The organism is Pseudarthrobacter sp. CCNWLW217 (genome assembly GCF_037203985.1).
Classification (GTDB): Bacteria; Actinomycetota; Actinomycetes; order Actinomycetales; family Micrococcaceae; genus Arthrobacter.
This window is the reverse complement of record NZ_JBBCBT010000002.1, coordinates 57,672-288,357: the sequence shown is the minus strand read 5'-3', so window position 1 is coordinate 288,357 and position 230,686 is coordinate 57,672. Positions and strand designations below refer to the sequence as shown.

Annotated in this window: 204 protein-coding genes, 3 tRNA genes, 1 other RNA gene and 2 riboswitches (2 of these 210 only partly in view); of the genes, 88 read left to right on the top strand and 120 right to left on the bottom strand. The window is 64.0% G+C overall.

From position 1 onward, the window contains the following. The 10 genes from V9L18_RS03880 to argS all read right to left on the bottom strand — a co-directional run. A protein-coding gene (locus V9L18_RS03880; RefSeq protein ID WP_337345848.1) for a WecB/TagA/CpsF family glycosyltransferase crosses the window boundary here: on the bottom strand, positions 1–398 show its 5' portion. Its footprint begins 361 nt before the window's first position; the window shows 398 of its 759 coding nt (coding positions 1–398); its start codon is at positions 396–398; its stop codon lies off the left edge, out of view. Further along, positions 398–1,222 carry an L-threonylcarbamoyladenylate synthase gene (locus V9L18_RS03875; protein WP_337345847.1) on the bottom strand — a complete coding sequence of 275 codons (825 nt, stop codon included), beginning with the start codon at positions 1,220–1,222 and terminating at the stop codon, positions 398–400. Before V9L18_RS03875 ends, V9L18_RS03880 begins: the two co-directional genes overlap by 1 nt. A gap of 15 nt (positions 1,223–1,237) precedes the next feature. Next, positions 1,238–2,104, bottom strand: coding sequence for a peptide chain release factor N(5)-glutamine methyltransferase (gene prmC / locus V9L18_RS03870; protein ID WP_337345846.1), 867 nt, complete (start codon positions 2,102–2,104; stop codon positions 1,238–1,240). A gap of 12 nt (positions 2,105–2,116) precedes the next feature. Next, a complete protein-coding gene (prfA, locus tag V9L18_RS03865; protein WP_337345845.1) occupies positions 2,117–3,190 on the bottom strand; it encodes a peptide chain release factor 1 in 1,074 nt (357 codons plus the stop codon). Between the two features lie 238 nt (positions 3,191–3,428). Then, positions 3,429–5,627, bottom strand: a complete 2,199-nt coding sequence (gene rho / locus V9L18_RS03860; RefSeq protein WP_337345844.1) for a transcription termination factor Rho — start codon at positions 5,625–5,627, stop codon at positions 3,429–3,431. Between the two features lie 297 nt (positions 5,628–5,924). Continuing rightward, complete coding sequence (gene thrB, locus V9L18_RS03855) at positions 5,925–6,899, bottom strand: homoserine kinase (RefSeq protein WP_337345843.1); 975 nt, start codon at positions 6,897–6,899, stop codon at positions 5,925–5,927. 2 nt (positions 6,900–6,901) lie between these two features. Continuing rightward, complete coding sequence (gene thrC, locus V9L18_RS03850) at positions 6,902–8,008, bottom strand: threonine synthase (RefSeq protein WP_337345842.1); 1,107 nt, start codon at positions 8,006–8,008, stop codon at positions 6,902–6,904. After that, complete coding sequence (locus V9L18_RS03845; protein WP_337345841.1) at positions 8,009–9,325, bottom strand: homoserine dehydrogenase; 1,317 nt, start codon at positions 9,323–9,325, stop codon at positions 8,009–8,011. Further along, on the bottom strand, positions 9,318–10,781 hold the full coding sequence (gene lysA, locus V9L18_RS03840; protein ID WP_337345840.1) for a diaminopimelate decarboxylase: 1,464 nt from the start codon (positions 10,779–10,781) through the stop codon (positions 9,318–9,320). Before lysA ends, V9L18_RS03845 begins: the two co-directional genes overlap by 8 nt. 5 nt (positions 10,782–10,786) lie before the next feature. Further along, positions 10,787–12,436: an arginine--tRNA ligase gene (gene argS / locus V9L18_RS03835; RefSeq protein WP_337345839.1), complete on the bottom strand. Its 1,650-nt coding sequence runs from the start codon at positions 12,434–12,436 to the stop codon at positions 10,787–10,789. A gap of 186 nt (positions 12,437–12,622) precedes the next feature. On the opposite strand from argS, the gene V9L18_RS03830 reads away from it, so the two are divergent. The 4 genes from V9L18_RS03830 to V9L18_RS03815 all read left to right on the top strand — a co-directional run bounded on the left by V9L18_RS03830 (position 12,623) and on the right by V9L18_RS03815 (position 15,686). Further along, entirely contained in the window at positions 12,623–13,111 is a 489-nt protein-coding gene (locus tag V9L18_RS03830; protein WP_337345838.1) for an FMN-binding protein, read from the top strand. Between the two features lie 3 nt (positions 13,112–13,114). Next, the gene (locus V9L18_RS03825) at positions 13,115–13,987 is read left to right on the top strand and encodes an FAD:protein FMN transferase (RefSeq protein ID WP_337345837.1); all 873 of its coding nucleotides are present in this window, start codon (positions 13,115–13,117) and stop codon (positions 13,985–13,987) included. Continuing rightward, a complete protein-coding gene (locus tag V9L18_RS03820; protein WP_337345836.1) occupies positions 13,984–15,534 on the top strand; it encodes a ferredoxin--NADP reductase in 1,551 nt (516 codons plus the stop codon). Before V9L18_RS03825 ends, V9L18_RS03820 begins: the two co-directional genes overlap by 4 nt. 79 nt (positions 15,535–15,613) lie before the next feature. Further along, a tRNA-Arg gene (locus V9L18_RS03815) sits at positions 15,614–15,686 on the top strand. Between the two features lie 118 nt (positions 15,687–15,804). Here V9L18_RS03815 and V9L18_RS03810 read toward each other — a convergent pair. The 3 genes from V9L18_RS03810 to V9L18_RS03800 all read right to left on the bottom strand — a co-directional run bounded on the left by V9L18_RS03810 (position 15,805) and on the right by V9L18_RS03800 (position 19,127). Continuing rightward, the gene (locus tag V9L18_RS03810; protein WP_337345835.1) at positions 15,805–16,599 is read right to left on the bottom strand and encodes a hypothetical protein; all 795 of its coding nucleotides are present in this window, start codon (positions 16,597–16,599) and stop codon (positions 15,805–15,807) included. Between the two features lie 134 nt (positions 16,600–16,733). Beyond that, complete coding sequence (locus tag V9L18_RS03805) at positions 16,734–17,387, bottom strand: DUF6318 family protein (protein ID WP_337345834.1); 654 nt, start codon at positions 17,385–17,387, stop codon at positions 16,734–16,736. Between the two features lie 252 nt (positions 17,388–17,639). After that, complete coding sequence (locus V9L18_RS03800) at positions 17,640–19,127, bottom strand: HNH endonuclease signature motif containing protein (protein WP_337345833.1); 1,488 nt, start codon at positions 19,125–19,127, stop codon at positions 17,640–17,642. A gap of 224 nt (positions 19,128–19,351) precedes the next feature. Here V9L18_RS03800 and V9L18_RS03795 point away from each other — a divergent pair, with 224 nt between their 5' ends. Both V9L18_RS03795 and V9L18_RS03790 read left to right on the top strand, forming a co-directional pair. Beyond that, positions 19,352–20,410 carry a M4 family metallopeptidase gene (locus tag V9L18_RS03795; protein WP_337345832.1) on the top strand — a complete coding sequence of 353 codons (1,059 nt, stop codon included), beginning with the start codon at positions 19,352–19,354 and terminating at the stop codon, positions 20,408–20,410. Positions 20,411–20,469: 59 nt separating this feature from the next. Next, a complete protein-coding gene (locus V9L18_RS03790; RefSeq protein ID WP_337345831.1) occupies positions 20,470–20,772 on the top strand; it encodes a protealysin inhibitor emfourin in 303 nt (100 codons plus the stop codon). A gap of 36 nt (positions 20,773–20,808) precedes the next feature. Here the strand turns inward: V9L18_RS03790 and V9L18_RS03785 are convergent, their stop codons facing one another. After that, the gene (locus tag V9L18_RS03785; RefSeq protein ID WP_337345830.1) at positions 20,809–21,777 is read right to left on the bottom strand and encodes a GlxA family transcriptional regulator; all 969 of its coding nucleotides are present in this window, start codon (positions 21,775–21,777) and stop codon (positions 20,809–20,811) included. Positions 21,778–21,858: 81 nt separating this feature from the next. On the opposite strand from V9L18_RS03785, the gene V9L18_RS03780 reads away from it, so the two are divergent. Both V9L18_RS03780 and hrpA read left to right on the top strand, forming a co-directional pair. Further along, a complete protein-coding gene (locus V9L18_RS03780; protein ID WP_337345829.1) occupies positions 21,859–22,026 on the top strand; it encodes a hypothetical protein in 168 nt (55 codons plus the stop codon). A gap of 243 nt (positions 22,027–22,269) precedes the next feature. Next, complete coding sequence (gene hrpA / locus V9L18_RS03775; RefSeq protein ID WP_443197926.1) at positions 22,270–26,217, top strand: ATP-dependent RNA helicase HrpA; 3,948 nt, start codon at positions 22,270–22,272, stop codon at positions 26,215–26,217. Between the two features lie 51 nt (positions 26,218–26,268). On the opposite strand, the gene V9L18_RS03770 is transcribed toward hrpA, so the two are convergent. The 3 genes from V9L18_RS03770 to V9L18_RS03760 all read right to left on the bottom strand — a co-directional run bounded on the left by V9L18_RS03770 (position 26,269) and on the right by V9L18_RS03760 (position 28,760). Then, entirely contained in the window at positions 26,269–26,700 is a 432-nt protein-coding gene (locus tag V9L18_RS03770) for an HIT family protein (RefSeq protein WP_337345828.1), read from the bottom strand. Further along, positions 26,697–27,857 (bottom strand): NAD(P)-dependent alcohol dehydrogenase, encoded by a 1,161-nt coding sequence (locus V9L18_RS03765; protein WP_337345827.1) that lies wholly within the window; start codon positions 27,855–27,857, stop codon positions 26,697–26,699. The genes V9L18_RS03770 and V9L18_RS03765 overlap by 4 nt, the downstream gene beginning before the upstream one ends. 63 nt (positions 27,858–27,920) lie before the next feature. Then, on the bottom strand, positions 27,921–28,760 hold the full coding sequence (locus V9L18_RS03760) for a sulfurtransferase (protein ID WP_337345826.1): 840 nt from the start codon (positions 28,758–28,760) through the stop codon (positions 27,921–27,923). An 83-nt stretch (positions 28,761–28,843) separates the two neighbouring features. On the opposite strand from V9L18_RS03760, the gene V9L18_RS03755 reads away from it, so the two are divergent. Next, positions 28,844–29,923: a PLP-dependent cysteine synthase family protein gene (locus tag V9L18_RS03755; protein WP_337345825.1), complete on the top strand. Its 1,080-nt coding sequence runs from the start codon at positions 28,844–28,846 to the stop codon at positions 29,921–29,923. Here the strand turns inward: V9L18_RS03755 and V9L18_RS03750 are convergent. After that, complete coding sequence (locus V9L18_RS03750) at positions 29,920–30,576, bottom strand: MBL fold metallo-hydrolase (protein ID WP_337345824.1); 657 nt, start codon at positions 30,574–30,576, stop codon at positions 29,920–29,922. The genes V9L18_RS03755 and V9L18_RS03750 overlap by 4 nt on opposite strands. A gap of 111 nt (positions 30,577–30,687) precedes the next feature. Here V9L18_RS03750 and V9L18_RS03745 point away from each other — a divergent pair, with 111 nt between their 5' ends. Next, the gene (locus tag V9L18_RS03745; RefSeq protein WP_337345823.1) at positions 30,688–31,167 is read left to right on the top strand and encodes a Fur family transcriptional regulator; all 480 of its coding nucleotides are present in this window, start codon (positions 30,688–30,690) and stop codon (positions 31,165–31,167) included. Positions 31,168–31,210: 43 nt separating this feature from the next. Here the strand turns inward: V9L18_RS03745 and V9L18_RS03740 are convergent, their stop codons facing one another. The 5 genes from V9L18_RS03740 to V9L18_RS03720 form a co-directional block, all read right to left on the bottom strand. Beyond that, entirely contained in the window at positions 31,211–32,086 is an 876-nt protein-coding gene (locus tag V9L18_RS03740; RefSeq protein ID WP_337345822.1) for a metal ABC transporter permease, read from the bottom strand. Then, positions 32,086–32,901 (bottom strand): metal ABC transporter ATP-binding protein, encoded by an 816-nt coding sequence (locus V9L18_RS03735; RefSeq protein WP_337345821.1) that lies wholly within the window; start codon positions 32,899–32,901, stop codon positions 32,086–32,088. The genes V9L18_RS03740 and V9L18_RS03735 overlap by 1 nt, the downstream gene beginning before the upstream one ends. Next, positions 32,902–33,888 carry a metal ABC transporter solute-binding protein, Zn/Mn family gene (locus V9L18_RS03730; RefSeq protein WP_337345820.1) on the bottom strand — a complete coding sequence of 329 codons (987 nt, stop codon included), beginning with the start codon at positions 33,886–33,888 and terminating at the stop codon, positions 32,902–32,904. It abuts the gene before it with no gap. 107 nt (positions 33,889–33,995) lie between these two features. Then, positions 33,996–35,066: a hemolysin family protein gene (locus tag V9L18_RS03725; RefSeq protein WP_337345819.1), complete on the bottom strand. Its 1,071-nt coding sequence runs from the start codon at positions 35,064–35,066 to the stop codon at positions 33,996–33,998. Further along, positions 35,063–36,397, bottom strand: a complete 1,335-nt coding sequence (locus V9L18_RS03720; RefSeq protein WP_337345818.1) for a hemolysin family protein — start codon at positions 36,395–36,397, stop codon at positions 35,063–35,065. Before V9L18_RS03720 ends, V9L18_RS03725 begins: the two co-directional genes overlap by 4 nt. A gap of 526 nt (positions 36,398–36,923) precedes the next feature. Between V9L18_RS03720 and V9L18_RS03715 the strand changes: the two genes are divergently transcribed. The 5 genes from V9L18_RS03715 to V9L18_RS22025 all read left to right on the top strand — a co-directional run bounded on the left by V9L18_RS03715 (position 36,924) and on the right by V9L18_RS22025 (position 43,205). Continuing rightward, positions 36,924–40,742 carry a multifunctional oxoglutarate decarboxylase/oxoglutarate dehydrogenase thiamine pyrophosphate-binding subunit/dihydrolipoyllysine-residue succinyltransferase subunit gene (locus V9L18_RS03715; protein WP_337345817.1) on the top strand — a complete coding sequence of 1,273 codons (3,819 nt, stop codon included), beginning with the start codon at positions 36,924–36,926 and terminating at the stop codon, positions 40,740–40,742. A gap of 154 nt (positions 40,743–40,896) precedes the next feature. Beyond that, positions 40,897–41,496, top strand: coding sequence for a GDSL-type esterase/lipase family protein (locus V9L18_RS03710; RefSeq protein WP_337345816.1), 600 nt, complete (start codon positions 40,897–40,899; stop codon positions 41,494–41,496). A gap of 95 nt (positions 41,497–41,591) precedes the next feature. Further along, a complete protein-coding gene (locus V9L18_RS03705) occupies positions 41,592–42,419 on the top strand; it encodes a DUF4097 family beta strand repeat-containing protein (protein ID WP_337345815.1) in 828 nt (275 codons plus the stop codon). Beyond that, positions 42,419–43,033: a PadR family transcriptional regulator gene (locus V9L18_RS03700; RefSeq protein ID WP_337345814.1), complete on the top strand. Its 615-nt coding sequence runs from the start codon at positions 42,419–42,421 to the stop codon at positions 43,031–43,033. Before V9L18_RS03705 ends, V9L18_RS03700 begins: the two co-directional genes overlap by 1 nt. Before the next feature lie 97 nt (positions 43,034–43,130). Next, positions 43,131–43,205 carry a 50S ribosomal protein bL37 gene (locus V9L18_RS22025; protein WP_369299106.1) on the top strand — a complete coding sequence of 25 codons (75 nt, stop codon included), beginning with the start codon at positions 43,131–43,133 and terminating at the stop codon, positions 43,203–43,205. Positions 43,206–43,302: 97 nt separating this feature from the next. Here the strand turns inward: V9L18_RS22025 and rsrA are convergent, their stop codons facing one another. Continuing rightward, positions 43,303–43,563, bottom strand: a complete 261-nt coding sequence (gene rsrA / locus V9L18_RS03695; RefSeq protein ID WP_131131627.1) for a mycothiol system anti-sigma-R factor — start codon at positions 43,561–43,563, stop codon at positions 43,303–43,305. After that, positions 43,560–44,465 carry a sigma-70 family RNA polymerase sigma factor gene (locus V9L18_RS03690; RefSeq protein ID WP_443197925.1) on the bottom strand — a complete coding sequence of 302 codons (906 nt, stop codon included), beginning with the start codon at positions 44,463–44,465 and terminating at the stop codon, positions 43,560–43,562. The genes rsrA and V9L18_RS03690 overlap by 4 nt, the downstream gene beginning before the upstream one ends. A gap of 209 nt (positions 44,466–44,674) precedes the next feature. Here V9L18_RS03690 and V9L18_RS03685 point away from each other — a divergent pair, with 209 nt between their 5' ends. From V9L18_RS03685 to V9L18_RS03635, 11 genes are all read left to right on the top strand, one after another. Then, on the top strand, positions 44,675–45,223 hold the full coding sequence (locus V9L18_RS03685) for a DoxX family protein (RefSeq protein ID WP_337345813.1): 549 nt from the start codon (positions 44,675–44,677) through the stop codon (positions 45,221–45,223). A gap of 6 nt (positions 45,224–45,229) precedes the next feature. Next, positions 45,230–46,612, top strand: coding sequence for a 3-phosphoshikimate 1-carboxyvinyltransferase (gene aroA, locus V9L18_RS03680; protein WP_337345812.1), 1,383 nt, complete (start codon positions 45,230–45,232; stop codon positions 46,610–46,612). After that, positions 46,612–47,727, top strand: a complete 1,116-nt coding sequence (gene rsgA / locus V9L18_RS03675; protein ID WP_337345811.1) for a ribosome small subunit-dependent GTPase A — start codon at positions 46,612–46,614, stop codon at positions 47,725–47,727. Before aroA ends, rsgA begins: the two co-directional genes overlap by 1 nt. A gap of 97 nt (positions 47,728–47,824) precedes the next feature. After that, positions 47,825–48,637, top strand: coding sequence for a histidinol-phosphatase (gene hisN, locus V9L18_RS03670; RefSeq protein WP_337345810.1), 813 nt, complete (start codon positions 47,825–47,827; stop codon positions 48,635–48,637). 159 nt (positions 48,638–48,796) lie between these two features. Next, positions 48,797–48,910, top strand: a riboswitch (SAM riboswitch). Between the two features lie 35 nt (positions 48,911–48,945). Then, on the top strand, positions 48,946–50,382 hold the full coding sequence (locus V9L18_RS03665) for an aminotransferase class V-fold PLP-dependent enzyme (protein WP_443197924.1): 1,437 nt from the start codon (positions 48,946–48,948) through the stop codon (positions 50,380–50,382). 68 nt (positions 50,383–50,450) lie between these two features. After that, positions 50,451–51,209 carry a class I SAM-dependent methyltransferase gene (locus V9L18_RS03660; RefSeq protein WP_337345809.1) on the top strand — a complete coding sequence of 253 codons (759 nt, stop codon included), beginning with the start codon at positions 50,451–50,453 and terminating at the stop codon, positions 51,207–51,209. A gap of 31 nt (positions 51,210–51,240) precedes the next feature. Beyond that, positions 51,241–51,954 carry a metal-dependent transcriptional regulator gene (locus V9L18_RS03655; protein WP_337345808.1) on the top strand — a complete coding sequence of 238 codons (714 nt, stop codon included), beginning with the start codon at positions 51,241–51,243 and terminating at the stop codon, positions 51,952–51,954. Next, positions 51,955–52,374, top strand: coding sequence for a fluoride efflux transporter FluC (locus V9L18_RS03650; protein WP_337345807.1), 420 nt, complete (start codon positions 51,955–51,957; stop codon positions 52,372–52,374). It begins immediately after the preceding gene. Continuing rightward, positions 52,374–52,784: a fluoride efflux transporter FluC gene (locus tag V9L18_RS03645; RefSeq protein ID WP_337345941.1), complete on the top strand. Its 411-nt coding sequence runs from the start codon at positions 52,374–52,376 to the stop codon at positions 52,782–52,784. Before V9L18_RS03650 ends, V9L18_RS03645 begins: the two co-directional genes overlap by 1 nt. 79 nt (positions 52,785–52,863) lie before the next feature. Then, positions 52,864–53,232 (top strand): hypothetical protein, encoded by a 369-nt coding sequence (locus V9L18_RS03640; protein ID WP_337345806.1) that lies wholly within the window; start codon positions 52,864–52,866, stop codon positions 53,230–53,232. A gap of 82 nt (positions 53,233–53,314) precedes the next feature. Further along, positions 53,315–53,452: a hypothetical protein gene (locus V9L18_RS03635; protein WP_310161748.1), complete on the top strand. Its 138-nt coding sequence runs from the start codon at positions 53,315–53,317 to the stop codon at positions 53,450–53,452. Positions 53,453–53,458: 6 nt separating this feature from the next. Here the strand turns inward: V9L18_RS03635 and V9L18_RS03630 are convergent, their stop codons facing one another. From V9L18_RS03630 to V9L18_RS03565, 14 genes are all read right to left on the bottom strand, one after another. Continuing rightward, positions 53,459–54,439, bottom strand: coding sequence for a S1C family serine protease (locus V9L18_RS03630; protein ID WP_337345805.1), 981 nt, complete (start codon positions 54,437–54,439; stop codon positions 53,459–53,461). 213 nt (positions 54,440–54,652) lie between these two features. Beyond that, positions 54,653–55,021: a transfer-messenger RNA gene (ssrA, locus tag V9L18_RS03625) on the bottom strand. Between the two features lie 104 nt (positions 55,022–55,125). Next, positions 55,126–55,596 carry an SsrA-binding protein SmpB gene (gene smpB, locus V9L18_RS03620; RefSeq protein WP_066292645.1) on the bottom strand — a complete coding sequence of 157 codons (471 nt, stop codon included), beginning with the start codon at positions 55,594–55,596 and terminating at the stop codon, positions 55,126–55,128. Between the two features lie 87 nt (positions 55,597–55,683). Continuing rightward, positions 55,684–57,099, bottom strand: coding sequence for a peptidoglycan DD-metalloendopeptidase family protein (locus V9L18_RS03615; RefSeq protein WP_337345940.1), 1,416 nt, complete (start codon positions 57,097–57,099; stop codon positions 55,684–55,686). Positions 57,100–57,135: 36 nt separating this feature from the next. Further along, entirely contained in the window at positions 57,136–58,050 is a 915-nt protein-coding gene (ftsX, locus tag V9L18_RS03610) for a permease-like cell division protein FtsX (RefSeq protein WP_337345804.1), read from the bottom strand. Next, positions 58,047–58,841, bottom strand: coding sequence for a cell division ATP-binding protein FtsE (gene ftsE / locus V9L18_RS03605; protein ID WP_337345803.1), 795 nt, complete (start codon positions 58,839–58,841; stop codon positions 58,047–58,049). The genes ftsX and ftsE overlap by 4 nt, the downstream gene beginning before the upstream one ends. A gap of 180 nt (positions 58,842–59,021) precedes the next feature. Beyond that, positions 59,022–60,137, bottom strand: a complete 1,116-nt coding sequence (gene prfB / locus V9L18_RS03600; protein WP_337345802.1) for a peptide chain release factor 2 — start codon at positions 60,135–60,137, stop codon at positions 59,022–59,024. Between the two features lie 52 nt (positions 60,138–60,189). After that, positions 60,190–60,603: a pilus assembly protein TadG-related protein gene (locus V9L18_RS03595; protein ID WP_337345939.1), complete on the bottom strand. Its 414-nt coding sequence runs from the start codon at positions 60,601–60,603 to the stop codon at positions 60,190–60,192. A 29-nt stretch (positions 60,604–60,632) separates the two neighbouring features. After that, complete coding sequence (locus V9L18_RS03590) at positions 60,633–61,157, bottom strand: hypothetical protein (RefSeq protein ID WP_337345801.1); 525 nt, start codon at positions 61,155–61,157, stop codon at positions 60,633–60,635. After that, positions 61,138–61,590, bottom strand: coding sequence for a TadE/TadG family type IV pilus assembly protein (locus V9L18_RS03585; RefSeq protein WP_443197929.1), 453 nt, complete (start codon positions 61,588–61,590; stop codon positions 61,138–61,140). Before V9L18_RS03585 ends, V9L18_RS03590 begins: the two co-directional genes overlap by 20 nt. Then, on the bottom strand, positions 61,587–61,853 hold the full coding sequence (locus tag V9L18_RS03580) for a hypothetical protein (RefSeq protein WP_337345799.1): 267 nt from the start codon (positions 61,851–61,853) through the stop codon (positions 61,587–61,589). The genes V9L18_RS03585 and V9L18_RS03580 overlap by 4 nt, the downstream gene beginning before the upstream one ends. A 72-nt stretch (positions 61,854–61,925) precedes the next feature. Beyond that, positions 61,926–62,870 (bottom strand): type II secretion system F family protein, encoded by a 945-nt coding sequence (locus V9L18_RS03575; protein ID WP_337345798.1) that lies wholly within the window; start codon positions 62,868–62,870, stop codon positions 61,926–61,928. After that, positions 62,867–63,721 carry a type II secretion system F family protein gene (locus tag V9L18_RS03570; RefSeq protein ID WP_337345797.1) on the bottom strand — a complete coding sequence of 285 codons (855 nt, stop codon included), beginning with the start codon at positions 63,719–63,721 and terminating at the stop codon, positions 62,867–62,869. The genes V9L18_RS03575 and V9L18_RS03570 overlap by 4 nt, the downstream gene beginning before the upstream one ends. Further along, positions 63,721–64,944 carry a CpaF family protein gene (locus tag V9L18_RS03565; RefSeq protein WP_337345796.1) on the bottom strand — a complete coding sequence of 408 codons (1,224 nt, stop codon included), beginning with the start codon at positions 64,942–64,944 and terminating at the stop codon, positions 63,721–63,723. The genes V9L18_RS03570 and V9L18_RS03565 overlap by 1 nt, the downstream gene beginning before the upstream one ends. 230 nt (positions 64,945–65,174) lie before the next feature. Here V9L18_RS03565 and V9L18_RS03560 point away from each other — a divergent pair, with 230 nt between their 5' ends. Continuing rightward, positions 65,175–66,233 carry a substrate-binding domain-containing protein gene (locus V9L18_RS03560; protein ID WP_337345795.1) on the top strand — a complete coding sequence of 353 codons (1,059 nt, stop codon included), beginning with the start codon at positions 65,175–65,177 and terminating at the stop codon, positions 66,231–66,233. Next, positions 66,230–67,939, top strand: coding sequence for a DUF2142 domain-containing protein (locus tag V9L18_RS03555; RefSeq protein WP_337345794.1), 1,710 nt, complete (start codon positions 66,230–66,232; stop codon positions 67,937–67,939). The genes V9L18_RS03560 and V9L18_RS03555 overlap by 4 nt, the downstream gene beginning before the upstream one ends. A gap of 69 nt (positions 67,940–68,008) precedes the next feature. Here the strand turns inward: V9L18_RS03555 and V9L18_RS03550 are convergent, their stop codons facing one another. Together V9L18_RS03550 and rfbB are read right to left on the bottom strand one after the other, a co-directional pair. After that, a complete protein-coding gene (locus tag V9L18_RS03550) occupies positions 68,009–69,418 on the bottom strand; it encodes a bifunctional dTDP-4-dehydrorhamnose 3,5-epimerase family protein/NAD(P)-dependent oxidoreductase (RefSeq protein ID WP_337345793.1) in 1,410 nt (469 codons plus the stop codon). Positions 69,419–69,421: 3 nt separating this feature from the next. Next, entirely contained in the window at positions 69,422–70,420 is a 999-nt protein-coding gene (gene rfbB / locus V9L18_RS03545) for a dTDP-glucose 4,6-dehydratase (RefSeq protein ID WP_337345792.1), read from the bottom strand. A gap of 116 nt (positions 70,421–70,536) precedes the next feature. On the opposite strand from rfbB, the gene V9L18_RS03540 reads away from it, so the two are divergent. Continuing rightward, positions 70,537–70,827, top strand: a complete 291-nt coding sequence (locus V9L18_RS03540) for a hypothetical protein (RefSeq protein ID WP_337345791.1) — start codon at positions 70,537–70,539, stop codon at positions 70,825–70,827. Between the two features lie 73 nt (positions 70,828–70,900). After that, complete coding sequence (locus V9L18_RS03535; protein WP_337345790.1) at positions 70,901–72,346, top strand: GH25 family lysozyme; 1,446 nt, start codon at positions 70,901–70,903, stop codon at positions 72,344–72,346. Between the two features lie 46 nt (positions 72,347–72,392). Here V9L18_RS03535 and V9L18_RS03530 read toward each other — a convergent pair whose 3' ends face one another. After that, on the bottom strand, positions 72,393–73,112 hold the full coding sequence (locus V9L18_RS03530) for a glycosyltransferase (RefSeq protein ID WP_337345789.1): 720 nt from the start codon (positions 73,110–73,112) through the stop codon (positions 72,393–72,395). A gap of 199 nt (positions 73,113–73,311) precedes the next feature. Here V9L18_RS03530 and V9L18_RS03525 point away from each other — a divergent pair, with 199 nt between their 5' ends. The 7 genes from V9L18_RS03525 (at position 73,312) to V9L18_RS03495 (ending at position 79,644) form a co-directional block, all read left to right on the top strand. Beyond that, entirely contained in the window at positions 73,312–74,544 is a 1,233-nt protein-coding gene (locus V9L18_RS03525) for a polysaccharide biosynthesis protein (protein WP_337345788.1), read from the top strand. A 19-nt stretch (positions 74,545–74,563) separates the two neighbouring features. Then, complete coding sequence (locus tag V9L18_RS03520; protein ID WP_337345787.1) at positions 74,564–75,463, top strand: glycosyltransferase; 900 nt, start codon at positions 74,564–74,566, stop codon at positions 75,461–75,463. Between the two features lie 72 nt (positions 75,464–75,535). Further along, the gene (locus tag V9L18_RS03515; RefSeq protein WP_337345786.1) at positions 75,536–76,285 is read left to right on the top strand and encodes a glycosyltransferase family 2 protein; all 750 of its coding nucleotides are present in this window, start codon (positions 75,536–75,538) and stop codon (positions 76,283–76,285) included. Between the two features lie 3 nt (positions 76,286–76,288). Continuing rightward, a complete protein-coding gene (locus tag V9L18_RS03510) occupies positions 76,289–76,735 on the top strand; it encodes a DUF2304 domain-containing protein (RefSeq protein ID WP_337345785.1) in 447 nt (148 codons plus the stop codon). Continuing rightward, positions 76,736–77,623: a glycosyltransferase gene (locus V9L18_RS03505; protein WP_337345784.1), complete on the top strand. Its 888-nt coding sequence runs from the start codon at positions 76,736–76,738 to the stop codon at positions 77,621–77,623. A 21-nt stretch (positions 77,624–77,644) separates the two neighbouring features. Beyond that, positions 77,645–78,739, top strand: a complete 1,095-nt coding sequence (locus V9L18_RS03500) for an NAD-dependent epimerase/dehydratase family protein (protein ID WP_337345783.1) — start codon at positions 77,645–77,647, stop codon at positions 78,737–78,739. Positions 78,740–78,753: 14 nt separating this feature from the next. Continuing rightward, entirely contained in the window at positions 78,754–79,644 is an 891-nt protein-coding gene (locus V9L18_RS03495; protein WP_337345782.1) for a glycosyltransferase family 2 protein, read from the top strand. Between the two features lie 58 nt (positions 79,645–79,702). Here V9L18_RS03495 and V9L18_RS03490 read toward each other — a convergent pair whose 3' ends face one another. Then, positions 79,703–81,883, bottom strand: coding sequence for an acyltransferase family protein (locus tag V9L18_RS03490; RefSeq protein WP_337345781.1), 2,181 nt, complete (start codon positions 81,881–81,883; stop codon positions 79,703–79,705). Positions 81,884–81,995: 112 nt separating this feature from the next. Here V9L18_RS03490 and rfbA point away from each other — a divergent pair, with 112 nt between their 5' ends. Further along, a complete protein-coding gene (rfbA, locus tag V9L18_RS03485; protein WP_337345780.1) occupies positions 81,996–82,859 on the top strand; it encodes a glucose-1-phosphate thymidylyltransferase RfbA in 864 nt (287 codons plus the stop codon). A gap of 8 nt (positions 82,860–82,867) precedes the next feature. Beyond that, positions 82,868–84,841: a DUF6541 family protein gene (locus tag V9L18_RS03480; RefSeq protein ID WP_337345779.1), complete on the top strand. Its 1,974-nt coding sequence runs from the start codon at positions 82,868–82,870 to the stop codon at positions 84,839–84,841. A 37-nt stretch (positions 84,842–84,878) separates the two neighbouring features. Here V9L18_RS03480 and V9L18_RS03475 read toward each other — a convergent pair whose 3' ends face one another. The 4 genes from V9L18_RS03475 to glf all read right to left on the bottom strand — a co-directional run bounded on the left by V9L18_RS03475 (position 84,879) and on the right by glf (position 89,675). Then, positions 84,879–85,553 carry an ATP-binding cassette domain-containing protein gene (locus V9L18_RS03475; protein ID WP_082979333.1) on the bottom strand — a complete coding sequence of 225 codons (675 nt, stop codon included), beginning with the start codon at positions 85,551–85,553 and terminating at the stop codon, positions 84,879–84,881. A gap of 76 nt (positions 85,554–85,629) precedes the next feature. Continuing rightward, entirely contained in the window at positions 85,630–86,499 is an 870-nt protein-coding gene (locus V9L18_RS03470; RefSeq protein ID WP_337345778.1) for an ABC transporter permease, read from the bottom strand. Beyond that, entirely contained in the window at positions 86,500–88,491 is a 1,992-nt protein-coding gene (locus tag V9L18_RS03465; protein ID WP_337345777.1) for a glycosyltransferase, read from the bottom strand. It abuts the gene before it with no gap. Continuing rightward, positions 88,488–89,675 carry a UDP-galactopyranose mutase gene (gene glf / locus V9L18_RS03460; protein WP_337345776.1) on the bottom strand — a complete coding sequence of 396 codons (1,188 nt, stop codon included), beginning with the start codon at positions 89,673–89,675 and terminating at the stop codon, positions 88,488–88,490. Before glf ends, V9L18_RS03465 begins: the two co-directional genes overlap by 4 nt. Before the next feature lie 255 nt (positions 89,676–89,930). Between glf and V9L18_RS03455 the strand changes: the two genes are divergently transcribed. Further along, on the top strand, positions 89,931–94,037 hold the full coding sequence (locus V9L18_RS03455; protein ID WP_337345775.1) for an FtsK/SpoIIIE domain-containing protein: 4,107 nt from the start codon (positions 89,931–89,933) through the stop codon (positions 94,035–94,037). Here the strand turns inward: V9L18_RS03455 and V9L18_RS03450 are convergent. Then, positions 93,998–94,465, bottom strand: coding sequence for a hypothetical protein (locus V9L18_RS03450; RefSeq protein ID WP_376044295.1), 468 nt, complete (start codon positions 94,463–94,465; stop codon positions 93,998–94,000). The genes V9L18_RS03455 and V9L18_RS03450 overlap by 40 nt on opposite strands. Before the next feature lie 230 nt (positions 94,466–94,695). Between V9L18_RS03450 and V9L18_RS03445 the strand changes: the two genes are divergently transcribed. Further along, a complete protein-coding gene (locus tag V9L18_RS03445; protein WP_003804966.1) occupies positions 94,696–94,944 on the top strand; it encodes a WhiB family transcriptional regulator in 249 nt (82 codons plus the stop codon). Between the two features lie 102 nt (positions 94,945–95,046). Here the strand turns inward: V9L18_RS03445 and V9L18_RS03440 are convergent, their stop codons facing one another. The 4 genes from V9L18_RS03440 to V9L18_RS03425 are packed head-to-tail and all read right to left on the bottom strand — an operon-like array spanning position 95,047 to position 103,398. After that, positions 95,047–96,516, bottom strand: a complete 1,470-nt coding sequence (locus tag V9L18_RS03440; RefSeq protein WP_337345774.1) for a sensor histidine kinase — start codon at positions 96,514–96,516, stop codon at positions 95,047–95,049. Between the two features lie 28 nt (positions 96,517–96,544). Next, positions 96,545–101,398, bottom strand: a complete 4,854-nt coding sequence (locus V9L18_RS03435; RefSeq protein WP_337345773.1) for an NAD-glutamate dehydrogenase — start codon at positions 101,396–101,398, stop codon at positions 96,545–96,547. Between the two features lie 57 nt (positions 101,399–101,455). Next, positions 101,456–102,763, bottom strand: coding sequence for an AAA family ATPase (locus V9L18_RS03430; protein WP_337345772.1), 1,308 nt, complete (start codon positions 102,761–102,763; stop codon positions 101,456–101,458). Further along, a complete protein-coding gene (locus V9L18_RS03425; RefSeq protein ID WP_443197928.1) occupies positions 102,760–103,398 on the bottom strand; it encodes a hypothetical protein in 639 nt (212 codons plus the stop codon). Before V9L18_RS03425 ends, V9L18_RS03430 begins: the two co-directional genes overlap by 4 nt. 164 nt (positions 103,399–103,562) lie before the next feature. On the opposite strand from V9L18_RS03425, the gene V9L18_RS03420 reads away from it, so the two are divergent. Continuing rightward, the gene (locus V9L18_RS03420) at positions 103,563–103,778 is read left to right on the top strand and encodes a helix-turn-helix domain-containing protein (protein ID WP_045729765.1); all 216 of its coding nucleotides are present in this window, start codon (positions 103,563–103,565) and stop codon (positions 103,776–103,778) included. 42 nt (positions 103,779–103,820) lie between these two features. On the opposite strand, the gene V9L18_RS03415 is transcribed toward V9L18_RS03420, so the two are convergent. Beyond that, entirely contained in the window at positions 103,821–104,393 is a 573-nt protein-coding gene (locus V9L18_RS03415) for a hypothetical protein (protein ID WP_337345770.1), read from the bottom strand. Between the two features lie 144 nt (positions 104,394–104,537). Between V9L18_RS03415 and V9L18_RS03410 the strand changes: the two genes are divergently transcribed. Then, entirely contained in the window at positions 104,538–105,329 is a 792-nt protein-coding gene (locus V9L18_RS03410; RefSeq protein ID WP_337345769.1) for a LysM peptidoglycan-binding domain-containing protein, read from the top strand. A 39-nt stretch (positions 105,330–105,368) separates the two neighbouring features. Continuing rightward, the gene (locus tag V9L18_RS03405; protein ID WP_337345768.1) at positions 105,369–105,833 is read left to right on the top strand and encodes an Rv3235 family protein; all 465 of its coding nucleotides are present in this window, start codon (positions 105,369–105,371) and stop codon (positions 105,831–105,833) included. Between the two features lie 105 nt (positions 105,834–105,938). Here the strand turns inward: V9L18_RS03405 and secA are convergent, their stop codons facing one another. From secA to mtrA, 7 genes are all read right to left on the bottom strand, one after another. Next, positions 105,939–108,677 (bottom strand): preprotein translocase subunit SecA, encoded by a 2,739-nt coding sequence (secA, locus tag V9L18_RS03400; protein WP_337345767.1) that lies wholly within the window; start codon positions 108,675–108,677, stop codon positions 105,939–105,941. 46 nt (positions 108,678–108,723) lie between these two features. Further along, positions 108,724–109,992 carry a winged helix-turn-helix domain-containing protein gene (locus V9L18_RS03395; protein ID WP_337345766.1) on the bottom strand — a complete coding sequence of 423 codons (1,269 nt, stop codon included), beginning with the start codon at positions 109,990–109,992 and terminating at the stop codon, positions 108,724–108,726. Between the two features lie 32 nt (positions 109,993–110,024). Then, positions 110,025–110,750, bottom strand: a complete 726-nt coding sequence (gene hpf / locus V9L18_RS03390; protein ID WP_337345765.1) for a ribosome hibernation-promoting factor, HPF/YfiA family — start codon at positions 110,748–110,750, stop codon at positions 110,025–110,027. A gap of 143 nt (positions 110,751–110,893) precedes the next feature. Then, a complete protein-coding gene (locus V9L18_RS03385) occupies positions 110,894–111,841 on the bottom strand; it encodes a ComF family protein (RefSeq protein WP_337345764.1) in 948 nt (315 codons plus the stop codon). A 76-nt stretch (positions 111,842–111,917) separates the two neighbouring features. Beyond that, entirely contained in the window at positions 111,918–113,636 is a 1,719-nt protein-coding gene (locus V9L18_RS03380; RefSeq protein ID WP_337345763.1) for an LpqB family beta-propeller domain-containing protein, read from the bottom strand. Continuing rightward, positions 113,633–115,459, bottom strand: coding sequence for an MtrAB system histidine kinase MtrB (gene mtrB, locus V9L18_RS03375; protein ID WP_337345762.1), 1,827 nt, complete (start codon positions 115,457–115,459; stop codon positions 113,633–113,635). The genes V9L18_RS03380 and mtrB overlap by 4 nt, the downstream gene beginning before the upstream one ends. A gap of 100 nt (positions 115,460–115,559) precedes the next feature. Continuing rightward, the gene (mtrA, locus tag V9L18_RS03370) at positions 115,560–116,234 is read right to left on the bottom strand and encodes an MtrAB system response regulator MtrA (protein ID WP_337345761.1); all 675 of its coding nucleotides are present in this window, start codon (positions 116,232–116,234) and stop codon (positions 115,560–115,562) included. Between the two features lie 212 nt (positions 116,235–116,446). On the opposite strand from mtrA, the gene V9L18_RS03365 reads away from it, so the two are divergent. From V9L18_RS03365 to V9L18_RS03340, 6 genes are read left to right on the top strand one after another with little or no spacing between them, the layout of a single operon-like run. Continuing rightward, positions 116,447–117,691 (top strand): DUF7847 domain-containing protein, encoded by a 1,245-nt coding sequence (locus tag V9L18_RS03365; RefSeq protein WP_337345760.1) that lies wholly within the window; start codon positions 116,447–116,449, stop codon positions 117,689–117,691. Next, positions 117,681–118,322 carry a DUF4129 domain-containing protein gene (locus tag V9L18_RS03360; RefSeq protein ID WP_337345759.1) on the top strand — a complete coding sequence of 214 codons (642 nt, stop codon included), beginning with the start codon at positions 117,681–117,683 and terminating at the stop codon, positions 118,320–118,322. Before V9L18_RS03365 ends, V9L18_RS03360 begins: the two co-directional genes overlap by 11 nt. Continuing rightward, on the top strand, positions 118,319–119,530 hold the full coding sequence (locus tag V9L18_RS03355; RefSeq protein ID WP_337345758.1) for a DUF4350 domain-containing protein: 1,212 nt from the start codon (positions 118,319–118,321) through the stop codon (positions 119,528–119,530). Before V9L18_RS03360 ends, V9L18_RS03355 begins: the two co-directional genes overlap by 4 nt. Beyond that, complete coding sequence (locus V9L18_RS03350) at positions 119,527–120,522, top strand: AAA family ATPase (RefSeq protein WP_337345757.1); 996 nt, start codon at positions 119,527–119,529, stop codon at positions 120,520–120,522. Before V9L18_RS03355 ends, V9L18_RS03350 begins: the two co-directional genes overlap by 4 nt. A 5-nt stretch (positions 120,523–120,527) precedes the next feature. Continuing rightward, positions 120,528–121,820: a DUF58 domain-containing protein gene (locus tag V9L18_RS03345; RefSeq protein WP_337345756.1), complete on the top strand. Its 1,293-nt coding sequence runs from the start codon at positions 120,528–120,530 to the stop codon at positions 121,818–121,820. Positions 121,821–121,866: 46 nt separating this feature from the next. Beyond that, a complete protein-coding gene (locus tag V9L18_RS03340; protein ID WP_337345937.1) occupies positions 121,867–122,580 on the top strand; it encodes a DUF4166 domain-containing protein in 714 nt (237 codons plus the stop codon). A gap of 40 nt (positions 122,581–122,620) precedes the next feature. Here the strand turns inward: V9L18_RS03340 and V9L18_RS03335 are convergent, their stop codons facing one another. The 7 genes from V9L18_RS03335 to mnmA all read right to left on the bottom strand — a co-directional run bounded on the left by V9L18_RS03335 (position 122,621) and on the right by mnmA (position 131,294). Continuing rightward, positions 122,621–123,670 (bottom strand): hypothetical protein, encoded by a 1,050-nt coding sequence (locus V9L18_RS03335; RefSeq protein ID WP_337345936.1) that lies wholly within the window; start codon positions 123,668–123,670, stop codon positions 122,621–122,623. A 50-nt stretch (positions 123,671–123,720) separates the two neighbouring features. Continuing rightward, positions 123,721–124,191 carry a chorismate mutase gene (locus V9L18_RS03330; protein ID WP_337345755.1) on the bottom strand — a complete coding sequence of 157 codons (471 nt, stop codon included), beginning with the start codon at positions 124,189–124,191 and terminating at the stop codon, positions 123,721–123,723. A gap of 139 nt (positions 124,192–124,330) precedes the next feature. After that, on the bottom strand, positions 124,331–126,040 hold the full coding sequence (locus tag V9L18_RS03325) for an ABC transporter ATP-binding protein (RefSeq protein ID WP_337345754.1): 1,710 nt from the start codon (positions 126,038–126,040) through the stop codon (positions 124,331–124,333). After that, positions 126,037–127,059 carry an ABC transporter permease gene (locus tag V9L18_RS03320; RefSeq protein WP_337345753.1) on the bottom strand — a complete coding sequence of 341 codons (1,023 nt, stop codon included), beginning with the start codon at positions 127,057–127,059 and terminating at the stop codon, positions 126,037–126,039. The genes V9L18_RS03325 and V9L18_RS03320 overlap by 4 nt, the downstream gene beginning before the upstream one ends. 1 nt (position 127,060) lies before the next feature. Next, positions 127,061–128,152 carry an ABC transporter permease gene (locus tag V9L18_RS03315; RefSeq protein ID WP_337345752.1) on the bottom strand — a complete coding sequence of 364 codons (1,092 nt, stop codon included), beginning with the start codon at positions 128,150–128,152 and terminating at the stop codon, positions 127,061–127,063. A gap of 127 nt (positions 128,153–128,279) precedes the next feature. After that, complete coding sequence (locus tag V9L18_RS03310) at positions 128,280–129,914, bottom strand: ABC transporter substrate-binding protein (RefSeq protein WP_337345751.1); 1,635 nt, start codon at positions 129,912–129,914, stop codon at positions 128,280–128,282. Between the two features lie 246 nt (positions 129,915–130,160). Then, a complete protein-coding gene (mnmA, locus tag V9L18_RS03305; protein ID WP_337345750.1) occupies positions 130,161–131,294 on the bottom strand; it encodes a tRNA 2-thiouridine(34) synthase MnmA in 1,134 nt (377 codons plus the stop codon). 152 nt (positions 131,295–131,446) lie between these two features. On the opposite strand from mnmA, the gene V9L18_RS03300 reads away from it, so the two are divergent. Next, on the top strand, positions 131,447–132,715 hold the full coding sequence (locus tag V9L18_RS03300) for an NAD(P)/FAD-dependent oxidoreductase (protein WP_337345749.1): 1,269 nt from the start codon (positions 131,447–131,449) through the stop codon (positions 132,713–132,715). On the opposite strand, the gene V9L18_RS03295 is transcribed toward V9L18_RS03300, so the two are convergent. Continuing rightward, complete coding sequence (locus V9L18_RS03295) at positions 132,691–133,923, bottom strand: cysteine desulfurase family protein (RefSeq protein ID WP_337345748.1); 1,233 nt, start codon at positions 133,921–133,923, stop codon at positions 132,691–132,693. The two genes, V9L18_RS03300 and V9L18_RS03295, sit on opposite strands and share 25 nt — an antisense overlap. 40 nt (positions 133,924–133,963) lie before the next feature. On the opposite strand from V9L18_RS03295, the gene V9L18_RS03290 reads away from it, so the two are divergent. Then, positions 133,964–134,893, top strand: coding sequence for a DMT family transporter (locus V9L18_RS03290; protein WP_337345747.1), 930 nt, complete (start codon positions 133,964–133,966; stop codon positions 134,891–134,893). Here the strand turns inward: V9L18_RS03290 and V9L18_RS03285 are convergent. Then, positions 134,871–135,554: a hypothetical protein gene (locus V9L18_RS03285; protein ID WP_337345746.1), complete on the bottom strand. Its 684-nt coding sequence runs from the start codon at positions 135,552–135,554 to the stop codon at positions 134,871–134,873. The genes V9L18_RS03290 and V9L18_RS03285 overlap by 23 nt on opposite strands. A gap of 320 nt (positions 135,555–135,874) precedes the next feature. Between V9L18_RS03285 and V9L18_RS03280 the strand changes: the two genes are divergently transcribed. The 4 genes from V9L18_RS03280 (at position 135,875) to V9L18_RS03265 (ending at position 139,046) form a co-directional block, all read left to right on the top strand. Beyond that, the gene (locus V9L18_RS03280; RefSeq protein WP_337345745.1) at positions 135,875–136,837 is read left to right on the top strand and encodes a J domain-containing protein; all 963 of its coding nucleotides are present in this window, start codon (positions 135,875–135,877) and stop codon (positions 136,835–136,837) included. 22 nt (positions 136,838–136,859) lie between these two features. Continuing rightward, positions 136,860–137,327, top strand: coding sequence for a tRNA (cytidine(34)-2'-O)-methyltransferase (locus V9L18_RS03275; protein ID WP_337345935.1), 468 nt, complete (start codon positions 136,860–136,862; stop codon positions 137,325–137,327). Between the two features lie 242 nt (positions 137,328–137,569). Continuing rightward, the gene (locus V9L18_RS03270) at positions 137,570–138,178 is read left to right on the top strand and encodes a sigma-70 family RNA polymerase sigma factor (RefSeq protein WP_337345934.1); all 609 of its coding nucleotides are present in this window, start codon (positions 137,570–137,572) and stop codon (positions 138,176–138,178) included. Between the two features lies 1 nt (position 138,179). Next, positions 138,180–139,046: an anti-sigma factor gene (locus V9L18_RS03265; protein ID WP_337345744.1), complete on the top strand. Its 867-nt coding sequence runs from the start codon at positions 138,180–138,182 to the stop codon at positions 139,044–139,046. A 76-nt stretch (positions 139,047–139,122) separates the two neighbouring features. Here the strand turns inward: V9L18_RS03265 and V9L18_RS03260 are convergent, their stop codons facing one another. The 4 genes from V9L18_RS03260 to V9L18_RS03245 all read right to left on the bottom strand — a co-directional run bounded on the left by V9L18_RS03260 (position 139,123) and on the right by V9L18_RS03245 (position 143,619). Further along, positions 139,123–139,902, bottom strand: a complete 780-nt coding sequence (locus V9L18_RS03260) for a PIG-L deacetylase family protein (RefSeq protein ID WP_337345743.1) — start codon at positions 139,900–139,902, stop codon at positions 139,123–139,125. A gap of 4 nt (positions 139,903–139,906) precedes the next feature. Beyond that, positions 139,907–140,860: an electron transfer flavoprotein subunit alpha/FixB family protein gene (locus tag V9L18_RS03255; RefSeq protein ID WP_337345742.1), complete on the bottom strand. Its 954-nt coding sequence runs from the start codon at positions 140,858–140,860 to the stop codon at positions 139,907–139,909. Positions 140,861–140,874: 14 nt separating this feature from the next. Then, positions 140,875–141,675: an electron transfer flavoprotein subunit beta/FixA family protein gene (locus tag V9L18_RS03250; protein WP_337345933.1), complete on the bottom strand. Its 801-nt coding sequence runs from the start codon at positions 141,673–141,675 to the stop codon at positions 140,875–140,877. 249 nt (positions 141,676–141,924) lie between these two features. Further along, entirely contained in the window at positions 141,925–143,619 is a 1,695-nt protein-coding gene (locus tag V9L18_RS03245) for a S1C family serine protease (RefSeq protein WP_337345741.1), read from the bottom strand. A gap of 288 nt (positions 143,620–143,907) precedes the next feature. Here V9L18_RS03245 and V9L18_RS03240 point away from each other — a divergent pair, with 288 nt between their 5' ends. The 3 genes from V9L18_RS03240 to V9L18_RS03230 all read left to right on the top strand — a co-directional run bounded on the left by V9L18_RS03240 (position 143,908) and on the right by V9L18_RS03230 (position 148,454). Beyond that, on the top strand, positions 143,908–145,956 hold the full coding sequence (locus V9L18_RS03240; RefSeq protein WP_337345740.1) for a TPM domain-containing protein: 2,049 nt from the start codon (positions 143,908–143,910) through the stop codon (positions 145,954–145,956). A gap of 110 nt (positions 145,957–146,066) precedes the next feature. Then, a complete protein-coding gene (locus V9L18_RS03235) occupies positions 146,067–146,861 on the top strand; it encodes a PspA/IM30 family protein (protein ID WP_337345739.1) in 795 nt (264 codons plus the stop codon). A gap of 153 nt (positions 146,862–147,014) precedes the next feature. Further along, positions 147,015–148,454, top strand: coding sequence for a cryptochrome/photolyase family protein (locus V9L18_RS03230; protein ID WP_337345738.1), 1,440 nt, complete (start codon positions 147,015–147,017; stop codon positions 148,452–148,454). Here V9L18_RS03230 and V9L18_RS03225 read toward each other — a convergent pair. Together V9L18_RS03225 and V9L18_RS03220 are read right to left on the bottom strand one after the other, a co-directional pair. Next, positions 148,451–149,383 (bottom strand): cytochrome b/b6 domain-containing protein, encoded by a 933-nt coding sequence (locus tag V9L18_RS03225; protein ID WP_337345737.1) that lies wholly within the window; start codon positions 149,381–149,383, stop codon positions 148,451–148,453. The two genes, V9L18_RS03230 and V9L18_RS03225, sit on opposite strands and share 4 nt — an antisense overlap. A 137-nt stretch (positions 149,384–149,520) precedes the next feature. After that, positions 149,521–149,597, bottom strand: a tRNA-Met gene (locus tag V9L18_RS03220). Between the two features lie 141 nt (positions 149,598–149,738). Between V9L18_RS03220 and V9L18_RS03215 the strand changes: the two genes are divergently transcribed. Then, positions 149,739–150,833 (top strand): CobW family GTP-binding protein, encoded by a 1,095-nt coding sequence (locus V9L18_RS03215; RefSeq protein ID WP_337345736.1) that lies wholly within the window; start codon positions 149,739–149,741, stop codon positions 150,831–150,833. 88 nt (positions 150,834–150,921) lie between these two features. Here the strand turns inward: V9L18_RS03215 and V9L18_RS03210 are convergent. The 3 genes from V9L18_RS03210 to V9L18_RS03200 form a co-directional block, all read right to left on the bottom strand. Further along, a tRNA-Met gene (locus tag V9L18_RS03210) sits at positions 150,922–150,995 on the bottom strand. 175 nt (positions 150,996–151,170) lie between these two features. Beyond that, positions 151,171–154,155, bottom strand: a complete 2,985-nt coding sequence (locus V9L18_RS03205) for a UPF0182 family membrane protein (protein WP_337345932.1) — start codon at positions 154,153–154,155, stop codon at positions 151,171–151,173. A 157-nt stretch (positions 154,156–154,312) separates the two neighbouring features. Next, entirely contained in the window at positions 154,313–155,521 is a 1,209-nt protein-coding gene (locus V9L18_RS03200) for a YlbL family protein (RefSeq protein WP_443197923.1), read from the bottom strand. Between the two features lie 135 nt (positions 155,522–155,656). Between V9L18_RS03200 and V9L18_RS03195 the strand changes: the two genes are divergently transcribed. Then, on the top strand, positions 155,657–157,123 hold the full coding sequence (locus tag V9L18_RS03195) for a zinc-dependent metalloprotease (protein WP_337345735.1): 1,467 nt from the start codon (positions 155,657–155,659) through the stop codon (positions 157,121–157,123). A 21-nt stretch (positions 157,124–157,144) separates the two neighbouring features. Here the strand turns inward: V9L18_RS03195 and V9L18_RS03190 are convergent, their stop codons facing one another. The 3 genes from V9L18_RS03190 to nudC all read right to left on the bottom strand — a co-directional run bounded on the left by V9L18_RS03190 (position 157,145) and on the right by nudC (position 161,028). Beyond that, positions 157,145–157,798, bottom strand: a complete 654-nt coding sequence (locus V9L18_RS03190; protein WP_337345734.1) for a M48 family metallopeptidase — start codon at positions 157,796–157,798, stop codon at positions 157,145–157,147. Further along, positions 157,795–159,942: an ATP-dependent DNA helicase UvrD2 gene (locus V9L18_RS03185; RefSeq protein ID WP_337345733.1), complete on the bottom strand. Its 2,148-nt coding sequence runs from the start codon at positions 159,940–159,942 to the stop codon at positions 157,795–157,797. The genes V9L18_RS03190 and V9L18_RS03185 overlap by 4 nt, the downstream gene beginning before the upstream one ends. A 63-nt stretch (positions 159,943–160,005) precedes the next feature. Continuing rightward, on the bottom strand, positions 160,006–161,028 hold the full coding sequence (gene nudC, locus V9L18_RS03180) for an NAD(+) diphosphatase (RefSeq protein WP_337345732.1): 1,023 nt from the start codon (positions 161,026–161,028) through the stop codon (positions 160,006–160,008). 148 nt (positions 161,029–161,176) lie between these two features. On the opposite strand from nudC, the gene V9L18_RS03175 reads away from it, so the two are divergent. Further along, a complete protein-coding gene (locus V9L18_RS03175) occupies positions 161,177–162,493 on the top strand; it encodes a macrolide 2'-phosphotransferase (RefSeq protein ID WP_337345731.1) in 1,317 nt (438 codons plus the stop codon). On the opposite strand, the gene V9L18_RS03170 is transcribed toward V9L18_RS03175, so the two are convergent. The 3 genes from V9L18_RS03170 to V9L18_RS03160 all read right to left on the bottom strand — a co-directional run bounded on the left by V9L18_RS03170 (position 162,480) and on the right by V9L18_RS03160 (position 169,824). Next, positions 162,480–166,007, bottom strand: coding sequence for an ATP-dependent helicase (locus V9L18_RS03170; RefSeq protein WP_337345730.1), 3,528 nt, complete (start codon positions 166,005–166,007; stop codon positions 162,480–162,482). The two genes, V9L18_RS03175 and V9L18_RS03170, sit on opposite strands and share 14 nt — an antisense overlap. Then, on the bottom strand, positions 166,004–169,330 hold the full coding sequence (locus V9L18_RS03165; RefSeq protein ID WP_337345930.1) for an ATP-dependent helicase: 3,327 nt from the start codon (positions 169,328–169,330) through the stop codon (positions 166,004–166,006). Before V9L18_RS03165 ends, V9L18_RS03170 begins: the two co-directional genes overlap by 4 nt. Before the next feature lie 77 nt (positions 169,331–169,407). After that, complete coding sequence (locus V9L18_RS03160) at positions 169,408–169,824, bottom strand: MGMT family protein (RefSeq protein WP_337345729.1); 417 nt, start codon at positions 169,822–169,824, stop codon at positions 169,408–169,410. Positions 169,825–169,955: 131 nt separating this feature from the next. On the opposite strand from V9L18_RS03160, the gene V9L18_RS03155 reads away from it, so the two are divergent. The 4 genes from V9L18_RS03155 to V9L18_RS03140 all read left to right on the top strand — a co-directional run bounded on the left by V9L18_RS03155 (position 169,956) and on the right by V9L18_RS03140 (position 173,426). Then, positions 169,956–170,666 carry a 3'-5' exonuclease gene (locus tag V9L18_RS03155; RefSeq protein WP_337345728.1) on the top strand — a complete coding sequence of 237 codons (711 nt, stop codon included), beginning with the start codon at positions 169,956–169,958 and terminating at the stop codon, positions 170,664–170,666. Between the two features lie 308 nt (positions 170,667–170,974). Beyond that, the gene (locus V9L18_RS03150; protein ID WP_337345727.1) at positions 170,975–171,910 is read left to right on the top strand and encodes an ABC transporter substrate-binding protein; all 936 of its coding nucleotides are present in this window, start codon (positions 170,975–170,977) and stop codon (positions 171,908–171,910) included. Positions 171,911–171,927: 17 nt separating this feature from the next. Then, positions 171,928–172,692, top strand: a complete 765-nt coding sequence (locus tag V9L18_RS03145) for an amino acid ABC transporter permease (RefSeq protein ID WP_337345726.1) — start codon at positions 171,928–171,930, stop codon at positions 172,690–172,692. Then, positions 172,689–173,426 carry an amino acid ABC transporter ATP-binding protein gene (locus V9L18_RS03140; protein WP_337345725.1) on the top strand — a complete coding sequence of 246 codons (738 nt, stop codon included), beginning with the start codon at positions 172,689–172,691 and terminating at the stop codon, positions 173,424–173,426. The genes V9L18_RS03145 and V9L18_RS03140 overlap by 4 nt, the downstream gene beginning before the upstream one ends. A gap of 103 nt (positions 173,427–173,529) precedes the next feature. On the opposite strand, the gene hemL is transcribed toward V9L18_RS03140, so the two are convergent. The 10 genes from hemL to hemE all read right to left on the bottom strand — a co-directional run bounded on the left by hemL (position 173,530) and on the right by hemE (position 184,508). Next, positions 173,530–174,861, bottom strand: a complete 1,332-nt coding sequence (gene hemL / locus V9L18_RS03135; protein ID WP_337345724.1) for a glutamate-1-semialdehyde 2,1-aminomutase — start codon at positions 174,859–174,861, stop codon at positions 173,530–173,532. Positions 174,862–174,866: 5 nt separating this feature from the next. Continuing rightward, positions 174,867–175,979: an LLM class flavin-dependent oxidoreductase gene (locus tag V9L18_RS03130; RefSeq protein ID WP_337345723.1), complete on the bottom strand. Its 1,113-nt coding sequence runs from the start codon at positions 175,977–175,979 to the stop codon at positions 174,867–174,869. Next, a complete protein-coding gene (gene hemB, locus V9L18_RS03125) occupies positions 175,976–176,959 on the bottom strand; it encodes a porphobilinogen synthase (protein WP_337345722.1) in 984 nt (327 codons plus the stop codon). The genes V9L18_RS03130 and hemB overlap by 4 nt, the downstream gene beginning before the upstream one ends. After that, on the bottom strand, positions 176,956–177,888 hold the full coding sequence (locus V9L18_RS03120) for a uroporphyrinogen-III synthase (RefSeq protein WP_337345721.1): 933 nt from the start codon (positions 177,886–177,888) through the stop codon (positions 176,956–176,958). The genes hemB and V9L18_RS03120 overlap by 4 nt, the downstream gene beginning before the upstream one ends. A 35-nt stretch (positions 177,889–177,923) precedes the next feature. Then, a complete protein-coding gene (gene hemC / locus V9L18_RS03115; protein ID WP_337345720.1) occupies positions 177,924–178,922 on the bottom strand; it encodes a hydroxymethylbilane synthase in 999 nt (332 codons plus the stop codon). Continuing rightward, positions 178,919–180,184, bottom strand: a complete 1,266-nt coding sequence (locus V9L18_RS03110; RefSeq protein WP_337345719.1) for a ferrochelatase — start codon at positions 180,182–180,184, stop codon at positions 178,919–178,921. The genes hemC and V9L18_RS03110 overlap by 4 nt, the downstream gene beginning before the upstream one ends. Beyond that, positions 180,181–180,882 (bottom strand): hydrogen peroxide-dependent heme synthase, encoded by a 702-nt coding sequence (gene hemQ / locus V9L18_RS03105; protein WP_337345718.1) that lies wholly within the window; start codon positions 180,880–180,882, stop codon positions 180,181–180,183. The genes V9L18_RS03110 and hemQ overlap by 4 nt, the downstream gene beginning before the upstream one ends. A 122-nt stretch (positions 180,883–181,004) precedes the next feature. Beyond that, positions 181,005–181,769 (bottom strand): hypothetical protein, encoded by a 765-nt coding sequence (locus V9L18_RS03100; RefSeq protein ID WP_337345717.1) that lies wholly within the window; start codon positions 181,767–181,769, stop codon positions 181,005–181,007. A gap of 101 nt (positions 181,770–181,870) precedes the next feature. Further along, complete coding sequence (gene hemG / locus V9L18_RS03095) at positions 181,871–183,385, bottom strand: protoporphyrinogen oxidase (protein ID WP_337345716.1); 1,515 nt, start codon at positions 183,383–183,385, stop codon at positions 181,871–181,873. Between the two features lie 4 nt (positions 183,386–183,389). Then, positions 183,390–184,508, bottom strand: a complete 1,119-nt coding sequence (gene hemE / locus V9L18_RS03090) for a uroporphyrinogen decarboxylase (RefSeq protein WP_337345715.1) — start codon at positions 184,506–184,508, stop codon at positions 183,390–183,392. Between the two features lie 159 nt (positions 184,509–184,667). On the opposite strand from hemE, the gene V9L18_RS03085 reads away from it, so the two are divergent. Then, entirely contained in the window at positions 184,668–185,981 is a 1,314-nt protein-coding gene (locus tag V9L18_RS03085; protein WP_337345714.1) for a glutamyl-tRNA reductase, read from the top strand. A 70-nt stretch (positions 185,982–186,051) separates the two neighbouring features. Here V9L18_RS03085 and moeB read toward each other — a convergent pair whose 3' ends face one another. Beyond that, entirely contained in the window at positions 186,052–187,251 is a 1,200-nt protein-coding gene (gene moeB / locus V9L18_RS03080) for a molybdopterin-synthase adenylyltransferase MoeB (protein ID WP_337345713.1), read from the bottom strand. A gap of 84 nt (positions 187,252–187,335) precedes the next feature. Between moeB and V9L18_RS03075 the strand changes: the two genes are divergently transcribed. Genes V9L18_RS03075 through V9L18_RS03065 form a run of 3 tightly spaced genes read left to right on the top strand, consistent with a single transcriptional unit; the run spans position 187,336 to position 188,633 of the window. Beyond that, positions 187,336–188,001 carry a TetR/AcrR family transcriptional regulator gene (locus tag V9L18_RS03075; protein ID WP_337345929.1) on the top strand — a complete coding sequence of 222 codons (666 nt, stop codon included), beginning with the start codon at positions 187,336–187,338 and terminating at the stop codon, positions 187,999–188,001. Between the two features lie 50 nt (positions 188,002–188,051). Then, on the top strand, positions 188,052–188,276 hold the full coding sequence (locus V9L18_RS03070; protein ID WP_056343932.1) for a DUF3107 domain-containing protein: 225 nt from the start codon (positions 188,052–188,054) through the stop codon (positions 188,274–188,276). A 54-nt stretch (positions 188,277–188,330) separates the two neighbouring features. Beyond that, positions 188,331–188,633: a hypothetical protein gene (locus V9L18_RS03065; RefSeq protein WP_337345712.1), complete on the top strand. Its 303-nt coding sequence runs from the start codon at positions 188,331–188,333 to the stop codon at positions 188,631–188,633. A gap of 6 nt (positions 188,634–188,639) precedes the next feature. Here the strand turns inward: V9L18_RS03065 and V9L18_RS03060 are convergent, their stop codons facing one another. The 4 genes from V9L18_RS03060 to V9L18_RS03045 form a co-directional block, all read right to left on the bottom strand. Further along, on the bottom strand, positions 188,640–189,305 hold the full coding sequence (locus tag V9L18_RS03060; protein ID WP_337345711.1) for a 4a-hydroxytetrahydrobiopterin dehydratase: 666 nt from the start codon (positions 189,303–189,305) through the stop codon (positions 188,640–188,642). 61 nt (positions 189,306–189,366) lie between these two features. Continuing rightward, positions 189,367–190,176 (bottom strand): thiazole synthase, encoded by an 810-nt coding sequence (locus V9L18_RS03055; protein WP_337345710.1) that lies wholly within the window; start codon positions 190,174–190,176, stop codon positions 189,367–189,369. A gap of 3 nt (positions 190,177–190,179) precedes the next feature. Then, positions 190,180–190,416: a sulfur carrier protein ThiS gene (thiS, locus tag V9L18_RS03050; RefSeq protein WP_337345709.1), complete on the bottom strand. Its 237-nt coding sequence runs from the start codon at positions 190,414–190,416 to the stop codon at positions 190,180–190,182. Continuing rightward, on the bottom strand, positions 190,413–191,753 hold the full coding sequence (locus V9L18_RS03045; RefSeq protein WP_337345708.1) for an FAD-dependent oxidoreductase: 1,341 nt from the start codon (positions 191,751–191,753) through the stop codon (positions 190,413–190,415). Before V9L18_RS03045 ends, thiS begins: the two co-directional genes overlap by 4 nt. Beyond that, positions 191,746–191,864: riboswitch (TPP riboswitch) on the bottom strand. It overlaps the preceding gene by 8 nt. Positions 191,865–191,891: 27 nt before the next feature. Between V9L18_RS03045 and thiE the strand changes: the two genes are divergently transcribed. The 4 genes from thiE to V9L18_RS03025 all read left to right on the top strand — a co-directional run bounded on the left by thiE (position 191,892) and on the right by V9L18_RS03025 (position 197,087). Continuing rightward, positions 191,892–192,644: a thiamine phosphate synthase gene (gene thiE, locus V9L18_RS03040; protein WP_337345707.1), complete on the top strand. Its 753-nt coding sequence runs from the start codon at positions 191,892–191,894 to the stop codon at positions 192,642–192,644. 63 nt (positions 192,645–192,707) lie between these two features. Further along, on the top strand, positions 192,708–194,204 hold the full coding sequence (locus V9L18_RS03035) for an RNB domain-containing ribonuclease (RefSeq protein ID WP_337345706.1): 1,497 nt from the start codon (positions 192,708–192,710) through the stop codon (positions 194,202–194,204). A gap of 289 nt (positions 194,205–194,493) precedes the next feature. Beyond that, positions 194,494–196,194, top strand: a complete 1,701-nt coding sequence (locus V9L18_RS03030) for a DEAD/DEAH box helicase (protein ID WP_337345705.1) — start codon at positions 194,494–194,496, stop codon at positions 196,192–196,194. 8 nt (positions 196,195–196,202) lie between these two features. Further along, positions 196,203–197,087: a DNA-methyltransferase gene (locus V9L18_RS03025; protein WP_337345704.1), complete on the top strand. Its 885-nt coding sequence runs from the start codon at positions 196,203–196,205 to the stop codon at positions 197,085–197,087. A 58-nt stretch (positions 197,088–197,145) separates the two neighbouring features. On the opposite strand, the gene V9L18_RS03020 is transcribed toward V9L18_RS03025, so the two are convergent. Together V9L18_RS03020 and V9L18_RS03015 are read right to left on the bottom strand one after the other, a co-directional pair. Then, positions 197,146–197,505 carry a hypothetical protein gene (locus V9L18_RS03020; RefSeq protein WP_337345703.1) on the bottom strand — a complete coding sequence of 120 codons (360 nt, stop codon included), beginning with the start codon at positions 197,503–197,505 and terminating at the stop codon, positions 197,146–197,148. A gap of 99 nt (positions 197,506–197,604) precedes the next feature. Beyond that, positions 197,605–198,471, bottom strand: coding sequence for a PHP domain-containing protein (locus tag V9L18_RS03015; protein WP_337345702.1), 867 nt, complete (start codon positions 198,469–198,471; stop codon positions 197,605–197,607). 58 nt (positions 198,472–198,529) lie between these two features. Here V9L18_RS03015 and V9L18_RS03010 point away from each other — a divergent pair, with 58 nt between their 5' ends. Beyond that, positions 198,530–200,128, top strand: coding sequence for an aminopeptidase P family protein (locus tag V9L18_RS03010; RefSeq protein WP_337345701.1), 1,599 nt, complete (start codon positions 198,530–198,532; stop codon positions 200,126–200,128). Positions 200,129–200,211: 83 nt separating this feature from the next. Here the strand turns inward: V9L18_RS03010 and V9L18_RS03005 are convergent, their stop codons facing one another. Continuing rightward, the gene (locus tag V9L18_RS03005; RefSeq protein ID WP_337345700.1) at positions 200,212–201,147 is read right to left on the bottom strand and encodes a general stress protein; all 936 of its coding nucleotides are present in this window, start codon (positions 201,145–201,147) and stop codon (positions 200,212–200,214) included. A 77-nt stretch (positions 201,148–201,224) separates the two neighbouring features. Here V9L18_RS03005 and V9L18_RS03000 point away from each other — a divergent pair, with 77 nt between their 5' ends. The 3 genes from V9L18_RS03000 to V9L18_RS02990 are packed head-to-tail and all read left to right on the top strand — an operon-like array spanning position 201,225 to position 204,380. Continuing rightward, a complete protein-coding gene (locus V9L18_RS03000) occupies positions 201,225–202,508 on the top strand; it encodes a magnesium transporter MgtE N-terminal domain-containing protein (protein WP_131131437.1) in 1,284 nt (427 codons plus the stop codon). Then, on the top strand, positions 202,492–203,244 hold the full coding sequence (locus V9L18_RS02995) for a DUF1003 domain-containing protein (protein ID WP_337345699.1): 753 nt from the start codon (positions 202,492–202,494) through the stop codon (positions 203,242–203,244). Before V9L18_RS03000 ends, V9L18_RS02995 begins: the two co-directional genes overlap by 17 nt. 8 nt (positions 203,245–203,252) lie before the next feature. Beyond that, on the top strand, positions 203,253–204,380 hold the full coding sequence (locus V9L18_RS02990; protein ID WP_337345698.1) for an Mrp/NBP35 family ATP-binding protein: 1,128 nt from the start codon (positions 203,253–203,255) through the stop codon (positions 204,378–204,380). Between the two features lie 55 nt (positions 204,381–204,435). Here the strand turns inward: V9L18_RS02990 and V9L18_RS02985 are convergent, their stop codons facing one another. From V9L18_RS02985 to sigE, 3 genes are all read right to left on the bottom strand, one after another. Next, positions 204,436–204,846, bottom strand: coding sequence for a Sec-independent protein translocase TatB (locus V9L18_RS02985; protein WP_337345697.1), 411 nt, complete (start codon positions 204,844–204,846; stop codon positions 204,436–204,438). 69 nt (positions 204,847–204,915) lie between these two features. Continuing rightward, complete coding sequence (locus V9L18_RS02980) at positions 204,916–205,764, bottom strand: anti-sigma factor (RefSeq protein ID WP_337345696.1); 849 nt, start codon at positions 205,762–205,764, stop codon at positions 204,916–204,918. 8 nt (positions 205,765–205,772) lie between these two features. Further along, positions 205,773–206,390 (bottom strand): RNA polymerase sigma factor SigE, encoded by a 618-nt coding sequence (gene sigE, locus V9L18_RS02975; RefSeq protein ID WP_337345695.1) that lies wholly within the window; start codon positions 206,388–206,390, stop codon positions 205,773–205,775. Between the two features lie 231 nt (positions 206,391–206,621). Between sigE and V9L18_RS02970 the strand changes: the two genes are divergently transcribed. Beyond that, positions 206,622–207,254 (top strand): O-methyltransferase, encoded by a 633-nt coding sequence (locus V9L18_RS02970; protein WP_337345694.1) that lies wholly within the window; start codon positions 206,622–206,624, stop codon positions 207,252–207,254. A gap of 92 nt (positions 207,255–207,346) precedes the next feature. Here V9L18_RS02970 and V9L18_RS02965 read toward each other — a convergent pair whose 3' ends face one another. From V9L18_RS02965 to V9L18_RS02950, 4 genes are all read right to left on the bottom strand, one after another. Then, positions 207,347–207,514, bottom strand: coding sequence for a DUF3117 domain-containing protein (locus tag V9L18_RS02965; RefSeq protein WP_009357720.1), 168 nt, complete (start codon positions 207,512–207,514; stop codon positions 207,347–207,349). Positions 207,515–207,747: 233 nt separating this feature from the next. Then, complete coding sequence (locus V9L18_RS02960) at positions 207,748–208,998, bottom strand: hypothetical protein (RefSeq protein ID WP_443197922.1); 1,251 nt, start codon at positions 208,996–208,998, stop codon at positions 207,748–207,750. Further along, positions 208,995–209,459 carry a DivIVA domain-containing protein gene (locus V9L18_RS02955; protein ID WP_337345693.1) on the bottom strand — a complete coding sequence of 155 codons (465 nt, stop codon included), beginning with the start codon at positions 209,457–209,459 and terminating at the stop codon, positions 208,995–208,997. The genes V9L18_RS02960 and V9L18_RS02955 overlap by 4 nt, the downstream gene beginning before the upstream one ends. Positions 209,460–209,491: 32 nt before the next feature. After that, entirely contained in the window at positions 209,492–210,274 is a 783-nt protein-coding gene (locus tag V9L18_RS02950) for a TIGR00730 family Rossman fold protein (RefSeq protein ID WP_337345692.1), read from the bottom strand. A 116-nt stretch (positions 210,275–210,390) separates the two neighbouring features. On the opposite strand from V9L18_RS02950, the gene V9L18_RS02945 reads away from it, so the two are divergent. From V9L18_RS02945 to V9L18_RS02930, 4 genes are all read left to right on the top strand, one after another. Next, on the top strand, positions 210,391–211,146 hold the full coding sequence (locus V9L18_RS02945; protein ID WP_337345691.1) for an amino acid ABC transporter ATP-binding protein: 756 nt from the start codon (positions 210,391–210,393) through the stop codon (positions 211,144–211,146). A gap of 73 nt (positions 211,147–211,219) precedes the next feature. After that, the gene (locus V9L18_RS02940; protein WP_337345690.1) at positions 211,220–212,107 is read left to right on the top strand and encodes a glutamate ABC transporter substrate-binding protein; all 888 of its coding nucleotides are present in this window, start codon (positions 211,220–211,222) and stop codon (positions 212,105–212,107) included. 98 nt (positions 212,108–212,205) lie between these two features. Beyond that, a complete protein-coding gene (locus V9L18_RS02935; RefSeq protein ID WP_337345689.1) occupies positions 212,206–212,856 on the top strand; it encodes an amino acid ABC transporter permease in 651 nt (216 codons plus the stop codon). Next, positions 212,853–213,710, top strand: coding sequence for an amino acid ABC transporter permease (locus V9L18_RS02930; protein WP_337345688.1), 858 nt, complete (start codon positions 212,853–212,855; stop codon positions 213,708–213,710). The genes V9L18_RS02935 and V9L18_RS02930 overlap by 4 nt, the downstream gene beginning before the upstream one ends. 67 nt (positions 213,711–213,777) lie before the next feature. Here V9L18_RS02930 and dapE read toward each other — a convergent pair whose 3' ends face one another. Next, positions 213,778–214,914 carry a succinyl-diaminopimelate desuccinylase gene (dapE, locus tag V9L18_RS02925; protein ID WP_337345687.1) on the bottom strand — a complete coding sequence of 379 codons (1,137 nt, stop codon included), beginning with the start codon at positions 214,912–214,914 and terminating at the stop codon, positions 213,778–213,780. A 50-nt stretch (positions 214,915–214,964) separates the two neighbouring features. On the opposite strand from dapE, the gene dapD reads away from it, so the two are divergent. Both dapD and V9L18_RS02915 read left to right on the top strand, forming a co-directional pair. After that, on the top strand, positions 214,965–216,017 hold the full coding sequence (gene dapD, locus V9L18_RS02920; protein WP_337345686.1) for a 2,3,4,5-tetrahydropyridine-2,6-dicarboxylate N-succinyltransferase: 1,053 nt from the start codon (positions 214,965–214,967) through the stop codon (positions 216,015–216,017). A 20-nt stretch (positions 216,018–216,037) separates the two neighbouring features. Further along, positions 216,038–216,889, top strand: coding sequence for a hypothetical protein (locus V9L18_RS02915; RefSeq protein WP_337345685.1), 852 nt, complete (start codon positions 216,038–216,040; stop codon positions 216,887–216,889). Between the two features lie 35 nt (positions 216,890–216,924). On the opposite strand, the gene V9L18_RS02910 is transcribed toward V9L18_RS02915, so the two are convergent. Together V9L18_RS02910 and V9L18_RS02905 are read right to left on the bottom strand one after the other, a co-directional pair. Further along, entirely contained in the window at positions 216,925–217,536 is a 612-nt protein-coding gene (locus V9L18_RS02910) for a hypothetical protein (protein WP_337345684.1), read from the bottom strand. 68 nt (positions 217,537–217,604) lie between these two features. Continuing rightward, entirely contained in the window at positions 217,605–218,249 is a 645-nt protein-coding gene (locus V9L18_RS02905; RefSeq protein WP_337345683.1) for a TetR/AcrR family transcriptional regulator, read from the bottom strand. Between the two features lie 122 nt (positions 218,250–218,371). Here V9L18_RS02905 and galE point away from each other — a divergent pair, with 122 nt between their 5' ends. Further along, the gene (gene galE / locus V9L18_RS02900) at positions 218,372–219,385 is read left to right on the top strand and encodes a UDP-glucose 4-epimerase GalE (RefSeq protein ID WP_337345682.1); all 1,014 of its coding nucleotides are present in this window, start codon (positions 218,372–218,374) and stop codon (positions 219,383–219,385) included. Between the two features lie 231 nt (positions 219,386–219,616). Here galE and V9L18_RS02895 read toward each other — a convergent pair whose 3' ends face one another. The 3 genes from V9L18_RS02895 to fdxA form a co-directional block, all read right to left on the bottom strand. Then, positions 219,617–220,900, bottom strand: coding sequence for a citrate synthase (locus tag V9L18_RS02895; RefSeq protein ID WP_337345681.1), 1,284 nt, complete (start codon positions 220,898–220,900; stop codon positions 219,617–219,619). A gap of 228 nt (positions 220,901–221,128) precedes the next feature. Then, entirely contained in the window at positions 221,129–222,277 is a 1,149-nt protein-coding gene (dapC, locus tag V9L18_RS02890; protein WP_337345680.1) for a succinyldiaminopimelate transaminase, read from the bottom strand. 13 nt (positions 222,278–222,290) lie between these two features. Then, complete coding sequence (gene fdxA / locus V9L18_RS02885; RefSeq protein ID WP_009356972.1) at positions 222,291–222,617, bottom strand: ferredoxin; 327 nt, start codon at positions 222,615–222,617, stop codon at positions 222,291–222,293. Positions 222,618–222,751: 134 nt separating this feature from the next. Between fdxA and V9L18_RS02880 the strand changes: the two genes are divergently transcribed. Continuing rightward, on the top strand, positions 222,752–223,000 hold the full coding sequence (locus V9L18_RS02880) for a putative acetyltransferase (protein ID WP_337345679.1): 249 nt from the start codon (positions 222,752–222,754) through the stop codon (positions 222,998–223,000). A gap of 107 nt (positions 223,001–223,107) precedes the next feature. Here the strand turns inward: V9L18_RS02880 and typA are convergent, their stop codons facing one another. After that, a complete protein-coding gene (gene typA / locus V9L18_RS02875; RefSeq protein ID WP_337345678.1) occupies positions 223,108–225,036 on the bottom strand; it encodes a translational GTPase TypA in 1,929 nt (642 codons plus the stop codon). A gap of 268 nt (positions 225,037–225,304) precedes the next feature. On the opposite strand from typA, the gene V9L18_RS02870 reads away from it, so the two are divergent. After that, the gene (locus V9L18_RS02870; protein WP_337345677.1) at positions 225,305–226,153 is read left to right on the top strand and encodes an SGNH/GDSL hydrolase family protein; all 849 of its coding nucleotides are present in this window, start codon (positions 225,305–225,307) and stop codon (positions 226,151–226,153) included. A gap of 81 nt (positions 226,154–226,234) precedes the next feature. Here V9L18_RS02870 and V9L18_RS02865 read toward each other — a convergent pair whose 3' ends face one another. The 4 genes from V9L18_RS02865 to V9L18_RS02850 all read right to left on the bottom strand — a co-directional run. Continuing rightward, complete coding sequence (locus tag V9L18_RS02865; protein ID WP_337345927.1) at positions 226,235–227,938, bottom strand: ABC transporter ATP-binding protein; 1,704 nt, start codon at positions 227,936–227,938, stop codon at positions 226,235–226,237. 11 nt (positions 227,939–227,949) lie between these two features. Then, the gene (locus tag V9L18_RS02860) at positions 227,950–228,894 is read right to left on the bottom strand and encodes an ABC transporter permease (protein ID WP_337345676.1); all 945 of its coding nucleotides are present in this window, start codon (positions 228,892–228,894) and stop codon (positions 227,950–227,952) included. Beyond that, positions 228,884–229,813 carry an ABC transporter permease gene (locus tag V9L18_RS02855; protein ID WP_337345675.1) on the bottom strand — a complete coding sequence of 310 codons (930 nt, stop codon included), beginning with the start codon at positions 229,811–229,813 and terminating at the stop codon, positions 228,884–228,886. The genes V9L18_RS02860 and V9L18_RS02855 overlap by 11 nt, the downstream gene beginning before the upstream one ends. Before the next feature lie 127 nt (positions 229,814–229,940). Then, a protein-coding gene (locus tag V9L18_RS02850; protein ID WP_337345674.1) for a peptide ABC transporter substrate-binding protein crosses the window boundary here: on the bottom strand, positions 229,941–230,686 show its 3' end. It continues 940 nt past the right edge of the window; 746 of the gene's 1,686 nt are visible here — the last part of the coding sequence; the start codon falls outside the window, past its right edge — the gene reads right to left on this strand; it ends in the stop codon at positions 229,941–229,943.

Sequence of the window (230,686 nt, the reverse complement as noted above, 5' to 3'; positions counted from 1 at the left end):
GACGGGACAATGCCCTCCAACCTTGCTACGGCCTTCGCGTTGGCCTCGGCGCCGGCGCCGACCACTGCGATCCGCTCCAGGCCGGCCAGCCGCCCCAGGGCGGGAATCCAGTCCGTTGACCCAAGCCGGTACTCCATGACCGGCCCGGAAGCCTGCCCGGTACGGCCCCAGAGCCACAGCACTGGCGCTCCGTCCAGAAGCACAACGTCGCTGTCCTCGTAGAGGCGGCGGAAGCCGGGATCCGAATGGGTCAGTGTCACGCTATGCAGGTTATGGCCGACGACGGTCCTTGTGCTGCCGTCGTTAACGAACCCCTCAAGGACATCAATCAGTTCGTCCACCCTCAGGGGCGTGGCGTCAACACCGAGGACAGGAATGGCCTGGCGGAGCAGGGTCATCAAGCGTTCGGCTCCTGTTTCGGACCGGTTGGCTCCCCCGCCGTTGCGCCTGTAGGGCCTTCATCCAGGGTGGCTTCAGCCAGGGGGACTTCATCCAGGGGGGCCTCATCCACTTCAGAGTCGCCTACTGGCGCCTCGTCCGCAGGTTCCTCGGCCATAGGGATCTCACCGAGCCCCAGCACCCCTGGAACGTGCTCGCGCAACTGTTGGAGGGTCACGGCGCCGTTCCGAACCACGCGGAGCAGCGGACCGGTGGCATCAACAATTGTTGAGGGAACACCCTCAGTGCCCTCAAGCGGCCGGAATCCGCCTTCAAGGTAGACCTCCACGGACTCAGCGAGCTGTTCCCGCGCCTCGGCGGCGGTCTGGGCCGCAGCGTGGCCGGTACGGTTGGCCGACGACACCGCCAGCGGACCGGTCAAGGTCAGCAGTTCCTGTGCCACTTCATCTGCGGGCATCCGGAGGGCTACCGTTCCCTTCGTGTCGCCGAGGTCCCAGTCCAGGGACGGCTGGGCGTGCAGGATCAGCGTAAGTCCGCCGGGCCAGAAAGCTTCAGCGAGTTTGCGGGCGTCCGCTGACACGTCTGTGGCTAGACCGTCGAGGGCATTGATCCTGGGGATGAGGACCGGCGGCGGCATGCTGCGGCCGCGCCCTTTGGAGACCAGCAGCATGGTGACAGCCTGCGGCGAAAAGGCATCGGCAGCGATCCCATAGACAGTGTCCGTGGGGAATACGACGCATTTCTGTTCGCTGATGGCACGCTGGGCATGTTCCAGTCCCAGGGCGCGCTGATCGTCTGACGTGCAGTTATAGGTTGTGCTCACTGCCTCATTCTTTCATCACTCGTGGTCCAGGCCGGAAAGCACCGCGCTGGTGGCCCGTTCCTTGCCGTTGAGATCCAGGTGCGTGGTAATTCCGGTCCACACACCGGACCGCGACAACATCGCCTTGATCCAGCCGGCCTGGACCTCAGCATGTTCCATCACGAAGTAGCCCCCGGGAACCAGCAGCCGCGCCGCGGAAGCTGCCGCCGCCGTCGGGAGTTCCATGCCATCCGCTCCCCCGCCGTACAATGCTTCCGGCGGATCGTGGAGCGCAACTTCCGGCTCGTTGGGAACGGCTTCGGCCGGGATGTACGGCGGATTCGAAATGACGACGTCGAAAGTTCCGTTAAGTTCGGGAAGCGCGTCGCGCAGGTCCCCCAGGACGAGGTTCACACCGAGGGGAGCGAGGTTCTTCGCCGCCCACGCGTGCGCGAACGGGCTGTACTCCACGGCGTGCACGTCCGAGCCCGGAACCTCATGGGCAATGGAACCGGCAATCGCGCCGGAACCTGTGCCCAAATCCACAATCCGCGGGTGTTCCATGCCTTTGACATGGTCGATGACCAGCTGGACGACAGACTCGGTTTCGGGCCGTGGGATGAAAACGCCAGGTCCGACGGCGAGTTCCAGGTAGCGGAAGTGCGCAACGCCCGTGATGTGCTGGAGTGGGGTCCGCTGCGCGCGTTCGGCCACGAGGTCCGAGTAGCCCTCCGGCGCCGGGGAGTTCCCAAGCATCATCGCCCGGAGCCGGCCGAGGCCGACGCCGAGCAGGTGTTCGGCGAGCAACTCGGCGTCGACACGGGGACTGGGAACTCCGGCTTGCTGCAGTATGGTGGTGGCCTCACTGACGGCTGCCGCGAGGGTCCGCTCCGAACCAGTCATCTCTTGGGAGGGCTATTCGCCGATGGCGTCCAGGCGTGCCTGTTCGTCCATCTCGATGGCGGACTGGATGACGGGCTCGAGGTCGCCGTTCATGACCTGGTCCAGGTTGTAGGCCTTGTAGCCGGTACGGTGGTCCGCGATCCGGTTTTCGGGATAGTTGTAAGTGCGGATGCGCTCCGAACGGTCCATCGTACGGATCTGCGACTTGCGCTGGGCCGAGTTCTCGGCGTCGATCTGCTCCTGCTGGTGGGCCAGGATGCGGGCCCGGAGGACGCGCATGCCCGCTTCGCGGTTCTGCAGCTGCGACTTTTCGTTCTGCATAGCCACCACGATCCCCGTGGGAAGGTGGGTGATGCGGACGGCGGAGTCAGTGGTGTTCACCGACTGGCCACCGGGTCCCGAGGAACGGTAGACGTCGATCTTGAGATCGTTCTGGTTGATTTCGAGCTCTTCGGGCTCGTCAACTTCAGGCAGCACCAGCACGCCGGCAGCCGAAGTGTGGATACGGCCCTGCGACTCCGTCACGGGCACGCGCTGCACACGGTGCACACCACCTTCGAACTTGAGCCGTGCATAGACGCCTTCGGCAGGATCGTTCGAGTTGCCCTTGACGGCCATCTGGACGTCCTTGTAGCCGCCCAGGTCAGACTCCGTGGCCGAGATAAGTTCGGTCTTCCAGCCGCGCGATTCCGCGTACCGGGTGTACATCCGCAGCAGGTCGCCGGCGAACAGCGCAGCCTCATCGCCGCCCTCGCCGCCCTTGACCTCAAGGATCACGTTGCGGGCGTCGTCAGGGTCGCGCGGGATGAGCAGACGGCGCAGCTTCGCGGAGGCCGTCTCGAGCGCAGCCTCCAGTTCAGGCACCTCGGCAGCGAACTCGGGGTCCTCCCCCGCCATTTCCTTGGCAGCAGCAAGATCATCCCGGATGCCCTCCCACTTGTGGTAGGCCTCAACAATGCCGTTCAGCTGGGCAGACCGCCGCCCCAGCTTCCGGGCCAGCCGCTGGTCAGCATAAACAGCAGGATCCCCAAGCTGCGCCTGGATAGCATCATGCTCATCAAGCAGGCCCTGTACGGACTCAAACATTTTCAAAACCTTTCGTTCTGCACCCATTTTAGTGGGGCACAGGAATCCATCCCAAAGCGGCCGGGCACACGGTGAACCGGGCACCCGACGCGTGGGTTTTCCGCCCCGGGAGTGGCATCGGGCCTGCCGAAGCGTGGTGGCCAAGTCCGTCAGGACATGGCCACCACGCGAAGGGGCGGGGGCGGAAAACCCGCGTGGCGAACCACGCGAGGCAACCGCACCCCGCCCCTGAAAACAGCTACTTGTCGTTATCCGACTTCGCACCAAGCGTCGTCTTCTGGACCTGCATGAGGAACTCGACGTTGCTCTGGGTCTCCCGGATCTTGTTGGTCAACAGTTCAAGGCTCTGCTGCGTTTCGAGTCCGGAGAGGACGCGGCGCAGCTTCCACATGATCTTGACTTCCTCGGGGGAAAGCAGGTTCTCTTCGCGGCGGGTGCCGGAAGCGTTGACGTCCACGGCCGGGAAGATGCGCTTGTCAGCCAGCTGGCGGGACAGGCGGAGCTCCATGTTGCCGGTGCCCTTGAACTCTTCGAAGATGACCTCGTCCATCTTGGAACCAGTCTCCACAAGGGCGGTTGCCAGGATGGTCAGGGAGCCACCGTTTTCGATGTTCCGGGCTGCACCGAAGAAGCGCTTCGGCGGGTACAGCGCGGCGGAGTCAACACCACCGGACAGAATGCGGCCAGAGGCCGGTGCTGCCAGGTTGTAGGCGCGGCCCAGGCGGGTCATGGAGTCCAGGAGGACCACCACGTCCATGCCCATTTCCACGAGGCGCTTGGCGCGTTCGATGGAGAGTTCGGCCACGGTGGTGTGGTCATCGGCCGGACGGTCGAAGGTGGAGGCAATAACCTCACCCTTGACCGTGCGCTGCATGTCGGTGACTTCTTCGGGGCGTTCGTCAACGAGCACCATCATGAGGTGGACCTCAGGATTGTTGGTGGTGATGGCGTTGGCGATGGACTGCAGGATGAGCGTCTTTCCTGCCTTCGGCGGGGAGACGATCAGGCCGCGCTGGCCCTTCCCGATCGGGGCAACCAGGTCGATGACGCGGGGGCCGATCTTCTTGGGGTCGGTCTCGAGGCGCAGGCGCTCGGACGGGTACAGCGGAACCAGCTTGGCGAACTCGACGCGGTCCTTGAGTTCTTCGGAGGTCTTGCCGTTGACTGATGTCACGCGGACCAGGGCGTTGAACTTCTGGCGGGCTGACTGCTGGCTGCGGTCTTCGCCGTCACGCGGAGCACGGATGGCTCCAACCACGGCGTCGCCCTTGCGCAGGTTGTACTTCTTGACCTGGGCGAGGGAGACATAAACGTCGTTCGGGCCCGGGAGGTAGCCGGAGGTGCGGATGAACGCGTAGTTCTCCAGGACGTCCAGGATGCCTGCGACAGGCAGCAGGACGTCGTCCTCGGTGACCTCGACGTCGTCGACGTCCGGTCCCTGGGCGCGTCCCCGACGGCGGTCGTTGCGGTCGCGGAATCGGTCATTGCGGGAGTTGTCCCGGCTATCCTGGCCGCCTGAGCGGTCATTGCGGTCGTTCCGGTCCCGGCGGTTGCGGCGGTTCCGGCGGCTTCCGCCGTCAGAATCATCGCTGTCGCGGGTGTTGTCGCGGGAGTCGTCCCGACGGGCGCCTTCACGCTGGCCAGCCTCACGGCTGCCTGCGTTGTCGCGGCCGCCGTCGGTGGTCTCGCGAACGGCGGTGTCGCGGCCACCGCGGCTACGTCCGCCTTCACGGCGGTCGGCACGCTGGCCGTCGCCGGCTTCTGAGCCTTGGGCGTCGGTGCGCTGGGTTTCAGTGCGCTGGGTTTCAGTGCGCTCCGCGTGGCGCTGTTCGGCAACGGGCTGTTCGGCCGGTGTTTCGACAGCTTCGGCGGTCTGCGGGGACGCAGCAGCTGCTTCACCGCGGCGGCGGTTGCGGGTGCGGGGCTGGCGGCGTTCGCCGGCGCCTTCTGCTGCCTCGCCGGCCTCGGCGGGCTGGGAGGCCGGAGCTTCGGCGGGGGCAGCGGCCGGAGCCTCGCCGGCTGCTTCCGCCGGAGCGGCGGCAACAACGCCGTCGCTGACTGCCCGGCGGCTGCGGCCACGGCCACGTGCACGGGTACCTTCGGCGGCCGGGGCCTCCGCGGTTTCGCTCGCTGCAGCGGCGGGTGCAGTCGCAGGCGCGGCAACAGTGGGAGCGGCGTGGTTTTCAGTCGCCTTTCCGGCAGCCTTGGCCGGGGCCTTGGTGGCCGGAGTGCCTGCACGATGGGCGGAGATGGCCGTGACCAGGTCCCCCTTGCGCATGCGGGATCCGCCGGAGATACCTAGCTGGCTGGCAAGAGCCTGCAACTGGGCGAGCTTCAGGCCGGCGAGGCCGCTGCTCTTGGCGGGTGCGGCCGTTGACGATCCGGCAGCAGAAGATGATAGTTCCACAGCTGGAGACAGCTCAGTGGTTTCGGTCACGAAGGATCCTTCCCCCTCGACGGCGTCCAGACTGGGAGCTGGACGCGATGATTTGATCTGGGCTGCAGTTCAGATCTGCAGCCGGAAATTCGGCCTTGCCGGTTGGATTTCGGCCAGCAGGGCCGGATACTGATTCACCCACGCTCCGATTAATGGCGAAACGCTGGACTGACGGTTCAGGGGCAGACACTTCATGCTGCAGATTCCTGCGACAGACCAAGCAGGCGGCACCGGAAGATGTTGCGCAGTAGGAGATCAAATAACAACTGAATGCAGCTGCAGATCAGATAGGCGGAATCACCGCCGGTGCAAGTCCACCTTAGCACCTTCAACGTCCACTGCGAGCTTCAGCACGCGCCAGGCGATATCCGGCGTGTTTGACGCCGTAAACGCATTGATAAAGTCCACGACTGCGGAGGCTTCAGCTTGGCCGTTGGCCAGCACCAGGACCGTGGGCCCGGCACCCGAGACAACGGCCGCATATCCGGCTTTCCGCAGCGCGCTGATCAGGGCTGCGCTGGGCCGCATGGCTTCCGCGCGGTAGCTCTGGTGCAGGAAATCCTCGGTGCCGGCGAGCAGGAACTCCGGCTTCTGCGTCAGTGCATGGATCAGCAGGGCAGCCCTGCCCGAATTCATGGCGGCGGCATGGTGGCCCACCGAGGCAGGCAGGAGCGCGCGGGCGGCCTCCGTGGACAGTTCAAAATCAGGCACCGCCACAATCGGGATCACCGACTCCAGCACACTGGCACACGTGCTGCTGTACTGGTCACTGTCCTGCCAGGAGAGCGCCAGCCCACCGAAAATGGCCGGTGCGACGTTGTCCGGATGGCCTTCCAGCTCGCTGGTGAGCTGGAGGATCCAGTCGCGCCCACGCTGTCCGGCCTCCGGCACCATGGCGTTGGCCGCGGAGACTGCAGCCACCACAGCCGAGGCCGATGAACCCAGGCCCCGGCCGTGCGGGTTGACGTTTTTCGCGATAATCTTCAAGCCGCCATGCCGGTAGCCCAGTCGCTCGAAGGCGGCTTCCATGGCCCGGATAACCAGGTGGTTGGCATCGCGCGGCAGCGTTTCGGCTCCCTCGCCGCTGAGCTCGAAAAGCAGTTCGTCGGTTTCGAGGCTCTCCACTGTCAGGGTGTCATGCAACGCCAAGGCCAGGCCAAGGCTGTCATATCCGGGACCGAGATTGGCGCTGGTGGCCGGGACCCGGACGGTGACGCGCTGTCCTGCCTCGATGAGGGGCAGGCCAACAGTGGTGGGCGAGGTGGTTTCCACGGCTACTTGTCTTCCAGTCCCAGTTCGGCTGCAACGGTCACAACATCGTTGGAGACCTTGACCGGCTGCACGTCGCTGCCGTCTTCGGTGCGCAGTGCCCACTGAGGGTCCTTGAGCCCGTGGCCCGTGACGGTGATGACAATCGTCTTGCCGGACGGAACTTCCCCCGCGGCGTGCTTCTTCAAGAGCCCGGCAACACCGGCGGCTGAGCCGGGCTCCACGAAGACACCTTCGCGGGCCGACAGCCAGCGGTGGGCATCGAGGATTTCTTCGTCCGTGACGGCATCGATGAATCCGCCGGACTCGTCGCGGGCGGCGATGGCGCCGTCCCAGGAGGCAGGGTTGCCGATCCGGATGGCGGTGGCGATGGTGTCCGGCTCGGTGATCGGGTGGCCCGCTACGAACGGCGCGGCGCCAGCGGCCTGGAAGCCCCACATCTGCGGGGTCTTAGTGGAGACGGCAGGAAGGGTACCGGCTGTTGCGGACTCGAACGGCGCGGAGTACTCCTTGTAGCCCTTCCAGTAGGCCGTGATGTTGCCGGCGTTGCCGACGGGCAGGACGTGGATGTCCGGAGCGTCGCCCAGGGAGTCCACTACCTCGAATGCGCCGGTCTTCTGGCCTTGGATCCGGGCAGGGTTGACAGAGTTGACCAGGAAGACCGGGTAGGACTCCCCCAGCTTCCGTGCAATGTCCAGGCAGTTGTCGAAGTTGCCGTCAACCTGGAGCAGCGTGGCTCCGTGCGCGATGGCCTGGCTGAGCTTGCCCATGGAGATCTTGCCCTCAGGAACCAGCACGGCACACTTCAGGCCTGCGGCGGTTGCGTAGGCTGCGGCGGAAGCCGAGGTGTTGCCGGTGGACGCGCAGACAACGGCCTTGGCGCCGGATTCAACGGCGGCGGTCATGGCCATGGTCATTCCGCGGTCCTTGAACGAACCGGTGGGGTTCATTCCCTCGACCTTCAGGTACACGGTGGAACCGGTCAGTTCGGAGAGTTTCTGCGCGTGGACCAGCGGGGTCCCGCCCTCACCCAGGGTGATGACCCTGGTGGATTCCGTCACGGGCAGACGGTCAGCGTATTCGCGGATAACGCCGCGCCATTGGTGAGCCACTTAGACTCCTTCTACCCGCAGAACGGATGTAACTGAATTGATGACGTCCAGGCCCTTCACGGCCTCGACGGTGGCTGCGAGGGCAGCCTCGGATGCGCGGTGGGTGACAATCCGCAATTCGGCCGATTCCACGTGGGACTCGGCGTCCTTGTGGATGGTCTGCCGCATGATTTCGATGGACACGCCATGCTCGGCGAAGAGCTGGGCGATGCGGGCCAGGACGCCTGGCTGGTCAGCGACGTCGAGGCCGATGTAGTAGCTGGTGGTTGCCGCTTCGATAGGCAGCGCAGGGACGTGGCCGGTAGTGGTTTCGGTGCGCTGGGGTCCGCCCAGCACCAAGCGGCGGGCGGCCGATACGAGGTCACCCAGCACGGCGGAGGCAGTGGGGGTGCCGCCGGCGCCCTGGCCGTAGAACATCAGCTCGCCGGCGTTTTCCGCTTCGATAAACACGGCGTTGAACGCACCGCGGACGGCGGCCAGCGGGTGCTCGCGCGGGAGCAGCGTCGGGTGAACCCGCACCGAAACCCCTTCGCCGCCGTCGGAATCGGTGAGTTTTTCGGCAATGGCCAGCAGCTTGATAACAAATCCCGCATCCTTCGCCGCGGCGATGTCGGACGCGCTGACAGAAGTGATGCCTTCGCAGTGGACGTTCTCCAGCGCGAACCGGGTGTGGAAGGACAGCGTGGCCAGGATGGCTGCCTTGGCGGCGGCGTCATGGCCTTCGACGTCGGCCGTGGGGTCCGCTTCCGCGTAACCGAGGCGCTGGGCTTCGGCGAGGGCATCGGCGAACTGGGCACCGGTGGAATCCATCTGGTCCAGGATGAAGTTAGTGGTGCCGTTGACGATGCCCAGCACCCGGGTGATCCGGTCGCCGGAAAGGCTGTCGCGGATGGGGCGCAGGATAGGGATGGCGCCAGCGACGGCAGCTTCGTAGGACAGCTGCACGCCGGCCTTGTCAGCTGCCTCATAGAGCGTGGGTCCGTCCTGGGCGAGCAGTGCTTTGTTGCCGGTCACCACACAGGCGCCGTTGCTCAGCGCCGAGAGGATCAGGGTGCGGGCAGGTTCGATGCCGCCCATGAGTTCGATGACGAGGTCGGCGTCCTTGACCAGGGTTTCGGCGTCAGTGGTGAACAGTTCCTGCGGCAGGTCAACGTCGCGCTTGGAATTGACGTTGCGCACGGCGATGCCGCTGAGCTGCAGGTGCGCACCGGTGCGGGCAGCAAGGGCGTCGGCGTCCTCAATGAGAATCCGCGCAACCTGGGCCCCAACGTTGCCACAGCCCAGCAGGGCCACTTTCAGGGTTCGCAATTCAGTCATTCGGCACTCCCATGTCGCGGTTAAGCAGATCTTCTTCGGTTTCCCCGCGGACAATCAGCCGGGCAGATCCATCGCGCACCGCGACAACGCCCGGCCGGGCCAGATAGTTGTAGTTGCTTGACAGGGCCCAGCAGTAGGCGCCGGTACCCGGTACAGCAAGCAGATCACCGGCTGCCACGTCCTCGGGCAGATATACATCTCTAACAACTATGTCGCCGCTCTCGCAATGTTTGCCCACTACGCGGGACAGCTGCGGTGACGCCGTCGACGTGCGGGAGGCAAGAATTGCCGAATAATCCGCGTCGTACAGCACCGGGCGGGCGTTGTCACTCATGCCTCCGTCCACTGACACATAGCGGCGGGGATACGTAACGTTCTCCTGCCCTTCCGCGTCAACACGGACGGTCTTCAGTGTGCCTACCTCGTACAGCGTGAAGGTGGTGCTGCCCACGATGGCGCGACCCGGCTCGATGGAGATCCTGGGTGACGTGATGCCCAGCTCGGCACAGGTGGAACGTACGACGGCGGCCATCGCCGTCGCGATGTCGGCTGCGGGGCGGGGGGTGTCAACGGGTGTGTACGCGATGCCGTAGCCGCCGCCAAGGTCCAGTTCGGGCAACTCGATCGAGTACTTTTCCTGCACGGCTGCCAGGAACCGCAACAGCTTCTCGGCGGCCAGCGCAAAACCGTCGGGCTCGAAGATCTGCGAGCCGATGTGGCAATGGAGCCCGAGCAGTTCGATGCCGGGGTGTGCGGCAGCAGCTGCTACCGCTTCCTCGGCCGCGGAGAGTCCTTCCCTGTCTGTGGAGTCCGCGGCCATGGACAGGCCGAACTTCTGGTCCTCGTGGGCTGTGGCAATGAATTCATGCGTGTGGGCGTAGACGCCGGGGGTCAGCCGGAGCATGACCTTTGCCTGTTCACCGCGCCCGTGCGCGATGGCACCGACGCGGACCAGTTCGTCGAGGCTGTCCACCACGATGCGTCCAAGGCCCATGTCCAGCGCGCGGTGGATTTCGGCGTCGGATTTGTTGTTGCCGTGCAGGGCCACGCGCTCACCGGGAATGCCCGCTCGCGCGGCCACCGCCAGTTCACCGCCCGAGGCCGTGTCCAGGCGCAGGCCCTCTTCCTCGACCCATTTCACGACGGACGTGCACAGGAAGGACTTGCCGGCGTAGTAGACGTCCACTCCCCCGCAGATGTCCTGGAAGGCTGCGTCGAAGGAATCCTTGAAGGCCCGCGCCCGGGCACGGAAGTCGGCCTCGTCCATTACAAAAAGCGGCGTCCCAAACTGTTCCTTCAGGGCGGCGACGTCGATGCCCGCCACCGTGAGGACGCCGTCGTTGTTCCGCTGCACGCTGCCTGCCCACATGGGTTCGTGCAGGGCGTTCAGATCCGCCGGCACCGACAGCCAGTCGGGAGCCAGCGGGGACGCTGCATTTCCGGTCTGCACTGTCATGGGGATCACATCCGTTCCGGCGCGGAAACGCCAAGGAGGTCAAGGCCGTTGGCCAGTACTTGGCTGGTGGCGTCGTTAAGCCACAGCCGGGTGCGGTTGACGTCGGTTACCGGCTCGTCGCCCATGGGGGCGATTCGGCAGGCGTCGTACCAGCGGTGGTAGGCGCCGGCAATCACTTCGAGGTGGCGGGCCACGCGGTGCGGCTCACGCAGTTCCGCAGCTTTGGCCACGATGGAGGGGTAGCTGCCCAGGTACGAAAGCAACTCATTTTCCGTGGCGTGGTCCAGCAGGGAAGCCTCGAAGGCGCTCCGGTCCACCCCAGCGGCCACGGCGTTGCGGGCGGCGCCGCGGGTACGCGCGTGGGCGTACTGGACATAGAAGACGGGGTTTTCGTTGCTGTGCTTCTTGAGCAGGTCCGGATCCAGGGTGAGTGGCGAGTCCGCAGGGAAACGGGCCAGGGAGTAGCGCACGGCGTCCTTGCCCAGCCAGTCGATGAGGTCTTTGAGCTCGATGATGTTGCCGGCACGCTTGGACAATTTGGCACCGTTGACGGAGACCAGCTGGCCGATCAGCACCTCGATGTTCACCTCGGGGTCATCGCCTGCGCAGGCCGCAATGGCCTTCAGGCGGTTGATGTAACCGTGGTGGTCGGCTCCGAGGAGGTAGATTTTCTCGGTAAAGCCGCGGTCCTTCTTCGACAGGTAATAGGCGGCATCGGCGGCAAAGTAGGTGGGCTCGCCGTTTGCCCGGATCATCACACGGTCCTTGTCGTCGCCGAAGTCGGTGGTGCGCAGCCAAACGGCACCGCCGTCGTCGAACACGTGACCCTGCTCGCGAAGGCGGGCAACGGCACTTTCGATGGCGCCGGCGTCGTGCAGTTCCTGTTCGGAGAAGTAGACGTCAAATGCCACGCCGAAGTCCGCGAGGGTGGACTTGATGTCCTTCATCTGGGCCTTGTAGGCCGCCGCGCGGATCACCGGGATGGCGGCGACTTCCGTCAGCTCGCGGATGTCCGGGTGCTCGCTGAGTACCTCGTGGCCGAGGTCCGCGATGTACTGGCCGGGGTAGCCGCCGTCGGGCACGGGGCGTCCGTGAAGCCGGGAGTAAACGGAGTTGGCGAAGACGTTCATCTGCGAGCCGGCGTCGTTGATGTAGTACTCAGCGGTGACCTCGGCTCCGGAGGCACGCAGGACGCGGGCGATCGCATCGCCCAAGGCGGCCCAGCGCGTGTGGCCTATGTGGAGGGGTCCGGTGGGGTTCGCGGAGACGAATTCCATGTTAACGACGTGGCCGGCGAGCGCGGTGTTGGTGCCGTATTCCCGTCCGGCTTCCACAATGGCCTTCGCCAGGGCACCTGCCGCGGCGGCATCCACCGTGATGTTCAGGAAGCCGGGTCCGGCGATGTCCACGGCGGAGACACCGTTGATGGACTTCAGCCGGGCGCTGAGGATCGTGGCGAATTCACGCGGGTTTGTGCCTGCCTGCTTGGCGAGCTGGAGCGCAATGTTGGTGGCCCAGTCACCGTGGTCCCGGTTCTTCGGTCGCTCCACGCGCACCTCATCAGGGACAGCTGATGCGGAAAGCGCGATTTCGCCTGCGGCGACGGCGTCTTTCAGGCAGGTGGATATGGCGAGGGAGAGTTCTTCGGGAGTCACCCCTCTAGCCTACCGGGGGCCGCCACATGGACGAATTTGAGCGTTGCGCGTGACCGGCACTAACTCGACCAGGCAACAGCGATTTTCCTCACAGCAGTTGCACGGCTGAATCACAGGGTGAACCATTACGGTGAATCCGACGTTGAGAACACCGTAAGCACCCAGCCCACGAAACGAGACCCATTCATGAGACCGTCAGTCCGCAAGAGTGTTTTCGCCGGTATCGCTGGCCTTTCCCTCGCAGGAACGGTGGCCGGCTGCGCGCCGTCCGCTACACAGGACACGCCGGCTACCACCGGCAACAGTTCGCCTGCAACGTCGGCCGCGCCATCCACCACCTCCCCTTCGGGCACTTCCTCGTCGCTCGCCAGCAGTGGTTCCGTCTACCAGGACGGTACATATAGCGCGGACGGCACCTATGTTTCCCCGAACGGTACCGAAACTGTTGGTGTTGAACTGACCCTTGCTTCGGGCAATGTCACGGCTGTGAACATCACCCAGCATCCCTCGAACCCGAACACGCGGAAATTCCAGGGCGAATTTGCCGGCGGGATCGCAGCGCAAATCGTGGGAAAGAGCATCGACGAACTGAACGTTTCCAAGGTGGCAGGGTCCTCGCTCACCAGCGGCGGCTTCAACCAGGCACTCGAAAAGATCAAGGCAGAGGCAAAGTAGGACGTGCCGCAGCCGGACTGGGACGGGTTCAGTTTCGACGGGATCGGTACCCGTTGGGAAATCTCCGCGCCCCGGCCGCTTGACGGCTCCCTCCGCGCGAGGCTGCTGGCCGTGGTGGAGCGGTACGACGGCGACTGGTCCCGGTTCCGACCCGATTCAACGGTGGGTGCCATGGCCCGGCAGCCCGGGCGGTATCGGTTTTCGGAAGAAGCCGCGGCTCTTGGCCGCCTGTACTGCGAGCTTTACGACATCACGGCCGGCGCCATGACTCCTTTGATCGGCGGCAGCCTTGAGCGGTTGGGGTACGACTCCTCATATTCCCTTCGTCCCGCGGGTTCGCCGGTTCCCGCCCTCCGCTGGGAGGATGCACTGGACTGGGATGGCGACGTGCTCACCACCAGCGTGCCCCTTGTCCTGGACATTGGAGCGGCCGGCAAGGGACAGCTAGTGGATCTCTTGGCGGCGGAACTGCGCTCACACGCCGAGCAGGACTTCCTGATTGATGCCAGCGGGGACCTGCTTCACAGCGGCTCCGATGCCGTCATAGTGGCATTGGAGCATCCCTATGACCCATCCAAGGCCATCGGAAAAGTGTCGCTGGCGGGCGGGGCGTTGTGTGCATCGGCGTCGAACCGCCGGGCGTGGGGCGACGGCCTGCATCACGTGCTGGACGGCACCACCGGACGTCCGGCCACTACTGCCGTGGCCACCTGGACCATGGCGGAAAGCACCATGGTGGCTGACGCGCTGGCAACGGCGCTATTCTTCGCACCCGGCGCTGTGTTGGAAGAGTCCTTCGACTTTTCGTGGCTGACGGTATTTTCTGATGGTAGCGCCGCCCATTCGGCAGGATTTGAAGGGACACTGTTCACATGAGCCCCGTTGACGCACCCAAGACAGGGGCAGCCGTTTCCCCGGCAGGCCGGCTGGACACCCTGTTGGGCAAGTACACGATGTACCGGCTCATCCTCCTGGTGCTGTCCGTCCTCACCGCGTATAGCCTCCTCCTGAACGCCCTCGGCTGGCTCACGTTCGGCATCCCGCAGATGCTGGTCCACCTGGTTCTGTGCCTTGGTTTGACCTATGTCTCCAACCGCGGGCTTGCTGCACTGTTCCGTGTGCGGCCGCATTCTGAGTCGTCACTCATCACTGGTTTGCTTCTCTACTTCCTGTTCTGGCCGACCTTCGCGCCCATGGATATGGCAGGCGTGGCACTGGCGTGCGTCCTTGCCTCCGCGTCAAAGTACGCGCTTGCCTGGCGTGGCCGGCACATCTTCAACCCGGCAGCAGCCGGCGCGTTCGTCACGGGGCTGACAGGTTTGAACATTGCAACGTGGTGGGCGGCGACCCCTGCAATGCTGTGGCTGCTGGTCCCTGGAATCCTTCTGGTGCTCTACCGAACCCGCAAATTTCTGATGGCAACTGTGTTCCTCGTGGTTGCGACTGCGATTATCACGACGGAACTGCTGCAAGCCGGACTCTCTTTCGGCAGCGCCCTCTGGCAGGCCTTCGCCCAACGCCCGCTCCTGTTTTTCGTGGGCTTTATGCTGACCGAGCCGCTGACGCTGCCGCCGCGCCGTTGGCAACAGCTGGCGCTGGGCGCGGTGGTGGGCGTGGTGTTTGCGGTGCCGTACAACTTGGGCTTCGTTGCCAACTCGCCGGAGCTGGCACTGCTGCTCGGCAACTTGCTGGCCTTCCTGGTGGGCCAGCGGGGCGGGCTGAAGCTGCGCTTCACCGGTTCCAGGCCCCTGACGCCGAGCACCACAGAATTTGCGTTTGAGCCGTCCCGGCCTGTGCGCTTTGTACCGGGCCAGTACATGGAACTTGATCTGCCGCACGCCAAGTCGGACGGGAAGGGCCGACGCCGGGTGTTCAGCCTGACCAGCGCGCCCGGTTCGGATGAGGTGAAGTTCGGGGTCCGGACAGCTGACCCCTTGTCAGCCGCCAAGAAAGTCCTGCTGGGGCTGAAGCCGGGCGACCAAGTGACCGCCACATCGGTGGGAGGCGACTTCGTGCTGCCGCGGGATCCGGCCAGGCCGCTGCTGCTGATAGCTGCCGGGATCGGCATCACTCCCTATCTGGCACACCTGGCCTCCGGCGCAGCCAAGGACCGGGACGTGGTGTTGCTGCTGCTGGCAAGAAATGCCGAAGAGATTGCCTACGCCGATGAGCTTCGTACGTCGGGGGCGCGGATCATTGCCCGACTCGCGGACGGTTCCGCCCCGCCGTCGTTCATCACCGAAGCAGGAACCAATACCGGAGCTGGCCGGCTGGATGGGGCTTCATTGCAGGCCCTTGTGCCCGATATCGCCGGACGCAGCGTCTACATCTCAGGATCTCCTGCCAGCGTGGCTTCACTCCGCCGCGCGGCCAGGGAGGCCGGGGCACGCCGAGTGCATGTGGACTCGTTTTCCGGCTACTGAGGCGTGGCGTTTTTCCTTGCAGGCCACCTTCCTGCTAAGCTCTAGGACGTCCCGCTGGCAACGGCAGGAACCCTGAATTGCCCTCGTAGCTCAGGGGATAGAGCGTCTGCCTCCGGAGCAGAAGGTCGTAGGTTCGAATCCTATCGAGGGCACAATGAAACCCCTGCCGCTTGGAGAAGCGGCGGGGGTTTTCTGTTTCCGCCCAGGGCACGCACACTACTGGCACCCGTGATTGCCCGGCCTTCGCGAATTGAGGCCCATGATGCGGCGTTAGGGCGCTGACGGCACTCCGGGGCAGCCTTGGCCTTGGGGATTCTGGTTGCAGTCGTCGGCGTAGTTGCGGGTGATGGACCGCCATACGCTGATGGTCTTGGGCGCGGCGCTGAACTGGCCTTGTCCGGGGATGGGCAATGGTGGCCCGTTGTTGACGGAGTACGTCCCTCGGAATGAGGTGGTGAGGACTACTTGGAAGTCTCCAGTGGCCGTGTAGGCGTGACTGGTCCGTGTTTTCTCGCCCCAGCGCTCCTGCGGAAGTGGTCCACCCATCGATGGCTGTGGGCCTAACACCGTACCGTCGCCGTAATTCCACGTGTACTGGACCGGTGTTGCAACGACGTGGACCTGCTGCCCGAACATGGTGACGTCGAACTGCTGCTCGGTGGCGTCGGCATAGAAGTTCGTCTCGGCGCCCCGGAGGGTGTGCGGGCTCGGCTGGGCCACGACGGACCCTGCTTTGACAGGCAAGTTCTCGAACTGGCGCTGAATGTCCGCGGCAATACGTGGCAGCAGGTCCTCGGGCTTCGCGTCATAGAGGCACGTCGGGCCGGAGTGGTGCGTCCATACCGGGTTGGCCAGTCCGCGAGGTGCCTTTAACCAGACGACGGGAATGCCTGCCTTGCCCTCAGGCCCACTTTTGCACTCAACTTGGTCCCGCAGGCAGACGGAATTGAAATCGCCCCCGCCGAGGTGGCATTGGAGTTCGTACTTGTACTGGTTTGGATCGCTCGAAATGGTTCCCGGTTCGGCGGGATTGACTTTTCCGGTGACAGGATCGACGACCCACACTGTAACCCCGACTCCCGAATTGCCGAATCCTGAATCAGCTCCGCTGTCGGCAAAGGATGGGGACGGACATGCAACTCCTAGAGTGAATGCCAAAATCCCAGCGCAGAGGATTCTCCAAGGCCTCTTCAGCGTCATTAGCGCAGGGGGTGCAAACCATCAACGTGCCAGGCAGCGTCCTTGAAGCTGACCAGCAGAACGTTCGCGGTGTCAGAAGGCTCAGTGGCAGCCCTGAATTCAGAACCCCCCGGATCGTGATAGGTGATCGTGGCTTGCTGAACCTGCACTATGACTTGGTAGAGCTCGTCGGCGGCTGGTTCAGAAACTGTCATCGTTGAAGGCACTATTATTTTGCCGCCCGCAAGCCACCGCCCCCCTTGATAATTGGTCTTCAACGAGGACGTGATATTTGAGCAGAACTCGCAACCAGGTGAGGTTATCGCTTCGACACCCGAAATATCGCCGGTTTGATAGGCAAAACTTAGTTGCGCGAACCAGTGTGTGACGAATGCCTCCAGCCCTTCCTTCGTCTCGGTCTTAGCGACCTCAGGCAACACGGGCACGGGCACGTTCTGTGCGGGGCCCGTTGCGTCAGCTGGTTTGTAGGCTGCGGTGGGAGTCGGCGTGGCGCTCGGGGTCACCGACTCTGTGGCAGACACGGAAGGTGACGTGCCAGTGCTGTTGGGACCGCTGCCCGAGTTGCAGCCCGAGAGCGCCACAGCGGCCGCCGCAACAACTACGAGTGGGGTCAGGCGCACGCGCCGGGACGTAAAAAGGTTGTGCGATGTCATGGGCAGCTATTCCCCCAATAGTGTTTCAATGCCTCGCTCCGAACAATTCCTTAAGGTTAGCCCAGGCGACAGTTCAGCGCTCAGAGTTATCCACAGGCCCCCTCGTCGGCTCCATCGCCCTCCGATCCGCATGAAAGTCACATATGCGACTGCCCAGTGGCGTGCACAGAGAACAGCAGGAAAGCCACACCAACGAGCAATGCGCCCCGGGCGCATGGTGACAAGGCTGGGTGGTCGCCACACCCCGGCGAACTAGGGCGGTGTCTCGTTCCAGCTCGCCGCTAAAACCTGCGCCGGCAACATAGGTGGTTCCCAGTCTTGGTGTTCGCTTTGGTAGTGGCGTCCGGTGGGTGAGGTCCAGCCGGGTGGTTTGTCGATGCTGGCTTCGGTGGGTGTCCAGGCGGTGGTGTGTTTTAGCCGGTGGTGTTTGGGGCAGGGCTGGCCGAGGTTGCTGATGCCGGTGGTGCCGCCGTCTGCCCAGGCCAGGAGGTGGTCTGCTTCGTTGTCCAGGGACTGGTTGTTGCAGCCGGGGAAGGGGCATTTGCCGTCCCGGAGCCGGAGCCATTGGCGCATCGCGGCGGGGATCCGGTAGCTTTGGCGGCCGATCTCCAGTGGTGCCCCGTTGCGGGGGTCGGTGAGGACGCGGTGGAACGAGCCGGCGCCGTCGGCGACCAGGCTCCGGGCCATCGATGCCGGGATTGGCCCGTACCCGTCGAGGGTGGCTGGTTCGTCGGTGAGGCCCATCATGGCGAACACCGGCACCGTCACCAGGACCTGCGCCGCCGGCGACGGGACCCGCCCCGCCATCAAGTCGTTGCCCGGCAGGACGTCGGCGGGGCCGCCGTCAGCCGTTGATACATCGACTGACGTATCGTCTGCGGTGCCCGAGCTGAGGAGCAGTTGGGCGGCGATGTCGGCGCGGAGCTGGGTCATGGTGCGGGTCTCGGCCGGGCCCTGGAGGGTGCGGGCGGCGGCGGTGATGCCGTTCCAGATCCCGGCCGCCCGGTCCGCGGGCAGGTAGGCCGAAAGCCAGGCCATGCCGTCCCGGTCCGGGACGTACTCCAACCGCCGGTCCAACACACTCCTGGCATGGCGCCTTTCAATACTGACTGGGTGGTGGCGTTCGCGCCAGGTCCTCGCCTTGGCCCGGAACCGGGACGGGACCAGCTCCCCGGCCGGGCACTCCCGCACCCGGTCCGGCACATCCGGGCCCAGGAAACGGGCCTCCAACGCCGCCGCCCCGGCCGCATCCAGCCCGGTGGTTTCATCGACCATAATCCGCGCGTGCTGCCACGACAGATCCCCGGACTGCAGCGCGGCCAGCGTCAGCGGCAAGGCAGTGGTCAGCTCATGGGCCTGCGCCAACAGCGCAGAGGCCGAGCGTTCACTCACCGTCAGCGCACACGCGACCTCGGACACCACACCCATCTCCTGGGCCGTGTGTTCCCCAGGGCTCCTGACCGGGCCGTCCAGGGCCGCAGCCTTCCCCGCGTACGCGGCGGCCAGGCGCACCCTGAACGCCGCCACCATCGCCTCCACCCGGACCGAACCGCCCAGCCCGTCCAGGCACGCATCCGCCTGCCCCCGCAAAGGATCACCACCCCCGGAAGCCGTCCCGGAACCCGTCTGGAAACCCGTCTGGGAACCGCGGCCGCCCAGCCCCCGGCGCACAAAGGCAGCAAACTCCGCAGCAGCAGCCTCAAAGGCCTCAACCGCCTCCTCAACACCCGGGATCCCCATACCCCCATCATCCAGCGACCCGCCAACAAAAACAGCCCAGCACATCACCTATGTGGATAACCCCCGACCACCAGGGACATGGCCGCAGAGCTCCCCGCTTATACCCAGGCGACCCCCGCCAAGGTTTCCAAAAATCTACGCCCCTTGCGTCAAACGGGTGTGGCTGCAGTCCCTTTGTCGGTGGCCCCTCGTAGGCTGATTCAACCAACTTGAGGGGGTAGGCCATGCACGCTTCAGCCACATTCTGTTCCATCATTCCGCCGTACCTGCTGCGCCGGCTGGCCCGCCAGGACGCACCACAGTTTTCCGCCGCAGCCCGGGCCGCGAAAGAAGCACTGAGCCATGTCCGGTCGGTCCAGGAGTCCCGAGCCCAGCCGGCCAGGGTTACTCCCCCGGGACTTCGGCAGGTCCAGCCGGGACCGCCTCACCGAAGCATCTACGACGCACAAGGCGCCGAGAAACTTCCCGGCAAGCTCGTCCGAAAGGAAGGTGAACCGGACTCGGGCGACGACGCGGCGAACGAAGCTTACGACGGCCTAGGGCACACGCACCGGCTCTACGCTGAGGTCTTTGGCCGGAACTCCATCGACGGTGAGGGTCTCCCCCTCGACGCCACGGTCCATTTCGGAAAGCTCTACGACAACGCCTTCTGGGACGGCAGCCAGATGGTTTTCGGCGACGGCGATGGCGAGGTATTCCAACGCTTCACCCGGTCTCTCAGCGTTATCGGCCATGAACTCGCCCACGGCGTCACGCAATACTCTGCCGGGCTGGCCTACCGCAACCAGGCAGGCGCCATCAACGAATCGATGTCGGATGTTTTTGGTGCCCTGGTGGAGCAATACCTCAGGCAGCAGTCCTTCAAGGAGGCCAGCTGGCTCATCGGCGAAGGTCTCTTTACTGAGCATGTGGAGGGTTCAGCCCTGCGTTCCATGAAGGCCCCCGGCACTGCATACGACGACGACGTTCTCGGGAAGGACCCACAGCCGGACTCCATGGATTCCTATGTACGCACCAGCGCGGACAACGGTGGTGTCCACATCAACTCAGGGATTCCCAACCGCGCTTTTTACCTCGTCGCAGAGTCGTTGGGCGGAAATGCCTGGGAGTCCCCCGGCCGGATCTGGTACGAGACGCTTACCGACGGCTCACTGCCAGCCACAGCCACCTTCAGTGTCTTCGCGAGGGCGACGGCGGCATCCGCCGTCGAGCTCTTTGGCACCGGTTCCCCCGAGCATGACGCCGTACGGCAGGCGTGGGAAACTGTGAAGGTCAAGCTTTAGTTGAATGCCCGGCCGCACACCACCAAGCGGCCAGGCTGCAGGAAAGCCCGGGACCGGCCATGAAGATCAGTGTGGAGCGAAGCGGCGGCATCGCCGCCGTCACAAGAGTATGGACAGTGCACGCCCAGACCGAAAGCGCCAAGAACCAGTGGCAGCCCATTGTCGAAGCATGCCCCTGGGACGCGGTGCCGAAAACTGTCAGGGCGGCAGCCGCGGAGGCTGCCGGGAACCAGGCTGACCGTTTCATCTATGCAATCCGGGCCGGCCAAAGGCGGGCGGCACTGCCCGAGCAGGCTGTTACCGGCCCTTGGCGCGTGCTGGTTGACAGCGCCCGGGCGGCCGCCGAGGACCACCCTGCCTAGGGCAGACCACCCGCAGCATGGCACGACGGGCTCAGCCTAGCCCGCCTCCACCAGCTGCCCCCGGAAGGCCCTGCGGTAGGACTGGGGGCTGGTGTCGAGCACCTTGGCGAAGTGGTGCCGGAGCAGCACCGGATGGCCGAACCCGGATTCCCTGGCCACCTCGTCGATGTTGAGGTCCGTCGATTCCAGCAACTCCTGCGCCCGGAGGACCCGCTGTGAGTTGAGCCATGCCGCCGGCGTGGCGCCCGTCTCGGAGCGGAAGCGGCGCGCGAACGTCCGGGCCGACATGTGCACGCGGGTCGCCAGCTCGCCGACGGTGTGCTCGCGATCCAGGTTCTGCACCATCCAGCGAAGGAGCTCCTCCATCGGCGCGGAGCCGCACGTGGGCATGGGCCGGTCGATAAACTGCGCCTGGCCGCCGTCGCGGTGCGGCGGAACCACCATGTCCCGCGCAATCGCGGCAGCCACATTCGCGCCAAGTTCCACGCGGACCAAATGGAGGCAGGCATCGATCCCGGCTGCCGTGCCTGCACTGGAGATGATGTTCCCGTCCTGGACGTAGAGCACGTTTTCGTCCACCTGCACATCCGGATAGCGGCTGGCGAGCTCCCCCGAGTAGTGCCAGTGCGTTGTGCAGCGCCGGCCGTTGAGCAGGCCCGCGCGGGCAAGGGCAAAAGCACCCGAGCAAATGGACATAACCCAGGCTCCCCTGGCATCGGCCGCACGGAGCGCCTCCAGGACGGATTCGGGAACGTCTTCGTCCCGCCCGTACGGCGCCATAATCACCAGGTCCGCATCCGCCGTGGCATCGAGCCCCAAGGAGACGTTCATGGAGAGGCCCGATTTGAGCCTGAGGTTTCCAGGCTCAGGCGTGCAGACCCTGAAATCGAACGCAGGCACGATCCCGCCACGACCAGACCTGTCGATGCCGAATACCTCGCACGCCGTAGCGAATTCGAAGATCGAAAAGTTGGGAACCACGATGACTGCCACTGATTTGAGCATGCATCCATTGTGGCAGAAATTATAGCTTTTTGGGCATTTCTGCCACTGTTGGTTGGCGGCGGCCAGGAGCAGCATTGAGGCATGGAAATCTTCGGAATCATCATCGCCATCCTGCTCCTCATCGTCCTCGCCGCCACCGTTTCAGCGCTTCTGCGCGACGGCCTCGGCCATAACCCGCCCGTCAGCTCCCATCAGGCCTGGTCCGCCTTGGACCTGCCCAGTACCAGCTACACGCTCCGTCTCTTCTGAACAGGACATCTGTTCTGAGCAGGACATCGGCCCAAGCATCCATCAACCACCAAGGACCCGGCTCATCAGAGCCGGGTCCTCCTCTGTGCAGGCGCCAGGGGTAGGCTGTGATGGTCCGACGGCGGAAGCATGCGTAAAGCACGACGGCGGCATCCGCCCCGGTGTCGGCGGTGATCAGCCCCGGGTGCGGGCCGTAACAGCGTCATAACAGCCAGCGGAGCCCACAGTAGACTGGTTCGAGCCATGACCTTTCACATTTCCTACCCCGCAGAGCTGCCGGTCTCCGAGCGCCGCGAGGACCTGATGGCGGCCATCGCCGCCAACCAGGTGACCATCATTGCCGGCGAGACCGGCTCCGGTAAGACCACCCAGATCCCCAAGATGTGCCTGGAACTGGGCCTGGGCGAAAACGGCCTGATCGGTCATACACAGCCGCGGCGGCTGGCCGCACGGACGGTAGCCGAGCGTATCGCGGAGGAACTCGGCGTCGAAATTGGCCAGGAAGTGGGCTTCCAGGTCCGGTTCACCGGCGAAGTCAGCCGGTCCACCAAGGTTAAGCTCATGACCGACGGCATCCTCCTGGCGGAAATCCAGCGCGACAAGCTGCTGCGGAAATACAACGCGATCATCATCGACGAGGCCCATGAGCGAAGCCTCAACATCGACTTCATCCTTGGCTACCTCAAGCGCATCCTCCCTCAGCGGCCCGACCTGAAGATCATCATCACCTCGGCCACCATCGATCCGGAGCGTTTCGCCAAGCACTTTGGCTCCGAGGACGAGCCCTCTCCCATCATCGAAGTTTCAGGCCGAACGTTCCCGGTGGAGATCCGCTACCGTCCGCTGTCCCAGCCGGCACGCGGCACGGCAGACGGCGAAGACGCCGACGCTTCCGACGACGAACTCGAAGAGGACCGTGATCCACTCGACGCCGTCTGCGACGCCGTCGACGAACTCGCCACTGAGGCACCCGGCGACATCCTCATCTTCTTCTCGGGCGAGCGCGAGATCCGTGACGCGGCCGAGGCACTCAACGCCAGGATCCAGTCCAACCGGCGCCTTGCCGGTACCGAGGTGCTGCCACTCTTTGCCCGCCTCAGCCTGCAGGAACAGCACAAGGTGTTCCACCCGGGCAGCAAACGCCGGATCGTGCTGGCCACCAACGTCGCCGAGACCTCCCTTACCGTTCCGGGCATCAAATACGTCATTGATACCGGCACAGCCCGGATCTCCCGCTATTCGCACCGGACCAAGGTCCAGCGGCTCCCGATTGAACGCGTATCCCAGGCTTCCGCCAACCAGCGCTCCGGCCGGTGTGGCCGCGTTTCTGACGGCATCGCCATCCGGCTGTACTCCGAAGAGGACTTCGAGTCCCGGCCCCTCTTCACCGACCCCGAAATCCTTCGGACCAACTTGGCCGCCGTCATCCTCCAGATGACCGCCATGGGGGTGGCCCGTGGGCCCAAGGACGTCGAGAATTTCCCGTTTGTTGAGCCGCCGGACTCACGGGCAATCAACGACGGCGTCACCCTCCTCCGTGAACTCGGCGCCTTGAGTGCCGCCAGACCGCAAAACGCACAAGCGGACGCCAAGAGCGGCGGCCTGACCGCCGTCGGCCAGAAGCTCGCCCAGCTCCCAGTCGATCCCCGGCTCGGCCGGATGATCGTGGAGGCCGGCAAGCGCGGCTGCGTCCGTGAAGTGATGATCCTTGCCGCAGCGCTTACCATCCAGGACCCGCGCGAGCGTCCTACGGACAAGCAGCAGCTGGCCGCAGAGAAACACGCCCGCTTCCGCGATGAAAACTCAGACTTTACAGGCTTCCTGAACCTATGGAACTACCTGCAGGAGAAGCAGCAGGAACTCTCATCCACGCAGTTCCGCCGCCTGTGCCGCACAGAGTTCATCAACTACCTGCGCGTCAGGGAATGGCAGGACCTGTTCGCCCAGCTCCGGCAGCTGGCCCGGCCGCTGGGCATCAGCCTGGACAACAAGCGTCTCGCCGACCCCGTGGGCAACCACGAAGGCATCCATATCAGCCTGCTCTCCGGCTTGCTCAGCCACATCGGCATCCTCGACGAACGCAAACGCGAATACGTGGGCGCCCGGGGAAGCCGCTTTGCGATCTTCCCCGGCTCAGCGTTGTTCAAGAAGTCGCCTACGTTCGTCATGGCGGCGGAGCTGGTGGAAACCAGCCGTCTCTGGGCACGGGTGGCCGCCAAGTTCGATCCCGTTTGGGCCGAACAGGTTGCGCCGGACCTCGTCAAGCGCACTTACAGCGAACCGCACTGGTCCACCAAGATGGGCGCGGTGATGGCCTACGAGAAGGTCACGCTCTACGGCGTGCCCATCATCCCGAAGCGCCGGGTCAACTACAGCCGGGTGGATCCCGTCCTGGCCCGCGAGCTCTTCATCAGGCATGCATTGGTTGAGGGCGACTGGAAAACGCACCATAAGTTCTTCCACCGCAACCGCGCCCTCCTCCTTGAAGTCGAGGAGCTCGAAGCCAGGATGCGCCGCCGTGACCTGCTGGTGGACGACGAAACCCTGTTTGAGTTCTACGACGCCCGGATTGGCCCCGAAGTTGTGTCCGAGCGGCACTTTGACAAGTGGTGGAAGGAGGCCCGGCAGAAGAATCCGGACCTCCTGGACTACGACAAGTCGCTGCTGCTCAATGACGACGCCGACGACCTGGACGAGGCCGCGTACCCAAAGACCCTCCTGCACAAGGGGTTCGAGCTGCCGCTCAGCTACGAGTTCCATCCGGTGGCGCCCGGCTCGCCGCCCAACCCGTCCGACGGCGTCACGGCCGAAGTGCCGGTGCTCTTCCTGAACCAGCTCGATGATGCAGCGTTCCGCTGGCTGATTCCCGGGCAACGCGCCGAATTGGTAGCGGCCTTGATCAAGTCCCTGCCGAAGCAGATCCGGAAGAACTTTGTTCCCGCTCCAGATGTGGCCCGCCAGGCAGTGGCGGCCCTGGAAGCGGACTTCGACCCCGCCGTCGACGAGCTGGAAGCATCACTCGAACTGGCCCTCCGCCGGATCAGGGGCCACATCATCCCGCCCGGGTCCTGGAACTGGGATGCCGTGCCCTCCCACCTGCGCGTGAGCTTCAAGGTGGTGGACAGCAAGGGCAAGGTACTGGACGAAGGCAAGGACCTGGCCGCCCTGCAGGAAAAGCTGGCGCCGGCGACTCGCCGTGCCATCGCTGAGTCGCTGGGGGCCACGCCTGGAACGACGGCCCCAAAATCCGGCGGCAAAGCCGCTGGAATCCCCCCTGCGGCGGCCGAAGGAGGCAGCGCCAACGGCTCGACGCCGGGGTTCAAGGAGCAAAGCGGCCTGACCTCCTGGACGTTCGGCACGGTGCAGCGGCAGGTTAGCAACACCGTCAAGGGCCACACTGTAACGGGCTATCCGGCACTGGTGGACGAAGGGACCTCCGTGGCCCTACGCGTCTTCCAGACACCTTCGGAACAGCTGGAGGCCATGAGGGGCGGAGTGATCCGGCTTCTGGCCCTCCGCGTTCCTGCACCGGACCGCTACGTCCTGGAGCACCTCAACAACACCGAAAAACTGACGTTCAGCCAGAACCCGCACGGTTCAGTCTCCGCCCTCATCGCCGACTGTGCCTTGGCCGCCGTAGACAAACTGGTCCCGGCTGAACTTCCGTGGGACCAGGCGTCCTTCGATGCGCTGTATGAGCAGGTCCGCGCCGAACTCATCGATACCGTCTTCAGTGTGACGGCAGTGGTGGAACGCATCCTTGCCAGCACCCGGCGGATCGAGAAGCAGCTGAAGGGCACCACGAGCCTTGCCCTCATCAGCGCACTGAACGATATCAAGAGCCAATTGGAGCAACTCGTGTTCCCGGGCTTTGTGGCCCGCACCGGCTATGCCCAGCTGAGCCAGCTGCCGCGATATTTGGCAGCCATCGAAAAACGGCTGGAACGGCTGCCAGGCAACGTCCAGCGCGACGCCCTCAGCATGGCCGCCGTCCAGCGCCTGGAAGACGACTACGACGACGCGGTGTCGGCCCTGCTGCCTGGCCGCCGGGCAGGTGCGGAGCTGGCCCAGGTGCGCTGGATGATCGAAGAGCTCAGGGTGAGCCTCTTCGCCGTCGAGCTGGGGACTGCCTACTCAGTGTCCGAAAAACGAATCCGCGCCGTGCTCAACAAAGCTCTCGCGCCGGCCTAGGCTGTGGGCCTCAGTGGCTCTGGGCATCAGTGGCTCTGGGCATCAGCGGGGCTAGGCGTCGCCAGGTACGAATTCCCCGTAACCGGCGGCCCGCAAACCTTCGCGAAGCTTCTCGGCGTTCGCGTCCAGCACGGCAGGGTCAGGGTGCTGGTCGGCCGAAGCAAAATCAAAATCGGCCATGCTCCTGGATGGCCACACATGGACATGGAAGTGGTTGATCTCGTACCCCGCCACGATCAGCCCGGCACGCTCCGCCGGGAAGATATCCAGCTGCACCGCACCGATCCGGCGCGCCACTTCCATCACCTTGGCGAGCGTTTCCGGCGACGCATCCGTCCAGCGGTCCACTTCCTCTGTGGGGACCACCAAGGTGTGCCCGTCAGCCAGGGGCCCGGTGGTGAGGAAGGCGGCGACCTCCGGCTCGCGCCAGACGAAGCGTCCGGGGATCTCGCCGTTAAGGATTTTGGTGAACAGGGTACTCATGCGTCTGCCTCCTCGGCCGGGGCCTGCAGGGTGCTGGTGTCCAGCACAAACCGGTATTTTACGTCGCCTGCCACCATGCGGCCGTAGGCCTCATTCAGCTGGTCCGCGCGCACCAGTTCGATGTCCGCCACCACATGATGCATAGCGCAGAAATCGAGCATCTCCTGGGTCTCGGCGATGCTGCCGATCAGCGAGCCTGTGTAGGAGATCCGCCGACGGATCAGCGCCCTCGGGTTTACCGGTGGCATGGTCTCTGACGGCAAACCCAGCTGGAACAGCGCACCGTCCCGCCGGATGGTGCGAAGGAAGGGGTCCAAGTCATGTGGAGCGGCCACGGTGTCGATGATGACATCGATGCGGCGGTCGGCGGCGGCCATCGCGTCCGCGTCCCGGGACAACACCACCTCGTCCGCGCCCAGTTCCAGCGCAGCGGGAACTTTTGATTCGGAGGTGGTAAAGACCACCACACGGGCGCCCATGGCCTTGGCCAGCTTGACCGCCATGTGCCCCAGGCCGCCAAGTCCCACGACGCCCACTGTGTCCCCTTCCTTGACGCCGAAATGGCGGAGCGGGGAAAACGTGGTGACACCGGCACACAGGAGCGGCGCCACGGCAGCAGGGTCAAGGCTGTCCGGCACGCGGACCACGTACCGGCGGTCCACCACTACCGACGTCGAATAACCGCCTTGGGTGATCGCTCCACCGTTGCGGGCGTCCTTCGCCCCATAGGTCCCAGTCAGTCCGTTTTCACAGTACTGTTCCTGTCCGTCCAGGCAACTCCGGCACTCCCGGCACGAGTCGACCATGCAGCCAACCCCTACCAGATCTCCAGGCGCGAAGTCGTTCACGGCCGACCCGACAGCACTGACGCTGCCGACGATTTCGTGCCCGGGAACCAAGGGGTAGTGCTGGGTGCCCCATTCCCCGCGGGTGGCGTGGACATCCGAGTGGCAGAGGCCGCAGAAGTCAATGGCAATCCGGACGTCGTCCGCCTTGAGTGCCCGCCTTGCTACGGTCAGCGGGATCAGGCCGCTTTCCCCGGACGTGGCGCCATAGGCGGCCGCCAGGCTGTCGTTTACCGTGCTGTCATTTTCGAAGCTGCGAGCCGGCAAAATCGGGCGGGCGAGGGGCGGCGGTACGGGTCGTCCAGGGGTCATACAGCGACGCTACCCCCGTGTTGCCGGATATTTCCACTCGGGAGGCATTCCACCGGGCAGGCGCTAGCGGGGCTCGCTGCCCGTCACCACAGGCAAGGCAGGGTTGTTGGACCATTCGGAGAACGAACCCGGGTATAGCGTCGCCGCGATGCCGGCAATCTCCAGTGCCGCGACCTCGTGGGCGGCCGTGACGCCGGAACCGCAGTACACGGCCACGGGGGCGTCCCCGGAGATCCCCAGCGTGGTGAAGCGGCGCCGCAGTTCGTCGGCGGGGAGGAACCGCCCCGACGCATCAACATTCTCCGTCGTCGGAGCACTGACGGCGCCCGGGATATGGCCAGCCCGCGGATCCACCGGTTCGAATTCCCCGCGGTACCTTTCGCCAGCCCTGGCGTCCAGGAGGACTCCGGTGCCGGCCCAACTGCCCGCTGTGGCCGCATCGATGGCCGGCATTGCCCCATCACCAAGGGTGACGTTGCCCGGCCTTGCCTCCACATTGCCGCGTTGCACAGGTAGCCCAGCGCCGCGCCACGCCGCCAAGCCGCCGTCGAGCAGGTACACGCCCGGGAAACCGGCATTGCGCAGCATCCACCAGACCCGTGCTGCAGCCAGGTTCCCGCTGTCGTCGTAAGCGACGACGATGTCGCCGTCGCAGATGCCCCAGCGTCGAGCCGAGGCCTGGAACTGTTCAGCTGGTGGAAGCGGGTGCCTGCCATATTCCGGCTGGGCGGGGGCAGCCAGTTCGGTGGCCAGGTCCACAAAAACTGCTCCGGGCAGGTGTTCTTCAAGATAGTGTTCGCGGCCATGGGGATCGCCCAGTTGCCACCGGACGTCCAGCAGTACGGTGCGCTGGCCGGCTTTCATTCGGCCGTCGAGTGCGGCCACATCCAGAAGGGGTCCCATGCGGCTCCTAGGAGTAGTTGGTTCGGGCTTTGACCAGACCACTCTAGCCCGGGCCCAACGGGCAGCGCGGGTAGGCTGGTCCGGTGAAGAACGCACGCGCGGACAGGGCCTGGGCTGACCAGGCCATCAGGAAAATTACCGCAGAAAACAACCGGTCCGCGGATACGCACCTATACTCGGTGCCGCTTGCGGAGCACTGGGGAGTCCAGCTGTACCTCAAGGACGAATCAACCCACCGCTCCGGCAGCCTCAAGCACCGGCTGGCCCGTTCCCTGTTCCTCTTTGGCTTGGTCAACGGCTGGATCCGGGAGGACACCACGATTGTGGAGGCGTCCAGCGGCAGCACCGCCGTCTCCGAAGCCTATTTCGCACAGCTGCTGGGCCTGCCCTTCGTTGCTGTGATGGCCCGGACCACCAGCCCGGAAAAGATCGCCCTCATTGAACAGTTCGGCGGGGCCTGCCTGCTCGTGGACCACGCGTCCGAGGTCTACGCCGCTGCGGAGGAGGTCGCAGCAACCAGCAACGGGCACTACATGGACCAGTTCACCTACGCCGAGCGGGCCACCGACTGGCGCGGCAACAACAACATCGCAGAGTCCATCTTCGATCAGCTGTCCATGGAGGAGCACCCGGTCCCCCGCTGGATCGTTGTGGGTGCCGGCACTGGCGGAACCAGCGCGACGATCGGCCGCTACCTCCGGTACCACTCCCATGACACCTCTCTGGCAGTGGTTGACCCGGAGAACTCTGCTTTCTATCCCGGCTGGCGGGACGGCGTGCCGGAATTCACCACCGGCATTCCCTCGCGGATCGAAGGCATCGGGCGGCCGCGGATGGAACCCAGCTTTGTCCCATCTGTCATCGACCGCATGATCCAAGTGCCTGACGCCGCGTCCGTGGCCGCAATGCGGCACCTTCGGGAACTCACGGACCTGCACGCAGGGCCTTCCACCGGCACCAACCTCTGGGGTGTCTGGCAACTGGTGGCGGAGATGATCGCCACGGGCCAGCGCGGAAGTATTGTGTCGCTGATGTGCGACGGCGGCGAGCGCTACGCGGGCAACTACTACAACCCGGCGTGGCTGGCCACCCAGGGGATGGACCCCGAGCCCCATCAGGCAGTCATCAGCCGCTTCTTCGAAACCGGCATCTGGGCACCCTAGACTTCGACTGTTTCACGGACCGCCAGGTGCGTGAATTCCGTGCCGTACTTGGCTCCGATCCGGGTCACATGAGACTCCACCATCTTCAGGCCCATCTCGTTCAGGAGCCCATCGTGGATCTGGAAGGCTTGCGGTGCCCGGACGCCGATGACAAAGTCCACCACTTCGCTGGCCTTGTTCCACGGTGCATGGATGGGAACCAGCAGCGTCTTGACGCTGATGCCGTCCGGGACGATGAAGGAGTCGCCCGGGTGATAGACATTTTCGTCAATGAGGTAGCCTACGTTGGCCACCACGGGAACCTGGGGATGGATCAGGGCATGCTGGCCGCCGAAGCTGCGGACGCTGAACCCGGCAGCGTCAAAGGATGTCCCGGGTTCAACCGAATGGATCCGGTCTGCGGCTTGCGGCGCTTCCTCGCGCAGGTTGCCTGCCACCCCCGCAGGCGCGAAAACAGCGAGCTCGCCTTCACCCCGCAGGGCATTGACCAGGGCGGCTACGTCCACGTGGTCGCCGTGCTCGTGCGTGATCAGCACTGCCTGCGCGCCGTCCAGTGCTTCCTTCACTTCGGAGAACGTGCCGGGGTCAAGGACCAGGACACGCCCGTCTACTTCGAGCCGGACGCAGGCGTGGGTGTATTTAGTCAGCTTCATAGCGCCAGCCTAGGGTCCTGTCCGGGCAGGTGTCCACGGAACTCCTGCCCGCTAAGGTCTGGCTGGTAATCTGGATCTTTGCCACCATCCCTCAGGGAAGCGAGTCAATCCATGCCGTTTGGCACCAAGACTGACGAATCGACGCCGTCAACCCCCGCGCCGCGGGCAGGCACCGCCGCGGGCAAAGAGCAGCGCGTCACTAAGCAGCGCCTGGCCGTCAGCGCTGCCCTGGACGAACTGGATGACTTCGTCAGCACGCAGGAGCTCTACCGCATCCTGCAGAACCAGGGCGTTTCCGTCTCCCTCGCCACGGCGTACCGGATCCTGCAGTCGCTGGCTGACGACGGGCTCGTGGATGTTCTGCGCAACGGTGAGGGTGAGGCCGTCTACCGCCGCTGTGCCGTAACCGGCCACCATCACCACCTCCTGTGCCGGAACTGCGGAAAAGCCGTTGAGGTCGAAGCACCCGCCGTCGAAACGTGGGCCGCGCGGACAGCCAAGGACCATGGTTATACAGAGGTGGCGCACACCGTGGAGATCTTTGGGCTGTGCCCGGACTGCACGGCACGCAAGGCCGCTGGGCTCCTGTAGCCTGGTCCGTCGTCGAACACGGACCTGAATCCGCGGGAGATCCTCAGGCCGCGTGCAGCAGCCGGCCGTTTAGCCCGCGCTTGGCGCGGACCGTTCCGATGATCCGACACACCACATAGATGACGAATGACAGCGTAGTGACATAGGGGCTGATCGGGATGCGGCCGCCCAGTGCCAGCAAGATCCCTCCGACGGTCGCAGTCATCGCAAATGCCACGCTCAGCACCACCACCACCACCGGTGAGGACGTTACCCGCAAAGCCGCTGCGGCCGGCGTAATGAGCAGGGCCAGGACCAGCAAGGCACCCACCACCTGAATGGACAGGGCCACGCTCACGCCCAGCAGGACCATAAAGACCAGGGCCAAGGTCCGCACGGGAACCCCCCGGGCTTCGGCAAGCTCAGGGTCGACACTGGCAAAGTTCAGCGGCCGCCAGATGATCACCAACGCCACCATGACCACCACTGCTGTCCCGGCCAGGGCCTGCAGCTGAACCGTGTCGACAGAGACGATTTGGCCTGTCAGCAGGCCGAACTTATTCGCCGCCCGCCCTTCATAGAGCGACAGGAACAGGATGCCGAGCCCCAGTCCAAACGGCATGATCACGCCAATGATCGAATTCTTGTCCCGCGCCCGCACGCCCATGAGCCCGAGGAGCAGCGCGGCCGCCACTGACCCAATGAGCGAGCCGAAGACGATGTCAGCGCCGATGAGCAGCGCAAAGGCAGCCCCGGCGAAGGAAAGTTCGGAAATGCCGTGAACTGCAAAGGCGAGGTCACGCTTCATCACAAACGTCCCGACGAGGCCGCCCAGCAGCCCCAGGACCGCGCCGGCCCAAATGGAGTTCTGGACCAGGACCAGGAGTTCGCCATAGTTTTCGAAGCTGAAGATCGACCCGATGATGCTGTCGGCGTCCATCACGCCACCTCAGCGGCGGTGGCGTGGACATCCGCGTGATGGTGCGTGGTTGCGTCCGGAAGTCCGACGACGACAATGCGTCCGTTGGCGTGGATGACCTCCACATGGCTGCCATAGAGGTCGGAGAGAACCTCGGTGGTCATGACTTCCTGGGGAGTTCCTACCCGGAAGCGGCCTCCGGCCAGATACAGCACGCGGTCTACGTAATCGATGATCGGATTGATTTCGTGGGTCACAAACACCACTGCACTGTTCTGTTCACGGCACTGCTTGTTGATCAGGGCGCTGACCGCCTGCTGGTGGTGAAGATCCAGGGACAGGAGCGGCTCGTCGCACAACAGGACCTTCGGGTCCGTCGCCAGAGCCTGGGCTACCCGAAGTCGTTGCTGCTCACCGCCGGAGAGCTGCCCCACCGGGACCTTGGCGTAGTCCGTGGCACCGACAAGTTCCAGGAGTTCGTCGATCCTGCGGTTTGCTTTGGCGGCCCCGAGGCGCAGGCCCCACCGGTGGCCATCGACGCCCAGGCCCACCAGGTCCCTGGCACGCATCGGCGTGTCCACAGCGAACGATTTCTGCTGCGGGATGTAACCGATCATCCGGCTCCCCCGTTCCACGGGGTGCGCTCCGAGGCTGGCAGTGCCCGAGTGGAGTTGCTGCAGCCCGAGCAGCACTTTCAAGAAGCTGGTTTTCCCGCTTCCATTGGGACCAAGCACGGCGAAAAATTCACCGGGCCTGATGTCCAGGTCGAGACCCTCCCACAGCGCCCTCCTGCCAAACTGCAGGGACGCCCCACGGAGGCTCACAACCGGTTTCAACTACTTTTTCTCCAAAACTTTGCTGATGTTGTCCACATTGTCCGTCATCCACTGCAGGTACGTCTTGCCCTCCGGCAGTGTTTCGCTGAAGTCGACCACCGGAACGCCGGCTGTTTCTGCCGCCTTCTTCAGCGCCTCGGTCTGGGGACCTTCGGTCTGCAGGTTGTACGCCAGGAAGCTCAGGTCCTTGGAACCGGCAAGATCGGTTGCCGCCTTCAGCACGGCTGGCGGTACGTCAGTGCCTTCTTCGATCGCTGCAGTGTAGTCCTCCGGTGTCTTGTTCTCCAGCCCGGCGGCCTCAAGCAGGTACAACGGAACTGGCTCAGTAACTGCAACAGGAGCTCCGGCATCGGCCGCCGACAATGCTGCCATTTTACCCGTGAGCCCCTCCAGGCCGGACTTGAACGTGGCTGCGTTCGCCTCGAAAGTGGCAGCTGAGCCCGGCTCGGCTTCACCGAACTTGGCAGCGAGGACATCTGCCAGCTTCCCCATCGCAGAGAGGCTGTACCACACGTGTTCGTTGAACTCGCCGTGATCGTGGACGTGGTCGTCAGCCGGCTCGGTGGCTTCCGCAGCCGCAGGCTCGGATGCTTCCTCCTCCGGCGCCAGTCCCGATACTTCCACGGCACTGACAATGCTGTCGTGGGGGATCTTGCTGTCGTCTGCGAGCGTGTGGATAAAGCCGTCGTAGCCGCCACCGTTCTCAATGACGAGGTTGGCCTTGGACACTACCAGCCGGTCCTGGGCGGTCGCCTCGTAGGAATGCGGGTCCTGGCTGGTCTTGTTGATGATCGCCGTGACGTTGACCTTGTCGCCACCGATGGCCTTGGCAATGTCGCCGTAGACGTTCGTGGAGGCAACCACATTGATTCCCTCGGCGGCCGAAGAGGCGCCGGAGGGCGCCCCCTCAGCAGAGCATGCAGACAGCATCAGGCCAAGGCCGGCGAGGGCGGCCAGGGATGCACGGGCGGCGGATGGACGGCGCACGGAAACCTCAGATCAGTTCAGGAGGGACAAAAGCAACTCCGGAAAGTCTATCTCCAAATAGGAATGATTCCTATTTAGAAAAGCGCCAGTGTCCCCAACCGCGGGCATCACTCGCCGTTCGGCTGGCCGAGCCTCCGGATCCCGGTCGCCTGCGTAGCATCCCGGATTTCACCGACAAGCTGCTCGATCACATCTTCCAGGAACAGCACCCCCTGCGTCTGGCCATCCGGGCCGATGACCCGGGCCAGGTGCGAACCGGTTCGCTGCATGACCGACATCGCCTTCTCGATCTCATCGCCCAGCGCGAGGTTGGCAAGAGAGCGGATCCGGCTTTCCGCAATCGGGTGCTGATAATCCGCATCGGGGATGGACAGCACGTCCTTGACATGCAGGTAGCCGTAGAGCATCTCGTCATCGTCCAGCATCGGGAACCGCGAGAATCCGGTCCTGCTGACTGCCTTCTCGAATTCCACCGGCGTGGTGGCGGCCTTTAGCATGACCAGCTTGTCCAGCGGCACCATGATGTCCGAGGCGGTGTGGTCGGAGAATTCCAGTGCACCCGTGATCAGCCCTGCATCATCGTCCACCAGACCGTGCCGGGTGGACTCCTGGACGATCGATTGGACTTCCTCCAGGGTGAACGAGGAATTCACCTCGTCTTTGGGTTCGATCCGGAGGAGCTTCAGGATGTGGTTGGCCGACCAGTTCAGGGCCACAATAACGGGCTTGACCAGGCGGGCAACAAACATCAGCGGCGGCGCCAGGAAAAGTGCGGCCTTGTCAGCTACCGAAACCGAGATGTTCTTCGGCACCATTTCGCCGAAGGTCACGTGCAGGAAGGTAACCACCATCAGCGCGACGGCGAACGCCGCCACATCGGCGATCTCCATTGGCAGCCCCACGGCTTCCAGCGGGGCAGCCAGGAGATGGTGGATGGCCGGTTCGGCTACCAGCAGGATCAGCAGGGAGCAGACCGTGATGCCCAGCTGCGCGCACGCCAGCATCAGGGACACGTTCTCCATTGCCCGCAAGGTGGTCTGCGCGCGCTTGGACCCGGCGTCGGCCAGCGGTTCAATCTGGCTGCGCCTGGCCGACATCACGGCGAACTCGGCGGCAACAAAAAACGCGTTACCCAGCAGGAGCACTACCAGCCAGAAAATTCCGGCCCAGTCACTCATCGTTCCGTCCTGTCATTCGGGTCAGGCTCTGCATCAGGGGCGGCCGGCCGGAAGCAAATCCTGTCGATCCGGCGCCCGTCCATCCTGGTCACGCTCAACGTTCCGCCGCCCACGGCCACGGTGTCCCCGACGGCGGCGATCCGCCCCAATTCACTCATGACGTAGCCGCCCACCGTCTCGTAGGCTGCTTCGTCGGGAACGGTCAGGCCGGGAATCTGTTCGGAGAGTTCGTCCGGACGCAGCAGCCCAGGGAAGTACCAGTCACCCGATGCGCTTTGCAGGAGCCCCGGACGGACTTTGTCGTGCTCGTCCGCCACTTCTCCTACGATTTCCTCCACGAGGTCTTCGAGCGTCGCGATTCCGGCGGTGCCGCCATACTCATCAAGGACCACGGCGAGCTGGAGGTTTCCCTCGCGGAGTTCAGCGAGGAGAGCATCGAGGTGGATGGTTTCCGGGACCCGAAGGACGTCGGTCATGATGGCTCCGGCTTCCAGGTTTGCCCGGCGTGCCGAAGGTACGGCCACAGCCTTCTTGACGTGGACCAATCCCCTGATGTCATCGGCAGAGTCCCCGATGACCGGGAACCGCGAGTAACCCGTGCGGCGGGCGGCCTCCACGATGTCCGAAACGGGCTGGTCGGCGTCGATGGTTTCCACGCGGATCCGTGGTGTCATCACGTCGGCTGCCGTCCTGGCCGAGAAGTTCAGTGTCCGCGCCACGAAGTTGGCCGTACCGGCGTCGAGCGTTCCCATGGCAGCCGAGCGACGCACCAGGGATGCGAGCTCAGCAGGCGTCCGGGCACCGGAAATCTCTTCCTTGGCTTCGAGGCCGAAGACGTTGAGCACTTTGTTGGAAAACCCGTTGAGGAGCACGATGGCCGGTCTGAAAATGGCCGTGAACATCAGCTGTGGCCTCGCGAGTGCGCGGCCCACGGGGAATGACAGGGCGATGGCCATGTTCTTGGGCACCAGCTCGCCCAGGAGCATGGAGAGCAGGGTGGCCAGCACCATCGCGATGACAAGGGAAATGGACGCTGCTGCGGCCTCAGGGATCCCGGCGGCGGTCAGGGGCACCTCAAGCAGCTTGCCGACGGAGGGTTCCATGACGTAACCGGTCAGGAGGGTAGTCAGGGTGATGCCAAGCTGGCAGCTGGAGAGCTGGGTTGAAAGGGACTTCAGGCACTTGAGCAGCGCAACGGCACGGGTGTCACCGTTGTCGATCGCGCGTTGGACAGTCGCCTGGTCCAGGGCAATGAGGGAAAATTCGACGGCGACGAAGAAGCCGGTGCCGGCGATCAGCAGGAGGCCTGCCGCGAGGAGTAACCATTCCATTCAGCAGCCCGCCCGGTGATGCTGGGGCGGGGTGATGGTGCAGGTCCGTGTTCCAGGCTGGATCCGGGGAAGTCTGCCCGGCGGAGGATGGTCCGCCGAAGCGGACGCTGTCTCCTTGAAGGCTCCGGAGGCGTGGAACGACGGAGTGTGATGGGCGCGTGTTCGGGGTTTGCCGGCTCGGCGGGTCGGCTGCGCGTTGCTGTACTTCATGCTCCGCTGACAGCCCCCAGGCCGGCACCTAGATTTACTGTCCATAAGAATTTCAGTCTACAGGAGCAAATCCCGGCATCCTGAAGCGTCCCCTGGGATAGCCCTCCATGAGCGTCGGGCAGGGACCGGCGGCGCCATATTTGCCAATCTACGCGTCACTTCATGATTTGGGTCACCCTTATTGGCAGTTAATACAGAATGCTCATTAGACTGGCAAAGGTCTGGGTTCAGAGGACGCAGAGACTGGTTCGGATGTTGTGCTGAGGCACCGTGGCGGCCAGAGAGAAATCAAACTCATGGAAGAGGCGTATTTCAAGTGCCAGAGCAGCCTAGCCACCGTCTACCAGAGGAATTTGGCGGAAACGAGTGGCTCGTTGACGAACTGTACGAGCAGTATCAGCAGGACAAAAACGCGGTGGATGCCAAGTGGTGGCCCCTGTTCGAATCCTTCGACTCGGGCAGCGGTTCTTCCTCCAACGGAAATTCGGCCCTCGCGGTTGCTCATCCCGCAACCCGCGAAATGCCCGTCGTAGCCCAGGCGCAGGCCCCCGCAGCTCCGGCACCGTCGCCGGCAGCACAGCCGGCCGCGCCTGCCCCCGCTGCAGCTGCGCCTCCTGCTCCCCCGGCACCGGCGCCGGTTAAGAAGGCACCGGCCACCGTGGCGCGTGACGGCGCGAAGAAGACCGAGCCGGGCTCCGGATCACAGCCGATCCCCGCGCAGCTTCCCAAGAACGTCAAGGCACCCACGGCGCCTGAGGAAGACGTCGTCTCCATCCTTCGTGGCCCGGCCAAGGCCATCGCCACGAACATGGTGACTAGCCTTGAGGTTCCCACCGCTACCAGCGTCCGTGCGATCCCGGCCAAGTTGCTGATCGACAACCGCGTGGTCATCAACTCCAACCTGGCGCGGGCCCGCGGTGGCAAGGTCTCCTTCACCCACCTGATCGGCTACGCCGTCATTCGGGCCCTGTCCCAGTTCCCGTCCATGAACGTGTACTACGACGAAGTGGACGGCAAGCCCGTCGCCGTCCAGCCGGCCCACGTGAACTTCGGCATCGCCATCGACATGCCCAAGCCCGATGGAACCCGCCTCCTGATGGTTCCCAACATCAAGAAGGCGGAGACCCTCAACTTCTCCGAGTTCTGGCACACGTATGAAGACCTCATCAAGCGGGCCCGCAGCGGCAAGCTGACCGCCGACGACCACCAGGGCACCACTGTTTCCCTGACGAACCCCGGTGGCATCGGCACCGTCCACTCGGTGCCCCGCCTCTCCAAGGGCCAGGCCGCCATCATCGGCGTGGGCGCGCTGGACTACCCGGCCGAGTTCCAGGGCGCGAGCGAAAAGATCATCGCGCACAACGCGATCAGCAAGGTCCTGACGCTTACCTCCACCTATGACCACCGCGTCATTCAGGGAGCCGGCAGCGGCGAGTTCCTGAAGCTCGTCCACCAGCTCCTGCTGGGGGCCCAGAACTTCTACGACGAAATCTTTGAGTCCCTCCGCATCCCGTACGAGCCCGTGCGCTGGAGCCCGGACCTGCAGGTTGACCCGTCCGACCAGATCAACAAGGTCGCCCGGATCCAGCAGCTGATCCACTCCTACCGCGTACGCGGCCACCTTATGGCGGACACCGACCCGCTGGAGTACGTCCAGCGTAAGCACCCCGACCTCGACGTCCTGACGTATGGACTGACCCTGTGGGACCTGGACCGCGAGTGGCCCACCGGCGGCTTCGGCGGCAAGCCCATGCTGAAGTTCCGCGACATCCTGGCGGTGCTGCGTGACGCCTACTGCCGGACTACGGGCATCGAATACATGCACATCCAGGAGCCGGAGGAACGCAAGTGGTTCCAGGACCAGCTGGAACACCCCTACTCCAAGCCCACCCGTGAAGAACAGCTGCGCATTGTTTCCAAGCTGAACGCCGCGGAGGCCTTTGAGACGTTCCTGCAGACCAAATTCGTGGGCCAGAAGCGTTTCTCCCTTGAGGGCGGCGAGTCCCTGATCCCGCTCCTTGACGCGATCATGTCAGACGCCGCCGATGACGGCCTGGACGAAGTCGCCATTGGCATGGCCCACCGCGGCCGCCTCAACGTGCTGACCAACATCGCCGGCAAGACCTACGCCCAGGTCTTCCGCGAATTCGAGGGCACCCAGGATCCGCGCTCCGTCCAAGGCTCGGGTGACGTCAAGTACCACCTTGGCACCGAGGGCACCTTCACGTCGGACAATGGCAACGAAACCAAGGTTTACCTCGCTGCCAACCCCTCGCACCTTGAAGCCGTGGACTCCGTGCTCGAAGGCATCGTCCGCGCCAAGCAGGACCGCCTGGACCAGGGCGAGGCCTTCCCGGTCCTGCCCATCATGGTGCACGGCGACGCCGCCTTCGCCGGCCAGGGCGTGGTGGCAGAAACCTTGAACCTGTCCCAGCTCCGTGGCTACCGCACCGGTGGCACCATCCACGTTGTGGTCAACAACCAGGTCGGCTTCACCACAGCTCCATCGTCCTCGCGCTCATCCACGTACTCCACGGATGTTGCCAAGATGATCCAGGCTCCGGTGTTCCACGTGAACGGTGACGATCCGGAGGCAGTGGTCCGCATTGGCCAGCTCGCCTACGAGTTCCGCCAGCGCTTCCACAAGGACGTTGTGATCGACATGGTCTGCTACCGCCGGCGTGGCCACAACGAGGGCGACGACCCCTCGATGACCCAGCCGCTGATGTACAACCTGATCGAAGCCAAGCGCTCCGTCCGCAAGCTGTACACCGAATCGCTGATTGGCCGTGGCGACATCACCGAAGATGAAGCAGAGCAGCTGCTCCGCGACTACCAGGAGCGCCTGGAGCGGGTCTTCGCCGAGACCCACGCCGCCCAGACTTCCCCGATCCCGATCATCACGGCGGACTCCGCAGCGGTTTCGGACATCGAACGTCCCATCGCCCAGCAGTCCGATTTCGGCACCAACGCTCCCGCGTCCACGGCCATCTCCCCGGAGACCCTGGCCCGGATCGGCAAGGCACACGTCGAAATCCCCGAGGGCTTCACCGTCCACTCCAAGCTCAAGCAGCTCCTCGAGAAGCGCGAGCAGATGTCCCGTGAAGGCGGCATCGACTGGGGCTTCGGCGAGATCGCAGCCTTCGGTTCGCTCATCATGGAAGGCGTTCCCGTCCGCCTCGCAGGTCAGGATTCGCGCCGTGGAACCTTCGTGCAGCGCCACGCCGTGTTCCACGACCGCTCCAATGGCAACGAGTGGCTTCCCTTGGGCAACCTCTCAGACAACCAGGCAAAGCTGTGGATCTACGACTCCCTGCTGTCCGAATACGCGGCCATGGGCTTCGAGTACGGCTACTCAGTGGAGCGCCCCGACGCGCTCGTGCTGTGGGAGGCGCAGTTCGGCGACTTCGTCAACGGCGCGCAGACCATCATCGACGAGTTCATCTCCTCCGCCGAGCAGAAGTGGGGCCAGCGTTCATCGCTCGTGCTGATGCTGCCGCACGGTTACGAGGGCCAGGGCCCGGACCACTCCTCGGCACGTATCGAGCGCTTCCTGCAGATGTGCGCGGAAGAGAACATGATCGTTGCCAATCCCACAACAGCCGCGTCGCACTTCCACCTGCTGCGTCGCCAGGCGTACAGCAGGCCGCGCAAGCCGCTGATCATCTTCACGCCAAAGCAGCTGCTCCGCCTCAAGGGAGCCGCATCCTCGGTCGAAGACTTCACCACTGGCAGCTTCCGCCCGGTCATCGGTGAGCACGAGCAGCTGGCGGCTGACGCCGTCGAACGCGTGTTGCTCGTATCCGGTCGCCTGTACTACGACCTCCTGTCCACCCGGCAGAAGACCGAGGACAAGACGACGGCGATCGTCCGTGTCGAGCAGCTCTATCCGCTGCCCGCGGCGGAAATTGCGGCGGAGCTCGCCAAGTACCCGAACGCGGAGGTTGTCTGGGCACAGGATGAGCCCGCCAACCAGGGACCGTGGCCGTTTATGGGCCTGAACCTTCCCGACGCGCTTGACCGCAGGGTCCGGCTCGTGTCCCGTCCGGCGTCGGCATCCACTGCCGCCGGCTCCATGAAGCGGCACGCAGCCGAGCAGGACACACTCCTGAAGCAGGCTTTCGCCCGTAAGTAACCACGAGGGCTGCCCGGCCGGACGTCGAAATACCAGACTCCGGCCGGGCAGTTCTGTTTAATGGGTTGCGAGGGTACCAACGGGCAGAGTCTGCCCGGCCCGTCCCGCGCTGCCGGCATGGGGCGCCATTCAGTACGGAAGTAAAGAGGAACTTGTGGAAGACAGGAAGCTGCGCATCGCAGCTGTTGGAGATGAACTGCTGGCCGGACTGGGCGATCCCAGGGCCCTCGGCTGGCTGGGCCGCGTCCTGGCCCGCACTCCGCAGGACGGCATGGCACTTGAGAGTTATGCCCTCCCCTGCCCACAGGAAGGAACGGAAGGACTGGCCGCCCGCTGGCTGGAGGAAGCCGGCCGGCGTTTCAGCGACCTCCACGAAAACCGGCTGGTCATCGGGCTCTCCGGCCGCGATATTGAGTTTGGCCTCTCCACCGCCCGCAGCCGCCTTAACCTGGCCAACATCCTGGACTCCGCCTCGCAGAACCGGATCGAAGTCTTTGTGGTTGGCCCGCCACCTACGCTGGATCCCACCCAGAACCGCCGGCTGGGAGAGCTCAACACGGCCTTCGCCGATGTAACCACCAGGCGCAAGCACCTGTATGTTGACACCTTCTCACCCCTGCTGAACCACGAGCAGTGGCGCCAGGACCTCGCGGCTAACGGCGGGACACCCGGCCAGTCTGGCTACGGCCTGATGGCCTGGCTGGTCCTGCACCGGGGTTGGTTCCAGTGGCTGGGCATGGACGCCCCGGAGTAATCCACACGCTGCCAATCGCGATATATCTTGACCCGTCCGCCGAGGCGTTATACCGTGGGGTATCAGTCACGATATATCGCGATCTTGGAGGATCCATGGCAGAGAGCAGCTGGGCCGTCACCGAGCCCCGCATTATCGACGTCGACGGTGTCACGTCGCTGAAGCTGGGAATGGTTCGCGGGCGGTTCGACATTGTCACCCACACGGACACCGTAGCGCGCGTTGAGGTTTCCGAAGTCCAGGGCGATCCCGTAGCCATCAGCCTGGTGGACGGCCGGTTGGAGGTTCGGCACCAGCTCCACGGGCCGCAGGGGTGGTTCAAGAACCTCATGGGGACCGTCAACCACAACAGCAACAATTCGGCTGTCATCAGCATCGCCTTGCCCGAGGGCGTTGACGTGGAAGCCGGAACGGTCAGCGGTGATGGCCTGGTGTCGGGTATCGGCGGGCACATACGGCTCAACACGGTGTCTGGCTCGGTGATGGCGGATGGAACCGCCGGTGACCTCCACGTCAACACGGTCAGCGGCGAGGTGATCGCACGCAACCACGACGGCGTCCTGACCGCCAAGAGCATCTCCGGTGAAGTCACCGCCTCTGGAAGGTTCAGCCACATCCGGGCCAACACTGTCAGCGGCGACATGAGCTTCGACCTCCTGGGCTTCACCCAGGATTTTGGCGCCAATTCAGTTTCGGGCGACCTTACCATCCGCCTTCCGCACGACGTCGGCGTGGACATCGTGGCCAAGTCGGCCAGCGGCACGCTGGTCATCGACAACCAGCAGTACTCCCAGCCCGGCGGCAAGGTGGAAACAATCGCCGGCCCGGACGGCAAGCTGATGATTGTCCGGACCAACTCCGTCTCCGGCAAGACCTCCATCTTCCATGGCCAGACAGCCGGGGCCCCGGAAACAGAGTACTGATGCCTCCTGTCTTCGCCCACGGCGCCCTAAGGCTCTACCTCCTTGCCCTCCTCGAGTCCGGGCCCAAGCACGGCTACGAGCTCATCAAGGCCCTCAATGAACGGTTCGGCGGCACGTACTCGCCCAGCGCGGGCACCATTTACCCGCGGTTGGGGAAGCTGGAAGAGGAAGGGCTCGTCGCCACGGAATCCGCAGGCCGCCGTACCAACTACCACATCACGCCTGCAGGCCTGGCTGAACTGAACACCCGCCGGGACGAGCTGGCCGGCGTCGAAAACGACATTTCCGCCTCCGTACGGCGGTTGGCGGACAGCCTCCGCGACGATATCCGGACCAACATGCGTGGCCTGAGGGCAGATCTCGCAGCAACGGCCGAGGCAGCAAGGGCCTCGGTCCGGAACGGTGACTTCAGTTCGGCCGGACCCCGGCAGTCACCCGAAGGACACCGCACGCTCAAGGAAGCCGAGATGCTCCTCCAGGCGTTCCGCGACGACCTCCGAGTCGAGCTAAGGCTGCAGGCTAACAGGGAGCCGCTGAGCCCCATGGTGCTCGAAACCGTCCGGACGGTACTGGACCAGGCCCGCATTTCCATCCGGAATTCCCTGCCGGGCTGAGCGGCCGCTTCACAGGCGGTCCTGGTTCGCGGCCCGTGCCATCATGTGGGAGACTTGAGGGCAGCTCTTTTGAGTACCAACATTAAGGAGGCCAGCTATGAGCAAGCGTGCACGTAAACGTCGTGACCGTAAGCGTGGCGGCGCGAACCACGGCAAGCGCCCCAACACCTAAGCAAAAGCTTGGTATGACGGTTCAAACGAAGAACCCCGGAAGTCACATGGCTTCCGGGGTTCTTCGTCTCTTACGGTGTGTGGCCGGTTCGGTGCCCTCAGGCCTCGACGGGACGGATTGAATGGATCCGGTCCAGGATGGCGTTCTTCAGGTTCTCCGGTGCCGCTTCCGTGCAGGAGCGTTTGACCATGTTGCGGATGACGCATTCGAGGTCATACTGCTGGGTGCATTCCGGGCAGTCATCGAGGTGGTGCTTGATGTCCGTGATGTCTTCCCGGGTCAGTGCCCCGTCAAGATATTCGTAGATGCGTTGCATCCGGGCGTCGTCGCAGTCGCCCAATCCCTGGCAGTCGCTCATTTCCTGTTCTCCTGTTGTGTGCTTCCGGCCGTTTCCTGAGGATCGACGGCGGTTTTGAATCCCCGCTCGGCGGCATATTCCGCCAACATGTCCCGCAACATTTTCCGGCCGCGGTGGAGCCGGGACATCACAGTGCCGATGGGCGTGTTCATGATGTCTGAAATTTCTTTGTACGCGAAGCCTTCTACGTCGGCGAAATACACCGCGAGCCGGAACTCTTCGGGAATGGCCTGCAGCGCCCTCTTGACGTCGGTGTCAGGCAGGTGGTCCAAGGCCTCTGCTTCGGCCGACCTTAACCCGCTGGACGTGTGGGACTCTGCCCTGGCGAGTTGCCAATCCTCAATGGTGTCCGAGTTGGACTGCAGCGGTTCGCGCTGCCGCTTGCGGTACAAATTGATGTAGGTATTGGTCAGGATGCGGTACAGCCACGCCTTGAGGTTGGTACCGGGCTTGTACTGGTGAAAGGCCGAAAATGCCTTGGTGTAGGCCTCCTGCACAAGGTCCTCGGCATCAGCGGGGTTCCGCGCCATCCGCATGGCCGCTGAATAGAGCTGGTCCACGTACTGCATGGCATCGCGCTCAAAACGAATCCGGCGCTCCTCCGTGCTTTCCGTGGCAAGGTCAACTGCCGGGGCTTCGGGTTCTGTGGCCGCCGTGTCCGGCAACAGCGCGGCATCAGGCGTTCCGCCTGACTTCGCGGCGTCCGGTGAGACATCCGCGGTCTTGGCTTCGCGCCCGGAGGCCTCATACATGGCCTCGAGGGCCGGATCCAGGGTGCTCATCGCCCCCAAGTCTACTGTGACGCTCCGGGCACGCGGCGACCCGTACTCCGGGGCACCGGTTTCCAAAGCCTCCATCGCCACGGGGCCTGCCACGTCCATGCCGTCCTTCACCAACCCCAAAGGCCAACTCCATTTCCCTGTACCGTTCGATGCGCCCGGACCTGCAGCCCGCAACCCAACCGCCATGGCGCAGTGTGCGCCGTGATTCGTCCGTCACTGCCGGACCCGCAATCCATAACCTTTAGTGGCGGGCAAATATTCCCCAAAAGTGCAAGACTAGAACCGACTCCGCCGCATTCGACGCGGTTCGTCCAGCCAGGAGGAAATCCATGTCCTTTGTCCGTACCCTCGCCCGGCCCATGCTGGCATCCAGCTTCGTACTCGCAGGACTGGATAAGCTCAAGAACGCGGATGACACTGCCCAGCAGCTGTCGCCGCTTCTGCGCAAAGCCACGGCCTCACTGCCTTTCCGTACGGAAGACAAGACACTGGCCCGGGTCATCGGCGGGGTGCAGGTGGGCGCCGGAGTGCTGTTTGGCCTGGGCAAGTTCGCGCGGTTCTCTGCGACGCTGCTCACGGTCATCTCTGCCCTTAACACATTCGTCGAATGGCGCAGCGCCGACATCAGCACCAAAGAGGCCCGTGTGGCACGCCGCAACCAGCTCCTGAAGAACCTGTCCCTGAGCGGCGGGGCCCTGCTGGCTTCGGTGGATACTGCCGGTAAGCCAGGGTTGGCCTGGCGAGCGGAACACCTCGCTGCCGACGCCAGGAAGGGCGCTTCGCACCTGGCAGCTGACGCCCGCAAGAGCACTGGGAAGAAACTCCACAAGGCCGACAAGGCCGTGCGTCGTGTGGTGGACCAGGCAACGGGGGCATAAGGACGCATGACCGGATCCACTACCGCCCTTTCGCAGCCTGACGCTGCCGAAGCTCTTCCGCTCTGGCCCGCACCGTTCGCCACCAGGCCCATCAATGCCACGGTGACCGTGCCGGGTTCGAAGTCCCTGACCAACCGGTTCCTCGTCCTGGCGGCGCTGGCTGACGGACCGTCCCGGCTCCGCGCTCCGCTGCACTCCAGGGACTCCGCCCTGATGATTGAGGCCCTGCGGCAGTTGGGGGCTTCCATCACAGAAGTTCCCGGCGACGGAGCCTTCGGCCCGGACCTTGAGGTCGTTCCCCTCAGCCAGGACGCGCCGTCGTCGCTGGCCCGGATCGACTGCGGACTGGCCGGCACCGTCATGCGCTTTGTTCCTCCGCTCGCTGCACTGCGGAACGGCGTCAGCGTGTTCGACGGCGATCCGCACGCCAGGAACCGCCCCATGGGGACCATCATCGAAGCCCTGAAGGCGCTCGGTGTGGCCGTGACGGCAGAGGACGGCGGGACACCGGCGTCCCTGCCCTTTGACGTGGCCGGAACCGGGGAAGTCCGGGGCGGACATCTGGTGATCGACGCCAGTGCATCGTCCCAGTTTGTCTCTGCGTTACTGCTGGTGGGTGCACGCTTTACCGAGGGGCTGCACCTGGAGCATGTCGGTAAGCCGGTGCCGAGCCTGGACCACATCAACATGACAGTGGCAGTCCTTCGCGGCGTGGGCGTGTCCGTGGATGATTCCGTCCCCAATCACTGGGTCGTGGCGCCAGGAACTATCCGAGCGTTTGACCAGCGCATTGAGCAGGACCTTTCCAACGCCGGCCCTTTCTTGGCCGCCGCATTGGCCACCAGCGGCACGGTCCGGATTCCCAACTGGCCCACTGGAACCACGCAGGTGGGTGACCTCTGGCGCAGTATCCTTGCGGACATGGGCGCCACGGTCAGCCTGGCCGACGGCGTCCTCACTGTCACCGGCGGAGCTCAGATCAAGGGCGCCGACTTTGATGAAACCAGTGAGCTTGCCCCCACTGTCGCGGCGCTCTGCGCGCTTGCCAGCGGCCCCTCCCGGCTCAGCGGGATCGCACACCTCCGCGGCCATGAGACTGACCGGCTCGCCGCCCTGGTCGCGGAGATCAACCGGCTGGGCGGCGACGCCGAGGAAACCAGCGACGGGCTGGTGATCCGCCCGGCCAAGCTGCATTCCGGCGTCGTCCACAGCTATGCGGACCATCGAATGGCAACTGCAGGGGCGATACTGGGCCTCGCAGTGGAGGGCATAGAAGTAGAAGACATCGCCACCACGGCCAAGACCATGCCCGATTTCCCGCGGCTGTGGGAAAACATGATCGCGCAGGGCCAGGAACCTGGTACGCCGGGACCCGCTGGTAACGCATAGTGGCACGCAGCACTGACTCCTGGGACGAATCCGACGTCCGGATCCGCCCCAGCAAGAAGGGTTCCCGACCCCGCACGAAGGACCGCCCCAGCCACGACGACGCCGTGACAGGACGGATCATCACCGTGGACCGCGGCCGATACACAGCGGTGGTCGGCGAAGATTCAGGGGAAGAACGCACCATCATCGCCGCACGGGCACGGGAACTCCGCCGGTCCCCCGTGGTCGCTGGCGACTTCGTTTCATTGGTGGGAGATGTCTCCGGGGAACCGGACACGCTGGCCCGGCTGGTCCGGATCCAGGACCGCAGGACACTCCTGCGGCGCAGCGCCGATGATACCGACCCCGTTGAACGGGCAGTCGTGGCCAACGCCGACCAGCTTGTTGTTGTGGTGGCGGCGGCAAATCCCGAACCACGCACCGGCTTCATTGACCGCGCACTCGTCGCCGCCTACGACGCCGGCATCGAGCCGATCCTGCTGGTCACGAAAGCCGATGTCAAAGACCCTGCCGAACTTCTGTCGAACTACGAGCACCTGGACTTCCCGGTCATCATCAGCCGGACGGCCGACGCCGCTGCATCCGGCATCGATGCCCGCTCCGACGACGGGCTCTCGGCGCGCCTCGACAGCGATGCCGTCGCCCAGCTTCGGGCCTACCTCGATGGCAAGGTCACGGTGATGCTGGGACACTCAGGCGTAGGCAAGTCCACCATGGTGAACGCCCTGACCGGAGCCGAGCGAGCCACTGGCGGAGTCAACGCCGTGACAGGCCGCGGACGCCACACGTCCTCCTCGGCCCTGGCCCTTAAGCTGGCCGACGCCCCTGCTGGAAGCTGGATCATCGACACCCCCGGCATCCGGTCTTTCGGACTGGCGCATGTCGACGCAGACCGCATCCTCCGCTCCTTTCCGGACCTGGAACCGGGCACGGATGCGTGCGAGCGCGGCTGCAAACACAATGCCAGCGCAGTCAATTGCGGCCTGGACTCCTGGGTTGCCGAAGGCCATGCGGGCCCAACCGGACCCGCCAGGCTCGCGTCCCTCCGTCGCCTACTCGGCACCGATCCCCGCATGGAGGGGCAGGAAACCAAGGAATTGGGCAGCGTCAACTGACCCGCCCGGCCGGCTGGGAGCAGCGCCCAGGCTGTTCAGGACGCCGCCCGAAGCCGGGGTCCCCAACCACACGGCGCTTTGACGGTAGTTTGGAACCATGATCCAACCCGCTTCGAGCTACAACGATGACCTGCGCCTGGCCCACGTGCTGGCCGATTCCGTGGACGACCAGACCATGAGCCGCTTCAAGGCACTGGACCTCCACGTCGAGACCAAGCCGGACCTGACCCCGGTCACTGATGCCGATAAGGCCGCCGAAGAAGCCATCCGTGGCCAGCTCTCCCGTTCCCGCCCCCGCGATGCGGTCCTGGGCGAGGAATTCGGCAGTTCAGGCCATGGCTCCCGGCGTTGGATCATCGACCCCATCGACGGCACCAAGAACTTTGTCCGTGGCGTACCGGTGTGGGCAACACTGATTGCGCTTGTGGACGAAGGAGAGCCCGTCGTCGGCGTCGTCAGTGCCCCTGCCCTGGGCAAGCGTTGGTGGGCTGCCAAGGGCGCAGGCGCCTACATGGGCCGGTCACTGGCTGCGGCCACCCGGCTGAAGGTCTCAGACGTGTCGAAACTCTCGGACGCTTCCCTGTCCTACTCCAGCCTGAGCGGCTGGAGGGACCGCGGGAACCTGGATGACTTCCTTGGGCTCACCGAAGACGTCTGGCGCACGCGTGCCTACGGCGACTTCTGGTCCTACTGCATGGTGGCCGAAGGCTCCGTGGACATTGCGTGTGAGCCGGAGCTGAATCTCTACGACATGGCGGCACTGGTCCCGATCGTGGTGGAGGCCGGCGGCCGCTTCACCTCCCTCGAGGGTGAAGACGGTCCGTTTGGCGGCAACGCGCTGGCGACGAACTCCATCCTGCATTCGGAAGTCCTCAAACGGCTCAACCCCGACCTGGACGACCTCCTCTAGCAGCCCAAGTGCCGAATTATCAACGGCGGACGCCTCCTGATGGGGGCGTCCGCCGTCGTATCTTCGGATAACCATGGGTATTTCCATCCGCGCGTAACAAAAGCCTTAACATTCGGACGGGCTTCCTGCCCGCCCCGCCCATGTTCTACGCTCTTAACAGGTCACGAGTGCCAGCGCGAAACCCCGGTTTGCTGGCCGGCAACCCTCCATTCGCGGTGGGGTGCCCCGGGTGACGACCAGGCCGGTCCGGAACGGACCCGGCAAGCGCGGATTCCCGGGACAGGGAGTCCCTCTAAAGTGAGGTCTCTGTGACAACAGCCACCGTCTCCCCCAACTCCGCCGTCCGTACCCTGGCCGCAAACGACACCGCAGCCCTGTTCAGCGAACGGCTCGCCGTTGCCGGACGGCCGCTCTCCGCCGTCACCGGCGCCGAAATCCAGGCCCCGCTGATCCAGGGCGGCCACGTGCGTTACGCCAACCTGGACTACGGCGCCTCTGCCCCGGCCCTCTCGGTTGTCTCCGCCTACCTCAACGAGATCCTGCCGTTCTACGCCAGCGTCCACCGCGGCGCCGGCTACGCATCCCAGATCAGCACGTCCGTCTACGAGAACGCCCGGAACATCGTGCGTGACTTCGTGGGAGGCCGGCCCGGTGACTCCGTCATCTTCACCAGGAACACCACGGACTCCCTGAACCTCCTCGCCGGGTGCCTTCCGTCCGCGGACGGCCGCCCCACGGGGGAGGTTTTGTACCTCGACATCGAGCACCACGCCAACCTCCTGCCGTGGCAGGGCGTCCCGCACCGCAGCGTCGTTGCGGCCGACACCGTGGCCGGCACCATCGAGGCCCTCCGTGCCGAACTGGAACAGGGCGGAATCAGCCTGCTCGCCGTCACGGGCGCCTCCAACGTCACCGGCGAAATCCTGCCCATCCGTGCCCTCGCCGCCCTTGCCCACCAGCACGGCGCCCGGATCGTCGTCGATGCCGCGCAGCTCGCGCCGCATCGCCGGATCAACATCAGCGCCGACGACGTCGACTACCTCGCTTTCTCGGGCCACAAGCTCTACGCGCCCTTCGGCGCAGGCGTCCTCGTGGGGCGGTCGGACTGGCTCGACGCGGGCACGCCGCATCTTGCCGGTGGCGGCGCGGTGCGGGAGGCCAGGCTCGACGGCGTCAGCTGGGCCACCGGCCCAGCCCGGCACGAGGGCGGTTCGCCCAATGTCCTGGGCGCCGCCACACTGGCTCGCGCCACCCAGGTCATCGCATCGCTGGATCAGGACCGGTGGCACGCCCACGAGTCGGCTATCCGGTCGTTCCTGGTGGAGGGTCTGCAGAAGATCGAAGGCGTGACGGTACACCAGATCTTCAAGGACACCGATCCGGACACCGACACCATCGGCGTAGTGAACTTCTCGGTGGAAGGCTACGACGCCGGCCTGGTGGCTGCCTACCTGTCAGCAGAACACGGCGTAGGCCTCCGCGACGGCCGGTTCTGTGCCCACCCCCTGCTGAAGCGCCTGGGCCTCCCGTCCGGCTCCCTGCGGGCAAGCTTCGGCGTTGGGTCCCGCCTCGAAGACGCCCAGCGTCTGCTGGCTGGCATCGAGGAACTCCGCCGAACCGGCCTGGGCTGGGACTATGTGGTTGACTCGGGCCGCTGGGTTCCGGCTAACGACACCCGCAAATACCCGGACTGGGCACCCAATACGCCTGGCACGGCAGGCGCTGCCCCCTGCATCGACGACTGATCCGGGTTACCCGGCTCATGCGGTAAATTCGAAGGATACCCAAGGGCATCTGGCGAAGGAGGCTGCACGTGGCGCGGGGTGGCCCCAAACTTGACGACGTACGCCGTCAGGAGCTTGGTCAGAGCTTCCAGGACGGAGGCGAACACTACGAACGCGTGCGCCCCGGTTACCCCGGCGATTCGGCCGACTGGCTTATTCCGGCGGGGGCCCGGGATGCCCTGGACGTGGGAGCCGGCACCGGAAAATTCACGGTCCTGCTGCTCGACCGCGGATTGACCGTTTCCGCCGTGGACCCCTCCGCAGACATGCTCGACCAGTTGCGGATCATGCACCCCGGTGTTGCGGCCACTGTGGGCACTGCCGAGGCGACGGGATTCGCGGACTCCTCGTTCGACGTCGTCAGCGTGGCGCAGGCATGGCACTGGTGCGATCCCCTGGCCGCCAGTACGGAGCTTTCACGGGTTCTCCGCGCCGGCGGAAGGTTGGGGCTGATCTGGAACCAGTTGGACACTTCAGTCCCTTGGGTTCACCGGCTTTCCCGCATCATGCACGCCGGGGATGTCTACCGGCCGCACTTCCAGCCGCCCTTGGGACCGGAGTTCGTGGAGCTGGAAAGCCATGTTACCCGCTGGGAAGACGCGCTCACCACGACAGAGATCATGGAGCTTGCCAAGTCGCGGAGCTACTACCTCCGTTCCGGCGATACCACCCGCGCCAAGGTCCTCGCGAACCTGGACTGGTACCTCCACGACCATCTGGGACACTCCCCCGGCGCGGGCCTGGGACTGCCCTACCTCACCCTGACATGGCGGGCCGCAAAAGCGTGACGCCCTCCGCGCAACGGGTAGGCTTGGTGTCGTGAAGACCAGCGCGCCCTCCTCCTCCATCGAGGACTACGTCAAGGTCATCTACTCCTTCACGGAGTGGCAGGACAAACCCATTACCTCCTCCCAACTTGCGCAACGGCTGGGTGTGGCAAACTCCTCCGTGTCCGAGATGGTCCGCAAGCTCAAGGACCAGGGCCTGGTGGACCACAAGCCGTACAGCGCAATCACCCTCACCGACGCCGGCGTGCGGCTTGCGCTCTCCATGGTCAGGCGGCACCGGCTGATCGAAACCTATCTGGTCCAACAACTTGGCTACAGCTGGGATGAGGTCCATGATGAGGCCGAGCATCTCGAACACGCCGTCTCGGACACGTTTATTGAGCGGATGGCGGCGAAACTGGGAAATCCACTTCGGGATCCCCACGGCGACCCCATCCCCGGCGCCGATGGCACGGTCCGGATGCCACACGCCCACCTGATGAATGAATTGGATCAGGGACACACCGGCCGGATCACCCGAATCAGCGATGAGAACCCTGACTTGCTCCGGTACCTGTCTGCCGAGGAGATCGACCTCGACGCCGAGGTGGAGGTAGTGGGCCGCAAGCCATTCGGCGGGGCACTTGTAGTGCGAATCAGCTCCGCGGGGAAGACTCGGGAGTATGACCTCGCTGATGAAATCACCTCGGCCTTGTGGGTGCACAGCGACGCGCCGCACGCCGGCTGCGTCCTCGGAAACGGCTGAATGGCCGGCACTGGGGCACCTGGCTGGCGTGCATGGCTGGCGGTGGCCGGCGGCGGACTCCTCGGGACCGAACTCCGGTACGGCCTGGGCCTGGCCTTCCCTGATGCCGCGGGAATGATGCCCTGGACCACGCTGGGCATCAACGCGGCCGGGAGCTTTGTCCTGGCAGCCCTGACTACGTTCTGGATCGCAAGGCCCCGCACGGCTTTCTGGCTCCGGGCGGGGCTCGGGCCCGGTCTGCTGGGATCCTTCACGACGTTTTCCGCAGTGGTGTTCGCGGTGGATCAGTTCTCCCGTGCCAACCTCCACTTGGTGTGGATTGCGTACCTCGGCCTTTCACTTCTGCTGGGGTTCGGCGCCGCGGCCGCTGGCTGGAGGACGGGCAAAGTGCTGGCCGACCGCTCCGGAGCCCCTGCGTGATCGCCGCAATGCTGGTAGGCGTCTTCGGCGTGGCCGGTGCTCTGCTGCGCTTCGCCGTGGACAGCTGGTTCGCTCATCGGCCCGCCGCTACCTCCACGGGCCCGCGCGCCAAGGACGCCGCCGGTCGGACGCCCCAGCACTGGCCGTGGGCCACCCTGGTGGTCAACGTAGCCGGGTGCCTGATCATAGGGCTCTCCGTTGGAGTGACAGGACGGCTGGGACTGCCCGAAGACCTCCATGCCGCTGTGGCAACTGGCCTCGCCGGCGGCCTGACTACTTTTAGTTCATGGACAACCGCCACCATCAGGCTGCTGGCTGAATCCCGGATTGCCGCGGCAGCCTTGAACGTGGCGGCCAATCTACTCGCGGGATTCGCCGCTGCTGCTGTGGGCATCGCCCTTGCGTCCTAGCTGAATCAGCGCACTCTGTGCTTCCGGTTGCCTGGTGGGCGGCGGCGGCCTCTAACGCAGTCCCGTATCGTTGACTGTGATGATTAGCAGACGTGACGCGGCAATTGCCCTCGATGTACCCCTGGAGATGGCCCAACGCCATGGCATCCCAAAATGGCTGACGGAAGCCGACCTCGGCGAAATCCTGGACAACCCGCCGCCCTGGCTTGTCCAATCGAGGGCAAACCGCACCGGGAAGCGTCCTGTGTGGGTTCATCTGGAATGTGCCGTGTGCGGCTACGAGGAAGCGGCGCGGCCCAAGAAATGGTGGCCCGAGTTTACCTATGTCAGCTGCGGTCACCATGCTCCCAGTGAGCTGCCGCCCCCACGTCCGGGCTTTGTCCGCAGCGAGTTCGACGGCGTTGGGACCCGGTTTGTGGGCATCGCGGACGTCGCCGTCCCGGACTGAATCCGGGCATTTCCTTAAGGGCGAATCAGGCGTAATTTACGAGATGGGACGTACGCCGTCCCGCCTAATAAGGGAGCACGCCATGCCTGACAAGACACCTCACCAGAATCTGTCCAAGAAGCCGGTCAAGACCATCAAAGAGAAACGCGCCGAAAAGAAGGCCAAGAGCCCCATTGACGGCCCGCAGGATCCGGTCGCGCACCTGAAGAAGCGCCGGTAGCGGCCACTACCCGTTAGCCGCCATTTCTTCGGGTACGGCAACAAGGTCAGTTTCTTTGCCGTCCCTCAGCACCGCAATCCGCAGGGGCTGGCCGATAGCGTCGGCGAACAGCAGCTTCTGCAGGCTTTCAGCGTTGCTGACGGGACGGCCGCCTGCTGTCAGGATGATGTCGCCCGCCGCCAGGCCTGCCCGGTCCGCGGGCGAACCTGCCAGGACCTCCACCACGCGCAGCCCGTCCCGCTGCCCTGTCCGGACCACGGCACTGGCATTTAGGCGGATGGGCGTGCTGACGACGCCAAGGTAGGCCCGGCGAACGCGCCCGTCAGCCAGCAACGCCGCGATGATCCTTCGCGTGGTTGCATTGATGGGCACCGCCAGCCCCAGCCCGGCACCGGCCACCGCTGTATTGATGCCGACAATACGCCCGTGGGTGTCCGCCAGCGCACCGCCGGAACTCCCGGCGTTCAGGGCCGCATCCGTTTGGATAACGTCCTCGATCACCCTCCGGTTGCCTCCTGCCCAGACTGGTATGGCCCTGCCCAGGCCGCTGACGACGCCAGCAGTCACGGATCCGGCCAGCCCCAGCGGGTTTCCCACCGCAACGACGAGCTGCCCCACCCGCAGGGTTTCCGCGTCGCCGAACTCGGCGGGAGGGACTTTGGGCGCGCGGCCGCGCACAACGGCAAGATCGGACAATGGATCGGCGCCCACGAGCTCCAAGTCGGTGCGGGCACCGTCCGCGAAAACAGCGTTGCCTTGGCGGGTACCGGCCACTACGTGGGAGTTTGTCAGCAGGTAACCGTCCTCCGTGAACAGCACCGCCGATCCGGCGCCCACACGAAATCGTCCATTACGGCGGTTTCCCGTCATTTCAATGGCGGCAACGTGTGGGGTGACTGTCTCGGCCACGCGCATGACCGTCTCCGAGTACGAGTCCAGAGGCCCGTCGTCGGACGCTGGTGAACCGGGCTTCCGCACCTGGTCCATGGCCCACCTCCTGGGGTTATGGCAGCCGATTGGCTCCGGACTGGCTGCTGGTCCTATTTGTCTCAACCATTCGGCCTGCGGTCCTACTCCCTGCGTGTCTACGCCGTGGGTGAACGGGGGGGGAAATGACAGCGTCAGCTGCTGCATTGCGCTTAACGCGGAACGGCCCGGACCAAGGTCCGGGCCGTTCTGCGTGCCTTGCGGCATCGCAAAATGTGGAGATGGGGGGAATTGAACCCCCGTCCGATGTCGTGTTGTCAGGGCTTCTCCGGGCGCAGTTTGCGTCGGATTTTCTCGGCCCCAGCCATGCTGCAAACAGCTGGCTGATCCGGGCCCAGTCATCTAAGAGTCCCGTTTGCCCCGATGACGGAGGCAAACAGCAGTGGCTATCTAAATGACGCCAGGTTCCGGGGCAATAGCAACCTCGGGCTGACGGACTGTCTTACTGCTTAGGCAGCAAGAGCGAAGTCAGTGCGCTTAGATTCGGCACTTATTGGTTTGCAGACAGCGTTTACGAGATAATTCTGCATCCTCGGCCCGCTTCACCTGTCGCGACTAACATCGTCGAAACCGATCATCCCCGTATTTTGTTATCAAACCCGGCAGGTCAGGTTTTGCGTCCCAATGCCTGCCGGACTACCAATCATAACGCACAGCAGGTGGAAATCATTCCACCCCGCGGCGCGCTACCTCCGGTTGCGTTCCCGGATCTCGCGCAGAGCCTCACGGTTGTCCTGCTGCTCACGCAGGCTCTGTCGCTTGTCGTATTCCCGCTTACCGCGGGCGACCCCGATCTCCACCTTGGCACGGCCGTCGACGAAGTACAGCTGGAGCGGGACAATGGTGAACCCGGACTCCCTGATCTTGTGCGAAATCTTGATCAGTTCCTCGCGGTGGAGGAGCAGCTTCCGGCGCCTGCGGGCAGCATGGTTGGTCCAGCTTCCCTGGTTATATTCCGGGATGTGGATGCCCTCCATCCACAACTCGTCGTTGTAGAAGGTGCAGAAGCCATCGACCATGGACGCGTGGCCCTCGCGAAGCGACTTGACCTCTGTTCCCATGAGGGCTATTCCCGCCTCATAGGTGTCCAGCACGTGGTAGTCATGCCGGGCCTTGCGGTTGGTGGCCACCACTTTACGGCCACTTTCTTTGGGCACGGTGGAACTCCTCGGTTCTTGGATCGTCAGTGGCTCCGGCCGTTCCGGCGCGAAGTCATACCAGTGTACGGCAGGCGCGGAGCGGCGTTACAGCAGCCGCATCGGATCGACCGCTGCGCCGTTCAGCCAGGTCTCGAAGTGTGCATGGCAGCCTGTGGAGTTCCCTGTGTTGCCCGAGTAGGCAATGAGCTGGCCTTGGGAGACCCTCTGGCCGTTGGAGACGACGATGCTGCTGTTGTGGTAGTAGATGGTGGTCAGGGAGTTGCCTTCCATCACACCGTGGGAAAGCTTTACCCGCCATCCGCCGCCGTCGGCTGAGTTCCAGCCCGAGGAAAAGACCTCACCGGCCGCGGCCGCATACACCGGGGTGCCGCACGCTGCTCCGAAGTCTATGCCGGTATGCATGTAACCGCCGGTGCCGTAGAAGTCGATGGTTCCCGGCGGAGTGGCCCGCCAACCGAAGCCGGACGTGATGGGCACGGAGCCGGCGAAGGGGTGCCGCAGGCCAAACGCCGACGGCGACCCGGTCACCGGAGCGTAGGGCACCTGCGGCGGGGCAGCTTGGCCCGCGGCAGCCGCCGCTGCCGCCGCGGCTGCTGCCGCCGCCTCAGCACGGCGCCGTTGTTCTGCTTCCCAGGCTTCCCGCAGCCTGCGGTCACGCTCGACAATCTCGTTGGCGACTGCGTTCTGGCTGGCCTCGACGGCTGCCAGTTGGCTCTGAATGCCTGGCCGTGCGGCCTGGAGTTCGGCATCCAGCCGGGTGGTGTCGGCGATCAGCTGGTCAACCTGCGCCTTCTTGGCCGCGGCTTCGTCGCGGGCCGCCTTTTCCCGCTCGAGCGCCGCGTCGGCCTTGGCTTTCAGGTCCTGGATCTCCGCTTCAACTGCCGCAAGCCGAGCCTGGGAATTGACGTTGGTGGCGTTCTGCTGGGACAGCTTGTCCATGGCCGAGTTTTGGCTGCGCATGGCCTGGTCGGCGAGGTCCATCGTATCGGTCAGGCTCCCGCCTGCGTTGGATCCGAAGAAGAGCGTGAGGTTGGAGGGAACCCCGCCGGACTTGTACGCCTGCGTAGCAATCTGGCCGATCAGCTTCTTTGTATCCGCTATCTTCTGCTTGTCTGTCTCCAGCTGTTGAGTGATCTTGGCCTTGTTCTGCTGTGCCAAATCCACCCGCGCTGAGAGCGCCTCGACTTCCTTGACGGCACTGGCAACCCTGCCCTGGGCTTCAAGAAGTGCCTGTTGGGCGCCGGGAAGCTGGCCCTGGTAGATCACCAGGTCGCCCGCGGCTTTGGCTATCCGCGAGTCAACAAATTCAAGGGACTGCTGAACCCGGGCGGCCTCGGCTTCGAGGGCGGCCTGTTTGTCTTCCAGTTCGTCGGCGAAAGCTGCCGGCGTTGAAGCGCCCAGGCTTGCCGCCAGGACAAGCGCCAGGACACCGCTAATGATGCCGGCGCGGCGCGGCTGGCGGTTGCCGGTTTTGCCGGGCGCGCGGGAAGTTCGATTCATGCCAGTCATAAGCTTTCCTTGGTCGGTTTGCACAGCCTAAACCCTCAAATATCTGCGCAAGGTCAAGAGAGACGAAATTCCTGCCAAGGATCCGCCAAGGATCAGCAAGGCAGGCGCAAGGATGAGTGTCTGCGCCGGCGAGATGAAGGCCGTGTCCGGGTACTGCTTGGACAGGTACTCCCCCAGGAAGAAGTGCGCCACGGCCCACAGCGTTCCGGACGCCAGCGCAGCGCCGATCACGGCAGCAATGACACCTTCGAGGATGAACGGCAGCTGGATGACTGTTTTGGAGGCGCCCACGAGGCGCATGATGCCCGTTTCGCGGCGTCGGCTGAACGCCGAGAGGCGGATAGTGGTAGCGATCAGGAGGATGGCACAGACAATCATGACGCCCGCGACGCTGACAGCCACGAGGGAAGCGGCATTCATGGCGGAGAAGAGCCGTTCCAGCAACTGGCGCTGGTCAATAACAGTCTCGACGCCGGGCTGGGACGAAAAGGTCTCGCTGATGATCTGGTACTTCTCCGGATCCTTCATGTTGATCCGAAAGGAGGCCGGAAGCTGGTCCGGCGTGACAGAGTCAACAATCGGGGAATTGGAGAACTGGTCCTTGAAGTGCTTGTAAGCCTCTTCCTTGGACTCAAACTGGAAATCGTTGATGTACTGAGCCACCGCCGGTGACTCCAGGAGGCTTTGCAGGTTGTCCTGCTGCTCCGGAGTGACCGGGCCGGCGGCGCACCCGGCGGCCGTCGAACCGTCACTGCAAAGGAAGATCGCTACCTGGACCTTGTCGTACCAGTAGCCCTTCATCTGGTTGATCTGCAGCTGGAGCATCCCGGCTGCGCCAACGAAGGTCAGGGAAACAAAGGTCACCAGGATGACGGAAACGACCATGGTCACGTTCCGCCGCAGGCCGCTGCCGATCTCACCGAGGATAAAAGCGAGCCTCATCGCTGTCCCTCCCCTGAGCCTTCGCGGTGTCCTTCAGGGCTGGCAGGCGGTGGCTCCTCCCGGCCGCTGGCGTCCTTGAGCCGCCGCGACTGGCCAACAACCGGGATCATGGAAGTGTAGAGGGCCTTCGCTTCATCGCGGATGACTACGCCGTTCTTCAACTCCACTACGCGCTTGCGCATCTCATTGACGATGTCGTCATCGTGCGTGGCCATTACTACTGTGGTGCCATTCTGGTTGATCTTGTCCAGCACACCCATGATGCCCATTGACGTCGTGGGATCCAGGTTTCCCGTCGGCTCGTCCGCCAGGAGGATGCCCGGCCGGTTAACCACCGCACGGGCAATGGCCACGCGCTGCTGCTCGCCACCGGAGAGTTCGTGCGGAAGCCGGTTTTCCTTACCTTCGAGCCCCACTGTCTTGAGTACCTCGGGCACCGTGTCCCGGATGACGCTGCGACTCTTGCCGATGACCTGCATTGCGAAGGCGACGTTGGCGAAGACGTTTTTCTGCGGCAGGAGACGGAAGTCCTGGAAGACGACGCCGATGCCGCGGCGGAGACGGGGCACCCGCCAGCTTGAGATCTTGGCGACGTTCTGCCCGGCCACGTAGACGGCCCCGGACGAGGCGCGGTCCTCTTTCAACACCAGCCGCAGGAAGGTGGATTTTCCGGATCCGGAAGCGCCTACGAGGAAGGCGAACTCGCCACGGTCGATCTCAAGGTTGACAGAATCCAGCGCGGGCCGTGCCTGCTGGTCGTAGACCTTGGTGACATTTTCGAATCGGATCATGACCCTAAGTACCCTGCAGGCACGGCTGATCGTTACGCAGCCCAGATCTGCAGCCGGTGCGCGGGCTTCTGTTTGGGGGAAGTAGAGCTCCGGCTCCTCGACTATACGCAGCCCGGAGGCCGTATTTAGGGGCTTCCGGGGGCGTGTCGCGCGATCAGTGCCGTGAGGACTGCCGGACAGTTACTTCTCGGCGTTGCGGTTGTCAGTACGCCACCGGATGCCGGCGTCGATGAAGTCATCGATCTCGCCGTCGAAAACCGCTGACGTGTTGCCGACTTCGTGGTCGGTCCGCAGGTCCTTGACCATCTGGTACGGATTCAGGACGTACGAGCGCATCTGGTCGCCCCAGGATGCCTTGACATCCCCGGCAAACGCCTTCTTTTCGGCGTCCTCCTGCTCCTTCTTCAGGAGCAGGAGCCTTGATTGGAGGACCCGCATCGCAGCCGCGCGGTTCTGTAGCTGGGACTTTTCATTCTGCATCGACACCACTGTGCCGGTGGGGATGTGGGTCAGGCGGACAGCAGAGTCCGTGGTGTTGACCGACTGTCCGCCGGGGCCCGAGGACCGGAAAACGTCCACGCGGATCTCGTTGTCAGGAATGTCGATGGAGTCAGTTTGTTCGATGAGTGGGATCACTTCGACGGCGGCAAAGGAGGTCTGGCGCCGGCCCTGGTTGTCGAAGGGGCTGATCCGTACCAGGCGATGGGTGCCGGCCTCCACGCTCAGAGTTCCGAAGGCGTAAGGGGCTTTGACCTCAAAAGTGGCGGACTTCAGCCCGGCTTCCTCGGCGTAGGAAGTGTCCATAACAGTGGTCGGGTAACCGTGCCGCTCCGCCCAGCGCAGGTACATCCGCATCAGCATCTCGGCAAAATCAGCTGCATCAACCCCGCCGGCTCCCGCACGGATGGACACTACCGCTTCACGTTCGTCGTATTCGCCGGAGAGCAGCGTGACGATTTCGAGCTCCTTCAGTGCCTTCCTGATGGACTCGAGTTCCGCAGCCGCTTCGCCCATGGAATCAGCGTCGTCCTCGTCCTGACCGAGCTCCACAAGGACTTCGAGGTCGTCAATCCGCGAGGCCAGAGTGTTGAGCCGCTCCAGTTCCGACTGGCGGTGGGAGAGCCGGGACGTGATTTTCTGGGCAGCAGCAGGGTCATCCCACAGGTTCGGCTCGCCGGCCCGCTCGCTGAGTTCAGCGATGTCTTCCTTCAGAGCCTCAACATCGCTGACTCGCTCGATGGAGGTGTAGGTGGCGCGAAGGGCGCGGATTTCTGCGGAAAAATCAATATTGGCCATGGTTGTTTAAGCCTACGCTATCCGGCCGGAGGCCCCGACTCCCCGCCGCAGGTCACCGCGTAAGCCGGGAACGGGCCGTGGAGGAAGCTTCGATCCTGATTCCGTCGGGCATGAGGAAATTCACCACTGGCGGATGGACGGCAGAGGTGAGGACAACGACGGCGGTGGAGCCCTCGGGACTGCCTGTCGCCGGGGCGACGTCCAAGCGGTCGAAACGCGCCGCGGCTGGATTTCTGCCGATGAAGTCGCGGGCAACGTTCCTGACGCGTTCGGAACCGAGGACAGTGGAGGGACCGCCGTCGTCGGATCCCACATCACCCAGGGTGAAGCTGTCGGCCGCGGCCAGGGACGCTCCGTCGGCCAGGGACAGGAGACGCTTATGCTCCAGGTAGACACTGGAGATGCCGACGACGACAGTGGTCACCAAGAGTGCCAGCAGGACATATCCGATGATGAGGACAATCATCTGGCCGTCCTCCCCGGCATTCTTTGCCTTCACCGGAACCTGCCAACCAGTTGGGTCGAAGATGCTTCGACGTTGCTGGCGTTGAGCCTGAACTCGTCACTGAACGGCACAAACGGCAGAGGCACCATCAAGCTGACGGTCACGGTCACCGCCGTTCCGGCCGCCTGGCAGGCAGACGGTTCACAACTCGTGGTTATTTGGGCGTTGTCGGCAGGATGACCGTAATCTGCGAGGGCAACCAGGGCCGCCTGCTCGGCCGCGCGCTGCGCCGAGGCAGCGTCAGGCTGGGCGACATACACTTTTGCGGCCTGGTCGGCCGCCCCAACGACGGCAAAGGATCCGCCCTGTATTTGGCCCATAGTAATGATGAAGTACACGAGCGGAACCATCAGAAGCAGCGCGAGGAACGTAAATTCCACCACTGCGCTCCCCTGTTCGCGGATGGCTCTGGTGTTGTCGTCCGGTGGCGGAGCGGTCGTGGCCGGGAGGCCACACGCGAACCTCAGCCTTCGGACTACGGCCGAATGGATGGCTTCAGGGCTGGACAGCGGCATGGCCCTTGACTTCCAACATGTCCCGGGGCCCGATCAATCCGATAACCGGCATGGGGGCCTTGATGGTCACTTCCAGCGTCCGGAGGCCTTGGAAGGTCACTTCGGAGGTGCTGATATCGCGGGCGAACTCCTCGTTAAGTGCCATTCCAACCAGCGCCCCGGCGCGCTCCTGGGCATCGGCGGCGCCCCTGTCTGCCAAGGTGCCGTAACGGGCGCCTGATGCCGCGGCGTCGATCAGGGTATTTCGGACGTGGAGGACCAAGGTGAGTTGGATGATGGCCAGGAAAAACATGCTGAGCAGGCCACCCACCAGGACGAAGTCCACCACGGCCGAACCGCGTTCGCCCGTTGACGCACGCCTGAAACGGCCTTGTACTGCAACGGGACTGCCACCGCGGAGACGGTCCCGCCCAAGGCGTCGGGGCATGGTCAGTTTCCGACCCTGTCCATGGCCTGGTTGAACATCGACTCCAAAGCCGGACCCGCCAAAGCCAGCAACGCTGCCACGAGGACCGCCGACATCAGTGTGATCATTACCCAGCCAGGGACGTCGCCACGCTCTGGGTGTTCGGAGGCTGCGTAGCTTCGCCCGGCGGGCAGCGCCCCGTACGGCTGCAGGCTTATCCGAGCTAAGCACCAGATGCCGGCCACGATGCCCAAAAGCTGCAATCCGCTGCGCAATCCCAAGTTTTTCATCTTTCGTCCTATTCAGTAGTCGCGTTCTCAAAGCCGGCAGCCCGGCTGGTTATGGTTGCCCAGCGAGGCCGCTTATAAGCCAAGGCTGATGGCTGCAATGCCGGGGTAAACAGCGAAGATCACGGTCAAGGGCAGGACACCGAAAACGAGCGGCACCATCATCCCAATCTCTTTTCTACCGGCCGACTCCATAAGGTTCCGTTTGGCCGTATCCCGGACATCCTGGGCTTGGGCCCGGAGTACGTCCGCCAACGGGGTCCCCCGTTCCACGGCCACGATAATGCCGTCAACGAACCGGATCAGCGGACCCAGGTCGGTTCGGGCGGAAAACCCTTGCATGGCCTCCACGAGTGGTCTGCCGGCCCGGGTTTCGGCCAGGATCCGGGAGAACTCCTTGGCCAGTTCCCCGTGCGCGCTGCGGCAGACGCGGTCCAGCGCGCCGGTGGCGCTTTCGCCGGCACCGACCGCGAGCGCCATCAACTCGGCCAGGCTGGGAAACTCAGCCATCATCCGGGCTTCCCGGTTCCTGATCTGGATCCCAAGCCAATAGTCGCGGAACAGAAACCCGCCGAACCCGCTCCCAACGACCGCGAGGACCGCCAGCAATGGACTGAAACGGCCCGCTAGGGCACCGAGGACCACCAACGACAGCGAGAGGCTGAAGGCTGCCGCAGCCCAGAGCAGTTGCTCAGCCCGGAAGTCGAGCGGAGGTTTGTTGATGCCTGCCTGGGCGAGCCGTCGTGCAAGGCCCTTGGATCCCAGGTTCAGCCCGCCCAGGGCCGCGAAGCCGTCGCGGATCAGGGGCCTCATAATGCGTTCCAGCGGGCCGAAGGGTGTGACGTTCTGGTCCCCCGCTGCGCGCAGCAGCCTTGACTCAAGGTTTTGTGACTTCAGCTGCGGTTCAATGCGTTCGGCCAGTGTAGTGGCGCGCATCATCGGCAATCGGACGAAGACCAGCCACAGTCCCACTCCGAGGACGATTCCGCAGATGGTGGCCGCGGCCTGAGAGCCCGTCATCTGAGAACCCTTTCGTCCGGTGGGAGGGCGCCAATCCTCAGCATCAGCGAATAGCAGACAAGGGACACAACAAGGCCGCCGAGCAAAACAGCGACACCCACCGGCGTGTTGTACGCCTGGACCGCCTCTGGCCTCGTGGCCAGAAGCAGCATAACGATCCAGGGAGCAGCAACCGCCAGCCTGGCTGCGTTGATGGTCCACGACTGGCGGGCCTCAAGCTCACTTCGTGTGCGGGCGTTTTCCCGCAGGAACTCCGCAAGCGTGCTGAGCAGTTTCCCCAGGTCCGCGCCTCCGACTTCGCGCGTCAGCCTCAGTGCTTCCACGATCCGGTCAGCCACGGGATCGGCCAGCCGGTCCTTGAGTTTGTTCAGCGAGGCATCAAACTGGCCTCCGGCGCGGTAGTCCGAGCCGAAGTCCCTGAAGACGTACCGCAGTTCCTCGGGACCCTTCTCCCCGAGCTGGATGAGGGCCTCCGGCAGTGACAGTCCCGCCCGGATAGCGGATCTGAGGTGGTCCACGACGTCCGGCCACAACTGACGGAGCAGCGCCGTTCTCTTCCTGGCACGCCAGCGGATCACGCTGACCGGAAGCCAGGCACCGAAGAGGCCGAAGCACGCCGCCATCGGCCACGAGCGGCTGACGGCGAAGAATACGAGCGCCACAAAAAGGCCCAGTCCAAGGCAACTGGCCATCAAACCGGCCGCCGAGACTCTCTCAATACCGGCGGACGCCAGAAGGTCTTCCAGCCGGCTTGATCTGGCCGGCCGGGCGGCCGGTTGCGGATTCTCCCAACACGACCACCAAATAAGAAAGAACCCAGCGCCGGCAACTACCCCCATGAGCGGTGCCATCAGTGCGGTTCCAGCAGCGCCGCGACGTCGTAGCCGGCGCGCGCAAATTTCTCAGCTGCCGGCATGGAGTTGGCCCGTGGCTGGAGCATCCCATCGTCCATACCGAAAACCATCGACGACTCGATAACGCCGTTTTCGACTCTTCTCCCCAGCGACAGTACTTCGGTGACCTGGCGGCGCCCGTTGGCCTGGCGGCTGCAATGCACTACCAGGTCAATGCATGATGCGACCGTGGGTACAACAAACGCCGACGAGATGTTCTCACCGGCAAGCAGCGGGAGGGTACAGATCTTGGTCACTGCGTCATGGGCCGAGTTCGCATGGACAGTGCACATCCCGGGAAGTCCGGAATTCAAGGCAATCAACATGTCCAGGCTCTCAGCCTCCCGGACCTCCCCCACCACCAGGCGGTCCGGACGCATCCGCAGCGCTTCTTTCACCAGCCGGCGCAGCGGTATCTCGCCCTGGCCTTCCAGGTTGGGCTGACGGCACTGCAGGCCCACGACATCACGTAGCGGAAATTGAAGTTCAAAGATCTCCTCTACGGTGACCACCCGCTCCCTGCTACCGATGCTCGCGGCCAGGCAGTTCAGCATGGTGGTTTTTCCGGCCTGGGTAGCGCCGGACACAAGGATGTTCAGCCCACTTGCGACGGCCGCCCCCAGGAACCGTGCCGACTGCGGCGTCAGCGTGCCGAGCTCAACCAGGTGCTCGAGCCTGCTCGCCTTCACGACAAACTTCCGGATATTCACTGCCCAGTGCCGGCGCGTTACATCCGGTATGACTACGTGCAGCCTTGATCCATCCGGAAGGGCGGCATCCACGAATGGCGACGACATGTCCAGGCGGCGGCCAGAGCTCTTCAGCATCCGTTCCACCAGGTCGCGGACCTGTTGGTCTGAAAGGCTCAGGGATGTCAGCTCGGATTCACCATTCCGTGCCACATAGATTTCGTTCGGGGCGTTGAGCCAAATTTCCTCGATGGTGGGATCATCCAGCAGAGGCTGAAGGACCCCGAACCCTGCAACGGCATCGAAAACAAACTTGCGCGCCGTCTCAAGCGGACCGATCGGAGGAAGTGGCCCCACGAGAGCCCGTTCGTCGTAGTCGGTGACAGCAGCCTCAACCAGCCGACGGACCTCTCCGGCCTGCCGCGATGGGTCCAGGCCACGACGTCGGATCAGCTCGCGGACTTCGTCCTCCACGATTTGCACAGCGTCCATATGATTCCCCCATACAACTGCCGCCCCCAGCGGAGCAGTGTAACTGAGGTACAGCCTAGGCACCCTACACCATACGACCAAGTCATATTGTGAAGATGTGGAAAACCCGGTCAGGCCCAGCGCTGACCATGCCGTGGGCTCCGGCAAAGTAGGCTAGGCCGAGGAAGTGCGGGCCTGACTGGCCCCGGTCCGCCGTGTGCGGAGAATCTGAACGAAGAGGAAATACAGCATTGAGACCACTCTCGATCCGGTCCTTCGCCATGACGGCCGCGTTGGCAGCCTCCCTGGCAGGTTGCGCGGTGCCGCAATCCGAGGCCCCCGTGCGCGGCGCACTGACCGCAATCGGAACGCCTGCCCAGGGCGCGCCGATCTCGGCATGGCGCAGCGGCTGGATGAAGGAATTTCCCGAGACTTCGCTCAACTACTCACCCGATGGTCCGCGCGTTGGAGTGGACGCGCTCATCACCGGCCAGGCCTACTTCGCTGCCACCGACACCCCGCTGACCAGCGAGGATGTGGAGAAATCTAGGGACGCCTGCGGGCCTGACGGCGCATTCTCGGTCCCCGTAGCCGTCATCCCGATCGGCGTGATGTTCAACCTTCCCAGTGTCAAAAACCTGAAACTGAACTCCGAGACGCTGTCTGGAATCTTCAGCGGGCGGATCACCAACTGGGAAGACCCGGAGATTGCAAGGCTCAACCCGGAGTCAGAGTTTCCCGACCAGGACATCGTTCCCATCAGGGCGGAAGAAGCGTCCCCGTTGACGGCTGCTGTCACTGACTATTTGACTCCGGCTGGATGGCCTGCCCGGGCCGACCGGAGCTGGCCGGAGCCGGCCGGAGACGTAACGGTCAAGAAGTACGACGCAGTACCCCGGAAAGTCGACGACACGGCAGGCTCCATAGCCTTCGTCGACCGGGCAGGAATCGGGTCCGGTTTCGACACTGCACTGCTCGACTTCGGAACAGGATTCGTCAGAATGAGCGACGACAGCCTCGGCAAGTCCATCGCAGCGGGAACCACCGGCACCGGTCCGGGGGAAAGCGTCACATTCGCCGTCGACAACACCGCCGCTTCCGGTTATGGCCTCGCAACAGTGACCTACCAGGCCTACTGCAGCAGTTACGCGAATCCTTCCCTGACCACGCTTGTGAAATCCTGGGGCAACTATGTCCTCAGCGGAGGCGGACAAGGCAACTCCGCCCGGTTCGCCGGCGTTTCCACCCTTAGCGAGAAGGCACTGACCATGGCCAAGTCCCGCGTCGACGACATCACCTCCGTCGAATGAGCGCACAACTCAGGCCGGGCATGACGCCCCACGGTCCGTCCTCAGGCAAGGCAGGCATGACACACATCGTCCCGGGAACACCCGCTGATCAAACCACCCGCACGAGACCAGCGGCCAAGACCTTTTTCCGGGTTTTCGCGCTGTTGTCAGGGCTGATGGTGCTTTGGGCACTGGCCACTCCCCTCATGGCCTACCCCGACGAGCCGGTGCACACCATCAAAGCCGCCGCCGTCGCGCGCGGACAGATCGCGCCGGAGGCGGGGAAGTCCTTCGGTCACGGCCTCCATGTACAAGTGCCCTCCTACATTGCTAACCTCCAGGCGCAGACCTGCTTTGCGTTCCACCGTGACCGGTCAGCCGGGTGCGCCCCTGGGGTCCCTGCCGATGACAACTACTTGACGATCGGCGTGACATCCGCAGGCCTGTACAACCCGATGTACTACTGGCTCGTGGGGCTCCCCAGCCTGTTCATGTCCGGAGCGCCTGCGGTTTTCGCCATGCGCATTCTGAGTGCGCTGCTCTCCGCCGCGTTCTACGCAGCAGGCTTCACCGCCCTCAGCCGGCTGCGGCATCCAAAGTGGCCCATGGCGGCCGCGGCAGTGGCAACGACACCCATGGTTCTCTTCCTGGCGAGCGGCATCAACCCCAATTCCCTGGAAGTGGCTGCGACCATGGCCGCCTTCTGCGGCTTCCTCGTGGTTTTGGAGAACTCAAGCCAACTGAGAGTCGTGCGTCCAGCGGTGATTACCGTGGCGGTGTCAATCATCGCCTTGGCCAATACCAGGGCGGTGTCGCTCGTTTGGCTGCTGTGCGCCGTCGTCGTCGCTTGTGTTTTTTACCGTTGGAAAGACTTTCTCGTGTTATTCCGCAACAGGGTGGTCCTCATGGCCGTGGGTGTGGCAGCAGTCGGGGTGGCCCTGGGCATGGCCTGGAACCTGTTGATCCTCAACGCACCGCCCTCAGCGGGAGAGGCGCCGCCGGGAATTTCAAATGTCACCGGTGACGATGTCCGGCCGTACAACGCCTTCCTCACCATGCTTGACCGGTCCTTCGACTACGTCATCCAGTACGTCGGCGTTGTGGGCTGGCTTGACACCCCCATGCCCCAGGCTGTCCTGATGTTCTGGAACATGTTGCTGATGCTCGCGATCCTGATGGTCTTCCTGGTCAGGCACTGGCGCCTGCGCCTGGGGTTCCTTGCCGCCCTGGCAGCATTGCTGCTGGTTCCGTCCGTGATGCAGGCCGGACTCGTGGCAAGCGTGGGGTTCATCTGGCAGGGCCGCTATAGCTTGCCTCTGTTCCTGATAGCGGTCATCGCGGCGGGCATGGCGTTCCGGTTCCGGCACTTTCCACAAAGCCGGCCTTCCCAGGCGATGACACGGCTCGTGCTCCTCGCTGGTGCCATCGCCCACGTCTACGGGTTCCTGTTTGTGCTGCGCCGGTACGTTGTAGGTCTGCCGGATAAGGGGAACTGGCAGACGATGATCACTGTTCCGGGATGGCAGCCACCCTTCACCTGGGAGGTCCTGACCCTCGTTTACGCCGTCACGGTCCTGATTGGTGCGGGCATGCTGTTCGGCTACCTTCACCCGGGCGGCACCCTGCTGTCGATGCCAGGGTCGCTGGCCCGGCTTTCGTTCCGGCAGAAGGGCCCCCAGTCTGCGAACGGCCAGGCGGTTGCGCGGGCAGACTCCACAAAACCCTGACAACACCCTAAAGAACTCTGGACCTCCGCAATACCGCGGAAGTCCAGAGTTCTTTTGTATTGCAAGGTCTTAGCCCCGCAGATACTCCTGGAGCCGGTCCCCGGCCTTGGCAGGAAAGAACCCTGCAGCCTTGATTTTGGAGAGATCCAGCACGCTGTTCAACGGGCGGGCAGAGACGGACTTGCCTTTGAAGTACTCCTCGGTGCTGACGCCGGTTACGTCGTCCCGGGAGGCTCCGGTGAGCTCGTAAACATCAGCGGCGATGTCTGCCCAGGACTGCGGCTCGCCATCATTGCTGAGGTTGTAGACCCCGTACGCTGCGCCGGATTCAAGCAAGTGCCTGATGCCGGCGGCGATGTCCTGGGTAAAGCTGAGCCGCCCGATCTGGTCGTTGACCACCGACGGTGCAATCCCACGGCCTGCAAGGGATGACATGGTCCTGACGAAGTTGTTCCCTTCGCCGATAACCCAGCTCGTGCGGACGATGTAGTGGCGCGGCACCACGGATACAACTGCGTCGCCGGCAGCCTTCGACTGGCCATAGACGCCAAGCGGCGAGAACGCCTCGCCCTCATGGTGGTCAGCTTCGGAGCCGTCAAAAACGTAGTCCGAGGAGACCTGGACCAGGGTCAGGTCATGCTCGACGGCGGTGCGGGCCAGGTGGGCAACAGCCTCCACATTGATCTTCCACGCCGCGGCCCGGCCTTCAGGGGTCTCCGCCTGGTCAACTGCGGTGTACGCGGCAGCATTGATAACGGCCGAGTAGTTCTTCCAATTCTTCCGGGCATACGCGTCCGCGCTGGTGATGTCGAAGTCGGCGCGGCCGGCGAACTCGACTGATGTGTCGCCGTCGTAAAGTTCCCGCAGTGCTTTGCCCAGCTGACCATCTGCGCCAAGGATCAGTGTCTTCTTCGGCGGCATCGGGACTACCTCGCCGAGCCTGGGATGGGCCTTGTCCTTGTCCGAGAGTTCGGCCTCCGCCAGCGGCACCGGCCATTCGATGGCGGCAGTCTCGTCAGCCAGGTTCAGGAAGGTGTATTGGCCTTGCGCGTCGGCTGACCAGTGGTCGTTGACGAGGTAGGTGTAGGCAGTATTGTCCTCCAGGGTCTGGAAAGCGTTACCCACTCCCCTGGGGATAAAAATGGCTTGGCTGGGGTCCATGACGGCGGTGAATACCGCCCCAAAGGAAGGCCCCTCGCGCAGGTCCACCCACGCACCGAAGATTTTCCCGGTGGCAACAGAAATGAACTTGTCCCACGGCTCAGCGTGGATACCGCGGGTGGTTCCGGCCTTCTCATTGAAGGAGATGTTGTTCTGCACTGGACGGAAATCGGGCAGCCCCAAGGCCACCATTTTCTCCCGCTGCCAGTTTTCCTTGAACCAGCCACGGTTGTCGCCATGGACCGGAAGGTCGTACAGGACGACGCCGGGGATCGGCGTTTCGTGTGTGGTCAGCTTTTTCGAGAACTCGATGGTCATCGTTTACTGGCCCTGTTCCTTGTACTTGGCTTCGGTCTGGGCTTTCTGCGGCCGCCACCAGTCCTCGTTGTCCCGGTACCAGGCGATGGTGTCCTCGATGCCGGCGTCGAAGTTGGAGAACTGCGGCTGCCAGCCCAGCTCGTCGCGGAGTTTGGTGGAGTCAATCGCGTAGCGCAGGTCATGCCCGGGCCGGTCGACGACGTGGTCGTAGGCGTCCGGGGCCTGGCCCATGTGCTTGAGGATCAGTTCCACAACGTCCTTGTTGTTCTTCTCCCCGTCGGCCCCGATCAGGTAGGTCTCCCCAATCCTGCCCTTGGCAATGATGGCCAGCACCGCCGAGGAATGATCGTTGGCGTGGATCCAGTCCCGCACGTTCTCGCCCTTGCCGTACAGCTTGGGGCGGATCCCGTCGATCACGTTGGTGATCTGGCGCGGGATGAACTTCTCCACGTGCTGGTATGGGCCGTAGTTGTTTGAGCAGTTGCTGATGGTCGCCTGCAGGCCGAAGGAACGCACCCAGGCACGGACCAGCAGGTCAGAACCGGCCTTCGTGGATGAGTAGGGGCTGGACGGGTTGTAGGGGGTCTGCTCCGTGAAGCGCTCCGGGTCATCGAGTTCGAGGTCGCCGTAGACCTCGTCGGTGGAGATGTGGTGGAAACGCTTGTTGTGCTTTCGGGCCGCCTCAATCAGCGTGTACGTGCCGATGATGTTCGTGTCCAGGAACGGCCGGGGGTCATGCAGGGAGTTGTCGTTGTGTGACTCGGCAGCGTAATGCACCACCACATCGGTGTCGGCCACGAGCCCGTCCACCAGGCCGCCGTCGGCAATATCACCTTCCACAAAGGCGAAGCGGTCCGACGGGAGGTTCCGCAGCGATTCCAGGTTTCCCGCGTACGTGAGCTTGTCCAGAACGGTGACGTGGCTGTCCGTATTGGCGATGACGTAGTGAACAAAGTTGGAACCGATGAAGCCGGCGCCGCCGGTAACGAGGAGTTTCTGCATGGTGCCCAGCTTACCGGCTGAGGCGTGGCCGGCCGATTTCAGAGAAAGCCACAAATTCTTCACTCCTCCACCACTGGTCACACCAGTAACGGTTGGGTACTCTCGGTAGGACGTCGGTGGAAGTTCTCCCCGCGCAAGATATAACCGGGAGCAACCGTGACCATGCTGAATTCCCGCCGGACGGCCCTGATAACCGCCGCGCTCGTTTTTCCACTCATTCTGAACGGAACGTCAGCCGTGGCACTGACTCCGGCACCGACTCCGCCGCCCACGACGGCGGTACTTCCGGAGCCTTCGCCGTCCGAATCAGCCCCTGGACAGACCGCACGTGCCTTGCAGCCGACGTCGACCCCTCCGGCCGCCGCTTCCGAAGGGTCGCCGACGCCCTCGCCATCGCCCACGCCTGACCCCATCGAAACAGCGGCGGCAGCGCAAGCTCCGTCCCTCGAAGCAGGACAGGCCGCGATGGGCAGGGCTGGGATGAATGGACCGGAGGCGGAGGGCCAGCTTCCCCAAGCCAAGGCACTGAGCGCGGAGTCAGCGCAGCCATCGGTTCCCGAGCAGCCTGCCAGCACGGTGGGCCAGCCACTGGGCCTGGATGTCAGCTCGTGGCAGGGGTCGGTCAACTGGGCCGCGGTCAAGAGCAACGGCGCACGGTTTGCCTATGTTAAGGCGACCGAAGGAACCACCTACAAGAACCCGTACTTCGGCGCCCAGATCGGCGGTGCCACCTCCGTGGGGCTGATCAGGGGCGCCTACCACTTCGCAGCACCAAGTGCATCCGATGGAGCGACTCAGGCATTCTACTTCGTCAACAATGGTGGTGGCTGGTCAGCCGACGGAATCACCATGCCACCAACGCTGGACATTGAGGACAACCCGTACGGCGGGACCAACAAGTGCTATGGCATGTCTCCGTCCCAGCTCACCACCTGGGTCCGGGACTTTACCTCCACGATCTACCGGCTGACCAACAAACAGGCCATGATCTACACGGGCTATTGGTTCTGGCGCGACTGCCTGGGAAACACCACCGAATTCAGCAGCACCAATCCCCTTTGGCTCGCCTCGTATTACACCAACAGCCCCGCCATTCCCGGGGGCTGGTCGACCTACACAATCTGGCAGTACGCCAACGACTATGCCGACGCCTCACAGACCGTCAAGGCAACGTTCCCCGGGGACCAGAATGTGTTCAACGGCACAATGGACCAGCTGCGGAGACTCGCAGGGACGCCGGATTTCACTACGATGGCCCCGCCCGCAAACTCGACGCCAATCTCTGGCAAATGGTACGGGGCAGGGCGTTGGCTGGTGGGGTGGATGCTTGATGGCTTCTGGTGCCTTCAGAACCCCAATGGCGTTCCTCTCTGCTTCTCGTTTGGAACTGCCGGCGATATTCCCGTAACTGGGGATTGGAATGGTGACGGAATAACCACCATTGGTATCGTGCGCAACGGCCACTGGTACCTCACCAATAGTCTGACAGGACCCGCGATTGATTCGGTGGCATCGTTCGGGCTGCCCACGGACATCCCTGTTACCGGCGACTGGTCGGCTACTGGACGGACGGGTATTGGTATTTTTCGCAATGGAGTTTGGGCTCTGAGCAACGGAAGCGCGGGGGCAGCCAGCATCACTCACGTAGTTAGCTTTGGTCAGGCCGGCGACGCTCCCCTCGCTGGTGATTGGGACGCCAACGGAACAACAACCATCGGTATCTTCAGAAACAACGTATTTGCTCTCGGCAATAGCAACCGGAGCTCATCCGTCGCTTCAGCGTTTCCGTTTGGCAATCCGGGCGACCGTCCCCTAGCCGGCGACTGGAATGGGAATTGGTCAACAACAGTGGGCCTACGGCGCACTACGGTCCATTTCCTAAGTAACACCATCCCGGCCCAAACCGTTGACGCAGTCGTGTATTAGTTCTGACATGAGCCGTTTCGCCGGGACGCGACCACTACCAGCTGGCTCATCGGGGCCGCGGCTTCTTCCCTGACCGCAGGCGCCGCCGCGCCTCGACCATTAGCCTGAGTAGGACCACTCTCGCGGCGACGATCACGCTCAAGGACCTCCAGCCCCTGGGCGTGGCGTTCTCCTCGTGCAGTCGGCGCAGCAGTGTCGGGCGGTCGACATGCATGATGGATCCTGCCGTGTTGCCCAGGATGGCGAGCCAAAGATCGTGGGATTCGCGGAGGTAGCGGGGCACCGGGGCAAAGTCGTGCAGAACGTCGCGCCGGAAGGCCATCCCACAGCCGTAGTAGGCACGGTAACCGATCAGAATCCCTAAAAGATTCGCACGGTGGCGTCCGCTGTCGGCGCTTCGAAGCAGCGGAATGCCGGGGCGACGGCCGCCGCCCAGCACGTCGAAGTTGCTGGCCACGACGTCCGCCGTTTCCAGCCCGGCCAGCAAGGTATCCAGGCGACCCTCAATCCAGACATCGTCCTGGTCGGCCAGGAGAATGGCAGCGCCCTTGCTCGCAAGCACCGCCTGTTCGAAGGACCTGACGTATCCCTGGTTCCGCTCGGCCTGGATCAACTTAATCCTGGGATCATGAAATCTGCGGATGTGTTCAACAGTGTCATCGGGCGAAGCGTCGTCCACGATGACAAGCTCGTCGTTTTCTGCGAGCTGATCCAGGATCGATGTGAGCTGCTCGTCGATGTACCTGGCACCTTTGTAAGTGGCCATACAAATGCTCGCTCGTACGGGCGCCGTCTCAGGCTGGGTTGGGGCGTTCATGGCCTCACGTCTCGCTCGACTTCAAGGGCAAAACAACGGCAGTAAGGGTCCCACCGGTTGCCCGCCCCATCCTATGCGACCCCAAGCTAGGCCAAGGAATCACGTAAGATCGTTCAGGACTGCCAGCGAACCAAGGACAAACCACCGTATGAAAACCGTATTGCTTCGCCTGTCCGGCTTCACGGTTCTGCCCTTGCTTTCCCTTATCACGCCACTTCTCCTCATCCCCATCGTCTCGGGGATCGTAGGTGGGGAGGGCATTTCCAGCATCATCTCAGGCCAGGCGATCGGCACCTTCGCCGCGACGGTACTGATGTGGGGATGGAATGTTGAAGGGCCCGTAGCCGTGGCCCGGTCGGTGGATCCGGCAGCCCGGGCGCACGTCTACCTGCAAAGCATCCGAACCCGACTCGTTCTGCTGGTTCTCGTCTTTCCCTTGGCAGGAGCAGCGGCGGCGGTAGTCGCCGTGCCCCAATTCAGAAGCGAAGCCATGGCCATGGCTTTCGCTGTCGCCCTCGCAGGACTTTCGCCCGCATGGTTCTGCATCGGTATGGGGCAACCCAAACTGCTGGCTGTATACGACACTGTTCCGCGCTTCATCGCGACCGCCGCAGCGGCTCCGCTATTGCTCACCACCGGACAGCTGTGGTTTTACCCGGGCCTTGCCGCGCTGGCCACGGTCATTTCGCTGACGGCGTTCCAAACGCGGTATGCCAAGGGGGGCCGCTGGTTCCCCAGCGACCTTCCTGCGGCCGTGCGTGACCTCTCCGCCCAGCGGCGCACTGCCGGCATCAGCCTTGCCGCAAACGCATATGCTTCCACACCAGCACCGATCGCCACCGCCACGACTGCTCCGGCCGCGTCCGGCAGCCTTGCAACCGCCGACACGCTATACCGCTTCGGTCTCTTCACAGTGGTAGCCCTGGGTAACGCGTTCCAGGGATGGACCCTCGAACACGGAGCGGAGAACCGCCGGAATCGGCACCTGGCCGCCATTTGGGCTCACGTGGGCCTGGGCGCGGTCGGCGCGGTGATCCTCACTCTTGCCGGCCCCTTTGCCAGCAGCCTCCTCTTCGTTGGAAAAGCCCAAGCCACCACCGAATTGTGCTTCTACTACGGTCTCGCCTTCGCGTTCCTTAGTGCCAGCACGCCGTTTATCCGAAACCTGCTGATTCCGGCAGGTAAGGACCGACTCGTTCTGCGCTGGACTCTTGTTTCTGCCGCTTTCGGGCTAGCCGTCATGGTTTGGGCGGGTGTGCTGGGTAACGCCCCGGGAGTTGCGCTGGGCATGGCCCTGAGCGAAGGCCTCCTGTTCATTACCCTCATGCTCCCTGCACGGAAGCTCCTGACCAACGAGAGAATGGACCGCGTTGACGCCTAATAACCCTCCCCCGAGTGTCGTGGCTGTTATCGCTGCCTACCGGCCCGGCCCTGCCCTGCGCGAAAACATCGCAGGCATCGCCCGGCAGGTCAGCCGTGTTGTAGTCGTCGACGACGGCTCTCCAGCCGGGTCCGAGGAGCTCTTTGCCGAGCTTAGGGCCGAGGGTGTTACGGTCGTGACGCAGCCGTCCAACAAGGGAATAGCCGCCGCCCTCAACGCAGGTATCGCTCACGCCCGGGAGGAATCTGAACCGGATTACTTCCTGACGTTCGACCAGGATTCCCTTCCCGGCCCCGGATACGTTGCTGCGGCGGTGGACACGTGCAGGAGGGCGCAGCTTGCCGGACTGCGGGTTGGCTTCATTTCCGCTTCTTCCTACAGCGGCCACCCCATTCCTGTACGCGGTTCTGCAGCCGGATTTGTCAGGGCCTTCGACCCCATGCAGTCCGGCTTCCTCATTCCCCGCGCAACACTGGACGAGATTGGCCTTTTTGACGAAGGCCTGTTCATTGACGGCGTCGACTCCGAGTACACGATGCGCACGCGCTCGGCCGGTCTTGAAGTCCTGGTCGGCGATGGCTGTGAAATCCAGCATGATCTCGGACAACGGGAGCCCGCTGTCCTGCTGGGACGGCCGGTACGGATCATGGGCAGGGACATCTCGTACAACTACCATTCACCGGGCCGCGTCTACTACATCTGCCGCAACGGAACAGCGCTTTCCTTGCGCTACGTCCGCAAGGATCCCCAATGGGTGTTTCGTCGCCTCATCGAGGAGGCCAAAGCCCATACGCTGAGGCTGGCGTTCAGTCGCGGCCGCGGCAAACTCGTCAGGGCCGCGGTGTCTGGCTTCCGTGACGCCGTGCGCGGCGGAACGGGTCCGATTCCCCCGGCATTGGGCGAGAAACTGAACCGATAGCCGGAACAGCCGGGCCCGTGCTGGCCGCCGGCTCCCGATGTGCCCTCCCGCAATTGATATAGTTTGGACAACATGGAACCCAATCCCAATCCGCGCGTCCTGGTGATCATGCCTGCCTGGAATGAAGCCGAAGCTGTCGGTAACACCGTGCGGGAGGTTCTCACCACCAATACCCGATACGACGTTTTGGTCGTCAATGACGGCTCCACCGATGCCACCGCCGACGAAGCCGCAGCCGCAGGGGCGACTGTCCTGAACCTTCCGTTCAACCTCGGTGTGGGCGGGGCGATGCGCGCCGGATTCAAGTACGCCCAGCGGCTTGGCTACCGTCAGGTGATCCAGGTGGATTCCGACGGACAGCACGACCCCCGCAGCATTGATGAAGTCCTGGCCGGGCTAGCCCACGCCGATATCTCCATCGGAGCACGCTTTGCCGAACGCGGTGACTACAAAGTAACCGGACCCCGCAAGTGGGCCATGCAGTTCCTCGCGAAGGTCATCTCCGGCCTGGCAAAAACCCGCCTCACGGACGTTACCAGCGGATTCCGCGCCGCCAACGAGCGTGCGGTCACACAATACCTGGACCACTACCCGGCCGAGTATCTCGGTGACACCATCGACTCCCTCGTAGTGGCCATCAGGTCCGGCTGCAAAGTCACGCAGGTCCCGGTGGAGATGCGCCCGCGCCAAGGCGGCAAGCCCAGCCACAACCCGCTCAAAGCCGCGATTTACCTGGGACGATCAGTGTTCGCACTCCTCTTCGCCCTGACCAGAAAGCCTACAAAATTGACAAAACCGGCTGTTGAATCCGTGGTGGCCTAGGGAATGGGAAATCTTGCTGCCTTCCTTCTCGCCCTGGCGATCGTGGCCTTGGTCTTCGAGATGCTTCGCCGAAAGAAGCTCAGGGAGAAGTACGCCGCCCTATGGCTGATCGTCGGCGTCGCAACACTCGTGCTCGCGGCGTTTCCCCAACTGCTCAACATCGTGGCCGCGCTGGTGGGTGTGCAGGTTCCATCGAACCTGCTGTTTGCGATGAGCATCCTCATGCTGCTCGGTGTGTGCCTGCATCTGTCGTGGGAAATTTCGGTCGTCGAGGACGAAACCAGAACGCTGGCCGAAGAAGTCGCCATCCTCAGAACCCAGATAGAGTCAATCCAGGAAGACCGGGCTTCCGTTCCGACAGCCGGCATCCACTCTGCAACCAACGACACGGCGCATCCCCAAGCCTCTGCCCAGGTCTACGACCGCCCGAGCGAAAGCCAAGACTCCTAAATGCCTCTCGATATTTTTGTGCCGTACTGGGGCGACCCCGGATACATGAAAGAAGCCGTCAACAGCGTCCTCTCCCAGAACAACGGCGACTGGCTGTTGACCGTCGTCGACGACGCCTATCCGGGCGAAGAGATTGAAGCCTTCATGGCGGGCATTGATGATCCACGCGTGCGCTACATCCGCAAGGAGGTGAACGCCGGCATCACCGCGAACTACCGCACCTGTGTTTCCATGGCAACGCAGGAAGTCATGGTGATCCTCGGCTGCGACGATGTCCTGTTGCCCAACTACGTGGACGTCATCCTCAAGGCACACGAACGCTACCCCGACGCCGCCATCATCCAGCCGGGCGTGGAAGTCATCGACGAGAACGGCCAGGTCGTTTCCACCCTGGTCGACAGCGTCAAGCAGAAGCTCATCAAGCCGCGGGGCGGCGGCCGCCAGATCATTGCCGGCGAAGCCATCGCCACCAATCTGATGCATGGCGACTGGCTCTACTGGCCGTCGCTTGCCTTCCGCACCGACAAGATCCGCCGGGTTGATTTTCGTGACGGGTTCCCCATCATCCAGGATCTTGCCCTGATCATGGACATGGTGTACAACGGGGACCAACTCCTTATCGACCCGGCCGTCTGCTTCCGTTACCGCAGGCACTCCAACAGTGCTTCCTCCACGAAACTGATCGACGGATCCAGATTCGCCGGTGAACGTGATTACTTTGCTGTCTCAGCTGCCCAAGCCGAGGAACTCGGCTGGACCCGGGCTGCCCGCTCCGCCCGCCTCCGGCTGACGTCGCGCGCCCACGCCATGGCGCTCCTCCCCAAGGCAATCATCAGCCGCAATGCGACAGCGGCAAAGGCCCTCATCCGCCATTCATTCGGCAATTAAGCCAGAAACGAAAGGTCACCAGTGACTTCTCCTGCAACTCCTGCCCGCCCGGGCGGTACCGTTCTCGTCACCGGCGGCGCCGGATTCATTGGCTGCGCTATCTCCGATTCTTTGGTGGAGGCCTTCGACCGCGTCGTTGTGGTGGACAACCTGCACCCCCAGATCCACGCCTCCGGCGCCAGGCCTGCAGAGCTCAATGCGGCCGCTGAACTGATCATTGCGGACGTGGCGGAGTCCAGCACTTGGGATCGTGTGCTTGAGCAGGTGACCCCGGATGTGGTCATCCACCTCGCGGCTGAAACCGGTACGGGCCAGTCCCTTGAGGAAGCAACCCGACACACGCACGTGAACGTCGTCGGCACGTCACAGCTGCTCGACGGGCTCAACCGTCACCAGAAACTGCCGCGACGGATCGTCCTGTCCTCCAGCCGTGCCGTCTACGGTGAGGGTGCCTGGCAGGACGGCGACGGCACCACCTTCTACCCCGGGCAGCGGACCAGCGAAACGCTTGACAAGGCGCAATGGGATTTTCCCAACGCCGTTCCGGTGGCCATGAAGGCTTCCGAAACGTTCCCGGCCCCCGTCAGCGTCTACGGTGCGACGAAACTCGCCCAGGAGCATGTGCTTCAGGCCTGGGCCAAGTCCTTCGGTGTAGAGACGGTGATCCTTCGGCTCCAGAATGTGTACGGACCGGGGCAGTCCCTGATCAACCCGTACACCGGAATCATGAGCCTGTTCTGCCGGATGGCCATGGGCGGCAAGTCAATCCCCCTTTACGAAGACGGTGAAGTCCGCCGCGACTTCATCCTGATCGACGACGTCGCGTCAGCGATCGTGGCCGGGGCGGTCTCCCCCAGGGTTCAGGGCGAGCCCATGGACATCGGCTCCGGCGAATTCCAGACGATCGGCACAGCCGCCAAGCTGATCGCCGAGCACTACAAGGCGCCGGCACCGCACGTCACAGGCCAGTACCGCCAGGGCGATGTCCGCCATGCCTGGGCCGACGTCACGGCAGCCGAGCGTGTGCTCGGGTGGACTCCGCAGTTCAACCTCTCCCAGGGCATCGACCGCTTGGCTACATGGATTGACGCACAGCCTGACGTCAAGCCTGCCTAACAGGAAACGCCTCGATGACCACCACCCGGACCTGCGCCGTCGTCTCACTGTTTAACCCCGACGACGGCGTATTGGCCAACGCGGCTGCCCTGTTATCACAGGTGGACAATGTCGTGCTGGTCGACGACGGGAGCACCGAGGACCCGAGCAGGATCCTGGCAAAGCTCTCGGCTGCGGGCTGCACCGTGGAACGTCTCAGCGAGAACTCGGGAATTGCGGCAGCCCTGAACCGCGGCATAGAGCTTGCAGTTTCACGAGCGGATAAGCCGGACTACGTCCTCACCATGGACCAGGACTCCCTGCTGGAGGACGGCTACGTCCAGTCCCTTGTCGAGGCAGCGACGGCCGCGGAGGTTCAGGGCATCCCGGTGGGCCTTGTGGCCCCCGGCACGGTTCGTGGTCTGCCTGTACGACGGCGGGGCACGAAGCTGGGCGTTCAGCTCGGCGGGGAACCAATCCAGTCCGGCCTCTTGATTCCGGTAAAAGTCCTTGAGCAGCTGGGGCTCTTCAAGGCCGAACTCTTCATCGACGGGGTGGACACCGAGTACTACCTACGTTGCCGCAACGCCGGCCTGGAAACGGTTCTGGCACCCGGGGCCGCGTTGAATCATTCCCTTGGCAGCAGCACACCGGCGCAGATCATGGGCAGGACGTTCTCGCTGTGGGGCAGGAAAGTGAATATCAGGACGGCCGCAACGTGGCGGTATTACTACATTTTCCGCAACCGGATCCTGCTCGCCAAAATCTACGGCCGGCGCCACCCCGGCTGGGCTGCGAAGGGCTTCCTGGCTGATTTCAGGCATCTGGCCCTAGTCAGCATCTTTGCGCCCGGACGAATCCAACGAATAGTAAGTGCCCGTGCCGGCATGTCAGACGGATTCAAAGGAACGAGCGGGCGTAAATAACAGCCCTCGATGGCGTCCCCGCCGACAGCTGTAGGTCATCATCCTTCATTCGCGGGCACTACGGTGCTAGTGCCGGCCTCAGCAGTGGCGCCAACTCCTCCGAGGCAAGGGCACTAATGTGGTTGATGTCGGCGTACATGGCTGTGCTTCCGACAAAGGCCGGGCATCTTGAGTTCACGCAGAACCACTCCTTTGTGGGGACGAACGTTGCGTTGATACCGACATCGGCGATTGCACGGGCTTCCACTTCGCTTTGCCCATCAAATATCGTGCTGCGCTCCGTTATGCAGTCACTGGGCACACTAAACCTTGTTATGCATTGGCTTGGCTCGGCCTTAGCGGGAGCAGGTGCCTCCAGAAGAACATATCGAGCGCCCTGCCCGACAACGTAACGCCCCATGTCAGTGACGTACTTCTGCCACTCGGCATCCGCTTCGCGCCCAACTGCACCGCTCGACAACTGACCGTCATTGCGCAAGAACGAGGACGCGACAACATCGGGATTGAGACGTCCAATCTGATCTTGAACCCAGAGCTTGAATCGCTTGCATTCGTCTGCCGATGCGTCGTTTCGGCCTGGTATTAGCACCGGCGAACAGGCTGCCACCGTGTATATGTGCACCTGCCAGTCCTGCCCTTCCAAGGCTTTCCGGATGCCAGGGACAAAACTCATCGTCGTCGAATCTCCGAAGATTACCAATGAACGAGTTGCGTTCTCAGGGCCATATACGCACCGCAAGGCGTTGGCAGTCACGTCCTTGTCATGAGCCAACGGCGATAGCTCACCACCTAAGCAGCCGTCCTTTATCCACTCGTCGGGTTTAGCGAGTGCTCCGTCCGGCCCCATTTCCGCCGGATTCGGCCGGAGGGCTGGCCACTCAGAAGACGCTAGGGCCGCCCGCAACTGCTCCTGCCTCTGGTCCGCAGTCATGGCCGTCACCGGAGTCCCGGGATCAGCAGAACTTCCGGCCCCAAGGTCTGAAGCATCGCGCTGACCTATAGTGGCGAAAGCAATAAGTGGCAATGCCAGAACCAACGCTGCGAATGCGGCAAGGCCCTGGACCTCCCGCCGTCGCACCGGTCGTGGCCGTTGGCCGGTCTTTAGCGAGGGCTTGGCACCGAGGCGGCTACGCCGTATCGGATCCTCAACCCACTTGAACGACGCCACCGATAGAACGGTCATGAGCGTGACTGCTACGAGATAGAACCACAGGGTGTCTGGCTCCACGAATGCGCCGAGAAGAATGATCACGGGGAAATGCCAAAGATACAGAGAGTACGAAATTTTGCCGACGTACCGGGAAGCTGGGTTAGTCAGAATCCACGCCAGCCGATTGTATGACGGCCCGGTGCCCCCGCAACCCGCAAGGATAACCAGGCAGGTGCCCAAGACTGGAAAAATGGCGAATGGTGCAGGGAATGGTGTCTCTGGCGTTATCAGGATGAGTGAGGCACCAATGAGCAACAGGCCAAATGAAAGAAGGCCGATCTGCAATTTTTGAGGGAATCCGCTGAATCTCGCCGTCAATACCGCTAACAGCGCTCCGGCGCCCAGCTCCCATCCCCGAGAGAAAGTCGAGAAGTAGGCCACCGTATGGTTGGAATTCGTTTCCCAAAGGGCAAATGCAAACGAAAGAAGAATGGGCACAGCAACAAAGAAGCCCAAGACTACGGCAGTTCCGCGAGGGTTACACTTCAATCGACGCGCGAGAAACAGTGCCCCTATAATCACCCAGGGCCAAAAAATGTAAAACTGCTCCTCAACGCCGAGGGACCAATAATGCTGGATCGGCGATACGGACGAACCTGAATTCATATAGTCGGTCCCGAGGAGGGCAAACCGCCAGTTCGCCGAAAAGACCAAAGCCCAGAAGGCATCTGTCGCAATTGATGAGGCACGGCCCGCGTAAAAAATAACGTACGCCGCCGTGACTGTTACGGATAATACGAGCGCAGCGGCGGGAAGAATTCGCTTGAAGCGACGCAGGTAGAACTCGCGGAACGAGATTCTTCCTCGAGTTGTCGCCTCACGAAGCAGGATTCCGGAAATGAGGTACCCGGAGATAACGAAAAACATGTCTACGCCGATGAACCCGCCGCCCGGCCAGTGAATCAAGTGATCGAAAACGACCGCAAGAACGGCAACGGCGCGAAGACCCTCGATATCCAGTCGACGCCTGTGCCCCTGAGGTTGCGTTTGCGCTCGGGACTGAAGCCCGAGGGCGGGTGCTGACGACATAGGTATTTCCACTACTTTCGAGACAGGGGGTCTTTAGATACTACCAAGGTCATCGATTAGGTCACTCTGCACTGGTTTGCTGTGAGGGCTTCATTGATAGAGGATTGGGACCATGCGTGGAATTATCTTGGCCGGCGGGACCGGATCCCGGCTACACCCGATCACCCTCGGCATCAGCAAGCAGCTGGTTCCCGTCTACGACAAGCCGATGATCTATTACCCGCTGTCGACGCTCATCCTTGCGGGCATCCGGGACATCCTCATCATCACCACTCCCCACGACGCGGAGCAGTTCCAGAGGCTGCTCGGTGACGGCAGCCAGTTTGGCGTCAATCTTACGTACGTCCAGCAGCCTTCACCGGATGGACTCGCCCAGGCATTTATCCTGGGTGCTGAGCACATCGGCAACGAGACGGTTGCGCTCGTCCTGGGTGACAACATCTTCTACGGTCAGGGAATGGGTACCCAGCTCCGCAAACACGCTGACATCGACGGCGGCGCTGTCTTCGGCTATTGGGTCAAAGACCCCAAGGCGTATGGTGTGGTGGAGTTCGATGACGAGGGCAAGGCCCTCTCCTTGGAGGAGAAGCCGGAAAAGCCCCGGAGCCATTACGCGGTGCCCGGTCTCTACTTCTACGACAATGACGTCATCGACATCGCCCGCAACCTCAGGCCTTCGCCGCGGGGGGAACTTGAGATTACTGACGTAAACCGTGCCTACCTTGAGAAGGGAAAGCTCCAGGTGGAGATCCTCCCCCGGGGAACGGCCTGGCTGGATACCGGTACCTTCAACGATCTCAGCGACGCATCGAATTTCATTCGAACGGTCGAAAACCGTCAGGGACTCAAGATCGGTGCGCCCGAGGAAATCTCCTGGCGCCTCGGATTCCTCAGCGACGATGAGCTTCGCCAGCGTGCAGAGCCCCTGGTGAAGAGTGGTTACGGAGCATATCTGCTCGGCTTGCTCGAGCCGTAGCAAGCCAGATGTGGTTGCCTGTCCTTCCGCAAATTTTCATTGCCGCACTCCTGCTCCTGGCCCCGGGCTTCATAGTTTCCCTTGCCCTGAGGTTTAGGTCATTCAACGCGCTCTCGCTTGCGCCGGCTTTGTCGGTGGGAGTCATCGTTTTGACTGCCACCGCCACCCCGTTCCTTGGGGTGAAGTTTGGGGTGCTGCCTGTCGGCGTCGCCACGGCTTTGCTGGCCTCCCTTGGATTTTTCCTGGGCCGTCTCAGCCCCCAACAACAGCACGCTGGCCAAGGAAGGTCAACGTTGGCCAAGTTGGCGCCGTTCATTGCGGTTACTGTTGCCGCGGTGCTGCTGGGTTGGCGGACTTTTCAGGTCTTGGGGTCTCCGGGATCCATATCCCAGACTTATGACGCTGTATTTCACCTTAACTCCGTCCGGTTCGCCTTAGATACCGGCCAGGCTTCCTCCCTCACCATTGGCGCGATGACCGGAGGCGGGTTCTACCCGGCCGGGTGGAACGCGGTAGCGGCTTTTGTGGCCTCAACGACAGGCGCTGCCGTACCCGTGGCCGTAAACATCACCAGCATTGTCCTGGCGGCGGTCTTTTGGCCGTTGAGCTGCCTCCTGATGACAACCTGGGTTGCGGGACGCCAGACGGCAGCAACGATTGCAACCGGCATAGCATGTGCTTCTCTCGGGGCCTTCCCGCTGCTGATGATGGACTTCGGTGTCCTGTATCCGAACCTGCTGGCAATCAGCATCCTGCCGGCAAGCATCGCCTTGGCGGCCCGCATCACGGGAGCGGCGCCGAGTACGCAAATACCGGCTCTGCCTGCAATCCTTGCATTGCTCTTGAGCCTTGCAGGCCTGATCGTGGCCCACCCGACAACGTTTATGGCCTGGCTTGTCTGGACGCTTCCCATGGTGGCTTTCTCCGCCTACAGGTCGGCTTCCGGCCTGTGGAGAGACCGGGCCGCCAACCGGCGTCGTTTCAACCTTCAGGCGGCCGGCCTCGTCGGGTACTGCCTTGTTTTCCTCGCTCTGTGGATCTTCTTAAGGCCACCCGAGGAGGCGTCATTCTGGGGTCCGTATCACACGGTCCCCCAGGCGTTGGGTGAGGCCCTCTTCCTCGCACCCATGGGGCTCGCCCCCGCCTGGTTGGTGGCACCTTTGGCACTCGTTGGACTATGGGCCTGCTTCAGGACGAACAAAAACCTCGCCTGGGCCGGAGTTGCTTTCCTGATTTTCTCTGCCATTTTCGTTGTTGTTTCCGGCTTCCCGATCTCGCCCATCAGGAACTTCCTGGCCGGCGTCTGGTACAACGACAGCTACCGCCTTGCGGCCCTTCTTCCCGTAGCCGCCGTGCTCTTGGTGGCCATCGGCGTGAACTGGGCAGAAGCAAAACTCAGCACAGGGCAGCGGCCGAGTCCGGCCCTGACAATATTCCAACGGGCTGCTGGCTCCGAGGGCAGGGGGCGACTGCTCCGAATCGCTGCCGTTGGTGGGCTTTCCGTGGGTGCGGTTGCGCTGGGACAACAGGGTGGAGTGCAGCACGAGGCGGCTCAGGCGTCGACGCGTTATGCCATCAGCAATGATTCCCCGCTGGTATCAGCGGATGAACTCGAACTCATGGACCGACTTCCGGAGACTGTGCCGGCCGACTCGGTCCTGTTGGGAAATCCCTACACCGGCGCCGCGCTGGCCTACGCGATCGGAGATCGGAAGGCTGCGCAGATGCATATCCTCAGCTATGTGTCCCCTGAACTGCAGGAGATTTATAACGACCTCGGCTCCGTGGAGAGCGACCCGAACGTTTGCCGCGCGGTCAGGAATGAAAATGCGTTCTATGTCCTCGACTTTGGGTCCAAGGAAGTCCATGGCGGAAGCCATACTCCGGCCGGGCTCAGAAACCTTGACCGGAATCCGGGCGTGCAGCTGGTGGACAGCCAAGGCGAGGCCAGGCTTTATCACATCACGGCCTGCCTGAACTAACCGGGGCACGCACCGGTCAGTTCAGGCAGGCGGGTTGTCAGGCGGCCGTGCGGCTCCGAAGCTCAGCCACAACCTCATGCACTTCGCCGTCCATGATGACCTCGCCGTGTTCGAGGAGGATACCCCGCTCGCAGACAGTGGAAACCAGATCCAGGTCGTGGCTGACTACAAAGAGGGTTTTGCCCTTGTCCGACAGTTCCTTGATCTTGGCAATGCACTTGCGCTGGAACGGCTCGTCCCCCACCGCAAGGATTTCATCGATAAGGAAAACCTCAGGGTCGGTGTGCACGGCAATGGAGAAGGCCAGCCGCAGGTACATCCCGGAAGAGTAGAACTTGACCTCGGTGTCGATGAACTCGCCGATCTCCGAGAATTCAACGATTGAATCGAACATGTCATCGATCTGCTTCTCGGTCATGCCGAGGATCGCACCGTTCAAATAGACGTTGTCGCGCCCGCTCAAGTCGTGGTGGAAGCCTGCTCCAACCTCGATAAGGCCCGCAACCCGTCCGCGGGTGTGGACGGTGCCGCCGTCGGGCTGAAGAACGCCAGAGATCAGCTTCAACAGCGTGGACTTTCCGGAACCGTTGAGCCCAAGCAAGGCCACCGTCTCACCCTGTTGCACTTCAAGGGACACGTCCGTGAGCGCCATGAACTTCTTGGAGAGGTCGCCCTTCCGTCCCTTAACCAGCCAGACCACGGCCTCTTTCATGGACCGGGTATGGCGCAACACGAACTGCTTGCGCAGCTTCTTGCAGCTGATTGCTATCTCGCCTCGTGCTGTCACGTTAGAGCTCCTGTGCAAAATGGACGGCCGAGCGCCGGAAGGCCAATTGGCCCACAAACAGCACAGCGATGGAAATGAGGAAAGCCACGGGAAGCCAAACCGTCATAAGGTCCGGCGGCATCGCAGCGAGCTCCAGCTGATCCTCTTTCAAAGTGGGGAACCAGAAGGCCCAGTGGAAGATTTCCACAGCGACGGTCATGGGATTGAGCTGGTACAGCCAGTACCAGGACCCCATCACGTCCCTCACCATCGTCCAGACGTAGAGCACCGGCGAAGCCCACGTCACCACCATGAGGATCATGTCAACGATGTTTTCCGAATCACGGAAGTAGACGTTTGCGGCGCTGAACAGCAGGCCCAGTCCGGTCGCGAGGACTGAGACCAGCACAAAAGCCAGGATTGCGGCGGCCAGCTGAAGGACTGTCGGCGTCCACCCCGCAATGAGGCAGGCACCGATGAGCACCACCATTTGAGGCAGGAAATGTGCTGCTGAAACCCACACGGTTGCCACCGGAAACAGCTCACGGGGCAGATAGATCTTCCGGATGAGGTCGCGGTTGTCCACGATGGACCTTGTGGCGTTGCCCAAGGACTCCGTAAAGAAGTTCACTAAGACAATGCCTGCGAACAGGTAGATGGCGTAGTTCGGTGTTCCGCGCTGGAGGTTCAGGAAGATTCCCAATGCCACGAAATAGATGAGGAACTGCATCAATGGCTTGACGTAGGACCACAGGAGACCCAGGATCGATCCGCGGTAACGGACCTTGATCTCCTTCCGCACCAATAGCTTGAGCAGGAACCGATGGTCATAGACGTCAAGGAGTCCCCGCCCCTGGCCTGGGCGGATCATTCCTTCAGTGCTGCCGGCCATCTACTTCGAATCCTCCGAAGCGGCGTCAAAGGTCTTCTTCCAGGACTCCATTGAGCTGACCTCCGCAACGGCATTGCGGTACTGCTCGGCCAGTCTGTCCCACTCACGGAAAAGCCGGACGTGCAGGCGGGTTGCCTCTGTCAGCATCGACTTCAGCTTCCGGGGGTCGCGCTGGTACCAGGAGGCGCCCGTTCCTTCGGCGTTGGAGACCACCACGCTGTCGTAGTGGGCGACCCGGTACCAGCGGTTGTCCCGGTGGGCGAGATACCCTTGGGGGCGCTCGGCGCTTTCCGGTCCGGGCGCCTTGATCAGCTGCCGGGCAACAGTCTTGATGCCCCAGGGAATCAGTTCCTTCTTGCTGGGCATGCCAACGACGGTGCCCCCCATCGGACCACGGCCCAGTTTCGGGGCGGGGAAGTCGTCGACGTCATCCTTCAATTGGGCGTCCGGGTAGGACGCCTTCAGGGCGTTGATTTCAGGCAACTTGGTGCCGAGCACGCGGTGGAGGTCTTCCGGCCCCTTGAAAAGGTCCTTCAAGGCCTCGATCCGGCCATGTTCGGTGAAGTACTGCATCGATACCAGGTGCTTGACGTCGGATTGCACGGATTCGCGCAGAACCCGTCCGCCCTTCGGGTAGGGGCTGTGGATCAAGGTGGTAATCAAGCGGTTGCGTTCGTGGAAGTACGCCTGCCATCCCACGAGGTCGTCCTTATCGATCCAGGAAACATGCCACACTGCGGCGCCAGGCAAGGATACTGTGGCGAATCCGGCTTCGCGGGCGCGAAGGCCGTATTCGGCGTCGTCCCATTTAATGAATAGGGGCAGCGATAGGCCGATTTCCCTGATGACCTCGGTGGGGATCAGGCACATCCACCAGCCGTTGTAGTCCACGTCCACGCGCCGGTGCAGCCACGCGGTCTGGCGGAGGTTTGCAATGCTGAAGTCATGCCGTACTTCCATGTCCGCGTGCGGGAGTGCCGGGACGATCCGGAACGGGTCAACAACCTCGCCAAAGGTGTGGAGCACGCTGCGGTTATAGAGGTCAAACATGTGCCCGCCAACGATGGTTGGCTTCTTGCAGTGGTCAGCGAATGTCAGCAGCCTAACGATGCTTTCCGGCTCCACCACGATGTCATCGTCAAGGAGCAGCACGTAGTCACTGCCATTCTCCACCGACTCGTACATCCCACGCGCGAACCCACCGGACCCGCCCAGGTTCGCTTGGTTGATGACCCTGAGCTTTCCGCCCAATGATTCCTTGACTGCGGCGAAGCCATCTTCGGCTTCGACCTTTTGCGTCCCCTGGTCCACGATCAGGATCTCTTTGACGTTCTCGAGGACGTCTTGATTCCCTGCCAGGATTCGGGCGTTATTCAGGCAGAAGTCGGGCTTGTTCATCGTGGTGATTTGAAGGGTGACCTGGCCCTTGGAATCGCGGCTGCTCTCGGCCTGCCATTCGCCGTTCTCCAACAGCAGTTCGCCTGAACTTGCGGCCAGGTCAAACCAGTACCAGCCGCCGTCGCCAAACGGCTTCAAGGTGAGGTCAAAGACTGAGGTGGCAGCGCCGTCGACGTGCTTACCGTCAACCCGCTGAACCGACCCGCGTGCGTTGGACTTGTACACGGTGACGGTTCCCGTGCCGCTCGTCCGTACCACCAGGCGCACGTCCCGGACAGAGGTCCAGCGTTTCCAATAACTGGCAGGAAAGGCGTTGAAGTAGGTGCCAAATGACATCTGCTCACCCGAGCGGACGCGCATCGAGTGCCTAGTCAGCAGGTCTTCGAAATGCGCTTCACGGCTGCCGGAGCTGAACATCTGCAGCTTCTGTTCAGGCAGCTTGGGAGTGCGCGCCAGCTCGTCATTCTCCCGAAGGCGGATGCCGCTGGCCGTACCGGCGTCAACGTAAAGTGACACCGTGTCCATCTGGTCTGCGGATGGAAGGATCACCCTCTGCAACGTTGACCACGTCTTCGAGTCTGTCGTCTCGCTCATGCGTCCACTCCTCCACTTTCAAGCTTGGCGCCGTCTTCGAAATGCGGCCGGATCTTGTTGTCAAACATGCTCAGGGCAGAGCCAATAGCCATATGCATATCCAGGTACTTGTACGTTCCCAGGCGCCCTCCGAACAGCACGCTCTGCTCTGCCGCGGCAAGGTCGCGGTATTTGAGCAGTCTTTCCCTGTCCGCAGCAGTGTTGATCGGGTAGTAAGGCTCATCGCCCTTTTCAGCAGCCCGGGAAAACTCACGCATGATGACTGTTTTGTCGGTCTGGTAATCCCGCTCCGGGTGGAAATGGCGCGGCTCGATGATCCGGGTATAGGCCACGTCGGCGTCGTTGTAGTTCATCACGGACGTGCCTTGGAAGTCCCCAACGTCCAATACTTCTTCTTCGAAGTCGATGGTGCGCCAGGAAAGGTCACCTTCAGCGAAGTCGAAATAGCGGTCGATCGGACCCGTGTAAATAACCGGGATATTGCCGACAACCTTGTTCTTGCTGTACTCCTGCGTTTCATCGAAGAAGTCCGTGTTGAGGCGCACCTCGATGTTCGGATGCTCCGCCATCTTCTCGATCCAAGCGGTATAGCCGTTGGTGGGCAGGCCCTCGTACGTGTCGTTGAAGTAGCGGTTGTCGTAGTTATACCGCACCGGTAGCCGGGAGATGATTCCGGCAGGCAGGTCCTTGGGATCCGTTTGCCACTGCTTGCCGGTGTAGTGCTTGATGAACGCTTCATACAGCGGCCGGCCAATGAGCTGGATGCCTTTGTCGTTGAGGTTCTGCGGATCAGTCCCGGCGAGCTCTCCGGCCTGCTCCTGGATCAGGGCCTGTGCCTGGCCCGGCGTCAAGTTGGCGCGGAAGAACTGGTTAATGGTGGCCAGGTTGATGGGGAGCGAATAGACCTCGCCCTTGTGCACGCCATAGACCTTGTGGACGTAATTGGTGAAAGTCGTGAACCGGTTGACGTACTCCCACACCCGTTCATTGGACGTATGGAAAAGGTGGGCACCGTAGCGGTGCACCTCGATCCCGGTCTGCTCTTCTTTTTCGCTGTAGGCGTTCCCACCGATGTGGTGTCGACGGTCGATGACGACCACCTTCAAGCCCAACTCAGTCGCGGCCTGTTCTGCGATTGTCAGGCCAAAAAAGCCCGACCCTACAATGACGAGGTCAGCAGTCACAAAATCTCCAGTTTCGAATACGGGCAGCGCAATGTTGTGCAAAGTCTGCTGTTCTAGCCTACCCGAGACGCTGCAGCGGCTGGCCAAACCCGGCGGGAGGCCTGCCTCGGATGTTACAGTCCGCCGGCCCGCGGAACACGCCATCACCCACCGAACACGGCGCTTATCCACATGGGACACTCCAAGCGGGACAGCATGCTCACCGTGTTACTAGCGTGGACGCGTAGACCGGCCCACCGTTAGGAATTCACCATCATGCCGCTCGAGTGCACTCTGGTTCGCAGCCCCGGCACGGGGAAAGCCCAACCACCATTGGAACTCACGGTGGACGCCACCGGGGGAACGTGTGGTGCGGAAATTCAGGCAGCGCTGGAAACCGGCTTCGGCACTGGTGCCCTGTCCGTCGACGGCGCGCAACTCTCCTCCCTGACAGTCGGCGAGCCGCCGCTCGTGAACGGGGCGGTAATAGTCGACGGCGGCACGCGGAGCCCCGCCCTCAGGCCACGGCGAGTCGACAGCTTGCCGGCACCGCTCGCTTTGGCAGTCCATAGCGGCGCCGGCGCCGGGACGGTAGTACCCCTGGGGCGCGGAAGCTACACCATCGGGCGAAGCAACGCGGACATAGTCGTCCCCGATCCTGACCTGTCCAGGCAGCATGCCCGTTTGTTGGTTTCCGACACCGCCATCACCATCGAGGACCTTGACAGTGCCAACGGGACGGAGGTCGACGGCGAGTATGTGCGAAATACGGTGATAGCAACCGGCTCAGTCATCCGCTGCGGCAACTCCTCGATGTCGCTGGTCTTTATGGATCCTGAGGGCCCGAAATTGGGAGCCGCAGGGACAGGCGTGCAGGAACCTCTGGTGATCAACCGGCGGGTGGAATCCGGAAACCGCACCGCCCTTGTGCTGACGGCCGGGCTCCCACTGGCCATTGGGGTAGGGCTGGCGGTCGTTACAGGCATGTGGATGTTCCTCGCTTTCACGGCTGTGTCTGCCGTGTCCGTTCTGGTACCGGTCCTCTCCGGAAGACGCCAGCGCAAGGAATTGTCCACAGCGGTTGCGAACGCGCTCCGCCAGGACCAGGACCGCCGTCGACGCGCCGGTCCGCCCCTTTCCGAACTGGTTCTCGCCAGTGGCCTGCCGTCCGGCACTTCGGGTGAGCAAAGTTCCGGCCAACAAGGGATCTGGCTACGCCTCGGGCTGGCAGTCCAACCGGCCAATATCCGGTTCGAGCCGGCCGCACCGGATCTGAGAATTCCGTCGGCCGGAGTACTGCCGCTGACCCTTGATCCGGCCCGCCGCGTCACCGTCGTCAGCGGCCCACACGAGTCCGTGGAAGGTCTCATGCGGTCACTCATCATGCAATTGGCTGGTTATCCGAGGGCCGCACACATCCGCGTTGCAGTGCATGGGCCAGCCGCGCAGCTTCCACTCTGCGCCCGTTTTCTGTCGGATGTCACGCTGACAGCCACCGCTGCCGCGGCAACTGCCGTGCTGGCACCGGAGGGCGCTCCCCCAAAAACACCCGGTGTGCTTTTGGTCGTCGACGCCGGAGACTCGGACGAGGTCGACGTCATCGCGCTCGCGATCGAAAACCACTGGCAAGTCATCCAGTTCCTCACCCGGCCCGCCATGATGGCGCTGGCCGATATTGAACTGTCACACCGTGCAGGCCAGCTGCAGGGACCGGGGGGCCCAACGCGCTTCGTACCGGACCTCGCTCCCCGTGACGTCTTCAACCGCTTTTGTCGGCTGCACGCCCGCGACGCCGCCCCGCTGGACAGACTCGTGCCGCAATCCTGCCTTCTACGCGACCTGCTCAACCCCGGCGGCGCTGAAACGTCGGCCCGGTGGGTAGAGTCCCGCCACCGGCCCGGACTGGCCGTGCCAATCGGTCAGTCCGCCGACGGCGAACGCGTGCTGGATCTCCAAGGGGACGGACCCCATTTGCTGGTAGCAGGGACCACTGGGTCGGGAAAATCCGAACTCCTGCGCAGCATGACCATCGCGTTAGCCCTCTCTTACCCGCCGGACCGCATTAATTTCCTGTTTGTGGACTTCAAAGGCGGCTCGGGCCTGGGACCGCTCCTGGGCCTTCCGCACTGTGTGGGAATGCTGACTGACCTGGCACACCACGAGCTTGAGCGGTCGCTGATATCACTTCGGGCCGAGATCCGGCTCCGTGAGGAATTACTGGCATCCGCGCAGGCACCCGATTTGGCTTCGTATCGCGCTGCCCGGACAGATGGGGATCCAGTGTTAGCCCACCTCGTTGTGGTCATTGATGAGTTCCGGATGCTTGTTGATCAGGCGCCCGCGGCCCTGACGGAACTCATGAGGATCGCCGCTATCGGGCGCTCCCTGGGCATCCATCTGATCATGGCGACACAGCGCCCGCAGGGGGCTTTGACAGCAGATATTCGCGCCAACGTGACGACGAGCATCGCCCTGCGTGTCCAATCCGATCTGGAGTCGCTGGACATCATCAATTCCAACGCCGCGTCAAACATCAGCCTGAGGACACCAGGAAGGGCCTTCCTTGTCCGCGGCACGGAAGATCCGATCGAATTTCAGGCAGCGTCCTTGCAGGATCCGGCACAAGCGAGCCTCCCGGATGGGGTCCGTGTTCGTCTTTCGTCTGATGTGCTCAAGGACCCAGACATCGAACGCACTCAGGTTGCCGACAACAAGGACCTGACCCCCGCGCTGGCTGCCGCGCCCCTTGTTAGCACGATGTCCAGCCTGTGGGAGGTCCTGGAGGGCCAGCCGGCAAGGCCACCGGTCGCTCCGCCACTCCCATCCATTCTGGAACCACCGCTGGCGTCAGCTGTCCAAGATATTTGCCCTGCCCCAGGGTCCCGGAATGGCGCACCCCAGGCGTGGGCCGTTCGCCTTGGCCTCATGGATCTTCCGGACGAGCAGCGGACAGCACCGCTCGACTGGCTTCCCGCCGAACACGGGCATCTGGGGCTCGTTGGAGCACCTGCGTCAGGCCTGCCCGAGGCTCTGGCGGTGGCCGTCAGAGCCCTCGCATCGCATTCGTCCGAGGCTCATTTCTACGTCCTTGACGCGGACGCTTCCCTGGACGGCATCGAGTGGGGCGGCCGCCTCGGTGCTAAAGCTGGTCCGCACGACCTCCGACGGGCTGTACGGATACTGGAACGACTCAAACAGGAGCTGTCTGAGCGGCTGATGGGCTCCAGGGACGGTCATCGGACTCCCCTGCTGCTGGTCATCGCAGGATGGGGCACGTGGGCCTCCTCCCTCCGGTCGGGGCCGCTGGCCTGGGCGGAAGACCTGCTCCACGACCTTCTCCGCGACGGCGGCCGTGCAGGAATCATCGTCGCTATTTCGGGACAACGCGAACTGGTGACAGCCAGATTCTTCGCTTCGGTGCCGAACCGTATCTATTTTCCGTGTGGCGCCAACGACGACAGCCGCCTTGCCTGGCCGAAGATGCCCACCACCGCTCCAGTCCCTGGCAGAGCGGTGGCCTTCGGACCGGTATCGGCCGGCAAAACTGCCGTGTGCCAGTTCTATGCCCATCCTGATGGCGAAGAATCCCTGTGGCCTGCCGCGGAGAAAGCCGTGGGCCACTCCGTCATCAGCCGACCCTTCCGCGTGGAACCACTGCCTACGAGAATCACGGTAGAGGACCTCGTGGCCCGAGGAATACCCGGCGAGGACGCGACATCAGACCTTCTGGTGGCCACGGCTCCGAGGACTGCAGCCGCCCAGCCCGGCTCACGGACCTTCCTCATTGGCCTCGGCGGCGACGAATTGGCCCCGGCCTCACTCCGGATTCCCTTTGGCGGAGTTTTCGCCGTGCTCGGTGGGCCTGGTGCCGGCAAGACCAACTTTCTGCACGTGTTGCCTGCGCTCAACGGACGGTCAGCTCGGTGGCTGGCCCCGGATGAGGGTGTCGGACCATGCGAATACTGGTCCGGTGTTCTTCGGGAGGCTGCGGCCGGGGCTGTGGATCGGCACGCCATCGCGCTTGTCGATGATGCCGATTTGCTCCCGCAGTCAACACACCAGGATCTTGCGGAACTTAGCGGAAGAGGGGTCAGTGTGATTTTCACTGCCGGGTACAGTCCCCTGCTGACCCAGCGAGTACCTTTGGCGCTCAGCGCCCGGGGCACGGGGAACGGGATGCTGATCGCGCCACGGAGCGTCATGGACGGCGACCTGTTTGGAGTCAGGTTCGAGGTGGAGCCCACTCCGCCCCCGGGTCGGAGCATTCTGATAGCAAATGGCCGGCCGCTCCCGATCCAGTTGGGCTGGGTCCGGCCTGCCACGAAAGAAGGGAGCGTGGCCCGTCAGATGGCCGGCGCGGAACCGCCGGTCCTCGACGCATAAGTGACAACCCGCTTGTCGAAGAGGAGGACGATCACAAGGACCGCCGGGACGAGCATGGCAAGACCTGCCCAGACAAGGCCCCCCGTCAGGGTTGGGAATCCGATGGTCAGGACGAAAAGCTGGGCCACTAAGGCAGCCGCCCGGGTCCAGCGGTATCCGCGGAACAGGAAATGACCCACTGCGTAGAGCCACGCGGCAAAGGCGAGGAGCAGGGCCAAAGTGAATACGGCTCCCCAGAACGAGAGAACTGGGGCACCGGTAACGAGTTCGTACCCGTACCAGGCAGCTGCACCAAGCAAAGCCGTGGCTTCAGCAGCGACGACAGAAGCGATGACCGTGATGGCCCGGGGCCGCACGGCTGTCCGTCCAGGTTCTTCAGCATCAGGGTCGGGAAGGGCGTTCGAGGGGGGTACGGGGGGTCTTGACACACTGGCACCCTACCGGACATAGTCGGACAGTGGTGAGGGCCACTAACACCGATGTGATGTATCGCTCAGCTTTCCGGGGATTTCAAGCCTAATTACCCCTTGTTTACACAGCGTTAACATGACAGGCTTAATTCAGATGACCAAGGGGGCCCGCAGGGCCCCTTTCCTTTGTAGCTACTAGTGAATAATTTCACAAAGAGCTCTTCCCAGAAATGGAGCAACTGATCAGCATGGATTGGCGTAACCGCGCAGCGTGCCTTGACAAGGACCCGGAACTGTTTTTCCCGGTCGGAAACACGGGCCCTGCCCTCCTCCAAATCGAGGAAGCCAAAAGCGTTTGCCGCCGCTGCCCCGTTGTTGATACGTGCCTCCAGTGGGCGCTGGAGTCCGGACAGGATGCCGGCGTCTGGGGCGGCATGAGCGAGGACGAGCGTCGCGCCCTGAAGCGGCGGGCCGCCCGCGCCCGCCGGGCCTCGTAATTTGAGCTAAGGCAGCAACAGACGGCAATGGCCGCAACCCCAGGGGGTTGCGGCCATTCCTTTTGGGCAGCCGGATGACTACGGCAAGTGCACGTGTCGCGATTACTTCGGCATGAGGCTCAGCCGGATCCGGACGGCGGTTCCGCCGCCCTCCCGGGGCTGCCACGCGATGGTGCCGCCGAGCTCACTGGTTACCAGTGTCCGGACGATCTGGAGCCCCAGTCCCTCGACATGCGGGGTCTCCGGCAGGCCCACGCCGTCATCTGCGACGGTAACCGTCAGCAGTTCTTCACCGTCGTCCCCTTCAGAACGGTCAGCCAGAAGCCATACAGTCCCCGTGCGTCCCTCGAGGCCGTGCTCGACGGCGTTGGTCACCAATTCATTAATCACCAGCGCCAGCGGGGTCGCGAAGTCACTGGGCAGTTCGCCGAACAACCCTGCCCGTTGAGTCTTGACTTGCTGCGAAGGTGACGCAACCTCAGCGGACAGCCTGAACTGCCGCCCGATCAGTTCGTCGAAGTCAACACTTTGCGCGAGCCCCTGTGAAAGCGTTTCGTGGACCAGGGCAATGGTGGCTACGCGGCGCATCGCCTGCTCCAGGCCCTGCTTGGCCTCATCGCTGACCATGCGGCGCGACTGCATGCGCAGCAGCGCCGCCACGGTCTGCAGATTGTTCTTGACCCTGTGGTGGATCTCGCGGATGGTCGCGTCTTTGGTCACGAGTTCCATTTCGCGCCGCCTCAGTTCGGAAACGTCGCGGCATAGAACGAGCGCCCCAAAACGGTGTTGCTCATCACGAAGCGGAATTGCCCGCAGGGACAGGCTCACGCCGCGGGATTCAATCTCACTGCGCCACGGCATCCGGCCCGTCACCACCAGTGGCAGCGTCTCATCGACCATTCGCCTGTCCTTCAGCAGGCTGGCTGTCACCTCCGCAAGCGAACGTCCCTCCAACGATTCACCGTCGCCCAGCCGCCGGAAGGCGGACACGCCGTTGGGGCTCGCATACTGCACGATGCCTTCAGCGTCGAGCCTGATCAGGCCGTCTCCCACCCGCGGTGCGCCACGACGGGATCCAGTGGGCGAGGCAAAATCTGGCCACAGCCCCAACGTGCCCATTCGCAGCAAGTCATAGGCACACTGCCGATAGGTGAGTTCCAGCCTTGACGGCATTCGCGAACTGGACAGATCCATGTGAGTGGTTACAACGGCCAAGGTTCGGCCGTTGCGGACCATGGGCACGGCCTCGACCCGCAGAGCCATGTCGCTGCTCCAGTTTGTTTCGCTGGACCGTTCAATGGCACGGCTGGACCAGGCTTTGTCCACAAGGGGCTGCAGATCCGACCTGATACCCTCCCCCACAAAGTCCCCGTGGAAAACGGTGTGCGTGGTGGACGGCCGGACGTGCGCCAACGCCACATAACCGTAGTCCGGGTGGGGGAACCAGAGGGCCAGGTCCGCAAACGCGAGGTCGGCAACCATCTGCCAGTCACCCACCAGGAGGTGCAGCCATTCGGCATCGCCCGGCCCGAAATCAGCATGTTCCCTGATGGGGTCCGTAAAGATTGCCACTGCACCTCCAGTTGCGACGCCAGTATCCCTAGCGTCGGACGATTGACCTCAAGAGCCTCAATGCTACCGACAGTGACGCCATATCGTCCGCTTCGAGGGAATTGACCTCGTCGAACATGCTCTTGGCCCTGCCCAGTTGTTCAGCGTTCTGGCTTTCCCATTCCTTCAGCCGGTCCTCCGGCGAAAGCCCCGAACCGGTGGATTCGAGCACCGCCATGGTCATATCCGACACCGTCGAGTAGAGGTCGTCCCGCAAGGCCGCACGTGCCAGCGCCTGCCACCTGTCCTGCCTTGGCAGGCTGCTGATTCTTTCGAGCAGGGCATCAGCGTGGAAGCGATTAAACACGGTGTAGTAAACGGAGGCGATCTCCTCGACTGGATCCTTGCGGACCTTGGCGATCTTGGCAATGTCCAGGAGCACGAAACTTTCAAAGAGTTCAGCCCAGCGCAGAGCCAGGCCTTCCGGCAGCTTCCATTCCCTGGCTTCTTCAAGCCAGGCGGAGAGACGCTCCCGGTCGTCACCTCTCACATAGTCGAGGAGGCGGGCTCGCATGGGATCCATGACCGGTTTGAATTCGGCGACGATATCAGCGATGGGCCTGCTGGCTCCGCCTTGCCCGACGAGCCAGCGCACGGCGCGGTCCAGCAGCCGCCGAATGTCCAGGTGGACGGTGCTCCAGTGCTCCGTGGGGAAAGACGCCGGGAGGCTGTTGAGTTCATCCACCATGACGTCCAGCTCGTAAATCTCGCGGAGGGCCACGAACGCCTTGGCAACAGCGACTTCCGTAGCGGACGTCTCTTCAATCGTCCGGAAGGCGAAGGTGATGCCGCCCATGTTGATCATGTCGTTCGCCACAACCGTCGCGATGATCTCCCGCCGCAGCGGATGTGTGTCGAGCTCGGCATCAAACCGTTCGCGGAGCTGACGGGGGAAGTAGGCCCGCAGAGTGCTGCGGAACCAGGGATCGTCGGCGAGGTCGCTTTCCCGCAAGGCGGAGGTCAGCTCGATCTTGGCGTACGCCGCCAGTACCGAAAGTTCCGGGGACGTCAGGCCCTGTCCTTGGGTCAGCCTTTCCCGCAACGACTCCGTGGAAGGCAGGGCTTCCAGATCACGCTTGAGGTCGGCTGATTTTTCAAGCCAGTCCATCAGGCGTTCATAGCTGGGGCTCCACTCGGCAACACGCATCCGGTCGTTCAGGAGCAGGATGTTCTGGTCAATGTTGTCCTGGAGTACCAGCCTGCCCACCTCCTCGGTCATCGATGAGAGGAATCCGGCGCGTTCTTCTGCGGAGAGTTTGCCAGCGGCCACCATCCGGTCCACGAAGATCTTGATGTTGACTTCGTGGTCGGAGCAGTCCACGCCAGCCGAGTTGTCGATGGCATCAGTGTTGAGGATCACGCCCTGCAGTGCTGCCTCGATGCGCCCGCGTTGGGTCATCCCCAGGTTGCCGCCTTCACCGACGACTTTCACCCGCAGGTCACGGCCATCCACCCGGATGGCGTCATTCGCTTTGTCCCCGACGGAGGCATTCGACTCGGTGCTTGCCTTCACATATGTTCCGATTCCGCCGTTGTAGAGCAAATCGGCAGGCGCCAACAGAATTGCGCGAAGAAGTTCCGGCGGGCTCAGCTGGGTGGTGGATTCCGGGAGGCCCAGCGCCGCACGCACCTGCTCGGAAACAGGGACAGTCTTGGCCTGGCGGACGAAAACGCCGCCGCCCTCGCTAATCAGCGATTTGTCGTAGTCATCCCATGAGGAGCGGGGCAGTTCGAACAACCGCTGACGCTCAGCATAGGACGATTCCTCATCGGGATTGGGGTCGAGGAAAATATGGCGGTGGTCGAACGCGGCGAGCAGGCGGATATGGCGGGACAGGAGCATGCCGTTGCCAAAGACGTCACCTGACATGTCCCCGACACCGACGACAGTGAAGGGCTGGGTCTGGGTGTCCAGGTCCAATTCACTGAAGTGGCGCTTGACCGATTCCCAGGCGCCGCGCGCCGTAATCCCCATGGCTTTGTGGTCGTAACCTACGGAACCACCTGAGGCGAAGGCGTCTCCGAGCCAGAAACCGTACTCGGCGGCCAGGCCGTTGGCGATGTCGGAGAAAGTAGCCGTTCCCTTGTCTGCCGCCACTACAAGGTAGGAGTCGTCGTCGTCGTGGCGCACAACGTCCGACGGCGGCACCAGGTTTTCGCCGTCAGGGCTCGTAACCAGGTTGTCGGTAAGGTCCAGCAGCCCACGGATGAAGGTCTTGTAGCTTTCAATGCCCTCGGCCATCCAGGCCGCGCGGTCTGCTGCCGGATCAGGGAGCTGTTTGGCGAAGAAGCCGCCCTTGGCACCGGTAGGAACGATCACCGCGTTCTTGACCGTCTGGGCCTTCACAAGGCCCAGGATCTCGGTACGGAAGTCTTCGCGGCGATCAGACCAGCGAAGGCCGCCGCGTGCCACTTTGCCAAACCGCAGGTGCACGCCTTCCACCCTTGGCGAATACACCCAGATCTCGAACTTCGGCCGCGGGAACGGCAGCCCGTCGATATTCGTCGGATCCAGCTTGAAGCTCAAGTGCTGCTTGAACTGGTAGTAATTGGTGCGCAGCGTGGCTTCGATCAAATTCATGAAGGTGCGAAGGATACGATCGGCGTCGAGGGTTGCGACCTGCTCGATCGCTTCGTTCAGTGCAGCCCGGACGGAGCCCTGGGTCGCGGCCCGCTGATCTTCATCGACAGAGGGATCGAAACGGGCGGCGAAGAGCGCGCTGAGGCCTTTGGTCACCGCAGGATTGGCAAGCAGGGTATCAGCGATGAACCCGAATGAGTTGGTGTTTCCCATCTGCCGCATGTAGCGCGCGTAGGCCCGCAAAACGGTGATCTGGCGCCAGTGCATTCCCTCACGGAGCACGAGGCGGTCGAAGCTGTCCGATTCAATGGCACCGGACACCGCGGCCCCGAAGGAGTCTGCCAGCAGTTCGCCGGTGGCTACCGGGTCTACACCTGCCGGGTACTTGAGCCCAAGGTCATAAAGGAAGAAGTCGCGGCGGTCAGCCGTCTCGATCTCGAAAGGCCGCTCATCCAGTACCTCAAGGCCCATGTTGTGGAAATAGGGCAGGATCTGGCTGAGGCTTTTGGGTTCGAGCATGTAGAGCTTGACCCGGGCGTCTTCCTCAAGGGTCGCTCCTGCGCCTTCGGGGAGATAGACATGGACACCCGGCCGCTCCTGCTTGGCCCCAGCGATGCGTTCCGCTTCGGCGCCGTACTTTTCGAAGCGGGAAATGTCCTGAAGGGCCTCCTCGACTTCGTAGTCCACGCGGTAGCTCGCTGGGAACGCCTCCGACCAGATGGAGGCCAGTTCCTTGGCCTGATCATCGTCCTCGCGCCCTCGCAGGACTTCTGCGATGCCTTCGCTCCACGAGCGGGCAGCACGAACCAGCCGTTTCTCCAGCTCTTCGGCGTCAACGTGGCTGACGTCGGCGCCTTTAGGCAGGCGGATGCGGAAGAACAGGCGAGCCAGGGCGGACTCGGTCATCCGGGCTTCGTAGTCGATGGAGACAGCCTGGAACGTTTCCCGCAACTCGTCCTCTATGCGGAGCCGTACGTTGGTGGTGTACCTGTCACGCGGAAGGTATACGAGGGCGGACATGAACCGGCCGTAAATATCCGGCCGAAGGAACAGCCGGGTGCGGCGGCGTTCCTGCAGCCGCTGGATCCCCATCGCGGTCGCCGCGAGGTCCGGGATCTCGATCTGGAACAGTTCGTCGCGCGGATAAGTCTCCAGGATTCCCAAAAGGTCCTTGCCGGAATGCGAATCAGGCGGGAAGCCGGCACTCCTCAGGACGGCGTCCACCTTTTCCCGGACAATCGGGATGTTACGGACCGACCCGGCGTAGGCGCTGGTGGCAAACAGTCCAATGAAGCGCCGCTCACCGTTGACGTTTCCCGCGGCGTCGAAGCTCTTCACGCCAATGTAATCGAGGTACGCGGGCCGGTGCACCGTTGACCTTGAGTTGGCCTTGGTAATTACGAGTGCGCGCTTTTCACGTGCCTTCTTCCGGCCGGCGTCAGTCAGGTGTTGGACATGGTGGGAATCAGCTGCTGCCCGCAGGAGTCCGAGCCCGCTGTCTTCGCGCAGCTCGAGGACGTCTTCGCCGTCGACGTTAATGAGGTCGTATTCCCGGTAGCCCAGGAAGGTGAAGTTTCCTTCATCGAGCCAGCGGAGGAGATCCTGGGCCTGTCTCAGCTCCGTGATCTGGGCAGGGTTGGCAACTTTGTCCAGGCTCTCCGCAATCTGCAGGGCCTTGTTGCGCATCTTTGGCCAGTCCTCGACGGCGGCCCGGACATCACCCAGGACGCGTTCCAGGCCGGCAAGCAGTGCATCCCGGGCGTCGTCATTGGTGCGATCGATTTCTACGGCGATCCAGGACTCCATGTGGGAGGCGTTGTCGCCTGTAGCGATGAGGTGCGACATGCTGGGCATGGCGGCGGTGTCGCCGCTGGAAATTCCGAACTGGGAAGGCACGCGGTCGACCCTGACCAACTGTCCCGATTCGCGATTGCGGGTGACCACGAAAAGGGGGTGGATTACCAGGTGAATGGCCGAGTTCTGGCGGACCAGCTCAGCGTTGACCGAGTCAACGAGGAACGGCATGTCGTCCGTGACAACATACACAACGCTGCTGTCCGCCTCCGTGCTGATCGCGATCTTGGCTTGGCCAGGCAGGCGAACAGCTGCGACCTCGCGGTGCATTTCGGCCCGGGAGGCAAGCACATCCTGCGAATAACTGCGCGCATCCTCTTCGGCTAGATGCTGGTAGTAGTCCCCCAGGAAACCTTCACGGTCCCCAATGGCAAGGGGTTGATCCTCCACGCTGGATCCAGACGACATCGACAAACGCCTCCATCACAAGATTAATGCTGCACCTTTGCAGCTCTTATGGTGAGCCTAACCCTTTAGTCCGCGCCTCGCTGTGGAAGAAAATACAGAGGATCTGCCTTTTTGCTGGACTGATGCACAGACCAATTGAGCGATCGCAGCCCTCAGCTTCGATTCGGGCGAGGATTCAAGCAGCAGCGAGCCGCCGAGCAGGGCCGAATCGGCCGCGGGAGCGTCTGCGGGCAGGAACGCACTGATTGCCGCGGCTGGTCCATACCTGTTCCACGCGTCGCGCAGCTGGCGTTCGGGCGCCCTGCCCACAGCACCGGCCCGGACCTTGTTCATCACCACAATCGGAGCTACATGCGGGACGGCGAGCTCAAGTTCGGCCACACCGCGGACCAGCCGGGGCACGCCGATAGGGTCTGCCGACCCGATGGCATAGACCGTGTCAGCGAGTTCGAGGCTCCGCAGGGTGGCTGCGTTGCGTCGCGGGGCCATGGTGTCGAAGCTGAGCTCTTCATCCGCTTCCAGGCAGAATCCCGCATCGATGACCACTACATCGGCGATATCCCGGGCCCGCTCAAGAACCAGGGAAAGGGCCGCCGCGCGCAGTTCGGTCCATCTGTCCGCCCGGGTAATGCCGGTCAGGACCCGGAATGTGCCAAGCCTGGTCGCTACTGGCGCGGCAATCCTGAGCATTGCGTCGGCGTCAAGAAGACCTTGGTCCGCGAGCCGGCAAGCCTGTGCCAGGCCTGCCGATTCGTCCAAGAGGCCCAGGACCGCCGCAACGCTGGCCCCATAGCTGTCGGCATCAATCAGCAGCACGGATTTGCCCTCAGCGGCAAGCTCGCCCGCCATATTCACGGCTACAAAGGTCCTTCCGGGCGATCCTGTGGGACCCCAGACAGCAATGATGCTGCCGGCACCGGGAGTGTCCATGACCTCCTCCGGGACTGCAGGAACAGGCCTTAACGCCGCGGAGGGATCGGCCAGGCCGGACGATGGATTGCCGGGCTTCAAGGAACCCCCCAATCGGCCGACAGCCTCAGAAATCCGTGCCGCCAAGGCGGCAGGCTCAACACCCGAAAGAGCTGACGCGACACCGATTCCGCGGAGCCGGGATGTCTCATCAGGATCATCGGTGAGGGCGATGACCACCACGCCGACGGCGCCAAGCCTGTCCACAAGGGAGGCGGTCAATCCTTCACATCCGTCCGCGACCACGGCGGCGCGGGCCAAACCACTTTGGCAGGCGGCGAGCAACTCTGTGAGTTCGGCGCATCGACGGACCACCGTGACCGGACCGTGCAACCGTTCGAGTCCGCCGACAACATCTTCCTGCGCCTGCCCGACGGTCACTACGGGAATGCTCACGAAGCGGCCCCGCCAGGATTCCACACCACGGCGATCTTGGCTTGATTTGCCTGCGCGCCCAGCAGCCCTGGCATTTGGCTATCTGACACCAGAACCATCAGCACGGTGCTTCGCGACGAACCCAACGCTGTTGAGCCCGACGTGACCTGCGCAATTTCGGCGTTTGGAAGGAGCAGCTTCGGCTCGCTGTATCCATTCTTCGTATCGGGTAGGGCAACCCACACATCGACCCGCGTGCCGGCTACGGCTTGGTTTGGCAGCACCTGCTCTACCGTAACCGCTACGGGCTTGCGGTCCAGGGCATCGGCGGTGCCCAGACTTTCCCGCGGAACGAGCTGGTCCTTGCCAATTCGTTGCACTGCCACCGCATCTTCAGGCAGGCCGCCCTCGACAGTGAAGTAGTGCTGTTCGGTATCACCTAGCCGCACTTTGGCGCGGACCACGTTGTCCTGCGTCAGCGCCTCACCGACCGCGATGGCATCGCGGGCAGCATAGACCTCGGTCGTCCTGTCGGCGCTGCCAACAAGCGAAATAACGCCCGCCACGGAGGCAAGGACAAGCAAAACGCCAACAAGAAGCCGAGGATCCTTCCAGGAAGGCCGTTTCAACCTCGCCGATGTGGTCGCACTATCAATACTCACGCGCAGTCTCCCCCTCGCTCCGCACCGGCGCAGTTAGCCGCACGCCGGACAACCTCATTGTTACGGCATGGAAGGCTGAACAGGAAGTAAAAAAGGCCAAACAGCATCAGATTGTGGAAAACTGCACCGAAGGGCCCCTGAGGTGGCAAAATGGCATTATGCCCCGATTCCTCACCCTTGCAGACGTCGCAGAGCAACTCCAGATCAACTCGCCGGCAGCCTATGCACTGGTCCGCAGCGGAGAACTCAAGGCGATCCAGGTTGGCGGCCGCGGCCAATGGCGCGTGGAGGAAAAGATGCTGGAGCAGTACATCGAGGAGCGCTACGCCGAAGCGAGCCGGATGATCCAGGAATCCAAGTCAAAATCAGTCTGATTCGGCCCTGTCCCTGCCGGCCGCCAGCCAACAACGTGAGGGCTACAGTTCGCTTCTGAACGGTGACCTGACGGAAGCAAGGGCGGAAAACGGGATAGTGGACACCTGTCCCACATGTGGTGCGCGCCGCGCTTCCCCGGGCCGGAGCGCAGCCAGGTCGATGTAGTCGCGGCCTACCTTGTCGATGACGCCCGACACTCCGGAGTCCTGCAGATCTTCCCCTCTGAGCGTGACTGTCAGCTCCGCCCGGTCCCGGGCCAGGGCACGAAGGGCATTCGACAGCCCAATGCGGCTGCGCACCGCAGAAGGCTCACCCACGGAAAACCGGCCTAATCCGGCATACCTCGAAACGGCACCGTGTGGAATCAGCACCTGGTGCCGCTTGTCATTCAAGACAAAGGCATCAGCCCCCGCGAATGTCAGGGTCCCTTCCAAAAATGCACCGGAGACGAGGTGCACCTTCACGATGGTCCCCAAGGATCCACGCAGGCGGTCGGCCAAACAGAGTCCGGCCGCGTCCACTCTGGCGCGTTCAGAGATTTCGGCCTCCATCGAAAGCCTGTCGCCTTCGGCAAACTGGGCCTCCATGTCATTGAACAGGGCATCCCAACGCATTCGGCCAGCGTAAGGCGACCCTGCCGAGAGGTCAATTCATATCCTGATCCACTCCAACGTATGGACAAAAATCGATAAACTAGTGCAAACTATGTTTGAATACATCAAACAGCACTAAACAACATCAAAGACCAAGGAGTAGCCATGGCAGCAACAGGGCAGCGGAAGCTTGGCACTGACGCCGGCATGGCATCGGCCATCCTGTTGTTGGGCGGCTTCCTGTTGGCCACAGGGCATGGACTCGCGGCACCATGGGTCCTCGCAACCGCGGGCAGACCCGGACCTGACCTGGACCAACTGCTCGGTGCTGCCACAACTGCGGCGGGCGTAGGAGTTGCCAGCTGGTGGATGCTCTGCATGTCCTGCGCCTTCCTCGCGGCAGCCTTGGAACGCACGGGCCGGAAACGCGCGGCCGCTACGGCAAGCAGGTTCTGTCCGGCCTTTATGCGCCGGCTGGCGCTCGCATTCTTGGCCGTTCAGATCGTCTCCACCCCTCTCGCCCATGCCGATGAGCGGGTTTCCGGACCTGGCGGGGGCCCAACTCTATCGGTCGCGGCGCCGGCTGTATGGGTACCTACCGCCGGCACAATCGCCCAAGTATCAACTGGCTCCGGGGGTATGGCGTTGGAACATCAGGCTCCCCTGTCGGGGATGCATCCGAACTGGCGGCCAACTTCTCCCATCACTGAACCAGACCTCGTTGTCGCCTCGCCCTCGCGGGCCAGGCAGGCGCCTCCAACAGCGCGGGCAGGCGTCACAGTACTTGCCGGGGACACGCTCTGGGACATCGCGGCCCGCGACCTGGGATCCACCGCCTCTGACGTCGAGGTGGCCCTGCACTGGCCTCGCTGGTACCAGGCCAACAAAGCTCAAATTGGTGAGAACCCGGACGTCCTGCTCCCGGGCCAGGTCCTGAAACCACCCGCCGCGGCCTAGGTGAGTAAAACGGGCAGCACAATACTAAAAGGGGAAACCATGAGTGCAGTAACGCCGATCCGCCCAGCAGCGCCTGTTTCAAAGCTATCTCCAGCGGTGCGGCTGGTGCCTGACAGGACGGGACGTGCCCCGCGTCCGCTCAGAGCGGTCGATGAAAAGGCGGAGGTCCTGGCAATCATACGGAGCACGGTCCAGGCTTCAATGGAGGTCTTGGCAGGAATTCGCCCGGTCCATCAGCTTGCCCGCCGTCTGGACCCGCGCTGCCTTTCGGCCCTGCAACACCGCGCGTCGCTGATCCGGCGCGAGCTTGCCCGCTCATCGTCGCCGTCATTGGCGAGGCTGCACAAAAACTCCGTGGTGAGGTCCGTCCGGCTGTGCGAGGCCGCTCCGGGCATCTACGAAGCTAGCGCCGTCGTCGTTGACGACGTGCGGGCACGTGCAGTGGCCGTCCGGCTGGAACAAAGCAAGGAGCTGTGGCGCGTCACTGAACTCGTGATTGGCTGATCCCACGCAGCCGGAATCACAGGGAAGGGCCCGGAACTCTGGTTCCGGGCCCTTCCCTGTGGTTCTCACGTCTTGGGTCAGACGTCATCGGTCATTTGCCAGTGATCAGCGGCGCTTCTTCTTGGCAGGCTTCTTGCTGGCATCCTGCACGGCCGCCTTAGCCGGGTTGCCCGACCGTCCGGATGAACGGCTTTCTACGCGTGTCTGGCTTGCGCCGTCTTCACCCGGTGCCGTGTATTGCAGCTGCGCAGGCTTCTCCGGTGCTTCCAGGCCAGCAGCATGGATCTGTGGCTCAACGTGCTCGGTGTGCCCGCCTGAGGCATCGACAACCACAACGTCCTGTGCCGGGGTTACCTCCACTTCAAGGTTGAACAGGAAACCCACGCTCTCCTCACGGATGGCTTCCATCATGCTCTGGAACATTGTGAAACCCTCGCGCTGGTACTCCACGAGCGGGTCACGCTGAGCCATGGCACGCAAGCCAATGCCTTCCTTAAGGTAGTCCATCTCATAAAGATGTTCCTGCCACTTGCGCCCGATGACGGAGAGCACCACCCTGCGCTCCAGCTCCCGCATGCTGTCCGAGCCGATGGCCTCCTCACGCGCCTGGTACACCAGCTTGGCGTCGGAAAGAAGCTCTTCCTTGAGGAACTCCACGGTGAGCCGGGACTTTCCGCCGGCCTCTTCGATGATGTCCTCCGCGGTAACGCTCACCGGGTAAAGGGTTTTCAGGTTGGTCCACAGCTGGTTGTAGTCCCAGTCATCGCCGTTGCCTTCGGCGGTGGCGGCGTCGATAAGAGCAGTGATGGTGTCTTCGATAAAGAACTGCACCTTTTCATGCAGGTCGTCGCCTTCAAGGATCCGCCGACGGTCGCCGTATATGGCTTCGCGCTGCCGATTCAGGACGTCGTCGTACTTCAGGACGTTCTTGCGCTGTTCGGCATTGCGGCCCTCCACCTGCCCCTGGGCAGAGGCGATGGCCCGGGACACCAGCTTGGATTCCAGCGCGACGTCGTCCGGCACCGAACTGTTCATCAGGCGCTCTGCTGCCCCTGAGTTGAAGAGCCGCATCAGGTCATCGGTCAGGGAAAGGTAGAACCGCGATTCGCCAGGATCACCCTGACGGCCGGAGCGGCCTCTGAGCTGGTTGTCAATGCGGCGGGACTCGTGCCGTTCGGTGCCCAGGACATAGAGGCCGCCGAGGCTCAGCACTTCCTCGTGCTCGTCTTTGACCGACTGCTTGGCCGCTTCGAAGGCAGCGGGCCACGCGGCCTCGTACTCCTCGGAGTTCTCTTCGGGGTCCAGTCCGCGCTTGGCGAGCTCAGCGACAGCCGTGAATTCGGCATTGCCGCCCAACATGATGTCGGTGCCACGGCCGGCCATGTTGGTTGCGACGGTGACAGCACCCTTGCGGCCAGCCTGGGCCACAATGGCAGCCTCGCGGGCATGGTTCTTGGCGTTCAGGACTTCGTGCCTGATGCCCTCCTTGGCGAGCAGCCCGGAAAGGTATTCGCTCTTCTCGACGCTCGTGGTACCCACCAGGACGGGCTGGCCCTTTTCGTGGCGCTCAGCAATATCCTTGACCACGGCGTCGAACTTCACTTTTTCGTTCTTGAACACGAGGTCGGACTGGTCGATCCGCTGCATGTCGCGGTTGGTGGGAATAGCCACAACGCCGAGCTTGTAGGTTCCCATGAACTCTGCGGCCTCGGTCTCCGCGGTGCCCGTCATGCCGGAGAGTTTGCCGTACATGCGGAAGTAGTTCTGAAGTGTCACCGTGGCAAGGGTCTGGTTCTCAGCCTTGATCTCGACGCCTTCCTTGGCCTCGATTGCCTGGTGCATCCCCTCGTTGTAGCGCCGGCCGGCAAGGATGCGGCCGGTATGTTCGTCGACAATCAGGACTTCGCCGTCCAGGATGACGTAGTCCTTGTCGCGCTTGAACAGTTCCTTGGCCTTGATGGCGTTGTTCAGGAAGCCGATGAGCGGTGTGTTGGCAGACTCGTAGAGGTTCTGGATACCAAGGTAGTCCTCGACTTTTTCAATACCGCTTTCCAGGACTCCAACCGTGCGCTTCTTCTCGTCGACCTCGTAGTCGTCTTCAGGCTGCAGGCGGAGAACTACCTTGGCGAACTCGCTGTACCAGCGGTTGGTGTCACCTTGGGCGGGCCCGGAGATAATCAGCGGCGTGCGGGCCTCGTCGATCAGGATGGAGTCGACCTCATCCACAATGGCGAAGTGATGCCCACGCTGGACCAGTTCGGACTTGTCCCAAGCCATGTTGTCGCGCAGGTAGTCGAAACCGAACTCGTTGTTAGTGCCGTAGGTGATGTCCGCGGCGTACTGCTCCCGGCGAACGGACGGATCCTGGTTGGACAGGATGCATCCGCTGGTCAGGCCGAGGAACCGGTAAACGCGGCCCATCAGGTCTGACTGGTATTCAGCCAGGTAGTCGTTAACCGTGATGACATGGACGCCGTTACCGGTCAGGGCGTTGAGGTAGGCCGGAGCAGTGGCCACCAGGGTTTTACCTTCACCAGTCTTCATTTCGGCGATATTGCCCAGATGGAGGGCGGCGCCGCCCATCATCTGGACATCAAAGTGGCGCATGCCCAAGGTTCTGGATGAGGCCTCCCGCACTGCGGCAAAGGCCTCTGGCAGGAGGTCATCCAGCTTCTCGCCGTCCTGGTGGCGCGCCCGCAGGCGGTCGGTTTCTTCCCGGAGTTCGGCATCAGTAAACGTCTTGAACGAGTCTTCGAGAGCATTAATGGAATCGGCATAGTTCCGCAGTTGACGCAGGGTTTTTTTGTCACCCGTACGGAGAAGTTTTTCGATAAGTGATGCCACGTGAAGATGCTCCCAGTCTCTGCCGCCGAATTCTGGCGTTTTTAGTCTACGGGAGAGACACCGGCCGCGATGCCTGTGTTCCCTGAGAGCGGATAGCACTTCCAGCCGCTCCGATGGCTGCAGCCAGGTCCCCCGCCAGGTCTCCTGTCGGGCTGACCAGAACGTCCCCCAGCCCCAGCCATTCAGCCATCAGTTCCAGCTCGGCTGCAAGTTCGACGGCGGTCTCCGGCGGGGCGTCCGGCTCTCCGTAGGCGGACCTGACCAACAGCTTTCCGGCCGCACGGTCGGCTTTGAGGTCGACCCGGGCCACCAAGGTTTCGCCCAGCAGGAACGGGAGCACGTAGTATCCGAAGCGCCGCCGGTGCTCGGGGGTGTAAATCTCGATGCGGTAGTGGAAGCCAAACAGTTCCTCAAGTCGACGGCGTTCAAAGACCAGCGAGTCAAAGGGACTCAAGAGGGCCCGGCCTGCGGCCCGACGCGGCATCCTGGCTTCAGCGTGTCGGTAGACCTTTCTGTTCCAGCCGGTAACGGTCACTGGCTCCAGCCGTCCGGAACCCACCAGACGTTCTACTGCAGCGGCAGCGGGCTTGATCGGCATGCGGAAATAGTCAGCGAAACATCTCAGTGTCCCGATGCCGTGGGCCTGGGCTGCCGCATCGATCAGCCGATACATGGACTCGTCAGGGTCCCGCGGGCCCTCCGCCGGGGCTTGCCGATCCGGGACAACCCTCGCGGTGAGCGTATATCTGCGCTCGAACTGTTCCGTTCGCGACGCCGCGGAAACGAGGCCGGCTTCAAACAAATGTTCCAGAACCCTTTTGACGGCATTCCAGTTCCACCCCCAGTTGTCATCCCGGCGGTCCTCTACATGCCCGATTTCCACTGTCAGTTCTGCCGCCGTCATGGCACGTCCGCGGGCCAGAACGTCCAGGATCTTTCCAGCCACGGCTTCGCGCAGCACCGGGTCCATGGCCGCGGCCCCAACCCACTTACGCTTCTGCCACTGCACCAGGTCTTGGTAATGCTCTGGCCGGATGTAACTGGCTTCATGTGCCCAGTACTCCATCATTCGCCGCGGGTGCGTGCTGGACATCCGCTGCAGAATGCTGCGGTCGTAGTTGCCCAAGCGCGAGAAAAAAGGAAGAAAGTGGCTCCGCGAGACCACATTTACGGAATCGATCTGGACCAGCTGCAGCTGGGCAAAGGTACGGCCCACCGTCCGTGAAGTCACGGGTCCGGAGGGCCGTCCTTTGTCCAGGCCTTGGGCTGCCAGTGCGATCCGCCGTGCCTGTTCAAGGCTCAGCGTCGCCGCCACATCAGTCCTTTCGATGGATGGTGTACACCACCCTAGATCCTGGCAGCCTCGTCATCCGAGCGGTAGGCAAGGATCTTTTCTTCAACAACCTGTTCGCCCGGTTCGCACTCATGGTCCAGGGTAATGACGCCGTATGTCCAGCCGCGGCGGCGGTAAACGACGGAAGGTGTGTTCGTGGCTTTGTCCACAAACAGGTAGAAATCGTGACCCACCAGTTCCATGTTGTCCACGGCATCGTCAAGTGAGAGGGATGCTGCGGGGAAGACCTTGCGCCTGATCAGTACGGGCGAATCCCCAGCCGGAATGTCGTTCTCAACGTCGTACGGCGATTTTTCGGCTGCCACGGCCGCCGGTTCGTTACGGTGGCTTGCCTCGACATAAATGGGCTCATGGGCACTTGCTGGCTCCAATGACGCGGTGGCTTCGCGGACCGCCTTGGGCGTGTGGCGTCCGTGGTGGACCTTCTTGCGGTCCTTTGCGCGGCGAAGACGTTCAAGCAGCTTGTTGTAGGCGAGGTCGAAGGCAGCGAATTTGTCTGCGGCGCTGGCTTCGGCACGGATTACGGGCCCGCGTCCCAGGACAGTCACTTCAACGGTGAGCTGGTCGCCGGCCTGGCGGGCATTGGTTTCTTTCGAGACCTTCGCATCCACCCGCTGGACCTTGTCGCCGAGCGATTCGATCTTCGAGATCTTTTCACCGGCGTATTCGCGGAAGCGGTCTGAGACCGTCAGATTTCGTCCGCTGATCATAAACTCCATGGTGCCCTCCAAATGACTTCGGTGACACGACGGCGGCACTTCCTAGGGCCGATCTGCTTGACAGTCGAGCCCCTTTCCGAGCCGCTATCGACAGGTACATCTGTTCTTGGTACCCACAACCGACGTTAGTTCATAGCCACAGGTTATTCATCCTTTCTTCGTTTATTTTTTTCTATGTCAGGCCCCATTCCGCCAGCTTCCGCCGATACCGTTCCGCCGCCAGCTGAATCGGGCGGGCGTGTCGCTGCGAGGACCACTGCGCCGGCCACGATGGCCCCGCTTTCGTGCAGTGCGCGGGCAGCTTCGGCGAGTGTCGCACCGGTGGTCAGCACGTCGTCGATGATGATGCACCGGCGGCCGGCTACGCCGTCGGCCTTCCGCGCCGGGACCCTCATCGATCCACGGACGCGGCTGGCGCGGGCTCCACGGCCCAGGCCTTTTTGACCGCCGGGCAGCCCTCCGGGTCCCCTTCGCCACTGCGACTTCCGCAGCACATCCAACACTGGAGTGTCCGTCAGCCTGCTCGCAGGGCCAAGCAGCAGATGCACAGGGCTGAAACCCCTCCGCACGAAGGCACCGGTGCTGCTCGGAACAGGCACCAGGGCGATCTGGTCTTCGTGCTGCGCAGCGGCAGCGATGGCGCGGACCAGTGCCCGCGACAGAACACGCCTGAGCTGGTGCTGGCCGTGGCCCTTGAATGAAAGGACCGCCTGCGCCAGCTCGTCCCGGTATGCGCCGGCCGCCACTACGGGGAGTATCACGCTGCCGTCGACATCCATGAGTGCAGGCGCCTGCGCTTCTGCCCTGAACGGGTGGCGGGTCAAGTGCCGGACCCGCCGTTCGCAGGCCACGCACAGGACCAGGTCTTCAGCGCCGCAGCAGACGCAGTCGACGGGGACGGCCAGCGCCAGCAACTCAGCAACTGCGGCGGCGCCCAGGTCGGCTGCACGCATCAGCCACCGGCGGTGCACTCCCCTGTGTTTGGCCGGTTGCAGTGAAATCGGCCGAAGGTCTGGATCCGCGGGCAACGAATCAATGGCCAGCAGACGGGCGGGGCCGCCTTTGTTTTCGGTGGATGCTGCTGCGGACACCCCCTCATCGTGCCGGCTCGGAGACTCCCGGCGAAGGGCCTGCGCCTCCTATGTGGAAAAGACCGGCACGCTGCGCTCAGCCGGCGAAGGACGGGTCAACCGGGCCCTTGAGCTGCGGCGACCAGCCGTTCCCCAGCCGCTGGAAGATGCCGTCGGCGGATTGTCCGAAGATCTCCTCGGGGCCGTTGCCCGCACTGAGCCCCACCAGACCGGGCCACGGCGCGAGCTGCTGTGGCTGCCCTGAAGTCAGCGACAACAGCTCAGGGGTCACATTTGCTGCTGCTGCGCCCTTCATGACCGCCACAACGGTATCGCTCACCCAAACACCCTGGTCCGGTTCGCTGCCGGTTGCCAGCGTGATGGGCGGCGTCAACTCCTTTGGCGTACCGTCGGCCGCACGGATGACGCCCGCAACCTGCACTCGGGTCTTCCCGTTTTGTTCGGAGATGACAAGCACCCGCACGCCTTCACGGGAAACCCTCAGGTCCTTCACCGTCCTTCCGGCAAGCCAGGCCGGAGACAGGGTAACGTTCGGCACGTCCGCGCCTTGTGCCACCCCCGCCGGCCGGTAGGCCACGATTTCCGTACCGCCGGCGGCCCCCGGGCCGGCCGTCCATACCCAGTCATGGAGACTGAAGGACGGATGCGTGAGCGTGCTGCGGGTGGTGAGTGCCCTTGCGGGCTGGCCCGGGACCATGCTGTAGAGCGTGGTCCGGCTTTCATTGAGGAAGGCTACGCTCTGGGACACCGGCGATTCCGCCGGGTAGCGCGGACCCAGGGCGGAGACCGGCTGCATGTCCGGCAGCGGGGAAACACGGTTGTTCTCATAGCGCACCAACTCGTTGCCGCTGACGGCGATCTGCCGGGCCGGGACGCCCTTGTTCTGGACAGGCGGCAGCACCGAACCGTTGTCCTCCACCCGGACCAGGTCCTGATTGGCACGCAGCTCAACGTTGACTACGTCCGGCTGGCTGCGGAAAGTCAGCGCGAGCTGCGTCTGCATCCGCAACCTGTCCTCCGTGGAGGCCTCAGACAGTTCCTTGGCTGTGAGATCCACCTGCGCAGCGCCTGACACGACGGGGACGGATTCCCTGGCAAGTTTGATGCCGGACGGGAACGCACTGACCACAGCACCGCGGAGATAGGGGGCGGGACCGGCGAGCAGGGCGCTGGTCATTGCCTTGACGGTTTTGTTCTTGATGAACCACCGGACGTCGGGAACGGCGTAGGTGAAACTCGGATCGTAGAAGTAGATCGGATACGCGCCGTAGATGACCTTAAAGGTCTCCTCCGGGATGGCTGTCCCGTCCGGAATGGCCGAGATCCGCCACTCACCGTCCACCTGGGTTACCGTGGCGGGAATATTCTCCTTGGTACCCTCCGGGGTTTGGGTTGCGATCCCATCGGCGTCGACTGTATACGCCACGTCCAGTTCGTAGTTATAGACGTTTTCGACGGCGGTGCGCACCACGCGTGCCTCGCGGTACACCAAGGCACGCTGGTCCGGTTTCCAGGCCACCGAGGAGGCCTGGGTCAAATATTCGCGGGCAACAGCGTAGTCATCCTCATAGCCACTCCCGGCACGATAAAAGTCTTCAATGATGTTCTCGGGAGCAGCGCCGGGCTGCGGCGCGGCCGGCAGGAAGACCGGGGCGTTCAGGTTGCCCGCGCTTTCATCGGTGCTCTTCCCGACTGGTCCGGCGGTCGGGATCCTCGCGCAGCCGGCGACGAATAGAACCAGCAGCAGCAGGAGGACAGCTGCCCTGGTGCGCCGAGGCGGCTGCGAGCCTGTCATGACGGCTCCTTGGGCGGCACGTGCACTGCGGTCTTTGATGATGGAGGCGCTTCCTTGCGAACAATTTGAGCCCCAGCCGGCTCGGCCGCCGGGCCCTTACCCAGGAGCAGGACATCACTCGACCTTGCTGGCACGTCCGGCAGCACGATGTCCTCCGGTTCAAGCTGCACCGGCGATTTGTCGATTTCTTCACCCTGCCGGAGGGGGACAGTCAGCCGGAAGTTGGCTCCACTGCCCTTTTTCCCCCATGCCTGCAGCCAGCCGTTGTGAAGCTTGGTGTCTTCCATGGCAATGGACAGCCCCAGCCCGCTGCCGCCAGTAGTGCGCGCCCGGGCGGGATCTGCTCGCCAGAACCTGTCAAACACCCGCGCAGCTTCGGCAGGAGTCATGCCAATGCCCTGGTCCCGCACGGCCACCCCGACGGCTGTCTGGTTGGCGGCCACTGTGATTGTCACGGGCTTTCCTTCCCCGTGTTCCACTGCGTTCAGGATCAGGTTTCGCAAAATCCTGTCGATCCGGCGTGAGTCCATCTCCACCACGATGCCGCCCGCCGGCGCCCGAAGGACGATCTCCGAACCGTATTCAGCCGCCACGGGCGCGGCACCTTCAATGACATGGGCGATGACCTGAAGGATATCCTCCGGCTCGGCGTCGAGCATGGCCACCCCGGCGTCAAAGCGCGAGATCTCCAGAAGGTCGGACAACAGCGACTGGAACCTCTCCACCTGGTTGTACAGCAGTTCAGCGGAGCGTTTGTTGATGGGATCGAAATCATGGCGCGCATCGAAGAGCACTTCCGCCGCCATCCGGACGGTGGTCAGCGGTGTCCGCAGTTCATGGGAAACGTCCGAGACGAACCGCTGCTGCATTTGCGACAGCGTGGCCAGCTGGGTGATCTGCTCCTGCAGGCTGGCGGCCATGTGGTTAAACGACGCTCCAAGGCGGGCCACCTCGTCCTCGCCCTTGACCACCATGCGCTCCTGCAACTGGCCCGCCGCCAGTTTTTCCGAGACGACGGCGGCATGGCTGACCGGGCTGACCACGTTGCGTGTCACGTACCAGGCAATGGCGCCGATCATCAACACCAGCACTGCCCCACCGGCCCAAAGTACGCTCTGGATCTCATCGAGGGTTTGTTGCGCGGTGTTCAGGTCGTAGATCAGATAGAGCTCATACACTGTTCCGTTGAAGGTCACCTTGTTGCCGACGGCAATGCCGGGCCGGTCTTCGGTGCCCACGGGAATGACGGTAGAGGCCCAGTACTGGTCCTTGCCGGATTCCTGGACTGCCTTGCGCAGGTCCGGCGGGATGACACTGACCGTCAGTTGGTCGGAAGCCCGGGATTCCACCCAGCGGTTGCGGGGCTTGGTCTGCTGCGGCATGGCTTCAAAAACGTACCGCCGCTGGATCACCGAACCCCGGCCCTCGACCGCGTTCAGGGTGTCGTAGACCAGGGTAATGACGCTGGACTGGTCGGTGACCTGCGCACCGTCAAAGGTGTCCTGAACCTGTTTGACGTTGTAGCGGGTCTCTGACTCGGCCTGGGTAAGGCGCTCCTGGAACAAGTTATTGGCGATCTGGTTCGAGAGGTAGGCACCCACCACGGCAAACGATGTCACAGCCAGCAGCAGTGTTGTCAGCACCGTCCGGAATTGCAGGGAACGGCGCCACCGGCGATGCAGGGACTGCACGATGTACCGCAAGGCTGGGAAGAACCGGCTGATACCAGTGCGGATGAGGCGGGCAACACGGAGGCCGACGATGACTGCCCGCCGTTTCCAGATGCGGGCGCGGAAGGGGAGCTGCTCAAGACCAGCCGCCAAAGAGTCTGTGTGCTCAGGGGCAGCGTGATGTTCTTCCGGACGTGCAGCGTGGTCTTCTGCGGATACATCCGGAGCGCGTCCGCCATCTGCTCCTGTTGGGTCAGGAACCTGCTTTGTAGCCGACACCACGAACCGTCAATACTACTTCCGGGGCCTCCGGGTCCCGTTCGATCTTTGACCGGAGGCGCTGTACATGGACATTGACCAGCCTCGTATCCGCTGCATGGCGGTATCCCCAGACCTGCTCAAGCAGCAGTTCCCGGGTAAACACCTGCCACGGCTTCCGGGCCAGGGCGACCAGCAGATCGAACTCCAGCGGAGTGAGGGAAATGCGTTCGTTTCCGCGGTTGACGGTGTGGCCCGCCACATCAATGGTGACATCGGCAATCCGAAGGGTTTCGGGAGCCTTCTGGTCCCCCGGCCTTAGCCGCGCCCTGACCCGCGCCACAAGCTCGGCTGGTTTGAACGGCTTGGGGACATAATCATCGGCACCGGACTCCAGTCCGCGGACGACGTCGGACGTGTCCGACTTGGCAGTGAGCATCACGATGGGCACGTCCGATTCGGACCGGATCTGCCGGCAGACCTCAATGCCATCCACGCCGGGAAGCATCAGATCCAGCAGCACGAGGTCCGGCTTCGATGAACGGAACACATCCAGCGCCTGGCTGCCGTCAGCGCAGAAGACCGGCTCAAAGCCGTCATTGCGCAGGACAATTCCGATCATCTCGGCCAGCGCTTCGTCATCGTCAACTACCAGGATGCGTGCCTTCATAGTTATATATTCCCTTATAGTCCACCCTTTGTCCTGTTGATCGCCGCCACGGCATGGCGCAACGCTATGATGCCGGGCGCCGGAACTATAGGCTGGGATCGTGCCGGCCCTCGCCGGACGCCTTGGCCGCTGACCTGCGGCAACAGGCGCCCGCCCGCAAGCGTCCGGTTCCGCTCGGGGGAAGGAACAGGTTGTCACAGCAAGATCCGAACGTGCAGCAGCCACCACGGGGCGGCGGGCCGCCATGGCAGCCGCAACCTGGTTTCGGCCCGCCCCAGTGGGGAGGCCAGCCTACATGGGGACCACCCACTGGCCCGGCGCATCCAACGCAGTGGGGCCAGCCGCCCTACAACCCCTACGGCGGTCCGCCGCCCTACCGCCAGCCGCAATACGTTGCCCCGCCCAAACCCGGCATTATCCCGTTGCGGCCGCTGATGTTCGGCGAAATCATTGACGGCTCCTTCCAGACCATCAGGCGCAATGCCAAGGCAATGTTGGGCGCGGCCCTGCTGGCCCAGTCGTTGGCAGTGGTCCTGACCGCCGTCCTGACGGCAGGCACGGTGGCCTCCGCAGCCTCCCTGGAAAGCTGGATCGAGGGCCTCAACGATCAAGACATGGCGGCGGCGGGTTTGGCCTTCCTGGCCGCAACCCTGCTCGTGGTCGTCCTGACGGTATTCCTTTCGGCAGTCCTCCAAGGGGCCATGGTGGTGCCCGTGGCCCGTTCCGTCCTCAACCGCACCACGGGCTTCCGGCAAATGTGGACGCTGGCCAAGGCACATGCCGGCGCGCTCATCCGTCTTGCCTGCCTGATAGTCCTCGGCTGGCTGTTGGGCGTAGCACTGTTTGTTGGCCTGGCGGTCGCCGTGATCGCTGCAGCCGGTGGAATTGGCGCGCTCATCCTGGTCCCCCTCGGATTCGGCGGCTTCGCTCTTTTCATCTGGATCTATATCAAAATCCTGGTGGCCCCTGCCGCCGTCGTCATCGAGGAGCTGGGCGCGGTCGACGGACTCCGCAGGTCATGGCAGCTGACCCGGGCAAACTGGTGGCGGGTCCTGGGAATCACCTTGGTGGTGGCCATCATGGTGGGCGTCATCGCCCAGGTGGTGACCATCCCTGTGAGCCTGCTGCCGGCGTTCTATACGTCTGTGGTCTCGCCCCATGGCGGCACGGATCAGGCGATAGCAGCAGCTGTGGTCGTGGCCGTCATCACCGCCATCGTCACCGCGCTTGTCGGCGCCGTTGGTTACGCCTTCCAGACGGCGGTGATGGCCCTGCTCTACCTGGACTTGAGGATGCGGAAGGATGGCCTGGATATCGCACTTCTGCGCCTGATGGAATCCGGGGCCGATCCCGACGGCGTTCCAGGCCGCGGCATCCCGGTACACGGCTGGCCGGCACAGGGTGGACCTTCCAACAATGCAGGACCCGTGTACCGTGCCTGGCCCGATGTCCGTTGAACCGCCCGTCCTGCCCGACGCCGACGAAGCCCGCCGCTGGGCCGTGGAGGAACTGGCCAAACCTGAGTACAGAAGTGCCGAACCTGGCTGGCTGGATGCACTATGGCGCGACTTCCTGGACTGGCTGGCCTCGCTGGACGGCCCTTCCGGCTTGGAAGGAAATATTGCGGCGCCGCTGACGGGGGTGGTCATAGCAGTCCTGATAGCCGCCGCCATTGTCGTGGCACGGCCGCGCTTAAACGCCCGCACGAAGAAGCCGCAGGAGGTGTTCGACGACGACACCTCCGTCAGTGCCTCGGACTACCGGGGAAGCGCCGCAGCCGCAGCAGACCGCGGAGACTGGGGCGCCGCCGTCGTACACCGATTCCGTGCGCTGGTCCGGGCCGCCGAAGACCGAAGCATCCTGGACGCCAGGCCGGGCAGGACCGCAGACGAAGTGGCACGTGAACTGGCCGGCGTTTTTGTTCCTGAGGCACAGCGACTCGACCGGGCCGCCAGGACCTTCGACCGGATCCGCTACGGCCACGGCGCCGCAGAGCGTGCTGACTACGAAGCCATGACAGCCCTCGAGGCTTCCCTGCAGTCCCTGAGGCCCGGCGACGCTCCGGCCTCTCCTGTGGGCGCCCCATGACAACGGACATCGACGCCCGCCCAGCCGTGTCCGGTGATGCAACCCCGCAGCCCGTCCCTGGCGGGCTGGCGGGCTGGGGCAGGCGCCACCGCGGCCAGGCAGTCGCGGCTGCGGTGTTCGCCGTCGCGCTGGCCGTCACGATCATCACGCAACTGGCCCCGAAGGGTGACTCGGTTCCCCTGTCCATACGGAATGCAGGGCCCGACGGCGGACGGGCAGTCAGCGAAATCCTGGGCCGGCACGGGGTGGATGTTGCCGGCGTCGACTCCTTCAGCACGGCACTGGCTGCCCTGCAGGCCGGCACGGATTCAACGCTGCTGCTGTACGACCGGAACGGCATCCTTGACGAATCGCAACTGGAACGGCTCACCGTAGAGGCCACGCGCGTGGTGCTCGTGACTCCGCGGCTCAGTACCCTGACGGCGCTGGACGCAGGAATCAGCCAGGCCGGGGTGGTGCCTGAAACCTCCCCCACGCTGGAGCCCGGGTGCTGGAACGACGCCGCCGAAACAGCGGGAACGGTTTCCGGGGAGACCGGATTCCTGTACAGCGTTGAGGGCGATGGCGGGAACACTGTGTGCTACCGCCCGCCCGGTTCAGAGGCCGGCCTGCTCGCGACCACCGAAGACGGGACACTGTCAGTCCTGGGAAGCACTGAGCTGATCAGCAACGCCGGGCTCGATGAACGCGGCCATTCGGCCCTTGCCCTCCGCACCCTCGGTGGTTCCGGGGACTTGGTCTGGTACGTTCCCGGACTGGCCGATGTGAGCGGAGCCGGATCCCCGCAAACGCTCAACGAGCTCGCTCCTGACTGGGTGGCGTTCCTCGGTCCGTGGCTGGTATTCGTCGCCGCCCTTGCCATCCTCTGGCGTGGCCGGCGCTTTGGTCCGCTCGTTTTTGAGCCGCTGCCTGTGGTGGTTAAGGCCGCGGAAACCGCGGAGGGCAGGGCGCGCCTCTATCACGATTCCCATGCAGTGGACCGCGCCCGGGACAACCTCCGGGCAGGTACGTTGGTCAGGCTGGCCAAAGAACTGCGGCTGGGACCCGAGGCCTCGGCCGATGACGTTGTCCGGGCCGTGGCGCAGATTGTCGACCGGCCTGAGGGCAGCCTGCGGGAATTGATCAATGAACGGCCCCTGAACGAAGCCAGGCTGGTGCGATGGTCCCAGGAGCTGGACAACCTAGAGAACGAGGTAAGAACCCGATGAATGAACACCTCCGCGGCCCGCAGATCCTGGACCCTATGCAGCACGATCCTGCGCGGCAGGCGCTCCTGGAGGTCCGGAACGAGGTGGCCAAGGCCGTGGTGGGCCAGGACTCGACCGTCACCGGAATGCTGATCGCGCTCCTCGCCCAGGGGCATGTACTGCTCGAGGGCGTACCGGGCGTGGCCAAGACGCTGCTCGTTCGGGCGCTCTCGGCGTCGTTGAGCCTGGACACCAAACGCGTTCAGTTCACTCCTGACCTGATGCCCGGCGATGTAACGGGATCCTTGGTTTACGACTCCCACACCTCGGAGTTCAGTTTCCGCGAGGGACCGGTCTTCACCAATATCCTCCTGGCCGACGAAATCAACCGCACACCGCCTAAGACCCAGGCATCGCTGCTGGAAGCAATGGAAGAGCGCCAGGTTTCGGTGGACGGAGTTTCCCGGCCATTGCCTGTGCCCTTCCTCGTGGCAGCAACGCAGAACCCGGTGGAGTACGAAGGGACCTACGCCCTGCCCGAGGCCCAACTGGACCGGTTCCTGCTCAAGCTCACCATGCCGCTTCCGAACCGAACGGAGGAGATGGAGGTGATCCGTCGGCACGCGTCCGGATTCAGCCCCCGCGACCTGGCCGGCGCTGGTGTCCGGGCAGTCGCCGGCGCGCAGGACCTTGAGCGCGCGCGGCAGGCCGTGGCCAACGTCGCTGTCGAACCTGAGATCATCGGCTACATCGTGGACCTGGTCCGCGCCACCAGGGCGGCACCCTCATTCCAGCTGGGTGTTTCTCCCCGGGGAGCCACAGCGCTCCTGAACACCTCGCGGGCCTGGGCGTGGATGTCCGGCAGGAGCTTCATCACCCCCGACGACGTCAAGGCCCTGGCGTTGCCTTGCCTCCGGCACCGGGTGGCACTCCACCCGGAAGCGCAAATGGACGGCGTCCGGGTGGATGACGTGCTGACCAGCATCCTGGCCTCCGTGGCCGTTCCGCGCTGACCGGGATGGCACTGTCCGGGCGCTTTGTGGTCCTTGCCCTGCTGGGGCTGTTGCCGGTGCTGTTGTTGCCCGGATGGTGGACCGTCCTGGGCGTTATCGTTGTGCTCGCAGCAATCCTGGGCCTTGAGCTTGGCCTCGCGGCGTCCCTGCGCGCCATCGAGGTCCAGCGCCAGGATCCGGGCCAGGTGACCCTGAACGGCGTGGCCCACTCAATCCTGACGGTCCGAAACCAGGGCAGGCGCCAGCTGCGTGGGTTCATTCGGGACGCCTGGCAGCCCTCGGCCGGGGCGCATCACCCGGTCCAGCCGTTGGACATCCCCGCCGGTGAGCGTCGCCGCGTGCAGGTTACGCTCCGCCCCGTCCGGCGCGGGGTCCTCCTGGCTCCTCACGTCACGCTCCGTGCCTACGGGCCGCTGCGGCTTGCGGCCCGGCAGCGCACTATCCCCTGCCCGGGGTCCCTCCGCGTCCTGCCGCCCTTCCACTCCCGCCGGCATCTGCCGTCCAAACTGCGTAAATTGCGTGAACTTGACGGCAAAGCTGCTGTGCAGATCCGCGGGGCGGGCACGGAGTTCGATTCGTTGCGGGACTATGTGCGCGGTGATGACGTCCGGTCGATTGACTGGCGGGCAACCGCCCGCCGTTCCGCCGTCGTCGTACGGACCTGGCGGCCGGAACGGGACAGGCGCGTGATCATTGTGCTGGACACTTCACGGACGTCGGCGGCGCGGATCGAGGACGAGCCGCGCCTGGACACCGGCATGGAAGCTGCCCTGTTGCTGGCGGTCCTGGCCGAACGCGGGGGTGACAGGGTGGACTTCCTGGCCTTCGACCGGCGCCCGCGGGCAAGGGCCGGATCGGCAGTGTCCGGAAACCTCCTGGGCCAGCTTGTTCAGGCCATGGCTCCCTTGGAGGCCGAACTGATAGAGATGGACTGGCAGGGGATCCCGGGCCAGATCAGGGCCGTATCGGCCCACCGTTCGCTGGTGGTGCTCCTGACGTCCCTCGAAGGCGGAGCCCCTGAGGAAGGGCTTATCCCTGTGGCCACGCGGCTGGCAGCCCAGCACGTGGTGGTGGTGGCCGCTGTGCGTGACCCGCTGTTGGGCCAGATGCTCAAGGAACGTGAGACTGCTGCTGGCGTTTTCCGGGCTGCTGCGGCCGAACGCACGCTGCTGGAACGCGAGGCCGTTACCGCCCAGCTCCGCCAGCACGGGGTGGAAGTGGTGGATGCCGAACCCCACCAGTTGCCGCCTCGGTTGGCAGACATGTATATCCGGCTGAAGGCGGCGGGTAGATTGTGAGATCACGCAAAAGCGCCGGCGCCCGTTTAGCCACCAGGAGGTCATGATGAATATCCCTATATACCGGCAGGCTCTGGGTGCGGACTTCGACCGGCTGCAGCCAGAACTCCAGGACTACTTTTCGCTCGTGCCCGGTTCGGGGCAGTACGGCATCGGCGAAGGCGTGTTCGACGTCGTCGGTTGCAGGCAGCGCTGGCTGCAACCGCTGCTGAAACTGACGTCCGGGGAGGAGGCCTTCTTCCCCGAGTACGGCGAGCGCATTCCTTTCAGGATCGAAAACCATGCCCACGAAGATCCCTTTGGACGCTCCAGCCTGACAGCCCGGCGCGAGATCAGGTTCCCTGGCCGGACCCGGATCTTCCAGGACACAACCAGCGTGACTGAATCAAACGACGGCCCACGGCTGGTGGACTACGTGGGCCGGTTCCGGCGGCTGGTTACCGACTTGAACCTCAGCGTCACGGAATCGGGCCGCCTTCGGGGAGTCTCGGAAGCTTCCCGGCTGTTCCTCGGCCCGCTCCGGATCCCGCTGCCTCCCGCTCTCGATGCCAAAGCCTACGCCGAGCAGTGGTGGGACCCTGCCGCCGGGGAACATGGCAAACACCGCATCCAGGTCAAAGTTCTCCAGCCGCAGATCGGGCTGGTCCTGGTGTATGCCGGCAGCTTTGACTACCGGCTGCGCCCCTATGCGGGCGGGAGTTCGGCCCAGAGTTTCTTGCCCCGATACGCGCATCCGGACCGCTGGGAGGACCGGACCTGACAGGCGGCCCGCAGCACTGCCTGGCGACGTCGGACTGTATCTACCCCAGTGCCAGCTGGTTCAGCCCGTCGGCCACCTGCGTGAGCCTGGTAAGCACTGCCGTGGCCACCGCCGGGGATTGTCCGGCGAGGCCTGCGGAGGGTGTGACCCGCAAGGTACGCAGGGACGACGCCGGCAACCCGAGCTGGTGCCACGGCCGCCAAACGGATTCGACGACGTCGGGCACTTTTGGCAGATTCCCAGAGCCCACGTCCAGCGCGCCGGCCCACAGCTGTTTGCCGCCCTCGACGGCGCCTGCCAGTTGCTCCCATTGCCGTGATGTCAGGGCCTTCAGGGGCACCGCGATGCCGTCCGCCCCGGCAGCCAGGATGCGGTCAAAGGGGGCTTCGATTTCCGGCACGGCAATGATGATTTCCGCGGCCCCGGCTTCCCGCAGGGCGGCGGTCACCACACTCCAGGACTCGGTGGCCTCCTGCCCCGCCACTGCACGCAGCGTGCGGTAACCGCTCGACGTCGGAATGGTCCCTGCCAGCACGGCAGCGATGTCCGGTTCGTCGAGCTGGACCACGAGGCGTGCCCCGGGAACTGCCGCGGACACCCGCGACAGGTAGCTTCCCACGCCGGCCGCCAAGGAAGCAGCTACGTCCCGGCGGGCACCGTAGTCAAGGAGGGCGCGTTCGCCGTTATGCAGGTGGAGACCTGCTGCAAGCGTCATGGGGCCCACCAGCTGTACCTTCAGCTCCCTGGCGGGGGCATCCTCCGCTCCGGCAACGTCCGCGAGGACGTTGATGTCGGTTGACAACGCCGATGCGGCCCGGCGAACGTCCTTACCGGGGCGGTCCACCAGCCGCCAGCCGAACGGCTGGACATCCACTGCCATTTCAACCAGCAGCGACGCCGTGCGGCCCAGGGCATCCGAGCCCACTCCGCGGTCGGGAAGTTCGGCCAGGAACGGTAAGTGCGGACTGCCGAGTTCGCCGCGGATAATACGGGCCGCTTCTACGGGGTCCTCCCCCGGCCAGGAACCAAGACCCGTAGCGGTTACCTCCTGCGGACCGGCAGGGAGTGACTCGGGCTGGTTTAGGGCCAGGTTGGCCTGCCCCTGTGGGGTCCGGCCTGGCTCTTGTGGGCTGGCGTTCCTCACGCTACGACGGACGCCTGAGGCCCGGAGGGGATTCCTGAGGGCTGCTGCGTCCCCTCGCCGACGTTGGTGTGTCCGACGGCCTCGTGGTTTTCCGCGGCTGCCTGGTGGTCCTCGGCGATCGCTTCGTGGTGGCGGATCACCTCGCCAATGATGAAGTTCAGGAATTTTTCGGCGAACGCGGGATCGAGATGGGCGTCCTCGGCCAAGCGTTTCAACCGCGCAATCTGGGCTGTTTCACGGCCGGGATCGCCCGCCGGGAGACGGTGGGCAGCCTTCAGGAAGCCCACTTTCTGGGTGGCCTTGAACCGCTCCGCCAGCAGGTAAACCAAGGTGGCATCGATGTTGTCGATGCTGGAGCGGATCGACAGCAGTTCCGCCATGACCGAGTTATCCACCTGTCCGGCCAGCGAGCTGGCGGCGGCGTCGTAGGTTTCTGAGTCAGGAACGTCGTGGTTGTGCTGCGTCATGGTCCAAGTCTATGGGCAGGCGCGGAAAACCCTTGCGGTGTTAAGCTCGCGCCGCAGCCATCCCGCCGTCGTCCCTTCCGTGCCCCCGGGATGGACACTCTGGCCTCGTTCGGCCGGAGTGTCCATCCCCGCTGGATGGTCAGATTCCCAACAATGCCCGGTGTTCTTCCCGGCGCCGTGCCTGCTCCTCAGGATCAGGCACCGGAAGCGAGGCAATGAGGCGTTTGGTGTAATCGTGCTGCGGCGCCCCCATGACCTGGCTGCCGATCCCCTGTTCCACGAGTTTCCCCTTGTAAAGGACACCCACCCAATGGGACAGGATGTCCACCACTGCGAGATCGTGGCTGATGAACAGTGCCGCGAAACCGAATTCGGCCTGGATTTCCTTGAACAACTCCAGGACCTTGGCCTGCACCGAAACGTCCAAGGCCGACGTCGGTTCGTCCGCGATCAGCAGCTTCGGGTTCAGGATGAGGGCCCGGGCCAGCGAGGCCCGCTGGCGTTGGCCGCCTGAGAGCTCATGCGGGTATCGTGCCGCGTACGACGCCGGCAACTGGACTGATTCAAGCAGCTCTCCAACGCGTTTGCGTGCCTGCGCCGGGCTCGGGTTGGTGTGGATGATCATCGGCTCCGCGACGCAGTCCCCGATGGTCAGCTGGGGATTGAACGACGCTGCCGGATCCTGGAAAACGAACCCGATGTCCTTCCGCAGCGGCTTAAACGTCCGTTCCTTCAGGTTCAGCATCTCGTATCCCAGCACCTTCAGGCTGCCGCCTGTGGTCCGATTCAGGCCCGCGATGGCCCGGCCAATAGTGGTCTTTCCGGAGCCTGACTCCCCCACCAGCCCAAAAACCTCGCCTTCGGACACGGTGAAGCTGACGCCGTCGACGGCTTTGAAGGACGGCGTCCCCAGCCGGCCGGGGTACTCGATGGTCAGGTTCCTCGCCTCCACGAGGACCTTGGCCTTTTGGTGGGCGCGTTCCGTCATGCCTTCCGACGCCGAGTTGTGCCCCAGGTGGGGCACGGCCGCCAGCAGCTTCTTGGTGTAATCCTGTTTGGGCTCGGCAAACAGCACCCGGGAGGTTGCCTCCTCCACCACGTCGCCCTGATACATCACCACCACGCGGTCAGCCAGGTCGGCCACCACGCCCATGTTGTGTGTGATCAGCACGATGGAGGTCCCGTACTTGTCCCTCAGGTCTCGCAGCAGTTGCAGAATCTCCGCCTGCACCGTGACGTCCAGGGCCGTGGTGGGTTCATCGGCCACAATCAGCCCCGGGTTCAGGGCCAGGGCCGCAGCGATGACAACGCGCTGCTTCTGGCCGCCGGAGAACTGGTGCGGATAGTAGTTCACTCGATGTTCCGGATCCGGGATCCCCACTTTGCGCAGCGCCTCAATGGCCCGGGCTTTCGCTTCCTTGCCGGAGACGCGTTTCCCTCCGCCGGCATGGGCACGGATGCCCTCGGCAATCTGCCAGCCCACAGTGAATACCGGGTTCAAGGCTGTGGAGGGCTCCTGGAACACCATGGCCACATCGCGCCCACGGATCTGCCGCAGTTTCGAGGCACTCACGCTGATGACGTTGTTTCCGTTGATCAGCACGGCCCCGCCGCTGGTAGCCGTTTCCGGGAGCAGCCCAAGAATTGTTTTGGCGGTCACCGTCTTCCCCGAGCCCGATTCACCGACTATGGCCAGGACCTCTCCGGCCTTTACCTCAAGGCTGACGTCCTTCACGGCGTAGACATCACCGCCGTCCGTGGCGAAGGTGACTTTGAGGTGGTCTATTTCCAGGACCGGCTGGCCTGCCGGCCTGGACTGGTCCGATACGGATCCAATATTGATGGTCAAGATCCTCTCACTTCCACGTCGATGGCAGCCTGAGCGGCGGCAGTCGAACCCGGTCCGCCCGTGCCGCCGGCCGCCTTGCGTCCGCGAAGGCGCGGATCGTTCAGGTCATTGATGCTTTCGCCCACGAGGGTGAGGCCCACCACCGTCAGTACAATGGCGAGGCCCGGGAACAGGCCCGTCCACCAGATCCCTGACGTGGTGTCCGCCAGCGCCTTGTTGAGGTCAAAGCCCCATTCGGCAGCGGAGCTCGGTTCAATACCGAACCCCAGGAAGCCGAGCGCGGCCAGGGTGAGGATGGCTTCGGAGGCGTTGAGGGTGAATATCAGCGGGAGCGTGCGGGTGGCATTTTTGTAAATGTGCCGGCCCATGATGCGGATGTTCGATGCTCCCACCACCTTGGCGGACTCGACGAACGGCTCGGCTTTCAGTCTGACTGCCTCGGCCCGTATCACCCGAAAGTACTGCGGAATGAACACCATGGTGATGGCGGTTCCGGCAGCGAAAATGCCGCCGATCAGGCTTGATTGTCCGCCGCTGATGACGATGGCCATGACGATGGCAACCAAGAGTGATGGAAAAGCGTAAACGGCATCCGCAATGACTACAAGGATCCGGTCAAGCCAGCCGCCCAAGTAGCCACTGACGAGTCCAAGAACCACACCGATAACAATGGACATGAGGACTGCGACCACAATTACCAGGACGGCGGTCTGGGCACCCCATACCACTCGGGAGAAAACGTCATATCCTCCCACCGTGGTGCCCAGCAGGTGCTGGCCGCCGGGCGCTTCCTGAGTGGGGAAATTGCCTGCTTCGTCCGAGAGTTGTGAATAGCCAAAGGGCGCAATCAGCGGTGCGAACAGGGCCGTGAGCAGGAACAGGCCTGTCAGGATGAGGCCGGCCACCAGCATCCCGCGCTGCAGTCCGACGCTCTTGTTGAAATGGGAAATAACGGGAAGCCGTTTGTAAAACGCTGCCCGGGGATTAACGAGGGGCTCAGGGCCTGCTGTGACACTCATGTCAGTACCTCACGCGGGGGTCGATCAGCGCGGCCAAAATGTCCACGATGAAGTTGGTGATGGCGACGATGATGGCCAGCAGGACCACGATGCCCTGCACGGCCACGAAGTCGCGGGCCGTCAGGTAGTTGGCCAACTGGAATCCCAGGCCCTTCCATTCAAAGGTCTTCTCTGTCAGCACTGCCCCGCCGAGCATCACTGCGATCTGTAGGCCCATCACCGTGATGATGGGAATGAGCGCCGGCTTGTAGGCGTGCTTCGTCACGAGCCGGAATTCACTCACTCCACGTGAGCGGCCGGCCTCGACGTAGTCCTTGCCCAGGGTCCCGATCACATTGGTTCGGACCAGCCTCAGGAAGATACCTGCGGTCAGCAAGCCAAGCGCTACAGCGGGCAGGACTGCGTGGGCCGCTACGTCACCGAGTGCTGCCATGTTTCCGCTGCGCAGCGCGTCCAGCCAGTAGATGCCCGTGGGTGCCTGCAGGGACGTCAGGGCGAGTTCGCTGGACGTCTTGGCCCGGCCAGCGACAGGCAGCCAGCCAAGCCAGACGGAGAAGGTGAGTTTGAGCAGCATGCCCGCGAAGAAAACGGGCGTCGCGTAGCAAAGGATCGCGAAGACCCGAAGGACGGCGTCGGGCGCGTGGTCGCGGCGGTGTGCCGCGATCATCCCGAGCGGGATTCCCACCAGCAAGGCGATCAACAACGCGTTGATGGACAGCTCAAGGGTGGCGGACCCGTAGGTTGTCAGCATCTCCGATACGGCGCGGTTGTCTGTGAGGGTCCGGCCAAAGTTTCCGGTGGCCAGCTGTCCGAGATACTCAAAATACTGGACCAGGATGGGACGGTCGTACCCGGCGTTGTGGATCCGTTCCTGAAGCTGGTCTTCAGGCAGCCGTCCTCCCATGGCCGCTGTAATGGGGTCACCCGTGATCCGCATAAGGAAAAACACCATGGTGACGAGGATGAAAATTGTCGGGAAAATCAGCAGGAACCTGACCAGGATGTATTGGCCGAGCCCCCCGCCGGAGGATTTCTTGGTGGACGGAAGAATTCCGTCTGCGTCGCTTGGCGGCGCGTCTATCAATGTTGTCATTGGTACCTCGTTGTGTGGTGGCCTGGACCAGCGGCTCCCCCGGGGCGCTGGCCGTTGACCAGCAAGGAGGCGGGACGCCGGTAGGCGCCCCGCCTTTTGCGTGGTCAGAGCCGGGTGGCTGGTGGACCTACTTGGACATCACACCGAGCCGTGTCTTGAAGGATGCATCGAGCGTCTTTTCAACACCCTTCACATCCGTTCCCGCGACCATGACCTGGGCGCCCTGCAGCATCGGCAGTGTCGAGAGGTCCTTGGCGATCGCTTCCTGGGCTTCGCCCAGCAACTTGCTTCGTTCGGCCTTGTCCGCGGTGACCAACTGCTTGTTCACGACTTCGGTGACCGCCGCGTTTTCGTAGTGGTTGCCGAGGAAGTTGCCCGGGATGAAGAAGGGCGTCAGGTAGTTATCGGCGTCAGAGTAGTCCGGGAACCAGCCGAGCTGGTAGACCGGGTAGGCATCCGCGCGGCGTTCCTTGGTGTAGGTGGTCCACTCCGTCGACTTCAGGTCCACCGTGAAGAGACCCGACTTCTCGAGTTGTCCCTTGACCAGCGCGTATTCGTCCGCCGCGGAGGTGCCGTAGCGGTCCGTGTACTGCAGCTTCAGGTCCACAACGGAAGTGACGCCGGCATCCGCGAGCACCTTCTTGGCCTTGTCGAGGCTCGGCTTGCCGCTGCCGTCACCGTAGAGGCTCTTCAGGGGCTCTGTTGCACCTTCAAACTCCTTCGGAACGTAGGAGTAGACCGGCGTGTAGGTGTTCTTGAAGACCTGCGAGGCAATGACGTCCCGGTCCACGAGGTGAGCCACTGCCTGGCGAACGGCCAGGGCCTTGGCGGGGTTGGCGTCGGGGGTTTTCGCTCCGAACGGCATGGTGTCGAAGTTGAAGACCATGTACCGCAGTTCCCCGCCCGGCCCCTTGTGGACCTTGACCTTGGAGTCTTTCTCGAGGTCGGCGATGTCCGTGGCAGTCAGGATCCTGCCCGCGACGTCAATGTTGCCCTGCTGGACGTCGAGTTTGAGGTTGTTGGGGTCGGCATAGTGCTTGAGCGTAGCGCCGTCATTGGAGGCCTTGCCCAGCATGCCCTGGTAGTCAGCGTTTGGTTTGAAGCTGACAAGTTCGTTCTTTTTGTAGCTTTCAATGGTGTACTGACCCGCGAATGGTTTCGCGGCGACGATAGCGTCGTCGTCCATGACCTTGTCGGCTGGGAACACCTGCTCATCGACGATCGGCCCCGGGTTGGACGCGAGCACGCCCGGGAAGACCTGGTCATTGGCGGCCTTGAGGGTGAACACTACGGTGTCGGGATCGGTGGCTTCAATCTTCTCCATATTCGCCAACAGGGAGGCGGGACCATTGGGATCGTCGATTTTTTTCACCCGGTTGAACGAAAACACAACGTCGGACGAGTCGAGGGTGTTTCCGTTGGCGAACTTCAATCCGGACTTCAGCTTGACGGTGTATTCCGTGGGGCTTGTGAACGATGCCGATTCCGCGATGTCGGGGCTGGCTTCGGCCGTACCGGGTTTGTAATTGAGCAGGAATGGATAGATCTGGTTCATCACCATAAAGGAACCGCCGTCATAGGATCCGGCGGGATCGAGCGTGACCACTTTGTCCGTCGTTCCGTAGGTAATGGCGCCGCCTCCGGCACTTTCGGTGGACGTTCCGCCGCCACCACCTGAGGGACCCGTACAGGCCGTCAATGCGAAAGCGGAAACACCCGCGAGCGCGATAGCGCTCCGCAAGGCTTTGGTGCTCTTGATCATCTGTGAACTTTCTGTTCGATGAGTACGCGCTCGCCGCCCGCTAATGGGGTGTATTTGCTTGAGCGGGCAGCGCGCTGTCCTGATGCCTAGATTCAATCAGACCAAGCTGTTGTGAATCGATTCATTATGTGAGTTGAGACACAAAATTTACCTGAATGGGTTCGCGCTCTCACTTTAATGCCTGTGAGGCCCCAACCCGCGTGGCGGGTGGGGCCTCTACCGAAGATTTGCGCGGGCTTGGGCAGGCTACAATTGCGCGCGCTGCAACGAACGGGCGGCGTCAATGGTGGCCTGGCCCAGCACTCGGGTGCCCTGGTACAGGACTACCGTCTGCCCGGGGGCGACGCCGCGCAGCGGCTCCGTGAGGGTCACTACCAGTTGCCCCGAAACTTCGCCGGCCCCAGGTGCTTCCATCCGGGCGGTCGCCGGAACGGGGTCACCATGCGCGCGTACCTGGGCGTAGCAGTCGAAGTCCTCACCCGTGGCTATTTCCGCGATGGGAAGACCGGCCCATGAGACCTTGATTCCACGGATCTCGTCGATGGCCAAGAGTGCCTCCGGTCCCACCACGACCTTGTTTTCCTTCGGCCGGATCTCCAGCACAAAGCGCGGCTTCCCGTCGGCGGCAGGGGTGCCCAACTTCAAGCCCCTCCGCTGGCCTACGGTAAAGGCGTTGGCACCGGGGTGCTGGCCTACCTTGGTGCCAGTTTCATCAACGATGTCCCCGGTGGTCATCTCGATCTTTTCCGCCAGCCAGCCTGCGGTGTCGCCGTCGGGAATGAAGCAGATGTCGTGGCTGTCCGGTTTGTTTGCCACGGACAATCCGCGGCGTTCTGCTTCGGCACGGACTTCGGCCTTCGACGGAGTGTCGGCCAGCGGGAACATGGAGTGCTTGAGCTGCTCATGGGTGAGCACACCGAGGACGTAGCTCTGGTCCTTGGCCCAGTCTGCTGCGCGGTGCAGTTCGGGGTTACCGTCAGTGTCTTCGATGACTTTGGCGTAATGGCCGGTGCAGACGGCATCGAAGCCCAGGGCGATGGCCTTTTCCAGCAACGCCGCGAACTTGATGCGCTCATTGCAGCGCATGCAAGGATTTGGGGTGCGGCCCGCAGCGTACTCGTCGATGAAGTCCTGGACCACATCCTCTTTGAAACGTTCGGAGAAATCCCACACGTAGTACGGGATCCCGAGCACGTCGCACGCCCGCCAGGCGTCGCGGGAGTCTTCGATGGTGCAGCAGCCGCGGCTGCCTGTCCGCAGCGTGCCGGGCATCCTGGAGAGCGCCAAGTGGACACCGACGACGTCGTGGCCGGCCTCGACGGCACGTGCTGCGGCAACGGCGGAGTCGACTCCGCCGCTCATGGCTGCTAGAACTCGCATGCTGGCTTTCCGTTTGGTGGAAGTGGGTTTGGGGTTGTGTGGGCTTTGGGAGCCTGGCTGCATCGCTGGGTAACACAATGCACGCTTACCTATTCTAATGCCTGCAAGGTTCGGCCATAGTTGAGCTACCGAACCCAGGAGGCGCAGGCACCATGGCAGCAGGACAGGTTGACGGAAACATCGTGATCGTAGGGGCAGGCCTGGCCGGTGCCACTGCTGCGCGGACGCTCCGGTCCGAGGGATACTCCGGCCCCGTCATCCTGATTGGCAGCGAAGGCCACAACCCCTATATTCGCCCGCCCCTCTCGAAGGACTACCTGCTGGGCAAGGAAGGCGAAGACAAAGCCGCGGTGGTGCCGCGGGACTGGTACGAGGAGAACGACGTCGACCTCCGCCTTGGCGCGTCCGTCACCGGTATACGGCCGGACGCGGGCACGGTGTTGCTGAACGACGGAACGGCACTGCCGTACCAGTCGCTGCTGCTGGCCACTGGCGCGGTACCGCGCACCATTCCGCTGCCGGGGAGCGAGTTATCAGGGGTCACCACGTTCCGCACCCTTGATGACAGCCGCTGGCTGCGGAAGTCCCTGGACCAGGGCGGAAAGAACGTAGTGATGATCGGCTCCGGCTGGATAGGCATGGAACTGGCAGCAGCCGCGGCTACGTATGGCAACAACGTCACGTTGCTCGGATTGGAGGACGTTCCGCTGGCCGCCGCGATCGGCCCGGAGTTGGGCCGGTTCTTCCGATCGCTTCATGAAGCCCATGGCGTGGACTTTAGGCTTCCGGCGTCAGCCCACGAACTCAGGGGTTCCGACGGCGCCGTCTCTGCAGTGGTCACTGACAGCGGGGAAGTCCTGCCTGCCGATGTTGTGGTGATTGCCGTGGGAGTTGAACCCGCCGTCGGTCTCGCACACACTGCGGGGCTGAAAGTAGACAACGGCATCCTCACCGACGCGTCCCTGCGGACGAGCGTTCCGGGGATCTTCGCGGCAGGAGACGTTGCCAACGCCCTGCACCCGTTCGCCGGAGAGCACTACCGCAGCGAGCACTGGTCCAACGCCCTGAACGGCGGCAAGGTGGCAGCCCGGGCGATGCTGGGCCAGGACGCCACGCACAGCACCATCCCGTACTTCTACACGGACCAGTTCGAGGTCAGCATGGAATACTCAGGCTTCCCCGCTCTGGCAACCGGCACGGAACCGGTGATCCGGGGTTCGCTGGAGGACAAGGAATTCATCGCGTTCTGGCAGCGCGACTCCCGCGTGGTGGCCGGCATGAGCGTCAACTGGCCCCGCACGGAGGGCCCCGGCGCGCAGAAGGTCATCAAAGCCCTCATCTCGGGCCGCCACCCCGTGGGGCCCGAGCGGCTTGCAGACGCCTCAACTGGCCTGGATCAGGTGCTCCTGCCGGAGGCCTGACGAGCCACTGTCCCTGCGGTTTGGATGGAGGATTCGTGCCCGGCCATCCCGGCCGCCCGAGCCCTGGAATAGGCATCCGGCAGTGCCGCAAGCAGCGCGTCAACATCTGCTTCCGTTGACGTGTGGCCCAGGCTGAACCGCTGCGCGCCGCGGGCGGTTTCCTCGTCCAGTCCCATGGCGAGGAGCACGTGCGAGGGCCGCGGTACTCCGGCTGTGCAGGCAGATCCGGTGGACGATTCCACCCCGGCGAGGTCCAAAAGGAAGAGCAGGGAGTCGCCTTCACAGCCGGGGAAGGTGAAATGCGCATTGCCGGGTAGCCGTCCCCCATCAGGGGCTCCCCGAAGGACGGCTTCCGGGATGGACCGCCGGACGCCGTCGATGAGCCGGTCGCGGAGTGCTGTGATCCTGGCTGATTCCTCGGGAAGGCTGACGGTTACGGCTTCGGCCGCCGCAGCGAAGGCGGCGATGGAAGCAGTGTCCAGGGTTCCGGAGCGGACGTCCCGCTCCTGGCCGCCGCCATGCTGCACGGGGGTCAGCTTGACTGCACGTCCCAGCAACAATGCCCCAACCCCAACGGGCCCGCCGATCTTATGGCCGGAAACGGACATCGCATCCAGCCCTGACGCCTTGAAATTAATGGGCAGCGAGCCAAAAGCCTGGACTGCGTCCGAATGGACCGGCACGCCGGCTGCGTGGGCCAGCTCAACGATTTCCGGGATGGGCTGGATGCTGCCCACCTCGTTGTTTGCCCACATTACGGTCACCAGCGCAATGGTTTCCGGTTCCCGCGCCAGTTCTGCTTTGAGGACCGCAAGGTCAACGACGCCGTCGCCGTCCACCGGGAGCCAGGTGACCACAGCACCTTCATGCCGTTCCAGCCATTCCACGGTGTCCAGCACGGCATGATGCTCGACGGCGGAACACAGAATGCGCCGCCGGGCGGGGTTCTCACCCGATCGGGACCAGAACAGGCCCTTGACGGCCAGGTTGTCGGCCTCCGTACCGCCGGACGTGAAAATGACTTCGGAGGGGTGCGCCCCGGCGGCTGCGGCAAGGGTTTCCCGGGCGTCTTCAACTGATCTGCGCGCCCGGCGGCCGGAGCCGTGGAGGGAAGACGGGTTGCCGGTGCGGGCCAGCTCCCGGTTCAGGGCAGCCAGCGCCTCTGCGGAGAGGGGCGTGGTTGCTGCATGATCGAGGTAAACGGGCACCCATCAATTCTAGCCGCCGTCCCTGGTATAGATTCGAGCGGTGAAAACGTCCCCCAAAGCCTCCATCTTCCTTGTCCTGGCCACGCTCTTCTGGTCCGGGAACTTTGTGGTGGGACAGGCAGCGGTGACGTCGATGACTCTAGTGGAACTGACCTTCTGGCGCTGGGCGTTCGCTGCCCTGCCGTTATTGGCCTTGGCCCAGATAGTGGACCGCCCCGATTGGCGGGCTGTCCTGCGATACTGGCCCACGCTGCTGCTCCTTAGCTTCCTTGGCATGGGGGGCTACACGCTGCTTCTTTACACCGCACTGCTGCACACATCCGCCTTGAATGCCTCGCTCATCACGGCGGCCAACCCTGCGCTGATCGTTGTCCTGGCTGCAGTGGTGCTCGGCGACCGGCCCGGCGTCCTCGGCTGGGGAGGCATCGGATTGGGGCTTTCCGGGGTTCTGCTGGTCCTGACCGGCGGTGACTTCCAGCGGTTGCTGAGGTTTTCTTTCAACCTGGGCGAACTCCTGATGCTGGGCGCTGTTGCCGTGTGGAGTTTCTACACCATCATCGCCCGCCGCCTGCCGGTCCCTGCGATCTCCGCTACGGCAGTTCAGGTTGCGATGGCCACTGTGGTCCTTGCTCCGGTCGCCGTGGCAACAGGAGCACAGCTGCCCGGGACGGCAGCCGGCAGTTGGTCATTGGCTTACATCGCGGTCTTCCCCTCTCTCGGCGCCTATCTCCTGTGGAACCTGGCCCTCAAGACGACTGCCCCTGGGACGGCGGGCAACTACCTCAACCTCATGGTGGTTTTTACGGCCGTCATCACTGTCCTGTTGGGCGCGGCCATCAGTTTGCCCCAAATCCTGGGCGGCCTGCTGGTGGTCGGCGGCGTTATGCTCACCAGCGCCCGTCCCTCCGGAAGATCCCCTGGCATCAAGCCAGGACAAGAGAGAGGGCTCAAGTGGATGGGGGAACGATGATCAGGCGGGCGGCCACTTCCTGGCGCGCCGCTGCCAGCGTGGACGCGTCGGGGCACGAAACCGAAATGTAGACGGACGAGGCCGGAATGCTGAACAAACGTGCCATGACGGCCGTTGCCTTGGCTCCCGGCGCAACTGGCTGCTCCAGCACGAGCACCTCAACACGGGGGCCGGGCTTGTCCGGCTCTCCGCCCCAGCGCAGGGTTTCCGTCTTGAGGTATTCAGGGAGGATGCTCGGATCAAGGTAGGCGAAGAGGCCAACTGTGGAGGCCCGGTCATCAGTGGCGACCAGAGGGGTCTGGTTCGTCCGCACCTTCGCGGCGACGAGGCAGCCATCGCTCTTGGCATACTGGCTCTCCCCCGCGACGTTTTCCTTGACTGGCTTCCAGCCGGGCGCGTCTTTCAGCCCGTCGGAAATGCCCACAGGAGTTCCGGGCGCCAGTGTCCCGCCGGCGGCCAAGGGAAGGTCCTTGGCTGCCACCGCCTCGGCGTCATGGCCCGGGGTGATGGTGGGGGTGGCCAGACCGGGGGTCGAGTGTTCCACCCTGGGGGCGGACGGGTCCTGGATGTCAATACTGCAGCCGCCCAGTACTGCGGCACCCAACAAAGATGCGGTGAGCATCGTCGTCGCGGACGTTGCTGTGGTCCCCCGTGATTTCATTCCACCCCAATGCCTGGCCGGCTGTCCGGCGCCTCGGGCGTACTTCGCTCCGCCCCTCAAAGAGTCTAAACGTCGCGGCGGTCCTTCAGTGCGGAAAGGAAACAGGCCCGACTGCGGACCAGGCCCTGGCAGCTACGCCAGGATCCGCCGTCGGGCCGCGCATCAGGCGTAATCCACATCCACTGGCGCCGATGATGCCAGCCACGGGAACCTCAACTGCCGGCGCGGACGTTGTCAGAATGGGCCGTTAAACTGGGCCTACCTGACTATGGGCCCTCCCCGCCGCTGTGGACTGGCCACACCAACAAAAGGACAAGTGCTTGACCGAGAGCAGCAACTCCCATTACCAGGTGCTCCGTATCGCCGTGACAGCCACTGATAAAGAGATCAAAGTTGCTTACCGCCGTGCGGCCCGCAAGGCTCATCCCGATCACGGCGGTGACGCTGCCGCCTTCCGCCGCGTCACCGCAGCCTACGAAACACTCATCGATCCCAAGCGCAGAAGCGCCTACGACCGCTCCTACGCTGCCGGGACCGGGGGCGATTCGGGCAACGCCGATGCCGGTCCGCACTTTGACGCGCCGGCCGCCGGAAGCCACGCTTCAGCCACGGTCCACCGTCCCAACACGCCGCGCAACACAGCCGGCGACGCCCCTGTCTACATCCCGCCCTACGACCCGGCCGCATTCGAGCGGGCCGGCGCGGTCCCGCTCATTCCGCTCGTCCAGGCCAGCCAACAGGTGCACGGCATGCCAAGGAAGCGCGGCATCTTCGGAGCCGATGCCCGCATCCAGCGCGAAATGCGGACCGTTCAGCTCATCAGCAGGCAGATCCTGCCTGCAATACCGGCCGCACGGCTGATCAACGGGTTACAGTCACCGGCTGACAACAGCCACATCGACCATGTGCTGCTGTCCGGGTACCGCCTGGCGGTTATAGGTTCCATGCTTCTGCCCAAAGGCGCGTACGCCTGGGACGGCAGGACCCTAAACCATGGTGGGCGTTCCATCCCTCCTCCACAGTTGGCGCACGTTGTCCGCGCAATGCAGGACATCTTCCCTGAAATGAACGTCACCGGCTGGACCGTTGTGCACAGCCCCGACGGGAACCTGCATGAGCCCGTGATCGACCGCCACAGAAGGTCCGCGGATGCCCTCGAGACGGTCCAGGTAGTAAACGCTGCCGGGCTGGTCCGCGGCCTCAAGCAGTTCCTCTCCTCAGGCCCGGTACCCAACACCGTCAATGTGTCAGTGCTTGCCAGGCTTCTGCGGGGCATGCACTGACCGCAGTGGCTAGGATGGGATGGTGTTCCGCATCCTCTTCCACTCCCCCGAAATTCCGGGCAACACCGGCAATGCCATCCGGCTCGCAGCCATTACCGGTGCCGAGCTGCACCTGGTGGAACCCCTGGGGTTCGATTTTTCTGATGCCAAGCTCCGCCGCGCCGGCCTGGATTATCACGACCTCGCCGTGGTGACCGTCCACAAGAGCATCGAAGACGCCTGGATCGCGCTCGAGCCTGAGCGTGTGTACGCGTTCACCTCGGACGGGGCCGCCAGCTACACGGACATCGCCTACCAGCCCGGTGATGTCCTGATGTTCGGCCAGGAGTCCGTTGGCTTGCCTGAACACATCAAACACGACCCCCACGTGACCTCCACGGTGCGGCTGCCCATGCTCCCAGCGCTTCGGTCGCTTAACCTCGCGAATGCTGCCTCCATCGCGGTCTATGAGGCGTGGCGGCAGCAAGGATTCGCCGGAGCCAAAACCTGACCAGGCCGCCCAAGGCGGATCGCGGCGCCACTGCAGAGGTTGGCGGATTTTTCCTGAACCGGCCAATCCACACACCTTCCTGGCACGAATCACTCCTGAGACATTCCACAGTGGACAAGGAGCGGCAGGTGAGGGCAGCGGAGGCCGCAAGGAGCACGGATCTGCCAGGCCTGCTGGGCACCTGCGGCAACCTGGGCCTGGCTGCTCCTGAACCAATGCCCGGACACCTATGCTTGGAAGTGATGGAAACTCCCAACGCGCCGAATTATGAGGCCCCTGCAGCCGTCACAGAGTCACCGACCGACGTCAGCCAACGCCTTGCCCTACTGCTGGGCCGCATCGCCCAGGGCGACCAGGACGCGTTCGCGGAGTTTTACCAGTTGACGTCCCGCCGTGTTTTTGGCATGGCCCGGAGGGTCCTGATTGACCCGGAACTCAGTGAGGACACCACCCAGGAGGTCTTCATCCAGGTCTGGCAGAACGCCGCGAAGTTCAACCCCGACGCCGGAAGTCCACTCTCCTGGCTGATGACTATCTCCCACAGGCGGGCGGTGGACAAAGTACGGTCTTCGCAGTCCTCAACAGACCGCGAAGCCCGGTACGGCGCGAGCAGCCAGGACATCGACCACGATTCCGTGTCCGACGAGGTGGGCAGCAAACTCGAGGCCGAGGCCGTGGTCCGCTGCCTGGAGACACTGACCGAAACACAGCAGGAATCTGTTCGGCTTGCCTACTATGGCGGACTCACCTACAGGGAAGTCGCGGAACGGCTCAATGCAGCAGTACCCACCATCAAGTCCCGCATCCGCGATGGACTGATCCGATTGAAGACCTGTCTGGGGGTGAGTTGAGATGACAGAAATGAATAGTCAGGGCAGCAGCGGCCGGGGAACGTTCGGCGAGACCGTGCCGGCCGACCTCGCGTCGGGCCGCGCCGTCGACCTGGCGGAACTGTACGCCCTTGATGCGGTGACCGACGCCGAGCGCGCGGCGATTGACCAATACATCTCCTCAGCCCCCGAGGCTGAACGGAGATTATTCCAGGAGCGGGTGCGCCAAGCCAGGGAAACGCTGGCGAAGACGTTCACTGCCGAGGAAGAGCCGCCGTCGGACCTCTTTGCCCGTATCATCGCACAGCTTCCGGCCCAGGGTTCCGGTCAGGCAGCCGCGGCCGCGCCGGAGGCCACACCGGCCGTACCGTTGCATCAGCCTGCAGCCGCGGTGGACGGCGACGAACTATCCGCAGCCCGTCAGCGCAGGGAAGATCGACGCCGGCCGGGCAGTGCCCGCCGTTGGCTCGCCGGTGTTGCCGCAGCGGCCGTGATCGCGCTTGGCGGCGTGGGCGTGGGCGCCTACCTTGCAGACCAGAATGATCCGCTCAACCAGGTGATCCGCGCAGAAGACGTCCGTGAGGCGTCGGTGCCGGTCTCCGCCGGAGGTACCGCCACAGTCCTGATTTCGTCCTCCAAAGACGCCGTCGTGGTCAAGATGAACGGGGTCCCCGCACCGCCGGCCGGCAAGGTCTACCAGATGTGGCTGATCCCCAAGGACGGTTCGGCGCCGGTTTCACAGGGGCTGATGGACGAAGCGGCGCTGTCCAAGCCTGCCGTGGTGAAGGGCATCGCTTCGGCGGCGGCCCTTGGCATCACGGTGGAACCCGTGGGAGGCTCGTCCTCCCCCACGTTCCCCACAGTTGCTGCCGCACCTCTCAGCACTTGAGCCCACGAGCCCAACTAGGTAGCAGCAGATGCTGTTATGAGGGCTCATAACGACATCTGCTGCTACCTAGTTGGCTCTAAAAGCCGGCGATCGTTCCTGGTCCGTTGACTGCCACGACGTGGAATGCCTCGGCACTGCGCCCGGCCGGCAGCCCTGCCCGCCCGGCATTTGCCTGCATCCCGGCGCGGACGGCCGCCTCCATGACCTCAACGTCGGGGTGCTGGCTGACATGGACGTGTATCGCCTTCAACTTGGTGTCCACGTGGTCGGTAACGTCCACGAAGTGGTTTTCCCGTTCTTCCGGGCCCGCGTACAGCCACAACCACGGTAGCTTGTAGGCTTCCAGGCCGGCTTCGGCGAGTTCCGGGTACGCAAAGGGGTTCTCCAGCGCCGGGTAGACGGCGCGCGTGACCGCCTCGCCGACAGCCAGGTGGTCCGGGTGGCTCTTCTGGATCCGTTTCCAGTTGCGCTCCGGATGCATGGCGAGCACAACGTCGGGCCGGAGTTCCCTGATGAGCTTGACCACGCCCTTCATGACCTCGTGTGAGGGCTCCAGGTAGCCATCCCGCTGATGGAGGTAATGGATATCGGAGACCCCAACGAGTTCCGCTGCCCGGAGTTGTTCCGCCGCGCGCAGGGCGATGATGTCCGCCCGGTGGGCGGGATCGAAGCCGCCGGCATCGCCGTCGGTCATGATGCAGTAGCTCACCTGCACCCCCGCTGCAGTCCAAGCGGCAATAGTGCCGGCCGCGCCGAAGTCGATGTCGTCAGGATGGGCCGCGAAACAGAGCACCCGCCCAACCCGGTGCGTTGCGGGGTTGAACGGGCTCTGTGCTGAAACAGCAGGATCGGTCAAAGAATCAGCCTTTTCGCTTCTTGATTTCTTCCGTGGCCTGGGGCAGAACGTCGAAGAGGTCCCCGATAATGCCGAAGTCGGCGATCTCGAAGACTGGCGATTCGGCATCCTTGTTCACGGCCACAATCACCTTGGCCGTCTGCATCCCGGCCTTCTGCTGGATGGCTCCGGAAATTCCCGCAGAAATGTACAACTGCGGGGATACCGTCTTGCCGGTTTGGCCCACCTGGGCGTCATGGCTGATCCAGCCCGCATCGGTCGCCGCGCGGGAGGCGCCGACGGCTGCTCCGAGGGCGTCGGCCAACTGCTCGACAGGGCCGAAGTCGCCGTCCACGCCGCGTCCGCCGGCCACTACGATGCGCGCATCGGTGAGGTCGGGCCGGCCACTGGCCACCTTCTGCTCACGGGCCGTGATGCGCGCGGCGGCCGCAGTGCTGTCAGCCGGCACGTCAAGCGTGACCGATTCGGGAGCAGTAGGCGCCGCAGCGGGCTCGGGCGTGACGTTGTTGGCCTTGACTGTCAGCACCGAGACCGGCGTGGTGGTCTTCGCGGCGGTGTTGTAGGAACCAGCGAGGACGGATTTGTGTGCTGTACCGTCCTGGTCCACGGCCACTACATCGGTGATGACGCCCGCCGAGAGGCGGATCCCCAGGCGCGCGGCGATTTCCTTGCCCTCCGGGGAGTTGTCCAGGAGCACCGTGGTGGCTCCGGCCGCCTGGGCCGCCGCTGTCAGGTAGGCAGCCTTCGGTGCCACCAGGTAGTCGTCCAGGTCCTGGGCGGACGGGCGGTAGACGCGACTGACGCCGTATTCGGCGAAGGCTGCCGACACGTCGCTGCTGAGCTCGCCGTTGACAGCTACTGCCGTCTCGCCCAGGGAACGTCCCAACGTGAGCAGTTCGAGGCTGCTCTTCTTCAGCGCGGCGCCAGGGTTGTCAATGAAAATAAGTACGTTTGCCATGTCTGTGATCCCTCTTAGAGCAGCTTCTGGGCGGCCAGGAAGTCCACCAGCTTGATGCCGGCGTCGCCTTCGTCGGTGATGATGGTGCCGGCGGTGCGGGGCGGGCGTTCCTCTGCCGACGTCACCGTGGTCCACGATCCGGCGTGACCCACCTGCGAGGGATCAACTCCGATGTCCGCGAGTGAGAGCGTAGTGATGCTCTTGCGCTTGGCCGCAATGATGCCTTTGAAGTTGGGGTAGCGGGGCTCGTTGATCTGGTCGGTTACCGACACCACCGCCGGCAACGGCGCTTCGACGGTCTCGGAGTACGTGTCGGCGTCGCGGCGCGCGGTGAGCCGTCCGCCGTCGACCTCCAGGGACGAGGCAAAGGTAACCTGCGGCAGGCCCAGCCGTTCTGCCAGCTGTGCTGGCACCAGGGAGGTTTCGCCGTCGGTGGAGGCCATTCCGGTCAGCACCAAGTCCACGGGGGCTCCTGCGCCGAGGTGACGGATGGCCGCCGCAAGGGCGAGCGAGGTGGCGGCGGCATCCGAGCCGGCCAGGGCGTCATCGGTGAGGTGCACGCCTTCGGTGGCGCCCATCTGCAGCGACTTCTTGACGGCGTTCACGGCACCGGAGGGTCCCATGCTGAGGGCGATAACCTGGTTTCCGGCTTTGCTGCCGCCCCGGGCCTCGGCCAGCTGCAGTGCTGCCTCAAGCGCGTATTCGTCCAGCTCGGACAGGATGCTTTCGTCACGGTCCGTGGTGTAGCCCTCCCCGTTGAGGTGCCGGTCGAACTGGGCGTCCGGTACATGCTTGACCAGGACGATGATCTTCAATGTCTCTTCCACTGTATTTACAGCAGCCTTCCATGCTTGTGGATAGCCAGCCGGGTGAGGTCATGGCCGCGGAACGCCCGGGGTACGGGTAGATCCTAGCTAACCATATAGAAGTACCCCGGCGACGTCGCGTTAACGCCTGTGTCAACCGGTTTGCCTATGGCGCAGAAAATGACGACGGCGGGCCCCCCTTTCCAGGGAGGCCCACCGTCGTCGGAACTACTTTTTGGCAGAACAGGTGCCGGGGACTTACTGCTCGGCTGCGGCGCCGAGCGTAACATCCAGTGTCTGTTCCTGGCCGTTCCGCTGGACCGTGATCTTGACCTTGGCGCCGGCGGCCTGCTCGCGGACCGCAGCAGTCAGCTGGTTGGGTTCGCTGATGGTCAGGTCGTTGAAGCGCGTGATGACGTCGCCCACCTTGATGCCGGCATTCGCTGCTGCCGAACCCGGTTCGACCGTAGCGACGTCGGCACCGACAGAGAAGCCTGAAGAGGATGAGGTGGATGACTTGTCCTTGACGCTGACGCCCAGCTGGCCATGGGAAACCTTACCGGTGTCGATGATTTCCTGCGCCACGCGCTTGGCGTGGTTGATGGGGATGCTGAAGCCCACACCGATGTTGCCGCTGGAGGAGGAGTCGGATCCCGCCGAGGCGATGGCAACGTTGACGCCAATGATCTCGCCCTTGCTGTTGACCAGCGCGCCGCCGGAGTTTCCGGGGTTGATGGCCGCATCCGTCTGGATCACATTGATGGAAATGGAGCCCTGGTCCGTCGGCTGCTGGCTTTGGCCACCGCCCGGTGGCGCAAACTTGAAGCCACCCTCGTCGTCACCTTCGGACTCGTCCCCGTCCTTCGGCGCCGCTGACGACGCCACGCTGATGGTCCGGTTCAGGGTGGAAACGATGCCGTCCGTCACTGTTCCGGTGAGGCCCAGCGGGGAGCCGATGGCAATGGCCGTGTCCCCAACGTTGAGCTTGCCGGAGTCCCCGAGGGTCGCGGGCCTCAGGCCGGAGGCGTCGTCCACCTTGATGACTGCGAGGTCGGAGAGCGGGTCGGTGCCCACAAGCTTTGCGGCGATCACCCGGCCGTCACTCGTACGGACCTCAAGTGCCGCGTTGGCCGTCGCTCCATCCAGGGTCACTACGTGGGTGTTCGTCAGGATGTGGCCTTCATCGTCCAGGATGATGCCCGAGCCCGTACCGCCTGAACTGCCACTGCTGGCGCTGATGGTCACCACGCTCGGAGAAGCCTTCAGTGCAGCCGCGGTGATTGCGTTGACGTCGTCTTTGTTGTTGACGATGACCGTTTCTGGCTGGCTGCTGCCGACAGCGGAGGAATTCCCGCCGTCGAAGAGGTCGCCCGAACCCACCGTGGCCACTCCGCCGCCCACCAGTCCGGCCGCGAGGATACTGGCTACGAGGGTGCCTACACCGAAACTTGCCTTTCGGCGGGGCGCGTCGGCAGGGTTCGGAGCCAGTGCCACTCCGCCTCCGCCCTGCCCGGCAGAGTGAGCGTGCTGGCCGTACTGCGGCTGATGGTACTGCTGGCCCTGGCTGTGGGGACCGGCCTGGTTGTGGCCAGCGTCGTTGTGCGCGCCGAAGGTTTGGCCGGGCTGGCGTTGGCCGGGCTGGTGGTTCTGCTCCCCGTAAAAGGGTTCGCGTGGCGGGTAGACCGGACGGGGGGCGCCGGGAAGCTGCTGGGTGGGGTAGCCGGTTGTGGGCTCAGTGTCGAGCCTTTGGGTGGGGTTTTCTCCGGTGCTGGAGCCCGCCCGTGCCTCGGTGGGCTGCTGGTCACCATTGGGCTGCTGGTCCCCCTGGGCCGCTGACACGGGATCGTGCAGCGGTGCCGGGTGGCGAGCGGCCGGCGGTGCTGGCTGCGGCGCGTCGGGCTGCCGCGGATCCCGGGGTTCGGGCGCTGCACCTGGCGTTGGGTTCTCAGTCATTGGACTTCCTTTCATCCTCGTCTGCCATTAACTATGAACCTTTTGGCTGGAACAAATTCGGACGTTGGCTGGGAGCTTCCTGAATGCCTCGACGCCACCGCTCCGGGCCCGCCGATTTCGTTTCGCTGGTGGCATATTCGGCTTTGTGGACGCACCAATAGGTGCACCATAGAATCAAGAGGAATTGCCACAGCGACCTGCGGCTTTACACCACGCGTGGGGGCGCTGCTGCATTCTGAGACGACTGATTCGTCCCGAATCGGTGTCAGGCGTGCTGAAGGGTTGCACATGCGGTCAAAGTTCAAACGTATCCTCGCCGTGATTGGCCTGACTGGCTTGTTGGCGGCTCCCGCCGGCGCGGCCTGGGCCGAAGATCCGGTGACGCTGGATCCGGCGACGAAGATTGTCGACTCCGCCGGCGTGCTGGGCGGCGGCAAGGCCGACGTTGAGGCAGCCATCAAGAAGCTTGGCACAGACCACGCCATGGTGCTCCACGTCGTCACCGTCAAGAAGTTCGAAAACCCCACGGATCGGGAAGCCTGGTCAGACCAGGTAGCCGAAAAGGCCAGCCTTGGTTCGAATGCGCTGATTTTTGCCGTGGCCACCGAAACCAGGCAGTACGTCCTGAATAAGGGCGGCAGCAAAATCACCAACGCCCAAATCGAAAACATCAAGAGCAAAGCCATCGGCCCGCAGCTGGCGAATAACGACTACGCCAAAGCGGCCATCAATGCTGCCGCTGCCATCGGCGACGCAGCTGGAGGCGGGAGCGGCAATGTCCCGTCTGAAAACGGGGCAGGCACTGCCATCCTCGTAGGCACCGGAGTATTGGCCGCAGGAGGTGCCGGCGCCTACCTGTACCTCAGGAACAAACGCAAGAAGGCCGGCCAGGCGTCCAGCGCCAGCTACGGTCCCCAGGGCGCCGAACTCGATCCGCTGGCCTCGCTCAGTGTGGAGGAACTCCGACGCAAGAGCGGATCCCTGCTCATCGAAGCCGATGACGCGATCAAGTCCAGCGAGCAGGAGCTGATGTTCGCCCAGGCCCAGTACGGCGATTCCGCCGTCGGCAATTTCACCAAGGCGCTGGAGGAAGCCAAAGGACATATGTCCGAGTCCTTCAAACTCCAGCAGCAGCTGGATGACCATATTCCCGATACTGAAGAGCAGCAGCGCAGCTGGCTGGGCGAGATCATCCGCCGTTCCGAGGCCGCTCTCGCTTCCCTGCAGGAACAAAAAGCCGATTTCGATTCACTGCGCGAGCTGGAGAAGAACGCGCCACAGGCACTCGCCACGGTCAAGGCCGGGGCGCGGGAAGCCGACGCCAAGATCGCCAACGCTGAGCAGTCGCTGACGACTCTCCGCTCCAAATATGCGGACAGCGCCCTGGTCCAGGTCGCAGACAACATCACGCAGGCCAAAGAGCGGCTGGCCTTCGTCCAGAACGCCACGGAAACTGCAGAGCAGAAGCTGGCCGAAGGCGAAGCCAGCCTTGCGGCAGTGGCTGTCCGCGCCTCCGAAGAGAGCCTCCACCAGACCAACGTTCTCCTCGACGCGATTTCCAAGGTCTCCACCAGCTTGGATGAGGCCCGCAACGGCCTTGAAGCCGCCGTCGTGGATACCTCCCAGGACCTCGCGCAGGCCCGGGCCATGATCCAGTCCGGTGCCCACCCCGAACTCGCCGGCCCGGTGGCAGGCGTCGAGTCCGCCCTGGGGCAGGTCAAGGCTGAAATACAAGGTGGAAAGATCGATCCCATCGCTACCCTGCAGCGCGTCGAAACGGCACACCAGGCACTGGACCAGGCGCTGACCGGAATCCGCGACCAGCAGGAACAGGCTCGCCGGGCACAGGCCTCGCTGCAACAGACCATCATGTCCGCGCAAGCCCAGATCAGTGCCACGTCGGACTACATCACGGCACGCCGCGGCGGGGTCGGCACGGAGGCCCGCACCCGACTGGCTGAATCCCAGCGAAACCTGGACTACGCACTCTCCATTTCCCGCAACGATCCCGTCACTGCCCTCACGTACGCCCAGCAGGCGCACGCCCTCGCAGCCCAGGCCGCCCAGCTGGCCCAGGCCGACGTCGACAACTTCGGCGGCTACGCCAACCAGGGCTACGGCGGTGGAGGCATGTTCGGCGGCGGCGGCGGAGGTGGCCTCGGAGGTGCCATTCTCGGCGGCATCCTCATCAACTCCATCCTCAACGGCGGCAGCGGCGGCGGTTGGGGCGGCGGTCACAGCGACGGCGGCGGCTGGGGCGGCGACGGCGGCGGCGGCTTCGGCGGTGACTCCGGCGGCGGCTGGGGCGGCGATTCCGGCGGCGGCGGAGACTTCTGACCCGAAGGACTAGGCGCCGGGCGGAACGACCCACCCGGCGGATAGATAGCGGTACAACAACTGTTCACTGATTTCAGTGGCCACCACTGAGCAGGACGAAAGGTAACACCATGGTTAAGCAGTCCATTTTCGGCCGCATCGCGCAGCTTGCAAAGGCAAATATCAACTCCTTGCTGGACAACGCTGAGGATCCGCAGAAGATGCTGGACCAGATGGTCCGGGACTACACCAACAACATCGCCGAGGCCGAATCGGCTGTGGCGCAGACCATCGGCAACCTGCGCATGCTCGAGGACGACTACAACGAAGACGTCAAGAATGCCCGCGACTGGGGCAACAAGGCCCTCGCTGCGTCGCGCAAGGCCGACGAGTACCGCAGCAGCGGGCACGCTGCGGACGCCGAAAAGTTCGACAACCTGGCCAAGGTGGCGCTGCAGCGCCAGATGTCTGCCGAGAACGAAGCCAAGGGCGCAGAGCCCAGCATCTCTTCCCAGCGGGAAGTGGTGGACAAGCTTAAGACCGGCCTGGACCAGATGAAGGGTAAGCTCAACGAGCTCACCAGCAAGCGCAATGAGCTCGTGGCCCGTTCCAAGACAGCAGCGGCCCAGTCGCAGGTCCACGATGCCATCAAGAGCATCGACTTCATGGACCCCACGTCCGAGGTAGGCCGGTTCGAGGAAAAGATCCGCCGCGAAGAGGCCAAGGTCAGGGGCCAGCAGGAACTTGCCGCCTCCAGCCTGGACGCCCAGTTCAACCAGCTTGAGGACCTCGGCGAGCAGGTCGAGATCGAAGCGCGCCTTGCCGCGCTGAAATCCGGCAACACAAGCAAGCCCGAGATTGGTGCCTCGGCCGGCGGTCAGGGTGCTGAGTCCACGGTGGACGAAGCGGACTTCGACAAGCTGTAACCAGCAGGTATCCGGGCTCGCCGGGCAGGCTCAAGGCCGGGGTTCGCAACGAACCCCGGCCTTCGCCGTCTCCTGAACGCTGAACGCTGAACTCAGCATCACCCCCGCCTCAGCCCGTGCCGCTCGCTCCCGGATGTGTGTAGCGTGGAGGGCATGTCCTCCCCCGCCGCAACCTCCATCGTCTGGCTCCGTGATGACCTCCGACTGGACGACAACCCCGCTCTGATGCGGGCCGTCGAGCTCGGCCTGCCCCTGACTGTTCTGTACATCCTCGACGAGGAATCGGCCGGAATCCGGCCTCTCGGAGGAGCAGTCCGCTGGTGGCTGCACCACTCACTGGCCTCGCTCGCCGCCGATCTCGAGGACGCCGGATCCACCTTGGTCCTCCGGCGGGGACCGGCCGCCCGGATCCTCCGTGACCTGGTCCAGGAAACCGGCGCAGGCCATATCCTATGGAACCGCCGCTACGGCGGTCCGGAACGGGCTGTGGACACCAGTATCAAGGAATGGGCCGCCGGGGAGGGCATCGAAGCAGCCAGCTTTCAGGCCACCCTCCTCTTCGAGCCATGGACCGTTACTACCGGCAGCGGCGGCCCGTACAAGGTCTTTACGCCATTTTGGCGCGCCTGCCTCGCCTCAGGGGAGCCCCGGTTGCCCTTCGACGCGCCCGACGCTCTGCCATCCCCCGGCAAGGCGGGCCGGGACAACTATGCCAAAAGCGATGCGCTGGAGTCGTGGTCGCTGTTGCCGGAATCACCCGACTGGAGCGGTGGCCTGGCGGAAACCTGGGAACCGGGCGAAGCGGGCGCGCACGGCCGCTTGGAGGATTTCCTGGACGGCCCGGCGGCCGACTACGGAACCGGCAGGGACGTCCCCGGCATAGAGGGAACCAGCAGGTTGTCCCCTCATCTCCGCTTCGGCGAAATCAGTCCGTTCCGCGTGTGGCATGCGCTCAGGCAGCGGTTTCCGAGCCAGGCGCCGGCCGACGTCGGCATCTTCCGGTCCGAGATTGGCTGGAGGGAATTCTGCTGGCAACTCCTCTATGTGAATCCGCAGCTCGCAACCCGCAATTATCGGCCGGAGTTCGACGACTTTGCCTGGGAGGAACCATCCCAGGCCGAGCTCGGAGCCTGGCAGCAAGGCAGCACAGGTTACCCGTTGGTGGACGCCGGCATGCGCCAGTTGTGGACGACCGGTTGGATGCACAACCGGGTCCGGATGGCAGCCGCCTCATTCCTGGTCAAGAACATGCTGGCAGACTGGCGCCTGGGTGAGGAATGGTTCTGGGACACATTGGTCGACGCTGACTCCGCCAGCAACCCGGCGAACTGGCAGTGGGTGGCCGGTTCAGGGGCGGACGCGTCGCCCTACTTCCGGATCTTCAATCCGGTCACGCAGAGCAAGAAGTTCGACGCCGGCGGACGGTACCTAAGAAAGTATGTCCCGGAAATCGCGGGCCTCAGCGACAAGGAGATCCATGAGCCGTGGAAGAACAGTGAGGCTGCAGGCAGCTACCCGTCGCCGCTGGTCTCCTTGGCCGAATCCCGGGAGCGGGCGTTGGAGACCTATCAGAGGCTGAAGGACGGCCGTTAGCGGCTGACTTTGCCCATCAGGGACGCGATGGGCCGCAGGAAGATGGGCCTGGCAAGGAACCAGGCTGCCACCATCACGGCCACCGACACGAGGAAGATCCAGAAACCGAGCCAGCCGTCGCCGTCGGACACTGCGTACATGTGGTTCAGGTTGCGCAGGGCGCCGGTCGCGAGCACCAGGAACACGTGCACCACGATGAACGCCACAAAATAGATCATGACGGGGAAATGGATAGCCCGTGCCAGTTCGATCGGGTACGCCTTGTTCAGGGCGCTTGCCTTCTTAGGCCAGGCCGAGGAGGTCCGGATGCCGGAGATGAAGGCCAGGGGCGCTGCGATAAATACAGTGAGGAAGTAGGTCAGTAACTGCAGGGCGTTGTAGTTAACCCAACCGTTTTCGGTAGGCCAGTTCAGCGATGCGTACTGCAGGGCCGCGGACAACGCGTTCGGGAAGACATCCCAGCTCGTGGGGACAATCCGCATCCACTGTCCCGTGGCAAAGAGGAGGATGGCAAACACCACTCCGTTGAGGATCCACAAGGCGTCCAGCGTCAGGTGGAACCACAGTTCCAGGGTGATCTTTGTGGGCGGTGTCTTGGTTTTGATCAGGCCCTTGTTGTTGCGCGTCCAGTGACCGCTGGGCCGGCTGGTGGTCCGCACCTGCCAGCCTGTCCGGATGATCAGAAGCAGGAAGAACCCATTGAGGAAATGCTGCCATGCGAGCCAGGCAGGGAATCCCACCGGAGCGCCCTTCGGGAGCTCGGAATGGCCCGGGTAGTCCACCAGGAATGAAGAGACGGCCGGCAGTTCCCGCAGCCATTTCGCGAGCAGGACCACCAGCACCAGCGCCACCAAGGCAGCGGGAACACCCCAGTAGAGTTTGTTCCGCTTGCCCGTCGCAGGACCGGACTTTTTGGTGGGTGTGGACATCGAACAACATTCCTCTCGAGAATGACTGACCTGTGGCCCAAAAATCTGAGGCCCTGCGAAAGAGAATACTAGGAACTACTAGCAATCAAAGAAAAAGAAGACCCCGGGCGGCATATCTGCCGGCCGGGGCCTTCACTTGGTTGCGGGGACAGGATTTGAACCTGTGACCTCTGGGTTATGAGCCCAGCGAGCTACCGAACTGCTCCACCCCGCGTCGCTTGATCAACACTACCTTACTTTTGCCGGCACAAAATCCACGGCGCCGGAAGGGGGCATGGCAGGCCCAACCAGTTCGGGGCACTTCACCATCAGAGAGCCTTCCATCATGTTACATTAATAAGAATGATTCTCAACAATGACGGTTGAAGTGGGCGAATCCATGAACACAGACGTGCCGGCCGTGGCCGTTGCCGGTTTCCTCGGCGCAGGCAAGACAACGTTCGTCAACCACCTTTTACGCCATCCAACTGCACGCATAGGCGTCATCGTGAATGACTTTGGCGACATCAATATTGACGCCGGCCTCGTCACAGGACAGATCGACGAACCAGTTTCCATCGCAGGAGGATGCGTTTGCTGCCTGTCGGACAGTGACGGTCTCGAAGGGGCGCTCCAGAAACTGGCGAGCCGGAAACTGGGCCTCGATGCGATCCTCATCGAAGCCAGCGGCATCGCTGACCCGCTCACTCTGCGGCACCTTCTCCGTTTCAACGGTGTCAAACGCGTCCGACCCGGCGGGGTCATCGACGTTGTAGACGCGGTGGAGTACTTCCACACCATCGATTCCGGGTCCCTCCCCCCGACCCGATTCGCGGCCGCCACCCTTGTTGTCTTGAACAAAACCGATCGGCTCGATCCACAGACTCGCGAGGACACACTCGCCCGCATCGAGCAACGTGTTCGCGAACGCAACCCTTACGCCCATATCATCCGTACGCACCATGGCCGTATCGACCCCGCCTTGGTGTTCGACGCAGCAACCCGGGAGGAACCCGCTGAGGAGTTACCACTCCGCTCTCTTCTCCTCGATGCCCGCACCAAACACGACGCGAAGCACCAAACCGAGCCACACCAGCACGCGACAGCTGTGTCCACACAAAATAGCGGAGTAGTCGACGCCGGCCGCTTGCTGGATCTCCTCGAAGAACCGCCACTGGGCGTATATCGGATCAAAGGCGCAGTCCTGGTCAGCAGCGGACGCAGAATCCAGCGCTACCAGGTCAACCTGGTAGGGCGATCCATCCACATCAAAGCCCACCCCGCTACCGCTTCCACGCTTTCGGGCCAACGCCCCGCGAACCAGCAACCGAATCAGCTGGTGGCGGTGGGCCTGCATGTGGACGTGCCGATCACACAGGCACGACTTGTCAGCGCCCTTGAGCCCACCCAAGGGCAGGATGTGGAGGCCGGGTTCCGACGCCTGCAACGCTACCGGCGCCTCAGCACGTAGCCGGGAACCACCCAACGATGCCCGGCGGGCACACAAGCCTTAAAACAGGAAAGTCCGGAACTGTTTCCAGTTCCGGACTTTCCGTCAGTTGCGGGGACAGGATTTGAACCTGTGACCTCTGGGTTATGAGCCCAGCGAGCTACCGAACTGCTCCACCCCGCGTCGCAAGAACAACTCTACCGTCGGGTGAACGGGAGGCCAAATCGAGATGGCGTGATGTGCGTCTCCGTAGAGCTCATGCTCCCTTTTGAACGCGGCCGGCGTGACGCCCAGCGCCGCTTAACGCCGTCGGCCTGGCCACACTCCTTGCGGAGCGCGGCCAGGCCGGCGGGTTCAATCAGTTGCTCGCTGTGGGCGACGGCGTAGCGGTTCCTGTTGGCGTTGCCCCCTCAGTCGGGGTGGCCGCGGGAGTAGGCACCGCCTCAGGCACGATGACGGGAATCTTGGCTTCCGCGTCGACGGCCTTCTGCAGTGCTGCAGCGACCTTCTTCTGCTGTTCGCCGTAGGCGGCGAAGTCACCTGCTGCGAGGGCTGCCTGGCCCGCCTGGATGGCGGCCCTTGCTTCCTCGAGTGCGGCCTTGAGCTCGGCCTTGGCATCCGCACCGGCCACGGGCGGGGTGCCGGGCGTCGGCGGAGTCTGGCCGTTGTTGTCGGAGTCCCCGGCGGAAGCACCGGAGTCCCCGCCGAACAACTGCTTGAGGGCCGCATCCAGGGTGGGCGCGAAGCCCACCTTGTCACCGAAGGCCACCAGCACCCGCTGCAGCGTCGGATAGGACGTTTCACCCGTGGACTTCAGGTAGACCGGCTGGACGTACAGGATTCCGCCGCCCACCGGCAGAGTCAGGAGGTTGCCGTTCAGCACATCCGAGGCACCCTGGCGGAGCAGGTTCAGGGCCTGGGACACGGTGGGATCCGAGTTGAACTTGTTCTGTGCCTGGCCGGGTCCCGGGACCTGGGTCTCCGGCGGGATCTGAAGCAGCCGCAGCTTGCCATAACTGTCAGCTCTTACGCCTGCCTGGTTGCCGGCGTCGGAATCCGCCGCGAGGAAGCCATAGAGGACGTTTCGTGCATTTCCGTTAACAATCTGCGGGATGAACGACGACGTCAGCTGGAAAGCCGGCTTGTCCTGGTCAGGCATCTGCAGCGACATGTAGAACGGCGGCTGCTTGACGTCCGTGTCCACTGTGGGGTCGGCGGGGACGCTCCAGGCATCGTTCGTCTTGTAGAAGCTGGAGGGATCGGTCACGTGGTACTGGCCCAGAAGCTGACGCTGGACCTTGAAGAGGTCCTCCGGATAACGGACGTGGCTCATAACGTCGCCGGACATCTCCGAGTACGGTTTGAGCGACGTCGGGAAGACCTTCTGCCAGGACTTCAACAGTGGGTCCTGGTCATCCCAGGCGTACAGGGTGACTGAGCCGTCATACGCATCCACTGTCGCCTTGACGGAGTTCCGGATGTAGTTGACGGTGCTGTTGGGCAGCGCAACCGCGCGTCCGGAGGTGGTCTGGGTGTCGGCGGTGGCGTCTGAGAGCTGTTCCTGCTGCGAGTACGGGTAGTACTGGCTGGTGGTGTAACCATCCACGATCCACTTGACCCGGCCATCCACCACGGCAGGATATGAATTTCCATCAACCGTCAGATAGGGCGCGACCTTCTCCACCCGCTCACGCGGGCTGCGGTCGTAAAGGATCTGGGATTCCTCGTTGACACCGTCAGAGAGCAGCAGATCCGAGGACTGGAACTTGATGGAGTACAGCACCTTGTTGAAGAAGCTGCCCACATTTGGACCGCCATTGCCTTGGAACGTGTACTGCGTCTCTCCCTCACCTGACGGCCTGTCCTGTTCACGGTTCGGGAAGCCGTCCGGAGCCCCGACAATCGAGTACTCGGGTGAGCTTTCGCCGAAGTAGATGCGCGGTTCATACGTGGAATCGTCGCCGAGGACACCGGTGGACGGAATACCGGACTGAAGGAACTCAGGCTTGCCGTCAACGGTGAATTTATTGCCCTTCGCCGCCACTACTCCGTAACCGTGCGTGTACACAATGTGCTGGTTGAGCCAGCTCTGCTGGTTCTCCGCCACGTTCTGGGGATTCAGTTCGCGGACCGCGATGACGGTGTCCTGGATTTTGCCGTCCACTTCATAGCGGTCGACGTTCAGGGCTTCGGGGAACTGGTAGTACGGGCGGTACTGTTCCAGCTGCGAGAAAGCGTCTGAAATCAGGTTCGGATCAAGGAGCCTGATGTTGGCGGTGGTCTGCGCGTCCGGGGCGAGCGCTCCGGTAGTGGCGGTGTTGGTGGCGTCGTACCGGTCCACCTGGATCTTGTCCAGACCGTAGGCGGCACGGGTCATCTGGATATTGCGCTCGATGTATTTCTTCTCCAGCGTCTCTTCCGAGGGGCGGACCTGGAACTGCTGGATCACCCAGGGGTAGACGCCGCCGGCAAGGATGGAGGTGATGATCAGCATGGCCGTGCCGATGACCGGCAGGCGCCACCGGCCGATGACCGCCGCGACGATGAAAAGGATAGCTACCAGGGCTGCCGCCACCGCAAGAATGGCCTTGGTGGGGATAACGGCACTGACGTCGGTGTAGAGGGCGCCTGCCCACCGTCCGCCGTTGCTCTGCAGCGCAGCGAACCTGTCCAGCCAGAAATTCGTGCCCAGCAGGAGCAGGAAGGCAGCACCCGTAACGGCAAGGTGGATCTGCGCGGCGCGGCTGGTAAAAATGCCGCGCTCCATCAGGCGAATACTGCCGTAGAGGTAGTGGGTGAGGATCCCGGCGATGCCAGCCACCACAACCACGCTGATGAGGAAGCCGGTGATGAATCCCAGGAACGGCAGGGTCATCAGGTAGAAGCTGAGGTCCATTCCGAACTCCGGATCAGCCTGGCCGAAGGGTTCCTGGTTGAAGAACAGCAGGACCTTCTGCCACTGGCTTGCCGCCGCGCTGCCGGCAAAAAGCCCGAAGAGGATGGGCAATCCGAGCATAACCACGCGGCGGACCGGCTCAAGCTGCGCCTGGTACCGGTTCAGGTTGTCCCTGATCTCGGAGTCCGGTGCGTAGACCGGCCGGGCGTGGTAGGCAATCCGGATCGCGAAAAAGACCGCGGCAAACATGATGGCGAAACCGGCGACAAAGATACCGATCCTGGCCACGTTCTCCGTCAGGAAGACTTCGAAGAAGCCAAGTTGCCGGTACCACAAAACGTCAGTCCACACATTGGCGAAGAAAATGAAACCTACCACCACGAGTGCGACAACAACGAGGGTTGGTGTCAGGGCACCTCGTCTTGAGGGCGGTCTTCCGGGCGGGATGGGGCTGGCAGGACGGGACAAACTCGGTACCTCATAGCTGGTCGTCAGATTAACATTCGAAGCGTGCGTGCGTGCGACGTCCGGTACCGGTCAAACCGAATGGCAACGTCCGTCATATCTGCCACGAGTGGCAGTAAAGCTTAGTTCCTGCCCCAGTCTAGTTGCTGGTACAGGCCGCAAGGCCGGACGTGTCCTGGCCCGAGGCGGCGAGCTCGACGGCGTCCCGCGCCTCGGCGAGGTTCGCCACCTTTACCACCTGCAGGCCGTTGGGAATATGGCCAACAACTTCATCGCAGTTGGCTGCGGGCGCGAGGAACAGGGTGGCTCCAGCAGCCCGGGCACCCTGCATCTTCTGTGCCACGCCGCCGATGGGTCCAACCTTGCCGTCCGGGGTGATCTCCCCGGTCCCGGCAACGTGCCGGCCACCCGTGAGGTCCCCGGGGGTCAGCTTGTCGATGATGCCCAGGGAGAACATCATCCCGGCGCTCGGGCCGCCGACGGTGTCCAGGGAGATTTTCACGTCAAAAGGAAAAGTAAATTTGAACTTGAGCATCACCCCGAGGATGTACCGGCCCTCGCCGTTGTCCATTGGTGTGATGGTCTCGGTGACCTGCTCCCCGTCCCTGTCCAGCACCACGGTGGCTGGTGCCCCCTTACCGGCGGCGAGTTCATCCTGGATGACGGAAAGCGCGGTAACGGCCTTCCCGTTGATTGACCGGAATACGTCACCTGGCGAAATTTTCCCTTCTGAGGGAGAACCGTTGGATAGCCCCGCGGCCTGCAGCTCCTGGCCGAATGGGATCTCCAGTTCCTTGAGCGCCGACGCAACGGCGTTCTCCTGGGAAGTAGCCATGGCCACTGAACTCTGTTCGTCGGCCTGTTCCCTTGTAGTTCCCTTGGGATAAATTAGCTCTTCGGGATACACCGATTTGGAAGGGTCCAGCCAAGCCGCGAAGGCGCCCAGGATGCTGACTGGACCGTTGGGACCGCCTTCGACATAAACAGTGGTCAGGTCCAGGTTCCCGGCCGCTGGATAAGTCTCCCGCCCGGTGACTCCGATGACCGGTTCACCCCGGGCCTCGCCCAGCGTGTTGAAGGTGGGACCGGGTTTTTCGACGACGTACGGCACCGGCAGCGTTCCTACTGCAAGGCCGAGCCCCAAGGAAGCCACTCCCGAGACCATCATCAGGGAAACCTTCTTGCCGTGCCGTGGCCGACGGGAGGCAGGGTTATCGTAAGGCTCCAGGGGACCGGGAGTTGCGCCGCCCACCGGCCAGGTATCCGGCCCCTTGTCCAAGGGTCCTGTGCCGGCGTCGGGCTCGGTTGTGCGGTCCTCAGGGGGATTGTCGCCACGCGTCGTAGTCACTCATCCAACATTACGCGTCCCGTATGGCAGCAAGCTCTTTGCCTACAGCGAACGTCAGCACTGTCCGGCAGACAGCCGCCCCTGCCCGGGGTACCGTGAAGTTGATCAGCAGTCACACCGACGATCGGCGTAATCATGACTTCCAACCCACTCAATCCGTCCAACGGCGATGACGCCCCCAAGGATCCGTTGACGGAAATGCTGCAGAACCTCATGGGCGGCAAGGGCATGGAAAACATCGACCCCGCCGAACTCGCGAAGGCAGCGGGCCTTCCTGACGACCCCAACCTCCTGGCCCAGATGTTTTCCCAGGTCCAGGCCATGATGAGCGCGCCCTCCGAGGGCCCCGTCAATTGGCAGCTCGCCCACGAGAACGCCCGGCGGGTTGCAGCGAGCAGCGCTGACCCGTCCGTCACGTCATTGCAGTCCCGCGAGGTGGACGAGGCCCTGCGCCTCGCCGAACTGTGGCTGGATCCGGTCACGGACCTGCCCGCTACAGGCCTGATCGGCCGCGCCTGGTCCCGCGCGGAATGGGTGGAGGCAACCCTGGGAACGTGGAAGCGGCTGACGGAACCCGTCGCCAACAGCATCGCCAACGCCTTGTCCAGCGCCATGACCGAACAGATGCCCGAAGAGATGAAGTCCATGATGGGCGGCGCCTCGTCCATGCTGCAGAACATGGGCGGTGCGATCTTCGGCATGCAGCTGGGGCAGGCCATCGGAGCGCTGTCAGCCGAAGTGGTGAGCTCCACGGACATCGGCGTTCCGCTGGCCGACCTGGAGATGGCTTTGCTTCCGGCCAACGTGGCCAAGTTCGGTGAGGGCCTTAGCCTGCCGGAGAACGACATCCGGCTGTTCCTGGCAGTCCGCGAAGCAGCCCACGCCCGCCTCTTTGTCCAGGTTCCCTGGCTGCGAGGCCACCTGCTGGGTGCCATCGAGGCTTACGCCCGCGGAATCCACATCGACACGTCCAGGATTGAAGAGCTGGCCCGGGATCTGGACCCAAGCAACCCGGAAGGCATCCAAGAGGCACTCTCCCAAGGCGTGTTCATGCCGCAACGGACGCCGGCCCAGGAGCAGGCACTGGAAAAGCTTGAAACTGCCCTCGCCCTTGTGGAGGGCTGGGTGGATGAACTTACCGCCGCAGCTACCGAGAAGCTCCTGCCCTCAGCGGGCGCGCTTCGTGAAACGGTCCGTCGGCGCCGCGCCACCGGCGGTCCCGCCGAGCACGCGTTCTCCTCCTTGGTGGGTCTTGAGCTGCGTCCGCGGCGGCTGCGCGAGGCCGCAACTCTGTGGGCGGCCCTCAAGAAGGAACGCGGGATCGAAGGGCGCGACGCCATCTGGCACCACCCCGACCTCCTGCCCACTGCCGAGGACCTCGACGATCCGCTGGGATTCAGCGGCCGTCGCAAGCTGGCCGAAGCCAGCGACAGTGAAGTGGACGATGCCCTGCAGAAGCTGCTCAATGGTGGCTTCGACACCGCACCCGAACAGGGCGGCGAGGACGCCGGACGTGGTACAGACACTGATTCCGGCGACGAAAGCAGCAAGGGCGACGACGCTGAGGGCCAAACTGAGGGCGGCGACCAGCCAAAGGGCTAGGAGCCTGCTCCCGGGCCGAACCTAGTCGGCGTCGCCCGGCAACAGGGCGGGCTGGCCTGGTGTGTCGCCCTCCACGTGGGACACCCCGCCATCAGGACCGGCCACAAGGCCGCGGGAGGTGGCGAACGAGACGCCCTCCAGGAATGCCTTGGCCCGCGCCGTTTCCGGATAAGCCTCCAGCAACTTCCAGAAGGCGGCATTGTGCCCGGCCACCAGAAGGTGGGCCAGTTCGTGCAGCAGCACGTAGTCGATCACCCACTGTGGCATGGCCCGGAGCTTGTCCGAGAGCCGGATGGTGCCTTCGGACGGCGTCGCTGACCCCCAACGGGAGTTCTGGTTGCTCACCCAGCGGACCGACGTCGGTACTGCCCGGCCGCCGAAGTAGCGGGCGGACAGGTCCGCGGCGTGGGCCGCAAGCCCGGCATCCGTGGCAGGTTGGTGCCGGCGTTTTTGCGCTCGGCGGGTGCCCTGGCGGTGCAGCTTCTCCAGCATGCGATGCACCCACTCGGATTCCTGGGCAGCCGTGAAACGGGCCGGTATTGCCACCACAGCTGTGCCGTTCTCCCAGAATGCCGCGACGGTCCGGGTGCGCCGCGCTGACCGCCGGACTTCCACGGGCGCTCCGTCCGCCGTGGTCAGCTGCGGTCCCTTCCGGTGTTTCGACGGCGGGGTCACAGTGTGGTGCTTTCGACGAGGACCTTCAGCACGTCCTCACCGTAGCGTTCAAGTTTGGACGGGCCGACGCCGGCGAGCGAGGCCAGTTCCTCCAGCGACGACGGCCGGGCCTCGGCAATGGCGGTCAGGGTGGCGTCGGTGAACACCACAAAAGCCGGGACTTCTGCAGACAGTGCAACTTCCTTGCGCCAGTGCCGGAGGGCGTCGAAGGTCTGTTCCGAGTAGCTGGGCGGGCAGTCGTTGCAGCGCCCCACCTTGCGTTCGGCGCCACTTGCCAGCATGCTGCCGCAGACCCGGCACGTGGCAGGCTTGGCAGCTTTCCGGCTGGGCGCAGCTCCCTTGCCGCGGGCGGTGGAACTGGCCACGGAATCCGGCCGAAGACCGTCAAGGAAACGGGACGGCTTCCGGTTTGCCCTGCCGCCGGGTGTCCGCGCCGTGGACCACGACAGGAAGAGGTGCTCACGGGCACGGGTGATTCCGACGTAAAGGAGCCGCCGTTCCTCATCCACCGCTTCCGGAGTGTCCGCAAAGGAGATCGGCATCAGCCCTTCGCAAAGGCCAACAAGGAACACGGCGTCCCACTCCAGGCCTTTGGCCGCGTGCAGCGAGGCCAGTGTGACGCCCTGAACGGTGGGGGCATGCTGTGCGAGTGAGCGTTCCTGGAGTTCATTGACGAAATCCGGGAGGCTGAACTGGTCTCCCCGTACCTGGACCAGTTCGTCGGCGAGGGCAACCAGTGCCGCCAATGACTCCCAGCGTTCCCGCAGAGCCCCACCGTTGTGCGGTGGGGAGTCGGTATAACCCAGGGAGGCCACGATGTCCCGTACCAATTGCCCCAACGGTTCCGGAGTGCCAGTTTCCGCCACAGCCCTGGTTGCAGCCCGCAGCTGGAGGATGGCGTCCCTGACTTCCTTGCGGGCGAAAAAGCGTTCACCGCCGCGCAGCTGATAACCAATGCCCGCGGCAGCCAGTGCCTGCTCGTAAGCTTCGGACTGGCCGTTCGTGCGGAAGAGGACAGCTACCTGGCTTGCCGGCGTGCCGGCGTCGAGCAGTGCCTGCACCTTGAGCGCCACCGTGGCCGCTTCTGCCTCGTCATCGGAGCACTCCGTGAACTGGGGAACCGGGCCCGCCGGACGCTGGGCCACCAGTTGCAGCGGCGCGGCCCACGCTGCGTCCGCCACGGGTCCGCCGCTTCGGCGCCCCGCGAGGAGGTCGTTTGCAAGTTTGACCACCTGCGGCGTGGAGCGGTAGTCCCGGATCAGTTTGACCACGTTGGCCTCCGGATACCTTGCCTTGAAACCCAGCAGGTGTTTCGGGGACGCGCCTGTGAACGAGTAGATGGTCTGGCTCGCGTCACCCACAACGCAGAGTTCGTCGCGGCCGCCAAGCCACAGCTCAAGGAGTCGCTGCTGGAGCGGGGAAACGTCCTGGTACTCGTCGACCACGAAGTGGCGGTACTGTTCGCGCACCGTGGCGGCCACTTTCTGGTCCTCCTGCAGGATGCCCACGGTGATCAGCAGGACATCCTCGAAGTCGATGACGTTGCGGTCGGTTTTGACGTCCTCGTAGGACTGGAAGACCCGGGCCACGGCGGTGAGGTCGAACCCGCCGGGAGTACCCCGGTCCTGGGCGTTCTCCAGGTAGTTGGCGGGGGTGAGCATGGAAACTTTCGCCCACTCGATTTCCGAGGCGAGGTCCCGGATCGAAGCCCTGTCCGTGCTGAGGCGCAGGCGGCGGGCGGCCTCGGCGATCATCTGGGCTTTGTGGTCCAGGAGATTGGGGAGGGTGCCGCCAACAGCCTGGGGCCAGAAAAATTGCAGTTGCCGGAGTGCGGCCGCGTGGAAAGTCCGGGCCTGGACATTGCCCACGCCGAGGTCCCGCAGCCTGCTTCGCATTTCGGCGGCGGCGCGGGCGGTGAAGGTCACTGCCAGGAGACGTTGCGGGCTGTAAACCCCGGAGTGCACGCCATAGGCGATGCGGTGGGTGATGGCCCGCGTCTTTCCGGTACCGGCGCCGGCCAGCACACATAGCGGGCCGTTGAGTGTGCTCGCAACTTCCCGCTGTTCGGCGTCCAGGCCACCCAGGATGCGGTCCTCAAGGGACGCTGAACTGTCCACTGCACTGTCAAAATTCTCTGTAGTCACTCTGCTGCTCTGTTGTCTCGACTACCTGGTGCTGGAGTCTGGTCGGTGGATTCTGCCCGGCGTTCAGGCGTCGGCGCGGTCCAGGATTCGTCCGCCGTACCAGTGCTCAATCAGCGAACGGGCAATGGACAGGCGGCTGGAGATGGTGATCTCCCCGGTAAGCACTGCTTGCTGGAGTTCCTCCCGGCTGAACCAGCGCGCCCTGGTGACTTCCACGCCGTCGGGCGTTGCCTCGGCATCCGCGGTGATGGCCGTAAATCCAAGCATAAGGGAGGCTGGGAACGGCCAGGGCTGGGAACCCAGGTACTGGCAGGCGGAAACCCTGACACCGACTTCCTCATGGATTTCCCTAACCACGGCCTGCTCGAGTGACTCCCCAGGTTCAACGAACCCGGCGAGGGTTGAGTAGTTCCTGGCGTCCAGCGGGCCGCCGCCACCAAGCAGCAGCCTCCCGTCCGGGCCTACAACGGTGACGATGATGGCCGGATCCGTCCGCGGGTAGTGTTCGGAGTTATCTTGCGGGCAGCGGCGCATCCATCCCCCGGACTCCACAACCGTGGGAGCGCCGCACCGCGGACAGTGCGTGTGTCCGGAGTGCCAGTTGGCGATGGCGCTTGCTTCGACGAACAGGGCCGTGTCCGTGGGATTTAGTTCGGCAGCAATGTCCCGGAAGCCCACCCAATAGGCATTGGCGGGGATTCCCGCCGTGCCCGGTGCTGCGGCCTTTTCCAGCACCACCAGGAGAAGTTCGGTCCCTTCCGGCAGGTCCGAACCGTCCAGGGCGGCGCCCAGATAGATGACATGCTCCGGCGCGGCTCCAAGGTGTTCAAGGTTCTTTACCAGCGGGGAGGCGGCCGCCAGGTACAGGCTGTTCCCGGTCACGAGGGCCTGCCGACCCGACAGAACCACCGCCATGGTGCCGTCTCGGCCAAGCAGCTCATCCACCATGCCCGGGCGGGTCCGGGCTGCAGAGCCCCGATCCATCATCGCTGGACGGACGGGAAGCACGGTATCGAACAGGTGGTTGGCGGGCAACCGGACTGCCGGTGTCCGGTAGGCCGGTGTAGCGGACTCCGCATGACTCATGAGTCCACCGTACTGACTCGGGCCGACAATTGATATTTAGGGAGGCCAGGGACAGGTGCCGTGGCTACAGGCAGAGATTTGACGCATATCTGGAGACTCGCCGCTGGCGCACCGTTGTCTTGGACGCGTGTCAATCTACCGTGGAACAGTGAGAAGAAAACCGATCGAACTGGCAGCCGTGGCAACAGCGGCCGTCCCCGGGCTGACTCCAACTGCGGTCAGTTCCGCTCCGGATGATGCCGCCGACTTCGACACCGCGCTGCTCCTCGATTCGGAAGGAAAGCGCTGGAGGGTCAGGTCGCCGCGGCACGCTGAAGCCAGCGCCCGGCTGGAGACGGAGTTCCTGGTCCTGCGCGCGTTCGCCCCGGGCATCCGGGCCGAGTTGCCCTTTCTCATGCCCACGGTTGCCGGTAGCGTGCGCTTGGGCGCCCTCAGCACTTTCGTATACTCCCACTTGGCCGGTTCCACCCGGAGCGTGGAGGAACTTACAGCCGGCCCCGAGCAACTCGCGCGTGAAATCGGCGTGGCACTGGCCGCGATCCACGACCTGCCCCATGCGCTGGTCAGCAATGCGGACCTGCCCAGCTACACACCCAACGAATTCCGCCAGCGCAGGCTGAACGAACTGGACCAGGCCGCAACCACAGGCAAGATCCCGCCGTCCCTCCTGCGCCGTTGGGAGCACGCGCTCGAAGATGTATCCCTGTGGCGTTTCAACCCCTGTGTGGTCCACGGCGACCTGCACGAAGATAACCTCCTGGTGGAGGGCCACCGGGTAACAGCCGTCACCGGGTGGACAGACCTGCGGATCGGTGATCCCGCCGATGACTTCGCCTGGCTGGTGGCCTCCAACGAACAGGACTTCGTGGACACTGTCCTGAGCTGCTATACCGAAAGCCGCCGGGACGCCCCGGACAAGCACCTGCTGCGAAGGGCCGCGCTATCCGCCGAGTTCGCCCTGGCGCAGTACCTCGTCAAAGGCATCGCGGCTGGCGATGAGGCGATGATTTCCGAAGCGGAGGGCATGCTGGAAACCCTCGCCAGCGATATTGCCGAGCACGGCGGGCAGGCCATCAGCGTTGAGCCGCTCCCCTCCCCCGCAGCTCCGGCGGCCACCGCTGCCGCCGGGACAGTTACAGCCAGGACGGACACGGCCGACGGCGGCTCCGGGGACAGTGCCGCGGCTCCCGGCAGGGCACAGGGCCCGGCAGCCGGACACCCCGTGGTCGCCGGTGTAACGCCTGGGATCGTTCAGCCCGTGACGGTGCTCCCGGTTCCCACCCCGGTCTTGCCTGCCGTCCAGGTGTCGCCGATCCCGGACGACGAACCCGAGCAGGACGAACCCGCGCAGGACGAACCCGCGCAGGACGAGGAGCCCACCTCGGCTGAACCGCCGGCAAAGGTGCCGTCGGCAGACGACACCTCCACGGCGGCCATCACCGTCATCGACGTCAAGAAGCCGTGACGGAGTAGGACTCCGACACCATCGCCTCCAACTCTGCGGCTGACGCGAGGTCGTGCGGGCGGACCACCTGGTTGTCGGCCACGTAGAAGAACGCTGCCCGTACCTCGTCCACCGCGATGCCCTTCAGCCTTGCCCAGGCAAGACGGTAGGCCGCAAGCTGGACCGACTTGGCTTTGAGGTGGGCGGCCGCTGGACGGCGGCCTGTCTTCCAGTCCACTAGGTCCCACCGCCCGTCCGCGTCACGGAAAACAGCGTCAATCCGGCCGCGGACCACCACGTCCCCCACGCGGGTCTCCACAGGCACTTCAACAAATGCCGGGGAACGGTTGGCCCATTCCGACGCCCGGAAGGTGGCCACCATGTCGTCGAGGTCGTAGGCGGCATCAATGTGGTCGTCCGGTCCCGGTGCGTCGCCGAGGTCGAGCATTCCGGCGCTACCGAAGTATTCCTCCACCCAGGAATGGAAGGCGGTACCTTTCCTGGCGGACATGCCCGGTTCCCGGGGAACGGGCCTCCGAAGGCGTTTCAGCACAGCCGCCGGATCTTCGCCAAGGTCAACAAGCGTGGATGCCGAAATGTGGCTGGGCAGGTGCACATCCTGCCCGCGTGCCCGGCTGGAGCGCCGTTCCAGGAGCAGCGATGCTTCAGCATCCCACCCTGAGGCGGGGACGCGCAGCCCGCGGCCGTCCCGGGCTGGGCTCGTGTCCCTGGCTGGGACCTTGTCCGTGGCTGGGACCGTGTCCGTGGTTGGGCCGTCCAGGGCGGCGAGCAACCGCGCGGCGGCCAGTTCCATCGCTGCACGCCGGCCGGGAACGAGTCGTAAGCGTTGTCCAGTCCTGGGGTCCACCGGACCTTCCAGTGGGTCGTAGGGCCACTGCGCCATTTCTGTTTCCAGAGTCAGCGGACTCTTCTCGGGAAGGGAGGCCTCGTCCACCGAGGCAGGGTGAACCACCGCAGCGCCCGTATCTCTGCCCGCCCCGGACCGAACTGCCAGCGGCTCAAGTTCAGCCAGGAACGGGGACATCTCGGACCGGCCCGCGCGCGAACCAACCCAGGCGGCACTGGACACCCACAGGACATGCTTGGCTCGTGTATACGCCACGTAGGCAAGGCGCCGTTCCTCCGACTCGCCGTGGGCCTGTACGGCGGACTTGAATTCCTTCTCCGCGTCCAGCCATCCCTTCTGGTCAGGCTGGTCGAGGTCCCACTGGGGAAGATCCGCACGGTCACCCCGCAAGGGCCAGGGCAGGGCCGCGGCCCCGCTGCTCCACCGCGAATCGCGGCTGCTGGGGAAGGCGCCAGCGTTGAGGCCGGGCACAAAAACGACGTCCCATTCCAGCCCCTTGGACGCGTGGACGGTGAGGAGCTGCACGGCTTCGCGGTTGACGTCCGCGGCTGGCGCGTCAAGGCCGTTCTCCTCGGCGGCGGCAGCCTCCAGCCATGCCAGGAAAGCCAGGATGTCCACCCGCTGCGACGTTCTCAGGAACCCGGCCGCAGCGTCCTGGAAGGCGTCAAGGTTACGACGGGCCTGATGGATGGTGATACCTGGGCGCGCGGCCACCTCAATGTCCAGCAGCATGGCCCGTTCCACTTCTCCAAGAAGGGTGGTCAAGTCATCGCCAAGGTAACCGCGCAGTTGCCTCAATTCCACCGACAGCCGGCCGAGCCTCTCCCTCGCTTCCGCGCTCAGGGATCTTCCGTGTGAGGATGTCCAGCCGTCGCGCGGAAGCCAGTCCAGGGCCTCTACGAGGCTGGAACCATCCGTCAGATCGCTCTCCACCACCGGCCCGTCGTCGTCCGCTGTTCCGGCGTCCGCGGTTCCAGCTTCCGCTTCACGCGCTGCGGCGGGCTGCCCCCGCCTGCGTGCCAGCTGGCTCGACCAGTCGCGGAATGCCATCAGGTCTGCGGGGCCGATCCGCCACCGGGCGCCGGCGAGGAGCCGCATCAGGGAATCGGATCGTCCTGGATCGGCCAGCACTCTCAGGGTAGAGACGAGGTCCACAATTTCCGGGGTGTCCAGCAAGCCGCCCAGTCCTACGATCTCGTAGGGGATTCCTCGGGCCTCCAACTGCCGGCTGATGGTTTCCATCTGTGCGCGGCGACGGCACAGCACTGCGAGCGCAGGAGGCACGGGGGTGCCATCAGGCTTGAGTTCAAAGTCGGTGAGCCGGTACTTCAGTACGTCTTCGGCAAGGGCTGAGGCTTCTTCAACGTCGGTCCCGAACCGTCCAAGCACCACGCGTCCGTCCATGGCGTACGGGCTCGGCTGGAGCGGCGGGACGTTCGCGGTGGGTACCCCTTGGGCGCGGGGCCCTGGGGTGCCGGTCGGTTCCCTGTGCGCGGCCGCCCTGCCCAAGGACTCCGACATCACGTTGGCTGCCTTGAGGATGGACCGGCCGTTGCGCCAGGCCGTGGTCAGGAAGGAGGTAGGGGCTGGTTTGAAGTTTTCGTCTTGTTGAGGGCCGGGCAGGCGGACGGGGAATTCCCGGACGAAGTGGAATAACTGCCCTGCGGAGGCGCCTCGAAAACCGTAGATGGACTGATTGGGGTCCCCCACGGCCGTGACGGCGTGCCCGCCGCCGAAGAGCCGCGAGAAGAGGACCAGCTGGGCGTACGAGGTGTCCTGGAATTCATCCAGGAGCACTACCTTGTAGCGCTGGCGCTCCATCTCGGCAGCCAGCGGGACCTCCCGGGACACGCGTGCGGCGAGGGCTACCAAATCACCGAAATCGAGAGCACCGCGGGCACGCTTGGCCGCTGAATAACGGCCCACCATGTCGGCGACGCTGGCCCTGGTCCTCAGCATGGCGGCCAGGTCCGTTGCGGCCTGGGTCGGATTCTTCTTTCCGTCAGCGACGTACGGCAGGCTCTCGAACTCTGCGATCCGTGCCATCAGCCAAGCCTCGACGTCGGCGGGTTCCTGGAGGTGTTCCGCGCATTCGCCGGCAAGCTGGATGACCGCCTTCACTAACGTGGACTTTGCCGCGCTGAAGTGGCGGTACTCGCCATCGAAGGCTTCGACCACTTCGCTGGCGAGCTGCCAGGCCTGGGCGCCACCCAGCAGCACGACGTCGCGTTCCACTCCCAGCCTGAGCCCGTAGTCGGACACGATGCCGCTGGCAAAGGAGTGATACGTGGATACTTTTGGCTCAAGTGCGTCGCTGCTGAGCGGGCCTTCGGGGAACACTGCGTTTCCCGTGTCCTCTGCAGCGATGCGCTGCAGAACCGCCAGCTTGGCCCTGATCCGGGTGGCGAGTTCACCGGCAGCCTTCCGGGTGAACGTGACCCCGAGGACTTCCTCCGGCCTGACCCATCCATTGGCTACCAGCCAGACCACGCGGTCAGCCATGGTGGCTGTTTTGCCCGATCCTGCGCCGGCGATAACCAATCGCGGCGTCAGCGGCGAGGAAATGATCGCTGCTTGTTCAGCTGTAGGTGAGTTTTTTTCACCCATGAGGCGGGACAGGTGTTCGGGACTGAACCGGGGTTCGGGAAGGCCAGTTGCCTGGGTCATTCTGTTACCTGCTTTCCACGGACGCAAAGGGGGCAGACTTCGGGAAGCCTGCAGCCGTGACCGCCGTGCCCGCCCTTTGCGGGGTCGTGCCGGGCTTCGAAGACGCTGCCGGCCATCACTGCCGCCGCGCCGTTCACCATGTCAAGGGCCCAGTTGTCCCGGGGGTCGAGCGATTCCTGCTGCTGGACGCCGGGACCCTTGGTTCCCGTCCCCAGCTGGGCCAGCACGGCACCGCCGGGCATGGCTTGTCCGGGTACGCCGGAAGCATCGTCGAATCCGCCCGCAAGGACGGCGGCCTGGTAGGCCCCAAGCTGGGGATGCCGGGAAAGTTCGGTCTTGCCGGGCTGCCTTTTTCCGGTCTTCAGGTCCACGACCACCAGTCTTCCTTCGGAGTCGATCTCGAGCCGGTCAACCTGGCCGCGAAGGACGGCTGACCGGGCTTGGTCCTCCGACGACGCGGCTTGGCTGTCGTCGCCGGCTGGCCCCGGTTCCAGGGGATAGTCGCTGGCCATGCTCCCTAGCGGGATCACATCCGGGAGCTGAACCGCAAAGTCCTGTTCCACTCCCAACAGGCTGCGCCCTTCGCTTCGCATCACCAGCACGTACTGGGCGAGTTTGCGGACCATGGCCTCGGCACGCTGGAAATCGAGCCGGCCTTCCCAGTTGTCCTTCATCCCAAGCGCGGGCCATCGCCGGACAAGCTCGGTGACGTATTCGCTGCCGGAGGCGTCCGGCAGGTCTTGCGCAATGGCATGGACCAGAGTGCCCAGGCTTCGGGCAAAATCAGTCGCAGCCTCGCCACCGGCCGCCTGCACAAACCAATCCAGTGGGGACTTCCGGACGGCTTCCACCTTCGACGGCGAAACATAGACCGTTCCACCGGGCGGCACGACTGATTCCGTCGTGGTCAGGGGAGCCAGGCCCCACCAGGTGTCCGGATGGGCGCCGGGAACGGCTGGGTTGGCCGCCGCCAGGCGGGCAAGCACCCTGACCGCCTCCGCGGCTTCCGGAGCGTACGCGCCGTCCAGCTGGGCGTACTGCCGGAGCTCCGCGACGAGGGCTCGGAGCGTCATAGGCCGTTCCACCGGTGTGAAGCCGCGGCCCTCCTGGCCGGGGCTCAGCGGCGCCACGTAGTCGAGGAACGAGGAGGGCTGGTCGTCCTCGGACGAGACGGCCGTGCAGATCAGGAGGTCCTGCGCCCTGGAGATGGCCGTTGAGAAGCTTCTGAGTTCGTCATACCGGATGTCCCGCAGCCGGCTCAGCGGGTCAAGCTGCAGCGCGTATTCCACGCCATGCTCCACGGCGTCGGCATAAAGGGTGCTGCCCAGGAGCTCTCCACGGAGCCTGGTATTGGGCCACACGCCTTCCTGGAGCCCTGCAATGATTACCACGGGCCATTCCCTGCCTGCAGCGCTGGCGGGGGTCATCAGTTCGACGGCGTCATCCACCTGGGCCCTTGCTGCCAGGGTGTCCATGGGAAGCTCTTGGTTCAGGAGGTACTCCAGGAACTGTTCCGGACCCGCACCGGGCATCTGGTCCACGTAGCGCTCCGCAGTATGGAAGAGCGCCATCATGGCGTCAAGGTCCCGGTCGGCGCGGGCGCCGTGGGGACCGCCGGTGAGCGCAGTTTCTGTCCACGCGTTCGCCAGTCCGGTGGAGTGCCACAGAGCCCAGAGCACAGACTCCGCATTGGCTCCCGGTTGGCTGATGGCAGTACGTCCGGCCTGGATCATTCGCGCCGTTCGGCGCGCCGCCCTGCCTTCCATCCCCAACGTGGCGAGGGCGCCGGGTTCCAACAGCGCTTCGACCAGCAGGGCGTCGCTGGTACGGCCGCCGCCGCCCTCGAGTTCTTCACGCCGCAACGACTGCCTCAACCTGCGCAATTCAATCGATGTTGCTCCCCCGATCCGCGAGGTGAGCAGTGAAACAGCCGATTCAGGGGTCAGCAGGTCAGGATCCAGGGCGATCGCATAGGCGTCCAGAAGCGGGCGTACGGCAACTTCGTCACGCACGGCGGACTCCGCTACGGGAACCCTGACGGGGATCCCTTGCCCTGAAAGGTATCGCTGAAGCTCGCTGAGCTGGCCTCCGTTCCGGACAATGACGGCGATTTCGGCGAGGGCACGGCCGTGGCTAATGTGCTGGTCCAGGATCCGCTGGGCGACATAGCGCAGTTCATGGACCGGTGAGGGCACGAGGTGGGCTTCGACGGCACCCTGCCTGGGGAGTCGGCTTCCGGGATCCTGCTGCTCCAGCCGACGGGCCAGCCGGCCGCCTGCGCGCTGTGAGATGCGGCCGGCAACCCCGAGCCATGCCTCCGCGACGGCGGGCGCGTGCCGGTGCGTGTGCCACAGCGGCCGTTCCAAGGTATTTTTGCCGCCGGAGAGCAGCCGGGGAAGTTCGGCCACAAGATCGGGCCTGGCTCCACGGAAACCCTGCACAACGGTGTCCGGGGAAGAGGTCACAAAGCAGTCTTTGCCCGCCGCGATGTCCGCGAGCAGCTCAAAAACGGCCGGGTTAGCTTCCTGGATATCGTCCACCAGCAGCAACTGCAGCCGTTCGCGTTCGGCGGCGAGGAAGTCAGGCGCATCCTGGAAGATTTGCCGGGCAGCGGTGATGATTCCTGCGGGGTCGAAGGCCTCAGGCATACGGAGGTCCAGGACGTCCCGGTATTCGGCATAAAGCGCCGCGGCGGCGATCCAGTCCTCCCTGCCGCAGCGGCGGCCAAGGTCTTCCAGGTCTTCGGCTGTCCTGCCCGATTCGATGATCCGGTCAAAGAGCTGGCGGACTTCGTGGCGGAATCCCCTGGTCTCCAGCGCAGCGCCCAGGTCCGCCGGCCACGGCAGTTGCAGCCCTGGAAGGGCGTGCCCTTCCAGAAGCTCCTTGATGATGAGGTCCTGCTCCGGTCCGGACAGGAGGCGCGGCGGCCGCGGGAGCGGCAGGATGCCCTCCGCTTTGGCCCGGCGGATCAGATCGAAGGCATAGGAGGCCCAGGTCCTGGCCGGCGTTGTGCTCAGGCTCCGATCCAGCCTGGCGGTGAAGCGGTCACGAAGTGAGTCTGCCGCCAGCCGGCCCGGCGCTAGGATCAGGATCCGTTCAGGGTCCACGCCTTCGTGGAGGGCCCGGCGGACGGCCGCCTCGATCAGGACAGTGGACTTGCCGGTCCCTGGCGCTCCTGGAACCAGGACCGGCCCCGAGCCGTGCGGGACCTCCACGGCGGCCTGCTGGTCGGCTGTAAGCAGAGGGATGGAGCCCTGCAGCCGGCGGGGCGGAAGCAGCCGGAGGCCGGTCCCGTTCTCACGCTGGCCCGGTGCGCCGGCCAGGTCCGCTGCAGGATGTTCGGCGTCGACGTAGTCGACAGGGGGGTCGGGCAGGAGGTCCGTCTGCAGGCTTGTTAGCGTCACACGGACATTTCATCATCAGCCACGGACAATTTATGAAGCCCACGCTCGAGCCGGTCCGCAATGGCGTCCAGCTGGTCGAATTCGGCGTCTGTGGGAGTCCAGCGGGCCGCGGCAAGGTTGACGCGCCAGCGGCCTTCACCCGTGCGAAGGAATTCGTCGTGGCTGCCCAGCAAGGGTGTTCCTTCGTCCAGGTAGTGGCGAAGAGCTGCGGCTTCGTGGCCGTCGGGAGCCTGCCCGCTGGCTTTGAGGATCCGCCACCACGGCACGCCGCTGCCGTAGTGGCTCATGACAGCACCCACCTGCCGCGGTCCGCCTGCTCCCAGCAATTCGGCGATGTCGCCATAGGCAACGACGGCGCCCCGAGGCACCAGCTCCACCACGGCCAGCACCGCCTCAACATACTCCGTCCGCATGGATCCAGCGTACCGGTGCCAGGGGTCCGCTTAGCCGATGCCGTGCCCACCCTAGCCCCGCACGATACGAAATCCCGGACCCGCCGAGGGCGCTGCCAGAGACTGTCAGTGCCGGCCGCTAGCGTGGGAGCATGAGCACTTGGAACACCCTCCCCCGCGCAGCCTTCGACCTCGAGACCACAGGCCGGAACTCCCGCGCTGCACGCATCGTCACGGCGTCGGTGACCGTCGTTGACCACCAGGGGGATGTCATCAAGGAACACGAATGGCTGGCAGACCCAGGGGTCGAGATCCCCACCGAAGCAAGCGACGTCCACGGCGTCACCACCGAGCAGGCAAGGCGTGAAGGCAGGCCAGCGCATGAGGTGACCAGGGAGCTCGCCACCGTCCTGCAGGAGCTTTTTGATGCCGGCGTTCCCGTGATTGCATTCAACGCCAGTTACGACTTCACCGTGCTGGCGGCCGAATCGGCGAGGTATGGCGTGAAGCAGCTGAGCCGGTTCCCGGTCCTGGATCCCTACATCATGAACAAGCAGGTGGACCGGTACCGGAAGGGCAAACGAACGCTGACCGCCCTGTGCGAGGAGTATGGGGTCAACCTGGACAACGCCCACACCTCCGCAGCGGATGCCCTGGCCACGCTCAGGGTGCTGGATGCGATGGCGGGCAAGTTCCCCAAGCTGCGGATGCCGGCCAGCCAGCTTCATCAGCTCCAGGTGGACTGGGCCGTTAGCCAGGCAGCTGATTTCCAGGGATACCTGCGGAAGACCAAGCCCGCAGCCGTCATCGAAGGCGACTGGCCGGTGCTTCCGCCGGAAGATGCCAGCCGCGGCGACTTCTAGCTGCGAGCTAACTCACACTTATTGCCGCCTACGGCATGGAAGGCTGTGACCAGCCGGTGATTCGGCGATGGCGGCGGCGACGAGCCCTGCAAGGGGCCCACGCTCGGCCTGGCCGATCAATATTCGGCTAGACGTACTCCTGACCGTCCCATCTTCACCTATCCGCCGATTTAGTCCTTAGTGAGATGATTAAGTTTTGCGGTCCCCTGCCCTGAGCGTCAGTCCCCTTGGCGCGGCAGACCCCCGGCGAGACGTGTGCAGCGGTGCGGCCGGGATGAACTTATGACTCAGATGAAAGTGACTACCTGATGAAATCGAAAGCCATGAAATGGCTGACCAGCGTTCCTGTGGCTATCGCCCTGGCCGCCTCCCTCGCGGCTTGCGGCGGGGCTTCTTCACAGCCCGCCGGCACCCCTACGGACGCCCTGGCCGGCAGCGATCAGCAGACGCTGGACAAGTACACCACCGCTGATGTCACCCCGATCGAGAAGATCGACAAGAGCAAACTTGGCTTGAACACCGAGGGCAAACTTGAGGTGGGCACGCTCTCTGATGCCCCTCCGAACATCTTCCTTGACCCCTCCGGCAAGTTCACCGGTTACGACAACGAGTTGCTGCGCGCCGTCGCCGGCAAGCTTGGCCTCGAAGTCGAGTTCGTTGCCACCGACTTTTCCGCCCTGCTCTCCCAGGTCCAGAACAAGCAGTTCGACGTCGGATCCTCCTCCATCTCCACCACGGACAAGCGCCGTGAAAACGTCGGCTTCACCAACGGTTACGACTTCGGCTTCATGGCCGTGGTTGCCAAGACCGACGGCGACGTCAAGGGCTTCGCAGACCTCGACGACAGCCTCCGCATCGGAGTGGTCCAGGGCACCGTGCAGGATGACTATGTCACGAACACGCTGAAGCTTGAACCCATCCGCTTCCCGGACTACAACACCGTGTACGCCAACGTCCGCAACGGCCAGGTCGACGCCTGGGTTGCTCCGTCGCAGCAGGCCACCGGCCAGGTCAAGGAAGGCGACGGCACCGTCATCGCCGAATCAGTGGTCAACACCCAGAACTTCACTGCGTACGCCGTGAACAAGGACAACAAGCCGCTGATCGATGCCCTGAACTCGGGCCTTGATGCAGTCATTGCAGACGGAACCTGGTCCAAGCTGACCAAGGAATGGTACCCGGACCGCGAAATGCCGAGCGACTGGAAGCCGGGCAGCAAGGCTGCCACGGTTCCCCAGAGCTGATCCGGGCCGCTGCCCCTATGGACACACTGGAACAACTTGCCGACACCTTCTTCAACTGGGGTGCCATGGCGGAGGTCCTGCCGTCCCTGATCATGGTTGGCCTGCCCAACACGATCATCCTGGCAGTGACCTCTGCTGTCCTGGGCTCCCTGCTGGGCCTGGCGCTTGCCCTGATGGGCATTTCCCGCAATGCCGGGGCACGCTGGGTGGCACGCATCTACACGGACATCTTCCGTGGCCTTCCGGCCATCCTGGTGATCCTGGTGATCGGGATAGGCCTCAGCCCGCTCGCCCGGGAACTGACGGGCTCGAGGAACCCGTATCCCTTGGGAGTACTGGCGCTGACGCTCATCGCAGCCGCTTATATCGGTGAGATCTTCCGTTCGGGCATCCAGAGCGTGGAGAAGGGGCAACTGGAGGCATCCCGGGCTCTGGGGTTCAGCTACGGCAGTTCGATGCGCCTGGTGGTGGTACCGCAGGGCATCCGTCGGGTACTGCCTGCTTTGGTGAACCAGTTCATCGCATTGCTCAAGGACTCTTCGCTGGTGTTCATGCTGGGCCTGGCCGCCTCCGAGCGCGAGATCTTCCGGATTGGAAACGACGCCATGGCCAACTCGGGGAACCTCTCCCCGCTGGTGGCCGCTGGCCTCTTGTACCTGATCCTTACTGTTCCGCTGACCCACTTCGTGAACTTCATCGATAACCGGCTCCGTACGGGCAGGCCGGAAAAGAAGGAACCGGACGAGTTGGCAGCACCTATCGGCAAGGGGGCACAGGCATGACGGAATTTACCTCCGGCACCCTGACCGGCAAGAACCTGCACCTCTCGTTCGGCCACAACCACGTGCTCCGCGGCATCGATCTCCATGTGGAGAAAGGCACCACGGCTTCGGTGATCGGTCCCTCCGGCTCCGGCAAGTCCACGCTGCTGCGTGTCATGAACCGGCTGATCGAGCCGGACCAGGGCGATATCCTCCTGGACGGCCGGTCTGTCCTGAAGGACAACCCAGACGAGCTGCGCCAGCGGATCGGCATGGTGTTCCAGCAGTTCAACCTGTTCCCGCACAAGACCGTTGTGGAAAATGTGTCGCTGGCTCTGCGCAAGCTCCGGAAGCTGCCCAAGGACCAAGCGCATGCCGAGGCCTTGGAGCAACTGGACCTCGTGGGGCTAAAGCATAAGGCTGATGCGCGCCCGGCCAACCTTTCGGGTGGCCAGCAGCAGCGCGTGGCGATCGCCCGTGCCCTCGCCATGAAGCCCGAGGTGATGTTCTTCGACGAGGCCACGTCCGCATTGGATCCCGAACTCGTCAAGGGAGTCCTGGCATTGATGGCGGATCTCGCCAAGGGTGGCATGACCATGGTGGTAGTGACCCATGAGATGGGCTTCTCCCGCAACGTCTCAGACACCGTGACGTTTATGGATGCCGGCGTGGTGGTCGAGTCGGGTCCGCCCGAACAGATCTTCACCTCCCCCGGCACGGACCGGCTCAAGGGCTTCCTCTCGGACGTCCTCTAAGCGGCACCCACAGAAAATCCCCGCCTCCCGGACTTATCCCCCTTGCTTGCAGCGGGGATTTGTCCGGGAGACGGGGATTTTCTTATAAACAACGACGCCGGAACTAGCCTTGCGCGGCCGCGGCTGCCTTTGCGGCGGCAGGGAGGGCGTCGAAAATCCGGTTCACGGCGGCGTCGTCGTGGGCGGCCGAGAGGAACCAGGCCTCAAACACGGAGGGCGGCAGGTAGACCCCGGATTCCAGCATGGAGTGGAAGAAGGGCGCATAGCGGAAGGTTTCCTGGCCTTGGGCATCGGCGTAGTTGTGGACGCCGGTGGCCGACGTCCCGAACGCGACCGAGAACAGGTTTCCGGCGAACTGGATCGAGTGGTCCACTCCGGCGGAGTCCAGGGCCTCGGACAGCGCCGAGGAAAGTTCCAGCGACCTCGCATCGATAAACGAGTAGACCTCCTGGGTGGCGTGGGTCAGCGTGGCGACGCCGGCGGCCATGGCTACCGGATTCCCGGACAGCGTTCCGGCCTGGTAGACCGGGCCGACGGGAGCGAGGTAATCCATGACGTCGGCACGCCCGCCCAGTGCCGCCGTCGGCATCCCGCCACCGATCACCTTTCCAAAGGTGAGCAGGTCAGGGGTCCACGGCTCGGCAGCGTCGGAGGCGCCGCCGGTGAGGCCCCAATAGCCGGAGTAGCCCGTCCGGAATCCAGTCAGCACTTCGTCGACGATCAGCAGCGCGCCGTGTTCGCGGGTGATGCGGGACAGGCCCAGGTTGAACCCTTCGGCGGGCGTCACCACACCCATGTTGGCAGGGGCGGCTTCGGTGATGACCGCGGCAATGTTGGCGCCGTGGCTGGCAAAGGCGGCCTCGACGGCGGCGAGATCGTTATACGGCAGGACGAGTGTTTCAGCGGCGGTGGCTTCGGTGACGCCGGCCGAACCGGGCAGCGCCAGGGTGGCGACGCCTGAACCGGCCGCGGCGAGGAGCCCATCGAGATGGCCGTGGTAGCAGCCTGCGAACTTGATGATCAGGTTGCGTCCGGTGAATCCACGCGCCAGGCGGACGGCCGTCATAGTGGCCTCGGTGCCGGTGGACACCATCCGGACGCGTTCCGCGGCCGGGACGCGTTCCTGCACGATGGCTGCAAGGTTGGCCTCATCCGGCGTGGAGGCCCCGAAGGACAGGCCGCGGTCCACTGCGGCATGGACGGCTTCCAACACGGCGGGGTGCGCATGGCCGAGGAGCGCCGGGCCCCAGGAGCAGACCAGGTCAACGTATTCTTTACCGTCGGCATCGGTGAGGTAAGGGCCGCTGGCGGATACCATGAACCGCGGGGTTCCGCCCACGGAGCCGAAGGCCCGGACAGGAGAGTTCACGCCGCCGGGCATCAGCCGCCGGGCGCGGTCGAAGAGTTCCTCGTTGCGAGGATTGCTGGAAGTCATGGTTCCTATTCTTTCAGTTCGCCGGCACGTGAGTTACCGAGCAATTCCGACACGCGGGGCGCCACCGCCGTGCCCATGAGCTCGATGGAACGCATCATGGCCGAGTGCGGCAACGGGCCGCTGCTGTACTTAAGGTCAAATCGGTCCACACCCAGGTCCGCCTTCAGCCGGACGATCTTGCGCGCCACGGTATCCGGCGACCCCACGTACAGGGCACCCTCCGGGGCGCAGAGGGCGTCGAACTCCGGCTTCCCGGCTGGTCCCCAGCCGCGCTCGGCGCCGATTCTGTTCCGCAGTTTCAGCCAGTGGGGGAAGAACTCCTCCCGGGCCTGTTCATCGGTCTGCCCCACATGGCCGGGCGAGTGGGTTGCCACCTGCTGAAGGGGGTGTCCGTACTGGGACATCGCCTCCCGGTAAAGCTCCGCCAGCGGGCGGAAGGCGCGCGGCTGGCCGCCGATGATGGCAAAGATGATGGGGTACCCGTACTGCGCGCAGCGAAGGACTGATTCGGTGGTCCCCCCGACGCCTATCCACGTGGGCAGCAGGTGGTGTTCCAGCGGCGGGTAGACGCTCAGGCCGTGCAGCGCCGGGCGGGTCCGGCCCTCCCAGTGGACGGGCTGCTGGGACCGTACCTTGTCGAACAGCTCAAGCTTCTCCTCGAACAGGACCTCGTAGTCAGCCAGGTCCAGGCCGAACAGCGGGAATGATTCGACAAAGGAACCGCGCCCCAGCATTACCTCTGCCCGGCCGTTGGAGAGGGCGTCAACCGTCGAGAACCGTTGGAATACCCTGATGGGGTCATCCGAGCTCAGGACCGTGACGGCAGATCCGAGCCGGATTTGGTGGGTCCGGGCCGCTGCGGCTGCGAGGAAAACCTCCGGGGCGGAGACGGCGAAGTCCTTGCGGTGGTGCTCCCCCACGCCAAATGCGTGGAGTCCGACGGCGTCAGCCAGTTCCGCCTGCTCGAGCAGCTGGCGCAGCACTTGGGCGTGCGGCTGCGGGCTGCCGTCCGGATTCTCGCCGACGTCGCCAAAGGTGTTCAGTCCCAGCAGGATCCGGTCAGCGGCTACCGGCGCGGTGGGACCCGCGGTCGGGGAGGAATCCGGCTGCGAAGTCACCGGGTTTCCTTCAGCCAGCCGGCGAGCTCGGCAGCCCAATAGGTCAGCACCATGTTCGCACCGGCCCGCCGGATGCCCAGCACGGACTCGGTGATGGCGGCACGGCGGTCGATCCAGCCGTTGGCCGCGGCGGCTTCGATCATCGCGTACTCCCCGGAGATCTGGTAGGCGGCCACGGGAACCGGGCTCATGGCGGCGACGTCGGCCACGATGTCCAGGTAACTCATGGCCGGTTTCACCATCACGATGTCAGCCCCCTCGGCGAGGTCCAGTTCCACTTCCCGGATGGCCTCGCGCCGGTTTCCGGCGTCCATCTGGTACGTCCGCCGGTCGCCTTTCAGCTGGGAGTCAACGGCTTCGCGGAAGGGACCGTAGAAGGCGGAGGCGTACTTGGCTGCGTAGGCAATCACCGCGGTGGTGCTGTGTCCGGCTTCGTCCAGCGCCTGGCGGATGGCTGCGATCTGGCCGTCCATCATTCCGGACGGGCCCAGCATATGGGCGCCGGCATCGGCCTGTGCCACCGCCATCCGAGCGTAGATCTCCACGGTGCGGTCGTTGTCTACGTATCCGTCGGCATCGAGCACGCCGCAGTGCCCATGGTCGGTGAACTCGTCCAGGCAGACGTCACTCATGATGACCAGGCCGTCACCCACTTCGGCGCGGACGTCCCGGATGGCCTTGTTCAGCACACCGTCCGGTTCCAGTGAGGCGGTGCCCTCAGCGTCCCGGACCGCCGGAATGCCAAAGAGCATGATGCCTCCGAGTCCCAGTTCAACGGCTTCGGCGGCAGCGCGCTTGAGGGTGTCCGTGGTGTGCTGGACCACGCCCGGCATGGACGTGATGGGGTTGGGTTCGGTGAGCCCTTCCCGGATGAAGGCCGGCAGGATGAGCTCGGCCGGGGCCAGCCGCGTTTCCGCGGTGAGCCTGCGCATCGCCGGTGTAGTGCGGAGGCGTCGGGGCCGTTGATTGGGAAAGCTCATCGTGTGTCCTCCACAGGTGGTCCGGGTTGGGTCGGGGAATCCAGGGCTTCGCAAACCGCGGCAACGAGTCCGGCGGGGGTGGGCTCAGCCGCGACGGCTGCAACGTCGAGTCCGAGTGCTGAGGCTTCGTCCGCCGTCGAACGTCCGATCGCGACCAGCCGGCAGTCCCGCAGCGGGGAAAGTGCGGCCCTAATGCGACGTACGGCGCTGGGCGAGGCCGCCACAACGGCGTGGAGCCGGCCCGCCGCAATCTGGGTCCGGGCGGCTTCCGTAGTCAGCATCGAGTACGACGGCGGCACGGCCACGCGTGCAGCGGTGCTGTTTTTCCCGGGGTCGGCAGCCAACGGATCGACGGCCAGCCTCCGTTCTGCATCCGCCGGGAAATCGACGGTCTGGTAGGCAATGACGACAGTGACGGACGCTCCTGAGGACCTCAGCCCTTCAGCGAGGCGCGGGGCCGCGATATCGGCCTGTGGCAGCAGCACCCGGCCGGCCCCGGCGGGCCACACGTCAAGCAGTCCGGCTGCTGACTGGGCAGCCGCCGGAGTGAGTGCCACGGGAACGCCTGCGGATTCGAGCATCCCTTTCGAGGCCTGGCCAATGGCAGCCACCTTGGTAGTGGCTGGCAACCAATCCCTGAGCGTCAGGCCACGCTCGGCGGCTTTATCGCGGAGGACGTGGACCGTGGTGGCGCTGCTGACCACCAGCCAGTCGAAGGCCCCGGCAGCCAGCGCGTCGCAGGCGACGTCCAGGGAGTGCTGGTCCGCGGCTCGCTCAAAATCAATCAGCGGCAGCAGCAGCGCCTCGGCGCCCGCCTTCTCAAGTGCCGCGACCAGCGTCGGCGACCGCTCCGGGCTGCGGGTGATCAGGACCCGGGCGTGCGCGAGCGGCTGCAGGTCCTGCTGGGAACTTTTGTCCTGGCCCGCCATGTCAGGCCGTCCCGGGGAGTGTATCCACGGGCAGGTCAGGAGGCGTGAAGGTCTGCGATGTCGGCGGCGCCGCCGGCAAGGAGGACCTCGGCCAGTTCGATGCCAAGAAGCGTGGCCCCTACTTCGGTCAGCCCGTCAGTAGCCCGTTTGTCGCGGACGGACGCTGTGCCGTCCACGGCGCACACCACGGCTTCGAGGTGAAGCATGCTTCCCTTGCGGTAGGCGTAGGCGCCCACTGGGGCAGCGCAGCCGGCCTCAAGCCTGGCCAGCAGCGCCCGCTCGGCGGTGACGGCAAGCCTCGTGTCGGGATCATCAAGTGCCGCGAGGGCCTGGGCGAGGACACCTTGGGAGCCTTCCGTTGATCCCGCCTTACGGGGAGCATCGGCCGTGCGGCATTCAATCGCCAGCGACCCCTGTCCGGCGGCCGGCAGCATAACGTCGGTTTCGAGGAATTCGGTGACGGCGTCGAGCCTGCTGATGCGTTCCAGTCCTGCCGCAGCCAGGACCACGGCGTCGAGGTCGCAGGACTTGCCTGGCACAACCTGGTCCGTTACGTTGCCGGGAAGGCCGGGCACACGGCCAAGGCGGGTATCCACGTTGCCGCGGATGTCCAGGATCTGCAGGTCCGGCCGCGCAGCACGGAGCTGGGCAGCGCGTCGCGGTGAGCCGGTGCCAACGGTGGCGCCCTGCGGCAGGTCGGCAAGCTTCAGTCCGTCGCGGGCGCAGAGCACATCGCGGACATCAACGCGGCGGGGCGTCGCAGCCAGCGTCAGGCCCACGGCCGCGCCGGTAGGCAAATCCTTGAGCGAATGCACGGCGACGTCGCACTCGTTACGCAGGAGGGCTTCGCGGAGGGCAACAACAAAAACGCCCGTGCCGCCCATTTGCGACAACGAACCCGTGAGGACATCGCCGTCGGTCCTGACGTGCACCAGTTCCACAGGGAATCCGCCGACGGCGGCCAACTGGTCCGCGGTCTGCTGTGTTTGCGTCAGGGCGAGCTTGCTGGCCCTGGTCCCGATCCGGACGGTCACTGGGTGCCTGCTCCCCCGGCCGGTACGCCAGAGGCGTCCGGGTACGGATCGTGACCGGTGCCAACAGTGGTGTCAGCGCCAGCGATGGTGGGCTTCTCGCCACGGAAATTGGCGCAGCAGCCGGGCCGGCAGACGTCGTACCATGGGCCGAGGCCGGTCACCGCGGGTCGCTCGGCGATGTTGTGGGACTGCGTCCGCTCCGAAATGAGGTCCACCAGCCCGTCAACGAACTTGCGGTGGGTTCCGGGTGTGGGCACCCTCGTAGCGGCCAGGCCCAGGTTGCGGCAGGTTTCCAGGGCTTCGGTGTCAAGGTCCCAGACAACCTCCATGTGGTCGCTGACAAAGCCCAGCGGAACAATCACGATTCCCTTGATTCCCTGGCCGGCCAGTTCCTCGATGGCGTCGTTGATGTCGGGCTCCAGCCACGGCACGTGCGGGGCGCCGGACCGCGACTGGTAGACGAGTGACCAAGGCGCGGTGAGGCCTGACTCGGCCTCAACCCGGCTGATGACGGCGGCGCCGGTGGCGAGGTGCTGTGCCACGTACGCCGAACCTTCTTCGAACTCGCGTGGCTCGGCGTCGGACCGTCCTGCCGCCTCGGCGTCCCGCGTGGGAATGGAGTGCGTGGCGAACAGGATGTGCACGGGGGCGTCAGGCGTGCCCGCGGCGGCCAACTGTGCGCGGACGTCGGCCAGGCCAGCGGCGGTGCCTTCAACAAAGGGCTCCACAAAGCCCGGGTGGTCGAAGTACTGGCGCACCTTGTCCACCTCAAGCCGGCCGTCCAGGCCTGTCTCGGTCAGTGCCATGCCGATGTCTTCGCGGTACTGGCGGCAGCTGGAGTAACAGGAGTAGGCACTCGTGGTGATCATCAGCAGTTTGCGGTGGCCGGCGTCGTACGCCTGCTGCAGCGTCTGCGGGATGTAGGGGTCCCAGTTACGGTTGCCCCACAGCACTGGCAGGCCGATTCCGCGGGCTGCCAGTTCGGCTTCCAGGGCTGCCTTGAGTTCGCGGTTCTGCTGGTTGATGGGGCTGATGCCGCCGTTGGCCCGGTAGTGCGTGGAGACTTCTTCGAGCCGCTCGTCAGGGATGCCACGGCCGCGGGTGACGTTGCGGAGGAATGGAATGACGTCGTCCTGGCCCTCGGGACCGCCGAAGGAGGCGAGCAGGACGGCGTCGTAGTCCTTCGGAGCCATCCGGCCGGCTTCGGTGACGGGGTTGACCGCCGTCAGGGTTGAGCCTTCCTGGCGATGTGACGGGGTCATGCGAGGACCTCGGCGATCTCCGCTGCAGAGATGCGGCGGCCTGTGTAGAACGGGATCTCCTCCCGGACGTGGTTCCGTGCCTCCGTGGCGCGCAGGTGCCGCATCAGGTCCACGAGATCCACGAGTTCCGGTGCTTCCAGGCCCAGGATCCATTCCCAGTCGCCCAGGGCGAACGACGAAACGGTGTTGGAGATGACCTGGGGGAAATCGCGGCCCAGCATGCCGTGGTCGCGCAGCATCTTGCCGCGCTCGGCCTCGGGCAGGATGTACCACTCGTAAGAGCGCACAAACGGGTAGACGCAGAGCCACTCTGCCGGTTCCACGCCGCGCGAGTAGGCGGGGGTGTGGTTCTTGGCGAATTCCGCCTCGCGGTGCACGCCCATGGCGGACCAGACGATTTCCGTTCCGGCGAAGAGTTTGCTGCGGCGGACATCGCGCATCGCCTGCTGCAGGGCTTCGGGCTTGGGGCCGTGGAGCCAGACCATCACGTCGGCATCGGCGCGCATGGCAGAGACGTCGTAGCTTCCGCGGTGGGTCACCCCGGCCTCGGCCAGGCGGGACAGCAGGGCATCGAAATCATCGGCAGCATCGGCGCTGCGCAGGACGTCCGCTGACCGCTTGAAGACAGTCCAGAGGGTAAAAAACTGCTCGGCTGATTCTTCGGTTTTAGTGACAGATTCGGCAGAAGTGTGGCTCATGGTTACCAGTTTGCCCCTTCCTCTTCGCCAAGTCGAAACCGGAGAGTTCTACAAGCCGTAGAAGTGTTCATAATCACATTTTTTGGACAAAGGCCCCGGGGTCAAACCACAGTGCCGCACCTTCAAAGCCGCCGGATGCGGGTGAAGATGAGTCCGGCTGCTCCGGCCGTCGCAACGAGGCCGACGCCGAGCCATACCTTGGCACCCTCGGCCGCCGGTTCCGCGGGGACCGTCATCTCCTGCCGGCTCCGGGCGGCTCCGCCAAGAGCTTGGGGAACCCCGATGCGGGATGCGGCAGCGCCTGCCGGTACGCGGACAGACGGCGACGGTGTTCCAGACGGTGTTCCATCGGGCCCAACGGCCGGCTGGCCGGCGGCTGGTGCCTCCGCCCCTTCGGCTCCGCCCGCGTCTGCAGCGGCGTCCCCGGACGGCGCGGTCCCTGCCGCCGGCTGCCCGGCCCCAGGCTGCTGGAGCGGCGTGGCCGTGCCGGCGGGCAGGGGTGGAGTGGCGGTCGCCGGTGTCGCGGACCCGGTAGCCGCCGCGCCCGCGGCGGGGGCCGGAGCCGGGGAGTTCGGGACTGTGGTTGTCGGAACAGGAGTTGTCGACGGGGAGACCGTGGTTGCCTCGGGGACCGGCGTGGGCTGCGGGGCGGTGGGGGCCGCATCGCCGAGCAGGCCCTGCAGCAGCCCGCCGATCGCGGGTAGCTGTGTGCTCCCCGTGATCTGCACGTCGGGTTCGCCGGAGCCGGAACCTCCGTCCGCCTGCGACGCGGGAACGCCCGCTGAGAGGACCAGTACCGCACCGATCGCGGCAGCGGCGCTGCCACGTCGGACTCCCCCATGGATACCGGTCCGGGAACGTGAAATTTCGGACCTGTAATTCACCATAGTGCTCAACCCTAGCCACGCTGGCGGGGGATGTGAAAGTCGGACATAGCCTGTGGCGGGCCTGGTTAAGCAGCTGATATCCGGCTGAACTGGGGCGATCCTCAGCTCAGCAGGCTGCGGATCTGCTCCGTGGTGTCTGCCACCACAGCGGCCAGCCCGTTGCCTGCCACCCAGCCTCCTACGATGCCAAGTCCCTCCTGGCGGGCACAGATGGTCCTGATGGCCGCCACGCGTGCCTTGTGGCCGACGGCAGCGAACGGCAGTGCCCCCTGCCACCGCACAACGTCCCAGCCAATAAGGTCTTCCTGCCGGATGGGGACACCGAGCAGGGCCGACGCATCACGTAGGGACGAGGCAAGAAGGTCATTGTCGGTTGCCGGACCGCCCGTGCCGGAGGCCGAGCCGTCAATTCGGCCATATGAGAGCCGGAGAACATGTGTTCCGGGGCCGGCAGCGGCGGCCAGCCAGTCCCATTTCGCCGTTGCATGCGTCAGTGCTTTGGCTTCAATTCCGGGAGTCTGCGGTGCCACGAGGATGCCTGTCCCCCGGGGCCGGCGGTCCAGTTCGGGGACGTCCACCACAAGCGTGGCAAGCCTGACGTCGGGACCGCCGGCAGGCTGTTTCCCCGCCAGGTCCGGGACCGCAGCCTGCAGCAGCCCGACGGCGGCCGGACCGTCGAGCGCCACGACGAGGAGGCCGGCGTCGTAAGCGGTCTCATCCGCGGTGACGCGCCAGCCGTCCGACGTCCGGATGGCCCGTTGCGCGCGGGCACCATTCACCAGCGCCACGCCGCGGGCCCGCAGGTCCGATACGAGGGCGGCAACCAGCGTGTGCATACCGCCCTCCAAGCCTGCGACGGCGGATCCGGCCTTGGCGGCTTGGGTTGGCACGATGGCCGGCGCGGTGGTTTGTGCTGTTGTTGGCCCCGCCCCCGGTCCAGACGGCATGGGGCCGCGCCGCTGCGCCGAGACCGCGGCTGCGAGTGAACCGTGTCTGCGGAGCCCTGCGCGCAGTCCTGGCGCCACCATGTCAACGTCCAGCAGTCCAGGATCGGCGGAATGCACGCCTCCGACCACAGGGGCGACCAGCCGGTCAAGGACGCGGCGGCCCATGCGGGCACGCACGAGCGAGGAGACGCTCGTTACCTCAGCCGTTGTCCCGATCGAGGCGGGCAGGATCCTGTCCAGCGAGGCCCGCAGGGAACCCAGCAGGCCCAGGGAGCGCCGGACCTCGGGGTCCCATGGATTGGCCGGGATGCCCAGGACACCCGTCTTGGGCAATTCCCGGGGGCCGTCGGGCAACTGCACCCACGCGCCACCAGGTTGTGGGGTAACGATCTTTCCGGCCAGCCCCAACTCGGTCGCGAGGTCGGCCACGGCGGTGGAACGGGTAGCAAAGGACTCGGCGCCGCTATCCAGCAACAGGCCCGCAACTGTGTGGCTTCCCACGCAGCCACCCCAGTGGTCGGTGGCTTCCAGGACAGTGACCCGACGGCCCGCCGCGGCGAGTTCCCGAGCGGCCAGGAGGCCGGATATCCCTCCGCCCACCACCAAGGCCGCCGGGGACACCCCGGCCTGCGCGTCGGGCTGCTGCCGGGAGTCCGGTTCCGTGCCCATGGGACTATTCCGGGGAAATGGAATGAATGAGCTCAACAACCCGGGTCAGGACGGCGGGATCGGTCTCCGGAGGCACCCCATGGCCAAGGTTGAGGACGTGGCCGGGCGCAGCTGAGCCGGCTTGGATGACTTCGCGCACGTGTGCCTCCAGCACCTCCCAGGGGGCGGAAAGGAGGGCGGGATCGAGGTTTCCCTGCAGCGGTACCGTGCCGCCGAGCCTGCGGTTCGCCTCATCGAGCGGAAGGCGGTAGTCGACGCCCACCACGTCCACGCCGACATCGCGCATGGCCACCAACAGTTCCGAGGTGCCGGTCCCGAAGTGGATCAGCGGGGCACCCAGGTGGCGGACGTGGTCCAGTGCCCGGGCAGAAGCGGGCGCGACGTATTTCGTGTAGTCCGCCAGGCCCAGGGACCCGGCCCACGAATCAAAGAGCTGTCCGGCGGAGGCGCCGGCCTCAAGCTGGGCGCGCAGGAACATTCCTGAGGCGTCGGCGGCCCAGTTGGCCAGCGCCGTCCAGGTCTCAGGATCGGCGTGCATCATGGTGCGCGGGCCGAGGTGGTCGCGTGAGGGTTTGCCTTCCACCATGTAGGCGGCGAGGGTGAACGGCGCGCCGGCGAAGCCGATCAGGGGGGTCTTGCCCAGTTCGGCGACCGTCAGGCGGACCGCTTCACGGATAGGCTCCAGGGCTTCCCAGGTCAGCTGCGGCAGGGCCGCAACGTCTTCAGCAGTACGGACCGGCTTGTCCAGCACCGGACCCACGCCGGGCACAATGTCCACGCCGACGCCGGCAAGCTTCAGCGGAATCACAATGTCCGAAAAGAAAATCGCGGCATCGACGTCGTGCCGGCGCACCGGCTGCAGGGTGATCTCGGATGCAAGCTCGGGCCGGAGGCACGAGTCAAGCATGGCCACGCCTTCACGGACCTTCAGGTACTCCGGCAGTGACCTGCCCGCCTGCCGCATGAACCACACCGGCCTGCGTGACGGCTTGCCGCCGCGGTAAGCCGTGATGAGCGGGGAATCTGCGGTGCGGCCGTCCCTGAGTGGGTGGCCGGCAGCGAGGGCGCTGTCGTGGGACAGGGCACTAGGCACGGCATTGGACACAGCGGAACTGGAAGTCATGCCATCGATTGTCCCCCAAAATTGGCCCTAAAAGATAACGACAGACTGTCACCCACAGCGGCCCGGATGGCTCCGTGGCGGGAATCACAGCCCCGGGCCGTCCGCACCCGCATCCCGGGTTGTTCTACCGCGGCACGAAAAAGCTATGATTGATCTGCTGTGGTTCTTTTTTCATTGGTGGCTACACACGCCGACATCGACCTTGAGACCGTTGCTCAGTTGAGCAACGGTGCTTCCGGGATCGCCACATCCGCACTCTCCGGATCGCCGGCAGTGACGGGTGCGGTGGTGCTTGCCACCTGCAACCGCTACGAAATCTACGGTGAAGCGCCCCACGCAGATGACGTGGAGGCCGCCCGTGCGGCCCTGGTGTCCCAGATCAGCGACCTCAGCGGCCTCAACGAACAGCTCGTTTCCCGCTCCTTCAGCACCCGGACCGGCCCCGAAGTCACCCAACACCTATTCGCCGTCAGCGCCGGGCTGGACTCAGCCGTGGTAGGCGAGCGCGAAATCGCAGGGCAGGTCCGCCGCGCCCTGATCACCGCCCAGCACGAGGGCACCGCCAGCCCGGGCCTCGTCCGGCTGTTCCAGGCCGCATCCAAGACGGCCAAGGATGTCGGGGCGCAGACCGCCCTCGGCTCCCGGGGCCTGTCCATCGTCTCGGTGGCACTGGACCTGGCCACGGACCTATCCGAAAACCCGGACTGGTCAGCCAAGAAGGTTGTGGTGTTCGGCACAGGGGCCTACGCCGGCGCCACCATGGCGCTACTCCGCGAGCGGGGCTGCACCGACATCTCGGTGTTCTCCTCGTCCGGCCGGGCCGAAGGCTTTGTGGCCACCCGCGGCGGGACGGCACTGGACAGTGAATCGTTGCCCGCAGCCGTTGCGGCGGCCGACGTCATGATCGGCTGCAGCGGCTCGGACACCCGTGTCGAGGCAGACGAACTGGCCCAGGTCCGGGCCGGATCACCGCAGCCGCTGATCGCCATCGACCTCGCCCTCACCCATGATTTTGACCCGGAAGTAGGCGGGCTCGACGGCGTCGAACTGCTGACGCTGGAATCCGTGCGCCTGGCTGCACCCCAGGAACAGGCCGAGTCCCTCACCCAGGCCAGCGGCATTGTGTCAGGCGCGGCCAAGGCGTTCGAGCAGGAACGGGAGGCCCGCTCGGTGGATAGCGCCATCGTGGCATTGCGCAGGCACACCATGAACGTCCTGGACGCCGAGATGGAGAAGGTCCGTGCCCGCCACGGCTGCACCGCGGCGGCGGAGGAAGTAGAGTTCGCGCTCCGCAGGATGGTCAAGCAGTTGCTGCACGTCCCCACCGTCCGCGCCCGCGAACTGGCGGCCAACGGCCAGCAGGACGACTACGTGACTGCGCTCGAAACCCTCTACGGCATCACCGTGGAGCAGCCTGCCGCCGCAGCGCAGGTCGAATGCCCGGTGGACCACAAGGGGTTGGAAAGCGCCTGACCCGGCGTTGCCCTATCACTTTTAGCTCTCAAACCACCGGTTTGGCGACCAAAAGTGATAGCGCAACGGGCTAGTAGACGGGCTTCTGCGGCTCCACGTCGCGCACCCACGCCAGGATTCCGCCGTCGAGATGGCTGACCCGCTGGTAACCGGCCTTCCGGGCCGCTTCCAGGACATTGGCCGAACGCGCACCCGACTTGCAGTGGAATACGATCTCCTTGTCCTGCGGCAGCTCAACCCAGGCCTCACCGGCGAGGATCCTGCCCTGCGGGATCAACACGGAGCCGTCGATGCTGACGATGTCGTGTTCGCCGGTTTCCCGGACATCCACGAGGTCGAAATCCTTCAGGCCCGCCTTACGGGACGCCAGCATGGTGGCCAACTGGGTCGCCGTAATGCTGTGCTCGTTGTCCGCTGAGGCGGCTGGCGTGATGCCGCAGAAGGCCTCATAATCCGTCAGTTCCGTAATGGGTTCCGCAGCAGGGTCCTTGGAGACGCGGATCTCGCGCCAGCTTCCGCCCAGCGCATCGAACAGTGCCACGCGGCCCAGGAGTGAACGCCCGACGCCGGTGATCAGCTTCACTGCCTCTGTGACCATGAGCGAGCCGACGGCGGCGCAGAGCATGCCGAACACGCCACCCTCGCCGCACGACGGCACGGACCCCGCCGGCGGCGCCTCCGGGTATAGATCGCGGTAGGTGGGTCCGTGCTTTTCCCAGAACACGCTCACCTGGCCGTCGAAGCGGAAGATCGATCCCCACACGTAGGGTTTGCCCAGGATGGCCGCGGCGTCGTTCACCAGGTAGCGGGTGGCAAAGTTATCCGCCCCGTCGAGGATCAGGTCATACTCCGCGAACAGCTCCAGCGCGTTGGAGGAGTCCAGCCGGACGTTGTGCAGGCGGACGTCCACCAGCGGGTTCAGTGCCGCGATCGCATCGCGGGCAGATTCAATCTTGGGCCGTCCCACATCGGCCACGCCGTGGATCACCTGGCGCTGCAAGTTGCTGAGGTCAACGTCGTCGTCGTCGATGATCCCCAGGGTCCCCACGCCGGCCGCGGCGAGATAGAGAAGCGCCGGCGAACCCAGCCCCCCGGCCCCGATGACAAGCACTTTCGCGTTTTTTAGCCGCCGCTGTCCGAGGGCACCGATCTCGGGAATGATGAGGTGCCGTGAATAGCGCTCCACCTCGGCTGGGGTCAAATCACCCGCGGGCTCCACCAGCGGTTCAAGCGAAATAGAGGAAACATTTGCGGTGAATGTCGAAGCCATACTTCAATGTATGCCCCGAGATACCGCGAGGTCATATTACCCCGCAGTAAAGTGGAGGTAACTGCAATGGAAAGTAGGGCAACTGTGGTCCACGAAGCACGGGCTGACCGGGCGTCCGTCGGCGAACCGCCGGCACCTCAACGCACCGCGGGCCAGCGGTCCGCCCGACTTCCCCGGGATGAACGCCGGGCACAGCTCCTCACAGCGGCCCAGGAAGTCTTTGTCGCCAACGGCTACCACGGCGCCGCCATGGATGAAATCGCCGAAACAGCCCATGTGAGCAAACCCGTGCTGTACCAGCACTTTCCCTCCAAACGCGAGCTGTACCTGGCCCTGTTGGACAGCCATCTCAGCTCGCTCACGGACCTGATGCTCGGGGCCCTCAGCTCCACGGTTGACAATAAAGAACGCGTCCAGGCCGTGATGCGCGCCTATTACCGGTTCATTGCCAGCGACGACCAGGCCCACCGCCTGGTTTTCGAGTCGGACCTCATCAACGATCCCGACGTCAGCTCCCGCCTTGAGACCTTCAACAAAACATTCGCCGACGCCGTCGCCCGGGTTATTGCCGAGGACACCAAGCTGCCCCATCTGGAAGCACAGCTCCTGGGGCGGGGCCTGGCGGGGATGGCCCAGGTCAGCGCCCGGTACTGGCTGGAAACCGACGGCAACCTTGACCTCGATGTGGCCAGCGACCTCATCTACCGTTTAGCTTGGCGCGGAATCTCTCGCTTCCCCAAAGAGACCTAGACTACAAATAAGAGAACCCAAGAAACTTTGATTGGCTGGGAGGCCCCCTTTTGGAAATTAAGATCGGCATTCAGAACATTGGCCGCGAAATCGTGCTGGAATCGGCGCAGGACGCTGATGCCGTGGCTACGGTCGTTGAAGAAGCCATCACCAAGGGCACCGAACTCCGCCTGAAGGACGACAAAGGACGCATTATCATCGTTCCCGGAAACGCCCTGGGCTACGTCGAAATCGGCGCGGAAGAAGCCCGCAAGGTCGGCTTCGGGCAGTTCTAGCAGCCGACCCACCGCCAAAATCCGGCGGATATCCGTAGCTTTTGAGGAGATTCGATGCTTTCGCTGACGATTGTTGTACTGGTGACCGTGGCCGCAGGCTTTATTGTCTGGGCCAATGACAAACGGCACGCCAAGTACGGCATGGGGGTGCCCGCCGGGGTTGCCGCGGCGGTCGGCGCGCTGAGCTGGATCATCTTCATTGCCGCAGGCTTCGGCTACCAGCCGGGCCTCACTTGGATTCCGTGGGTGCTGCCCATGGTGCTGGGGTCAGCGGCCGCGGTGGGTGCTGCGGTGTACCTCGGACGCACCAGGTCGCACTACGACACCTTGCGGCTGACGGCGGCGCTCAAGCTGTAGCCAGGCTCAACCCGCCGGCTGACGTCCTGCCTCCGTGCACAGGCAGAGCCGGTTTCCCTGTGAATCCGTGACCACCACCCAATTGGGTGCGTGGTCACGGTTCATTAACGCTCCGGTAGCCACAGTCTTCTCCAGGACAGCACCCGACTCCGCGCGGCTTCGATGGATGTCCAGGTGCATCCTGCTGCTGTTGGGGGTGGGCGTCTCCTGGAACCACACTGACGGGCCGCGTCCGTGAGGATCCACCAGGTCCGTGCCGGGGCCCTTCTTGTATCCCAGTGCGACGCGCCACACCTCGGAGATTTCAGCGGCGTCCGTCGTGTCGATTCCCACCTCAACGGTCCGATGCAGTCCCGGTTCCGCTGTTGCTCCGGCGGCTGCTGCGGCAGCACTCGCCGCACCAGCCGCCCTCACATCCCGGGAAGTCACCACGCCGCCAGCGTCATGGGAGGTGTACCGCAGGAACACACGGTTGTATCGCCAGTCGAGGTCCGGGTGGTGGTTTTGTTCTTCGGCGAGGCGTCCGACGTCGGCTATCAGCTGCAAGGCCGCGGCCGCCGTCTGCGTTTTAAACACAGTCACGAACCCGCCGAGGCGGTACCGCCAGTCCGGGAGGCCAGCCAGCGCTTCATCGATGGCTGACCTGCTGAGTGTGTCTTCAGTGCCCGCCACGGCTGGCTCCTCGGGTTGATCCTTGAGGGCACGCCTGGTGGCCGGCCGCGGCGGAATCGGGTCAGAGGAACTCTGCCCGGCCTTCCATGGCTGAGGATGCCAGGGCGTGCTCACGGCGCGGTATCCGCCCGGCCGCTTTCGCCAGCCTACCGGCGATCACAGCGTGTTTGAAGGCCTCCCCCATGAGTGCCGGGTTCTGGGCGCGGGTGACAGCGGTAGCCAGCAGGACGGCGTCGCAACCCAGTTCCATGGCAAGGGCAGCGTCCGAGGCAGTCCCTATGCCGGCGTCCAGTACCACGGGCACCGACGCGCGGGACACGATGAGTTCGATGTTGTGCGGGTTGAGGATGCCCAGCCCGGTGCCGATGGGCGATCCCAGTGGCATGACCGCCGTCGCGCCGAGGTTTTCGAGCCGCAGGGCCAGGACGGGGTCGTCATTGGTGTAGGCGAACACCTTGAAGCCCCGGTTGACGAGCTGTTCAGTCGCGTCCACGAGCTCAACGGCGTCCGGCAGGAGGGTCTGTTCGTCGGCGATGACCTCAAGCTTGACCCAGTCTGTTTCCAGCGCCTCGCGGGCAAGTTCAGCCGTCATCACGGCATCCCGCGCAGTGAAGCAGCCGGCAGTGTTGGGCAGGACCCGGATGCCATGGTCCAGCAGGAGCTGGAAAAGGGAGCCGGTTTCGGCTGGCGAGTATCGCCGCATGGCCACGGTGGTCAGCTCCGTCCCGGAGGCCAGCAGGGCCGCGCCCAGCCCATCAAGGCTTGGCGCGCCGCCGGTGCCCATGATCAGGCGGGAGCCGAGCTCGACGCCGTCGATCACGAGCGCGTCCGGGTGCCCGGTCGGGTTAACGGTATTGATGGTTTCGGTCATGGTTCAGCCTCCCTGGACTGCTGTGACCAGTTCGACGTCGTCACCTTCGGCGAGTGCCGTGACGTACCACTGGCTGCGGGGTACTACTTCGGAGTTGTGTGCCACTGCCACACCCAGTTTTTGCCCGTCGGTAGCCTGCCCGTTCGCAGCCAGGGGACGGCCAGTGACCTGGCTGACCAGGGTGGTAATTGACGCGCCGTCGGACACGCTGTGCAGCGAACCATTGAGGGTGATGTTCATGCTGTTTCCTTGGTGGGTTGGAGGATGGCGGCACGGCGTGTGGAGAATCTGGCCGGACTGAACGGGAGCCAGCGCGGGTCTGTGCGTCCATCCATGAGGTCCCGGCAGATGGCGGCGGCTGCAGGTGTCAACAGCACACCGTGGCGGAAAAAACCCGTCGCCACGATCAGGCCATCCACCGGTCCGTGGTTCCCTGGGAGGTGGACGCGGCCCAGCAATGGAGCGTTATCCGGCGTAGCAGGACGCGCCCGGGCTGTACTTTCCAGCAGTTCCAGCTCGGCGACCGCCGGCACCAGGACCTGGGCATCGCGAAGCAGCTGGTAGACGCCGCCTGCCGAGACGCCGCCTGCCGAGACGCCGCCAGCCGACGTTCCTGTGCCGTCCTGGCGGCGCTCCGGACTGGAGGCTGCCAACGCGTCCTCGCGCTGGGTGGCACCGATGACCACAGTGCCGTCACGCCTTGGAACGATGTAGACGGGAACACCGTGGACCAGTCCGCGGACAGTGGCGGTGACCAGAGGGCGGAGATGCTCCGGGACGCGCAGCCGGAGAATGTCGCCGTGCACGGGGCGCAGCGGCAGCTGGAGTCCATCGGGCAGCCCGCCCAACGACGCCGCTCCAAGCCCGTTGGCCACGATGGTTTCGCTGGCGGTCACCGAGCCCCCACCGGCCAGCCGGACACCGGCGACCCGGCCGTCTTTCCAGGCCAGCGACGACGCACGGTCGGCAACGGCGAATCCGTGTTCGGCTCCTGCGACGGCGGATCCTGAATCCTCCCTGTGGCTGGCCAAAGCCTCCCGCAGGCACGCCACCAGCTTCCGCGGGTCCACCTGGTGGTCAGCGGGAATGTCCAGGGCGCAGGAGATCGCGGGGCTCAGGAGGGCTTCGCGGCTGCGGGCTTCGCGCACCGTCAGTGGTTCAACGTCCAGCCCGTGGGCCCGCTGGACTGATCGGAGGTCCATCAGCGCACGGCGGTCGGCCGCGTCCGCGCCGACGGCCAGCGTGGGGGTGGGCAGGTACCCTGCATCGCCGGGAACGTCCCGGGCCAGGTCCGCCGCGAAGGCCGGCCACAGCCGGGACGATTCAAGCATCAGCTCCAGGAGTTCTTCCTCCTGGTAGTGCAACTCACTTACCGGGGCGAGCATGCCTGCCGCAGCCCAGGAGGCGCCGGAACCGGGGGCATCATCAATCACAACCACAGAACGGCCCGAGCGCCTGGCTTCCCAGGCTATGCCGTGCCCGATCACACCCCCGCCGATAACGGCGACGTCAGCAGAGAGGTCGGCGAGAGCGTCACTGGGAGCGCCGGCGGACGGACTGCCGGTTGGCGGTATCATGTGGTTCCTTCCCTACGCCGGTACTAGCCGGATCAGGTCAAGCGGTCGGCTCTGACGCCCTCTCAGCCCGGCGCTTTATGACAGCTGCCGCGGGCTCCCGCAGTACCTGCCCAGTTTAGAGGAACTACTCTGGTTTCCATGAACGCAGCCCTTCCTGACAGCATTGCCGTCGCCAACAGCACCTTCCTTTCCACCAGCCATGCTGAGGCCCTGGGCGGTGCCCGGCTGTACCTGTGCACGGATGCCCGTAAGGATCGCGGTGACTTCGCCGGGTTTGTTGATGCGGCCTTCGCCGGGGGCGTGGACATCATCCAGCTCCGCGACAAGACAATTGAGGCAGCAGAGGAGCTGGACCTACTGGCGGTACTGAAGGAGTCCGCACTGCGCCATGGACGGCTGTGGGCGGTCAATGACCGGGCCGACGTCGCGGTGCTCTCAGGTGCCCCGGTGTTCCATATTGGCCAGAAGGACCTGCCGCTGAAGGCTGCACGCACCTTGTTGAACGGCAATGCAGCCATCGGTCTGTCCACCCACACCACCTCACAGATCGACGGCGCGGTCTCGGCCTCGGCCGCCGTCACAGCCGCGCCCACTGGGCTGGACTATTTCTGTGTTGGTCCGGTGTGGGCCACCCCCACCAAGCCCGGCCGGGCCGCCGTCGGGCTCGACCTCCTCAGGTACGCCGCGGGGGCAGTCAAACAGGCGGGGTCCGTGCCCGGCGTGGCAGAGGTACCCTGGTTCGCCATTGGGGGCGTGGACCTGGGCAACGTGGAGCAGGTGGTGGAAGCGGGCGCCCGCCGGATCGTTGTGGTCCGGGCCATCACCGAAGCCGCCGATCCCGCAGAGGCCGCCGCGGCACTGCTTCGGGCCTTGGACGCCGCCGGCTCCTAGGCCTCCGGCCCCAAAGAGGGGATGGCGTGCATAATCAGCGAAAATCGGGCTAACCTGAATTTCGTGTCACATCATCGGCTGGCCCCAAATGTCCACGAGCACACCAATGCCCTCGAGGAGGCACTGAGTGCGCTGCGGACCGAGCTGGAGCTACCGGGCGACTACCCTGCCGACGCCGTCCGAGATGCGGAAGCCGCTGTCTCCTCAAGGCAACTGCCTGATGCCGACCTGACAGGCATTGATTTCCTCACTATTGATCCTGAGTCCTCCACCGATCTAGACCAGGCCCTGTTTATTGAGCGCGCCGGTAGCGGCTATCGGGTCCTCTACGCCATCGCAGATGTACCCGCATTCGTGGTGCCCGGCGGGCCGCTGGACGCCGAGACCCGCCGCCGGGGACAGACGTTCTACGCGCCCGACGGCCGTATCCCGCTTCATCCGGAGGTCATCAGCGAGGGGGCCGGCAGCCTCCTGGCAGGCCAGCTCTGCTCTGCCTTTGTGTGGGACTTCCACCTGGACCAGGCTGCCCAGGTCACGTCCGTTTCGGTCCAAAGGGCACGGGTCCGCAGCCGGGCCAAGCTCAGCTACAAGGGCGCCCAGGCTGAACTCGACGCCGGAACGGCCTCGCCGGTATTAGAGCTCCTTAAGGAGGTTGGCCTCAAGCGTGTTGAGCTGGAGCGGGAACGCGATGGCGCGAGCCTGAACATGCCTGAGCAGGAGATCGTGCAGCTTCCCGATGGCGGCTATCGGATCGCTGCTGCTCCCCAGCTCCCGGTCGAGGACTGGAACGCCCAGATATCGCTCATGACAGGAATGGCTGCGGCCACCCTGATGCTTGAGGGCAAAGTCGGCATCCTGCGGACCATGCCCGCCCCTGACGAACGGTCCCTGGGGCATTTCCGGCTGCAGACCGAGGTTCTGGGCAAGCCCTGGGACGGGAAAGCGGGCTACGGGGAGTATCTCCGCACGCTTGACCCCACGGATCCGCGGCAACTGGCCATCATGCATTCGGCGGGAATGCTTTTCCGTGGTGCCAGTTATACGGCGTTCGACGGCGAAATCCCCAATGATGCCCGCCAGTCCGCGATCGGAGCCGCCTACGCCCACACCACCGCTCCGCTCCGGCGGCTGGTGGACCGCTTTGTCCTGGTCATCTGTGAGGCACTCAGCAACGGCAGCCCGGTCCCGGCCTGGGCGCGGGAAGCGCTGCCCTCCCTGCCGGTGATCATGGCCGGTTCCGATCAGCTGGCTGCAAGGATGGAGCGTCTGGCGCTGGACACCGTGGAGGCCGCCCTGCTGGTCAACCATGTGGGTCAGGAATTCGACGCGATCGTCATTTCAGGGTCCAAGCCGCAAAAGGACAACGGCAAAAACGGCAATGGCTCCAACGGTAACGGCAACGGCAGGAACGGGAACGGCCCTTCCGGAATCATCCAGATAGCCGAGCCCGCCGTCACGGCCCGCTGTGCCGGTGACCTCGAATCCGGCACCAAAGTCCGTGTCCGGCTTCTCTCCTCGGACATCGCCACGCGGGAAGTACATTTCGAGCTCGTCGGGTAGGCGCCGGGGCGCCCGAAAGGGGCAAAGCCGGGTTTAAGACTCCTTGCCGGTAGACTGAAGAAGTAGATATGGATGCCCGGTCGTTGATTTCCTTGATTTTGAATTCAACAAGCCCGCCCCTACGCGATCTTGAGATACGCCCGCTGGTCACCAGTGCCAGCAATTAGATAGCCCGCGATCGGCTTCCACTGGATTTGCTTGCGCGCTTCGAGCGTGCTCCGGAACGGCCACGTTGGCCGGCCCGTTGAGCAGGCAGCGCCAATGCCCAAATGAATAAGGAAACTCACCTGTGAGTGAATTGCATACCCACCAGCTCCTGATTGACGATTCCGGCACCGAGGTCATCGAGCCGGAAGAAACCATTATCTCGGACGAAAAGCCCCATGAGATCGAGGAGAAATCCTTCGCAGACTTCAACGTCCGCGCCGATATCGTGGAGTCCCTCGCCGATGCCGGGATCACCCACCCGTTCCCGATCCAGGCCATGACACTGCCGGTGGCGCTCTCGGGCCACGACATCATCGGACAGGCCAAAACCGGAACCGGCAAGACCCTCGGCTTCGGCATCCCCGCGCTGCAGCGCGTCGTGGGCCGTGACGATCCCGGCTTCGACAAGCTCGCCGTCCCGGGCGCCCCGCAGGCGCTGGTGATCGTTCCCACCCGCGAGCTCGCCGTGCAGGTAGCCAACGATCTCCAGACCGCCTCCCGCAAGCGCAATGCCCGCATCGCCACCATTTATGGCGGCCGCGCCTACGAGCCGCAGGTCGAAGCCCTGCAGAACGGCGTCGAAGTTGTCGTCGGTACCCCCGGCCGGCTCATTGACCTTTACAAGCAGAAGCACCTGAGCCTCAAGAACGTCAAGATCGTCATCCTCGACGAAGCCGACGAAATGCTGGACCTCGGATTCCTCCCGGATGTGGAAACGCTGATCGCCGGCACGCCTGCGGTCCGCCAGACGCTCCTGTTCTCAGCCACGATGCCCGGACCGGTCATTGCGATGGCTCGCCGCTACATGACCCAGCCCACCCACATCCGTGCGGCCGACCCCGACGACGAGGGGCTCACCAAGCGCGACATCCGCCAGCTCATCTACCGTGCCCACAGCATGGACAAGATCGAGGTCGTGGCGCGCATCCTGCAGGCTCGTGGCCGTGGCCGCACCATCATCTTCACCAAGACCAAGCGGACCGCCGCCAAGGTGGCAGAGGAGCTGGTGGACCGCGGGTTCGCGGCTGCCGCCATCCACGGCGACCTCGGCCAGGGTGCCCGCGAACAGGCCCTCCGGGCTTTCCGCAACAACAAGGTGGACGTCCTGGTGGCCACGGACGTCGCCGCCCGCGGCATCGACGTCGACGACGTCACGCACGTCATCAACTACCAGTGCGTTGAAGACGAAAAGATCTACCTGCACCGCGTGGGCCGCACCGGCCGCGCCGGGAATAAGGGTACGGCCGTCACGTTTGTGGACTGGGACGACATGCCCCGCTGGGGCCTCATCAACAAGGCACTCGGCCTCAGCGTACCCGAGCCCGTTGAGACGTATTCTTCCTCCCCGCACCTCTATGAGGAGCTGGACATTCCGGAGGGAACCAAGGGCCGGCTGCCCCGCAACAAGCGAACCCTTGCCGGTGTTGACGCCGAAGTCCTGGAGGACCTGGGCGAGACCGGCAAGAAGAACTCCCGCAGCAGCGGACGTGACGGTGCACGTGACGCGGCGAAGGACAGCGGACGCGACAACAGCCGCGACCGCGCACGCTCATCCAGCCGCCGCAGCGGAACTGATACGGCCCCCCGCTCAGGTGAGCGCCGCCGTCGTACCTCCGACGCGGCGACTGCAGGCACCGGCCCCGCCACGGAACCGGCGGCTACAGCCCCGGCCGAAGGGGACCAGTCGCGCACCCGCCGCAGCCGGACACGCACCCGCCGCCGCAACGGCGAAGTGGTGGCCGGCGGCGACAACGGCGCACAGCCGGGCAGCGCCGAGGCCTAAAAGCCTCAATGACTGAATCTGTCTGGGCGCCGGACGGCAGCAACCTGGTGGTACACGCGGACAACGCGGAATTCCTCCCCTCGCTGCCGGACGGCGCCTTCACACTCATATACGTGGACCCGCCGTTCAACACCGGCCGGGCCCAGCAGCGCCAGGAAACGCGGATGGTGGTCAACGCCGAAGGTTCCGGAGACCGCGTGGGCTTCAAGGGACGTTCCTACGACACCATCAAAGGCGCCCTGCACCGTTACGACGACGCCTTCAGCGACTATTGGTCCTTTTTGGAGCCGCGGCTCGTGGAGGCCTGGCGGCTGTTGGCAGACGACGGCACGCTGTACCTTCACCTGGACTACCGCGAAGTGCACTATGCCAAGGTCATGCTGGACGCCATCTTCGGCCGGGAATGCTTCCTGAACGAGATCATCTGGGCCTACGATTACGGGGCGAGGGCCAAGTTCCGCTGGCCCACCAAGCACGACAACATCCTCGTGTATGTGAAGAACCCGGCGAAATACCATTTCGACAGCGCCGAGGTGGACCGGGAGCCGTACATGGCGCCGGGGTTGGTCACGCCCGCCAAACGCGAGCTCGGCAAGCTGCCCACTGACGTCTGGTGGCACACTATCGTCTCGCCCACCGGCAAGGAAAAAACCGGCTACCCCACGCAGAAGCCTGAGGGCCTTGTCCGCCGGGTGGTGGCAGCTTCAAGCCGCCCCGGGGACTGGTGCCTGGACTTCTTTGCCGGTTCCGGCACGCTCGGTGCGGTGGCCGCCAAACTGGACAGGAAATTTGTGTGCGTGGACCAGAACCAGCCAGCTATCGACGTCATGGCCAAACGGCTGGGCACCCGCGCGACGTTTATGTCGTTCCCCCCCCAACTAGGTCGCAGATAATGTCGTTTTGAGCCTCCAAAACGACATTAACTGCGACCTAGATTCGTCGCTGGTTCGGCTAGCAGGTTTCCATCAGCTGGATTCCGTGATCTCTCTGTCGGTTGTCCAGGACCGCTCCGTTGGAGTCGCAAATGGCGTTGACCAACAGGGCAAAGCCTTCACCGTTCTGGAAGTTGCCGTTGCTGCCAGCGCCTTCGGGGACAGTTCCCGGCGGCAGGAACACCCAAGCACCCGCCTCCAGTACGTACGCCCAGTTGCCCTGCACATGGACGTTGATATTAGGGCCGGGGATGAAGATGAAGTCGCTGCCCGTGTAGGCCGACCGGCTGACGTTGGAACAGTCCAGCGCATTGGCTGCCGTGGGGACAAACATAAAGAGTGCGGCCAGGCCAGCCGCGGCGAATGATTTCCTGAACATGGTTTCTCTCCGTCTACCGTACGAAATGTTGCATGGCGACGAGACCTTTTGGCGATGAACACCACCCCCGGCAAGCGCAAGACTACTCAGCCCGGAGCGTTAGTCAAGATGTGCGGAACTCCCGCGCACTACTGCCGTCCCAGTGGCCAGCTCCTCGATCCGCGCCAGCACCTGGGGCGTCGTCAGGTTCTCTCCCAGCAGGTTGGGTTTGCCGGTGCCGTGGTAGTCGGACGAACCTGTAACCAGGAGTCTATGCTTGGTCGCGAGGCCCCTCAGATACTCACGGCCGGCCTCGGGATTGTCCCTGTGGTCGATCTCCAGGCCCACCAGGCCGGCGTCGATCATCTCCTGGTACGTGCGCTCCCCCACGATCCGTCCACGTGCGGAAGCCACCGGATGCGCAAAGACCGGGACGCCGCCGGCGGCACGGACAAGCTCGACGGCGGTTGCGGGGTCGGGCGCGTAGTGCTGGACGAAGTAGCGCGAATGGGAGGTCAGGATGGAGGTGAAGGCCTCCGAACGGTCCGCCACGACACCGGCGGCCACGAGCGCATCCGCGATGTGCGGGCGCCCCAGCGTGGCACCGGGTGCCACATGATGGATGACGTCGTCCCACGTCAGCGGATAGTCCTCCGCAAGCAGGGTGACCATGCGCTCGGCGCGGGTGAGGCGGGCATCCTTGGCCTTCGTGATCTCCTCCAGCAGCCCGGGGTGGTCAGGATCGTGCAGGTAGCTCAGGAGGTGCACACTGATCCCCTCCGCCGTCCGGCAGGAGACCTCCATGCCCGGAACGAGCGCCACGCCGAATTGCACGGCAGCGGCCGAGGCTTCGGCCCAGCCATCCGTGGAGTCGTGGTCTGTCAGCGCGACGACATCCAGCCCTGCGCGGGCGGCCGAGGCCATCACATCGGCGGGTGTTTCCGTGCCGTCGGAAACATTGGAGTGGGCATGCAGGTCAATCCTCACCTGCCCAGCCTAGTTGACCGCGTTCGCGCAGCCGCGTAGCTGGTGAGACGATGGTGCCGTGAACGATGCCGAAAACACCCTGAACTCTGCTTCCCAGCCCCTCGAAGAGCGCGTCAACAACCGCTCGCAGCGGCCCAGTTCCGATGCCTTCAAGGCCTTTATGGCCAGCAATTGGGCGCCTTCCACTAAGGAACTGCCGGCGCGCGATACCGTCGCCAGTTACGCCGCGACCCGGCGAAGGACCATCTCTGACCAGTTCAAAGGCGAACGCCTGGTCATTCCCGCCGGCCCGCTGAAGGTGCGCTCCAACGACTGCGACTACCGCTTCCGTCCGCACTCCGCATTCGCCCACCTCACCGGCCTGGGCCTGGACCACGAGCCGGACGCCGTACTCATCCTCGAACCTGTCGGAGAAGGAAAGGGCGACGACGGCGGGCACCACCATGCCACGCTGTACTTCCGCCCGCTGGCCGGCCGGGACACCGAACAGTTCTACGCCGACTCGCGATCCGGCGAGTTTTGGATCGGCGCCCGTCCCACCCTGGCTGAGTTTGAAGCACGGCTGGGACTTCCCACCGCTCACATTGACGCGCTCGAAACCGCGATCACCAAGAATGTGGGCGCTCCCGAGATCGGCGGGATCTCCATTCGCCTGGTCCGCAAGGTGGACGAGAACATCGATGCCCTGGTGGACACGGCCCGCTACAACACGGCCAAGGACCCGGACAACCTGGACCTCGCGGTCCTCGATGCGCTGGATGAGAAGCTGTCCGAAGCCCTGTCCGAGCTCCGCCTCCTGAAGGACGAGTGGGAGATTGAGCAGATGAAGACGGCAGTCGCGGCCACGGTCGAAGGCTTTGTGGAAGTGGTCAAGTCCCTTCCCCGTGCCCTGACCCATGACCGCGGCGAGCGGGTTGTGGAAGGCGCGTTCTTTGCGCGTGCCCGCGAGATCGGCAACGAACTCGGCTACGACACCATCGCGGCCTCGGGCAACAACGCCACCGTGTTGCACTGGACGCGCAACACCGGCAGCATCAACGCCGGGGAGCTCCTGCTCCTGGACGCGGGAGTGGAAGCCGACTCCCTGTACACCGCCGACATCACCCGCACCCTGCCTGCCAACGGCATGTTCAGCGAGATCCAACGCAAGGTCTACGAAGCGGTCCTCGACGCCGCCGACGCCGGGTTCGCCGCCGCCCGGCCCGGGGCCAAGTTCCGGGACATCCACACCGCCGCCACGACGGTCCTGGCCGAGCGGCTCGCTGAGTGGGGACTGCTGCCCGTCAGCGTGGAGGAAGCGGTCAGTCCCGAGGGGCAGCAGCACCGCCGCTGGATGCCGCACGGCACCAGCCACCACCTCGGACTGGACGTGCACGACTGCGCACAGGCCAGGCGGGAGCTGTACCTGGATGGCATCCTGACCGAGGGCATGGTCTTCACTATCGAACCGGGCCTGTATTTCAAGAACGAGGACCTGGGCATCCCGGAGGAGTACCGCGGCATCGGAGTCCGGATCGAGGACGACGTCCTGATGACGGCCAATGGCCCCATCAACCTCAGTGCCGCGCTGCCCCGCAAGGCCGACGACGTCGAGTCCTGGATGGCCGGTATCTATCGGGAAGCCAACGGCGAAGGCAGCCAGCAGGCCCCCGCATAGCCCGGTGCGGCTTTAACGCGAACGGACACCTAAGCCCCTGGGGTTTAGGTGTCCGCTCGCGTTTGAGGCCGTGGACGTAACGGCTAGGAGCCCGCTTCGTCCCGGTTCCTGTCCGGTGCCACTTCGGGCTGCTGCGCAGGCTGCCCGGAGTCCGGGTGGTCGCTGCCGGGCCCGGCGTTGTTGGCGGGTGAGGCAGGCACGGGGTTATCGCTGACACGCACGCCGTACTGCGGCCGGCCATCGGGCAGGTCAGGATAGCGAACCGCCGAGACGGGGGCCGGAGCCGGCTGCGCCTGGCCCTCGGCCGGCTGGCCTGGTTGTGCGGCCGCAGCGGGGCCGCCCTGCGTGCCGGGGCTCTGCTGTCCGTACGGATCGTTCCAGCTGGCCGGCCTCACGGGAGCCTGCCCTTGCTGGTGGCCGGGCTGCTGGCCGGGCGCCTGCCCCGGCTGCTGGTAAGGCTGGTTGTGGTGGTCGCCCTGCGTGTATGGCCTCGGCCCGGCAGCGGCGTCGGACCGTGTCATCGGCAGCTGCTGGAGCAGCCGCCGGGCTTCGTGGGCGGCCTCTGGCGAAACCACCACGTCATAGGTGGTGGCCACCACTTGGCTGGTAGAGGTGAAGTCACGCTTTCCCCGCTGCATGGCGTAGGTGACAATGCCGAACAACATAAAGAACGCGGCACCCATCAACACGGACGTCAGGATGGAGAAGTAGCCCGGGGACGGTGCGAAGAAGGACAGCATCACGCCGACGAACAGACCGAACCACATGCCGCTCAGCGCCCCTGACAATGCCACGCGGGGGTAGCTGAGGCGTCCCGTCACTCGCTCCACCATCTTGAGCTCGTTGCCCACGATGGACACCATCTGGACCGGGAACTGCTGGTCAGCGAGATAGTCCACAGCCTTCTGGGCATCCAAGTAGGAGTTGTAGGAACCCACGGTGTCACCTGTGGGGACGGTGCGGGACTCGTCCACGCCGTTGGACCCGCCGGCCTTCGGACCACCAAAAATGTTTGACATACCTCCATTCTTGCCTATCAGCATGTGTGCCGCCTGTAAATTCAGCTAAAAGAGAGCAGACTCGGTAGCCTGTAGACGTGAGCACAAATCTTTCGCGCGTCTTCGTTGCGCGCCTTCTGGGTCTTGACGTCTTCGACCCGCTGGGCGACCGTCTGGGCCGGTTGCGCGATGTTGTGGTGCTCTCGCGCGGAAGCCGGGGCGCCCCCCACGTGGTAGGCATCGTCGTCGAAGTTCCGGGTAAGAAACGCGTTTTTGTGCCGATGACGCGCATTACCTCGATCGACCAGACCCAGATCATCTGCACCGGCCTGGTCAATCTCAGGCGATTTGAGCAGCGCGGCGCCGAGACACTGGTAGTGGCGGAGATGTTTGACCGCCGGGTGACGCTCAGGGATGGCAGCGGTGACGCCACCATCGAGGACATCGCCATGGACCAGCACCGTTCCCGGGACTGGTTCGTCAGCAAGCTGTTTGTCCGCCGCGGCCATTCCCTCTCGCCCCTGAGCCGCCTGCGCCGCAACGAGACCATGATCATCGACTGGGCCGACGCCCTCCAGGGTGCCCGCACCGAGCCCCAGGCCGCAACTCAGTTCGTAGCAAACCATGAAGACCTAAAGCCCGCGGACTTCGCCGAGGCGCTGCAGGAGATGAGCGATAAGCGCCGCTTCGAGGTAGCCAGTGAACTCCAGGACGAACGTCTCGCCGACGTCCTGCAGGAGCTCCCGGAGGATGACCAGGTGGAGATCCTTTCGGCCCTTGATGTCCAGCGCGCCGCTGACGTCCTCGAAGAAATGGACCCCGACGACGCCGCCGACCTCCTCGGCGAACTGCCCACCGCCCAGGCCGAAGAACTGCTGCAGCTGATGGAGCCCGAAGGCGCCGAAGACGTCCGGCGCCTGCTCGAATATGACGAGGATACCGCTGGCGGCCTGATGACGCCGGTGCCGGTGATCCTTCCCCCGGAGGCGACCGTCGCCGAAGCCCTGGCCCACGTCCGGCGCGAGGAACTCTCGCCCGCCCTGGCTTCGTCCATCTTCATCGCCAGGCCACCGCTCGAGACTCCGACCGGCCGGTTCCTGGGCGTCGTGCACATCCAGCAGCTCCTGCGATTCCCACCCTTCGAGCCCTTGGGGAACCTCGTGGACAAAAACCTGGAGCCGTTGTCGGACCAGGCCCACATCAGCGAAGTCGCCAGGACGCTCGCTACCTACAACCTGAACTCCCTGCCCGTGGTCAATGATGACGGCCGGCTCGTGGGGGCGGTGACTGTTGATGACGTTTTGGATCATCTGTTACCGGATGATTGGCGCGCCCATGATGGCGAAGCCCCGATAAGAAGGCTCGGTGGCCGCATTGGCTGACAATACCGCTCCCAAGAATCCCGGCCAGCGCGGCACAGGGAAGGCAGCAAACAAAGGAAGCCTCGACACACCCCTGAGCGGCCGCAAGCGGATCCTGCCCAAGTTCTCCCCCGATCCGGACGCTTTCGGCCACGCAACCGAAGGTTTTGCCCGGTTCATGGGTACGCCCCAGTTCCTGGTCTACATGACAGTCTTCGTCGTCATCTGGCTGGTCTGGAACACCTGGGCACCGCTGGAGTGGCAATTCGACTCCCGCGCCCTCGGCTACACCTTGCTGACGCTGATGCTTTCGCTGCAGGCGTCCTATGCTGCACCCCTGCTGCTGCTGGCCCAGAACCGGCAGGATGACCGCGACCGCGTCTCGCTGCAGCAGGACCGCCAGCGCGCTGAACGCAACCTGTCCGATACCGAATACTTGACCCGTGAGCTCGCCTCGCTGCGGATCGCCCTTCGCGAGGTGGCCACGCGCGACTACGTCCGCGCGGAGCTGCGTTCGTTGCTGGAGGACATGCTGGAGGCCCAGGAGGAACTGCGGACCCACGACCCCTCCGGGGCCGGCAGCCACGAATCGCCGCGGGACAAGGTCAAGGAGAGGCTGAAGGAGAAACGGGATCGGCAGCGGAGCCCCCGCACGCAGCAGATCCCCCGGGTCAAGCCCAGTCACGCCGCCCAGCAACCCGCCGTAACGCCGCAGCCGGCGCCCCCCGAAACCTTTACAACCCCGGAAGCCGAGTAAACCCCTGCATGTCTGAATCCCTGCACCGGGCGGTTAATACTGCCCTGGCCACCGTCATCGACCCTGAACTCCGCCGCCCCATCACGGAGCTAGGCATGGTGGACTCGGTGGAGATTTCCGACGACGGCCGTGTTCGGCTTGCCGTGCTGCTCACCATCGCCGGTTGTCCCCTCCGCGACACCATTACGTCCGACGCCGACAAGGCTCTTTCCGCGGTTCCTGGAGTCACCGCCGTCGAGGTTGAACTGAAGGTCATGAACCAGGCCCAGCGCGACGCCCTGAAGGAACAGCTGCGCGGCGCCGGCGGCCAGCGCGGCATCCCCTTCAACCAGCCCGGTTCGCTGACCAAAGTTTTCGCCGTGGCCAGCGGCAAGGGCGGCGTGGGGAAGTCTTCCGTCACCGTTAACTTGGCCTGCGCTCTGGCCGCGCAGGGACTCAGGGTAGGGATCGTGGACGCCGACGTCTACGGCTTCTCGGTTCCGGCACTGATGGGAATCACGCAGGCCCCGACGCGGGTGGACGACATGATCCTGCCACCGGTCGCGTACGGGGTAAAGGTCATCTCCATCGGGATGTTCGTCACGGCGAACCAGCCTGTGGCCTGGCGCGGTCCCATGCTGCATCGTGCCTTGGAGCAGTTCCTCACCGATGTCTACTTCGGTGACCTCGACGTACTCTTCCTTGACCTCCCCCCGGGCACTGGCGACATCGCGATCTCTGTAGCCCAACTGCTGCCCAAGGCGGAAATCCTGGTGGTCACCACTCCGCAGGCAGCGGCGGCGGATGTCGCCGAGCGGGCGGGCGCCATCGCCACCCAGACGGGGCAGTCGTTGGCTGGAGTCATCGAGAACATGTCGTACCTCGAGATGCCCGACGGCGGCAAGATGGATTTGTTCGGAAGCGGCGGCGGGGAGGTCCTCGCCGAGCGGCTCACGGCAACAGTGGGTTCAGAGGTACCGTTGTTGGGCCATATTCCGCTGGACATCCTCCTGCGGGAAGGCGGGGACGCCGGTTCGCCGATCGTGCTGGGGCAACCGGAGACGCCGGCCGCTAAGGCGCTTGTTGAGATTTCCGGCAAGCTGTCGGCGAAACCGCGCGGGCTGACGGAGATCAAGCTGGGGCTGCAGCCGCGCTGACTGCCATGGGCTGGCGGATCGGCGGGACCCTCCCGGCGCCCTCCCCGTGCAGTTCCTAGGTTGCTTCGGTGTCGAAGGGCGCTGCTTCACCGGCTGGCAGCTGCTGGATAACCCGTTCAGGGCGCGGGGCCGTCGTAGTCGCGCCGGCAGTGACGGCTGCGGCGCCGGCCACGGCTGCCACCGCTGGCGCACCTGCGCTGACCGGTTTGGAGTCGTCGTCAAGAAGCGCTTCCTTGATGATGCGCCGGGGATCGTACTGGCGGGGATCGTATTTCTTCCAGTCGACCTCGTCGATGTCGATCCCCACCTCCTCTTTGATCTGCTCGCGGGCGCCGGAGGCCATGCGGCGGACTTCCTTCACCAGATTTGCAAGTTTCTGGGTATATTCGGGCAGCCGCTTGGGACCGATCACCAGAATGCCGATGATCAGCAGAAGGAAGAACTCCGGGCCGTTGATTCCAAACACTTTAGGAAGATTACCCTCTCCGGGGTCATGCTGACGATTCCCGCTTACCACCGGCGGCAACAGCCAGTTTTAAGGCGTCAGAATCCGGACAATTTTGTGCATGCCACGCTGCAGTCGTTCACTCAGGGGCTCCGCTGCAGGAGGACTGACGGACGCCGTCCCCTCCGGCGCAACGCCCGCGCTGATACCGGTCGCGGCGAGGGCGGTGAGCCGCTGAAGGACAGGGAGGGCGTCGTCCGCCCGGTCCGCCGGCAGGTCGGATTCGTACGTGAGCGTGTTTGCTCCGGACTGGAGGACCGCCGCCCCGGGTACGGAGCTCAAGATGGACACGTCACTGTCCCCTGCAGGCGTGCGGACGTCATGCTGCTCGACGACCTTGGCATAGTACCGGCCATCTGAGAGCTTCATCTCGACGGCCGGGCGACCGTCCAGGGTGGTTGCCTTGGCAGAAAGAACGTGAAAGCCCAAAGACTCCAGCTCAGGACACACCCAGCCTTCCAGGCGCAGTCCTGCAAGTTGTCCGGCGCTCAGCTCCCGGCCGTCGGCGGGCACCTTGGCGGGCTGCTGTACAAAGCTGCCAGCGGCCGAACTGGCAGCCATCGGCAACGGGTCGCCGGCCAGGGCGAAAGCGCTTGCGGCAAGGACCCCGGCAGCCGCTGCCGTTCCGCCGGCTGCGAAGGCCAGGATCTTCGCTCCGCGGTGCGGACTGCGTGACGGCTCGCAGGAGGCCATGGCAAGGACATGCGTCTGCTGCAGCAGGCGGGCCGTGAGATCCTGGCTGGCAGGCGGGATGGCCGCTTCCCGCAGTCTTTCGATGTACTGGCGTTCGCGACGCATGGCCGAGGCGCACTCCGGGCAGCTCTTAATGTGGCTGTCGGTCCGGGGATGCCTGCGGAACAGCGGGTTGTCGGGAGTCATGAGGCCGATCAGAGAATGCTGGCGATGCGTGGTATCGAAAGCTTCGGCTTGCGCGAGTGCTGCGGCCGTGGGTCCCGGTGCGCGAGCTTCTCACGCAGCATGGTCCGGCCGCGGTGGATGCGCGAACGCACGGTCCCCAGCTTGACGCCAAGCGCCGCTGCAACTTCGTCGTAGGACAGGCCCTCGAGGTCGCACAGCACAACTGCCGCGCGGAAGTCCGGCGGAAGCTCCTCCAGTGCGGCCTGCACGTCGAGGTCCAGGTTGTTCAGTTCGAAGCTCTGCTCCGGCCCCGGTTCGCGGCCCGGGATCCGGGATTCGGCGTCCTCCGCCAGCGCGTCAAAACGGATGCGGCTCTTCCGCCGTGCCTGATCCAGGAAGAGGTTAGTGGTGATGCGGTGCAGCCAGCCGTCCAACGTGCCAGGTTTGAAGTTTTCCAGTGACCTGAAGACCCGGACAAAGACCTCCTGGGTGAGGTCTTCGGCGTCGAACTTGTTTCCGGTCAGGCGGTAGGCCAGCCGATAGACTTTCGCGGAATGGTTGGCAACCACTTCTTCCCAGGTTGGCCTGACCCATTCGACCGCAGGATCTTGTGATGCAGGGACAGGTGCCACAACTGATGCTGACATCGTCCACTCCCCTCGTGGATAAGCTAACGCCCGGATACTGTTGACATCTCTGGTTCGGCGCCGATCACCGTATGGATGAGCGGATCTCCATCATTTCAAAGTTGGCTGGGAATTTCCTGATTGGCAAGCCACTTCTGCCAAAGGCGCAACCCCCGGGATCCGGCGTCCGTGCCTTAAGACACAGTAGGCTGTATTCAACACTCCCCTGCCGCCCAGAAAGCGAAATCACCCATGAGCGCCGACAAGTCCACGAGCTGGTCCTATGCAGAAGATCTGCCCGCAGAGGATGAAGTCATGCTTCGTGCACGCGAACGCTCCTTTGAGCTGGGAGTGACCCCGATCGGACGCGGCGTAGGCGCCGTCCTGACGGTCCTGGCAGCGTCCTCCAAGGCGCAGACCGCCGTCGAAATCGGTACTGGAGCAGGAGTTTCCGGTGTCTGCCTCCTGCGCGGCCTGGGGCCCCAGTCCGTGCTGACCACCATCGATGTGGACGTTGAACACCTGAAAGCGGCACGGGAGGCGTTCTCGGAGGCAGGCAGCCCTGCCAACCGCACGCGCACTATCTCCGGACGTGCCGGTGACGTCCTGCCGCGGCTCACCGACTCCGCCTACGACCTCGTCTTCATCGACGCCGACAAGCCGGGCCTGCCGGGTTACGTGGAACAGGCTGTCCGCCTGCTGAAGTCCAGGGGGCTGCTGATTATCAACGACGCCCTGGACAAAGATCGGGTGGCCAACCCTGCCAACAGGGATGCCACCACGGTTGTGCTCCGCCAGGTGGGCAAAGCCATCCGCGACGACGAGCGGCTCGCCTCCAGCATGCTCCCCACCGGCGACGGCCTTTTGGTCGCGGTCAAGAAATAGGCGGCCAAGAATAGCCACGCCCGGGAATAGTCCCGGCCAGGAAAAAGGCCAGGGCCCGCCGCCCTAAGGCTGCGGACCCTGGCCCAGCGAGATTATTCGGTAACGCCTACGAGGCATTCCTTAAGGTTTGCCGCTTCCGCTGCATTGAGTTCAACAACAAGCCGTCCGCCACCTTCGAGCGGCACACGCATAATCAGGCTGCGGCCCTCCTTGGTGACTTCCATAGGGCCGTCGCCGGTGCGTGGTTTCATAGCCGCCATGAGGAATTTCCCCTCCAATTAGTCCAGGACATATCAGCCCGGACGGGCTGTGTCCGCATGGTCAATCAAGCCGCTATGGCGGCACGCGTGGGCACCGCCATGGCTGAACATATTCTGAATGCTTTTGTCCTTGCTTACTTACTATTATCCCGTAATTACCCGCACGTAGCTAATCGATGGACATTTCCGGCCGCGTCGCATTCCTGCACTCCGCCGCCGGGCATGGCGGGCAATCACGGCGGATAGTCGCCGCCTCCGGGCAGTTGGGCCCAGGCCCACAGCCAGACAATCCAGACGATCTGCAAAATAACAAACATCACGATTACTGTGCCGCGGTAGGCCTTGGAGCGGGACAACACCGCTGCAGCGAGGGCCAGCGGAAAAAGCGGAAGCAGCATCCTGAACGTGCTGGTCTGGGGATGCAGGAACAGCAACAGGTATCCCATGTAGCAGGCGCACCACAAACGGAGTTCAACACCAAGTTTCAGTACCGGAGGGCTGAAGAGCATCAGCGTAAACAGCCCGGCAAAAACGAACGGCGCAACCACGCCCAGTACCGGCCCAAAGAGCTGGATGCCTGTGTCGAACCATGGCTTGAACGGCACGAGGTCGTGACCCCGCCAGACCGTCTCCGTCTTGGTGTACGCCTCGATGTCACCGGTAGCGGCCCAGGCGGCGGCAGGCCAGATGAGAGCGGCGGCTCCGCTGACGGCGGTCAGGCCAGCCAGGGCGCCCAGCTCCCGCCGGCTGTGCACCTGGGAGTCCTGTTCACCACGGCCTCGTTGCACCAGCCGGCAGATAAACAGCACTCCAACCATGGCGGCAAATGGCACCCCCACCGGCCGGGAGAGGCTCATGAGCAGCACCACGGGCATCGCGAGGTAGTACTGCCGCCTTACCAGCAGCAGCAGCGCCGCACCCAGAAGGAGGATGGTCAATGGCTCGGCGTAGGGCACCTGGAGTATCCCGGAAACGGGGAAGGTCGCGAAGAACGCCACTGCCCACATGGCTGTGCCGTGCGGCACCCTGTGGCGGAACAGGCTGTAGAGGACCAGGGCTGCCATCAACCCTGAGAACATCGCGATGAGTGCCAGCGACGCTTCCGGCGCGATGCCGGTCAGCGCTGAAAGTGCCCCGCCAAGGAAGGGGAAAAGCGGGTAGAACGCCCAAGCGTTTTCCTGGACATTGCCGGCCGCGTCAACGGGGAGGACCGCCGGGTAGCCGTTGCTGATCACCTCGCCGTACCACCGCGCGTCCCAGATATTGATGAAGTTCCAGTAGTCCGGCTTGGCAGGGAACCAGGGATTTGTTCCCTGGTGCCGGGCTGCAGCCACGAAGATACCTGCGCTGACCAGCCTGGCCGCCACGTAGAGGGCTGAAACCTGAAGCCACCACGGCCAGTGCCGGACTGCTCCTCCGGCCCGTGTCGCCAGTGCGCTGATCGAGGAGGCGAAGCCCTGCCTGCTTCCAGTGTCCGTGCTCAAGCCCCGTCCTCCGCCGGGCTCCGGCCCGGGCCCGGCGGTGCCTGTTCCGGTCCCTGTTGCGGTGTCGGTTCCGCTGCCTGTTGCGGTTCCAGGTCCGTGTCCGCCGGTTTCTGAATCACACGCTGTGCCTCAACAAGCCGCGCAGTCAGTTGCTCCACTTCCCCGCGCTTGGCGGCGAGCTGGTCGCGAAGCTCATCAAGCACCTGGTCCACCTGGTCCATGCGGTAACCGCGCAGGCCCAGGGAAAAGCGGACGCGGTCGACGTCGGCCGGCGCCGCATCGGCGGGGAGCAGGACTGGAGGAAGGTTTGCCACGGGCTGCTCGAAGCCGGCGTCGAGGAGTCTGCTTTCCCGCACGGCGCCCGGGCGGCCGCGCCGGAAGATGCTGGAAGGGCCGCCGGCACCGGCCCACACGACAGCGCCAACCAGCACGATGGCAAGGAAAACCAGGAAGAAGCTCACAGCATCAATCGTGCCAGATCGCGGGCAACCTGCTATTCGGGCCGCTGCTCGCCGTTGGACGGTACCTGGACAGTGCCGTGGAGCACGCGGTCCACGGCGTCGGCGGCATCGTCAACAACCTGGATCAGGTCCAGGTCCTTCTCGGAAACCATGCCCTCGGCCACCAGTGTGCCCTTGATCCACTCGATCATCGGACCCCAGAAGTCGACACCAAGCAAGACGATGGGGAAGGAGGTGACCTTCCGCGTCTGGACCAGCACCATTGCTTCGAATAATTCATCCAGCGTCCCCAGCCCGCCTGGAAGGACAATGAAGCCCTGGGCATACTTCACGAACATCGTCTTGCGCGCAAAGAAGTACCGGAAGTTGATGCCGAGGTCCACCCATTGGTTGAGGCCCTGTTCAAAGGGAAGTTCGATGCCCAATCCCACCGACACTCCGTTTCCCTCAACAGTCCCGCGGTTGGCGGCTTCCATGGAACCGGGACCGCCTCCTGTAATCACAGCCACGCCCGCCTCCGCGAGTTTCCGGCCCACTTCCACGCCCATCTCGTAGTAAGGGCTCCCCGGCTTGGTCCGGGCGGAACCGAAAACGCTGACCGCCGGGCCCAGGTCTGCCAAGGCCCCGAAGCCTTCAACGAACTCGCTTTGAATCCTCATCACACGCCACGGATCGGTGTGGACGAACTGCCCGGCACCCTTGGTGTCAAGCAAATGCTGATCAGACATTTCCACGGCCGCCTGTTTGCGGCGGAGTTCAAGGGGCCCCTTACGGCGCGGCTGGGAAGTTTTGGCCGGATCTGCGTTGATGCTCATCACACAAGGCTAGCGCCACGGCGGGCACACCAGCGGCAGGTATCTCTTGAATCACGATCCGCACGAACTTGGCGTGATTCCCGTCATAAGAGGTCTTTGTTCGCTAGATTCTTCCTATGACTACTCATGTGCCCGGCGATGCGCTCGTCTCCCTGAATGGTGTGAATAAGCATTACGGTCAGCTGCACGTTCTCAAAGACATCAACCTCCATGTCCGCAAGGGCGAAGTGGTTGTTGTCATTGGGCCCTCCGGCTCCGGCAAGTCCACGCTGTGCCGTGCCATCAACCGCCTCGAAACAATCGAGGGCGGCACGATCAGCATTGATGGAAAAGTGCTGCCGGAGGAGGGGAAGGAACTCGCCCAGCTCCGCGCCGACGTCGGGATGGTCTTCCAGTCCTTCAACCTGTTCGCGCACAAAACCATCCTTGAGAACGTCACCCTTGGTCCCATCAAGGTCAAGGGCGTGGCCAAGGCCCAGGCCGACAAGGAAGCCATGGCATTGCTGGAGCGGGTAGGCGTGGGACACCAGGCTCCCAAGCTGCCGGCGCAGCTTTCCGGCGGCCAGCAGCAGCGTGTAGCAATCGCCCGCGCACTGGCCATGAAACCGAAGGTCATGCTCTTCGACGAGCCCACCTCGGCGCTCGACCCCGAGATGATCAACGAGGTCCTGGATGTCATGATCCAGCTGGCCAAGGAAGGCATGACCATGGTGGTGGTGACCCACGAGATGGGCTTCGCCCGGAAGGCCGCGGACCGCGTGGTCTTTATGGCTGACGGCCAGATCGTGGAGGACGCCAAGCCGGAGGAGTTCTTCACAAACCCCCAGAGCGACCGCGCAAAGGACTTCCTGTCCAAGCTGCTTACCCACTGATTCAACCATCGAACGCACACACTCCAGTTCGCACCCAGGCCGTGACCCGCGGCCGACCAATGAAAGGAATGTCATGAAGGCATTTATGACCCGCCGGAAGTCGTTCTTCGTGGCGGCTACCGCAGCCTTGGCGTTGTCCCTGAGCGCCTGCGGCGGAACCACGCCCGGCACCACCGCCGATCCCACCGTTGCCGAGAAGCCCACATTCGCCGCTGGCACCACCATGGAGAAGCTGGCCTCGGCCGGCACCATCAAAATTGGTACAAAGTACGACCAGCCGCTCTTCGGCCAGGTGGGCCTGGACGGCAAGCCCGTTGGCTTCGACGTCGAGATTGGCAAGCTGATCGCAGCCAAGCTCGGCATTCCCGCAGACAAGATCGAATGGTCCGAGACGCAGTCGGCCAACCGGGAGCCCTTCATTGAACAGGGCAGGGTGGACATTGTCATCGCCACCTACACCATCAACGCCAAGCGCAAAGAGGTCGTCAGCTTCGCGGGTCCGTACTATGAGGCCGGCCAGGCACTGATGGTCAACAAGGACAACGACTCCATCAAGAAGCCGGAAGACGTCAAGGGCAAGAAGGTCTGCTCCGTGACCGGCTCCACCCCTGCCGCCACCATTGTGGACAAGTATGGAGCGATACTCGCCCCGGCCGGCAAGTATTCAGACTGCCTGGAACCCCTGCGCAACAAGCAGGTTGAAGCCATCACCACGGACAACGTGATCCTGGCCGGCTTCGTGGACAAGGAGCCGGATGCCTTCAAGCTCGCCTCCGACGAAACCTTCACCAAGGAGCCCTACGGCATCGGCCTGAAGAAGGATGACACCGAGTTCCGCAACTGGATCAACGACCAGCTGGAAGCCTTCGAGGAAGACGGATCCTACAAGAAGGCCTGGGAAGCAACCGCGGGTTCGGTCATCAAGACCGCTCCTGAACTTCCCGCCCTCGACCGTTACTAGGTAACAGCGGCGGTTTCCGGGGGATGTTATTGCACAGCTGATCCCCCGGAAGCCGCCACCTCTTTTTCGACCGCCTACGCCCAGAGCCGAAGGATCCTATGGAAGTCATCATTGAAAACCTCCCCCTGTATTGGGAAGGCCTTCTCCGCACTCTTTTCCTGTCTGTCGTCTCCGGGATCATCGCCCTGATAGTCGGAACCCTCCTGGCTGCCGCCCGGGTCTCCCCCGTTGCGGCGTTGCGCGGCTTCAGCACCGTGTACGTGGAGGTCCTCCGGAACACGCCGCTGACCATTGCCTTCTTTTTCGCCGCAGTAGTCCTGCCGCGGCTCGGGGTGACCTTCCAGCAGTTCGAAGTCGCCGCTATCATCGCCCTCAGCGCCTACACTGCGGCTTTCATCGCCGAAGCCGTGCGCTCCGGCGTCAACAGTGTGCCGGTCGGCCAGGCAGAGGCCGCGCGCAGTATCGGCATGAAGTTCGGGCAGGTGCTCTCTTTCATCATCCTGCCGCAGGCCCTTCGGACGGTGATCCCGCCGCTGATCAACATCCTGATTGCCCTCGTGAAGAACTCCTCGGTCGCCGGCGCGTTCTTTGTACTCGAACTTTTCGGCTACGGCCGCCAGATGGCTAACGCCAACGGCGACCAGGTCATGGCCGTGCTTCTCGGCGTGGCGTTCTTCTATCTGCTCCTCACCGTTCCGCTGGGCATCCTGGCCAGCACGGTGGAACGAAAGGTGGCGATTGCCCGATGACATCAGTTCTCTACGACGTTCCCGGCCCCAAGGCACGCCGGGTCTCCCTGATCGGTTCCGTCATTGGAACCGTCCTCATCCTTGGCCTGCTCGCATGGATTGTCATGACCCTCACGCAGCAGGGCATCTTTGAAGGACGGCGCTGGGCAATCTTCACCCGCGCCGACGTCTGGACACTGCTCGCAAGCGGTATCGGGGCCACGCTCAGTGCCGCTGCGATCGCCGCAGTGATCGCGTTTCCGCTCGGGCTGATGCTTTGCCTGCTCCGGATCTCACTCGTTGACTGGATCCGGATACCCACGCGGATAGTCCTTGAGTTCCTGCGCGGGATGCCCGTTGTCCTCATGATGCTCTTCGTGCTGCTGGTTTTCGGCACAAGCTCCTTCGTTGCCGTGATTGCCGGGCTTGTCCTGTACAACGCCGCGATCTTCGGTGAAATCATCCGGGCCGGTATTCAGTCGCTGCCCAAGGGCCAGAGGGAGGCGGGCCTGACCATCGGGCTCACCAGCTTCCAGTCCCGCATGCTGATCGAACTGCCACAGGCTGTCCGCCGGATGATGCCATCTCTGGTGGCCCAACTGGTGGTACTCCTAAAGGACACGTCGCTTGGCTACATCGTGGCCTACGGCGAGCTCCTGCGCGCAGTCCAGGTCATGGCGGACTTCCTTGGCAACGCGTTCCTGTTCCCGATCTTCTTCGTAGCTGCCGCCATCTACATCGCGATCAACATCTGCGTGTCCCGGATCGCGGTCTGGATCGAGCGCCGTGGTTCCAAGAAAGCCGCGGGTGGGGTGGCCAAGGCGCCAACCGCCGTCGTCGCCCCGGAACTTCCCGAGGTACGCGAACCCAAGTAGGCTGCTTCCTCCAGCGTGCAGAAAGGGTCCGCAGCCAGCTGGCTGCGGACCCTTTTTGCATTGCGGACTAGGCAGCCAGCCAGCTCCGCAGTGCGCGCAGGCATTCGCGGATGGCGTCCGCGTCAACGTGTTCGTTGTCCTTGTGCGCCAGCAGCGGGTCACCCGGCCCGAAGTTCACGGCCGAGATGCCGAGTTCGCTGAAGCGTGCGACGTCGGTCCACCCGTATTTGGGTTTCGGCTCGGCCCCGACGGCGGCTACGAAGGACGCGGCAGCGGGATGATTCAGGCCGGGACGCGCGCCCGCGGCAGCATCGGTGCGCACGACGTCGAAGCCTTCGAGCAGTTCGCGCACGTGGGCCTCCGCCTGGTCAGGCGTCTTGTCAGGGGCGAAGCGGTAGTTGATCTCCACCACGCAGCGGTCCGGAATGACATTGCCTGCCGTGCCTCCGTTGATCTTCACGGCGTTGAGGCTCTCCCGGTAGTCCAGTCCATCAACGTTGACGGTCTGTGGTTCGTAGGCAGCCAGCCTGGCCAGGATCGGGGCCACGGCGTGGATGGCGTTCTTGCCCATCCAGGCGCGGGCGGAATGCGCTGCCTCCCCCACCGTAGTGGCCTCAAAACGGCTGGTCCCGTTGCACCCGCCCTCCACCGTTCCGTGGGTTGGCTCCAGGAGGATGGCAAAATCGCCACCCAGGAGCCCGCCGTAATTGCGGACCAAGCGGCCCAGCCCGCTCTTGACCGCTTCCACTTCCTCGTGGTCGTAGAAGACAAAGGTGACATCGCGACTGGGTACCGCGCCGCCGTCGAACATGGTGGCTGCCAGGGCCAGCTGGACCGCAACGCCGCCCTTCATGTCCGTGGCTCCGCGTCCATACAGGGCCCCTTCGCCCGGAATACCGGACTCCCAGCTCGACGGGACAGTGCCACGCGCGCCCTCGGTGGTTGGCAGCGGAACGGTGTCCAGGTGACCGGCAAGGATGACCCGTTCCGGCCGACCCAATTCCGTGCGTGCAATCAAGGAGTCGCCGTCGCGCACCACGTGCAGTTCCGGGATGGCTAGCAGGGCGGCCTCAACGGCGTCGGCCAACTCCGTCTCGTTGCCGGAGACACTGTTGATGTCCATGATGGCGGCGGTGAGGAGGGCAACGTCCTGGTGGACGTCGAGCGGCAGGATGGAAGCGTCAGGAGCAGTTTCGGCAGTCACGAAGCCAGTCTAGTTCGAACCGGGGGTCCGGCTCTCGATAGACTGGGCCCATGACTGAGACCGCTACTTCTGCCGTGCCCGAAAACCAGAACGCAACCGTTGATGCCCGCTCCGCCTATGGCTTCGGAGTTGCCACCATCGCCACCGCCCCTGGTGACGAAAACGGCGTGGAAAATGCCAACGCCACCGTCCTGGATGTCTGGTTCCCGGCCCCCGCCCTTGGCGTGGCCGCGGAGAGCCTGCGGGCCGTCGAAAACGCTGACCCTATCCTGACTGAAATCGCGAAGAACGGGGCCGACGCCGACCGTGGAACCGAGCAGAAAGTGGTTTTCGTCCAGATAAACCTGGATGAGGCACCGGCAGACACAGCTGACGCGTACCTGCGCCTGCACCTGCTGTCGCACCGCCTCGTGAAGCCCAACACCATCAACCTTGATGGCGTCTTCGGCAAACTCCCCAACGTCGTCTGGACCAATTTCGGCCCCGCCGCCGTGGAAGGCTTCGAACTGACCCGCGCCAAGCTGCGCAAGCGCGGCGCCGTCACCGTTTTCGGCGTCGACAAATTCCCGCGCATGGTGGACTACGTGGTACCCACCGGAGTCAGGATCGCCGACGCCGACCGCGTCCGCCTCGGTGCCCACCTCGCCGAAGGAACCACGGTGATGCACGAGGGCTTTGTGAACTTCAACGCCGGCACGCTGGGGACCTCGATGGTGGAAGGCCGTATCTCCGCCGGTGTAGTCGCCGGTGACGGCAGCGACGTCGGAGGCGGCGCGTCCATCATGGGAACCCTGTCCGGCGGCGGCAAGGAAAAGATCGCCATTGGCGAGCGCGTGCTGCTGGGCGCCAACTCCGGCGTCGGAATCAGCATCGGCGATGACTCTGTGGTGGAAGCCGGCCTCTACGTCACTGCCGGCACGCGCGTTCGCGTGATCGGCCCGAAGGACGCCGACGGTGAGGACACCACGAAAGTGGTCAAGGCCGTTGAGTTGTCCGGTGTTCCCAACCTCCTGTTCCGGCGCAACTCCACCACAGGCGCTGTGGAGGTCCTCCCCCGCAAGGGCCAGACCGTGGAACTCAACAACGCCCTGCACGCCAACTGAGCCCCGCACCTCATCCTTCAGTGGCACGTAAACGTGGCCTCCGGCGACCTGTGGTGCTGCTCCTCACTCTGGCACTGGTAGGAGGCGGGGTTTACACGGCTGTTTCGTTTCTGCAGCGCTCCGAGACCCTGGTCTCAGAGCGCTGCACAGCCGTGGTTGGCTCCCAGACGGCGGAACTCGCTACTGACCAGGCGGTCAACGCGTCCCTGATCACCGCCGTCGCGGTCCAGCGCGGGCTTCCGCCGCGCGCCGCAAGCATCGCCCTGGCCACTGCCATGCAGGAATCCAAACTGCGCAACATCGGCCACGGTGACCAGGCCGGTCCGGATTCGCGGGGGCTGTTCCAGCAGAGACCGTCCCAGGGATGGGGGACGGAGGCACAGATCATGGACCCCTACTACGCGGCCAACGCGTTCTACGACGCACTGGTCAAGGTACCGGGCTACGAATCCCTGGAAATCACCGACGCCGCCCAACGGGTGCAACGCTCCGCATACCCCGACGCATATGCCCAGCATGAGGAAATGGGCCGGTACTTCGCCTCCGGACTGACGGGCCAGTCGCCGGAAGCGGTGAACTGCACGCTGCGCTCCCCTGACGCTCCGGGCGACCCCGCCCGAGTGGCCGCCGAGTTGTCCCAGGCTTATGGCGCCCTGGACACCACGGCGGAGGCGCAGACGCTGACCATTGAGGCAAGCGGCGCCCGGGCGTGGTCGGTGGCCCATTGGGCCGTTGCCAACGCCAAGGGCCTTGCAGTCATCAATGTGGAGGTTGCCGGGCGAAGCTGGAGCCGCGGAGACGACGGATGGCAGGTCTCCGATGCCGCCGACAGCCAGGTACGGATAACCGTCTCGCCTCCCATCGACAGCTAAGCTCCTCCGGCGGCCGAGGTTTTAGCAGGACGTGCTCAGACGAGCATTTCCACAACTGGCTGGACGTAACTGCGGAAGAGCTCGGGCTGGGACATCAGCTCGTGGCTCATGATGATCTTGTCCGGTTCCAGGTACCACGCCCGTTGCTCGTTCAGGGGCAGTTCAATAATGGTCAGGTTGAAGTCCCGGGAACCCCTGCCAATTTCCATGAGGCGGTCATCGACCATGTCATCGAGCAACTGGTCGGAGCCGCTGGCCACCCTTTCCGCCTCCAACTCGGCATATTCGCTGCGGCGCTCCCGTGCCCACGTCAGGGCGGCCCCGAAGTGCGCCTGCAGGACACGCTGCAGCGCCGGGGAGTTGCCGAAGGCCTCAAAGGTGGGCGGCGTCAGCTCCGGCGACATCTGGGGATAGGACTTGAGCAACTGGTCCCACCAGGCTTCCCACTCCGTCTTGAGTGCACTAAGCCCACCCACTTCGGCAGTGAGATGGGAGTGGTCCGCATGGCGGATCTTTGGGGCGGCATGGGACAGGGCGGGACGGCCGGCCCCGTCCAGTCCGGCGGCATCTCGCACGTACAGGGCGATCATCATGGGACCTGACGTGTCCATGGTTATCTGCCAGCCGGAACCGCCTGTGTGATGCATCCCTATTCCTCCCGTGGCGTGCGCTGTACCGGCTTTGTGTTCCGGATCTGCTTCCCCCGGCTCCCAGTCTATTCCCGAAGCTGCCTGACGTTAACGGCCTGACCAGCGGACATGCCCGCGATATGGCGCTCCAGGACGTCCCGGCACATCTGTGCGGTCATCCACTCGGGCTGCAGCAGCGCGTGCATGCACAGGCCGTCAATGGTGGCAAGGAGCCTTTCGGCTTCGATGACCAGTGACTGCTGCCCGTTGCCATCATCCGGCACGAGGTCCGTGACCAGCCGGCCCACCACGGCAGCCACCCCGCGGTGGCTCCGGTCGGCCTCGGCAGCCAGGAAAGGCCGGATGCGGGCTGCGTTCTTGAAAGCCATCCAGACGCAGGCATCCACGGCGCGCTCTTCGTCCAGCGGCAACAGTTCACACAGCAGTGTTAATACGGCCTCGTGGTGTTCCACCGTGCCAGCTGTGTGTTGTTCCACCGTGTCCAGCGCACGGGAGACACGGAAGATGATCCGGTCAATGACGGCGGCAAACGAGTAGCCCAGCAGTTCCTCGCTGCTCGCAAAATAGTGCCGGACGGAGCCGACGGCGAGCCCGGCCTCATCGGCGACCTCGCGGAGCGACGCACGCTCCAGGCCATCTACGGCAATGATTCGGAAAACGGCGTCGACAACTTCCCCACGCCGGGCTTCGGCGTCCACGATTTTAGGCACTCCTCTTTTTAACACAGTTGTGCTTTATAAGCGTAATCCCGCTGCGCTACTTCCGGACCGGTCCATGACCGGCATCCGGAATGACCGGGCGCGCGGGGCATGAAGTGGGATAGCGTTGAGGCATGAAAATTCTGGTCACTGGTGGCACCGGGTACATCGGCTCCCACACTGTTTTATCCCTGCAGGAAGCCGGCCATGACGTAGTGGTGATCGACAACCTGGTTAACTCCAGCGAGGAGTCCCTGCGCAGGGTTGCAGAGCTCAGCGGAAAAACGGCCGAATTCCATAACGTGGATCTGGTGGACGAGGCAGCCGTCGAAGGCGTGTTCGCCAAGAGCGGGATTGACGCCGTCATCCACTTCGCCGGCCTGAAAGCGGTAGGGGAATCAGTCCGCGAACCCCTCAAGTACTACTACAACAACCTCGTGGGCACCCTGAACCTCATCCGGGTCATGGACCGCCACGACGTCCGCTCGCTCGTTTTCAGCTCCTCGGCCACCGTGTACGGCGAACACAACCCCATCCCCTACGTCGAGAAAATGGAAATCGGCGCCAACAACCCCTACGGCCGGACCAAGGAACAGATCGAGGACATCCTCTCTGACCTCGGCGACGCCGATCCCCGCTGGCACATCGCCCTGCTTCGCTACTTCAACCCCGTCGGCGCACACCCCTCCGGCCGCATCGGCGAGGACCCCCAGGGCATCCCCAACAACCTGGTTCCGTTCATCGCCCAGGTGGCCGTGGGGCGCCGCGAAAAGCTCATGGTCTTCGGCGGCGACTACGACACTCCCGACGGAACCTGCCTGCGGGACTACATCCACGTCGTCGACCTCGCCGAAGGCCACGTCGCTGCGCTGAACCACGTCGCGGACCGCGCCGGAGTGTTCCGCTGGAACCTCGGCTCCGGCAAGGGCTCCTCCGTCCTGGAAGTCCTGCGCTCCTTCGAAAAAGCCGTGGGCCAGCCCATCCCCTACGAGATCACCGGCCGCCGGGCCGGCGACCTCCCAGCGTTCTGGGCCGACCCCCACTCAGCCCTGGCCGACCTCAGCTGGTCCACCACCAAAACTATCGACCAGATGTGCGAAGACCACTGGCGCTGGCAGAAAAACAACCCCCAGGGTTACAACTCCTAGCATCTAAGGTACAAAAAGCGGCCACGGGCAACGCAAATGCGTGACTCTTAGCTGACCCGAGAATTGGGTTCAGCGGAATACCGGGCTTTCCGTTTCGCCGGCCGCTCAAAAGTGACGCAATCTGGCTGCGGGAAAGGCAGCGAGCGGTAGCTTTGGGGCCATGAACGACGGCGGCCGCCCACCTTGGGAAGGTGGGCGGCCGCCGTCGTTATTCTGTAGGAGCCGGTGGCGTCAGCGGACCGGGTAATCGCGCTCGGGCTCGCCGATGTACAGCTGGCGCGGGCGGCCGATCTTGGTGTTGGGGTCGCTGATCATTTCACGCCACTGCGCGATCCAGCCCGGCAGGCGGCCGATCGCGAAGAGCACCGTGAACATCTTCTCGGGGAAGCCCATGGCCTTGTAGATGAGGCCGGTGTAGAAGTCCACGTTCGGGTAGAGCTTGCGCTGGATGAAGTAATCATCATTGAGCGCCTTCTCTTCCAGGCGCATGGCGATGTCCAGCAGTTCGTCGTTGCCGCCAAGCTTGCTGAGGATCTCGTGGGCTGTTGCCTTGACGATCTTGGCTCGCGGATCGTAGTTCTTGTAGACGCGGTGTCCGAAGCCCATCAGGCGGACGCCGTCTTCCTTGTTCTTGACCTTCTCCATGTAGTCCTCGGGCTTGGTGCCGTCGGCCTGGATCTGGCGGAGCATCTTCAGCACTGCTTCGTTCGCGCCACCGTGGGCCGGGCCGAAGAGGGCATTGATGCCTGCCGATACCGATGCAAAGAGGTTGGCGTTGGAGGAACCAACCAAGCGCACCGTGGAGGTGGAACAGTTCTGTTCGTGGTCAGCGTGCAGGATCAGGAGGAGATCCAGCGCCTTGGCGATGACCGGGTCCACTTCATACTGCTCGGCGGGGAGGCCGAAGCTCAGGCGCATGAAGTTCTCGACGAGGTTGTGGGAGTTGTCCGGGTACAGCATGGGCTGGCCGATGGACTTCTTGTGCGCGTAGGCAGCGATGACCGGCATCTTGGCCATGAGGCGGATGGTGGAGACTTCCACCTGCTCGGCGTTGAACGGGTCCAGGGAGTCCTGGTAAAACGTGGACAGCGCTGACACGGCCGATGACAGTACAGGCATCGGGTGGGCATCCCGCGGGAACCCGCTGAAGAAGCCCTTCAGCTCTTCGTGCAGCAGGGTGTGGCGGCGGATCTTCTGGTCGAACTCTTCCAGCTCCGTGGCGCTGGGCAGGTTTCCGTAGATCAGCAGGTAGGAGACCTCGAGGAAGCTGGAGTGCTGCGCCAGCTGCTCGATGGGGTATCCGCGGTAACGCAGGATGCCCGCATCGCCATCGATGTAGGTGATCGCCGAGGTGGTAGCCGCGGTGTTCATGAAGCCGGGGTCAAAGGTGACTGCGCCCGTCTGCTTCAGCAGTTTGGAAACGTCGTAACCTTCGTTTCCTTCAATAACCTGGATGCGCGGGAGCTTTAGCTCGCCTCCTGCGTGGAGCAGGGTTGCGCTGTTGGTCTCAGTCATGGAGTCCCCTTCATGAGGCGTCTGGGCCTCTGTCGAAAGCTTGATCCAACATCCGGTGAGCCGTGCACTGTCCCTGTACATCCAGGATTCCAACACCCGGGCTGCCTTCTTGTAGAAAGCCACCATTGATAGTCACTTAAAAAGTACAGCCCCTTGGCGGGTGTCACTAATCGGCGTCGTTCGAAAATGCCCTAAAATGCCTATCTTGTGGCGCGAGTCACATCATTGTTACGGAGCTGCCGCAAGCCTCGACACGGCCGCGTCGATGCGTTCATCGCTTCCCGTCAGGGCAACGCGTACAAACCCGTTGCCCGCATCGCCATAGAAGACGCCAGGCCCCACCACGATGCCGCGGTCCGCAAGACGGCCCACAGTCTCCCACGTGCTCTCGCCGGCGGTGGACCATAGGTACAGCCCCGCCTCGGATTCTTTGATCTCCAGGCCAAACTGCAGCAGCGCAGGCACCAGCCGTTCCCGGCGTCCGCGGTAAAGGTCCTTCTGGGCCAGGACGTGGGCGTCGTCACCCAATGCCACGCGCATGGCTTCCTGCACGGGGTAGGGCACAATCATGCCCGCGTGCTTTCGGCTGTTAACCAGGTTGGCCATGATGTCCGCATCGCCTGCTACGAAAGCAGCACGGTAGCCAGCAATATTGGACTGCTTACTCAGGGAGTACACGGCCAGCAGGCCTTCATGGGACCCACCTGCGACGCGTGGATCCAGGACGCTGGGTACCGGCTCACCGCCGCGCTGGACATCCCAGGCACCCCAGCCGAGTTCCGCGTAGCATTCATCAGACGCGACAACGGCACCGAGGTCCCTGGCCTGCGCGACAAGAGCCTTCAGGGAATCAACACTCCTGACGCTTCCGGTGGGGTTGCCCGGGGAATTCACCCAGATCAGCCGCACGCGTGAGCGCGTCACTTCATCAAGTTCGTCGAGGTTGTCCGTGGCCACCGACGTGACACCAGCGAGCGTGGCCCCGATGTCATAAGTAGGGTAGGCCACCTTGGGACGGACGACGACGTCGCCCGGCTGGAGCCCCAGCAGGAGCGGCAGCCAGGCCACCAGTTCCTTGGACCCGACGGTGGGCATGACATTCCGCGGGTCCAGGCCCGGAACGCCGCGGCGGCGTTCGAACCACCCGGCAATGGCTTCCCGCAGCGGGATGGTGCCATGGACGGTCGGGTAGCCCGGTGCGTCAGCGGCGGCCTTGAGTGCCTCCTGGATCAACGCCGGAGTAGGGTCAACCGGAGTTCCAATGGAGAGGTTTACGGCCCCGCCATGATGCTCCGAAGCCCTGGCCAGATAGGGCGCCATGGCCTCCCACGGGTAATCGGGCAGGCTCAGGCCAAAATTGTTCACCGCTGCGGTCACCGGGGTACCCGGCTCAGTGGTCTTGGTTCTGCGGGGGCAGCGCGGCAATCATCGGGTGGTCCTTGCCCGTGTTGCCGATCTTGGCGGCACCGCCGGGCGACCCAAGGTCATCGAAGAATTCCACGTTGGCCTTGTAGTAGTCAGCCCACTCATCGGGGGTGTCATCCTCGTAATAGATGGCCTCCACCGGGCACACCGGCTCGCAGGCACCACAGTCGACGCACTCATCCGGATGGATGTACAGCGAACGCTCACCCTCATAGATGCAGTCGACCGGGCATTCCTCAATACATGCCTTGTCCTTGACATCTACACACGGCTGCGCGATTACGTACGTCACGTCCCTTGCCTCTCCACGTTGTTTCCGGCGACGGCCGGCAGTTGCATCCGGCGCTCGGTCCGGACTGTTGACTTCAGAGCCTATTATCTCCCAGCCCGTTCCTGCGAACCTAGCCGGCCGCCTAGTATGAACTGGTGAGTCCCACCCAGCCTACGCCCCGAGAGTTTCTGGCCCGTGCAGCGCCCGGGACCAGGGTGGTGGTCCGCTACCGGATCGCAGGCGGCGGCCTCACTGACGCGCTGGGCCATCTGGTGGACACCGACGACGACGGCTGCACCGTGCGCACGCGGCAGGCCGACGTCGTGATCCCCTTGGAACTCGTTGTGGCTGCCAAGGAAGTGCCACCCGCTCCCCCACGCCGCCCGGCGCGCGCCCGGGACTGAATCCCGGCCAAACATTTGGCGAAGTCCAAGCACAAAAACAAACTGCCGGTACGACGGCGGGAATTCCGCCTGCCGTACCGGCAGTTTCAGTTATGTGCTCTAGGTGATTAGACCTTCGCGCGGGCGCGGTTAGCCTTGGCGCGCTCGTTGGTGTCCAGGATGACCTTGCGGATGCGGATGGACTCCGGAGTTACCTCAACGCACTCGTCCTCGCGGGCGAATTCGAGCGACTCTTCGAGGGTCAGGTCGCGCGGCGGCGTCAGGTTCTCGAAGGTGTCCGAGGAGGCCGCACGCATGTTGGTGAGCTTCTTTTCCTTGGTGATGTTGACGTCCATGTCGTCTGCGCGGGAGTTCTCGCCGACGATCATGCCCTCGTAAACCTCGGAGGTGGGCTTCACGAAGAAGGAGCCTCGCTCCTGCAGGTTGATCATGGCGAACGGCGTTACAACGCCGGCGCGGTCCGCGATCATGGAACCGTTGGTGCGGTACTCGATCGGGCCGGCCCAGGGCTCGTAGCCCTCGGAGATGGAGGCCGCGATGCCGGCGCCACGGGTGTCCGTGAGGAACTTCGTGCGGAAGCCGATCAGGCCACGGGCGGGAACGATGAACTCCATGCGGCACCAGCCGGTGCCGTGGTTGGCCATGTTGGTCATGCGGCCCTTGCGGGCGGCCATCAGCTGCGTAACAGCACCGAGGTACTCTTCCGGCACGTCGATGGTCATGTGTTCCATCGGCTCGTGGATCTTGCCATCGATGGTCCTGGTGACAACCTGCGGCTTGCCCACGGTCAGCTCGAAGCCTTCACGGCGCATCTGCTCAACGAGGATGGCCAGCGCGAGCTCGCCACGGCCTTGGACTTCCCAGGCGTCGGGACGCTCAGTGGGCAGAACCTTGATGGAGACGTTACCGATCAGTTCCTTGTCCAGGCGGTCCTTCACCTGGCGTGCCGTGACCTTGGCGCCCTTGACCTTGCCGGCCAGCGGCGAGGTGTTGATACCGATGGTCATGGAGATCGCGGGATCGTCCACGGTGATCAGCGGCAGCGGCTGCGGGTTCTCGGCGTCGGTCAGGGTCTCACCGATGGTGATTTCCTCGATGCCTGCCACAGCGACAATCTCACCCGGTCCGGCAGACTCCGTGGGAACGCGGTCCAGGGCCTTGGTGGCCAGGAGCTCGGTGATCTTGACGTTCTTGAGTTCGCCGTTGGCCCGCGCCCAGGCAACGGTCTGGCCCTTGCGCAGGGTGCCGTTGTAAATACGCAGCAGTGCGAGGCGGCCCAGGAACGGGGAGGCATCCAGGTTGGTGACGTGGGCCTGGAGTACACCATTCGGGTTGTACGTGGGAGCCGGAATGTGCTCGATGATGGTCTGGAACAGCGGCTCCAGGTCTTCGTTTTCCGGAGCGGTGCCGTCGGCCGGCTGCTCGAGGGAGGCACGGCCTACCTTGGCTGCGGCGTAGACAACGGGAACGTTGAGGATCTTGTCCAGATCAAGGTCCGGAACTTCGTCGGCGAGGTCAGAGGCGAGGCCCAGGAGCAGGTCCATGGACTCGTGGACGACTTCCTCGATGCGCGCATCGGGACGGTCGGTCTTGTTGACCAGCAGGATGACGGGCAGGTGCGCGGCCAGGGCCTTGCGCAGCACGAACCGGGTCTGGGGCAGCGGGCCCTCGGACGCGTCAACAAGCAGGACGACGCCGTCAACCATGGACAGGCCGCGCTCCACCTCACCACCGAAGTCGGCGTGGCCGGGGGTGTCGATCACGTTAATGGTGATCGTCTCGCCCTTGGAGGACGGCCCGTTGTAGGCCACTGTGGTGTTCTTGGCCAAGATGGTGATGCCTTTTTCGCGCTCCAGGTCACCGGAGTCCATCACGCGATCTTCGAGGTGGTTGTGCTCGGCAAAGGAGTTGGTCTGCTTGAGCATGGCATCGACCAGCGTGGTCTTGCCGTGGTCAACGTGGGCCACAATCGCGACGTTGCGCAGGTCACTGCGCGATGCAGTGGCTACCGCGGTGTTGGTGGTGGTTTCAGACATGCGTAATGGCTCGATTCAGTGGGTCAGCTGTAAGTATCGCCGCATTTCCAACTGGAACGCACGACGGATTGGCCCATTAGCACAGGGCACCTTCCCCCATTCTAGCCGCTGAGCCATTTATTGGCCTAAAAACTTGAGATTGGCTGTGGCTGGGGACCCCAGCAGTAGCGCCAGAGACACGGATGTTCTGTGAGAAAAGTCACTGGCTTTATTTGACTTGATGGCCCATCATGGCTGTGATACTTCAAGCTCGTCCGGAGAACCACTGATGCGAAAAGCCTCGGCTCTGTCCCGCTTCGTCGCATCCGGAATCGCTGTAGGCGTACTCCTGTGCGGCTGCGGACAGCCACCTGCACCTCCCGTTGCGTCCACAGTGCACTCTCCCGGGTCCGGACGGCATGTGGCCCGCGGCGTTGACCCGGCAAATCTTCCCGCCGGCACCATCTATCGGAACCCGGCCAGCGGCAGGGACGAAATGGTGATCCCCGACGTCAGCCGTACAGCCCTCCTGATCGGGGACTCCCAGTCTGAACCCGCAGACGGCTGGCCGCGACTGGGCCTGGCCGCCATTGGTTACAAGGTCCACTTCTGCGGGCTAGGCGGCACGGGCTTCGTGGCCACCAACGGCAAGACCGGGAACTACATCGATGCCCTGCAGCGCGGAGATTGGCTGCTTCCTTATGGGACTCCCCCGCTCATCGTCATCCAGGGCGGCGGCAACGACGCCGGCCAGGGTGCCACTGACGCGCAGATCGTGGCCAACGCGGACCGCCTGGTCGCAGCCCTCAATGAGCGGTACCCGGGTGTCCGGAAGGTCCTGATCGGCACGCTCGGGCGCGGCGCCAACTATGGCGGGGGCCGCCGCAGCCAAGTGGACGCCCTCCTGGGTAGCGTTGCGGCAAGGCACGGCATGCCGTTTGTGGGCGTTGGCGACTGGCTGACCAAGTACAACCTCACCAAGGACCTGGCCGACGCCGTCCACATGAATGCCTCGGGCCGCCGATCGCTGGGTGCCCTTCTGGAGAACAGGCTTCGTGACCTGGGCATCACAGCCCCTCCCGTCGATGGGACCGGCTCGCTGGCAGTCGCCGAACATGACCTGCTTGCTCCCCAATAGCCTTAACCGGATGGAACCGGCACCGAGGCAGGTACCGGTTCCATCTGCAGCCTGGGTGGGGCTGCCTTTGTGAGGCTGCGCTCAGGCCACCTCGGGCGGGAGCATCAGCTTCGCTCCGGGGATGGCGTTAAGCAGGGCCTTCGTGTAGTCCTCTTGCGGGGATTCGAAGACGTCGTCCGTGGAACCGGTCTCCACCAGCTTGCCCTTTTCCATGACGCAGACGTGGTCGGCGATCTGTCGCACCACAGCCAGGTCATGGGTAATGAAGAGGTAGGTAAGGCCCAGGTTCGACTGCAGGTCCGCCAAGAGATTGAGTACTTGCGCCTGCACCAGCACATCCAGCGCTGACACAGCCTCGTCGCAAATAATCACTTCGGGGTCCAGGGCGAGTGCCCGGGCGATGGCCACACGCTGGCGCTGGCCGCCGGAAAGTTCGTTCGGGAACCGTTGCATGCTTGATTGCGGCAGCGACACCTGATCGAGCAACTGGCGGACCTTCTTCTCCCTGCTCGCCTTGTCGCCGATCTTGTGGACGCGCAGCGGCTCCTCGATGGTCCGGTAGATGTTGTACATCGGATCCAGCGAACCGTAGGGATCCTGGAAGATCGGCTGTACCCGCCGCCGAAATTTGAACAGCTCCGCCGGCTTCAGCAAAGAGGTATCGACGCCGTCAAAAAGGATGCGCCCATCCGTGGGCTTCTCAAGTTGCAGGACCATCTTGGCAACAGTGGACTTGCCCGAGCCGGACTCGCCCACGATCGCTGTTGTGGTGCCCCTGGTGACATCGAAGCTGACTCCATCCACAGCTGCAAAATCCGTCGATTTACCCAGTCCTTGCCGCAGCTTGTAGACCTTCCGCAGATCCTGGATCTGCAGGACATGGTCAGCGGCGGCGGACTCTACAGGTGCAAGCAAATCGGATGCTTCCACGCCGAGTTCCTTCGCCACTTGAATCCTTCGGCTCGCCAAGGAAGGGGCAGACTCGACCAGCCGTTGGGTGTACGGGTGCTGCGGATTCCGAAGGAGCTCCAGCGACGGTCCGGATTCCACGACGTTGCCCTGGTACATGACCACTACCTTGTCCGCCCGCTCGGCAGCCAGCCCCAAATCATGGGTAATGAGCAGGACGGCCGTCCCCAGTTCACTGGTCATGGTGTCCAGATGATCCAGGATTTGCCGCTGGACAGTGACGTCCAGGGCCGACGTCGGCTCGTCAGCGATCAGGAGGCGCGGCTGGCACGACAGCCCGATAGCGATAAGGGCCCGTTGGCGCATGCCGCCTGAAAACTCGTGCGGGTACTGTTTAGCCCTCCGATGGGCGTCGGGGAGCCCCGCCTCTGCCAGCACCTTGGCGATATCGTCCGGACCACTCGGCCGGCCATTGGCACGTAGGGTCTCTTTGACCTGGTAGCCGATCTTCCACACTGGGTTCAGGTTGGACATCGGGTCCTGCGGGACCATACCGATCGTGTTGCCGCGGAGTTCAATCATCCGTTTCTCGGAGGCATGGGCTATATCCTCGCCGTCAAGAAGGATCTGCCCACCGGACACCGCGCCGTTGTTAGGCAGCAGTCCGATCGCGGCCAAAGCCGTGGTGGATTTGCCCGAACCGGACTCCCCCACGATGGCCACTGTTTCGCCGGGCATGATGGTCAGGTGGGCGTTACGGACCGCCTGTACATCGCCGCTGCCGGTCTTGAATGTGATGGCGAGGTCGCGGATTTCCAGGAGGGGCTTGTTTCCTGGCTCCTCTGCCTCGTCGATGTGAACGTCGGGAATTGTCATCTTGTCGTCTCTCATCGCTGACGGCTCTTTGGATCAAGGGCATCACGGACTGCATCGCCGAGCATGATAAAACTCAGGACCGTAATGGAAAGCGCGGCGGCGGGGTAGAGCATGATTTCCGGCTTCGTTCGAATGGACGACTGTGCGCCGGCGATGTCATTACCCCAGGACATGATGCTGGGTGGCAACCCAATGCCAATGAACGACAGCGTGGCCTCGGCCACGATGAAGATGCCCAGGTTCAAGGTTGCGAGCACGATGATGGGGGCTAAGGCATTAGGCAGGACGTGCCGCACCAAGGCACCCACTTTCGATACACCCAAGGCACGGGCTGCCGTAACGAAGTCGGCATTGCGGACTTCGAGCACGGCGCCACGGGTAATACGGGCCATTTGCGGCCATGCCAACACTGCAATGACCGCAACCACTGTCCACACACTCTTGTTTTCCCGGAACACCGGCAGCTGAGTGATCACCAGCGCGCCAAGGACCAGGGGCAAAGCGAAGAAAATGTCACCAAGCCGTGCAAGGACAGCATCCACCCAGCCGCCGTAGTAGCCTGCAACTGCACCGAGGGTCACTCCGATGACGAGGACACAAAGCACTGACAACACGCCCACCGAGAGCGAGGCCTGCGTCCCGTGGACAACCCTCGAATAAATGTCGCAGCCCTGGAAGGTGAAACCGAAAGGATGCCCGGCGGTAGGGCCGGCTTCCGAATTGGCCAGTTGGCAGTCGTCGTTAGGCGGCACTGTCGAAAGCAGGCCTGGGAAGATCGCGATGACAATCAACGCCAGAATCAGCAGCGTGGAGATAATGAACAGTGGACGGCGGCGAAGCTTTCGCCAGGCGTCTGCCCAGAGGCTCAACGGTGCCTGATCAGACTTCAGGGCATCTGTTGCAAGCAACGGGGTCTCTTCGATGGGTGCTACAAAATGGTTGTTTCTACTGGTCATAACGAATCCTCGGGTCCAGCCAGGCATACAGGAGATCAACAAGCAGGTTGGCCACCACAAAGACCAGCACCAGGATGCTGACAATGGAAACGATGGTTGGGCCTTCGCTCCGCAACGTTGCCTGAAACAGCTTGTTGCCGACTCCCGGAATATTGAAGATGAATTCGGTGACAATCGCGCCGCCCATGAGGCCGCCAAGGTCAGCACCCAGGAACGTCACCACCGGGATCAGCGAGTTACGCAGAATATGGGTCATGACGACGCGGGGCCTGGAAAGGCCCTTGGCGGTGGCAGTCCGCACATAATCGGCATTCATGCTTTCACTCACGGATGCACGCGTCAGGCGCAGCACGTAGGCAAAAGACACCAAGCCCAAGACGGTGGCAGGCAGCAGCAGGTTGCCCCAGTCAGCCGTTGCGCCGACCGTTGGTTTCGCCCATCCCAGCCTGACTCCGAAGATGAGCTGAAAGACGAAGCCGAGAACGAACGTGGGGACGGCGATGACCACCAGGGAGGCGACAAGAACAGTGGAGTCAAACCACTTGCCACGGCGAAGGCCGGCGAAAACGCCGAAAGCGATCCCGAAAACCGCCTCGATGATGAGCGCCTCGACGGCGAGCATAGCTGTCACGGGAAAGATGCGGGCCAGGGACGCCGCAATGGGCTGACCGGTGAAGTCGTTCCCAAGGTTGAACGTAAAGAGGTTCTGCAGGAAAAGACCGTACTGGACCCAGAAGGGTTCATCCAGGTGGTACTGGCTGCGCAGGGTGTCGATGACAGCCTGCGGGGGCTGGCGGTCACCAAAGAGCGCCGCAATGGGGTCCCCGGGAAGGGCGAACACCATGTAATAGACCAAAAGAGTGGTGCCAAGGAAGACGGGGATCACTTGAAGGAGCCGACGAAGAATAAAACGGGCCACAGGATCACCAGCCTTCCGGGAGGGAAGAAAAATGGTTCATGCTTGCCTTCCTGCCGTGCAGGCAAAATGGGGGCCCGGCCATGAAACCGGACCCCCATGCGCCTGTCGGCAAGTTAGATCCTGGGGACTACTTTGCCGTGATGTCGAAGTAGCGGATGCCGCCGTTCCAGCCGGTTTCGGCCTTCACAACGTTGTTGCTCCACACAATCGGCTTAGCCTGATCCCAGAGAGCCAGGCCGGGAAGGTCCTCGAAAAGGATCTCCTGTGCCGCGTTGAACTTTGCGTTCGCCTCTTCGGTGGTCTTGGCTGCCAGGCCCTCCTTGAGGAGCTTGTCGAACTCAGGGTTCGAGTACTTCTCGTAGTTGGAGGACGCTCCCGTTGCCCAGACAGGCCCAAGGAAGTTGTACAGCGACGGGTAGTCGCCCTGCCAGCCGGCTCGGGTCAGGCCCGGAAGTGACTGGGACTTACGCAGGTCCAGCACTTCGGCGAACTTGGCGAAGGGCTGGATTTCAGCCTGGATGCCGAGGTTGTTCTTGAAGCCGTTGGCCACAGCGTCGATCCATTCCTTGTTGCCGCCATCAGTGTTGGAGGCAATCAGGAGCGGCTTGGAAGCGTCGTACGGCTGGATCTTTTCGGCCTGGGCCCACAGATCCTTCGCCTTGGCGGGGTCGAACTTCAAGGTTTCGCTGCCCTTGAGTCCTTCCTTGTAGCCGTCAATCACCGGCGGGGCGTAAGCCTTGGCCGGGGTGCGGGTTCCGCTGAAGATCACCTTGCAGATTTCCTCGCGGTTGATCGCGTAGGAAAGAGCCTGGCGACGCAGCTTGCCGGCCTCACCCTGGAAGTTCGGGTTGTAACCCGGGATGTTCAGGGTGG

Coding starts and splice junctions, on each gene's coding strand:
- V9L18_RS03470 (WP_337345778.1), bottom strand. CDS start 86,499: ATGGCCGGCAGCACTGAAGGAATGATCCGCCCAGGCCAGGGGCGGGGA.
- V9L18_RS03055 (WP_337345710.1), bottom strand. CDS start 190,176: ATGACCGAAACCATCAATACCGTTAACCCGACCGGGCACCCGGACGCG.
- V9L18_RS03780 (WP_337345829.1), top strand. CDS start 21,859: ATGGAAATCTTCGGAATCATCATCGCCATCCTGCTCCTCATCGTCCTC.
- thiS (WP_337345709.1), bottom strand. CDS start 190,416: ATGAACATCACCCTCAATGGTTCGCTGCACAGCGTGTCCGACGGCGCG.
- hemE (WP_337345715.1), bottom strand. CDS start 184,508: ATGACTTCCAGTTCCGCTGTGTCCAATGCCGTGCCTAGTGCCCTGTCC.
- V9L18_RS03760 (WP_337345826.1), bottom strand. CDS start 28,760: ATGGGACCCCTTCTGGATGTGGCCGCACTCGACGGCCGAATGAAAGCC.
- V9L18_RS03360 (WP_337345759.1), top strand. CDS start 117,681: ATGTCCGTTGAACCGCCCGTCCTGCCCGACGCCGACGAAGCCCGCCGC.
- V9L18_RS03830 (WP_337345838.1), top strand. CDS start 12,623: ATGAGACCGTCAGTCCGCAAGAGTGTTTTCGCCGGTATCGCTGGCCTT.
- aroA (WP_337345812.1), top strand. CDS start 45,230: ATGACCGGATCCACTACCGCCCTTTCGCAGCCTGACGCTGCCGAAGCT.
- hpf (WP_337345765.1), bottom strand. CDS start 110,750: ATGGAGTTTATGATCAGCGGACGAAATCTGACGGTCTCAGACCGCTTC.
- V9L18_RS03330 (WP_337345755.1), bottom strand. CDS start 124,191: ATGACGCAGCACAACCACGACGTTCCTGACTCAGAAACCTACGACGCC.
- V9L18_RS03315 (WP_337345752.1), bottom strand. CDS start 128,152: ATGACAACATTGATAGACGCGCCGCCAAGCGACGCAGACGGAATTCTT.
- V9L18_RS02980 (WP_337345696.1), bottom strand. CDS start 205,764: ATGACTCCCGACAACCCGCTGTTCCGCAGGCATCCCCGGACCGACAGC.
- V9L18_RS03550 (WP_337345793.1), bottom strand. CDS start 69,418: ATGACCATCGAGTTCTCGAAAAAGCTGACCACACACGAAACGCCGATC.
- V9L18_RS03020 (WP_337345703.1), bottom strand. CDS start 197,505: ATGTTCAGGAAATCATTCGCCGCGGCTGGCCTGGCCGCACTCTTTATG.
- prfA (WP_337345845.1), bottom strand. CDS start 3,190: ATGTTTGAGTCCGTACAGGGCCTGCTTGATGAGCATGATGCTATCCAG.
- V9L18_RS03140 (WP_337345725.1), top strand. CDS start 172,689: ATGACGGAATTTACCTCCGGCACCCTGACCGGCAAGAACCTGCACCTC.
- rsrA (WP_131131627.1), bottom strand. CDS start 43,563: ATGAGCGACTGCCAGGGATTGGGCGACTGCGACGACGCCCGGATGCAA.
- nudC (WP_337345732.1), bottom strand. CDS start 161,028: ATGAGTCATGCGGAGTCCGCTACACCGGCCTACCGGACACCGGCAGTC.
- V9L18_RS02860 (WP_337345676.1), bottom strand. CDS start 228,894: ATGACCAGTAGAAACAACCATTTTGTAGCACCCATCGAAGAGACCCCG.
- V9L18_RS03750 (WP_337345824.1), bottom strand. CDS start 30,576: ATGAAGCTGACTAAATACACCCACGCCTGCGTCCGGCTCGAAGTAGAC.
- V9L18_RS02895 (WP_337345681.1), bottom strand. CDS start 220,900: ATGACTGAGACCAACAGCGCAACCCTGCTCCACGCAGGAGGCGAGCTA.
- mtrA (WP_337345761.1), bottom strand. CDS start 116,234: ATGAAGGCACGCATCCTGGTAGTTGACGATGACGAAGCGCTGGCCGAG.
- hemL (WP_337345724.1), bottom strand. CDS start 174,861: ATGACTTCCAGCAATCCTCGCAACGAGGAACTCTTCGACCGCGCCCGG.
- V9L18_RS03415 (WP_337345770.1), bottom strand. CDS start 104,393: ATGCGTTGGGATGCCCTGTTCAATGACATGGAGGCCCAGTTTGCCGAA.
- typA (WP_337345678.1), bottom strand. CDS start 225,036: ATGTCTGAAACCACCACCAACACCGCGGTAGCCACTGCATCGCGCAGT.
- V9L18_RS03490 (WP_337345781.1), bottom strand. CDS start 81,883: ATGTCGTCAGCACCCGCCCTCGGGCTTCAGTCCCGAGCGCAAACGCAA.
- V9L18_RS03405 (WP_337345768.1), top strand. CDS start 105,369: ATGAGTGCAGTAACGCCGATCCGCCCAGCAGCGCCTGTTTCAAAGCTA.
- V9L18_RS03515 (WP_337345786.1), top strand. CDS start 75,536: ATGGAACCCAATCCCAATCCGCGCGTCCTGGTGATCATGCCTGCCTGG.
- V9L18_RS03005 (WP_337345700.1), bottom strand. CDS start 201,147: ATGTCAAACATTTTTGGTGGTCCGAAGGCCGGCGGGTCCAACGGCGTG.
- prfB (WP_337345802.1), bottom strand. CDS start 60,137: ATGGCCAATATTGATTTTTCCGCAGAAATCCGCGCCCTTCGCGCCACC.
- V9L18_RS02930 (WP_337345688.1), top strand. CDS start 212,853: ATGACATCAGTTCTCTACGACGTTCCCGGCCCCAAGGCACGCCGGGTC.
- V9L18_RS03650 (WP_337345807.1), top strand. CDS start 51,955: ATGGCCGGCACTGGGGCACCTGGCTGGCGTGCATGGCTGGCGGTGGCC.
- V9L18_RS03065 (WP_337345712.1), top strand. CDS start 188,331: ATGCTTTCGCTGACGATTGTTGTACTGGTGACCGTGGCCGCAGGCTTT.
- V9L18_RS03465 (WP_337345777.1), bottom strand. CDS start 88,491: ATGAGCGAGACGACAGACTCGAAGACGTGGTCAACGTTGCAGAGGGTG.
- V9L18_RS03700 (WP_337345814.1), top strand. CDS start 42,419: ATGCCTCCTGTCTTCGCCCACGGCGCCCTAAGGCTCTACCTCCTTGCC.
- V9L18_RS03265 (WP_337345744.1), top strand. CDS start 138,180: ATGACAGAAATGAATAGTCAGGGCAGCAGCGGCCGGGGAACGTTCGGC.
- V9L18_RS03225 (WP_337345737.1), bottom strand. CDS start 149,383: ATGTCCACACCCACCAAAAAGTCCGGTCCTGCGACGGGCAAGCGGAAC.
- V9L18_RS03495 (WP_337345782.1), top strand. CDS start 78,754: ATGACCACCACCCGGACCTGCGCCGTCGTCTCACTGTTTAACCCCGAC.
- V9L18_RS03350 (WP_337345757.1), top strand. CDS start 119,527: ATGAATGAACACCTCCGCGGCCCGCAGATCCTGGACCCTATGCAGCAC.
- V9L18_RS03435 (WP_337345773.1), bottom strand. CDS start 101,398: ATGTCGTCTGGATCCAGCGTGGAGGATCAACCCCTTGCCATTGGGGAC.
- V9L18_RS02940 (WP_337345690.1), top strand. CDS start 211,220: ATGAAGGCATTTATGACCCGCCGGAAGTCGTTCTTCGTGGCGGCTACC.
- lysA (WP_337345840.1), bottom strand. CDS start 10,781: ATGACAGTGCAGACCGGAAATGCAGCGTCCCCGCTGGCTCCCGACTGG.
- V9L18_RS03230 (WP_337345738.1), top strand. CDS start 147,015: ATGTCCTCCCCCGCCGCAACCTCCATCGTCTGGCTCCGTGATGACCTC.
- V9L18_RS03100 (WP_337345717.1), bottom strand. CDS start 181,769: ATGGTGAATTACAGGTCCGAAATTTCACGTTCCCGGACCGGTATCCAT.
- V9L18_RS02945 (WP_337345691.1), top strand. CDS start 210,391: ATGACTACTCATGTGCCCGGCGATGCGCTCGTCTCCCTGAATGGTGTG.
- V9L18_RS03285 (WP_337345746.1), bottom strand. CDS start 135,554: ATGAAATCACGGGGGACCACAGCAACGTCCGCGACGACGATGCTCACC.
- V9L18_RS03640 (WP_337345806.1), top strand. CDS start 52,864: ATGATTAGCAGACGTGACGCGGCAATTGCCCTCGATGTACCCCTGGAG.
- V9L18_RS03765 (WP_337345827.1), bottom strand. CDS start 27,857: ATGACCCCTGGACGACCCGTACCGCCGCCCCTCGCCCGCCCGATTTTG.
- hemB (WP_337345722.1), bottom strand. CDS start 176,959: ATGAGCTTTCCCAATCAACGGCCCCGACGCCTCCGCACTACACCGGCG.
- V9L18_RS03615 (WP_337345940.1), bottom strand. CDS start 57,099: ATGAATCGAACTTCCCGCGCGCCCGGCAAAACCGGCAACCGCCAGCCG.
- V9L18_RS03480 (WP_337345779.1), top strand. CDS start 82,868: ATGTGGTTGCCTGTCCTTCCGCAAATTTTCATTGCCGCACTCCTGCTC.
- V9L18_RS03455 (WP_337345775.1), top strand. CDS start 89,931: ATGCCGCTCGAGTGCACTCTGGTTCGCAGCCCCGGCACGGGGAAAGCC.
- V9L18_RS03340 (WP_337345937.1), top strand. CDS start 121,867: ATGAATATCCCTATATACCGGCAGGCTCTGGGTGCGGACTTCGACCGG.
- V9L18_RS03595 (WP_337345939.1), bottom strand. CDS start 60,603: ATGATTGTCCTCATCATCGGATATGTCCTGCTGGCACTCTTGGTGACC.
- V9L18_RS03245 (WP_337345741.1), bottom strand. CDS start 143,619: ATGACTGAGAACCCAACGCCAGGTGCAGCGCCCGAACCCCGGGATCCG.
- V9L18_RS03805 (WP_337345834.1), bottom strand. CDS start 17,387: ATGACATCGCACAACCTTTTTACGTCCCGGCGCGTGCGCCTGACCCCA.
- V9L18_RS03510 (WP_337345785.1), top strand. CDS start 76,289: ATGGGAAATCTTGCTGCCTTCCTTCTCGCCCTGGCGATCGTGGCCTTG.
- V9L18_RS03795 (WP_337345832.1), top strand. CDS start 19,352: ATGCACGCTTCAGCCACATTCTGTTCCATCATTCCGCCGTACCTGCTG.
- prmC (WP_337345846.1), bottom strand. CDS start 2,104: ATGACTGGTTCGGAGCGGACCCTCGCGGCAGCCGTCAGTGAGGCCACC.
- V9L18_RS03025 (WP_337345704.1), top strand. CDS start 196,203: ATGACTGAATCTGTCTGGGCGCCGGACGGCAGCAACCTGGTGGTACAC.
- V9L18_RS03720 (WP_337345818.1), bottom strand. CDS start 36,397: ATGGAATGGTTACTCCTCGCGGCAGGCCTCCTGCTGATCGCCGGCACC.
- V9L18_RS03705 (WP_337345815.1), top strand. CDS start 41,592: ATGGCAGAGAGCAGCTGGGCCGTCACCGAGCCCCGCATTATCGACGTC.
- V9L18_RS03145 (WP_337345726.1), top strand. CDS start 171,928: ATGGACACACTGGAACAACTTGCCGACACCTTCTTCAACTGGGGTGCC.
- V9L18_RS02935 (WP_337345689.1), top strand. CDS start 212,206: ATGGAAGTCATCATTGAAAACCTCCCCCTGTATTGGGAAGGCCTTCTC.
- V9L18_RS03155 (WP_337345728.1), top strand. CDS start 169,956: ATGAGCACTTGGAACACCCTCCCCCGCGCAGCCTTCGACCTCGAGACC.
- V9L18_RS03535 (WP_337345790.1), top strand. CDS start 70,901: ATGAATGGACCGGAGGCGGAGGGCCAGCTTCCCCAAGCCAAGGCACTG.
- V9L18_RS03310 (WP_337345751.1), bottom strand. CDS start 129,914: ATGATCAAGAGCACCAAAGCCTTGCGGAGCGCTATCGCGCTCGCGGGT.
- V9L18_RS03045 (WP_337345708.1), bottom strand. CDS start 191,753: ATGATACCGCCAACCGGCAGTCCGTCCGCCGGCGCTCCCAGTGACGCT.
- V9L18_RS03445 (WP_003804966.1), top strand. CDS start 94,696: ATGGATTGGCGTAACCGCGCAGCGTGCCTTGACAAGGACCCGGAACTG.
- V9L18_RS03590 (WP_337345801.1), bottom strand. CDS start 61,157: ATGCCGCTGTCCAGCCCTGAAGCCATCCATTCGGCCGTAGTCCGAAGG.
- V9L18_RS03685 (WP_337345813.1), top strand. CDS start 44,675: ATGTCCTTTGTCCGTACCCTCGCCCGGCCCATGCTGGCATCCAGCTTC.
- hisN (WP_337345810.1), top strand. CDS start 47,825: ATGATCCAACCCGCTTCGAGCTACAACGATGACCTGCGCCTGGCCCAC.
- V9L18_RS03845 (WP_337345841.1), bottom strand. CDS start 9,325: ATGACTGAATTGCGAACCCTGAAAGTGGCCCTGCTGGGCTGTGGCAAC.
- V9L18_RS03525 (WP_337345788.1), top strand. CDS start 73,312: ATGAAAACCGTATTGCTTCGCCTGTCCGGCTTCACGGTTCTGCCCTTG.
- V9L18_RS03565 (WP_337345796.1), bottom strand. CDS start 64,944: ATGGACGCTGTGCAAATCGTGGAGGACGAAGTCCGCGAGCTGATCCGA.
- V9L18_RS03530 (WP_337345789.1), bottom strand. CDS start 73,112: ATGGCCACTTACAAAGGTGCCAGGTACATCGACGAGCAGCTCACATCG.
- V9L18_RS02865 (WP_337345927.1), bottom strand. CDS start 227,938: ATGACAATTCCCGACGTTCACATCGACGAGGCAGAGGAGCCAGGAAAC.
- V9L18_RS03345 (WP_337345756.1), top strand. CDS start 120,528: ATGGCACTGTCCGGGCGCTTTGTGGTCCTTGCCCTGCTGGGGCTGTTG.
- sigE (WP_337345695.1), bottom strand. CDS start 206,390: ATGTCAGCATCAGTTGTGGCACCTGTCCCTGCATCACAAGATCCTGCG.
- V9L18_RS03235 (WP_337345739.1), top strand. CDS start 146,067: ATGGTTAAGCAGTCCATTTTCGGCCGCATCGCGCAGCTTGCAAAGGCA.
- V9L18_RS03790 (WP_337345831.1), top strand. CDS start 20,470: ATGAAGATCAGTGTGGAGCGAAGCGGCGGCATCGCCGCCGTCACAAGA.
- V9L18_RS03160 (WP_337345729.1), bottom strand. CDS start 169,824: ATGCGGACGGAGTATGTTGAGGCGGTGCTGGCCGTGGTGGAGCTGGTG.
- V9L18_RS03195 (WP_337345735.1), top strand. CDS start 155,657: ATGACTTCCAACCCACTCAATCCGTCCAACGGCGATGACGCCCCCAAG.
- V9L18_RS03555 (WP_337345794.1), top strand. CDS start 66,230: ATGAGCGCACAACTCAGGCCGGGCATGACGCCCCACGGTCCGTCCTCA.
- V9L18_RS03580 (WP_337345799.1), bottom strand. CDS start 61,853: ATGAAAAACTTGGGATTGCGCAGCGGATTGCAGCTTTTGGGCATCGTG.
- V9L18_RS03240 (WP_337345740.1), top strand. CDS start 143,908: ATGCGGTCAAAGTTCAAACGTATCCTCGCCGTGATTGGCCTGACTGGC.
- moeB (WP_337345713.1), bottom strand. CDS start 187,251: ATGGCTTCGACATTCACCGCAAATGTTTCCTCTATTTCGCTTGAACCG.
- V9L18_RS02910 (WP_337345684.1), bottom strand. CDS start 217,536: ATGCATCACACAGGCGGTTCCGGCTGGCAGATAACCATGGACACGTCA.
- V9L18_RS03630 (WP_337345805.1), bottom strand. CDS start 54,439: ATGGACCAGGTGCGGAAGCCCGGTTCACCAGCGTCCGACGACGGGCCT.
- V9L18_RS03320 (WP_337345753.1), bottom strand. CDS start 127,059: ATGAGTGTCACAGCAGGCCCTGAGCCCCTCGTTAATCCCCGGGCAGCG.
- V9L18_RS02990 (WP_337345698.1), top strand. CDS start 203,253: ATGTCTGAATCCCTGCACCGGGCGGTTAATACTGCCCTGGCCACCGTC.
- V9L18_RS03215 (WP_337345736.1), top strand. CDS start 149,739: ATGACGGTTGAAGTGGGCGAATCCATGAACACAGACGTGCCGGCCGTG.
- thiE (WP_337345707.1), top strand. CDS start 191,892: ATGAACGCAGCCCTTCCTGACAGCATTGCCGTCGCCAACAGCACCTTC.
- V9L18_RS03110 (WP_337345719.1), bottom strand. CDS start 180,184: ATGACCCCGTCACATCGCCAGGAAGGCTCAACCCTGACGGCGGTCAAC.
- V9L18_RS03505 (WP_337345784.1), top strand. CDS start 76,736: ATGCCTCTCGATATTTTTGTGCCGTACTGGGGCGACCCCGGATACATG.
- ftsE (WP_337345803.1), bottom strand. CDS start 58,841: ATGATCCGATTCGAAAATGTCACCAAGGTCTACGACCAGCAGGCACGG.
- V9L18_RS03740 (WP_337345822.1), bottom strand. CDS start 32,086: ATGGACGCCGACAGCATCATCGGGTCGATCTTCAGCTTCGAAAACTAT.
- hrpA (WP_443197926.1), top strand. CDS start 22,270: ATGACCTTTCACATTTCCTACCCCGCAGAGCTGCCGGTCTCCGAGCGC.
- V9L18_RS03410 (WP_337345769.1), top strand. CDS start 104,538: ATGGCAGCAACAGGGCAGCGGAAGCTTGGCACTGACGCCGGCATGGCA.
- hemQ (WP_337345718.1), bottom strand. CDS start 180,882: ATGAGCCACACTTCTGCCGAATCTGTCACTAAAACCGAAGAATCAGCC.
- V9L18_RS03745 (WP_337345823.1), top strand. CDS start 30,688: ATGCCGTTTGGCACCAAGACTGACGAATCGACGCCGTCAACCCCCGCG.
- V9L18_RS03380 (WP_337345763.1), bottom strand. CDS start 113,636: ATGACAGGCTCGCAGCCGCCTCGGCGCACCAGGGCAGCTGTCCTCCTG.
- rfbA (WP_337345780.1), top strand. CDS start 81,996: ATGCGTGGAATTATCTTGGCCGGCGGGACCGGATCCCGGCTACACCCG.
- rfbB (WP_337345792.1), bottom strand. CDS start 70,420: ATGCAGAAACTCCTCGTTACCGGCGGCGCCGGCTTCATCGGTTCCAAC.
- V9L18_RS03785 (WP_337345830.1), bottom strand. CDS start 21,777: ATGCTCAAATCAGTGGCAGTCATCGTGGTTCCCAACTTTTCGATCTTC.
- V9L18_RS03635 (WP_310161748.1), top strand. CDS start 53,315: ATGCCTGACAAGACACCTCACCAGAATCTGTCCAAGAAGCCGGTCAAG.
- V9L18_RS03420 (WP_045729765.1), top strand. CDS start 103,563: ATGCCCCGATTCCTCACCCTTGCAGACGTCGCAGAGCAACTCCAGATC.
- V9L18_RS03800 (WP_337345833.1), bottom strand. CDS start 19,127: ATGGGGATCCCGGGTGTTGAGGAGGCGGTTGAGGCCTTTGAGGCTGCT.
- V9L18_RS03300 (WP_337345749.1), top strand. CDS start 131,447: ATGGCAGCAGGACAGGTTGACGGAAACATCGTGATCGTAGGGGCAGGC.
- V9L18_RS03725 (WP_337345819.1), bottom strand. CDS start 35,066: ATGAGTGACTGGGCCGGAATTTTCTGGCTGGTAGTGCTCCTGCTGGGT.
- V9L18_RS03575 (WP_337345798.1), bottom strand. CDS start 62,870: ATGACGGGCTCTCAGGCCGCGGCCACCATCTGCGGAATCGTCCTCGGA.
- dapD (WP_337345686.1), top strand. CDS start 214,965: ATGACTGAGACCGCTACTTCTGCCGTGCCCGAAAACCAGAACGCAACC.
- V9L18_RS02965 (WP_009357720.1), bottom strand. CDS start 207,514: ATGGCGGCTATGAAACCACGCACCGGCGACGGCCCTATGGAAGTCACC.
- V9L18_RS03255 (WP_337345742.1), bottom strand. CDS start 140,860: ATGGCAAACGTACTTATTTTCATTGACAACCCTGGCGCCGCGCTGAAG.
- V9L18_RS02870 (WP_337345677.1), top strand. CDS start 225,305: ATGCGAAAAGCCTCGGCTCTGTCCCGCTTCGTCGCATCCGGAATCGCT.
- hemG (WP_337345716.1), bottom strand. CDS start 183,385: ATGGGCACGGAACCGGACTCCCGGCAGCAGCCCGACGCGCAGGCCGGG.
- V9L18_RS03475 (WP_082979333.1), bottom strand. CDS start 85,553: ATGAAAGAGGCCGTGGTCTGGCTGGTTAAGGGACGGAAGGGCGACCTC.
- galE (WP_337345682.1), top strand. CDS start 218,372: ATGAAAATTCTGGTCACTGGTGGCACCGGGTACATCGGCTCCCACACT.
- V9L18_RS02970 (WP_337345694.1), top strand. CDS start 206,622: ATGAGCGCCGACAAGTCCACGAGCTGGTCCTATGCAGAAGATCTGCCC.
- V9L18_RS03120 (WP_337345721.1), bottom strand. CDS start 177,888: ATGGCGGGCCAGGACAAAAGTTCCCAGCAGGACCTGCAGCCGCTCGCG.
- V9L18_RS03820 (WP_337345836.1), top strand. CDS start 13,984: ATGAGCCCCGTTGACGCACCCAAGACAGGGGCAGCCGTTTCCCCGGCA.
- V9L18_RS03570 (WP_337345797.1), bottom strand. CDS start 63,721: ATGGCACCGCTCATGGGGGTAGTTGCCGGCGCTGGGTTCTTTCTTATT.
- V9L18_RS03270 (WP_337345934.1), top strand. CDS start 137,570: ATGGAAACTCCCAACGCGCCGAATTATGAGGCCCCTGCAGCCGTCACA.
- V9L18_RS02950 (WP_337345692.1), bottom strand. CDS start 210,274: ATGAGCATCAACGCAGATCCGGCCAAAACTTCCCAGCCGCGCCGTAAG.
- V9L18_RS03355 (WP_337345758.1), top strand. CDS start 118,319: ATGACAACGGACATCGACGCCCGCCCAGCCGTGTCCGGTGATGCAACC.
- V9L18_RS03150 (WP_337345727.1), top strand. CDS start 170,975: ATGAAATCGAAAGCCATGAAATGGCTGACCAGCGTTCCTGTGGCTATC.
- V9L18_RS03170 (WP_337345730.1), bottom strand. CDS start 166,007: ATGACCCAGGCAACTGGCCTTCCCGAACCCCGGTTCAGTCCCGAACAC.
- mnmA (WP_337345750.1), bottom strand. CDS start 131,294: ATGCGAGTTCTAGCAGCCATGAGCGGCGGAGTCGACTCCGCCGTTGCC.
- V9L18_RS03770 (WP_337345828.1), bottom strand. CDS start 26,700: ATGAGTACCCTGTTCACCAAAATCCTTAACGGCGAGATCCCCGGACGC.
- ftsX (WP_337345804.1), bottom strand. CDS start 58,050: ATGAGGCTCGCTTTTATCCTCGGTGAGATCGGCAGCGGCCTGCGGCGG.